Source organism: Streptomyces sp. NPDC030840 (assembly GCF_055572015.1).
Window position 1 is genome coordinate 241,868 of sequence record NZ_JBVIEE010000006.1, and the last position, 202,379, is coordinate 444,246.

The window sequence follows — 202,379 nt, forward strand, 5'->3', positions numbered from 1 at the left end:
ACCCGCTCGGCGGTCCGGCGTCCCGCTAATGGTGCCCGGCCGCGAGCGGTGCGGCGGGCGGCGGGCTGTGATGGACGGGCGGGGCGCGGCGGTGCCCCGCAGCCCGTCGCCGCCGGCCGAAGGAGCCCCGCCCATGCGCCGCAGAGCCTGTGTTCTGTCCGCCGCCGCCCTGGTCGGTACCGTTCTGGGCGCGGCAGCCCCAGCCGCGGCCGGGGAACCCACGGCGGAGGTCAGCCCGCACACGGTCGCCCCCGGCGGGACGATCACGGTCACCGTCACCTGCGACCCGACCGGCGGGACCCCGCCCGACAGCATCGACGCCCGCTCGCAGGCCTTCGCACAGGGCTCCGTCGCCCTGAAGCTCGTGTCAGGCGGAGAAGGCAGCGGAGACGACGGCAGCGAAGACGGCGGAGACGACGGCGGAGAAGGAACCGGAACGGGGCGTGAGCACGGGGCGAGCAGCGAACCCGGAACAGGGAGCGATCCGGCGTGGGGAAACGACCCCGCGACGGGCGGTGACTCGTCCACGGGCAACGATCCCGCCTACCGAAACGACCCGGCCTCCGGCAACGACCCGGCGACGGGGGGCGACCCTGCCGGAGGGTACGGCCCGGAGGCAGGCAGTACCCCTCAAGCGCCCCCCGGAGCAGCTCCCGACGCGGTCCCCGACGCGGGCAGGGGTCTGGACCCGGTGGCTCCGGACCCCGGGACGGTCCAGCCCTCGCAGGTGATCCCCGCACCCTCGGCCGATCCCGGCTCCGCGGTGGTCCCGGCTCCCCCCGCGTTCCAGGGCGAGAGGGCGGCTTCCGAGGCGGCAGTGCTGACAGCGGGGTTCCGTGCCGCGCCGGTCGGCGGGACCCTGGGGGTTCTCACCGGAGCCACAGCGGTCCGCGTGCCCGGGGCAGCCCCCCGTACCGCCCCCGCTCCCGCCACCGAATCCGACACCTCCTCCGGACTCGTCTACAGGGGCACCGCCCGTATCGCCCCCGCCGGGAAGCCCGGTGACAGGCCGGACGCGACGGGAGGGTCGTCCGGGCCGTCCGGGGCGTCCGAGTGGAGCGTCGACGGTACGTGCCCGGCGGCGCCCGGTGGGCAGGGCAAGCGGTGGAGCGCGGCCTTCACCGTGGAGCGCGGTGGCGAACCGCAGGGCAAGGACGCGCACGAGGACCGCTCCCGGGCGCCCTCCCCGGCCCCCGACGGGATGAGGCACGGGGTCGAGGCCGGTGAGGGCGGCGCCTTCACCGACTCCGTGCCGGCCCTGGTCGCCGGCTGCCTCCTCATCGTGGGCGCGCTCGTCGCCGCCGTCCAGCGCGTCCTCGTCCACCGGGGGCTGACGAAACACCGTTGAGCCTGTGACCTGTGCAACCCGGCCGGACGGCCATGGCGGGGCGGGACCGTGGGTACTCGGAGGCCGAGAGAGCGCACGGCGCCGTACGGGACGGGCAGGGCACCCGGCGGACCGAGCCCACGCACCACTGACTGCGCGGAGGCACAGATGCGGCGGACGGAACCGGGAGGACACGGCCCCGTCCGCTACGGCCCGCCCCTCCCCGACCAGGGGCTCCCCCTTCAGCCCGGCCTCGCGGACCGGCTCGCCGCCGCCGCGGACCGCCCCGACGCCGAACCCACCGGCGGCGGCCCCGCCCTCCTCGACGCCGCCTGCGGTTACTGGGAGCGGCGCGGACTGCCCACCGCGCCCGAGAGGACGGCCGCCGCCCCCGGGGCTCCGGCCCTGTTGCTCGCGCTGACGGCCGCGCTCGGCGGTGACGTCCTGGTCCCACGGCCGTGCGCCGCCTGGTGGGCGCCCGAGACCCGGACACTGGGAAGATCCGCCTTCCACGTGGCGACACCGGCCGAGTGCGGCGGCATCCCCGACCCGTACGCCCTGCTGGAGACCGTCCGCCGGGTCCGGAACGAGGGCGGGGACCCGCGTCTGCTCGTGCTGTGCGTCGCCGACGACCCCACCGCCACCGTCGCCCCTCCCGAGCTGGTGCACGAGACCGTCGAGGCGGCCGCGGCGGAGGGGCTGCACCTGGTCAGCGACGAGACATGGCGCGACACCGTGCACGAGCCGCACGAGACCGTGCTGCTCAGCCCCGCCGAGATGGCGCCCGACCGCGTCACCGTCGTCACCGACCTCGGCGGCCCCTTCCTCCCGCTCGGCTGGCCCGCCGCCGTCGCCCGCTTCCCGGACACCGAGGCCGGCATCGGGCTGCGGGCCCGCGTCCTCGACGTACTCACCGCGCTGGGTGCCCGTATCGCGACGCCGGTCGCCGCGGCCGCCACCTACGCGCTGGGCGAGCCCGCCGAGGTGACCGCCCGGCTCACCGCCTCCGTACGGGTGCACGCGCGCGTGGCAGCCGCCGCGCACCACGCCGTCACCGCCGCCGGGGCGCTCGCCCTGCCGCCCCGGGCCGGACGGCACCTGTACGCGGACCTCGGTCCGTTGAGCTCGGCGCTCGCCGAACGAGGGGTCGGGGACGCGCAGGAACTGGAGGACTTCCTCACCGCCCGCCTCGGCATGCCCGCACCCGGCGGCCACCGCTTCGGGGACGACCTCGAGGCCCTGCGCGTCCGGCTGCCGACGAGTCCGCTGCTCGGTGTGACGGCCGAGGAGCGGACCGAGTCCCTCACGTCCCCCGAGCCGCTGGAATTGCCGCACGTGGTGCGCGCGTTGACCTTGTTCGGATCGGCCCTTGACGATCTCCGATCTCCGTGACGACGCTCAGCGACGGGAGCCTCCTCGATGACGCAGCAGTCCGAGTCGACCACGACCACGACCACGGGTACGGACACGGGTACGAGCGGCACCGCGCAGGATGCCGGCGAGCCGTCGTCCACGTCACCGCTGGGCGGCCCCGGCAGATCCCTGGTGGACGCCGGTCCCACGACGCCCTCCGCACAGCTGGTCGCGGCGGCCGGCTCACCGGCCGCGCGCACCGGGACGTACCCGCACACCGAGCCGTGTCCGCTCGCCGAGCCCCGCCCGCTGGGGGAGAAGCGGAGCTGGCCGCGCTCCTTCGCCGGCCGGCTGACCACGCCACTGCCGGGACTGCGGGCCTTCGCGCGGTTCGCCCGTGAGGGGGCCGTGCGGCCCGGGCCCGAGGGACTCGCCGACGTCCCGCTCCTGCCGTACGATCCGCAGCCGCTGCCCCGGACGGACGCCCGCACCGTGGCCGTCTCCTGGGCGGGGCACGCGAGCTGGGTGATCAGGATCGGCGGCCTCACCGTCCTCACCGATCCCGTCTGGTCCCGCCGCATCCTCGGCACCCCGAACCGGATCACACCCGTCGGGGTCGACTGGAACGCGCTGCCGCGCGTCGACGCGGTGGTCATCAGCCACAACCACTACGACCACCTGGACGCGCCCACCCTGCGCCGGCTCCCCCGCGACACACCGGTGTTCGTGCCGGCCGGACTCGGGGGCTGGTTCCGGCGCCGCCGGTTCGCCCGTGTCACCGAACTGGACTGGTGGGAGGCGGCCGAACTCGGCGGAGTCCGCTTCGACTTCGTGCCGGCCCACCACTGGTCCAAGCGCACCCTGACCGACACCTGCCGGTCGCTGTGGGGCGGCTGGGTGCTGACCGGCGCCGAGGGGCACCGGGTCTACTTCGCGGGCGACACGGGCTACGGCCACTGGTTCTCCCGGATCGGCAGCCGCTACCCGGGCATCGATCTCGCGCTGCTGCCGATCGGGGCGTACGAACCCCGGTGGTGGCTCAGCGACGTCCACTGCGACCCGGAGGAGGCGGTCCGGGCCTTCCAGGATCTCGGCGCCCACCGGATGGCCCCGATGCACTGGGGCACGTTCGTGCTCTCGGCCGAGCCGGTCCTCGAACCGCTGACGCGGGTGCGGGCGGCCTGGGAGCGGGCCGGACTGCCACGCGAGGACCTGTGGGACCTGCCGGTGGGCGGGTCGCGGGTGCTCGAGTAGCCCCGTCAGCCCCGTTCCTACAAGTCCCGTTCCTACAAGTCCCGTTCCTAGAAGTCCCGGTCCCACAAGTCCCGGTCCCACAAGTCCCGGTCCCACAAGTCCCGTTCCGACGAGTCCCGTTCCGACGAGTCCGGGTCCGACGAGTCCGGGTCCCACAGGCCTGTTGGCCTCTTGCCCTCACCCGGCGGAGCGCTCACGCATCCTGCGCCACACGCTCGGTGCCACGCTGATCAGCAGTGTGAGCGCGACCGCCGCCAGCACGCCCTCCCACGGCTCGCTGAAGAGGGAGCCGCCGAGGATGCCGATGAGCTGGTACGTGACGGCCCAGGCGAGGCACGCCGGGAGGTTGCCGCGGGCGAAGCGGCGCAGCGGCATCTTCGCCATCAGGCAGGCCAGCATCACCGGGATGCGGCCCGCGGGCACGAGCCGGGACAGGACCAGGACGGTCACGCCGTGGTCGTCGAGCTTCCGCTGGGCCTGGGAGAGCCGGTCCTCCGGCGCGCGCCGGCGGATCGCCTCCAGCCAGCGCGAACCGTTCTTGGACTTCATTCCGCGCCGCCCCAGCCAGTACAGCGCGATGTCGCCGACGAACGCGGCGGACGACGCCACCACGAACACCAGCAGCAGCGAGAGCGGCGCCGTCTGATGGAAGGCCACCACCGCGGCGGAACTCACCAGCGCGCCCGTCGGCACCACCGGCACCAGCGCCCCGACCAGCACGAGCAGGAACAACGTCGGATACCCGAACGCCTGCTGGGTGGACTGCGTCGACACCGTCGTGCCAGCCTCGGCCAGGAACATCATGAGCGGACCTCCGAAGCCACCGGCTCCATGGCCCACCGCCCGCTCCCCGCGACGGTACGCCTCCGGTCCGGAGGTATCGCTCCCGGTTCCGGACGTATCGCCGCCGGTGTGGACGGCCGCTTCGTCGTGGACCGCCCGTGCCTCACCGTGCCACCTCCGGCCGTACGCGCTCCCCGTGACTCGGGCGGTGGACGGTCACCTCGGGGGCGTGGGTGGCCGCGAGGCGGGCGAACTCGTCGCCGGGCGCGTGGAATTCGTGGGGGCGCACGGCGTCCAGACCGATCGGCCAGTACGTGCCGTAGTGCACGGGGACCGCACTGCGCGGCATGAGCAGCGCGAGCGCCTGGGCCGCGCGCCCCGCGTCGAGGTGCCCCGGGCCGAGGAATGGTCCCCAGCCGCCGACGGGCAGCAGCGCCACGTCGACCGGGCCGACCTCCTTCGCCATCGACTCGAACAGCCCGGTGTCCCCGGCGAAGTAGGTCCGCGCGACCCCCTCGATCACGAAGCCGAGGGCGGGCGACCGGTGGGGCCCGAACGGCAGCCGCCGCCCGTCGTGCCGCGCCGGCACCGTACGAATGACCAGGTCACCGACGCGCGTCTCGTCCCCGGGCGCCACCTCGGTGAGCCGGAGGTGGGCGAGCCTGCGCAGCCCCGGCACCTGGCGCGAGGCGCCCCTCGGCAGCAGCAGCCGGGTACCCGGGGCGAGCCGCGCGAGCGAGGGCACGTGCAGATGGTCGGCGTGCAGGTGCGACACCAGCGCCACATCCGCCACGGCGGCCTCGGCCGGGGGCGGTGCGCCCCGGCGTCTGCGCAGGTGCGCGAGCCGGCGCGCGAACAGCGGATCCGTGAGCACCCGCGTGCCCGAGTCCTCGACCGTGCAGGTGGCATGGCCCCACCAGGTGATCTCCACCGGCACCTCCATTGCCTCCTTCGCGCGACTCCCCCCGAGCCTACGGGCAGGAGTAGGGTCTGCGGCGAAACCCGGAGGTGAGGGGGACTCCATGGGAGACGTGAGGCGTGCCTTCGGCATGCCGCCGGTCGTGCGGGTCGCGGCCATCGCCGGCCTGACTCCGCTGGAGGAGCTGGAGGCGGACCCGTTCCTGGTGGACTCCCGCAGCCAGCACGCCATGTGCGCGCTCTGGGCCGCCGAGCGCGGATACGTGATCACGCGCGAGCTCCTCGTGCGCGGTCTGCGTCCCGACCACTGCGCCCTGTGGTCCGACGTCGAGGCCGGTCTCGTCGACCTCTTCGTCGCCCCCAGCCGGCGGGTCCTGGAGCGGGCACTGACCGACGTCGACGCGTTCACCGCGGAGTGCGCGCGCCGGGGCGTGCGCGTGGAGACGGTCGGCCGAGCCGAGCCCCGGTACGACGCCCAGATGAAGGCCAGCGTGCACCGTCGCCTGTCCATGCCGACGGCGGGCTACGACGGCCGTTGAGGCCGGGCCGGCTCCCGGGCACCCGGTACCGGACAAACATCCCCGGCCCTTGTGTCAGGCTGGGACGGGGGCCGCGCGGTGGGCGGGCCGGGACGTGAGGTGGATGTGGTCGGCGAGCGCTGGAGACGCGTACTGAGCGGCCTGTGGCGGAGCGTCGCCGTGTGGGCCGTGTCCACCGTGACGATGCTCGCGCTCGCCGGGGCGCTGCCCGACTTCCAGCTGCAGTCCGACACCGGGGACAGCGCCACCACGATCGCCGTGACCGCCGCCTTCGGCGCCGGGGCCTTCGGCCTGCTGTCCTCCCTGGTGTGGCCGCTGCTGGTGCGGCTGCTGCTCCTTGTTCCGGCTCTCGTCCTCGGGCTGCTCGTGTTCTTCCTGAACGGGTCGCTGCTGCTGCTCGCCCTGCGGCTCAACCCGTCCGGACGCGGCGAGGCCGCCCCGGAGACAGCCGTGGTCGTGGCCGCCGTCATGTCCGCCGTCGCCTCCGCCACCGGCGCCGCGCTCGCCGTACGGGACGACGAACCCTACCGGCGCCGGCTCTACCGCCTCGCCGACCGGCGCCGCAGACACGCCCACGAGCACCCGGAACCGGCCGGCCCCGGCACCGTGTTCGTCCAGCTCGACGGCGTGGGGCACGAGGTGCTGCGGGCCGCCGTGGACAAGGGCCTGATGCCCACCGTGGCCCGGTGGCTCGGCCACGGCCCCGGCGGCCCCGCCACCCACCGCCTCGCCCCTTGGCGCACCGACTGGTCCAGCCAGACCGGCGCCAGCCAGCTCGGCATCCTGCACGGCACCAACCACGACATCCCGGCCTTCCGGTGGTACGAGAAGGACGGGCGCGAGGTCATGGTCTGCAACCGGCCGTCCAGCGCGGCCGAGCTCCAGCGCCGTGCGGTCGAGCGCACCGGCGACGGGGGCCTCCTCACCCTCGACGGCGCCAGCCGCGGCAACCTCTTCAGCGGCGGCGCCGAACAGCTCGCTCTCGTCCTGTCCATCGCGGCCCGCAGAGGGAAGGACAACCGGTCCCGTGCCGGATACTTCACGTACTTCTCCGACCCCGCCAACGCCGTCCGCACCGCCATGTCCTTCGTCGCGGACGTCTTCCGCGAGATCGGGCAGTCCACCCGCGCCCGGATGCGGCAGCAGCGTCCGCGTGTGGGGCGCGGCGGGCTGTACCCCTTCATCCGTGCCTTCGCGACCGTGGTCGAGCGCGATGTGGTCGTCGCCGCGGTGATCGGGGACATGCTCGCCGGCCGAGCCGCGATCTACGCGGACCTGGTGGCGTACGACGAGGTCGCCCACCACTCGGGCCCCGCGAGCCGCGACGCCGAGCAGGTGCTCGAACGGCTCGACCGTTCTCTCGCCCTGATCGCGCAGGTGGCCGAGCACGCCCCGCGCGCGTACCGCATCGTCGTCCTGTCCGACCACGGCCAGAGCCCCGGCGAGACCTTCCTCGGCCGCTACGGCCTCACTCTCGGCGACCTGGTCCGGGCCGGCTGCGGACTGCCCGTGCCGCGCAGGGCGCAGCGCACCCACAGCGGGGCCGAGGCGCGGGCGGCCGTGCGGGCCGCGCTGCGCATACCGGTCGAGGAGGGCGGCGAGCAGCACCGGCCGTCGCGCCGCTCCGAGCCGATCGTGCTGGCCTCCGGAAACCTCGGTCTGGTGTCGTTCCCCGACGTGCCCCACCGGATGACCAAGGAGGAAATCGACCGGCGGCACCCCGCGCTGCTGTCCACGCTCGCCAACCACCCCGGCATCGGGTTCCTCCTCGTCGGCAGCGAGAAGCACGGCGGTGTCGTGCTCGGCGCGCACGGCGCGGAGATACCCGTGGCCGAGCTCACCGACGAACATCCCGGCCCGCTCGCCGACTTCGGGCCGGGCGCCGCCGACGCCGTACGGCGCACGCACGACTTCCCGCACGTCGCCGACATCATGGTCAACTCCTGGTACGACCCGGACGAGGGCGAGGTCCTCGCCTTCGAGGAGCAGATCGGCTCGCACGGCGGCCTCGGCGGGGCCCAGGGCCTGGCCTTCCTGCTGTCGCCGGTCGCGTTCTCGGCACCGTCCGACAACGGGGAGGAACTCGTCGGCGCCGAGCACATACACCGTGTGCTGCGGCGCTGGCTGCGGGAGTGCGGCGGCCCGCAGGTACCGCTGACGGCCCGCGGGGGAGACCGCAGGGCCGCCTGAGCACCAGGACATCGAACTCCCGCTTGCCGGTTCCGCGCGGTGGGGCCGAGTGTGATCGGATGGGGAACAGGAACCCCGCCAAGGGGACCACACGTGAAAGGAAGAACCGTGGCAACCACGCGCTCCGCACACACCGTCTGGGAAGGCAACCTGCTCGAGGGCAACGGCGTCGTCACCTTCGACTCCTCCGGCATCGGCCAGCAGCCGGTGTCGTGGCCGTCGCGCGCCGAGCAGGCGAACGGGAAGACCAGCCCCGAGGAGCTGATCGCCGCCGCCCACTCCAGCTGCTTCTCCATGGCGCTGTCGCACGGTCTGGCCGGTGCCGGCACCCCGCCCACCAAGCTCGTCACCTCCGCCGACGTGACGTTCCAGCCGGGTGAGGGCATCACCGGGATCCACCTCACCGTCGAGGGCACGGTCCCGGGCGTCGACGAGGACGCCTTCGTCGCCGCCGCGGAGGACGCCAAGAAGAACTGCCCCGTCAGCCAGGCCCTGACCGGCACGACCATCACGCTCTCCGCCAAGCTCTCCTGACAGCCCGCGCTCACGGTGCCGCGGTCCCTCCGGGGCCGCGGCACCGTCGTGTCCGGGCCCGGACGGGACACCTGTCCCTTGACAAGAAGGCACTCAAGTTTTGTGCTGGAAGGCAGGAAGCCCGTGGCGGAATCCCTGGCAGTACCGGCGGAAGGGGACAGCGATGGCACGTGCGGTCGGAATCGATCTCGGTACGACGAACTCGGTGGTGGCCGTCCTGGAGGGCGGCGAGCCGACCGTCGTCGCCAACGCGGAGGGCGCCCGGACCACACCGTCTGTGGTCGCCTTCGCCAAGAACGGCGAGGTGCTCGTCGGAGAGGTCGCCAAGCGGCAGGCCGTGACGAACGTGGAGCGCACCGCCCGCTCCATCAAGCGCCACATGGGCGACGCGCACTGGCACTTCCCGGACCAGGGGAACATCGACGGCACCCGCTACCGGCCCCAGGAACTGTCGGCGCGCGTCCTGCAGAAGCTGAAGCGGGACGCCGAGTCCTACCTCGGCGAGGACGTCACCGACGCGGTGATCACCGTGCCCGCCTACTTCGACGACGCCCAGCGCCAGGCCACCAAGGAGGCCGGGGAGATCGCGGGCCTGAAGGTCCTGCGGATCATCAACGAGCCCACGGCCGCGGCCCTCGCGTACGGGCTCGACCGCGGCGAGGAGCAGACCGTCCTCGTCTTCGACCTCGGCGGCGGCACCTTCGACGTCTCGCTGCTGGAGATCGGCGAGGGCGTCATCGAGGTCAAGGCCACCAACGGCGACACCCACCTCGGCGGCGACGACTGGGACCAGCGGATCGTCGAGTACCTGATCAAGCGCTTCAAGGGTTCCTACGGCGTCGACCTCGCGGGCGACAAGATGGCGGTCCAGCGGCTGCGCGAGGGCGCGGAGAAGGCCAAGATCGAGCTGTCGAGCTCGACCGAGACGACCGTCAACCTGCCCTACATCACCGCTTCCGCCGAGGGCCCCCTCCACCTGGACGAGAAGCTGACGCGTGCCCAGTTCCAGGAGCTCACCGCGGACCTCCTCGACCGCTGCCGTACGCCCTTCCACCAGGCGGTCAAGGACGCGGGCATCAAGCTCTCCGCCGTCGACCACGTGATCCTCGTCGGCGGCTCCACCCGGATGCCCGCCGTGACGGACCTGGTGAAGGAGCTGACGGGCAAGGAACCGCACAAGGGCGTCAACCCGGACGAGGTCGTGGCCGTGGGGGCCGCCCTCCAGGCCGGTGTCATCCGCGGCGACGTCAAGGACGTGCTGCTGCTGGACGTCACCCCGCTGTCCCTCGGCATCGAGACCAAGGGCGGCATCATGACCAAACTCATCGAACGCAACACGACGATTCCCACACGGCGTTCGGAGATCTTCACGACGGCCGCCGACAACCAGCCCTCGGTCGGCATCCAGGTGTACCAGGGCGAGCGTGAGATCGCCGCGTACAACAAGAAGCTGGGCGTCTTCGACCTGACGGGGCTGCCGCCCGCGCCGCGCGGGGTGCCGCAGATCGAGGTGGCGTTCGACATCGACGCCAACGGGATCATGCACGTCTCGGCGAAGGACCTCGCCACCGGGCGCGAACAGAAGATGACGGTCACGGGCGGTTCGGCCCTCCCCAAGGACGACATCGACCGCATGATGCGGGACGCCGAACAGTACGCGGAGGAGGACCGCAGGCGCCGCGAGGCCGCGGAGACCCGTAACCAGGCCGAGCAACTCGTGTACCAGACGGAGAAGTTCCTGCGGGAGAACGGCGAGCGTGTGCCCGCGGAGACCAGGTCCGAAGTGGAGTCGGAGGTCGGTGAGCTGAAGCGGCTGCTGTCGGAGGAGGCGGATACGGCGGCGCTCCGCGCGGGGGTGGAGAAGGTCGCGTCCGTGAGCCAGAAGATGGGGCAGGCGATGTACGCCGCGGCCTCCGGCGGTTCGGCCGGAGAGCAGGGCGCGCACGGGCGAGAGGGCGCGGCCGAGGACGAGGGTGTCGTGGACGCGGAGATCGTGGACGACGAGAAGGACGCGAAAGGGGGCGCTGCTTAGGCGTTGCGCCGTTGGGGGGGGGCGGTGCGTCTTGCCGCTGGCGGTCCGTGTCGGCTTGTCGCGCAGTTCTCCGCGCCCCTTCAGGCGTTGCGCCGTTGCGGATTCGGTGCGTCGGCGGCTGACTGTGCGTCGTGGTTGCGCGCGCCCACGCGGCGGAGCCGCATGGCAACTACAGCCCCGCGCCCCTTACAGGAGCAGTCAGAACCGCTCGCGGTACGCGCGCAGGAGTTCCTTCGTACGGTCGGCGGAGGCCGCGTGGGCCGCCATGTGGTCCAGCACCTCCAGGTGCGTGGCCACCTCGGGCCGCGAGTCGAGGTAGAGGGCGCCGGTGAGGTACTCGGTGTACACCATGTCCGGCAGCTCGGGCTCCGCGAAGCGGAACAGAACGAAGGGGGCGTACGTCCCCGGGTGCGGGCCGGCCTCGAACTCCGCTACCTGGAGCGTGACATGGTCCCGTTCCACCGCGTCGAGGAGCCGGTCGAACTGCTGACGCATCACCTCGGGCCGGATGCTCACCGGGCGTCTCAGCGCCGTCTCGTCCATGATCACCCACAGATGCGGTGGGTTCGCGCGGGTCAGGAGCTTCTGCCGGGCCATGCGCAGCGACACGTGCCGTTCGATCGACTCCGGCCCGCTGCGTCCGACCGTCCCGGCCTCCAGGACGGCGCGCGCGTACTCCTCGGTCTGGAGTATGCCGGGCACGTAGTGCGGCTCGTACTGCCGGATCACCCGAGCCGCGCCCTCCAGGCTGACGTGCAGGCTGAACCACTCGGGCAGTACGTCGTGGTAACGCTGCCACCAGCCGGGCTGGTTGGCCTCCTCGGCGAGCGTCACGAAGGCGGCGACGTCCCTCTCCGCCACGCCGTACGTGGTCAGCAGCACCTGGACGTACGGAATCTTGAGCGCGACCTCGGCCGTCTCCATGCGCCGCACCGTCGCCGGGGCCACTCTGAGGACTCGCGCCGCCTCTTCCCGCCTCAGCCCGGCGGTCTCCCGCAACTCCTGCAACCGCCGCCCGAGCACCACCTGGCCCACGGTGGGCGCGGCCCGCCGCTCACTCACGCCACGCCTCCCCACGCGCCGAGGTACACGGACAGTGTGTCATGTTTCACGCGAACACTCATGGGGTCGGACGGTCGGAGATGATGCTGTGGTCCCGGTGACAGTAGCTCAATTCACTTGAAGCTGAAGATACTTGGCGGTTGCGGGGTCCGCTGGGAGCAGGGTTTCGATGGCCAGCTCGGCGACCGTGACGTCCATCGGGGTGTTGAAGGTGGAGATCGACGACACGAAGCTCAGCACCTGACCGTCGTGCTCGATACGCAACGGGAGTGCGAAGTACGCGGGCGGGGCGCCGGCCCCGTCGGGTCCGTCGGTCCCGTCGGGCTCACTGACTTCGCCGGGGTCCGGGGCGGGATAGGCCGTGACCTCCTCGTACAGGTCCCGGAGCGCGGCCGAGCGGTGGAGGGCGATCTGGCGGGTCATCTGGTCGATCAGATGGCCGCGCCACGCACGGAGGTTGTGGATGCGCGGGGCCAGGCCCTCGGGGTGGAGGGTCAGGCGCATCACGTTCAGCGGGGGTCTGAGGAGGGCGGCCGGGACGCCCTCCAGGAGCATGGCGACGCCCCGGTTCGCGGCGAGCACGTCGTACGCCGCGTCGACGATCAGGGCCGGGTACGGCTCGTAGCCCCGGATCAGACGTTCCATGCCTTCCCTGAGCGCGTCCATCGAGGGGTCGTCGAGCGGGGTCTCCGGGTAGCGGGGGGCGTAACCGGCCGCCAGGAGCAGCGCGTTGCGCTCCCGCACCGGCACGTCGAGGTGTTCGGCCAGACGCAGCACCATCTCCTCGCTCGGACGGGAGCGGCCCGTCTCCACGAAGCTGATGTGCCGGGCCGAGGAACCGGCCCGGAGCGCGAGATCCAGCTGACTCACCTTGCGCACCTCCCGCCAGCCGCGGAGGAGGGGGCCGATGCCCTTGTCGGGAGGAGGTACCGGGAGGTCGGCGGCGCCGGACGCGACAGTGGCCATACCAGGACCGTAACGGAGGGGAAGCGGGTGGACTGACCGTGGGGCGCGGGTGATTGGTGGCGGGGGCCGGGGATTGCCGCCCCCGCCGCCCCTACCCGTCCCATCCCCAGGGGCTCCGCACCTGCAACCCCGGCCAAGGGGGCTACGCCCCCTGGACCCCCAGAAACGCGGGGCTCTGCCCTGGCCCCGGGGCGGGGGTCCGCCCCGGGCGCCGCACAGCGAGGCTTCGGGGCTTCGTCGGCGGGCTTTCAGGGGCGCGGGGAACTGCGCGATCAGCTCCCACCCACCCGCGCACGACCCACCCACCCCAGACACCCCCACGGGGTCTGGGGGCGGAGCCCCCGGAATCGGGGACGGGAAGGGGCGGCGGGGGCGAGGAACGGACCCGGGGCCCTGGCCCCCACCCCACCTGACCAGGGACTCGGTGGCCGGTCTGTGGCAGGCTGAGTAGGGAGCCACGACGTCACGGAAGGAGCGTGCTCATGCCTCTCGAACCCCTGTCGCAGAAGGAGATCGAGGACCGGCTGGCGGAGCTGCCCGGCTGGTCGCTGGACGGCGACCGGATCACCCGCTCCTACCGGCTCGGCTCACACTTCGCGGCGACCGCCATGGTCGTGCACATCGCCCAGGTCCAGGAGGAGCTCGACCACCACTCCGACCTCACCCTCGGCTACAACACCGTCTCGCTCACCGTGAACACCCACAGCGTGGGCGGCGCCGTCACCGAGCGCGACTTCGAGCTCGCCCGCCGGGTCGAAGAACTCGCCCCTGGCCACGGTGCGAGCTGAGCGGTGCTGGACTACGACAAGGAGGCCGAGCGGTACGACGTCCTGCGCGGAGGAGAGCCCCGCGCGGAGGCGGCCGCCCAAGCCGTACTGAGCCTCGTGCCCGAGGGCGCGCGCAGCCTGCTCGACGTCGCCTGCGGCACCGGCATCGTGACCAGACGGTTCGCCGCCCGGCCCGGCCTGCGGGTGACCGGAGTCGACCTGACGTACGGGATGGCCCGCCGGGCCGCCGACCGGCTGCCGGGCACCGTCGTGCTCGCCGACAGCCGTCAACTCCCCTTTCCCGACGGAACGTTCGACGCGGTGACGAGCGTGTGGCTGCTGCACCTCGTCGACGGCCCGGACGATGTCCGGGCCGTCGTCTCCGAATGCGCCCGCGTGCTGCGCCCCGGCGGGGTGTACGTCACCACCGTCGACAAGGCCGCCTCCCACAACGTGGGCAGCGACATCGACGCCGTGCTCGCCACCCGCCCCCGCACCCCGGTCCTGGACGCCGCCGCGGCCGTCGAGGAGTACGCCGCGGGGCACGGGCTGCGCCCGGCCGGGCAGGCGCGCTTCCCGGGCCGCGGACAGGGCCGCAGCCCTCGGCGCGCCCTCACCGACCTGCGGCGCGGCTGGTTCGTCACGCTGCCTCCCGGCGACCCGCGCGCCGACCACTACGCGGCGCGTCTCGCGGCCCTGCCCGACCAGGACCGTCCGCGCCCGGACCCGGAATTCTCCCTGCGCGCCTTCGTCAGGACCGGCGGCTGACGGCCGGTCCCGCGCGCCGGACGCCGAACCGCGGAGCCCGGCGCAGTCGGTTCGATGGTGAACGGGAGCCCGCCGTACCCGTCGTGCCGGCGTACCCGCCGTGCCGGCTGTGCCCGCCGTGCCGGCTGTGCCCGCCGTGCCGGCTGTGCCCGCCGTGCCGGCGTACCCGCCGTACCGGCTGTGCCCGCCGTACCCGCCGTACCGGCTGTGCCCGCTGTACCCGCCGTACCGGCTGTGCCCGCTGTACCCGCCGTACTGGCTGTACCCGCCGTACTGGCTGTACCCGCCGTACTGGCTGTACCCGCCGTACCGGCTGTACCCGCCGTACCGGCCGTACCGGCCGTACCCGGCGGCCGGCCTTGCGCCGGGTATCGGAACCCCCGGCAACTCCCCCCGCACCAGCGGCAACTGAGGGGACAGACACCCGTCTGTCCCCCCACCGGGAGGTATCCACGTGCAACACCCGCACAGGCACCGCAGACGCAAGCTCCTGACCATGCCGGCGGCCGCCGTCCTCGCCGCCGCCGGACTCACCACGTTCACGGTCGACTCGGCCGAGGCCGCCACCGCCCGGCAGGTCGAGAAGCTCGACCGGGGCGTGGTGAGCGTGCACACCGGCAGCGGCAACCTGGTCAGCTGGCGCTGGCTCGGCACCGACCCCGACAACGTGTCGTTCAACGTCTACCGGGCCGGCACGAAGGTCAACTCCACACCGGTCACCGGCTCCACCAACTACTTCCACTCCGGTGCGCCCGCCCAGGCCGACTACACGGTCCGCGCGATCGTGAACGGCGTGGAGCAGGGCGACTCGGTTCACGCGGTCCAGTTCCGCACGGGCTACAAGGACGTGGCCCTCTCCGCGCCCGCCGGCGGCACGACCCCCGACGGCGTCGCCTACACCTACGAGGCCAACGACGCCTCCGTCGCCGACCTCGACGGTGACGGCGCCCTCGACTTCGTCCTCAAATGGCAGCCCACCAACGCCAAGGACAACTCCCAGTCCGGCTACACCGGCAACACGATCGTCGACGGCATCAAGCTCGACGGCACCCGCCTGTGGCGCATCGACCTGGGCCGCAACATCCGCTCGGGCGCCCACTACACCCAGTTCCAGGCGTACGACTACGACGGCGACGGCAAGGCCGAGGTCGCCATGAAGACGGCGGACGGCACGAAGGACGGCACGGGCGCGGTGATCGGCAGTGCGTCCGCCGACCACCGCAACTCCAGCGGATACGTCCTGTCCGGCCCCGAGTACCTGACGATGTTCAACGGCCAGACGGGCAAGGCGATGCAGAGCGTCGACTACGTCCCGGCCCGCGGCACGGTCTCGTCCTGGGGCGACTCGTACGGCAACCGCGTGGACCGCTTCCTCGCGGGCACGGCCTACCTGGACGGCGCCCGCCCGTCCCTGATCATGGCCCGCGGCTACTACACCCGTACGGTGATAGCGGCCTGGGACTGGCGGGGCGGCGGCTTCACTCGCCGCTGGACCTTCGACACCACCTCCTCCACCAACAGCGGCAAGGGCTTCGACGGCCAGGGCTCGCACAGCCTGTCCGTCGGGGACGTCGACAACGACGGCAAGGACGAGATCGTGTACGGCGCGATGGCCGTCGACGACAACGGTTACGGCCTGTGGACCACGAAGACGGGCCACGGCGACGCCCAGCACCTGGGCGACCTGGATCCGTCGACGCCGGGCCTCGAGTACTTCAAGGTCTCCGAGTCGACGTCCCAGCCCGCCGAGCTGTACGTCAACCCGGCCAACGGAGCGGTCCGCTGGCAGCTGGCCGCGTGCTGCGACAACGGCCGGGGAGTGGCCGGTGACATCCACGCCGGCAACGACGGCCCCGAGATGTGGTCGGCCTCCGACACGTCGATCCGCGACGAGGCCGGCGCCACCAAGGGCCGCGAGCCGTCCTCCGCCAACTTCCTGTCCTGGTGGGACGGTGACACGGTCCGCGAACTCCTCGACGGCACCCGCGTCGACAAGTACGGCACGTCCTCCGACAGCCGCCTGCTGACCGGCTCCGGCGTCTCCTCCAACAACGGCACCAAGTCCACACCCGCCCTCTCCGGCGACAACCTGGGCGACTGGCGCGAGGAGGTCGTCTGGCGTACCAGTGACAACACGGCGCTGCGGATCTACTCGACGCCGTACGAGACGAGTACGAGGATCACGACCCTGCTGCACGACACGATGTACCGCACGGGGCTGGCCTGGCAGAACACTGCCTACAACCAGCCGCCGCACACCGGCTTCTTCATCGGAAACGGCATGCCGACGGCGCCGCGGCCGACGGTGTACACGCCGTAGCGAGCGAGAGGGCGAGCGGGCGGCGGGTGGTTCGCCCCCGCCGCCCCTACCCTCCCCCACTCTCGGCTTCGCTCGAGCGGGGGGACCCCCATCCGTCCCCTGGGGCCTGCGCCCCCACACCCCCGCTTGTCGGCCTGACGGCCTCGTCCTCAAACGCCGGAGGGGCTGATTCATCAGCCCCTCCGGCGTTTGAGGAGCGGGGGTCCGGGGGCCGGCCCCTGATATCGGGGTCCGGGGCGGAGCCCCGAGTGGGGTCGAAGGGGCAGCGCCCCTGGGGATGGGACGGGTAGGGGCGGCGGGGGCGAAGAACCAGCGTCAGTCCACGGCGCAGGTCTGATCACCGAGTCTGAAGGTGGCCGGTTTCGTGTTCGAGCCCGACCAGCTCCCCGTGAAACCGAAACTCACCGACGAGCCCGCCGCCACGTTGCCGTTCCAGCCCACGTTCTTCGCCGTCACCCCCGAACCCGACTGCGTGTACTCGGCGTTCCACGCCTGGGAGACGGTCTGGCCGTTCGGGAAGGACCAGTTCAGCGACCAGCCGGACCACGCGCTCTTGCCCGTGTTGGTGAGCTTGACGTCCGCCTGGAAGCCGCCCGGCCACTGGCTGGTGACCTTGTAGGTCACGGCGCAGGCGCCCGTCGGCTCCTGCGGGTCCGGCTCGGGGTCCGTTTCGCCGCCGCCCGAGGCCGAGGTGTCGCCGTAGACGACCCCGCGCCCGTTCGTCGACACGTACACCCGCCCGTAGACCCGCGGGTCACCCGTGATCGCGGCGCCCGTCCAGCCCCACTGGTGGGCGTCGTCGTTGACGCGGGTCCAGGTCGCGCCCTTGTCCGTGGAGCGGAAGATGCCGCGGACGCCACCGATCTTGGCGCTGGTGTAGAGGGTCTGGTACGAGGCACCCGTCGCCGCCTTGCCGAAGCCGATCGTGTCGGCCTGCTCGACGTTCGAGAGCCTGGTGAAGCTCGCGCCGCCGTTCGTCGAGTGCCACAGGCCGTACGCCCCGTCGGTCGCGCCGCCCGCCAGCCAGATGTCGCCCTTCGCGCCGGGCAGCGCCTTGAAACGGACGCTGTCGCCGCTCGGGAGGCCGGTGGCCGAGGAGGCCGTGAACGTCGCGCCGCCGTCCGTACTGACGTAGAACCTCCCGGACTTGAAGCCGTAGAAGGTCTTCGGGTCGACCCGGTCGGACTCGACGATCGCACCGGCGGGGATACCGCTCGACGCCGACCACGAGGTGCCGAAGCCTGTCGTGTACTGCACCCCCGTACCCGTCGGGCTCCACACGAAGCGGCTGCCGTCCGAGGCCGCGGCGACCGTTCCGCCCTCGCTGACGCCCGACGGGTCCGTTCCGGCGAACCAGTTGGCGCCGTTGTCCGTCGAGAACGCGATGTGCGGGCCGGAGTCCAGGTTGCCGACGCGGACCACCGTGTTGGGGTTCGTCTCCGCGTAGTCCAGACTCGTGGTCGTCGTGAAGTTCGGGGACGTGTACATCATCGAGGGGACCTTCGTCAGGTCCGTGTGGCGGAAGCCGCCGACGTCGCCGAGCGCGCTGAGCAGCGGGGCGCCCGACGGGGGAGAGGCCAGGTCGTTGACCGCCGTCTCCTCCAGGCCCCGCACCATCGGCCTGATCGTGAACTGGCTGCCGCTGTCCCAGTTCGTGAGGTTCTCGGTGCCGTAGATCGTCGCGCCCGTGCCGTACATCATCCGGTTCGAGTCGAACGGGTCGATCTCCAGCGCCTCCGTCATCCAGCCCAGCTTCGGGGTCTGTTCGGGCGGTGACGGGTTCGCGCCCCAGGTCAGCCAGGGCGAGGACGAGACGTCCATCGTGTACCGGTTCGAGCGGCTGGGGTACGACGTGTAGTCCCACGCCTTGGTCCAGGTGGAGCCGCTGTCCGTGGAGCGGAAGATCTGGGTGTCCGGCCACCAGGAGCTGTAGGCCGTGGCCATCACCGTGCCTGGTTTCTGGCGGTCGACGGTCAGGCCGCTGAAGCCGTAGTACGTGTCGGCCTCCGCGACCGGGCTGATGTCCGTCCAGGTGCCGGTCGCCGTCGCGTACCGCCACAGCCGGCCCTTGCCGCCGTCGTAGGGGCCACCCTTGTCGCTGTACGCCAGGTAGAGGTAGCCGTTCTTCGCGTCCAGGACGCCCTTGTGGGCCAGGTAGCCGGTGGGCTGGCCGGCGAGGCGCGACCAGGTGGCGCCCGCGTCCGTCGAGCGGTACACCGCGTTGTCCTTGTCGGCGACCCCGATGTAGATCGTCTTCGTGGCGTTCCCGGACGAGCCCGTCGACTCGTCGAAGGTGACCCACACGATGCCCTGGTTGTCGGACGCGTAGCCGCTCGTGTCGGTCGGGTCCTGCACGTAGGTGCCGGCGTTGGGGAAGTTCGTGACCTTCGACCAGGTGGCTCCCGAGTCCGTCGACCGCCACAGCCCCTTGCCACTGGGCGCGCCGAGGTACAGGACGCTGTTCTTGTTCGGGTCGACCGCGAGGCGCTCGCCCATCCCCCGGCCGGGCATGTTGCCGCCCAGCTTGAACGGCAGGCCGGCCTTCTGCCAGGTCGCGCCCCGGTCGGAGGACCTGAGCACGGCACCGTTCTTCGGGTCCCAGCTGTTGGTGTACGTGCCGACGGCCGCGTACACCCGGTTCGGGTCGACCGGGTCGGAGGCGAGGCTGACGACACCCGTGTGGCCCCAGTCGTCCCAGCCGACCGAGTCGAGCAGCGGGGTCCACGTCCTGGAGGACTCCACCCAGCGGTAGGCGCCGCCGATGTCCGTGCGGGCGTACGCGAGGTTCTTCTCCTTGCGGTTGAAGACGATGCCGGGGACGAAGCCGCCGCCGTCGATGCGGGCGTTCTTCCAGGTGTAGGTGTCGGCCGCGATCGACACCTTCCCGGCGTTCGGCACCTGCTCGGCGGGCGCCGCCAGCGCGGGCGGGCTGCCCGCGAGAAGTCCGGCCGCGAGGGCGAGTACGGCCGTGAGGATGCGGGTTCTTCGCACGGGGGTCCTTTCCGGGATGCCTGGGCGGATAGCAAGCGCTTTCACCGGTGCGCGAGAGGTGCCGGACGGCCCCAGTGCAGGAGGAGCCGTCCGGCCGGTCGGTCCCGCCGTCAGGTGACGGGACCACGTACGAGGAGCCTTCGAGCGGTTCCGCGAAGGCACGGTGAGCCCCGCGCCCCACAGGGGCGCGGGGAACTGCGCGACCAGCCACACTCGGCCCGCAGTCTTCCCACCGCCGATCCGCGGAGCGCCCGGCGGGGACTTATTCGAGAAGCTCCGCGTACGAGCCCATGGCCAGGGCGATGTCCGCCTGGGCCCAGAACCGGTGGTACGTGAACGACGGCGCGGCCCCGCCCGCCAGGTACGCCTCGATCTTCGACCAGGCCGGGTCGTCCTCGTAGAACGAGCGGATCGACTCGAAGGTCGACGACGAGTTGATCGCGTCGCCGTTCGGCATGGTGCCGGTCCAGCCGCTCGGGATGTAGACGCGGTCGTCAAAGCGGTTGTAGTCGGCTCGGGTCTCCGGGACGGCGATGCCGAGCGCGTCCTGGTTGTTCTTCCACATGCCGTCCAGCAGTGCCTTCGCCGTCGAGGCCGCCTGGGTGTCACCGGAGCGGTCGGCGTAGTACGTCAGCGTCTTGGCGTACGCGGCCGCCACGCCCACGTCGTCGGTGTAGTCGGCGACGGTGACGTGCAGCCCGCTGTTGGAGCCCGGGTTCGAGGCGTTCCAGGTGTCGGGGGCGCCCGACCACTGGAGCGTCGACGGGATGCGGTAGGTGCCGTCCGGGTTGACGGTGGTCTTGGACAGCGCCCAGTCGACCCACTTGTCGAGGATCGCCTTCGCGCCCGCGTTGCCCGTCTGCTGGTAGTACTCGGCGACCCGCTCCATGGACCACGCCTGGAAGCCGAACCACTGGTTGGACGGCGGGTCGTGGTACACGGGCTTCTCGTCGTAGTACATGCCGTAGAAGGTCGGCTTGCCGGTCGGCGGGGTGGCGTACCGCCCGCCCCAGCTGTTGGTGGCGCCGCCCGCGATGGCGCCCTCGTCCGACTGGAGCCAGCGGTAGAACTCGATCTGCCGGTCCAGGGACTTGGCCCAGTCCGCCTGGCCGGTCGCCGACTTGGGCTTCAGCGGCGCGTAGTTGGCGAGCGCGTACGCGGCGAGCGGGTTCTGGTAGCCGCCGTGCGCGTGGCTGGAGCCGATGCGCCACGACCAGCCCGCGGAGGTGTCGGTCGCGCCGCCCCACGCGTAGTACCAGGAGAGCAGGTAGTGCGAGGAGTCCTTGCCGGTGCCCGCCGGGCAGGACGAGGCCCCCACACAGTTGCCGATCTTCTTGAAGTACTTGTCGTACATGGCGTAGCGCAGGTAGTCGCCCATCTTCGCGGCCTTGCCGACGACCGCCGAGACGTCGGAGCCCTTGCCCTGCTCCTTGGCCCACTTGTCGGCCCAGTACGCGGCCTGCACGGCGCGCGCGTCGGCGTCGGGCGCGTTGGTGAACTTCCACTGCTTGGCGTACGACGCGTCGCCGGTGAACAGATCCAGGTACCCGTTCTTCCCACCGTACTTGAAGGCGTCGCAGGTGGGCTGTGGGACGGTCTCCCACACCGACTCCTGCGGGCCGCGCTGGAAGGTGTTGATGTACGACGGTCCGGTGTCCGTGGGGCCCGCCTCGCACTTGCCGGGCGAGTTGCCGTAGCCGTAGACGTTGTCGACGTCCTGCAGCCAGTGCATGCCGTACACGTCGTCCGTGCCGTACGCGCTCTTCAGCTCGGCGGCGATCGGGTCCGGGCCGACCGCGACACCGGCGTCCAGCTTCGCCGGGTACTCGTTCGGGGTGTCGTACTCGGGGGCGTAGGTGGCCGGCTTGGAGGGGTTGTAGAAGGAGTTGGTCGGCTGGTCCGCCTTCGTGGGGATCATGTACTTCTCCATGATCTCCCAGGCGCCGTTGAACTTGGACCAGTCACCCGTCACCTTGCCGTACATGGCCTGCAGCCACAGGAGGTAGCTGTACGCCTCCGAGGTCGTCTCATGGCCGTGGTCCGGCGCCTCGACGATCAGCGTCTCCACCGAGTGGTACGGGATGCCCTCGGGGGAGAAGTAGCCGTTCGCCGGGTTGGTGATCTTGCCGTACATCTCGAGGAAGCGGGCGTCGTACTCCTTCGACGCGGCCAGCTGCGTGACGGTCACCGAGGCCTTGGCGTGACCGGTGGCGGCGGACTCGAAGGTCGCCGAGCCGGTGCCGGAGGAGGCGGCCGTGATGGTCACCTTCTGCGCGGTGTTCCAGTTCCGCGGGGTGAAGGTGAGGGAGGCGCCATCGGTGACGGACAGGCCCGTGTTGCCGCTCGCCCTCGACGTCGTCACCGTCACGTTCGACGACGGTTGCGTCGAGAGTTTCACCTCGTACGTGCCCGTCTTGCCGGACTGCACGCCCAGTTGGAGCGGCGAGGCCACCACGGCCGGCCCCGAGGCGACCGTGATGCCGACCGGCGTGGAGTCCGCGGACGCGCCCATGCTGTCGTACGCCTTCGCCACCAGCGAATGACTGCCCACGGCCAAGTCGGAGACGGAGAGCGAGTAGGGGGAACTCGTGTCGGTGCCCAGCAGCTTGGTGTCGTCGTAGAACTCGACCTTGGTGACCGTCGCCCCGTCGGCCGCCGCGGCGGTGGCGGCGAGCGGCACGGCGTCGCCCTGCGAGTAGACGGCGCCCGCGGCCGGGCTGGTCAGCACGGTGACCGGCGGCTGGTGCGCGCCGGCGCAGGTCGTGCCGTTGATCGCGAAGTTGGTGGGTGCGGCGTTGGTGCCGCTGTAGGTGAACTGGGCGCCGGTGGTGACGGCGGCTCCGACGGCGATCGTCCCGTTCCAGGACGCGTTCTTCGCCGTCACCGTCGTGCCGGACTGCGACCAGGTGCCGCTCCAGCCGTTGCTGAGCTTCTGGTTGCCCGTGTAGTCGTACGTCAGGGTCCAGCCGGAGATCGCTTCCGTGCCCCGGTTGGTGATCGTGAGCTCGGCGGTGAAACCGGAGCCCCAGTCATTGGTCTTGTAGTCGACACTGCACTGAACTGCCGCTGCCTCAGCGGGAGTCGAACTCGCGCTCAGCATCGTGAAGGGGAGTGCGAGGGCCGCGACGACGGCGGTCCACAGCCGCCGTGCACGGCGTCTCCGTCTGGAGTGCATGTGCTGGTTCCTCCTTGCGGCTCGAAGGAAGTGGGGGGAGGAGCAACAAGCCTTGAACCAGTGGGAGCGCTCCCATATTGGGGAGGGGGGTGAGAGGGGTCAAGGTGCTTGAAGAGTCGAAAAGATTCGATGAACGCAAGACGGCATCACCTCTGGTCTTTACCGTCACTTGGCGCTACCTTCGCCCAACACCAGTGGGAGCGATTCCATCAGTCGACGCGCCTGTCCCTGACGCGTCAGAGCTGCAAGGAGTCGCTCATGCGACACCCCCCGCGTTCAGGTCTTTTACTCGTCGCCGCAGCCGTCGCCCTCGTCGGCACCGCGGTGGCTCCGGTGGTCACGGCGTCCGGTGCCGCGCCCGCCTGCACGGTCGAGTACTCGGTCACCAGCCAGTGGGACGCCGGCTTCCAGGGTGCCGTGGAGATCACCAACAACCAGGCGGCGCTGAGCGGTTGGAGTCTGACCTTCGACTTCGCCGGAGGCCAGAAGGTCACCCAGGGCTGGAGCGCCAAGTGGTCCCAGTCCGGCACGACGGTCACCGCGGCCAACGAGAGCTGGAACGGTTCGCTGCCCTCGGGCGGGAGCGTCAGCGCCGGGTTCATCGCCTCGGGGCCGGCGAGCAGCCCCGCGCCGACCTCGTTCAAGCTCAACGGGACGGCGTGCAACGTGGACGCGGAGCCCTCGCCGGACCCGACCGACCCGGACCCGACGGACCCGCCGCCGAGTGGTGACGGGCCGCCCGCGCTGGAGGTGTCCGGCAACAAGCTCGTTGACGCGAGCGGCGCGACCCGCCGGCTGCTCGGCGTCAACCGCTCCGGCGGCGAGTTCGCGTGCGTGCAGGGCTACGGCATCTGGGACGGCCCCGTCGACGACGCCTCCGTCAAGGCGATCGCCGACTGGAACGTCAACACGGTCCGCATCCCGCTCAACGAGGAGTGCTGGCTCGGGCTGTCCAACATCAAGCCCGAGTACCGGGGCGCCACCTACATAAGCGCCGTCAAGGACCTGGTGGCCAAGGTCAAGGCGCACGGCATGACGCCGATGGTGGAACTGCACTGGTCCTGGGGCCAGTACACGGGCAACTCGGCGGGCTGCTCCGACGTGCACGCCAGCTGCCAGAAGCCCATGCCCAACATGCAGTACACGCCTGCGTTCTGGACCTCGGTCGCGAACACCTTCAAGGACGACCCGGCCGTCGTCTTCGACCTGTTCAACGAGCCCTACCCGGACCGCGCCACCTCCACGGCCACCCAGGCGTGGACCTGCTGGCGCGACGGCGGCGCCTGCCCCGGCATCGGCTACGAGGTCGCCGGGATGCAGGACCTGGTCGACGCCGTCCGGAGCACCGGCGCCAAGAACGTGATCCTGGCCGGCGGGCTCGCCTACTCGAACGACCTGAGCCAGTGGCTGACGTACAAGCCGCATGACCCGACGGGCAATCTCGCCGCCGCCTGGCACGTCTACAACTTCAACACCTGCTCCAACGAGAACTGCTGGAACTCCACGCTGGCTCCCGTCGCGGACCGGGTCCCGCTGGTCGCGGGCGAGATCGGCGAGAACACCTGCGCCCACTCCTTCATCGACCGCGTCATGGCCTGGTTCGACGCACGGGGGCTCTCCTACCTCGGCTGGACCTGGAACACCTGGAACTGCGGCTCCGGGCCCGCCCTGATCTCCAGTTACGACGGAACCCCCACGTCCTTCGGCATCGGGCTGCGCGACCACCTGCGCTCCCTCGACGGATAGCCCCTCCAGACCGACTCGTACGGACCACCCCCACGAAAAAACCCTCTACGGATAGGAACCCGCACTCATGAGCCGTACCCGAACGAGAACGGCACTGCTCGCCGCACTGACCCTCGTGGGCGGCGCCGCCGGGACCGCCATGGCCGCCGTCCCCGGCGACACCGGCGCCCAGGCCGTCCCCTGCACCGTCGACTACAAGATCCAGAACCAGTGGGACACCGGCTTCACCGCCGCCGTCACGGTCACCAACAACGGCGCCGCCAAGTCGTCGTGGGCCCTGAAGTGGTCGTACGCCGGCAACCAGAGGATCACCAGCGGCTGGAACGCCAAGCTCAGCCAGAGCGGCAACGCCGTGACCGCGTCCAACGAGAACTACAACGGCGCGATGTCGACCGGCGGTTCGGTCAGCTTCGGCTTCAACGGCACCTACAGCGGCACCAACGCGATCCCGGCCACCTTCACCCTCGACGGCGTCACCTGCAACGTCGACGACGGCAGCGGTGGCCCCGGGGACCCCGGTCCCGGCGGCCCGTCCGGGCGGGTCGACAACCCGTACTCCGGCGCCAAGGTGTACGTGAACCCCGAGTGGCGGGCGAACGCCAACGCCGAGCCGGGCGGCAGCCGGATCGCCAACCAGCCCACGGGCGTCTGGCTCGACCGGAGCGCCGCCATCAACGGCGTGAACGGCAAGATGGGCCTGCGCGCCCACCTCGACGAGGCGCTGCGGCAGAAGGGCTCCGACGAGCTGGTCGTCCAGCTGGTCATCTACAACCTGCCCGGACGCGACTGCTCGGCCCTCGCCTCCAACGGCGAGCTCAAGCCGGATGAGATCGACAAGTACAAGACGCAGTACATCGACCCGATCAAGGCGATCCTCGCCGACCCCAAGTACGCCTCGCTGCGGATCGTCACCACCGTCGAGATCGACTCGCTGCCGAACCTCGTCACGAACACCGGCAGCCGCCCGACGGCCGTCCCGCAGTGCGACGTCATGAAGGCCAACGGCAACTACGTCAAGGGCGTCGGCTACGCCCTCAACAAGCTCGGTGACGTGGCGAACGTCTACAACTACGTCGACGCCGGCCACCACGGCTGGCTCGGCTGGGACGACAACTTCGGCCCCTCCGCCACCATCATGAAGGAGGCGGCGACCGCCGAGGGCGCCACGGTGAACGACGTCCACGGATTCATCACCAACACGGCGAACTACAGCGCGCTGAAGGAGAACAACTTCACCATCAACGACACCGTGGCCGGCAAGTCGGTCCGCGAGTCGAAGTGGGTCGACTGGAACCGCTACGTCGACGAGCTGTCCTTCGCCCAGGCCTTCCGCAACCAGCTGGTCTCGGTCGGCTTCAACTCGGGCATCGGCATGCTGATCGACACCTCGCGCAACGGCTGGGGCGGCACCGCACGGCCCACCGGGCCGGGCGCGACGACCAGCGTCGACACATACGTCGACGGCGGGCGCTACGACCGCCGCCTCAACACCGGCAACTGGTGCAACCAGTCCGGAGCCGGACTCGGCGAGCGCCCGCAGGCCTCCCCGGCGGCCGGGATCGACGCCTACGTGTGGATGAAGCCCCCGGGTGAGTCCGACGGCGCCAGCTCGGCCATCCCGAACGACGAGGGCAAGGGCTTCGACCGCATGTGCGACCCGACGTACACGGGCAACCCGCGCAACAACTACAACATGTCGGGTGCCCTGCCGAACGCCCCGCTGTCCGGCCACTGGTTCTCGGCCCAGTTCCAGGAGCTCATGAAGAACGCGTACCCGGCGCTGTGAGCCGTCACGTGCCCGGGGCCACGAGCCCGGGCACGTGAGCGCCTGGTGCACGGGGTCCGCCGGGAGCCAGGAATCCTGGGCCTGCCCCCGGCGGACCACGATGGTGGCCCTCCTGCCCGGATTGCCGACACGGCAACGTCGATTGCCGCAACGCGGTGCGTCGGCGCACGCTGGCGGCATCCGGACGAGAGGGTCACCACCATGGGACACCACCACGAGCACGATCACGGCAACCACCACGGCAACCACTACGGCCACACCGACATCGACTGGTCCGCCATGGCCTCGAAGCTGGAGGCGGAGGCGGAGCTGTTCTCCCCTCTGTACGCACGGGCAGCGGCCTGGCTGAGCAAGCGGCAGCCCCATCCGGGGCTCGTCGTCGACGCGGGCAGCGGGCCCGGCGTCGTGGCCGGCGTGCTGGCCGAGGCGTTCCCGGGCGCTCGTGTCGTCGCCGCGGACGGCTCGGGCCCCCTCCTCGAACGCGCCGGGGCGCGGGCCGAGCGTCTGGGGATCGCCGACCGCTTCAGCACCCTGGAGGGCGACCTCCCGGACGCGCTCGGTGACCTGGACTACCCGGTCGACCTGCTCTGGGCGAGCCGGAGCCTGCACCACCTCGCCGACCAGCGGGCGGCCCTCGCGGCCTTCGCCGAGCGGCTGGCGCCCGGCGGCACCCTCGCGCTGCTGGAGGGCGGCCTCCCCGCCCGCTACCTGCCCCGCGACATCGGCATCGGCCGGCCCGGTCTCCAGGCCCGTATCGACGCCGTCGAGGCCGACCGGTTCACCGCGATGCGGGCCGAACTCCCCGGAGCCGTCCAGGTGACCGAGGACTGGCCCGGCCTTCTCACCTCCGTCGGCCTGCGCGGCGCCACCAGCCGCACCTTCCTGCTCGACCTGCCCGCTCCGCTGCCCGACGAGGCCCGCGCGTTCGTCGTGACCATGTTCCAGCGCCACCGCGACACCGTCGGGGAACACCTCGACGCGACCGACCTCGCGACCATCGACCGGCTCGTCGACCCCGACGACAAGGCGAGCCTGTACCACCGGCCGGACGTCTTCGTGCTGGCGGCGCACACGATCCATGTGGCGGAGGCGGAGTTCCGGACCCGGTAACGGGTGTTCCGGGCCGGCAGGTACCGGGCGCGCGATCACCATGACGCGCGCGCCCCTGACGCGTCGGGCCGCACTCCTCGCCTCAGAACAACGCGTCGAGCCCGCCGATCAGCGGCAGTGGGGCGATCGCCCCGGCCGGCGCCGCCACCGCCAACCCCGGCCCTATGTCCCGCTTCCCCAGGAACCTCTCGGTCATCATCACGGCCTGCGCCGCGGCCAGGGCGAACATGGCGACCGACGCCGCCTGCCCGCCGACCGGGATGGCGTTGACCGCCGTGGCCGCGGCCATGTTGGCCATCCAGATGACCGCCACGTCGGCGAGGAAGACGACTCCGGTGTCGCTGTCCGCCGCCGGTTTGTCGAGGGTCGCCGACGCGTCCTGCGCGTCGGCGAAGCCGCTCCCGTCGCCGCCCCCGGACGGTGCGCCCCCGCCGCCCTTGGAGCCCGGGTAGGTGGCGTCCTTCGTCGCGGTTCCAGGAGCTCGGAGGGTGGGATGCGCCGCGGGCGGCGCCTGCCGACGTCGCACACGGTTCAGCGCGCTTGACTTCGAGAGTGCTCCAACTGGTGAACTCACGTCACTGACAACGCACATGTGGGGGTAATCACCATGAGCGACTCTCCTGTCGCGCTCATCACGGGCGGGGGCAGCGGCATCGGCGCCGCGGTCGCCCGGCAACTGCTGGACGCGGGACACCGGGTGACCGTCACCGGGCGGGGCGAGGAGCGGCTGCGTGCCTTCGCCGCCGAACTGGGCGACCCGGAAGGGCTGCTGACGGTGGCCGGGAACGCGGCCGAGTACGACAGTGTCCGGGGCGCCGTCGAGGCGACGCAGAAGGAGTTCGGCCGGCTCGACACGGTCGTCGCCAACGCCGGGTTCGGCACGCACGACACGGTCGCCGAGGGCGACCCGGCCGGCTGGACCGACATGGTGCTGACCAATGTGCTCGGGCCCGCCCTCCTCATCAGGGCCTCCATCGACTCGTTGAAGGAGACCCGGGGGCGGATCGTGCTGGTCGGCAGCGTCGCCGGCTTCGTCAACACACCGGGCAACATCTACGGGGCGACCAAGTGGGCCGTCACCGGGCTCGCCGAGAACACCCGCCGCCAGGTCACCGAGTGGGGCGTGGGCGTCACCCTGATCGCACCCGGCCGGGTCGAGACCCCGTTCTGGGACAACTACGGCAGCCTGCCGCCGGGCCACCTGCTCACCGCCGACCAGCTCGCCGACTCGATCGTCTGGGCGATCCGCCAGCCGCCCGGTGTCGACGTCAACACCATGGTCGTACGGCCGATCGGACAGCCCAACTGATCGACCGCCGTGTCGCCTCGGCACGACGGCCGGCCGGTGCTCCGGGTCCGCCGGGCGTGCCCCGGGTACGCGAAACGCCCCGGAACGGGACCGGAAGGTCCTGCTCCGGGGCGTTTGTCCAGGCCGGTCAGGCCACGTCGAACGTCGCCGGGTCCGGGCCGAGGCGCCGGTCCTCGTTCAGTGCGCTGATCGCGGCGATGTCCTCCGTGTCGAGGGAGAAGTCGAACACGTCGATGTTCTCCTTGATCCGGGACGGGGTCACGGACTTGGGGATCACGACGTTGCCGAGTTGGAGGTGCCAGCGCAGCACGATCTGGGCCGGGGTGCGGCCGTGCTTCTGCGCGATGGCGACGATCGCGGGGACCTCCAGGAGGCCCTTGCCCTGGCCGAGCGGCGACCAGGCCTCGGTGGCGATGCCCTGCTGCGCGTGGTACTCACGGGCCGCGTGCTGCTGGAGGTGCGGGTGCAGCTCGATCTGGTTGACCGCGGGGATCACGGAGGTGGCCTCGATCAGGTGATCCAGGTGCTCCGGAAGGAAGTTGGAGACGCCGATGGCGCGGGCGCGGCCGTCCGCGTACAGCTTCTCGAAGGCCTTGTACGTCTCGGTGGACGTGCCCTTGGCCGGCAGCGGCCAGTGGATCAGGTACAGGTCCACGAACTCCAGGCCGAGCTTCTCCAGCGACGCGTCGAAGGCACGCAGCGTGGAGTCGTACCCCTGCTCGCTGTTCCAGAGCTTGGTGGTGACGAAGAGGTCCTCGCGGGGGAGACCGGAGGCCGCGAGCGCCTTGCCGGTGCCCTCCTCGTTGCCGTAGATCGCGGCTGTGTCGATGCTGCGGTACCCGGCCTCCAGGGCGGTGGTGACCGCCTGCTCCGCCTCGTCGTCCGGCACCTGCCAGACACCGAAGCCCAGCTGGGGCATCTCGACGCCGTTGTTCAGAGTGATCGGGGGGACCTTGCTGCTCACGAGCTCTCGATCCTTCAGTCGTCGGGTGGTACTCCCATCGTCAACGATCACGGGCTCCGCCGCATTCCTCACCGGTGAGTCCGTTGCCCGAATCACAGGTTGGCCGGAATTGGACCCGCCGGTTCGGCCGTATCGGTCTGGACCATTGACCCCGCACCTCCGTGCGGACACCCTGTACTCCCGCCGACGGGCGCGTCGGTGAACGTCGGCCATGTACATGAACTCCCCACGCGCGATCCCCGCCCCCCAACTCGCGACGCGCAACCCGCGACCCGCGATCCACGACTCACCCACACTCACGACTCACGACGAGGTGAACAGTCATGAGCACCACGCGTAGAACCCTCCTGGGAGCCGCTCTCGGCGGTGCCGCCGCCGCTGCCGCCGGCGTTCCCGCGTCCACCGCCCACGCCGCCTCCTGGCAGCTGAAGTGGTCCCCGTCGGCGAGCGAGGACGGCCTCGGCGCCTTCGAGACCATCGAGGACGACCGCGCCGACTCGCACACCTCCGCCTCCCCGCACATCTTCGCCACCGGCAACAACTGGCGCTTCACCATGCACACCGTCGACCGCGACACCTCGACCGACCGCCAGCGCCACGAGGTCACCGGACTGCGCAACGGCAGCGGAAGCAACTACCTCAGGTGGACCGAGGGCCAGACCTGGCGGGTCACGTACTCGATGTACATCCCGAGCTCGCTGAAGGCCACGACCACCTTCACCCACATCATGCAGATGAAGCAGCCGGGCGCCGGCTCCGCGCCGATCGTCGTGCAGTCGCTGCGCCGGGTGAACGGGGCGCAGACCATCGAGCTGAAGCTGTTCGACGACGACATCCTGGTCGGCCGTACCGCCCTCGACCCGCTGCACGACAAGTGGACGGACGTCGACTTCCAGATCAAGATCGGCAACGGTTCGGCCGGTTCTGTCCGCTGGATCCTCAAGAGCGGCTCCAGCACCGTCATCGACGCCTCCAAGACCGGCGTCGACACCTTCCTCGCCGACCGTGTCCGCCCCAAGTGGGGCATCTACCGCTCCCTGGGCGACACATCGGGCTCCCTGCAGAACACCTACATGCTGCTCACCAACCTGCGCGGCTACCAACTCGTCTGATCCCACGGTCAGTCCGTGACCCCCGCGCCGAGGTACGCCTCGCGCACCCGTGTGTCCGCGCGCACCTCGGCGGGCGTCCCCTCGGCGAGGACCCGCCCCAGGTCGAGGACGACGACCCGGGCGCACACCTCCATGACGAAGGAGACGTCGTGCTCGACGAGGAGCACCGCACAGCCCTCCTCGGCCGCCAGTCGCCGCACGACGGCCGAGAGGGCGCGGCTCTCCTCGGCGGTCATGCCCGAGGCGGGCTCGTCCAGGAGCAGCACCCGGGGCGGGTCCGCGACCGCGCGGGCCAGCTCCAGCATGCGGGCCCGGCCGACGGGCAGGGCCGCCGCGTACGACTCGGCGACCGCCTCCAGGCCGCAGGCGCCCAGCACGTCCGCCGCCCGCTCCCGGCGCGCCCTCTCGTACGGTCGCCGGGTCGGCGCCCCCACCAGGTCGGCCACGAGCCCGCCTCCGCCGCCGCGCCACTCCTGGGCCACGACCAGGTTGTCGGCCACCGTCAACTGGCCGAAGGGCTGCTGCCGTTGGAAGGTGCGTCGCATGCCGTGCCGGGCGCGCCAGACGGGGGAGCGGCGGGTGATGTCGTAGCCGTCGAGGAGCACGCGGCCCGCGTCGGGGCGGCGGATACCGGACAGGACGTCGAACAGGGTGGTCTTTCCCGCCCCGTTGGGGCCGATGAGCCCGCACACCTCGCCGGCGCGCAGGTCCAGGTCCACGCCGTCCAGGGCGCGCACACCACCGAAGCGGACACCGACGCCGGTGGCCCGGAGAACCGGGGCGCTCGGACTCGGGCTCGTGCTCTGTGAGCTCGTGGTCCGGGTACGTGAGTTCATGATTGACGCACCTCCCGGGGCCGGTGCCCCTGATCGCCGGGCGCGTCGTCCCGCCCTCCCGCGCCGATCCCCAGGTACGCCTCCGTCAACCGGTCAGCCTCCACCTCGGAGCGCGGCCCGCACCAGGTCACCCGCCCCCCAGCCAGGTACGCGACCGTGTCGGCGACCTGGAGGACCTCGGCCGCCTTCTCCTCGACGAGCAGCAACGCCGTGCCGGTCTCCTTGAGTTCGACGAGGAGACGGAACACCTCCTCGACCACGCGGGGTGCGAGACCGAGGGAGGGCTCGTCCGCGATCAGGACGGCGGGCGGGCGCTGGAGGAGGGGCGCGAGCGCGAGCATCTGCTGTTCGCCGCCGGACAACGACCCGGCGGTGACGCCGCGCCGGGCCGCGAGCGCGGGGAAGCGGTCGTAGACGGCGTCGCGTTCGCCCTTGTCCCGCAGCTGGAGTGCCAGGTTCTCGTCGATGCTCAGTGCGGGGAAGATGCCCCGGCCCTCGGGCGCCAGCAGCACGCCGGCCCGTGCCCGTCCGACGGCTCCTTCCCGCGTGGCGTCGCGCCCGGCGGCGTGCACCCGCCCGGACAGCGGCGGCAGCAGCCCGGCGGCCACGCGGCACGTCGTGGACTTCCCGGCCCCGTTGGGCCCGAGCAGAGCGAGGATCTCACCGGGGCGTACGGCGAGGTCGACGCCGTGCAGGACCGGCGCACCGTCGTATCCGGCGAGCACACCGCGCAGTTCGAGGGCCGCGTCGGTGACGGGCGCCACCCGGGGCCCGGACGGTTCGGTAGCGACCGGAACGACCGGAACGACCGGAGCGACCGGGGTGACTGGGGTGACAGGAGCGACCGGAGCGACAGAGGTGACTCTGGTGGCTGAAGGAGTGACGGAAGTGCCGGGAGCGACCGCCGTGGCCCGCCGCCGGTGCAGCCGCGTCGGCAGCGCCGCGCAGTACCCGTCCGGGTCGTTCGCCAGGGCGAGCCCCGCCAGTCCGAACAGGATCACCGGCAGATGCGCCGACTCGGTCACGTAGTCCGCCATGAGGTGCGGCATCACCGCGAACACCAGCCCGGCCACCACCGCGTACTGCGGCCGCCGCACCCCGGCTGCCACGACCACCGCCAGCCAGACGAGCCCCGTCATCGCCGTGAAGTCGGTCGCCGTGATCCGGGTGCTGTACGACGCGTACATCACGCCCCCGAACCCCGCGAGTCCGGCGGACAGCGTGAACAGGGTCAACTTGGTCCGGACGACCGAGACACCCGAGGCCATCGCCGCCGCCGGAGCGGACCGCACCGCCAGCATCGCCCGCCCGGACGGCGAGTCGCGCAGCGCGCTCAGCGCCGCCACGACCACCGAGACGAGTACGAGCATCGCCACGCCCATCGCCCGGTCGTCGGACAGGTCCAGCGGACCAAGGACGGGCCGTGGGATCGCCCAGCCCGTGTCGCCGTTGCGCAGCCAGCCCATCTGGAACAGGACCTGATCGGCGAGGAAGGCCAGCGCGAGCGTCGCGAGGGCCAGCGACCGGCCGCCCAGCCGCAGCGCGGGCAGCGCCACGAGCGCGCCCAGCAGGGCCGCCGCGCACGTGCCCACCATCGCCGCCGCCGCGAACGGCCACCCGTGGCTCATCAGCAGCCCCGCCACGAGCGCCGCACCCGTCACGAACGTCGCCTGCGCCAGCGACACCATCGCCCCGAGCCCGGTCACCACCGTGAAGGACACGAACACCAGGGAGATCGCGAGCCCTTGGGCGAGGACACCGCTCCAGAACGGTGTGGTCACCGTGTAGAACGCCACGGCCAGCAGTACCGCCGCCACCGTCCAGGGACCCCAGCGCCGTACCCATGACCGTCCCGCCAGATGGTCCACCGGCGGTGCGTCGGCCGCCGTGGTCCCCGCCGTCCGCTGCCGCCGGGTCAGCACCAGCAGCCCGGCGAAGAGGATGAGAAACGGGACGGCCGTACGGAACCCGGTGATCCGCTCGGCGAAGGACGCGTATCCCGCGACCAGGTTCTGCAGGACCCCGAGCCCGAGTCCGCCCGCGAAGGCCAGCGGGACCGAGGCGAAGCGGCCCAGCACGGCGGCCGTCGCCGACACGAACAGGAACAGGGTGAAATCGTGCGCGGACAAACCGAGCAGGGGAGTGGCCAGCACGCCGGCCAGCCCCGCGAGCCCGCTCGACAGCATCCACGCGATCGACGACAGCCGGTCCGCGCTCATGCCGCGCAACTCCACCAGCGAACGGTTGTCGACCGCCGCGCGCAGCCGCAGCCCGAGCGGGGTGTGCCGCATCAGCACCCACAGCGCCACGGCCACCACGGCCGTCACCACCCAGGTGATCAGCTGGTCGGAGTCGACCCCGACCCCGTCCATCAGCTGCCAGGAGGCCGCCGGGCTCGGTCCGACGCCGGGCAGCCCGAACTGGTTCTCGGCCGGCCTGACCGGCGCCCCGGCCCCCTCCAGCAGTTCCACGATCCACAGCCCGAGCGCGGGCAGCGCCACCAGCAGCCCGATGGTGGCCACGATCTGGGCCGTCTCACCGACCCGGGCGAGCTTCCTGAACATCAGCCGGTCGAGGCCCCAGCCCAGCCCGGGCGCGACGACGCACACCAGCAGCAGGGCGGTCGGCACGGCGGGCCAGCCGAAGCCGGAGTGCAGCTCGTGGAAGGCCAGCGCACACAGGTACGCGGTGGCGCCGTGCGCGAAGTTGAACAGCCCCGAGGCCGAGTACGACAGCACGAGCCCGGTCGCCAGCAGCGCGTACAGCGCGCCCGAGACCAGTCCGCTCAGCACGAACCCCAGCAGGTCGGACATCCCAAGCCCTCCTGGCCGGCCGCTACGTGAAGGGAATGGGCGAGTAGCACGTGAAGGGCGCCGACACCACGTACCTCCCGCTCTTGAGCTGGACGAGCGCCCCGCACCCGAACGACTCCTTCTGCCCCTTCGGTTCGGCCCGGTCGCCGACCAGCGTGCCGGTGTCGGAGAAGCCGTTCGCCGCCTTCTGGAAGGACTCGGCGGTCAGGTCCTCGCCCGCCTTGCCGGCGATGGCGAGGAACAGGTCGGCGCTCATGTATCCGGTCATCATGTGCATGTTCAGCGGCACCTCCTTCCCGGCCGCCTTCCGGATGTCCTCGCGGAACTGCCGCATGTCCGCGCTGTCCTGCTCGAACGGCTGGAACTGCGTCAGCACGTGCACCCCGTCCAGGGCCTTCGCCGTCGCGTCCTTGGCGAGCAGCGCCGGGTCGTAGTCGGTGGGATCGGTGAGCACGCCCTTGTACCCGGTCCGCTTGAGGGCGGTGAACAGCCCGATGTTGTACGGCGTCTGCATCACCGACACCACGGCGTCCGGGGCCCTGCCGCCGTCGCTGCGCAGGATCTCCTTCGTGTACGCCGACCAGTCGCTCGGCACGGCCCCGGCGGGCACGGCCGGCTTTGCGTACGTCACCTCGTAGCCCGCCGACAGGAAGCTCTGCCGGTAGGTGCGGATGGCGAACGTGCCGGCGTCGCTGTCGTTGGCGAGGATCGCGACGGACTTGCCCTCCGAGCCGCCCATCACCTTCTTCAGCCCCTCGGGCCAGGTCTGCGAGATCGTCCCACCGGGCGTGGGCACCATGCAGCCACCGAAGCCGTAGATGTAGGTCGGCCCGCAGAACGACGGCAGGGTGCCCCAGCCGAAGGTCGGCACCTTCTGCTGCTGCAGGAAGTCGGCGCCCGAGAAGGTGGTGGAACTCATCGGCGCGATCGCGAACACCTTGTCCTGCTGGACGAGTTTGCGGGCAGCCGCGAGGTTCTTCGCGGGATCCTGCCCGTCGTCCTCCGCGCCGAGGTAGTCGATCTTCCGCCCGTGGACGCCGCCCTCGGCGTTGGCCCGGTCGAACCGGGCCTTCGCGCCCAGGTCCGTGTCCTTCTTCGAGTAGCCCGTGCTCGTGGTCATCGAGACGATGCCGCCGACCTTGACCGAGTCGTCGGTGACTCCGCGTGCGGCTCCGCCGGTCTTGCCCGAACTCGTGCTGGTCGCGGCCGAGTTGCAGGAGGTGGCGAGCAGTAACAAGGCCACGGCTGCGATGACGGTACGGATCGAACGCGACACGGTCGGTCCCTCCTTGCGTCGAGTGACCGAAAGCGTGCGTGAGATCTGACGGGTCGTCAATAAGTGTGACGGTAAGTGGGTGCTGTGGTCTCGTCCGCCTGGTTGGGGTGGCGGCCGGTGCGGGTCCGTTGTGGCTGGTCGCGCCCACGCGACGGCGCCGCGTATGGCACAGCCCCGCGCCCCTGCGGGGCGATCTTCAGGCCCTGTACAGCGCTTCGACCTCCGTCGCGTACGCGTTCTCTATCGCCTTGCGCTTCAGCTTCAGGGACGGTGTGAGCAAGCCGTGTTCCTCGGTGAACTGGTGGGCGAGGATCCGGAACGTTCGGATCGACTCGGCCTGGGACACCAGCGTGTTGGCCGCGACCACGGCCCGTCGTACCTCGGTCTCGAGGTCGGGGTCCCGCACCAGTTCCTGCGGGCTCATGTGCGGCTTGTCGCGCATCTGCAGCCAGTGCTCCACGGCTTCTCCGTCGAGCGTGACGAGGGCCGCGATGTACGGGCGGTCGTTGCCGACGACGATGCACTGGGCGACCAGCGGATGGTCCCGTACCCGTTCCTCCAGGAGCGCGGGCGAGACACTCTTGCCGCCGGAGGTCACCAGGATCTCCTTCTTGCGCCCGGTGATGGTGAGGTAGCCGTCCTCGTCGAGGGAGCCGAGGTCACCGGTGGCCAGCCAGCCGTCGTGCAGCGTCTCGTCGGTGGCCTTCTGGTTGTTGAGGTAGCCCTGGAAGACGTTGTCGCCGTGCAGCCAGATCTCGCCGTCGTCCGCGATGTGCACGGTCATACCCGGAATGGGCTGGCCGACGGTGCCGTACCGGGTCTTGCCGGGTGGGTTGGCGGTGGCGGCGGCGGTGCACTCGGTGAGGCCGTACCCCTCGTAGATGAAGACGCCCGCGCCCGCGAAGAACAGGCCGAGCCGCCGGTCCATCGCCGAGCCGCCCGACATCGCGTGCCTCACCCGCCCGCCCATGGCGGCCCGGATCTTGGAGTAGACGAACTTGTCGTAGAGCTGGTGCTGCATGCGCAGGCCCGCCGACGGGCCCGGCCCGGTGCCCCACGCCTTCGCCTCCACCGCGTCGGCGTAGTTCACGGCGACCTCGACGGCCTTCTCGAACGCGCCGGCCCTGCCCTCCTTCTCGGCCTTGCGGCGCGACGCGTTGAAGACCTTCTCGAAGATGTACGGCACGGCCAGGAAGAACGTCGGCCGGAAGGCGGCCAGGTCGGGCAGCAGGGCCGCGGCGTTGAGCTGGGGCTGGTGGCCGAACTTGACCTTCCCGCGGATCCCGGCGACCTGCACCATGCGCCCGAAGACGTGGGCGAGCGGCAGGAACAGCAGGGTTGCCGCCTCGTCGCCCTTCTTGGAGTGGAAGAGGGGCTCCCACTTCTTGATGACGGTGTCCGCCTGGAACATGAAGTTCCCGTGGCTGATGACGCAGCCCTTGGGGCGGCCGGTGGTGCCGGACGTGTAGATGATCGTCGCGGTCGACTCGGGGGTGACCGCGCGCCGGTGCCGGTGCACCACGTCGTCGTCGAGGTGCGCGCCCGCCTCGTACAGCTCGTGCACGGCGCCCACGTCGAGCTGCCACAGTTTGTGCAGCATCGGCAGCCGGTCGACGACCGTGGCGACCGTCATCGCGTGGTCCTCGTGCTCGACCATGATCGCCGACACCTGCGCGTCGTGCAGCATCCAGAAGACCTGCTCGGCGGAGGACGTGGGGTAGATGGGGACGACCTGCGCGCCGATGGACCACAGGGCGAAGTCGAAGAGCGTCCACTCGTAGCGCGTACGGCACATGATGGCGACCCGGTCGCCGAAACGTATCCCCTGCGCGAGGAGCCCCTTGGCGAGGGCGAGCACCTCGTCCCGGAACTCGGCGGAGGTGACGTCGCGCCAGCGCCCCTGCTCGTCCTTGCGGCCGAGCGCGACGTGCAGCGGGTCGTCCTGGGCGTACTCGTAGACGACGTCGGCCAGACCGCCCACGGGCGGTGCCGACGCCAACGGAGGGTTGGTGAACTCGCGCAATCCCACTCCTCGTGGCGTCCCCACAGCGCCGTGAAAGCTACCTCACCTGCGATCGGGGCGGGAGGGGTGATGGAACGTGCCAATAGGGCGGCTGCGGTCCTGGACAGCCTGGAGAAACACACACGGAAAGGGAGGAGCGGGATGAAATTCCTTACGGGGGAGTAAGTTTCGATCCCGTAATCTCCACCGAATCTGTACGCCGTGATTACGGTGTGCGCCGGTGTGATCACAGATCCGGAACAATTCGCTCCGCGCGCCGGGCGCGGCCGGCGTCACCGCCATCGGGGCCGGGGCACGCCGCTTCGCTTCCCGGCCCCGATGGCGGTCAGTCGCGTGGTACCGCGACCTCGTCGGCCGGCGCGCGCCCCGGGGTGACGACCCGCGTCGCCCGCGGCGACCGCACCGACACCAGTACCAGCGCACCGGCGACCGCCGCCGTCACACCCGCTGTCCATGACGCCGCGTTCAGCCCGGAGGCGAAGGCCGCCCGCAGCGTGTGCTCGGAGAACGCGCCCCGCAGCGCGCCCGCGCCCCCGCCCGCCAGCGTGTGCGCGGCGTCGTGCGGCAGCGTGTCCCGCATGCGCGAGGTCAGGACCGTGCCGAAGACGGCCACGCCGAGCGCGTACCCGAGCTGCCGCGCCGTGTTCACCGCGCCGCCCGCCATGCCCGCCCGCTCCTGGGGCACGGCGGCCAGCGCGGCCCCCGCGATCGCGGGGGACAGCAGCCCGGTGCCGATCCCGACCAGCACCAGCCCCGGCACGAGCACGGTCCAGTCCGCTCCCGCGTCCAGCACCGCCTGGCCGCACGCCCCCGCCCCGACCAGCAGCAGCCCGCCGCCGATCGTCAGCCGCGCAGGCGTCCCGTGCAGCAGCCGCCCGCCGAGGACCGAGACCACCATGGCCGCGCCCGTCACCGGCAACAGCACCAGCCCACCCCGCACCGGACTCAGGCCCTGCACCGTCTGCAGCCAGATCGACAGGTACGGGGTCACCCCGAACGCCGTCCCGCTGAAGGCGAACGCGCCCACCAGCACGCCCACGAACGCGGGCCGGCGGAGCAGGGACAGGTCCAGCAGCGGGTGCGCGGCACGCCGCTCGACGCGCACGAAACAGGCCAGGGCGTACGCGGCGAGCACGAACGAGGCCACGGCGCCCGTCGACGTCCAGCCCTCCTCGCCGGCCCGCACCACCCCGAACGTCGCCGCCCCCGCGAAGCAGGCGAACGTCACCGTTCCCGCCCAGTCGACCCGTTCTCGGCCTCGCTCGTGCGGGAGCCCCGCCCCACGCCTGCCCCTGGACTCCGGGACCCTGCGCAGCGTCAGCCAGATCGCGGCCAGGCTCACCGGCAGGTTCACGAAGAAGATCCAGCGCCAGCCCGGCCCGTCGGTCAGCACCCCTCCGAGCACGGGCCCGACCGCCGCCGCACCCCCGCTCACCGCACCCCACACACCGAGCGCGACCGATCGCTGCCGCCCCTGGTACACGGAGCCCAGCAGCGGCAGCGTCGTCGCGAACATCGCGGCGGCGCCCACCCCCTGCAGGACCCGCGCCGCCACCAGCGCCCCCGGCCCGGACGCCAGCCCGCACAGCAGCGACGCGACGGCGAACAGCACCACACCCGCCACATGGACCCGCCGCCGCCCCGCGACGTCGGCCGCCGCGCCGGCACCCAGCAGCAGCGCGGCGAGCGCGAGCGCGTAGCCGTCGACGACCCACTGCAGATCGCTGAGCGAGGCGTTCAGCGCCCGCGCCATGTCCGGCAACGCGACCACCACGATCGTCACGTCCAGCAACAACATGAACGTGCCCAGGCACACAGCCGTGAGCGGTCCCCATGTACGCATGTCCTCAGAATCCCCTCCCGATCAGGAGCGCGCGTCCTCCTGCTCGGCCGCGCATGTCTCCGTACGATGGGCCGTGCCGGACGATCAGCACGGCTGTCAGCGAACTGCCGCCGGAATCCGACAGGAACCGCTTTGATTACGCTGGAATCCCCCACGCTCGACGCGCTCGATCTGCGCCTGCTGGCCGCCCTTGAGGTGGACGGACGGGCCCCCTTCAGCCGCATCGGAGCCGTCCTCGGCGTCTCCGACCAGACCGTGGCCCGCCGCTACCGCAGGCTGTGCGCCGAGTCCGGGCTGCGGGTCGTCGCCGTCCGGGACGCCCAGCGCCTCGGCCAGGACCAGTGGACGCTCAGACTGCGCTGCGCCCCCGACGGAGCCGAACCCATCGCTCAGGCCCTCGCCAGGCGTCCGGACACCCACTGGATCGGGCTCGCCTCGGGCGGCACCGAGATCGTCTGCATGACCCGCCCGCGCAGCCCGGGAGACCACGACGACCTCCTGCTCGGCAAGCTGCCGCGCACTCCGCGCATCGTGGAGATCCGCGCCCACCAGTTCCTGCACCGCTTCTTCGGCGGGCCGACGGGCTGGACGAGCAAGTTCGGGCTGCTGGACGACGACGAGACCGCTGCCCTGCGCCCCGGCCCCGTGGCCACCGAGGGTCCCGCCCGTATCGACCCGGAGGACGAACCCCTGGTCGCCGCACTGGAACGCGACGGCCGGGCCACCTACCCGGAACTCCAGCGCGCCACCGGCCGCTCGGAGTCGGCCGTCAAGCGCCGTCTCGCCGGCCTGCTCGCGTCGGGAGCCGTCTACGTCGACGTCGAGTACGACCAGGAGATCGTCGGCCACCACCGGGTCGCGGCCCTCTGGATCACCGCCGAGCCCGCTCGCCTGCAGGCCGTCGGGGAGGCCCTCGCGACCCACGACGAGGTCGCCTACGCCGCCGCGACCGCGGGCCCCTCCAACATCTTCGTGAGCGCGGTCGTCCGGGACACGGCACACCTGTACGCCTACCTGAGCGGGACGATCGGCTCCCTCGAAGGAGTCCGGCACGTGGAGACGACGCCGTACCTGCGCAGGGTCAAACAGCTCACGTACGCGCAGTCGCGCTGAGGCCCGGCCGGCGTCAGCGGGGAACCCCGGGGGGTCAGTCCCGCCGCCCCCGGTGCAGCCGGTCCCCGCCGGACAGGATCGACGCCGCGAGCGCGTCCGCCGCGCCCTGCGCCGAGCCGCGCCGCCGCCCGTGCACGACGACGAAGTCGACCTCGCCCAGCTCGGGCAGGCCGGCCCGGTCGGGCACCCGGACCAGGCCCGGGGGCACCAGCCCGTGCGAGTGCGCCATCACGCCGAGGCCCGCGCGGGCCGCCGCGATCAGCCCGTTGAGGCTGCCGCTCGTGCACGCGATGCGCCAGGCGCGGCCCTCGCGCTCCAGCGCCTCCAGGGCCAGCGCCCGGGTGATCCCCGGCGGCGGGTACACGATGAGCGGCACCGGACGGGCGGGATCGAGACGCAGCCGCTCCGCGCCGATCCACACCAGCCGGTCGTGCCAGACGAGTTCGCCGCGCGGGTCCTCGGGCCGCCGCTTGGCCAGCACCAGGTCGAGCTTGCCCGCGGCGAGCTGCTCGTGCAGGGTCCCCGACAGCTCCACCGTCAGCTCCAGGTCCACCTCGGGGTGGTCGCTGCGGAAGCGCTCCAGGATCTCCGGCAGCCGGGTCAGTACGAAGTCCTCCGACGCGCCGAAGCGCAGCCGTCCGCGCAGCCGGGTGCCCGTGAAGAACGCCGTCGCCTGTTCGTGCACCTCAAGGATCCGGCGCGCGAAACCGAGCATGGCCTCGCCGTCCTCCGTCAGCTCCACGGAGTGGGTGTCCCGCGAGAACAGCTGCCGCCCGGTGGCGTCCTCAAGACGGCGCACGTGCTGGCTGACCGTGGACTGGCGCAGCCCGAGCCGGCGGGCGGCCTGCGTGAAGCTCAGCGTCTGGGCCACCGCGAGGAAGGTGCGCAGATGAGAGGGGTCGTACATGCTCATGACCCTAGCGTGGTCATCGTGAAACGCGATAACAGTCAGAGCGGTATGACGGATTCCCGATCACGGTGATCAGGTGGACGATGGAGAGGGCGCGATCCGGCCCGAAGTGATCAGAACCAGGCAGTACAGAACCGAGCAAGTGGAGCACCGTGAAACGCCTGCAGTGGCCCAGTTGGCTGCCGATCGACCCGTACATCCTGCTGTTGCTGGGGACGGTGGGCATCGCGGCTCTCCTCCCGGCCCGGGGCACCGCCGCCGACGTCGCCTCGGGCGCCTCCACGGCGGCGATCGCCTTCCTGTTCTTCCTCTACGGCGCCCGCCTGTCCACCCGTGAGGCGCTCGACGGGCTGAAGCACTGGCGGCTCCACGTCACCGTCCTCGTCTGCACCTTCGTGATCTTCCCGTTGCTCGGCCTCGCCGCACGCGCGCTCGAACCGGTGTTCCTGACGCACTCCCTCTACATCGGGCTCCTCTTCCTCACCCTCGTGCCGTCGACCATCCAGTCGTCGATCGCGTTCACGTCGATGGCGCGCGGCAACGTGCCCGCCGCGATCTGCGCGGGCTCCTTCTCCTCCCTGGCCGGCATCGTCATCACGCCGCTGCTGGCGGCGAGTCTGCTGGGCAGCGGCGCGGGCGGCTTCTCCACGGACTCGCTCGTGGAGATCGTGCTGCAGCTGCTGGTGCCGTTCGTCGCCGGGCAGGTGGCCCGCCGCTGGATCGGCGGATTTGTCACGCGCCACAAGAAGGTCCTGGGCCTCGTCGACCGCGGCTCGATCCTCCTCGTCGTCTACGTCGCGTTCAGCGAGGGCATGGTGCGGGGCATCTGGCACCAGGTCAGCCCCGTACAGCTGGCGGGCCTGCTGGTCGTCGAGGCCGTGCTGCTCGCGGTGATGCTGCTGCTCACCTGGTACGGCGGGAAGGCGCTGCGGTTCAGCCGTGAGGACCGGATCGCGATCCAGTTCGCGGGCTCGAAGAAGTCCCTCGCCTCCGGACTGCCCATGGCGAGCGTGCTCTTCGGCGCGCAGGCGTCCCTCGCCGTGCTGCCGCTGATGCTCTTCCACCAGATGCAGCTCATGGTGTGCGCGGTCATCGCCAAGCGCCGCTCCCACGACCCGGTGGAGCCGGAGCTCACCCCGGAGCGAGACGCAGCGACACGAACCGCGGTCGGTACAGGGACACGTTCCGGCTGAGGTTCACCTGCGCCGACGTGGCGTCGGCGTCCAGCCAGTTGACGTCGTAGCTGAGCACGAGCCGCCCGCCGCGGCTCAGCGCGGGGTGGGCCTGCGGGTTGTACGCGGCCACGTCACCCTCGGGCAGCGGCGGGCTGAAGCCCTTCGCGGGGCCGTGCCAGGGGCCGGTGGGCGAGCAGGACCAGTACGAGGTGACCGTGGTCAGGCCCCGGGTTCCCGCGGCCATGGTGAACAGCACATACGTACGACCGTCGCGGACCACCGTGAACGCGCTGCCCACCCCCCTGCGCCGCCCGTCCCCGAGCACCGGCTCCGGCCGGCCGCGCACCACCCACCGGCCGCCGTCCCAGTACTCCCACGCACCGGGCTCGCCCAGCCTGCCGCGCGGCACCCGGGCCACGTACGCCTGTGACACCGGGCGGGCGGCGGCCTGCGCGTCGTTCCCGCCGAAGACGTACGTCCAGTCGCCCGCGTCGACGGCCGTCGTCCCGAACAGCACCCGCCGGGCCGGGTCGGCCACCGACCCCTGGTCCAGGACGGTTGTGATGCCCTCCAGGCGCAGGCCGGGCAGGGAGAGCGTGGCGACCTCGGTGGCCGTGGGTACGCCGTAGATCCACGGGGCCTGACCCGCCGTACGCGTCCACAACAGCACCCGCACCACCTTGTCCGGCGACCCGGGGGAGCGGGCCTCGACGCGTGCCGCGACGGGCCAGCGCCACTGCTGCGGGGCCGGGTCCGGAAAGACAGGCGTCGGGAGCGTGGACAACAGCCGGCCCGAACTCGACATCACCACCGCCGAGTTGCGCACCAGCGGCGCCGAGGCGTCCCGCCACGCGACGGACTCGCCGACCGGGTTGGGCGGCCCGTGCACCTGGCCGAGATAGGTGTCCGAGAACAGCCACAGCACGCGCCCGTCCGGCAGCCGCACCGAGTGGGTGCCGTCACCGCCGGTCCAGTCGTCGGTGCGCGTACCGTCGTCGCCGTACCGGGCGAACTCGCCCGTGAGCGCGCCGTCCGCGCTCCAGGCCCGGACCGTTCGGGCCGCGCACGTGCCGCCGCCCTCCCGGTCGTCCGGGAGGGCGGTGAGCAGCACGGCCGCGAGGACCAGCGCCAGGAGGAGCCCCAGGCCGGTCCCCGTACGCCGTCGTGCTCGTGCGTCGTCGGGCACGCAGGGGACGTTAGTGGCCCTTGTTCACCCGGTCCATGGGCAGCCACAGGATCGAGCCGCGGGTCGTCGCCCGGGCGGGCGTGCCCGGCTCGCGCAGTCCGGTCAGCTCCTTGTCGCCGAGCGCCCGGTCGTAGACGCGCACGTCGTCGATCGCCCCGTCGAAGTGCGCCCGGCTGTCCGGCTTCTGCCCTATGTGCACGCCGAACGGCGAGTTCCGGCTGACCGACCCGGCCACGTCCGCCGTACTGACCGCCGTCCCGTCGACGAACAGCGTGAGCTCACCGCCAGCGCGCCGCAGCGCGAGATGGTGCCACTGGCCGTCGTTGTACGCGCCGGCCGTGCGCACGGACGCCGACCTGGGCGCCGAGGCCCCGTCCCGCACGGTGATCAGACCCTGGATCCGGTCCGACGCGGGCTCCCCGCGCAGCCATACCTGCGGCTGGGTCGTGCCCACACCGCCCATCCACAGCAGCGGCTGCTCACCGGTCGTGGCCGAGTAGCGGAACCACAGGGACGCGGTGAAGTCCTTCGTCCCGAGCGGGAGCCGCGCACTGTACGGCAGGCGTACGGCGTCGTCGATGCCGTCGAACCCCATCGCGCCGCCGAACACGCCGTCCGTCGTGCCCGCCCCGCCGAGCACCCGAGCCGGCCTGCCGCCGGGCGCCCTGTCGGCCGTGGTCGGGTCGGGGGCGCGGCGTGGCCGCAGCCAGTCCTCGGTGAAGCGGGCGAAGCGGATCTCGTCGCGGGCGTCGACGGCGCCGCCCTCGTACATCAGCCCCACGGTGTCCTCGGCGATGCCCACCATGTCGGAGTAACCGGACCAGTCCGTGGTGACGACCGTGCCGCGGTCCACGCTGTCCCAGGTGCGCCCGCCGTCGTAGGAGGAACGGATCATCATGGTCCGGCGGCGGTCCGGGTCGCCGGGGCAGGCGAGGAGGAGCCGGCTGCCGAGGCGGAGCGAGGAGCCCTGCACCTGCGGCGTGTAGAAGTCGGGGAGGGTCTTGAAGGGGGAGTCGAAGCTGTCGCCCCCGTCGCTGCTGACGGTCTGGGTGCGATGGCCGAGGTCGGTCCCGTCCTGTTCGCGTCCGCTGACGAAGACGGAACCGTCCTGGCGTTCGGTGAGCGTCAGCTCGGAGGGTTTCTGGCGGAACGTTCCGTCGGCCGCGATCGGCCAGGAGTCCGTGGCGCCGATCCTCCAGTGCTCGCCGCCGTCGTCGCTGACGATGAGCGCGGCGTGGTTGGCGCTGACGCGGGTGCCGTCCCAGGTCTCGGTGTTGACGCCGAAGACGAGCCGGCCGGCGTGCTTGCCGCGGGTGAGCTGGATGCCGTGCACCGGCCCGGTGGCGTACCAGGAGTTCCAGTGCGCCGGCCGGATCTCGTCACTCAGGTCGCGCGGCTCGGACCAGGTGAGGCCGTCGTCGTCGCTGTACTGCAGGTGGGGGGTGCGGTCGCAGGGCACCTGGCAGTTCGCGCTGTCCGTGCGGCCCGTGTTGTACGTCTCGGCCAGCAGGATGCGGCCGGTCCTGCGGTCCACGATCGGCGCGGGGTTGCCGTGGGTGTCGCCGGCGCCCTCGGTGACGACCCGGAGCGGGCCCCACGTGCGGCCGCCGTCGGTGGAACGCTTGACCACGATGTCGATGTCGGCCGCGTCCCCGCAGTTGAGCACGCGGCCCTCGGCGAACGCCAGGAGGGTGCCCTGGGTGGTCTTCACGATCGCCGGGATCCGGAAGCAGGCGTAGCCCGGGTCCTGCGAGGCCTTGAACAGGATCTGCTGGTCGAACTGCCCGGCCGTGGACTGCCGCGGGCCGGTCGCCGTCACCGGTTCGGCCCCCGCCGGACCCGGCGACACGAGTAACGCGGCCATGGCGAGCACGGCGGTGAGCGCCGCGATGACGAGTGATCTGAGACGTGCACGGTGACTTGACGGCATGGTGCGGTCCGCCCTTCATGCGTCGCGGCAAACAGGACATCGGACATCCCACGTCCAACGTGCAGGGCCACAGACGCTACTTCGCGCCCAAGTGCCTCACAAGAGGTGTGCCGCCATGCCGGTGACGAGGGGTCAGGGCAGCAGCACCACCTTGCCGAGGTTGCTCCGCGACTCGATCACCTCATGGGCCTTCGCCGCGTCCTCCAGAGCGAACGTCCCGTGCACGGCGGGCCGCAGCCTGCCCTCCCCGAACAGCTCCCACAGCTCGCGCCGCCACCGCTCGTACAGCTCCGGCCGCTCGCGCGCGATCCGCGCCATCTGGAAGCCGGTCACGGTCCTGGCGCCCACGAGCAGGTCGTACGCATGAATGGTCCCGCCGCCGGAGCTGTACGCCACGAGCCGGCCGCCGGGCGCTACCGTGGCGAGGGCCGGGGTGATCAGGTCCCCGCCGACGGCGTCGAGCACGTAGTCGACGGGGGTGCCCAGGTCGTCGTACGTGACCACCTCGTCGGCGCCCATGGCCCGTACGAACTCCGCCTTCGTCGCGTCCGACACGGCGCCGACGACCCGTTTTGCCCCGCGCACCCTCGCGAGCTGGACCGCGAGGTGGCCGACGCCGCCGGCCGCCGCCGTCACCAGGGCCGATTCGCCGGGCGCGGGGCGTGCCGCGTCCAGGGCGCCGAGCGCGACCAGCCCGCTCCGTACGAGCGCGACCGCGTCGACGGCGCTCGCGCCCTCGGGCAGGGGTGACGCCATGCCCTCCTGCAGCAGCGCGAAGTCGGCGTATCCGTGTCCCAAGCACAGTCCGGTGACACGGTCGCCGGCCCGGAACCGCGTGACGCCCGGACCCACCGCCACCACCTCGCCGGTGATCTCGCCTCCGAGCGGTACCGCCTCGGGCGCCTCCGTCACCTTGCGAACGACGGGGAGCGTCACCCCGACGGCCTCCGCGCGGACGACGAGTTCGCCGGGCCCCGCCGCCGGGGCGGGAACCTCCTCCAGGAACAGCGGGCCACCGGGCTGTTCGTACCGGACGCGACGCATCACACCTCCACGAGTTCACGAGCCATCGAGGGCAAGTCGTTGGGAGCCCCCATGATGATCGCTCGTTCATGGGGAGTCCCAACGGTTTTTCGGTACGGTGGCCCCGTGTCCGCAGAAGCCCCGCTCCCCGCGATCCGCTCCCTCCCCAGCTGGCTCCTCGGCCGGGCGGCCGCGCGGGGCCGGGCCCTGGTCGCCGAGGCGCTGGCCGCGGAGGGTATGAAGATGTGGCACCACGTCGTGCTCTCCGCGGTCCGCGACCTCGCTCCCGTCGCCCAGGCCGACCTGGGCCGCGGCGTCCGGCTCGACCCCAAGGACCTGGTCGGGATCCTGAACGACCTCCAGGCCGCCGGGCTGGTCGTGCGCGCGCCCGACCCCGCCGACCGCCGCAAGAACGCGGTGTCCCTCACCGGCGCGGGTGCCCGCGTGCTGGAGCGCTGTGAACGAGTCGCGCGGGCGGCGAACGACGAACTGCTGTCCCCGCTGACCATGGCGGAACGCGAGCAGTTCACGGGCTTGTTGATCCGGATTTCCGGTACGGAAGGCTGATGCGGGCTAACGTTCCGTCATGACCGCACCGGACACCGAACCCCGACTCGCCCTCGACCCCAAGCGCACCGCGCTCGTGCTCGTCGACCTGATGGACCGCATCGTCGGGCTGCCCCTGGAACCCCGTAAGGGAACCGACGTCCTCGTCGCCGCCGAGGCGCTGGCGAGCACCTTCCGCTCCGTGGGCGCTCTCGTCGTGCTCATCCGTGTCGAGCGGTCCGGTGCCGTGGAACAGCCACCCGGCAGCGGACTGGTCACCGGTCTCGCCCGGGACGGCGACCTCGAGATCGTGAAGCGGACCCTCGGCGGCTTCCAGGACACCGGCCTGGACGAGCGGCTGCGCGAGCGCGGCATCACCACCCTCGTCTTCGGCGGCATCGCCACCAACCTCGGCGTGGAGTCCACCGCCCGCGCCGCCGGTGACCTCGGCTACGACCTCGTCTTCGTGGAGGAGGCGATGGCCGCGTTCACGGCCGCCGAGCACGAGGCGTCGGCGCGGCTGGACTTCCCGCGGCTGGGGACGGTGGTGACGGTCGCGGACGTTCACTTCACCGCGGACTGAGCCGTCCGGGCGAGCCCCGACGGCAAGGAGCCGAAGGGGCGCGCCGGAGGCGAACCGAGCCTGAAGAAACCCGGAAGAAAACAGCGGGGCCCCTGCGGCGCAGGGGGCGCTCCCCGCCGGCCGGGGCCCCGCCGCCGTGTCGCGGGGAGCCGGTCAACCCTGGGCGGCCGCGGCCCGCAGGGCGATACGGTCCTCGCCCGCGTACACGTTCATGGAGGCGCCCCGCAGGAAGCCCACCAGCGTCAGACCCGACTCCAGGGCCAGGTCGACCGCCAGCGACGACGGCGCCGACACCGCCGCGAGCACCGGGATGCCCGCCATCACCGCCTTCTGCGCGAGCTCGAAGGAGGCGCGGCCCGACACCAGCAGGATCGTGCGGGCCAACGGGAGCCCGCCGTTCTGCAGCGCACGCCCCACCAGCTTGTCCACCGCGTTGTGCCGGCCCACGTCCTCCCGTACGTCGAGGAGCTCGCCGTCCTCACCGAACAGGGCCGCCGCGTGCAGGCCCCCGGTCCGGTCGAAGACCCGCTGGGCCGCGCGCAGCCGGTCGGGGAGCTCCGCGAGGAGCGCGGGATCGACACGGACCGGGGGAGCGTGACCCCCGTGGGTGTCGTCGATGGGCCAGCGGGCCGTCGTACGGACCGCGTCCAGCGACGCCTTTCCGCACAGCCCGCACGACGATGTCGTGTACACGTTGCGTTCGAGCGTGATGTCCGGGATCGCGACGCCGGGGGCCGTCCGCACGTCCACCACGTTGTACGTGTTCGAACCGTCCACCGTGGCGCCCGCGCAGTACACGATGTTCTGCAGGTCCTTCCGCTCCGCCAGCACCCCCTCGCTCACCAGGAAGCCCGCCGCCAGCGCGAAGTCGTCTCCCGGTGTGCGCATCGTGATCGCGAGGGGCTTGCCGTTGAGCCGGATCTCCAGCGGTTCCTCGGCGACGAGCGTGTCCGGGCGGGTGGAGACGGCCCCGTCCCGGATGCGGATCACCTTGCGTCGTTCCGTGACTCGTCCCATGTCGTTCCGTGTCCGTCCCGTGTGCCGATCGGTGCTGTCAGTCCCGGTTCTGTACGTGCTGGTAGCCGAAGCGGCCCTTGATGCACAGGTTGCCGTGGGTCACCGGATTGTCGTGCGGCGAGGTGACCTTCACGATCTCATTGTCCTGCACGTGCAGGGTCAGGTTGCAGCCCACTCCGCAGTACGCGCACACCGTCGTCGTCTCCGTCTGCGCGGACTCGTCCCACGTACCCGCCGCGCGCATGTCGAACTCCGACTTGAAGGAGAGCGCGCCCGTCGGGCACACCTCGATGCAGTTCCCGCAGTACACGCAGGCCGAGTCCGTGAGCGGCGCGTCGTGCTCGACGGCGATCCGGGCGTCGAAGCCCCGCCCGGCCACGGAGATCGCGAACGTGTTCTGCCACTGGTCGCCGCACGCGTCCACGCACTTGTAGCAGAGGATGCACTTGTCGTAGTCGCGGACGTAGAGGTCGTTGTCGATCTTCGGTGCCTCGTTCAGCCGGGCCGCGTCCGGGCCGAAACGGTCCGGCTTCGCCTCGTACTCCTTGATCCACTCGGCCACCTTCGGGGTCGTCGACAGGTCGACCGACGACGCGAGCAGTTCGAGCACGATCTTGCGGCTGTGGCGGGCGCGCTCGGTGCCGGTACGGACCTCCATGCCGGGCTCGGCCCTGCGGGAACAGGCCGGGACCAGCGTCCTGGACCCCTCGACCTCGACCACGCAGACCCGGCAGGCGTTCTTCGGGGTGAGGGTGTCGCCCTCGCACAGGGTCGGGACGTCCTTGCCCGCCGCCCGGCAGGCGTCGAGGATCGTCGAGCCCTCGGGAGCGCGCACCGGCTCCCCGTCGATGGTGAACTCCAGGAGGCGGCGCGGCACTCCGAGCGGTATCACGGTCATTCGTACGCCCCCAGACGGTCGATGGCGGATTCCACGGCGTTCCACGCGGTCTGCCCGAGACCGCAGATCGAGGCGTCGCGCATCGCACGGCCCACCTCGCGCAACAGCGCGATGTCACCGGCCGCGGCCGCCCCGGTGCGCTCGACGATCCGGTGCAGCGCCTCCTCCTGCCGCACGGTCCCGACCCGGCACGGCACGCACTGGCCGCACGACTCGTCTCGGAAGAACTCGGCGATGCGCAGCAGCAGGCGGGGGAGCGGCACGGTGTCGTCGAACGCCATCACCACGCCCGAGCCGAGGGTGGTGCCGGCCTCGCGGGTGCCCTCGAAGGTGAGCGGGATGTCCAGCTCGTCGGGCCGTACGAAGCCGCCGGCCGCCCCGCCCAGCAGCACCGCCCGCAACCGCTCCCGCACCCCGGCCAGTTCCAGCAGCTCGCCCAGCGTCGCGCCGAAGGGCAGCTCGTAGATGCCGGGGCGGTCGACACCGCCCGACACGCAGAACAGCTTGGGGCCCGTGGACCTGCCGGTGCCGATCGCCGCGTACGCCGGTGCCCCCATGGTCAGGATGGGCAGGACGTTGACGAGGGTCTCGACGTTGTTCTCGGCGGTGGGCTTGCCGAAGAGGCCCTTCTCCACGGGAAAGGGCGGCTTCGAACGCGGCTCGCCCCGGTAGCCCTCGATGGAGTTGAACAGCGCGGTCTCCTCGCCGCAGATGTACGCGCCCGCCCCGCGCCGGATCTCGATGTCGAAGGCGTACCCCTGGCCGAGGACGTCCTCGCCGAGCAGTCCGCGGGCGCGGGCCTGCCCGATGGCGTGGGTGAGGCGGTCCAGCGCGCGCGGGTACTCGCCGCGCAGGTAGAGGTAACCCTTGTGCGCCCCGGTCGCGTACCCGGCGATCGTCATCGCCTCGACAACGGCGTAAGGGTCGCCCTCCATGACGACCCGGTCCTTGAACGTGCCCGGCTCGGACTCGTCCGCATTGCACACCAGGTAGTGCGGGTGGTCCGGCTGGGACGCGGTGGCCTGCCACTTGCGTCCCGTGGGGAACGCGGCGCCGCCCCGTCCGACCAGCCCGGAGTCGGTCACCTCCCGGATGACTCCGGCGGGGCCGAGCGCGAAGGCCCGGCGGAGGGCCGTGTAGCCGCCGTGGGCCCGGTAGTCGTCGAGGCTGAGGGGGTCAATGACGCCGACGCGGCGCAGGAGGATCAGGCCGTCCTGGCCCGCCTGGGGCACGGCCAGGGCGGCCGGGGGTTCGGCGGGGGCCGTTTCGGGGGCGGTGGCGGCGACGATGGTCGTCTCGACGGTGGCGGGTGCGACGACGGCTGTGGCCCGACGAGCCCGCGGCGGAGCCGCTGATGGATGCAGTCGCCCCCGCCGCTCCTTCCCATTCCCGACCCTGGGGGCTGCGGCCCCCGGACCCCCGCTGCCGGCCTGAACGGCCTCGTCCTCAAACGCAGGACGGGCTGAAAAGCCAAGCCCCGGCCGGGGAGAATCCAGCCCCTCCGGCGTTTGAGGAGCGGGGTCCGGGGCGGAGCCCCGTGCGGGGTCGAAGGGGCGAAGCCCCTGGGGGACGGGACGGGTAGGGGCGGCGGGGGCGGAATCACTCTCGGCGACACCCGCCCGGACCACCAGCGCCGCGGGCGCCCGCTCGCACAGCCCCAGACACGGGCTGCGCTCCACCGACACCCCACTCCCGGGCCCCAGCCGCGACTCCACCCCGGCGCACAGCTCCGCCGCCCCCGCCCCCGCACACGCGAGATCCGTGCACACGTGCAGCACCGTCGCGGGCCGCGGACGCACCGAGAACATCGAGTAGAACGTCGCCACCCCGTACGCCTCCGCCGGCGGCACCGTCAGCCGCCGGCACAGGTAGTCCAGCGCGCCCTCGCTGATCCAGCCCACCCGGTCGTTGATCGCGTGCAACCCCGGCAACAGCAGATCACGGCGGTCCCGCGCCTGGCGTCCGCCCCGCGCCCACCGCAGATCGGCGTCGGAACGATCGGCGCCCTCCCAGGAGGACTCCGGCGGCCCGAGCAGCGCGTCGACCGCGGCCCGTTCGTCGTCCGTCGGCTTGCTGTCACCGAAGTGCAGATCCATGTCCTGTCTCAGCTCCTCACGGCCGTGACGGGCAGCTTCTCGATCCTGATCGCCGACGCCTTGAACTCCGCCGTGCCCGCGATGGGGCAGTTGGCCTCGATCGTGAGCGCGTTGGTGTCCACCTCGTCGGGAAAGTGCATGGTCATGAAGGCGAGCCCGGGCCGCAGGGCCGTGTCGACCCACACCGGCGCCACCACGGAGCCGCGCCGCGAGGACACCCGTACCTCCTCACCGACCACCACCCCGTACCGCTCCGCGTCCTCCGGGCACAGCTCCACGTACTCACCGCGGCGCAGGGGCGAGGCGAAACCCCCGCTCTGCACCCCCGTGTTGTACGAGTCGAGCCGCCGACCCGTGGTCAGCCGGATCGGGTACTCCTCGTCCGTCAGGTCCACCGGCGGATCGTGCTGGACGATTCCGAACGGCGCGGGCACGCCGCGCCTCGCCGGGTCCGTCTCCCACAACCGGCCGTGCAGATAGGTCGGTTCCAGCCTGCCCGTGTCCGGGCACGGCCACTGGATGCCCTGGTGCTCCTCCAGACGGTCGTACGTCATCCCGTAGTGGTCCGGCGACACCGACCGCAGCTCGTTCCAGACGGCCTCGGCGTCCGCGTACTTCCACTCGTGGCCGAGGCGTGCCGCCAGGTCGCAGATGATGTCGATGTCCTCGCGCGCCTCACCGGGCGGGGCGACCGCCCGCCGTACACGCTGAACGCGCCGCTCGCTGTTGGTCGTCGTGCCGTCCGTCTCCGCCCAGCCGGCCGTCGCGGGCAGGACGACGTCCGCCAGTTCCGCCGTCTTCGTGAGGAAGATGTCCTGGACCACGAGGAAGTCCAGCTGCTTCAGCCGCCGTACCGCCTGCTCGCTGTCCGCCTCCGACTGCGCCGGGTTCTCCCCGATGCAGTAGACGGCCCGCAGCGTGCCCTCCTCCATGGCCTCGAACATCTCCGTCAGGTTCAGCCCGTAGCGCGGCTGGATGACGGTGTCCCACGCCGACTCGAACTTCAGCCGGGCGTCGGCGTCGAGGATGTCCTGGAAGCCCGGCAGCCGGTTCGGGATCGCGCCCATGTCGCCGCCGCCCTGCACGTTGTTCTGCCCGCGCAGGGGCTGCAGCCCGGCGCCGTAGCGGCCCACGTGACCGGTCAGCAGGGACAGGTTGATCAGCGCCCGTACGTTGTCGGTGCCGTTGTGGTGCTCGGTGATGCCGAGCGTCCAGCACAACTGGGCGCGCTCGGCCCGGGCGTACGCGTGCGCCAGGTCACGGATCGCGGCGGCCGGCACGCCCGTCACCTTCTCGGCGAGCGACAGCGTCCAGGGTTCGACCAGGGCCCTGTACTCATCGAAGCCCGTCGTCGCGCGCTCGATGAACGCCGTGTTCGCCAGGCCCGCGTGGATGATCTCCCGCCCGATGGCGTGGGCCATCGGGATGTCCGTGCCCACGTTCAGACCGAGCCAGCTCTCCGCCCACTCGGCGGTGGACGTGCGGCGCGGGTCGACGGCGTACATCCGGGCGCCGTTCCTGATCCCCTTCAGCACGTGCTGGAAGAAGATCGGGTGGGCGAAACGGGCGTTGGAGCCCCACATCACGATCAGGTCGGTGTGTTCGACCTCCTCGTACGACGACGTCCCGCCACCGGAGCCGAAGGCCGCCGACAGGCCGGCGACGCTCGGGGCGTGGCAGGTGCGGTTGCAGGAGTCGACGTTGTTGGTGCCCATCACCACGCGGGCGAACTTCTGCGCCACGTAGTTCATCTCGTTGGTCGCGCGGGCGCAGGAGAACATGCCGAACGCGCCGCGCGCCGCGCCGAGGCCACGGGCGGCACGGTCCAGGGCCTCGTCCCAACTCGCCTGCCGGAACGGCTCGTCGCGCGAGTCCCTGACGAGCGGGTGGGTGAGCCGGGTGTAGGTCTTCGGGGTCCGGTCGCGTTTCCTTGTGTTCCTCGTGTTCCTCATGCGGCGCTCCTCAGCGCGAGCAGGTCAGAGATGGCGTGGACGGTGCGGAGTGTGGGCACCTCGACGCCGGTGATCTCCGCCAACTCGACGACTGCCGCGAGGAGTACGTCGAGTTCGAGCGGTTTGCCGCGCTCCAGGTCCTGGAGCGTGGAGGTGCGGTGGTCGCCGACGCGTTCGGCGCCCGCGAGCCGGCGCTCGATGGACACGCCCACCTCGCAGCCCAGCGCCTCGGCGACGGCGAGCGTCTCGGTCATCATGATCTGGATGACCCTGCGGGTGCCGCCGTGCAGGCACATCTGCCGCATGGTGGCGCGGGCGAGCGCGCTGATCGGGTTGAACGAGATGTTGCCCAGCAGCTTGAGCCAGATGTCGCCCCGCAGCTCGGGCTCCACCGGGCACTTGAGGCCGCCCGCCGTCATGGCCGCGCTGAACGCCCGGCAGCGCGCGGAGACGCTGCGGTCGGGCTCGCCGATGGAGAACCGGGTGCCTTCCAGGTGCCGTACGACACCCGGCCCGGCGAGCTCCGTGGCCGCGTAGACGACACACCCGACGGCCCGTTCGGGCGCGAGCACCGCACTGACCGCGCCGCCCGGGTCCACGCTCTCGACACGGTGCCCGTCGTGGGGGCCGCCGTGCCGGTGGAAGTACCACCAGGGGATGCCGTTCTGGGCGGCCACCACCGCCGTCGTGTCGTGGAGCAGTGGCTCGATCAGCGGCCCGCACGCCGCGTACGAGTTGGCCTTCAGACCCAGGAAGACGAAGTCGACCGGCCCGATCGCGCCCGGGTCGTCGGTGGCGTTCGGCCGCGCCGTGAAATCGCCGCGCGGGCTGAGCACCCGCACTCCGTGCTGCCTCATGGCCGCCAGATGCGGTCCACGGGCGATGAGGTGCACGTCGGCGCCCGCACGATGCAGGGCAGCGCCGACGTAGGCGCCGATGGCTCCGGCGCCGAGAACCGCGACTTTCATACGAGGGAGCTCCGTTCGGTCGAGGGTACCGAGGAACTGCCGAACTGTGTCGACGAAATATTGTCTACAGTATGGAAGTTCGGCCAGCAAGGCTTCGCGCAGCAACTCGAGGGCCGTGCGGTCCTCGGCGCCGGTGGCTTTGCACTGCCGAGGTACCTGTGCGCGGAGGAACTGACGGCGGGCCGGACCGTCCCGCTGACGGAACCCGGTGCACCGCCCGCCGGCGCCGCCGGGACCGCTCGTTCCCGGCCGTGGTCCCCGTGACCGCTCGTCCCGCCCCGGCGACCGTTCGTCGCGCCCGGCACACCGCTCACCGCATACGGTCGGCGACTTGACCCGTCCTGCTTTCCAACTCCCGGGCCGGTTCCTATCGTTCGGGATCATGAGCCCTCCTGTAGCACCACCCGGCTGGAGCCGCTGGCTCGTCCCTCCGGCCGCTCTCTCGGTCCACCTCTCCATCGGACAGGCCTACGCCTGGAGCGTGTTCAAGCCGCCGCTGGAGTCCGCACTCGGCCTCAGCGGAACGCAGAGCGCGCTGCCGTTCCAGCTCGGCATCGTCATGCTCGGCCTGTCCGCCGCGTTCGGCGGCACGCTCGTGGAGCGCAACGGTCCGCGCTGGGCGATGACCGTGGCCCTGATCTGCTTCTCCTCCGGATTCCTGATCTCGGCCCTCGGCGCCGCCGTGGAGCAGTACTGGCTGATCGTGCTCGGTTACGGCTTCATCGGCGGCATCGGGCTCGGCATCGGCTACATCTCGCCCGTCTCGACGCTGATCAAGTGGTTCCCGGACAGGCCCGGCATGGCCACCGGCATCGCCATCATGGGCTTCGGCGGCGGCGCCCTCATCGCCTCACCCTGGTCCGCGCAGATGCTGGAGTCCTTCGGCGCCGACCCGTCCGGAATCGCGCTCGCCTTCCTCGTGCACGGGCTGGCGTACGCGGTCTTCATGTCGCTCGGCGTCCTGCTCGTACGCGTGCCGAGGAGCGAGAAGCCGGTGGCGTCGGGGCCGAGCCCCTTCGACGGGGTGCAGGTCTCGGCGCGGAGCGCGATCCGCACGCCGCAGTTCTGGTGCCTGTGGCTCGTGCTCTGCATGAACGTGACCGCGGGCATCGGCATCCTGGAGAAGGCCGCCCCCATGATCACGGACTTCTTCGCCGACTCATCGACGCCGGTGTCCGCCACCGCGGCCGCCGGGTTCGTCGCCCTGCTGTCGGCGGCCAACATGGCGGGTCGCATCTGCTGGTCGTCCACGTCCGACCTGATCGGACGGAAGAACATCTACCGCGTCTACCTGGGCGTCGGCGCGCTGATGTACCTGCTGATCGCACTGTTCGGAGACGCTTCCAAGCCGCTGTTCATCGTCAGCGCGCTGGTGATCCTCTCGTTCTACGGTGGCGGCTTCGCGACCATTCCGGCGTACCTGAAAGACCTGTTCGGCACCTACCAGGTCGGCGCGATCCACGGTCGGCTGCTCACCGCCTGGTCCACGGCCGGAGTCCTCGGGCCGCTGATCGTGAACTGGATCGCGGACCGGCAGGAGGCGGCGGGCAAGCACGGCTCGTCGCTCTACGGCCTGTCCTTCTTCATCATGATCGGGCTGCTCGTCGTCGGCTTCGTCGCCAACGAGTTCGTCCGGCCCGTCCACGCCCGCCACCACATCCCCGCACCGAAGGAGGCCACCGCCGATGCCGTCCAGCGACAGCAGCCAGAATCCGCCTGACCGGCGCGCCCTGATCGCCGTCTCCTGGCTGTGGGTCGGGCTGCCGCTCTGCTACGGCCTGTACGAACTCGTGCGGAAGGCGACGCAGTTGTTCACGGGATGAGCGCGACAGGGTGAGTCGTCCTCGCCGACCGGGGTGCGCACCGCAGTCCCGTGGACGACTGTTCGGGCTTCCAGGCTCTGACAGAAGCCCACAACCCCGCCGCCCCATTCCTGTGTCTGCACGTGCCCTCGTACCCGTGAGTCACTGATCAGACTGGTGGATCCCGCTACCCAAGGCAACGAGGGGGACACCCACCCATGAACGGCACCCGCATCGCCGCCGTCGGCCACTACCAGCCCGCCAAGGTGCTCACCAACGAGGACCTGGCGGGCATGGTCGACACCAGTGACGCGTGGATCAGGTCCCGGGTGGGCATCCGCACGCGCCACATCGCCGGACCCGACGAGCCCGTGGACGAGCTGGCCTCGCACGCCGCCGCCAAGGCGCTCGCCGCCGCGGGCCTCGCCCCGGACGCCGTCGACCTGGTCGTGGTCGCCACCTCCACCGCCGTCGACCGCTCCCCGAACACCGCGGCCCGGGTCGCCGCCCGCCTCGGCATCCCCTCCCCGGCCGCCATGGACGTCAACGTCGTGTGCGCCGGCTTCACCCACGCGCTCGCCACCGCCGACCACGCCGTCCGCGCGGGATCGGCGACCCGCGCCCTGGTCGTCGGCGCCGACAAGATGTCCGACGTGACGGACTGGACCGACCGCACGACCTGCGTGCTCGTGGGCGACGGGGCGGGGGCCGCCGTCATCGAGGGCGCCGACGAGCCCGGCATCGGACCGGTGTTCTGGGGCTCCGTGCCCGAGATGGGACACGCCGTACGCATCGAGGGGACGCCTCCGCGGTTCGCGCAGGAGGGGCAGAGCGTGTACCGCTGGGCGACCACCCAGCTGCCGGCCATCGCCCGGAAGGTGTGCGAGCGGGCGGGCCTCGCCCCCTCGGAACTCGCCGCTGTCGTCCTGCACCAGGCCAACCTGCGGATCATCGAACCGCTCGCGGAGAAGATCGGCGCGGTGAACGCCGTGGTGGCCCGGGACGTGACCGACTCCGGGAACACCTCGGCGGCGAGCATCCCGCTGGCCCTGTCCAAGCTGGTCGAGCACGGCGAGATCTCCACCGGGGACCCCGTGCTGCTGTTCGGCTTCGGCGGGAACCTGTCGTACGCGGGGCAGGTCGTCCACTGTCCGTGAGGTCGCCGTACCGCGGGGTGTGACGAGTCCAACTGCCCGCGGCCCTGGCATCGGCGCACCGTAGACTGTAGACGAAAGACAATCGATACTGACTTTCCGCTGCCGTGCACGGCCCTGCCCAAGAGGGGGACCGCGATGTTGTCGACAGGACTGCCGCAGGGGGCCGTGCCCAGGCTCGAACGGCCCGGCCCGCTGCGCGACCGTGTCTACGAAGCGCTCCTCGAACTCATCACGACCCGCGCCCTCCAGCCGGGCCAGCATCTGGTCGAGAGTGAACTCGCGGGCCACCTCGGCGTGTCGCGGCAGCCGGTGCGCGAGGCCCTGCAGCGGCTCAACACCGAGGGCTGGGTCGACCTGCGGCCCGCCCAGGGCGCGTTCGTGCACGAGCCGACCGAGGAGGAGGCGGACCAACTCCTCACGGTGCGCACGCTGCTGGAGGCCGAGGCGGCCCGGCTCGCCGCCGCCAACGCGGGCACGGCGGGCATCACGGCGCTGGAGGAGCTGTGCGCCGAGGGTGAGCGCGCCGTCGAGGCCGACGACGTGGACGGCGCGGTCGCGATGAACGCCCGCTTCCACGCCAAGGTCATGGAACTCGCCGGCAACGCGGTCCTCGCCGAACTCGCCGCCCAGGTCGACCGCCGCGTCCGCTGGTACTACACCCCGGTGGCCCGGCAGCGCGGACAGCAGTCCTGGAACGAGCACCGCGACCTGATCGCCGCGATCGCAGCCCGTGACGAACAGCGCGCCACCGAAATCATGCGCACCCACACGGAACACACGCGCAGGACGTATCACGCACGTCCGCGGTCGTAGGGATCCGGAGCCGGGTATCGGTCCGTAGGACGCGGCTACTGGTGCGCCCCGTGCTGTTCAGGGGCGCGGGGAACTGCGCGACAAGCCACAACGCACCCGCACTCAGCCACCGGCAGAACCGGGCAGACGAGTCCCGTCGCCCCCACCCAACACCGCCTGCGTCTGCGTACTCTGCCCCACCGCCCGCCCGTCGTCGCCGTACAACTCCGTCTGCACCACGACGAAGGACCGGCCCACATGAAGCGGCCGCGCCCCCGCCCGCACCGAACCCGCCCGCACCGCCCGGAAGAAGTTCGTCTTCGACTCGACCGTGGACGTGGCCGCCCCCGGCGGCAGGTTGAGAAACGCACACACCGCACCCACGGTGTCCGCCAGCGTCATCAGCGCACCACCATGCATCACGCCACCCACCGTGCACAGCCGCGGCGACCACGGCAGGGTGGCCCGGACACCCTCCGGCCCGGCCTCCGTCAGCGCGACACCCAGGTCGACGGCGAAGGGCACGGATGCCGACAGCACTTCGGTGGACGGGACTTCGGGGCGCGAGGCCATGGCGGCGACCTTCCGTGAGGCAAACGCGGACGCCACTACGGTGACCGAGCTCCACCGCCGCCGTCGATTACCTCCGAAGTAAGGGCCGGGCCGGGACCGGAGCCGCCTCCGCCACTGGGCATCCGACCCGTCTTTGTCCTGTGAGTGGAAAAAGTAGTGGGCAATTCCTGCGCAACTTCTTCCCACTCGCGGCAGCCGCTGCTACGTTCCCCTCGAAAGAAGGCCACACAGATGTGGCCGGAACCCGACGGACGCAGGCCGGTTGAGGCGGGGAGGGGCTCGTGAGACGTATGACGGCTCGACCCGCGAACACGCACCAGGCCCGGCTGCTGCGCCTGCTGCGGGACGGTGGTCCGAGCTCCCGGGCCCAGCTCGGCGACCAGGTCGACCTCTCGCGGTCCAAGCTGGCCGTCGAGGTGGACCGGCTGCTGGAGACGGGCCTGGTCGTGGCCGACGGACTCGCCGCCTCGCGCGGCGGCCGCCGCTCCCACAACATCCGGCTCGCCCCCGGGCTCCGCTTCCTGGGCGTCGACATCGGCGCGACCTCCATCGACGTCGCCGTCACCAACGCGGAGCTGGAGATCCTCGGCCACATCAACCAGCCCATGGACGTGAGGGAAGGCCCCGTCGCCGTCTTCGAGCAAGTCCTGTCGATGGCAGCGAAGTTGAAGGCCTCAGGGCTCGCGGAAGGGTTCGACGGCGCTGGCATCGGCGTCCCCGGACCGGTCCGCTTCCCCGAAGGCGTTCCGGTGGCACCGCCGATCATGCCGGGCTGGGACGGGTTCCCGGTGCGGGAGGCGCTCAGCCAGGAACTCGGCTGTCCGGTCATGGTCGACAACGACGTGAACCTGATGGCGACGGGGGAGCAGCACGCGGGCGTGGCGCGCTCCGTGGGCGACTTCCTCTGCGTCAAGATCGGAACCGGTATCGGCTGCGGCATCGTCGTCGGCGGTGAGGTGTACCGCGGTACGACGGGCAGCGCGGGCGACATCGGACACATCGTGGCGGTGCCGGACGGACGGCCGTGCGCCTGCGGCAACCGGGGCTGCCTGGAGGCCTACTTCAGCGGCGCCGCACTCGCCCGCGACGCCACCGAGGCGGCCCAGCAGGGACTCTCGGCGGAACTGGCCTCCCGCCTTGAGGTGGGCGGCGGCCTCACCGCCGTCGACGTCGCCGCCGCGGCCGCGGCCGGCGACGCCACCGCGCTCGACCTGATCCGCGAGGGCGGCAACCGCACCGGCCAGGTCATCGCCGGACTCGTCAGCTTCTTCAACCCGGGCCTCGTGGTGATCGGCGGCGGCGTCACCGGCCTCGGCCACACCTTGCTCGCCGCCATCCGCACCCAGGTCTACCGCCAGTCGCTGCCGCTCGCGACCGGCAACCTGCCCATCGTTCTCGGGGAGTTGGGCCCGACCGCCGGAGTCATCGGCGGAGCCCGGCTGATCAGCGACCACCTGTTCTCACCCGCGTAAGCGGCTCCAGCAGTACCCGGCTCGGCTCACCAGTACAGCGCCCTCGCTCTGCTCTGCCCTGTCCTGTCCAGTTCCGCCCTGAAACCGGCCCGCACGCCCGCCAAGGGGAACCGTCATGGCACCAGAACCACCGCTGCTCACCATGTCCGGCATCACCAAGTCGTTCCCCGGAGTCCGGGCGCTGGACGGCGTCGACCTCGACGTCCAGGCCGGCGAAGTGCACTGCCTGCTCGGCCAGAACGGCGCCGGGAAGTCCACGCTCATCAAGGTCCTCGCGGGCGCCCACCAGCCCGACGACGGCACGATCACCTGGCGCGGCGAACCCGTCGTGCTCAAGTCCCCGATCGCCGCGATGCGCCTGGGCATCGCCACCATCTACCAGGAACTCGACCTGGTGGAAGGCCTGTCGGTGGCCGAGAACGTCCACCTCGGCCACGAACCGACGGCCGCCGGCTTCGTCGTCCGGGGAAAGGCGGCGAAGGAGTCGACAGCCGCCCTGCTGGGGCGACTTGGGCACTCGGAGATCGATCCCGCCCGGCTCGTCGGTGACCTGTCCGCCGCCCAGCAGCAGATCGTCTCCATGGCCAGGGCGCTCTCCCACGACGTACGCCTCATCGTCATGGACGAGCCGTCCGCCGCGCTCGACCCGGACGAGGTGGACAACCTGTTCCGGATCGTGGGCGACCTGACCGCCGCCGGGGTCGCCGTCGTCTACATCTCGCACCGCCTGGAGGAGATCCGCCGCATCGGCGACCGCGTGACCGTCCTGAAGGACGGGCGCGCCGTGGCGGGCGGGCTGCCCGCGAAGTCCACGCCGACGCGCGAGGTCGTGGCGCTGATGACGGGACGGAACGTCGAGTACGTCTTCCCGGACCGGCCCCCCGCGCCGCCCGCGGGAGCGACGCCGATCCTCCAGGTGCGGGGGCTGGCCCGCGACGGCGAGTTCGCGCCCTTCGACCTGGAGGTCCGCCCCGGCGAGATCGTGGGCCTCGCCGGACTCGTCGGCTCGGGGCGGTCGGAGATCCTGGAGACGATCTACGGCGCCCGCAAACCGGCGGCCGGTCAGGTCCTCGTCGACGGACGGCCGTTGCGCCTCGGCAGCGTACGGGCCGCCGTCGGCGCGGGACTCGGACTGGCGCCCGAGGAGCGCAAGGCGCAGGCGCTGCTGATGCTGGAGTCCGTCACCCGAAACGTCTCCGTGTCGTCCATGTCCCGCTTCTCCCGCGGGGGATGGATCGACCGGCGCGCCGAACTCGGGGCCGCGCGGGCCGCGACACGGGAACTGTCGCTGCGGCCCGACAACCCGTCCGTGCCGGTGCGCACCCTCTCCGGCGGCAACCAGCAGAAGGCCGTCCTCGCCCGCTGGCTGCTGCGCGGTTGCCGCGTCCTGCTGCTCGACGAGCCCACCCGCGGCGTCGACGTCGGCGCCCGCGCCGAGCTGTACGCGGTCGTCCGCCGTCTCGCCGACGAGGGACTGGCCGTGCTGCTGGTCTCCAGCGAGGTCCCCGAAGTGCTCGGCCTCGCCGACCGCGTCCTCGTGCTCCGCGAGGGCCGCGTCGTCCACACCGCGCCCGCCCGCGAACTCGACGAACACCGCGTACTCGACCTGGTCATGGAAGGAAGCCCGGCGTCATGACGCAGCACGCCTCCCCTCCGCGGGACAACACCGGCAAGGTGCCGCCGGTGGGCCAACCCCCCGCCTGGCGCGGCCGGATCGCCCGCGCCGACGTCCGCACCCTCTCCCTCCTCGGTGTCCTCGCCGCGCTGATCCTCATCGGCGGCATCACCAAGCCCGACGAGTTCCTCGACACGCGCAACCTCCAGCTCGTCCTCACCCAGGCCTCGGTCATCGGTGTCGTCACCGTCGGCATGACCTTCGTCATCACCTCCGGCGGCATCGACCTCTCCGTCGGCGCGATCGTCGCGCTCGCCTCCGTGTGGGCGACGACCGTGGCCACGCAGGAGTACGGGTTCGCCGGCATCCTCTTCACCGCGGTGATCGTCGGCGTCGGGTGCGGCCTGGTGAACGGACTCCTCATCGCGTACGGCGGGATGGTCCCCTTCATCGCCACGCTCGCCATGCTCGCCTCGGCCCGCGGGCTCGCCCTCCAGATCACCGACGGCAAGACCCAGATCGTCACCGTCGACGGCATCCTGGACCTCGGCGAGCGCGACGCGTACGTGCTCGGCGTCCCGCCGCTCGTCCTCGTCTTCGCCGTCGTGACGGTCATCGGCTGGCTCGTGCTGAACCGCACGACGTTCGGTCGGCGCACGGTCGCGGTCGGCGGCAACGCGGAGGCGGCACGACTGGCCGGCATCGACGTCCGGCGCCAGCGGCTGTACCTGTACCTGCTTTCCGGGCTGTGCTGCGGTATCGCCGCGTTCCTGCTGATCGTGCTGTCCGGCTCGGGCCAGAACACCAACGGCAACCTCTACGAACTCGACGCCATCGCGGCCGCGATCATCGGCGGCACCCTGCTCAGCGGCGGACGCGGCACCATCACCGGCTCCGTGCTCGGCGTCCTGATCTTCACGACGATCACCAACATCTTCGCGCTGAACAACCTCCAGAGCGACGTCCAGCAGATCGCCAAGGGCGCGATCATCGTCGCCGCGGTCCTGGTCCAGCGACGTACGGCGAACACGACGACCTGACAAGGGAAGGGCCCCACGCCATGGCACACCTCACGAGCCGCAGAGGACTGCTCTTCGGGACCGCCGCCGTCTCGGCCGGCGCCCTCCTCGCCGGCTGCACCAGCAACGAGACCGACGACGAGCCCGCGGCGAACGACCAGCCGGCCGCCGACGACAAACCCGGCAAGAAGGTCACGATCGGCTTCGCCGGGCCGCAGGCCGACCACGGCTGGCTCAACGCCATCAACGACAACGCCAAGAGCCGCGCGAAGAAGTACGCGGACGTCACACTGGAGATCACCGAGGGCTCCAACGACACCGCGCAGCAGATCGGCCAGATCGAGACCCTCATCAACAAGAAGGTCGACGTCCTGGTCGTGCTGCCCGCCGACGGCAAGGCGCTCACCCAGGTCGGCCTGAAGGCGATGCGGGCCGGCATCCCCGTGGTGAACCTGGACCGCATCTTCAACTCCCCGCAGGCGTACCGCTGCTGGATCGGTGGCGACAACTACGGCATGGGCCTCAACGCCGGTCACTACATCGGCGAGAAGCTCAAGGGGAAGTCGAACGCCCGCGTCATCGAACTCGCCGGCCTCGACAACCTGGAGCTCACCAAGCAGCGCACCAAGGGCTTCGACGACGCCCTGAAGAACTACCCCAACATCCGGAAGGTGGCCCGCCAGGCCGCCGACTTCACCGTCGAGTCGGGGCAGGCCAAGATGGCCCAACTCCTCCAGGCGCAGTCGAAGTTCGACGCGCTGTGGAACCACGACGACGACCAGGGCGTGGGTGCGCTGCGGGCCATCGAACAGGCCGGGCGCGACGACTTCCTGATGGTCGGCGGCGCGGGCGCCCTGTCCGCGTTCCAGGCCATCAAGAAGGACGACGGCGTCCTCAAGGCGACCGTGCTCTACCCGCCGACCATGGCCGCGTCCGCGATCGACCTCGCCCGCGCCCTCGGCCAGGGCAAGGGCGTGAGCGGTCTCGCCGAATTCGAGATCCCGGCCTCGCTGACGCTGTACTCGGCGGTCGTCGACAAGGACAACGTCGACCAGTACATGTCCACCGGCTTCAAGTGATGCGCCCTGCCCCGCGGGTCCGGCCGGCGTGACCGCGTGACCCGCGGGCCAGGACCCACCCCCCACCGCGCCATGACGAACTGAGGAGGACCTCCGTATGGGACAGCCGCAGCAGCCCGACGAAGCCGAGGCGGGTGCCGCGACGGCAGCCACGGCCGGGGCGGCGGTCGCGACCGAGGCGGACACGGCCGAGGCGGACACCGGCGCAAGGGCCGGAGCCGGGGGCAGCGCGGGAGCGACCGCCGCCAAGCCCACGCTCGGCGTCGGCATGGTCGGCTACGCCTTCATGGGTGCCGCCCACTCCCAGGGCTGGCGCACCGCGGGCCGCGTCTTCGACCTGCCGAGCCGTCCGGTCCTCGCCGCGATCTGCGGCCGGGACGCGGCCGCCGTGCGCGCGGCGGCGGACCGGCACGGATGGGCTGCGGCCGAAACCGACTGGCGCGCCCTGATCGAACGCGACGACGTCGACATCGTCGACATCTGCACCCCCGGCGACAGCCACGCCGAGATCGCCCTCGCCGCGCTCGCCGCCGGCAAGCACGTGCTGTGCGAGAAACCCCTCGCCAACACCGTCGCCGAGGCCGAGGCGATGGCGGAGGCGGCCGAAGCGGCCCACGGGCGCGGCCAGTTGGCGATGGTCGGCTTCAACTACCGCCGGGTGCCCGCCACCGCCCTGGCCCGGCGGATGGTGGCCGAGGGCCGGCTCGGCACCCTGCGGCACGTACGGGTGACGTACCTTCAGGACTGGCTGGTGGACCCTCAGTTCCCGCTCACCTGGCGGCTGCGCAGGGAGTCGGCCGGCTCCGGCTCGCTCGGCGACCTGGGAGCGCACATCGTCGACCTCGCGCAGTACCTGGCGGGGGAGCGGCTCGCCGGAGTGTCCGCGCTCACCGAGACGTTCGTACGGGAACGGCCCCTGCCCGTCGGCGCCACCAGCGGCCTGTCCTCCGTGTCGTCCGCCGGCACCGGACAGGTCACCGTGGACGACGCGGCCCTGTTCACCGGCCGGTTCACCTCCGGCGCGCTCGCCTCCTTCGAGGCCACCCGGTACGCCACCGGCCGCAAGAACGCCCTGCGCATCGAACTGAACGGCGAGCGCGGCTCGCTGGCCTTCGACCTGGAGCGCCTCAACGAACTCGCCTACCACGACGCCACGGAACCCGGGGCACACGCCGGTTTCCGCCGCATCCTCGTCACCGAACCCGACCACCCGTACCTGGAGGCCTGGTGGCCGCCGGGCCACGGCCTCGGCTACGAGCACTCCTTCGTCCACCAGGCCCGCGACCTCGTCCACGCGATCGCCGAGGGCCGTGCGCCACAGCCCTCCTTCGCCGACGGGCTGCAGGTCCAGCGCGTCCTCGCGGCGGTCGAGGAGAGCGCCGAGAAGAACTCCGTCTACACACCCATCGCGGTCTGAGGAAGGGACCCGGAGCATGCCGCGCACCTTCACGCTCTTCACCGGCCAGTGGGCCGACCTGCCCCTGGAAGAGGTCTGCCGCCTCGCCCGCGACTTCGGCTACGACGGCCTCGAACTCGCCTGCTGGGGCGCCCACTTCGAGGTGGACAAGGCGCTCGCGGACCCGTCGTACGTCGACTCGCGCCACGAGTTGCTGGGGAAGTACGGCCTCAAGTGCTGGGCGATATCCAACCACCTGGTCGGCCAGGCCGTCTGCGACGCCATCATCGACGAACGCCACCAGGCCATCCTGCCCGCCCGCATCTGGGGCGACGGCGAGCCCGAGGGCGTACGGCAGCGGGCCGCGGCCGAGATGGCCGACACGGCGCGGGCCGCCGCGGCCTTCGGCGTCGACACCGTCATCGGCTTCACCGGCTCGGCGATCTGGCACCTGGTCGCCATGTTCCCGCCCGCGCCGGAGTCCATGATCGAGCGCGGATACGAGGACTTCGCGACCCGCTGGAACCCGATCCTCGACGTCTTCGACGCGCAGGGCGTGCGGTTCGCCCACGAGGTCCACCCGAGCGAGATCGCGTACGACTACTGGACAACGCACCGCGCGCTGGAAGCGGTTGACCGTCGTCCCGCCTTCGGCCTGAACTTCGACCCCTCGCACTTCGTGTGGCAGGACCTCGACCCGGTCGGCTTCCTGTGGGACTTCCGCGACCGGATCTACCACGTGGACTGCAAGGAGGCCCGCAAACGCCTCGACGGACGCAACGGCCGCCTCGGCTCCCACCTGCCGTGGGGCGACCCGCGCCGCGGCTGGGACTTCGTGTCGGCCGGGCACGGTGACGTCCCCTGGGAGGACGTCTTCCGGATGCTCCGCTCCATCGACTACAAGGGCCCGGTCTCCGTCGAGTGGGAGGACGCCGGCATGGACCGGCTCCAGGGCGCTCCCGAAGCCCTGACCCGGCTCAAGGCGTTCGACTTCGAGCCGCCGACGGCATCGTTCGACGCGGCGTTCGGCGGCAACGACTAGCACGTTCCCACCAGGTGACTCCGGGGTGACGGCGCATCCCGGAGCGCCGATCCCTCCGGGACCTCCCAGGTCCCGCCACAGGTTCCCTCCGGGGTGACGGCGCACCCCGGCGTACCGCACACACCCGTACACCTCCGTACGACCAGCCCCTTCCTGGAGGCATCTCGTGCACCCGTACGACAACATCAGGGACAACACCAGCCGCACCAGACGACCAAGATTCCGTGGGGGCCGCAGGGCCCGTGGGGCACTCGCGCTGCTGAGCGGCCTGCTGCTCGCGGGCGCCTCGCTCTCCCTCACCGCTCCCACGGCCGGCGCGGTCGTCGCCGAGCAGGCAGCCGCCGCCTCCGGCGCGGCGGCCGCGGCCGAGGACTTCCAGCAGGTCACCCTCGCCAAGGGCGAACCCGAGGTCGGCGAGCCCATGTCGCTCGCCGTCCTGCCCGACCGCTCGGTCCTGCACACCTCGCGCGACGGCGAACTCCGCCTCACCGACGCCGCCGGGAACACGAAACTCGCGGGCAAGCTCGACGTGTACTCCCACGACGAGGAAGGCCTCCAGGGCGTCGGTGTCGACCCCGGCTTCGCCGACAACCGCTTCATCTACCTCTACTACGCGCCCCCGCTGAACACCCCGGCGGGCGACGCCCCCGAGACCGGTACCGCCGCCGACTTCGCGCCCTTCGACGGCGTCAACCGCCTCTCGCGCTTCGTCCTGAAGGCCGACGGCACGCTCGACACCGCGAGCGAGAAGAAGATCATCGACATCCCGGCGTCCCGCGGCCTGTGCTGCCACGTCGGCGGCGACATCGACTTCGACAAGGACGGCAACCTCTACCTGTCGACGGGCGACGACACCAACCCGTTCCAGTCGGACGGCTTCACCCCCATCGACGAGCGCGCGAACCGCAACCCGGCCTTCGACGCCCAGCGCTCCTCCGGCAACACCAACGACCTGCGCGGCAAGATCCTGCGCATCAAGGTGAACGCCGACGGCTCGTACTCCATACCCGACGGCAACCTCTTCGCGCCCGGCACGGACAAGACGCGCCCCGAGATCTACGCGATGGGCTTCCGCAACCCGTTCCGCTTCAGCGTCGACCAGGAGACGGGCATCCTCTACGTCGGCGACTACGGCCCCGACGCCGGCGCCGCCGACCCGAAGCGGGGCCCCGCCGGACAGGTCGAGTTCGCACGTGTCACCGGCCCCGGCAACTTCGGCTGGCCGTACTGCACCGGAGACAACGACGCCTACATCGACTACGACTTCGGCACCGGCGCCTCGGGCTCGGCCTTCGACTGCGCCGCCCCGAAGAACACCTCGCCGAACAACACCGGGCTGACCGACCTTCCCCCGGCCCAGCCCGCCTGGATCCCCTACGACGGCGGCTCCCTACCGGAGTTCGGCGACGGCTCCGAGTCCCCCATGGGCGGCCCGGTCTACCACTACGACGCCTCCCTCGACTCCCCGGTGAAGTTCCCCGAGGCGTACGACGGTGACTTCTTCGCGGGCGAGTTCGGCCGGCGCTGGATCAAGCGGATCACCTCGGACGCCGACGGAACCGTGCAGTCCATCAACTCCATACCCTGGACCGGCACCCAGATCATGGACATGGCCTTCGGCCCGGACGGCGCCCTGTACGTCCTCGACTACGGCGTCTCCTGGTTCGGCGGCGACGAGAACTCCGCCCTGTACCGCATCGAGAACGCCACCGACGGCCACTCGCCCGTCGCCCAGGCGGCCGCCGACCGCACGTCGGGACAGGCGGCACTGAGGGTCCGCTTCTCCTCGGCCGGAACGTCGGACGCGGACGGCGACGCGCTCACCTACAGCTGGGACTTCGGCGACGGGGGCAGCTCGACCGCGGCCAACCCCACACACACGTACAGGAAGAACGGCACCTACACGGCGACCGTCACCGCCAAGGACACCTCCGGCCGCACCGGAAGCGCGAGCGTGCAGATCGTCGTCGGCAACACCGCGCCCAAGGTGACGCTGGAACTCCCCAAGGACGGACAGCTGTTCAGCTTCGGTGACGCCGTGCCGTTCAGGGTGAGGGTGACCGACCCGGAGGACGGCAGGTCGATCGACTGCGCGAAGGTGAAGGTCAGCTTCGTCCTCGGCCACGACAGCCACGGTCACCCGCTGACCACGGCCAACGGCTGCTCCGGCACCATCCAGACCAGCGCCGACGGCGGCCACGACGAGGACGCCAACATCTTCGGGGTCTTCGACGCCGAGTACACCGACCTGGGCGGCGGTGGGCAGGCACCGCTGACCACCCACGACCAGAACGTGGTCCAGCCCAAGCACCGCCAGGCCGAGCACTACGGCGACTCCTCGGGCGTGACCGTCCAGGCGAAGGCGACCGCACACGGCGGGAAGACGGTCGGCGACATCTCGAACGGCGACTGGATCTCCTTCAAGCCGTACGTGCTGTCCAACGCCACGAAGATCACCGCGCGGATCTCCTCCGGCGGCGCGGGCGGCAAGCTGGAGGTCCGGGCCGGCTCACCGACCGGCCGGGTGCTCGGCACCGCGACCGTGCCGGTGACGGGCGGCTGGGAGAACTTCCAGGACGTCAGCGCGAACCTGTCGAAGCCGCCGCGGGACACCACCACGCTCTACCTGGTCTTCAAGGGGAGCGGCAGCGGCGGCCTGTTCGACGTGGACGACTTCACCTTCACGACATCTTCGGCGTCATCGGCGTCTTCAGCGGGCTGAGGGGGCTGACATGCGAGCAACCGGACGACTGGCGACGGCTGTTGTGGGTGCCGCGCTGCTGATCGGATGCCTGTCGGGACCGGCGGCGTCGCAGGGCTCCGGGACGGGCGCCGCGACCGATGGAGGATCTCGTGCTGTGAGCCGGGTGCTGGTGTTCTCCAAGACGGCCGGCTTCCGGCACGACTCCATCCCCGAAGGGATCGCGGCCGTGAAGGAGCTGGGCGCCGCGGGCGGCTTCGCGGTCGACGCCACCGAGGACGCGGGCGCCTTCACCGCGCGCAACCTCTCCCGGTACGACGCCGTGGTCTTCCTCTCGACCACGGGTGACGTCCTGAACGAGGCCCAACAGGGCGCGTTCGAACGGTACATCCGGCGGGGCGGCGGCTATGTGGGCGTCCACGCGGCCGCCGACACCGAGTACGACTGGGCCTTCTACGGCGGGCTCGCCGGGGCGTACTTCCAGTCGCACCCGGCGATCCAGCCCGCCACGGTCGACGTGGAGGACCGGGCCCACCCGGCCACCTCGGGCCTGGCCGCGACCTGGACCCGCACGGACGAGTGGTACAACTACCGCTCCAACCCGCGGGAGAGAGCCCACGTCCTCGCCTCGCTCGACGAGTCCTCCTACACCGGCGGCACCATGAACGGCGACCACCCGATCGCCTGGTGCCAGGAGTACCAGGGCGGTCGCGCCTTCTACACCGGAGGCGGCCACACCAAGGAGTCGTACGCCGAGCCCGCCTTCCGGCAGCACCTGCTGGGCGGGATCCGGTGGGCGACGGGCGAGGCACAGGCCGACTGCCGCCCGGAGAACGGCTACCGGTCGCTGTTCGACGGCACGGCCGAGTCCCTGTCGGCATGGCGGCAGGCGGGACCGGGCTCGTTCGAGCTGAGCGACGACGGCACGCTGACCTCGTCCGGCGGGATGGGCATGCTCTGGTACGCGGAGTCCAACTTCCGGTCGTACTCGCTGAAGCTCGACTGGAAGATGGCCGGTGACGACAACTCCGGCGTGTTCGTGGGGTTCCCGCCCTCGGACGACCCGTGGTCGGCCGTCAACAACGGCTACGAGATCCAGATCGACGCGACCGACGCCGCCGACCGCACCACAGGCGCGGTGTACGGCTCCAAGTCCGCCGATCTCAAGAAGCGTGACCGTGCGCTGAACCCGCCGGGGGAGTGGAACACCTACGAGATCCGCGTGGAGGGCGAACGCCTCCGCGTCTATCTCAACGGCGTGCAGATCAACGACTTCACCAACACCGACCCGGCCCGGAGCCTCACCGACGGACACATCGGCATCCAGAACCACGGAGCCGACGACGAGGTGTCCTTCCGTGACATCCGGATCAAGGAACTGCCCGCGAAGTCCGCCGCGTCCACCGGACCCACGGCTTCGCAGGGCGACTGAGCGACGGCGGGCGGGGGACGCCGGACTCCCGCTCGCCGTCTCCCCTCTTACGAGTCCCACGAGTTTTCGCTGTGTTGCGTGTACGACCAGGGAGGCTGCCCATGACCGAGTTCTGTTCCGAACCCCAGGTGGGGGTCTGGCTGATCGGAGCACGCGGTTCCGTCGCCACCACCGTCGTCGCGGGGTGCGCCGCCGTGACAGCGGGCCTGAGCGCCCCGACGGGCATGGTCACCGAGACCCCGCTCTTCGCCGACACCGGTCTGCCCGCCCTCTCTTCCCTGGTCTTCGGCGGCCACGACACGGAGGACTGCCCGCTGCCCAAACGCGCGGAGGCCCTGGCCGCGGGAGGCGTCCTGCCGCACGGCCTCCCCTCGGCGATCTCCTCCGAACTGACCGCGGCCGACCGCGAGATACGGCCGGGCGGCCCGCTGCCGGGCGACACCCGCGAGCCGGCCGAACTGATCGAGACCTTCGCGTGGGAGATGGAGGACTTCGTACGGCGACATGATCTCGCCCGCGCCGTGGTCGTGAACGTGGCCTCCACCGAACCGGCCGCCACCGGCTCCGCCCTCCCTCCGAGCTCGCTGTACGCGGCGGCCGCCCTGCGCGCGGGCTGCCCCTACGTCAACTTCACGCCGTCGACCGGCCTGCACCACCCGTCGCTCGCCTCCCAGGCGGCCGCCTCCGGCCTGCCGTACGCGGGCCGGGACGGCAAGACCGGCCAGACGCTGCTGCGCTCGGTACTGGGCCCGATGTTCGCCCAGCGAGCCCTGACCGTCCGCGCCTGGTCCGGTACGAACCTCCTCGGCGGCGGAGACGGCGCCGCACTGGCCGACCCGGCCGCCGCGGCGGCGAAGAACGCGGGCAAGGAACGCGTGCTGGCGGACACCCTGGGTGGGACGCCGGAGGGCGAGACCCACATCGACGACGTACCCGCCCTCGGCGACTGGAAGACCGCCTGGGACCACATCACCTTCGACGGCTTCCTGGGCACCCGCATGACCCTCCAGACCACCTGGCAGGGCTGCGACTCGTCGCTGGCCGCCCCGCTCGTCCTGGACCTGGCCCGCCTCACGACCCGCGCCCACGAAGCGGGCATGACGGGCCCTCTCACCGACCTCGGCTTCTACTTCAAGGACCCCGTCGGCGACGGCCCGTCGGCCCTGGCGGAGCAGTACGCGGCACTCGCCCGGTTCGCGGCGCGGTTGCGCGAGCTCCAGAGGGAGGGGGACGCGCGATGACACAGGCACAGGTGCGAGGACGGAGGCGGGCCCAGGCACGGGAACGGGGGCGGGGACAGGGACGGGCACGGGCACGGGCCTGGGCCGAACTGCTGCGCCTGCCCGCCCTGTTCACCGTCCCCGGCGACGCCCTCGCGGGCGCGGCCGCCGCCGGGGCCACCCGTCCGAACGCACGCACCCTGCTCGCCATCGGTTCCTCCCTCTGCCTGTACGAGGCGGGCATGGCCCTGAACGACTGGGCCGACCAATCCGAGGACGCCGTCGAACGCCCGCACCGTCCTCTGCCCTCCGGCCGCGTCCGCCCCGCTTCGGCGCTTGCCGCCGCGGGCGCCCTCACGGTCACCGGTCTGGCCCTGGCCGCCCGCGCGGGCCGCCCCGCCCTCACCGTCGCCGTCCCCCTGGCGGCCACCGTGTGGTCATACGACCTCTCCCTGAAACGCACCCCCGTCGGCCCTCCGGCCATGGCCGCCGCCCGCACACTCGACCTCCTCCTGGGCGCAGCCGCCACCACCGGCAGCATCCGCGCAGCCCTCCCTTCCGCTCTGACCCTCGGCGTCCACACGTTGGCGGTGACCGCGGTGTCCCGCCGTGAGACGCAGGGCGGCTCCTCCCTGGCGCCGTTGGCAGGCCTGGTGACGACAGGCGCGCTGGCCTGGCGACTGAGCCGAGACCAGGCGTCGGGGCGCGGCACGGTGGGCACCGGCCTCTCGACAGGTCCGACCACCCCGGGTGTGCCCCCGGGCCCGGGCTCGTCCGCCGCCGCGACCGGCTCCGACCTGCCCGCCTCGCCGCACGCGCCCACCCCGCCCCACCCGACCGATCCGGCCGGCCCGGGAGCGGCCCTGCAGACGGCCCTCGCCGCCGCCTACGCGGCGACCAGCGTCCGCCCTCTCTTCCATGCCGTCCTGAACCCGTCACCTCCGCTCACCCAACGTGCCGTCGGCTCCGGCATCCGCGCTCTCATCCCTCTCCAGGCCGCCCTCACGGCCCGTGCGGGCTCCTCGGGCGTGGCCCTGTTCACCGCCGCCCTCGCCCCCGCCGCCCGGAGCTTCGCGAGGAAGGTGAGCGTCACATGACCGCGCCCGAACAGCACACGCCCGCACAGCCACTGCCGGAGTCAGAGCCACCGACTCCCGCGCAGCCCCGGCCTCCCGCGCACCCCGCAGCCCACCTCCGGCTCACGTCCCCGGCGACTCCGGCGCGCCCGGGCCAGACCGCCGCGGCGCACTCCGAACAACCCCACCAGCCGACACCCCACCCCCTCCGATTCCAACCCCTCCGCTTCGGCTACGGCACCAACGGCCTCGCCGACCTCCGCCTCGACGACGCCCTCGCCCTCCTCTGCGACCTTGGCTACGACGGCGTCGGCCTGACGCTCGACCACATGCACCTCGACCCGCTCGCCCCGGACCTCGCCGCCCGCACCGCGCGTGTCGCCCGCAGGCTGGCCACGCTCGGCCTGGGCGTCACCGTGGAGACCGGCGCCCGCTACGTCCTCGACCCGCGCCGCAAGCACGGCCCCTCCCTTCTGGACACCGACCCCGACGACCGTTCCCGGCGCGTCGACCTGCTCCTCCGCGCGGTACGGGTCGCCGCCGACCTCGGCGCCCACGCCGTGCACTGCTTCAGCGGCGTCACACCGGCCGGCACGGACACGGCCACCGCCTGGAAACGGCTGTCAGAGGCGCTCACCCCCGTCCTGGACGCCGCCACCGACAGCGGCGTCCCGCTCGCCGTCGAACCCGAACCCGGCCACCTCCTCGCCACCCTCGCCGACTTCCACCACCTGCGCGAATCACTCGGGAACCCCGACGCGCTGGGGCTCACGCTCGACATCGGACACTGCCAGTGCCTGGAACCCCTGCCGCCGGCCGAGTGCATCCGGGCCGCCGCGCCCTGGCTGCGTCATGTCCAGATCGAGGACATGCGCCGCGGCGTCCACGAACACCTCCCTTTCGGCGACGGCGAGATCGACTTCCCTCCCGTACTCGAAGCCCTCACCGCCACCGGCTACCAGGGCCTGACCGTCGTCGAACTGCCCCGCCACTCCCACGCGGGCCCTCACTTCGCCCAGCAGTCCCTCTCCTTCCTCCGCCACGCGACCACGCCCACCGCACCCCGACCCGCTCGGGCCCAGGTCGAACGAACCCGGCCGGGCACCGCGACCACCAGGCCCATCCCCCACACCGCCCCACTTGCCGTCCCCCCACCGGGCAAGCCCACCACCGCCCCCGAGGGGAGAACCCCATGAACCACCTCCACTCCATACCGGGCACCCCTGCGGCGGGCAGCGCCCTCGCCCTCATCCCGCTCGACGAGCTGCACACCTCCGTCACCAGTCACCTCGACACCGCCGCCCGCGCCTGGTTCGACCGGGCCCTCGACGAGGCCGCCACCCGGCCGGGGCTCCACGGACCCATCTCCGTGTGGGAGCTGCGGCTCGCCGAAGCGGGCCGACGCTGCGGTCCGGAGCAGGCCGACGCCGTACGCGTCCTCATCCTCCGCGCGGCCCGTGCCGACGCGGACACCCTCACCCGCGTCTACCGCCAGGGCACCGCCGCGGAACGCCGTGCCGTTCTGCACGCCCTGCCCCACCTGGTGCCCGGTCCTGCCGCCTTGCCGCTGGTCGAGGACGCCTTGCGCACCAACGACACCCGCCTGGTGGCCGCCGCGCTCGGACCGTACGCCGCCCGCCACCTGGACGCCCACAACTGGCGTCACGCCGTCCTGAAGTGCCTGTTCGCGGGGGTCCCCGTGGACGAGGTTGCCGACCTGGCCCGCCGAGCCCGGGCCGACGCCGAACTCGCCCGCATGCTCACCGACTACGCCGACGAACGCACCGCCGCGGGCCGTCCCGTACCGGAGGACCTCTACCGGGTCCTGGCCCTGACCGAGGTCGCGCCCGGGGCCGGGCACGAGCCCGAGGCCGGGCACGAAGCCCAGGTCCGGACAGAGCCCCATGCCGTGCTTGAGCCCCAGGCCCGGACAGAGCCCGAGGCCGTGCTTGAGCCCCAGGTCCGGACAGAGCCCCAGGCCGTGCCTGAACCCCAGGCCCGGACAGAGCCCCAGGCCGGACCCGCGATCGGCGTGCCCACAGCCCCGGAGCCGTCCCCCCACCCCGGCACCCCGTCCGGCAAGGAGTCCTGATGCGCATCTTCGACCCCCACATCCACATGACGTCACGGACCACCGACGACTACGAGGCCATGCACGCCGCGGGTGTCCGCGCCGTCGTCGAGCCCTCCTTCTGGCTGGGCCAGCCCCGCACCTCGCCCGCCACCTTCCTCGACTACTTCGACTCCCTCCTCGGCTGGGAACCCTTCCGCGCCGCCCAGTACGGCATAGCCCACCACTGCACCCTCGCCCTCAACCCCAAGGAGGCGAACGACCCCCGCTGTGTGCCCGTCCTGGACGAACTGCCCCGCTATCTCGTCAAGGACCACGTCGTGGCCGTCGGGGAGATCGGCTACGACTCGATGACCCCCGCCGAGGACACCGCCCTCGCGACCCAGCTCCAGCTCGCCGCCGACCACGAACTGCCGGCCCTCGTCCACACCCCGCACCGGGACAAGCTCGCCGGTCTGCGCCGCACCCTCGACGTCGTCCGCGAGTCCCCGCTGCCCGCGGAGCGTGTGCTGGTCGACCACCTCAACGAGACCACCGTCAAGGAAGCCAAGGACAGCGGCTGCTGGCTCGGCTTCTCCGTCTATCCCGACACCAAGATGGACGAGGACAGGATGGTCGCGATCCTCAAGGAGTACGGCCCCGAGAAGGTGCTCGTGAACTCGGCCGCGGACTGGGGGCGAAGCGATCCCCTCAAGACCCGCAGGGTCGCGGACGCCATGCTCGCGAGCGGCTTCGGCGAAGACGACGTCGACCGCGTGCTGTGGCGCAACCCCGTAGCCTTCTACTCGCTCAGCGGACGCCTCGACCTCGATGTCGCGGACACGGCCGCCACCCACCAGGGCAACTCCGTCCTGCGCGGCGGGGAGTGAGCGATGCGCTTCCGCCACCCCGACGGTTCCACCGTCCACCTCGCCTACTGCACGAACGTCCACCCGGCCGAAACCCTCGACGGCGTCGTCGCACAGCTCCGCGACCACTGCGAACCCGTGCGCCGCCGGCTCGGCCGCGACCGCCTCGGGGTCGGGCTGTGGCTCGCCAAGGACGCCGCCCACGCCCTCGTCACCGACCCGTCCGCCCTGCGCGGGCTGCGCACCGAACTCGACCGCCGAGGCCTCGAGGTCGTCACCCTCAACGGCTTCCCCTATGAGGGCTTCGGCGCCGAAGAGGTCAAGTACCGCGTCTACAAGCCGGACTGGGCCGACCCGGAACGCCTCGACCACACCACGGCCCTGGCCCGCGTCCTCGCCGGCCTCCTCCCCGACGACGTCACGGAGGGCACCGTCTCGACGCTGCCCCTGGCCTGGCACACCGCGTACGACGACGACCGCGCGACCCGCGCCCACGCGGCCCTGACCACCCTCGCCGAACGCCTCGACGCCCTTGATGAGCTGACCGGCCGCTCCATCCGCGTCGGCCTGGAACCCGAACCCGGATGCACCGTCGAGACCACCGCCGACGCCATCGGCCCACTCACCGCGATCGGCCACGACCGCATCGGTGTCTGCGTCGACACCTGCCACCTCGCCACCTCCTTCGAACATCCGCACGCCGCCCTGGACGCACTCACCGGCGCACGCGTCCCCATCGTGAAGTCACAGCTGTCGGCCGCCCTGCACGCCGAACACCCGCACCTCCCCGACGTCCGCGAGGCACTCGCCGCCTTCGACGAACCCCGATTCCTCCACCAGACGCGCACCGCCACCTCCGCCGGACTGCGCGGCACCGACGACCTGGGCGAAGCCCTCACGGGCGACGCCCTCCCCGACGCCTCGCCCTGGCGCGCCCACTTCCACGTCCCCCTGCACGCGGCCCCCGCCGCACCCCTCACCTCCACGCTCCCCGTACTGCGCGCCGCCCTGACCCGCCTCGTCGGCGGCACCCACCCCCTCACCCGGCACCTGGAGGTGGAGACCTACACCTGGCAGGCCCTCCCAGCCGAGCTGCGCCCCCGCAGCCGGGCCCAGCTCGCGGAGGGCATCGCCGCCGAACTCGCCCTCGCCCGCGACCTTTTGACGGACCTCGGCCTCAAGGAGCTCCCGTGACCCCTCAGCCCGCAGCGGGGCCCACTCCTCTGCTCGTCCTGGACGTCGTCGGCCTCACCCCCAAGCTCCTCGACCACATGCCCCACCTCAAGGCGCTCGGCACGTCCGGATCCCGTGCCCACCTCGGCACCGTTCTGCCGGCCGTCACCTGCGCCGCACAGTCCACCTTCCTGACCGGCACGCTCCCCGCCGAGCACGGCATCGTCGGCAACGGCTGGTACTTCCGCGAACTCGGCGACGTCCTGCTCTGGCGCCAGCACAACGGCCTCGTCGCCGGGGACAAGCTCTGGGACGCCGCCCGCCGCGCCCACCCCGGCTACACGGTCGCCAATATCTGCTGGTGGTACGCCATGGGCGCCGACACCGACATCACTGTCACCCCCCGTCCGATCTACTACTCCGACGGCCGCAAGGAACCCGACTGCTACACCAGGCCCCCGGCCCTGCACGACGAACTGACCCAGGAACTGGGCACATTCCCGCTGTTCCACTTCTGGGGCCCCGGCGCCGACCTCGTCTCCAGCCGCTGGATCATCGACGCGACCCGCCACATCAACCGCACCCGGCACCCGGACCTGACCCTCTGCTACCTCCCTCACCTCGACTACGACCTGCAGCGCTACGGCCCCGACGACCCGCGCTCCCTGAAAGCGGCCACCGACCTGGACACCGCGCTCGCCCCGCTCCTCGACGAGGCGCACGCGGAAGGCCGTACCGTCGTCGCGCTGTCCGAGTACGGCATCACCCGTGTGAACCGTCCCGTCGACATCAACCGCGCACTGCGCCGCGCAGGGCTCCTCGAGGTCCACACACAGGACGGCATGGAGTACCTGGACCCGATGGCCTCCCGTGCCTTCGCGGTCGCCGACCACCAGATCGCCCACGTCTACGTACGCCGACCGGAGGACCTCGAGGCGACCAGGGCAGCACTCGCCGACCTGCCCGGCATCGAGCAACTCCTCGACGACGAGGGCAAGAAGACCCACCACCTGGACCATCCGCGCTCCGGCGAACTCGTCGCCGTCGCGGAGCCGGACGCCTGGTTCACGTACTACTACTGGCTCGACGACGCCCGCGCGCCCGACTTCGCACGGCTCGTCGAGATCCACCGCAAACCCGGCTACGACCCCGTCGAGCTGTTCATGGACCCGCTCGACCCCTACGTGAAACTCAAGGCGGCCACGGCACTCGCCCGCAAGAAACTGGGCATGCGCTACCGGATGGCGGTCGTGCCCCTGGACCCGTCACCTATTCGCGGCAGCCACGGCCGCCTTCCCACGAGCGACGACGACGGTCCGCTCATCATCTGCTCCACCCCCCGCGCTGTCGAAGGCCGCCTCGCGGCCACCGATGTGAAACCCCTGTTGCTCCACCTCGCCGGTCTCGACTGATCGGCGCCGACGGGCACGCCATGGCCCGCGGTCCCACCCGACCCCGTCTCTTCCGACTGGTCACCAGTGAAGCACCCACCACTGACAACGCTCCGAGACACCGAGGAGTTCCAGGCATGAGCCGCTTGATCCGCCCCAGCCGCACGGTTGCCACCAGCAAGAACCATGATCCCGAGCTCTCCCACCGCCTCAGCCGAAGAGGCATGCTGGGCGTGGCCGCGGGCGCCACCGCCGCAGCCCTGCTCGGTGGGGCCGCGACCCCCGCCACGGCCGCCACCTCCACCACGACCGGCGCCGCGGGCCGGAGCCGCCCCGTACTGCCGCCCGGACGGCTCGGCATCCAGCTGTACAGCCTGCGCGACAAGGTCTCCACGCTGGGCTTCGCGCCGGTCTTCGCCGAACTGGAGAAGTACGGGTACGACGAGGTCGAGTTCGCCGGCTACACACAGGGCTCAGCGGGCCCCATCACGCTCGCCCAGCTCAAGCGCCTTGCCAGAGACCACGGCCTGAACCCGATCGGCAGCCACGTCGGCTACTACTCCAGCGACCCGAACGCGTACACCTTCGCGCAGAACCTGAACAAGGTCCTCGACGACGCCCAGGCCCTCGGCCTCAAACACATCGGCACCGCCGCAGGCCCGTTCCGCTACGGCTCGACCGTCGACGCGTGGAAGCGCGCCGCCGAGGAGTTCAACACCTACGGCGCGGCGGCGAAGGCACGGGGCATGAAGTTCTACCAGCACAACCACTCCGAGGAGTTCTCCTTCGCCACCGACAAGCCGCACGTCCGGCTCTACGACGTGCTGCTCGCCGAGACCGACCCCGACCTCGTCTACCTGGAGATGGACATCTACTGGGCCTATGTGGGCCAGTTCCGGTTCTCGAAGCGGCCCGACGGCACGCCCGCCCCCTTCGAGCCGTTGGACTACGTCCTCAGGCGCCCGAACCGCTACCCGCTCTTCCACGTGAAGGACGGCGAGAGCGACCCGTCGAACCCCTACGGCTACCGCATGGTGGACGTCGGTGACGGCGACATCGACTACAAGCGGTTCATATCGGCGGTCACCCGCCTCAAGGGCCACCGCCTCGCCCACCACTGGCAGGCCGAGCACGACAACCCCACGGAGTCGTTCGCCTTCGCCCGCCGTTCCAGCGCGCACCTGCACTCGTTGCGGGAGAAGTGCTGACGCTGGTCGGGCACATCAAGCGGCCGTCCGGTGGCGCAGGCCACCGGACGGCCGCTTCACACGTGGAACGTCAGGAGGCCGCGTCCACGGTCCGCCGGAACAGCCCTCCCTTCGCGGGACCGCCCGGCTGCCGCAGCAGCAGGGAGAGACCGGTGGCGGCCAGGGACACCACCCCGGCCGTCGTGTACGCGCCCACATGGCCCCGCGCGCCGATGACCACCGCGCTCAGGCCGCCGCCGAAGAGGCCGCTGACCAGCTTGGCGCTGTAGACCATGCCGTAGTTGGAGGCGTTGTTGTTCTCGCCGAAGCAGTCGGGGACGAGTGCGGCGAACAGGGGGTAGAACGCTCCTCCGCCGAAGCCGGAGAGGAACGCGAAAGCCAAGAAGATCACTCCCATGGACGAGGCCGTCACGAGCGGGCCGAATCCCATCTCCCTGGCGAACGGGTCCTGGAAGGAGACGCCGAAGACGGACACGCCCGCACAGCACAGCAGAACGATCCGGTGACCATGGCTGCCCGGCTGCTCAGCACGCCCTTCTCACGGAGCTTCCCAGCGGGGAAGGAGACCCCCGCCTGGAAGAGGATTGACACGCTCAGGACCCAGAAGGTGCTGATGGGGGACCAGTGGTGCGCCCTGGAGAGGGTGTCCTCGGCGGCCCCGAAGGCGTACTCGAAGACGCTGACGGCGAGCATGGCAGCCCAGGGGAGTGCCACCATCGTCCACCTCGGCAGCCCGAGGATCTGCCGGTCCGATTCACCGGCCCGGTAGAGGCGGCCACCCGCGTCGGCGATCTCCCGGTACGGCGTGTTCCTGGCGGCCGGCGTGGCGATGGTCTCGTCCGTCATGTCAGGCCATCTCCTCACCCAGAGGCTGCGGGTTCGGCTCCACACGCTTGGTCCTGGGCCGCCCCGGCGGGTGCAGGAACAGGGCCACGCAACCGGCGAAGAGGGAGATCGAGCCGGCCAGGACGAAGGCTCCGGAGTAGTCCCAGGCACTGACCACCACCGCGCCCATGCCGGAACCGAGCAGGCCCGACACCAGCTTCGACGAGTACACCAGGCCGTAGTTGGAGGCGTTGTTGTTCTCACCGAAGTAGTCCGCGGTCATCGCGGCGAACATCGGGAAGATCGCACCGCCACCGAAACCGGAGATGGACGAGAACAGCAGGAAGAGCGGCAGATTGCCGATGTTCCCGGAGAGCAGAATGCCGTACTGCGACAGCCCGAGAACGATGCAGACGAAGATCAGGCACTGCTTCCGGCCGTAACGGTCGGACAGCCAGCCGATGACGCCGCGGCCCGTACCGTTCACGATCGCCTTTAGCGACATCGCGGTCGCCACGATGCCCCCGGCGAAGCCCGCCTCGTCACCGAAGGGCACCTGGAAGGCGATGCCGAAGATGTTCACGCCCGACGTGCACAACAGACAGAACCACATGAGGGCCACACGGCCGGTCTTCCACGCCTCCTTGGGGGTGTACTGGTGGACAGCCGGCGGGTTCTTCTCCAGTGCGCGCCGGGCGCGAGCGTCGGTGGGCTTCTTCAGCGGGTCGACGTCAGCCGGCCACCAGTTCTTCGGCGGATCCCGGAAGAAGTAGCCCGCCACGGCTACGACCGACGCCAGGAACAGGCCCACCGAGACGAGCACCCAGCGGAAGTTCGTGAGGTCCATGTAGCCGGTGAAGATGAACACGAACGGCACCGAGCCGTAGGCGAAACCGCCGTTCACGAAGCCGGTTTTGCCGCCCTTGCGCTCCGGGTACCACTTGGCGACCATGTTGACGCAGGTCGCGTAGACCATGCCCGCGCCCATGCCGCTGAACATGCCGAAGCCGATGTACGCGACGATCACGTGCGGCGCGAACGCCAGCGAGAGGTAGCCGAGCAGCGTGCCGATCGCGCCGAGCATCATCGCCCAGCGGGCCGGAAGTTTGCCGCTCTCCCGCAGCTTGCCCGCGGGGAAGGCCACTGCGGCCTGGAAGAAGACCCAGACACCCAGCATCCAGAAGATGTGCGCGCTGCTCCAGTTGTGAGCCGTGTGCAGTGTGTCCTCGGCGGACGCGAACGCGTACTCGGCCGAGCTGATGCCCATCATCCCGACCCACGGAAGGATGACCATCCACTTGCGTTTGCGGCCCATGATGTCGATGTCGGTCTCACCGATGCGGTAGACCCGTCCGTTCGCGTCGGTCACCTCTCGGTAGGGAACCGACGTGGGCAGATCGGTGGTTGTCATGTCGCGAAAGCACCCCTCGCGTCGAAAGTTCTGGCCAGCGCCCCCTGTCCAATGCCTTTCGTGTGCGCACGGGCCCTGAGGGCGGCCGACGCGCACCGTCGACCGCCCCGCGCTACCTCACCTCATCTACCGCCCCCCGACACCCCTGCCGTCCGCTCCCGGCGGACCTTGTGGATCACAGCAACCCACCCCTCACAGCAGCCCGATCCAGCCCGATCCCGGGCCCCGTCAAGGCGAACGCGGCCATCACAGCAGCCCCGCCGCCCGCGCCCACCGGTACTTCGCGCCGAGTACGGCCACCGGCTTCTCGGTCGTGTACGGGTAGGCCACGACCCCCCGCTCGAAGAGGTACTGGCACGCCTCCTCGACCTCGACGTCGCCCGCGAGCGACGCGACCACGGGCTTGCTGATGCCGCGCTCGCGGAATTCGGCGACCACGCGCGCGGTGAGGTCGGCGAAGACCATGGGAGGGGTCACGATGGTGTGCCAGTAGCCGAGGACGAGCGCGTGGATGCGCGGGTCCTCCAGGCCCAGCCGGATCGTCGCCTCGTACGTCGACGGCGGCTCGCCCCCGGTGATGTCCACCGGGTTGCCCGCGGCTCCGAAGGGCGGGATGAACTTCCTGAAGGACTCGTCCAGGTCCGGCGGGATCTCCATCAGGGACAGCCCGTTGTCGGTCACCGCGTCGGACAGCAGGACGCCGGAGCCGCCCGCGCCCGTGATGATCACGACGTTGTCACCCTGAGGCGTCGGAAGCACCGGCAACGCGCGCGCGTACTCCAGCATCTCGTTCAGCCCGGGCGCCCGGATGACCCCGGCCTGCTTCAGGATGTCGTCGTACACGGCGTCGTCGCCGGCCAGCGCGCCCGTGTGCGAGCCCGCCGCCTTCGCGCCGGCCGCCGTACGGCCCGCCTTCAGGACCACGACCGGCTTCTTCGGAACGGTCGCCCGGGCCGCCTCCACGAAGGCACGCCCGTCCTTGAGGTCCTCCAGGTGCATCGCGATGCACTGGGTGTTGGGGTCCTCACCGAACCAGGTCAGCAGGTCGTCCTCGTCGAGGTCCGACTTGTTGCCGAGCCCGACGATCGCCGAAACGCCCGTCTTCGTGGTGCGCGCGAAGCCCAGGATGGCCATGCCGATGCCACCGGACTGCGAGGTCAGCGCGACCCCGCCCTTGACGTCGTACGGCGTGCAGAACGTGGCGCACAGGTCCTGCCAGGTCGAGTAGTAGCCGTAGATGTTCGGCCCGAGCAGCCGGATGCCGTGCCGTTCCGCGATCGCCACGATCTCGGCCTGCAGCCCGTGCTCACCGGTCTCCGCGAACCCGGAGGGGATCAGTACGGCGTTGGGGATCTTCTTGCGTCCCACCTCCTCCAGGGCCGAGGCCACGAACTTGGCGGGGATCGCGAAGACCGCCACATCCACCTCACCGGGAACGTCCGTGACACTCTTGTACGCCTTGCGGCCCAGAATGTCATCGGCCTTGGGGTTCACCGGATGGATCTCGCCGGAGAAACCGCCGTCGATGAGGTTCCGCATCACCGAGTTGCCGATCTTGCCCTGCTCGTTGGAGGCACCGATCACGGCGACCGAGGCGGGCTGCATGAGGCGGCGCATGGAGGTGAGGATCTCCTCGCGCGTGTACGTGCGCCGTGGCTTCGGCACCGAGTCCGCGAGTATCACGCGGATGTCCGCCGCGACCGCGCCCTCCGCGGTGGCGATCACCGGGTTGAGGTCCACCTCGGCGATCTCGGGGAAGTCCGCGACGAGTTCGGAGACCCGGCGGATCTGTTCGGCGATGGCCCACCGGTCCACGGCCGCGCCGCCGCGCACCCCGTGCAGGATCTCCGCCGAGCGGATCGAGTCCAGCATCGACAGGGCCTCGTCGGCGTTCAGGGGAGCCAGCCGGAAGGTGACGTCCTTGAGGACCTCGACCAGCACCCCGCCGAGCCCGAAGGCCACGACCTTCCCGAACGTCGGATCGGTGACCGCCCCGACGATGACCTCCTGCCCCTGCGGGAGCAGTTCCTGGACCTGCACGCCCTCGATGCGCGCCCGCGGGTCGTACGCTCGCGCGTTCTCGATGATCTTGTGGAAGGCGGCCCGTACGTCGGTGGAACCCTCCACCCCGACGATGACGCCGCCCGCGTCGGTCTTGTGCAGGATGTCGGGCGAGACGATCTTCATGACGACCGGTCCGCCGAAACGCGCCGCGTACGCCACCGCCTCGTCGACGTCCGTCGCCAGCTCCTCGCCCGGAACGGCGATCCCGTACGCGTCGGCGATCACCTTGCCCTCGGGCGCGGTGAGCGCGCCGCGGCCCTCGGCCCGTACGGCGTCGAGGAGCGTGCGCACCCTGAGCACCCGGTCTTCGGCCATCAATCAGATCACTCCGTTCGACTTGAGCAGGCGCAGCTCTTCGTCGCCGAGGCCGAGCTCGCCGACGAAGACCTCTTCGTTGTGCTCGCCGAGCAGCGGCGAACTGGTCACGTCCACGGGGGAGTCGGAGAGCTTCAGCGGACTGCCCACGGTCACGAACTCGCCCCGCTCGGGATGCGGCACCCTCACGACCATCTCGTTGGCGACCAGCGAGTCGTCCTCGATGATCTCCTTGGTGGACAGGATCGGGCCGCACGGGATGTTGTGGGCGTTGAGCCTCTCCAGCACCTCCCACTTGGGGAGCGTGGACGACCATTCCTCGATCAGCTGGAACATCTTGTTCAGCTTCGGCAGCCGGGCCTCGGGCGTGGACCACTCGGGGTCGTCGGCCAGCTCGGGCCGGCCGATGAGCTCGCTGATCGGCTTCCAGCCGACGGGCTGCACGATCACGTACACGTAGTCGTTCGGGCCGCCCGGCGCGCACTTGACCGCCCAGCCGGGCTGACCGCCGCCGGACGCGTTTCCCGACCGGGGAACTTCCGTGCCGAAGTCGTCGTTGGGATATTCAGCGAGCGGGCCATGGGCCAGGCGCTGCTGATCGCGCAGCTTCACCCGGCAGAGGTTGAGCACAGCGTGCTGCATGGCCACGTTGACCCGCTGGCCGCGCCCGGTGTTCTCCCGCTGGAACAGCGCCGCGAGAATCCCCGCAACGGCGTGGATGCCCGTGCCCGAGTCCCCGATCTGGGCCCCCGTCGCCAGCGGCGGCCCGTCCTCGAACCCGGTGGTCGACATCGACCCGCCCATGGCCTGCGCGACGACCTCGTACGCCTTGAAGTTGGTGTACGGGCCTTCGCCGAACCCCTTGATGGAGGCATAGACGATACGCGGATTGATCTCCTGGATGCGGTCCCAGGTGAACCCCATGCGGTCGACCGCGCCCGGCCCGAAGTTCTCGACCATGACGTCGGAGCGCCGGATCAGCTCGGTGAGGAGTTCCTTGCCGCGCTCGGTCTTGGTGTTCAGGGTGATGCTCCGCTTGTTGCAGTTGAGCATCGTGAAGTAGAGGGAGTCGACGTCCGGGAGGTCGCGCAGCTGCTTGCGCGTGATGTCACCGGTCGGCGCCTCCAGCTTGACGACGTCGGCGCCGAGCCAGGCGAGCAACTGGGTGGCGGAGGGCCCGGACTGGACGTGCGTCATGTCCAGGACGCGGATGCCTTCGAGGGCCTTGGTTCCTGTCATCTGGGGCACCTCACTTGTACATCGTCTGGTTCATGGTTCCGGGGGCGTACGCGTCCGGGTCGACCCAGACGTTGATCAGCGACGGCTTGCCGGACTCGCGGGCGCGCCGGAGCGCGGGGCCGATGTCGGCGGGGTCGCGGACCTCCTCGCCGTAACCGCCCAGCATCTGCGCGAACTTGTCGTACTGGACGTCGCCGAGGGTGTTGCCGATCCGCTCGCGCTCCTCGCCGTACTTGGCCTTCTGGCCGTAGCGGATCTGGTTCATGGAGGAGTTGTTGCCGACGATGCCGACGAAGGGGAGGTTGTAGCGGACGAGGGTCTCGAAGTCCCAGCCGGTGAGGGAGAACGCGCCGTCACCGAAGAGGGCCACCACTTCCTTGTCGGGCCGCGCCTTCTTCGCCGCGAGGACGAAGGGGACGCCGACGCCGAGCGTGCCCAGCGGGCCCGGGTCCATCCAGTGCCCGGGTGACTTGGGCTGCACGACCTGGCCGGAGAAGGTGACGATGTCGCCGCCGTCGCCGATGTAGATCGAGTCCTCGGTGAGGAAGTCGTTGATCTCACTGACGAGCCGGTACGGGTGGATGGGTGAGGCGTCCGACTTCAGGCTGGGCAGCCGCTTCTCGATGGCCGTCTGCTCGGCGGCACGCAGCTCGTCGAGCCACTCCTTGCGCTTCGACGCGCCCCCGTTGACGCGTCCGGAGGCGGCCTCGGTCACCGACTTCAGGACCAGCCCGGCGTCGCCCACGATCCCGAGGTCGATGTCGCGGTTCTTGCCGACGGTCCGGTAGTCGAGGTCGATCTGCACGACGGTCGCGTTCTGCGACAGCCGCTTGCCGTAGCCCATGCGGAAGTCGAAGGGCGTGCCGACGATGACGATGACGTCGGCGCCTGAGAAGGCGTACCGGCGGGAGAGCTGGAAGTGGTGCGGGTCCCCCGGCGGGAGGGTGCCGCGGCCGGCGCCGTTCATGTACGCGGGGATGTTGAGGGTCCGCACGAGGTCGATGGCCGCCTCGGTGCCGCGGGTCGTCCACACCTGGCTGCCCAGCAGGATGGCGGGCTTCTCGGCGTGCACCAGCAGGTCGGCGAGCTTCTCGATGGCCTCGGGGTCGCCGGCCGAGCGGGTGGAGGCCCGGTAGGCGCCCGCCTTGGGCACGCGCGCCTTCTCGGCGGGCACCTTGGCGTCCAGTACGTCGCGCGGGATCTCCAGGAAGGAGGGGCCGGGCGCTCCGTGGTAGCACTCGCGGAACGCCATGGACACCATGTCCGCCGCGCGCGCCGTGTCCGGCACGGTCGCCGCGAACTTGGTGATGGGCGCCATCATGTCGACGTGCGGCAGGTCCTGCAGGGACCCCATCTTGTGCTGGGTGAGGGCTCCTTGGCCGCCGATGAGCAGCATCGGGGACTCCGCGCGGAAGGCGTTGGCGACACCGGTGACGGCGTCGGTCGTCCCCGGGCCCGCGGTGACGACGGCGCAGCCGGGCTTGCCGGTAATGCGCGCGTAGCCGTCGGCGGCGTGCGCGGCGACCTGCTCGTGGCGTACGTCGACGACCTCGATGCCTTCGTCGACGCAGCCGTCGTAGATGTCGATGATGTGGCCGCCGCACAAGGTGTAGATGACCTCCACACCCTCCGCTTTGAGTGCCTTGGCGACCAGGTGCCCACCGGAGATGAGGTTCTGGCTGTTGTCGTCGGGCATAGCGAAGTCCTGTCCCTTCGTAGGGGATTGGGTGCGTGGTTTGCGCAGCTCACACGCCGTTCACGCGTTCTCGTGGATGCCGTCGCGGTAGATTGCATACAGTCGACGAATACTGTATGAACCTTGTTATCCCGCATCGAGTGGGTGGTGTCCAGGGGGCGTGCGGCACTTTTCGAGGGCCCGGTGGTCGGCCCTCCAGTTGACTCAGCGTCAGGAGCCGGAATGGACCTGTTCGAACACCAGGCAAGGGAACTCTTCGAGGAGCACGGCATCTTGGTGCCACGGGCGGAGGTCACCGACTCGCCCAAGGAAGCGCGGGAGATCGCGCGCAGGCTCGGCGGACGCGTCGTCGTCAAGGCCCAGGTGAAGACCGGAGGCCGCGGCAAGGCGGGCGGAGTGAAGCTCGCCGCCGACCCAGCCGCCGCCGAACTGACGGCGCGGCAGATCCTCGGCATGGACATCAAGGGCCACACGGTCGGCAAGGTGATGCTCGCCCAACCCGTCGACATCGACCGCGAGTTCTACGTGAGCTACGTTCTCGACCGCGCGGCCGGCCGGTTCCTGGCGATCGCCTCCGCCGAGGGCGGCATGGAGATCGAGGAAGTGGCATCGACCAGGCCCGAGGCCGTCGCGCGCATACCCGTCGATCCGGCCGAGGGCGTGACCGCGGCGAAGGCAGCGCACATCGCCGAGGCCGCCGGACTGCCGCCCCAGACCGTGGACGTCCTCGTACGGCTCTGGGATGTCCTCGTTCGGGAGGACGCCGTACTCGTCGAGGTCAACCCCCTCGTCCGTACGGCGCAGGGACAGATCCTCGCCCTGGACGGCAAGGTCACCCTCGACGGCAACGCGCGCTTCCGGCAGGAACGCTGGGGCGAGGACGGCGCCGCCCACGACGATCCCCTGGAAGCGGCGGCCGCGGCGAAGGGCCTCAACTACGTGAAGCTGGACGGCGAGGTCGGCATCATCGGCAACGGCGCGGGCCTCGTCATGTCGACCCTCGACGTGGTCGCAGGCTGCGGCGCCCGGCCCGCCAACTTCCTCGACATCGGAGGCGGAGCGAGTGCGCAGATCATGGCCGACGGCCTCTCCGTCATCCTCTCCGACCCGGCCGTGAAGTCCGTGTTTGTCAACGTCTTCGGCGGCATCACCGCCTGCGACGCCGTCGCCGACGGCATCGTGCGGGCCCTGGACACCGTCCAGTTGACCAAACCCCTGGTCGTCCGGCTCGACGGCAACAACGCCGCCCGCGGCCGCGCGATTCTCGACGGGCGCGCCCACCCCCTGGTCCAGCAGGCCACCACCATGGACGGCGCCGCGCGCCGGGCCGCCGACCTCGCCAACGCAGCCTAAGGAGACGGGACATGGCCATCTACCTCACCAAGGAGAGCAAGGTCCTCGTCCAGGGCATGACCGGCGGCGAGGGCATGAAGCACACCCGCCGCATGCTCGCGTCCGGCACGCACGTCGTCGGCGGCGTCAATCCCCGCAAGGCGGGCCGTACCGTCGACTTCGACGTCCCCCAGTGCCTTAAGGGCCTGGGAGGTGCCCCCATCGCCGTCCCGGTCTTCGGCTCCGTCAAGGAGGGGATCGAGGCGACCGGCGCGGACGTCACCGTCGTCTTCGTGCCGCCCGCTTTCGCCAAGGCCGCCGTGATCGAGGCGGCGGACGCCGGCATCGGCCTCGCCGTCGTCATCACCGAGGGCATCCCGGTCCACGACTCGGTCGCCTTCACCGCCCACGCCCACGCGAAGGGCACGCGCATCATCGGCCCCAACTGCCCCGGATTGATCACACCCGGCCAGTCCAACGCGGGCATCATCCCCGCCGACATCAGCAAGCCCGGCCGGATCGGCCTGGTGTCGAAGTCGGGCACGCTCACCTACCAGCTGATGTACGAACTCCGCGACATCGGCTTCTCCACCTGCGTCGGCATCGGCGGAGACCCCGTTGTCGGCACCTCCCACATCGACTGCCTTGCCGCCTTCGAGGACGACCCCGACACCGAACTCATCGTGATGATCGGTGAGATCGGGGGAGACGCGGAGGAGCGGGCCGCCGCGTACATTCGCGACCACGTCACCAAGCCCGTCGTCGGCTACATCGCCGGATTCACGGCACCCGAGGGCAGGACGATGGGACACGCGGGCGCGATCGTCTCCGGTTCGTCGGGCACGGCGCAGGCGAAGAAGGAGGCCCTGGAGGCGGCCGGCGTACAGGTGGGCGGCACACCGACCGAGACGGCGCGGCTGGTGCTGGCCCGACTGGAGGCCGCGCAGGACGTCACTCCGAGTTGACACGCGATGACTGTCCGGCGCGAGGCGGCCCAGCTGCCTTCCGTCGTACGACATCTCCCGCCACCGCCCCTCCAAGGAAGGCCCTTCGGCCCTTTCTTTCTCGACTGTGCACCGAGAGCGGAGCAATCGAATGGCAACCACCCTCAGCCCCACCTCCACCTCCACCTGCACCCTCAGCCTCAAATCCGGGGCGTCCTGGCCGGACGCCTGGCAGCGCTGCCTCACCATCGCCCCCGAGGCCTTCCGTGACGACCGTGTCCTCAACCTCTGGGGCGCCGCCTGGCGGACGGACGGCCGGGCCCTCCCGGCCGCCAGTCCCGTCGACGGCAGTCCCATCGCCGGCCCGCCCCGGCTCGATGCCGCCACCGCCCACCAGGCGGTACGCGCCTCCCTGGACCAGCACCGCGCCTGGCGCCACGTCTCCCTCGCGGAACGCCGCGCCCGCGTCGCCGCCACCCTCGACGCCCTCACCCAGCACCGGGAACTGCTCGCCCTCCTCCTCGTGTGGGAGATCGGCAAGCCCTGGCGTCTCGCTCAGGCCGACGTGGACCGGGCCATCGACGGCGTGCGCTGGTACGTCGACGGAATCGAGCCCATGGTCGAGGGCCGCGCGCCACTGGACGGCCCGGTGTCCAACATCGCGAGCTGGAACTATCCGATGAGCGTGCTCGTTCACGCCATGCTGGTACAGGCACTGGCAGGCAACGCGGTCATCGCCAAGACCCCGACCGACGGCGGTGTCGCCTGCCTCACCCTGGCCGCCGCGCTCGCCGCACGCGAAGGGATTCCCGTCACCCTCGTCAGCGGCAGCGGCGGCGAGCTGTCCGAAGCGCTGGTGCGGGCTCCCGAGATCGGCTGCGTCTCCTTCGTCGGCGGCCGCGACACGGGCGCCGCGGTGGCCACGGCCGTCACCGACCTCGGCAAACGGCACATACTCGAACAGGAGGGACTGAACACCTGGGGCATCTGGAATCACACGGACTGGGACACGCTCGCTGCCGTCATCCCCAAACTCTTCGACTACGGCAAGCAGCGCTGCACGGCATACCCGCGCTTCGTCGTCCAGCGGGCACTGTTCGACGAGTTCCTGGCGGCCTACCTCCCCGCGGTCCGCACCCTGAGGGTCGGCCATCCGCTGGCGGTGGAGCACCCCGAGGACCCGTACCCGGCGCTGGACTTCGGGCCGGTCATCAATGCGGCCAAGGCCAAGGAGCTGACCGACCAGGTCGCCGAGGCCCTGGACCGTGGTGCGATCCCACTGCACCGCGGCAACCCCGCCGACGCCCGCTTCCTGCCAGGCCAGGACACGGCGGCGTACGTCCAGCCCGTCACGCTCCTCAACCCGCCACCGTCCTCGCCCCTGCACCACGCGGAACCGTTCGGTCCCATCGACACGATCGTCCTGGTCGACACGGAGGCCGAGCTGCTCGCCGCCATGAACGCGTCGAACGGCGCCCTGGTCGCCACCCTCTCCACGGACGACCAGGCGACCTTCGACCGCCTCGCCCCACAGATCCGCGCGTTCAAGGTCGGCCACGGCAAGCCCCGCTCCCGTGGCGACCGCGACGAGCTGTTCGGCGGGTTCGGTGCGTCGTGGCGCGGCGCGTTCGTCGGAGGGGAACTGCTCGTGCGCGCGGTGACGCGGGGGCCGTCGGGGGAGCGGCTGCCGGGGAACTTCCCGGAGTACCACCTCATGCCGTGACGGGGATATGACAGCGGGTGCCGCGGCTGAGCGAAGGGTGAACGAGCGGGCACCTTGGGTGATAACCCCACGTCCAAGGATCGTCGGTCGCCCTCCGCGGCCCCGATACGCAGGTGAAAGCCGCTCCGAAACCTTGGTATTGTTGTGCGTGTCGCCCCGGGGAAGACCCCGGCAAGGCGGCGGACACCTCGTCCGGGTGGCGGAATGGCAGACGCGCTAGCTTGAGGTGCTAGTGCCCTTTATCGGGCGTGGGGGTTCAAGTCCCCCCTCGGACACAAAAACATCTCTTGTGCGGGTCGGGCGACGCTCGGCCCGCACAAGTCGTTTGGTTGGTCAAGGTGTGTGTTCACCGCGAAGGTGCACCGCTGACCGCGAAGAGCAGCCGGGCTCAGAAGCCGAGTTCAGGCCCCCGCGTCCTGAGGCTGTCCGATGCGGGCTGATGCCGCAGGTCCCGGGGCGAGTGCCATTGACTCGATGAGTCGTGTGAGGGGCAGGTGGGGGAGGCTGCCGCCGGTTCCTTGGGTTCGGCCTGCTCGGCCGATTTCAGCGCCTTTACGGTGACCCGCCGGGCTCCGGGCCGAGTGGAGCGCAGAGCGGAGCGCGGCTCGGCTTTCCGCGGAGCGAACAGTTGGTGCTTGAGTGCGCCGGTCTCCAGGCCGGTGAACTCGTAGGTGGTGAGGCAGAGTGTGTCACGCACCCCCGAACGTTCGTTCTCCTGGAGCGGTGCGATCATCTTGACACTCTCCTGGAGCACGGTGATGTCCGGTGTCAGTACCTTCCTGACCGTGCTCGTGATGTCGGTGAGCGGCGACTCGGGACTCGCGAGACGGCAGGCGCCGTGCAGCATCGCCGCCATACCGCCGAGGGCATGGAACCCCGTGAGCACCTGAACGACGCCCGACGCGAGGGTCAGCAGTGCGTCGAACGCCGACGGGGGAGCGGCCGGGTCCTCGGCGGTGAGATGTGGTTCACGGGGTGTGGCCGGGCGACCAGCCCGGCCACACCCCGTGAACGGGCGACCAGCCCGGCGCGGGATCGCCGCCGAGCGGGACTCCGCGCTCTCCGGGGCGGCCGGCTCGAGGTGGCTGGGACGGTCGGGAGGGGTGTGGGCGCTGAGCAGCGGGAGTATTGCCAGGGTATGCCGCTCGTGTGGAGTCAGCGCGGTCCGCGTGTCGGGCGGGTGGCCCCCGGACCAGGCCAGGCTCACGAGTGCGGCAAGCGCCTGCTCCTCTTCCTCGCGCCGCTCTTCCTCACTCCGCTCTTCCTCACTCCGCTCTTCCTCTCCCCTCGTGGGCGCGCGCTCGAGAAGCAGCTCCAGTAGGGCCCAGATCTCGCAGAGCACACGCAAGAGTGCCCACTCCTCAGCGGTGAATCCGGTGAACCCGAGCGCGTCCCTGTCGTCCTGCCCCATAGGGTGCCTGCCGATTCTGTAGTTGTATGCGGACTGATGTCGCCAATGACGCCATTGAGGACTTAGCTCCAATTATGCGCGTTACGAGCTGAGTTGAGTAGGCGTCAGAAGGCGGGACGGCGAGTGCGGTCACTCTCGGTGACATTCTGGTGCTCCAGTCGCTGCGCGCGGACGGCGGTGCCGCCGTCGAGCGAGAACCTGGCGCCACTCTGGCCGCATCCCATCACATGTATACATAACGGATATGTGCGGTTTGCGTAATAATTGACCACGTCAGCCACGTCTCCGCGACGGGATGAGGCACATGGACGAGGCACAGACCTACGTCGATGAGCGGTCGTCGATGGGCGGTGTCATCGACGAAGCGGCGACGGCCAGGGTGTCACTCGACGAGAAGGGCACCGTGACCGGCTGGAACGCGGGTGCGGAGCGGTTGCTGGGGTACAGCCCGGCGGACATGGTGGGTCGCGGCGGCGCCGTCCTGCTGGCCGACGGCGTCAGCGCCGCCACCGAAGAACTCCTGCGGTCGGTGGCGGCTCTGCCCCGCTGGAACGGCCGGGTGGCGCTGCGGCACAAGGACGGTCGGCGCGTGGAGGCGGCCGTTCTGGCCCACCACCGGACGCTCGGCACGGGAGACACCGACTGGCTGGTGGTCTCCGCGCTGGCCGGTACGAGCCCCGAGCCCCGGGACGACCGGCTGACCGGATGGAGCTTCGCCCAGACCCCGTGCTGCACGATGGCGCTGTACGACACCGGACTGCGGCTGCGCCGGGCGAACGACGACATGGAACGCGCCATTTCCCTCACCGAGGACGAGATGCGCGGCCTGCGGGTCTCGGAGATCGTCGTGCACGCGGATTCGGACAAGACCGAGCGCGCCATGGTCCGGGTACTGCGGACCGGTCGGCCGCAGTACCTGGAGAACTACCTGCGCGTCGAGGGAGAGAGCCGTGAGCACGCCTGGTCGTGCTACCTCGCCCCGCTCCGGGACGAGGACGGCCGCACGCACGGTGTCCTCCTCTCGGCACACGACATGACGCAGCACTACTGGGCCCGGCAGCGGCTCCAGCTGATCAACACGGCCAGCACGCGCATCGGCACCACCCTGGACGTGGGCCTCACCGCGCAGGAACTGGCGGACGTGGCTGTCCCGGCCATCGCCGACTTCGTCACCGTCGACCTGCTGGCCTCCCTCGACGGCAGCCCCGATCCAGCACTCGGCAGCCGGCCCGGGACGCATCGCGACGGCACCATGGAGCTGCTGCGCGTGGCCCACCAGTCCGTGCACAAGAACGTTCCCGAGGCCGCGGTCGCCGTGGGCGGGACCGACGTCCACCCGGCGGAATCCCCGATCGCGGAGTGCCTGGCCACGGGCAAGCCGGCCCTGTTCCCGGTGGCCGATCCGGCGTTCGCCGCCTGGGCGGCCAGGAACCGCCGTCGCGCGGACAGCATCCAGACGTTCGGCATCCACTCGGTGATGATGGTGCCGCTGCGGGCCCGCGGCGCCATCCTGGGCGTCGCCGTCTTCGTACGCCACCAGCGCCCCGAGGCGTTCGAACGGGACGATCTGCTGCTGGCCGAGGAGATCACCGCCCGGGCCGCCGTCTGCGTCGACAACGCCCGGCGCTACACGCGTGAGCGCTCCACCGCCGTCACCCTCCAGCGGAGCCTGCTGCCGCAGCGGCTGCCCCGGCAGTCTGCCCTGGACGTCGCCCACCGCTATCTGCCCGCCGGTGGCATGGCCGGGGTGGGCGGCGACTGGTTCGACGTGATCCCGTTGTCGGGCGCCAGGGTGGCACTGGTCGTCGGCGACGTGGTCGGCCACGGCATCCACGCCTCGGCGACCATGGGCCGGCTGCGCACCGCCGTACGCACCCTCGCCGATGTCGATCTGCCGCCCGACGAACTCCTCACACACCTCGACGACCTGGTCACCCACCTCGCAGAGGACGACGCGAGCGACGCCCTCGACCACAGCGGAGACCTCGGCGCGACCTGCCTCTACGCCGTGTACGATCCGATCGCGCGCCGCTGCTCCCTGGCCAGCGCGGGACACCCCTCGCCCGCCGTGGTGACCGCCGGTGGAACGGTCGACCTGTTGCAGTTGCGGGTCGGGCCGCCGCTCGGGCTCGGGGGACTGCCGTTCGAGGCCACCGAGATCGACGTACCCGAGGGCACTCTGCTCGTCCTGTACACCAACGGCCTGGTCGAGGCCCACGACTCCGACACCGACACGGACGGCGGCCTGGACCGGCTCCGCCAGGCTCTGGCGCGGCCCGCCGTCTCGCTGGACGCCCTGTGCGACACGGTGCTGGACGCCATGCTGCCCGGCCGCCCCAGGGACGACATCGCCCTGCTCGTCGCCCGTACCCGCGCGCTCGACTCCGGCCATGTGGCCACGTGGGACGTGCCCGCCGATCCCGCCATGGTGGCCGGGGCGCGCAAGTTCGCCGCCGGCCGGCTCGAGGAGTGGGGGCTGGACGACGCCTTGTACATCACGGAACTGGTCGTGAGCGAACTGGTCACCAACGCGATCCGGCACGCCGAGCCCCCCGTCCAGTTGCGGCTGATATTCGACCGCACGCTCATCTGCGAGGTGTCCGACGCCAGCAGCACCGCCCCGCACCTGCGCCGGGCCCGCACCTACGACGAGGGCGGCCGGGGCCTGATGCTGGTCGCCCAGCTGACGCAGGCGTGGGGCACCCGCCACACGGCCCTCGGCAAGACGATCTGGGCCGAACAGGCCCTGCCCGCACCATGAGCCACGGACGGAGAAACCGCAGACACGCAGAGACCGCAGACACGCAGAGACCGCAGACACGCAGAGACCTCAGACACGCAGAGACCGCAGACACGGAGAAACCGCAGACACCCGCGGACACGAGAACCCGCGGACACGACGATCACGACGATCACGACGATAAGTACTACGACCAGCATGTCGAGCACCCACCACAGCCGCCCGGCCACCAACCGGCACGACCAGCGGAAACGGGGTCCGAAATGCACGGACCCGACAACGTGTACGAGCGCCACGACGGGTACCGAGAGCGCGACGAGGCGGCCCGGGCCTTCGCCCAGGGCGGGCCGTTCGGCACGGTGCTGGCCGCGACGGACTGGGAGGAGACCGCTCTGGGACCCACCCGTACATGGCCGCACCGGCTCGTGGAGACCCTGCGCGTCGTACTGACCTCCGAGCAGCCGATGGCGCTGTTCTGGGGACCACGGTTCGTCCTGCTCTACAACGACGGCTACGCCGAGATCATCGGCAGCAAACACCCCAAGGGACTCGGGGCGCCGGCCGGGCAGTTGTTCCCCGAGAACTGGGACGACTACACCCGCCCCATGTTCCAGTCCGTCGTCGACCGGCGCCGGCCGATGGCCGTCAGTGACCGGCCGTTCTGCCTCATCCGCCACGGCTTTCTCGAGCAGTCGTACTTCGACATCTCCTTCCAGCCCGTCTTCCTGGACGACGACTCCGTCGGCGGGGTGCTGTGCTACGTGTCGGAGACCACCCGCCGTGTGCTGGGCGAGCGGCGGCTGCGGCTGCTGGCCGAGGTCGGCGTCCACGCCACCGACCTGTCCGGGCCGACGGAGGTGGCGCGCGAGATCGCCGGGGCACTGGCCGGTGACCCCGACGACCTGCCGTTCGCACATCTCTACCTGGCCTCCGGGACAGAGGAACCCGCCCTGGCGGCGTCCACCTGCGATCCGCCGCCCACCGCTGCCGCACTGCCGGCGAACGTCGTCGCGGACCTCGCCCACGGCGCGGCCGTCGTCCTGTCGGCCGAGCGCTTCCTGGGCGCGCCCGGCACCGCCCGCGACACGTCCCCCGGCACGCCCTCCGACGCGGCCCCCACCGAGGCGCTGGCCCTCCCGCTCAGCAACGCCGACCGACTGGACGGCGTACTCGTCGCCGGAATCAACCCACTGCTCCCCCTCGCCGGCGGCTACCGCGACTTCCTCGACATCCTCGCGCGGACCGTCACCGCCGCGCTGTCGGCGGCGCTCGCGCACGAGGAACAGCGCCGGCGCGCCGAGACCCTGATGGAGCTGGACCAGGCCAAGACCGCGTTCTTCGCCGGCGCCAGCCACGAACTGCGCACGCCGCTCACCCTCTTCCTGGGACCCGTCCAGGACGCGCTGGCGCACGAGCAGCGGCCCGAAGTGCGCAGACGGCTGGAGATGGCCGAACGCAACGCGTTGCGGCTACTGAAACTGGTCAACACGTTGCTCGATGTCACGCGCGCCGAAGCCGGGGGTCTGGAGGGCGACTTCGAACCGGTCGACCTCTCGGCCGTCACCGCCGAACTGACCGGCATGTTCCGTTCGGTCTTCGAGGCCGCGGGCCTGGCACTGAACGTCGACTGCCCACCGCTTCCGCAACCGGTCCACGTGGACCGGGAGATGTATGAGAAGATCATCCTCAACCTGCTCAGCAACGCGCTGAAGTTCACCCCGTCCGGTGGAGCCCGGGTCACCACGTCGGCCGCCGGCGACCGGGCACGGCTGACGGTGTCGGACACGGGCATCGGCGTGCCCGAGGAGGAACTGCCACGGCTCTTCGAGCGCTTCCACCAGGTGCGCGGGGCGCATGCCCGCTCCCACGAGGGCAGCGGTATAGGCCTGGCACTCGTCCAGGATCTGGTGCACCAGCACGGTGGAACGGTCGACGTCAGCAGCCGCCCGGGGCGGGGCACCACGTTCACGGTGGAGATCCCCTTCGGCACGGCGCATCTGTCCCGGCCGCCCGCGCCGGACCGGGCACGCGACCAAACGGAACTCGGGCCCTCCCGGCAGGCCACCGCCTACGTGGAGGAGGCGCGCGGCTGGGCCGCCGACACACCACCGCCGACCCCCACGCCGGCCCGCACCGAGGAGGACACGCACACCGGCACGCCCTCCGGCCGCGGCCCCCGCCCCCGGGTGCTCATCGCGGACGACAACCGTGACATGCGGGACTACCTGTACGACCTCCTGCACGACGCGTACGACGTCCGGCTCGTGCCCGACGGCAGGACGGCCCTCGCGGCCGCGGTCGAGAACCCCTACGACCTCGTGCTGACCGACGCGATGATGCCCGGCATGGACGGCTTCGAACTGGTCCGCGCGCTGCGCGCCGCCCCCCGCACCTCCCACCTGCCGATCGTGATGCTCACCGCCCGGGCCGGTGAGGAGGCCGCCGTCCAGGGCATCGAGGCGGGCGCCGACGACTACCTGGCCAAACCGTTCTCGTCCCGCCAACTGGTCGCCCGCGTCCGGGCCAACCTGGAACTGTCCCGCCTGCGGGACCGGATCCTCACCGAGACACGCGAACACGCCACCGCGCTGGCCGCCCTCGCCGAAGCCGGCCTGCGGCTGTCGGGCAGCCTCGAACCCCGGCAGGTCCTGGAGACGGCCGGTGAACTGCTCGTCCCGCAGCTCGCCGACGAGGTACGCATCGAGATCCTGGGACCGGACGCGCACCGGATGTCGGACAACATCGTGTACGCGTCGCCGGACACCGCCCCGGCCGACGACCGGCCGGCCGAACTGGTGGCGAGCGTCCTTCGCGGTGGCTCCGCACCGCAGGAGGCCGCGGACGGCCGTATCCGCGCGTTGCCGCTGACCTCGCACGGACGGACACTGGGTGCCCTGGCCGTGGCCCGGCGCCACCGCCCCTACTCCGAGGGCGAACGCACCTTCCTGCAGTCGGTGACCAGCCGGATCGCCGTCGCCTACGACAACGCCACCCGCTACCAGAACGAGCGCCGCCTGGCCGTCGCCCTGCAACGCGCCCTGCTGCCGCAGGCGTTGCCGGAGGTGCCCGGAGTGGCCACCGCCTCCTACTACCGGGCCGGCGCCCTCGGCGCCGAGGTGGGCGGCGACTGGTACGACGTCATCCAGCTGCCCGGGGGCGCGGTCGGGCTGGCCATAGGGGACGTCATGGGCCACGACGTCGACGCCGCCATCGTGATGGGGAGCCTGCGGTCGGCGCTGCACACCTACGCGCTGGAAGGCGCCACCCCGAGCAAGGTACTGGCCCGCCTCGACGCGCACTGCCGCACGCTCGGCAGCGACCGCTTCGCCACATGCCTGTACGCCGTGTACTCGCCCGGCGCCCACCGGCTGTGCTACGCGTCCGCCGGCCATCTCCCCCCGCTCCTGGTGGCCGGGGACGTGACCGAGTACCTGGACCTCGACCCGGGCACGCCTCTCGGTGTGACCGGCGACGACGCCACCGACCACGTGACCCGTCTCCTCCCCGGCACCGGCCTGCTGCTGTTCACGGACGGCCTGGTCGAGCACCACACCACCGAACTCGACGACCGGCTCGCCGCCCTCCGCCGTGCCTGCCGCGACACGTTGCCCACCTCCGCGCCGAGCCCCCGCATCACCCCGGACGCGATCATCGGCCAGGCCCTCGGCCTGCTGGCCACACCCGACCGTGTCGACGACGACACGGCACTGCTGGCGGCGGTTCCGGCTAGTGAGCCCCAGACCGGGCCCGCCGGCCAGGCCGTGCGTGAGTGAACCAACGGCTCACACGGCCCTGCCCCCGGACGGCCGCTCCCGGACGACCTCGCCCGCTGCCTTGTCGTCCCGCAACCCCAGGAACCGCGGATGGCGCAGCATCCCGTCGCGGGTCCACTCGGTGAACGCGATCTGCGCGACCAGCTCCGGCTCGACCCACCGGGGGCGCGGCTCGCGGACCCGGTCCACGAAGGGCGATGTCGGCCCGCGCATGGTCTCCAGACGGCGGTACAGCTCCGCCAGGGTGCGGTGGTCGAAGCCCGTGCCGACCTTGCCCGCGTACCGCAGCCGGCCGTTGTCGTAGTAGCCCAGCAGCAGGGCGCCGAACCCGACGCGGCTGCCGGCCGGTTCCGTGAAGCCGCCGATGACGAACTCCTGCCCCCGGGAGCACTTCAGCTTCAGCCAGTCCGGCGAACGGCGCGTCTGGTAGCGGCTGTCCGCCCGCTTGGCGATCAGTCCCTCCCAGTCACGGGCGCACACGGACTCCAGCAACTCGGCGCCGCCCTCGTTGCGGTGCGTCGTCATGCGGAGCGGGGTGCGGTAGGTGAGGGCGCGGCGCAGCAGGGACTTGCGGGCGCGCAGCGGCAACTGCCTGGTGTCAGCGCCGTCCAGCCGGAGCACGTCGAAGACGTAGTACGTCACGGCGACCGGACTGGCCTCGACGTCACGGCGCCGGGTGAGGCCCATCCGCTGCTGGAGGAGGGAGAAGTCGGTCCGGCCGTGTGAGAACGCGACGATCTCCCCGTCGATGGTGAAGTCCTCGCAGTCCTGCGCCGCGAGCGCGTCGACGATCTCGGGGTATGTGGCGTTCACGCGGTTGCCCGAACGGGAGTACAGGCCGACCTGGTCCCCTTCCCGTACGGCCAGCGCGCGGACGCCGTCCAGCTTCCGCTCGAAGATCCAGCCGCCGGAGAACTCGCGCCGGTCGCTCAGGATGGCGAGCATCGGCTGGGAGGCCAGCTCGACTCCGGGTCGGGCCGGGCGCAGCAGTCGCCGATGGGCGTCGGGCAACGTGGCGAGCAGGCCCGTCGACATGGCGCCCGTCGTCATCGCGCTCACTCCTCCCGGCCGTCGGCCGCCACCTGGGCGAGCGTGCGGCCGGTGCGGACGGAACGGGCGCGTCGGGGGTCCGGCGTGCCCCGGCCGGCAGTACGCGATTCGCTCCCCTTGCGCTTCCTGACCAGCAACCACGCCTCCTCGCCGCCGTACGTTCCGTCACGGAACCGTGTCAGCGCGTACTCGCCGCGCAGCTTGGCACCGTTCAGCCGGAACGTCGCGTGCCCGCGCTCCAGCGCCTCCTCGAAGGGGACGGGACGGCCTCGGCGGTCGTGGCTCAGGGGCTCGTACGTACCGTTGTCCCAGACGATGACGGTGCCGCCGCCGTACTCGCCCTGGGGGATCACACCCTCGAACTCCTCGTACTCAAGCGGATGGTCCTCGGTCGGGACGGCCAGCCGCTTGTCCTGCGGGTCGCTGGGCGGGCCCTTCGGAACGGACCAGGACTTCAGCACGTCGCCCACCTGGAGCCGGAAGTCGAAGTGCATCCTGCGGGCATCGTGGATCTGCACGACGAAACGGGGCTCGTCGTGGGAGGGCCCGGCCTCGCCGCGGCCACCGGGTTCCTTCGTCCGCGCGAAGTCACGTTTGCTCCGGTAGTCCCGCAGCCGGTCGTTGGCGCTCACGTCCGGCTCCTTCCGCTGCGCCGGTTCCCTGCGCTGTGGCGACGTGCAGAGGTTGCAGCGACCCGAGTACCCGAACGCTCGCTTGTCCACACAGGACGCCCAGCGCGCGTGGGGGATACCGGCGCCGATGCGAGTCCCCGACCGGGGACGATACGGTGTCGGCGACTCGTGGCCCTCGTGACGTGCACACCAGCACGGACGAGGAGCCGGCCGCAGTCGCACCGGAGGCGGGACAGACCGTTCCGTACGACGAGCCCGATCCGGGGAACGAAGGTCGGTAGGGCCGGGGAAGAAGGCAGGCTGACTTGGCTGACGAGAAGGACCAGCGCAGCAGGGTCCTCAGGCAGCAGTCCCGGGTGCGGGGCATGATGCTCGGGCTGGCCATCGGTGACACGCTGGGAGCAACTCGGGGCAGACTGCCCGCGAGCGGTCCGCTGCCGGCCGGCGTCAGTACCCAGCTGGCCTGCTTCACCGCTGAGGGCGTCATCCGCGCGATGGTGCGGGGGAGCCACAAGGGGATCTGCCATCCACCGTCGGTCGTCCTGCATGCCTACTGCCGGTGGGCCGCGCTCCAGGGCATCGAAGTGCAGCGGATGCGGCGCCGCTGGGCTTCCGGCAAGAGCGACGAGATGTGGCCGGACGGCTGGCTTGCGGGCGTGCCCATGCTGGCCGAGCGGCGTGGCAGCGCTCCTGCGACGGTTGCGGCTCTGTCCCGGATCGAGAACCCCCACGACCGGATAGCCACCAACAGCCGGGGCTGTCATGCGCTGACCCGGATCCTGCCGGTGGCGGTCGCCGGACCCGGGTGGGCCACGCAGGCCGGCGAGTTCGCCGCACTCACCCACGGCGACACCGCCGCGCAGTCCGCTGCCGCCCATGCGGCAGTGGTGGTCCACCACTGCCTCACCAGTAACCCGCCGGACCATGACCACACGGGTCGCTCCGACCGCCCCGTGCGAGAAGCGATAGAGGCAGGGATCGCCGCGCTCCCCGCCCTGGGTGACCTCGCGACCGGTGATGACCGCAGACGTCCTGTGGACGCATTCCAGCACGCCGTCGACCAGCCGGCGGACGCGGCACTGCTGGCCCGGCTCGCACCGCATGCGACGGCGCCTTCGGCCCTTCTCGGCGGTATCTACACGGCTGTATCGTTCCCCGGCCGTGCTCAGCTCGGGTCCGCGTTGGACTTCGCGGCGGGTGCACCGGACGGTGACTCCGTCGCCTGTGTGACCGGGGCACTGCTCGGTGCAGTGCACGGCGTCGAGGCACTGCCCGTGGATCTCGTGAGCCGTCATGAACTGGCCTGGGTACTCGACACGTTGGCCCGCGACCTGCTGGCCGAGATCGTGGACTCGCCCAGCGGCAGCGAGTATTTCCCGGGCTGGGACCCCCACTGGTGGAACCGTTACCCCGGTTGGTGAGCCGACCGGCGCACGGGCACCGGCACGGTGCCTGCTCGGCGATCGGCACAGACCCGTCCCCGTACCGCGCATGAGTCGACAGGCCGGGCTTGGACGACCACGGAGGTGGGCCGACCTTGCTGGACGCGGTGTCCGACACCGTCGCGGAGATCCGCCGGGACCATGGCCTCGTCATGTCCGGCCTCGGTATCGAGAAGCCCGACGAATGGCTCGGCGACGACAAGAACGGATACGGCGCCGAGAACCTCGCGCATCTGCTGCTGATGGCCGCCCATCGTGCGGGTCGGCTCGGCTATGGGCGGGGCGACCTGATGCGTCTGCTCGACGCTGCGGGCGTCCAGGAGTCCTCCGCTTAGGGGGCGGTGGATCGGGCGCGTCTTCACGAGCGGCTGCGTTCGCCCATGTGAACATCATCTTGCATGCAAGACCGTGCGCCTCGAAGATGACCGGAACCGTCGATCGACCAGCCGAAGGGCAGGCACAAACGTGATGGCGTGGGACTCTGCGGCACTGCTGGTCACAGCTGGTGTGGCCGCCGGGCTCGCGGGGTCCGTCGCGGGGCTGGCCTCGTTGTTCAGCTATCCCGCGCTGCTCGCTGTCGGGCTGCCGCCCGTCGCCGCCAACGTGACCAACACCGTGGCGTTGTTCTCCAACACGGTGGGCACCGCGGCCGGTTCACGGGCCGAGTTGCGCGGGCAGGGGCAACGGCTCCTACGCCTGGGGGGTGTTGCCGCGCTCGGGGGCGGGGCCGGTGCGGCTCTGCTGCTCGGCACTCCGTCCTCCGCGTTCGAGGCGGTCGTGCCGTGGCTCATCGCCCTCGGCTCGGTGCTGATCCTGGTGCGTGATCCGTTGCGGAGAATGGTGGTGTCACGGGCGCCTGAGCCCGGATCGCCCGGGCCGTCCCTTCCGCTCACCTGCGCGGTGCTGCTCGTCGGGCTGTACGGCGGCTACTTCGGCGCGGCCGCCGGGGTGCTGATGCTGGCGGTGCTCTCGCTGCCGGCCGCCGAACCGCTTCCCGTGACGAACGCGGTGAAGAACATCGCGACCGGGGCGGCCAACCTGACCGCGGCCGTCGCGTACGCCGTGGTGGCGCCGGTGGACTGGATCGCCGCCGTGGCCCTCGGGCTCGGCGCCCTGCTCGGCAGCTGGGCCGGCCCCCTGCTCGTACGGCGGCTGCCCGAGACCCCGTTGCGGATCGTCATCGCCCTCGCCGGGCTCGGCCTGGCCGGCACCCTGTGGTACCAGGCCCGGGCCTGAGCCGTCCCACACCGGGTCACGAAACGGCGAGTTCGGCCTCCAGGCGGACCGGCGTCGGCGTGGCCACAGCGGCGGCACCGGCCTCGGAAACCGTCTCCGCGACCGTCCCGGTGCCCGCGCCTTCCGCGGCCGGGACCCTCGTCGACCGGACCACGAGCACGGCACGCGACCCCGTGCGCTCCTCCCGCGTCCGCAGCAGCCACGCGATGTCCCGGCCGAAGGACCACAGCAGCGAACCGAGGGCCACGGCGACGAGGGCGAACGTCGCCGCGTACGGCAGCCAGCCGGACGCGGCCGCCAGCAGCACGACGCCCTGGACCGCCGCCACCGTCTTGCGGGCCATGCTGTGCGGCAGGGACCCGTTCAGCCACGGCATCACCCGCGCCGCCGCCACGAACCCGTACCGCATCAGACCGATCAGCAGCACCCACGGGCCGAGGGCCATCGACACGTACACGCTCAGCACCAGGATCAGGAACGCGTCGACCTCCATGTCGAAGCGCGCGCCAAGAGGCGTCGACGTCCCCGTGCGGCGGGCCACCTTGCCGTCGACGCCGTCGAGGATGAGCGCCACCGCCGTGAGGCCCACGAACAGCGTGACCGGCGGTGAGCTCTGGAACGAGTCGGCGACCAGGGCCGTGACCCCGCCGACGAGGGTCGCCCGGCCGAGCGTGACGCGGTTGGCCGGGCCGAAGGAGCGGGGCCGGGTGCGGCGCAGGGCGCGGTTGAGGACCACCCAGGTGGCGAGGGCGAACGCCAGACCCGTCAGCCAGCCCGCAGGGCCCATCCCGATCGCCGTGCCCAGGAACGAGAGGAGCAGGAGCTGCGCGCCCGCGCCCACCGCCGTCTCCTGGAACAACGGCCGTGCGTCGTACGTGTTGTTCAGGGCCACCGCATACCTTCCGAACGTGTGACAGAGTCGATCATCGCCGCGTACCGTGTGCGCGACTCCCACCGCTGCGTACGTGGAGAAGTGTCCGACCGTTCAGAGAGACCCACATGAAACACACAGTCTGTTCCTTCTGGCTCCGCTCGCCCGGACAGGGGGAGATCCGGGAGACCACGGTGGAGGAACCCGGGGAGGGAGAGGTCCTCGTGCGGGCCCTGTGTTCCGGGGTCAGCCGGGGCACCGAGACACTCGTCTTCCGAGGTGGCGTGCCCGAGAGCCAGTACGCCGCGATGCGTGCTCCCTTCCAGGAGGGCGAGTTTCCCGGGCCCGTGAAGTATGGCTATCTGAGTGTCGGACGGGTCGAGGAGGGGCCGGGGGAACTGGTCGGGCGGACCGTCTTCTGTCTGTATCCGCATCAGACCCGGTACGTCGTCCCCGCGAGCGCCGTGACCGTCGTGCCGGAGAACGTGCCCGCCACGCGTGCCATCCTCGCCGGGACCGTCGAGACCGCCGTGAACGCCCTGTGGGACGCGGCGCCGCTGATCGGCGACCGCATCGCCGTGGTCGGGGGCGGCATGGTCGGGTGCTCCGTCGCCGCGCTGCTGGCCAGGTACCCCGGCGTCCGTGTGCAGCTCGTCGACGCCGATCCCGCGCGCGCCGGCGTCGCCCGCGCGCTCGGTGTCGACTTCGCGCCGCCGTCCGACGCGCTCGGGGAGTGCGATCTCGTCGTGCACGCCAGCGCCAGCGAGCAGGGACTCGCGCGGTCGCTGGAACTCCTCCGCGACGAGGGCACGGTGATCGAGCTCAGCTGGTACGGGGACCGGCGGGTTTCCCTGCCGCTCGGCGAGGCCTTCCACTCACGGCGCCTCACCGTGCGCAGCAGCCAGGTGGGCACCGTCTCCCCGGCGCGGCGCGCCAGCCGTACCTACGGCGACCGGCTCGCACTCGCCCTCGAACTGCTCGCCGACCCCGCCTTCGACGCGCTCGTCACGGGGGAGTGCCGCTTCGGGGAACTGCCCGACGTGATGCCCGCGCTCGCGTCCGGTGAACTGCCCGGACTGTGCCATCGCGTGCTCTACGACGCCGAATAGGCCGCACACCCGGTCCGGAGCCCCGAACAGGCACAACGGAAGCCTGACCTTCAAAGAAACAGCAAAAGAGGGCTGAACAACGGGTAGGGACCAGCCGTACTACACGGCATGCCCCGGCCGGGGGCAGACGCACCGCACTGGAGGGTCGTCCGTTGTTCAGCATCACTGTCCGCGATCACATCATGATCGCCCACAGCTTCCGCGGGGAGGTCTTCGGACCCGCGCAGCGCCTGCACGGGGCAACGTTCCTCGTGGACGCCACGTTCCGGCGCGCCGAGCTGGACGACGACAACATCGTCGTCGACATCGGGCTGGCCACACAGGAGCTCGGGGCCGTGGTGAGCGAGTTGAACTACCGCAACCTCGACAACGAGCCCGACTTCGCGAACACCAACACCTCGACGGAGTTCCTCGCCAAGGTCATCGCCGACCGCCTCGCCGAGCGCATCCACAAGGGGGCCATGGGCGAGGGCGCCAAGGGCATCGCGGGCATCACCGTCACTCTCCACGAGTCGCACATCGCCTGGGCGAGTTACGAGCGTGCCCTGTGACCGACATGACCATCGACCAGGCGACCGTCGACACCGCCCGGGCATCCCGGGACGCGCAGGCGAGGCTCGACTACGTGCCCGTCCAGAACACGGTGCTCAAGAAGGCCGAGATCCTCCCCATGTCCCTGCGCTCCGTGCACTTCGTCATGCCGGGCGGTGTCGACGACCTCTCCCGGCCGAGCGGCGGCAACGCCTACGACCGCCGGATCTGCCTCGACCTGCCCGGCTTCGGGTGGCAGGTCCACCAGCACATGATCGACGGCGACTGGCCCCGGCCCGGCGCGGACGCCCGCGCCGAACTCGCCCGCACCCTGGGGGACCTGCCCGACGGGACGGTTGTCCTCCTCGACGGGCTCGTCGCCTGCGGTGTCCCCGAGATCATCGTCCCCGAGGCCGAACGGCTGTGCCTGGCCGTGCTCGTGCACCTGCCGCTCGCCGACGAGACCGGTCTGAAGCCGGACGAAGCGGCGGAACTGGACGCCTTGGAGCGGGCCACGCTGCGGGCCGTGCCCGCCGTGATCGCCACCAGCGACTGGGCCGTACGACGCATCGTGTCCCACCACGGGCTCGCCCCCGAGCGCGTCCATGTCGCCGCCCCCGGCGCCGACATCGCGCCCCTCGCCTCCGGCACCGACGGCGTCTCCCGCCTGCTGTGCGTGGCGGCCGTGACCCCGCGCAAGGGACAGCACCGGCTGGTGGAGGCCCTCGCGACCGTCACCGACCTGCCGTGGAGCTGCGTACTGGTCGGCGGACTCGAACAGGACCCCGAGTACGTCGACCACATCCGCGCCCTCGTCGAGAAGTTCGGTCTTCAGGACCGTTTGCACCTGGCCGGGCCGCAGGCCGGCGCCGAACTCGACGCCAGCTACGCCGCCGCCGACCTCATGGTCCTCACCTCCTACGCGGAGACCTACGGCATGGCCGTCACCGAGGCCCTCGCCCGCGGCATCCCCGTGCTGGCCACCGACGTCGGCGGACTGCCCGAAGCCGTGGGCCGCGCCCCCGACGGCGGGGTCCCCGGCATCCTCGTGCCGCCGGAGAACCCCGCGGCCATCGCGGCCGAACTGCGCGGCTGGTTCGGCGAGGCCGACGTACGGCGCCGCCTGAAGGCCGCCGCACGCGGCCGCCGGGCCGCGTTGGACGGCTGGGCCAGGACCGCGCGCAGCCTGGCCGGAGTACTGGGACGACTGCGCCACGAACCGCGGAAGGCGGCGTGAGATGAGTACGACGACACCCGCCCCGACCACCGGAGCCGACGTGGCTGCCACGGGCATCAGCCTGAGCCTCGCCGGCCGCGGTGAGGGCACCGCGGCCGCCCCGAGCGCGCCGCCCGAGGAACACGGTTACGCGCCCCAGTGGCTCGAGTTGCGTGAGCCCGCCGACGCCGCCGCCCGTGCCGCCGACCTCCTCGACCCGTTGCGCATCCGGCTCGCGAACCTGCCGGGACGGGCCACGGGTCTGGTCGTCCACGACCTCGGCTGCGGCACCGGCTCGATGGGCCGCTGGCTCGCGCCCCGCCTCGACGGCGCCCAGCGGTGGGTGCTGCACGACCACGACGCGAACCTGCTGCGCCTGGCCGCCGCGCGGGCGCCCCGCGCGGCGGGCGACGGCAGCCCCGTCACGGTCACCACGCGACGCGGCGACCTCGCCCGGCTGACGGCGGCCGACCTGGCGGGCGCCTCGCTCGTCACGGCCTCCGCGCTGCTCGACGTCCTCACCCGCGACGAGATCGGCGCGCTCGCCGAGGCCTGCGTGGGCGTCGGCTGCCCGGTCCTGCTGACGCTGTCCGTCGCCGGCCGAGTGGAGTTCACCCCCTCGCACCCCCTGGACACCGAGATCGCCGACGCGTTCAACGCCCATCAGCGGCGCGGCGACCTGCTCGGCCCCGACGCGGTCACCGTAGCCTGCGAGGCCTTCTCCGAGCGGGGCGCGACCGTGCGGGTGCACCCGAGTCCCTGGAAACTCGGCCCGGAGAACGCCGCGTTGACGCAGGAGTGGCTGCGCGGCTGGGTCGGCGCCGCGATCGAACAGCGCCCCGAGCTCAAGGAGCGCGCCGAGGCGTACCTGGAGCAGAGGCTGGAGCAGTGCGCGGCGGGCGAGTTGCGGGTGGTGGTCCACCACAGCGACCTGCTGGCCCTGCCCCGGATGACGGGCGGGACGTCATGAGCGCGCCGGTGGAGGAAGCGGTCGAGGCACATCGACGGGTCGGCGCCGAACGCGTCGCGCCCCGCGGGGTACGGACGTGCCGGAAGCCGGACGCCGCCCTCCCCGACGTGACCCTGCGCACCTGCTCCTCCACCGCGAACCCGCGCAGAGCGGCCCTGTCCGACGCCGATCCGCCCACGGCGACCCTGCCGGACCCGCGCCCGCACGAGGCGCCGGCCGCCGAAGAGCCGATCGCCGGGGCCCGCCCCGCCGTGAGGGCGCTCCGTGCCCTGCGCGCCCACTTCGGCACCCTCGCCGGGACCGCCATCATCGGCGTGCTGGTCTGGCGGCTCGGCACCGGTGTCTTCCTCGACGGGCTGCGGCGCGTCGATGCCCTGACCCTGGTGGCGGCGGTGGCCATCGGCGCGGTCACCACGGTGTTCAGCGCCTGGCGTTGGTGTGTGGTGGCGCGCGGACTGGGCATCCGGCTGCCGCTGGGCCCCGCCGTCGCGGACTACTACCGCGCTCTGTTCCTCAACGCGGCCCTGCCCGGCGGCGTCCTCGGCGACGTCCACCGCGCCGTACGGCACGGGCAGAGCTCCGGCGACATGGGGCGCGGTGTCCGCGCGGTCGTCCTGGAACGGACCGCGGGGCAGGTGGCGCTGGCCCTGGTCGGCGTGACGGTCCTGCTGACCCAGCCCTCCCCGGTGCTGGCCCAGACCCGTCGGTTCGCCGCCCTGCTGGGCCTCGCCGCGCTGGGGGCGCTCGCGATCTGGGCCGCCCTCCGGATGGGGCGCACCAGCGGGCCCTCACGCCGGGGCCGCGCGCTGCGCGCCCTGCTCGTCGAGGCGCGCGGCGCCCTGCTCGGCCGCGGCAACTGGCCCGCGGTGGTGATCTCGTCCGTCGTGGTGCTCGCCGGGTATGTCGCGACCTTCCTGCTCGCCGCCCGGGTCGCGGGGTCCGGCGCCTCCGTGGCCGAGCTGGTCCCGCTCGCGGTGCTCGCGCTGCTCGCCATGGCCCTGCCGCTGAACGTCGGCGGCTGGGGCCCCCGGGAGGGCGTCACCGCCTGGTCGTTCGCGGCGGCGGGCCTGGGCGCCTCCCAGGGGCTGACCGTGGCCGTGGTGTACGGAGTGCTCAGCTTCGCAGCCGCCCTGCCCGGCGTCCTCGTGCTGGTCGCTCGCTGGTACCAGGCCCTGCGCGCGAAGCGAGCCCGTCAGGAGGACGCGGCGGGCCCCTCGTCCGTGGTGACGACGGAGAAGTACGCCCCGAAGGACTCGACCAGCCCCGCCAGCAGCTCCTTGCCCTTCACGGCGGACGCCAACGAAGGACGGCCGATGACACCGGACTCGGTGTAGGCCGGCATACCGAGGGAGAGGAGATGACGGCGGTCGTCGGCCAGCAGATCGACGCTCTTGTAACCGGGCCTGACCAATTCGGGATGGCAATGCAGAAGTATGGAGGTCTCAATTTCTCCCGCATGCATATCACTGAGCAACGAGGTCTCGACACCCGCCCGTTCCCGCGCGGCGTCCCAGTCCTCCATCGCCGGGAAGAGCGCCATGCGATGTCCCTCGGCGGTGGATTCCTGAACCACGTTTCCCAGGACGTAATTCCCGCCGTGCCCGTTGACCACGACCAGCGCCTCCACACCCGACCGGCGCAGGGAGGCCGCGATGTCCCGTACGACGGCGTGCAGCGTCACCGCGGAGATGCTCACCGTGCCCGGCCAGGCCGCGTGCTCGTGCGAGCAGGAGATGGTCACGGGCGGCAGCAGGTGCACCGGGTACGCCGCGGCGATCTCCCGGGCTATCGCGCAGGCCACCAGCGTGTCGGTGGCGAGCGGCAGGTACGGGCCGTGCTGTTCGAGGCTTCCGACGGGGAGCACGGCTACCTGCCGGGCCACGCCCTCTCCTCGCGCCCGTACGTCCTCGGTGGTGTCCGCCGGCACCAGAGCGGATACCGTCGGCAGCGGCCTCTGCGGGGTCGACTGCGTTCCCGAACTGCTCATGTTTTCCCGGCCTTTCGTCTGTGCTGATGCTCCCGCATCCTCGCATGACGCCAGGGCTTACCAGATAGGAACCAGATCATGACCGAAACTGTTGACGTACTCGGCGCGAATGCCCAGTCCTCCGGCGCGGTGCGCGTGGTGAATGCGCCCCTGCCCACCGTGTACGGCGACTTCGAGGCCGTCGGCTACCTCGACCAGGACCGCGGCGAGGAACAAGTCGCGCTCGTGTACGGCGACATAAACGCCGCCGAAGGTGAGGGAATTCTCACGCGGCTGCACTCCGAATGCCTGACCGGTGACGCGTTCGGGTCCCAGCACTGCGAGTGCGGCGACCAGCTCGACAGCGCGCTGCGGGCCATCGTGGCCGAGGGCCGGGGCATCCTCGTCTATCTGCGCGGGCACGAGGGCCGTGGCATCGGCCTGCTCGCCAAGCTGCAGGCGATGAAGCTCCAGTCGGAGGGCCTCGACACGGTCGAGGCGAACATCGCGCTGGGGCTGCCGGTGGACGCGCGTGACTACCGCGTCGCGGCGGAGATGCTGCACGACCTCGGGGTGCGCTCGGTGCGGCTGATGTCGAACAACCCGCGCAAGCGGGAGGCGTTGCTGCGGCACGGGATCAAGGTGTCCGAGCAGGTGCCGTTGCTGATCACTCCGTGTGAGGACAACATCGCGTATCTGCGGACCAAGGCGGAGCGGCTGGACCACTACCTGCCGCACCTTGAGGCTGCCGCGGTCCGTTCTTCCTGAGGTCGTCTTCAGTCTGCGGGTTGTTTGTGGTTGCTCGCGCCCACGCGGCGGAGCCGCATGTTCGACACAGCCCCGCGCCCCTTACGGGGCGACCCCTGTGGCGGTCGGTGCGGGCGTCCCTGTGGCGCCCGGCCGCCCCGCACACAGGGCCCGTCACGCGGGAACCGCATGAACACCCGTTCGCGGTGGAAGATCTCACACCGTGATGAAGAGCGCACGTGTCGTCGTCATCGGCGGTGGGGTCATGGGCACGAGCATCGCCTACCACCTCGCCCGTGCCGGGGTGCCCGACGTCGTGCTCGTCGAGCGGGGCGAGCTGGCCTCCGGATCGACCGCACGGGCCGCGGGAGGTGTCCGCGCCCAGTTCTCCGACGAGCTGAACATCCAGCTCGGCGCCCGCAGCCTGGAGGCGTTCGCACGCTTCGGTGAGGAGCCGGGCCACGACATCGGACTGCACCGCGTCGGCTATCTCTTCCTGCTGTCGACCGAGGCGGAGGCCGCCGCCTTCGAGGAAGGTGTCCGGCTGCAGAACTCCCTCGGCGTGCCCAGCCGTATGCTCGACCCGGCCGAGGCCGGGGCACTGTCCCCGCTGATCACCACCGACGGCCTGCTGGCCGCCGCGTTCTCACCCGACGACGGGCACTGCACGCCCGAGTCCGTGGTCCACGGCTACGCGGCCGGGGCCCGCCGCCACGGCGCGACCGTGCTGCGGCACTGCGAGGTCACGGGCATCGAGACCCGCGGCGACACCATCACGGCGGTGACCACCAGCCGCGGCCGTATCGCCACCGACACCGTCGTCTGCGCGGCCGGAGCCTGGTCCCGGGCCGTGGGAGCCATGGCGGGCGTCGACCTCCCGGTGGAGCCGCTGCGCCGCCAGATCGCCGTCACCGAGCCGCTCCCGGACCTGCCTCCGGACCTCCCCATGACGATCGACTTCAGCAGCAGCTTCTACTTCCACGCCGAGGGCCCCGGTCTCCTCGTCGGCATGTCCGACCCCGACGAGACCCCCGGCTTCGCCACCCAGACCCACGACCGCTGGATACCCCGCCTGTACGAGGCCATGGAACGGCGCGCCCCGGCCCTGCTCGACCTGCGCCGTACGGGCGGCTGGGCGGGCCTGTACGAGATCACCCCGGACCACAACGCGCTGATCGGCGAGGCGGGTTCGTGTTCCCGCTTCCTGTACGCCACCGGTTTCTCCGGCCACGGCTTTCTCCAGGGCCCGGCCGTCGGCGAGGTGATCCGCGACCTGTACCTGGGCCGCGTACCCTTCGTCGACATCAGCCCCCTGAGCGTCGACCGGTTCGCCGCCGACGCCGCGCGCCCGGAGGTCAACCTGGTATGACCCAGCTGCACCTGTGGCTCCGCCACGAGTTCCGCTCCACCGAACGCCGCACGCCGATCGTCCCCTCGGACGCCGCCCGGCTCGTCGAGAACGGCATCACGCTGACGGTGGAGGAGTCGCCCCAGCGGATCTTCCCGATCGAGGAGTACGAGGCGGTCGGGTGCCGTGTGACGCGGGCGGGTTCGTGGGTCACGGCACCCCGGGAGGCGGTGATCGTCGGGCTCAAGGAACTCCCCGACGAGCCAGCCGAGTTGACGCACCGCCACATCTTCTTCGGGCACGCGTACAAGGGGCAGCCCGGCGCTCGGGCGCTGCTGCACCGGTTCGTCGCCGGGGGAGGGGCGCTGCTCGACCTGGAGTACCTGGTCGACGACGAGGGCCGCCGGCTCGCCGCCTTCGGGTACTGGGCCGGGTACATCGGCGCCGCCCTCGCCGTGCTGCACCACCGGGGCGCGCTCGACACCCCGCTGCGGCCCACGGACAAGGAGGAGCTGCGGGAACGGCTCCGCGCGTCCCCCGGATCGGTGGACGCGCTGGTCATCGGCGCCCTGGGACGCAGCGGACGCGGGGCCTGTGTCGCGCTCGGCGAGGCCGGGCTCACCCCCACCCGCTGGGACCTGGCCGAGACCCGCGACCTGGACCGGCGGGCCCTCCTGGCCCATGAGCTGATGGTCAACACCGTGCTGACGACCCGTCCGGTGCCGCCCTTCCTGACGGACAAGGACCTCGACGAGCCCGACCGCAGGCTGCGCACCCTCTCGGACGTCACGGTGGACGTCGGCTCACCCATGAACGTCCTGCCGGTCTACGACACGACCACGGACTGGGAACACCCCGTGCGGCGCTTGCGCGAGCGGCCCCCGCTCGACCTGATCGCCATCGACAACCTGCCGTCCCTGCTGCCGCGCGAGGCCAGCACCGACTTCTCGGGTTCGCTGCTGACGCAGCTGCTGGACTTCGGCGTCACGGGGCCATGGGGCCGCTGTCTGGCCCGCTTCCACGAGGCGTTGCGTGAATCCGGCGCGGTAGGAGGGGAGTTCGACGATGACTGAGGGCGCGAGCGGGACCGTGAAGGAGGCCGTCGCCGCGAACGGCACGGTCCACTGGATCGGTGCGGGCCTGTCGACGGGCAGCGGCCTCGCCGCCCTGTGTGACACGGCCGACCGCGTACGGCTCTGGCACCGCACGGAGGAACGGGCCGCCGCCGCCCTGGCGGCCCTGGGCCTGGCGGGCCGTGCCGAGCCCCGCGCGTACACGCTCCCCGCGCTCGCGGCCGAGCTGGCCCCGGGTGACGTGGTCGTCTCCATGCTCCCGGCTCCGGAACACGCGCCGCTGCTGGCCACCGCCATCGAGCGGCGGGCCCACTTCGCCTGCTCCAGCTACGTATCCGACGCGGTCCTCGCCCAGGTGCCGGCGGCCGAGTCCTCCGGCCTGACCGTCCTGACCGAGGCCGGCCTTGACCCCGGCATCGACCACCTCTTCGCGCACAGCCTGATCGCGCGGGCCGAGCGGGCGGTGGGCGCCGGCACGGCCGCCACGTACAGCCTCACCTCGTACTGCGGCGGCATCCCGGCCGTACCGAACGACTTCAGGTACCGCTTCAGCTGGGCGCCCGCCGGGGTCCTGGGCGCCCTGCGCGCACCGGCCCGCTACATCGAGGACGGCGCCGAGACGACGGCGGCCCGCCCCTGGGAGGCGACCCGTCCCCACGTGATCGACGGGGAGACCTTCGAGGCCTACCCCAACCGCGACAGCGTCCCCTTCCTCGCGCAGTACGCCCTGCCCGGCGCCTGGAAGCCCCGCACCTTCGTGCGCGGCACCCTCCGCCTCGACGGCTGGCTGACGGCGTGGGCGCCGGTGTTCGCGGAGCTCGTACGCGGCGACGACGAGCGGATCGCCGCGCTCGCCCGGGAGCTGGCGGCGACGTACCCCACCACCGAGGACGACCGTGACCGTGTCGTCCTCGCGGTGTCGCTCGACGTGACGGGCGGTTCGGGCGGGACCTGGTCGGGCCGCTACCTGCTCGACGCCGTCGGCACCGCCGAGGAGAGCGCCATGGCCCGCTGCGTCTCGCGCCCGCTCGCCCTCGGCATACGGCACATCCTCGACGGCTCCCTTCCGCCGGGGCTCAGCCGGGCGGCGGAGACGGCGGGGCGGTCGGAGCGGTGGCTGACCGAACTCGCCGATGACGGGCTCGAGTTCACGTTCCGGGAGGGAGCGGGCTGAGCAGCCCGCTGCCGGGAGCCCCGGTCCGTCTCAGCCCACCACCGCCTCGTGCGCCAGCCGCCGCAGTTCGGGGAAGACCGCGTTGGAGGACGTGGGCCGCACCTGGGTCATGAACTGGACCGTCAGGTCCCGCACCGGGTCGACCCAGAAGGTCGTGGTCGCCACGCCGCTCCAGCCGAACGTGCCCCGGGAGGACGGGGTGTCGGTGATCTCGGGGTCGACGACGACCGAGACGCCCAGGCCGAAACCGACGCCCGCGTTGCCCGGCAGCTGGTGGGGTTTGCTGCCGAAGGAGCGCAGGTCCGCGTTGCCCGGGAGGTGGTTGGCGGCCATGGTCGCCACGGACTGGGGGGAGAGCAGACGGACGCCGTCGAGTTCGCCGTGGCGGCGCAGGAACTCCATGAAGCGGTGGAAGTCGTGGGCCGTGGCGGCCATCCCCCCGCTGCCGGACAGGAAGCGCGGGCGGCCGCGCAGGGGGAGGCCGGGGATCGGGGTGATACCGCCGGCGTCGGTCTCCCCGTACAACTCCGCGAGTCGCGGGGCCTGTTCGGGGGTGATGGACAGACCCGCGTCCGTCATGCCCAGCGGGCCGAAGATCCGCTCGGCGAAGAACTCGTCGAGGTCCCGGCCGGAGACGACCTCTATGACGCGGCCGAGGACGTTCGAGGCGACCGAGTAGTTCCACTGCGTGCCCGGTTCGAACTGCAGCGGCAGGCTCGCGTACACCTCGCAGGTGCGGGCGAGGTCGGCGCCCGAGGGGACGGAGTTCTCCAGGCCCGCGTCGCGGTAGAGGGCGTCCACCGGGTGGGAGTGGTAGAAGCCGAACGTCAGGCCCGCGGTGTGGGTCATGAGGTGGCGGACCAGGATCGGTTGTTCCGCCGGACGGGTCACGGTCCCGGTGCCGGAACCGGACTCGTACACCCGCGGTTCGGCGAAGGCCGGGATGTACCGGGACACCGGGTCGTCGAGGGTGAGGAGGCCCTCCTCCGCCAGCATCAGCGCGGCCACCGACGTGACCGGCTTGGTCATCGAGTAGATCCGCCAGATGGTGTCGCTCTCGACGGGGAGCCCGGCCTCGATGTCGCGGTGGCCGTACGTCGTGAGGTGGGCGACCCGGCCGTGCCGGGCCACGGAGACGAGGTAGCCCGGCAGCCGGCCGTCGTCGACCAGGCGGGCGAAGTGCTCGTCCATCCGGGCCAGGGCCTTCGGGTCGAGGCCCACCGCTTTCGGCTCCACCTCTTGTCGCAGTCGTCCCATGACTCACCTCCGGTGCGGCCCGGACACTCCCGCGAGCCGGGCCACGCTCTCCGCTCCTGCTCGACGGTCCGATCCGGGCCACGGCTCACGAACCGTCCTCCCTCTCATGGTCCCTTACGGACGCCGAGCCAACCCTCGCCGGGGTGCCCGGTCCGGGCAGCCTGAAGCAGAGAGCGCCGCCGAGCGCCGCCCCGCACGCCAGCGCCATGAGCGCGGGCCCGGGCGCCACCCCGCCCGAAACGCCGATCACCGCCGTCGCCACCGCGACCCCGAGCGTCGGACCGGTGTTCAGCGCGGTCTGCTGGAGCCCGCCCGCCACGCCGGCCGACTCCGCCGGGACGTCCCGGACGACGACCGTCGTCGCCGTCACCATCACGGCGCCGAAACCGGCTCCCACCAGCAGGAAGCCCCCGCCGATGCCCACGGCCGGCGTGCCCTCGTCGATCCGGGACAGCACCAGCACACCGAGCGTCAGGAGTCCCATGCCCGCCAGCGCGGTCGGTCGGGCACCCCACCGGCGCAGCAGGACGGCGGCGAGCGGCGCGGCCGGCACCATCGCCACGGCCCCCGGCAGCGCGGTCAGGCTCGTCCGCAGCGGATCCATGCCGAGGACGTCCTGGAGCGCGTAGCTGGCCACGAACATCGTGCCGAGCATCGCGGCCGACGCGGCCACGAGCACGCCGAGCGCCGCGCCGACGGTCGCCGAGCCCAGCACGCCGGGCGGCAGCAGGGGATCGGCGGTGCGCCGCTCCCGGCGTACGAACGCGACGGTCGCGCCCGCCGTGGCGAGCAACCCGAGCGCCGTCCAGCTCGTGGAGTCCCCGTCCGGCGCACCGACCAGTGTGTGCACCAGACACCCGAGGGCCACCGCGAGCAGACCGGCACCGGGCAGGTCGAGGCCGGTGACCCCCGTCCGCTGCGGGGCGGGGGCCCGTACGGTCAGTGCCGCGAGGCCCAGCACGAGCGCCGGCACGACATTGAGGAAGAACACCGACCGCCAGCCCAGATGGGTGACCAGCACCCCGCCGACCAGGGGTCCGGCCGCGGCCGCCACCCCGATGGCACTGGTGCGCAGCGCGAGCGGCATCCCCAGCCGCTCGGGCGGGTACACGGCGCGCAGCATGCCCAGGGTGGCGGGCTGCAGCAGCGCGCCGAAGACACCCTGGGCCACCCGCAGCGCGATCACCCAGCCCACGCCGGACGCGCACCCGATGCCCGCCGACGCCGCCCCGAACCCCAGCATCCCGACGGCGAACACCCGGTGGTGGCCGTAGCGGTCCCCGAGACGCCCCGCGAAGACCAGCAGGCTCGCCACCGCGATGAGGTAGCCGGTGCTCGTCCACTGGGCCTGGGCGAAAGAGGCGTGCAGGTCGCGCTGGAGCGTGGGTTGCGCGATGGTGAGCACCGTACCGTCGAGGGCGACGATCACGGCGCCGAGCACACTGCTCGCGAGGGTGAGGCGGCGGTGCGGCGCCGCGGCTCCGGCCGCCGCCCGGTCCGTCGCCGGCGCGCTCACCACTCCGACCCCGGGTGCGTGTCCGGGCCGAGGTGCGCGTCCAGCGCGGTGCGCAGGAGGGGTGCGACGTCGTCGGCGCCCGTCGTCAGCTGGAGGCTGCCCCAGGTCCACAGCTGGGCGATGCCGTACAGGTTCGCGAGGAGCGAGCCCGCGACGAGACGGGCGTCGGCGTCCGGGCGGGCGCGGCCGACGAGGTCCGTCAGCAGGTGGAAGATCGGCAGGCTCGTGTCCCGCAGCCCCAGTACGTTGCTCTCCAGCAGGTCGTGACGGAACATCAGCTCGTGCATGCCGCGTCGGGTGAGCGCGAAGTCCAGGTACACGCGCGCCAGCGTCGCGAGCTGCTCACGCGGGCTCCCCGTGCCGTCGCCGACCGCCGCCGCGCCCCTGGCGGCCAGGTCCTCGAAACCCCGGCGCGCGATGGCGGACAGCAGCTCCAGGTGGGTGGGGAAGTAGCGGCGGGGCGCCCCGTGCGAGACGCCGGCACGACGGGCGATCTCCCTCAGCGACAGCGCCTGCGCGCCCTCCGTGGTCACCAGGTCGACACCGACCTCGATCAGACGGGCGCGGAGCCCGCCGTCCTGTTCACCGACAGATGGCATAGACAGTGTCTACCAGAGTTGAGTAGACAGTGTCTACGCGGAATTCCCGGCGACCGTCGGCCGTTGGTCAGGCATGACCCAGGACGCGAAGGAAGCCGACGGCGTACCCGACGCCGCGCGCGACGCGCAGAACGCACTGCTCGGGCTGCTCTCCGAGTACAACGGCGGGGTGCTGGTGACCCTCAAGGCGGACGGCCGTCCGCAGCTCTCCAACGTCAGCCACGCGTACTACCCCGACGAGGGGACGGTGCGCGTCTCGATCACGGACTCCCGCGCCAAGACCCGCAACATGCGCCGCGACCCGCGGGTGTCGTACCACGTGACCAGCGGCGACCGGTGGGCGTACACGGTCGTCGAGGGCACGGCCGACCTGACGCCGGTCGCTCAGGACCCGTACGACGCGACGGTCGAGGAGCTCATCCGGCTCTACCGTGACGTCAGCGGCGAGCACCCCGACTGGGACGACTACCGAGCGGCCATGGTCCGGGACCGACGGCTCGTCCTGCGGCTCAGGGTGGAGCGGGCGTACGGGGTGCCCAGACGCTAGTGCCTGCCGTGGCGCCAGGTGTGCTGACCGGACGGGGCCGGCGGCTGCCCGGTGTCCCGTGTGTCCTGGGGCGGGACGCCGCGGGTCCCCGAGCATCCGTGAGGTGCTCGGGGACCCGGCGGGGGCTCGACGGGCACGGTGCTCAGGCCGTGACCTTCTCCCGGCCCGCGTTCTCACGCGGCGCGCGCTCGCCGAGGAGTTCCGTCGGGACCTTGTGGGTCTCGCGGGCGGTGAGGGCGGCGAGGACCGGCGGGACGCACAGGGCGGCAGTGAACAGGGCCACGGCGGACCAGTCGTCACCGTTCGGGCCGGCGATCCGCGCGGCGAAGGTCACCGCGAACCCGGCGATCGCGAAACCGATCTGCGTGCCGATGGCCATGCCGGACAGGCGGACGCGGGTGGAGAACATCTCGCCGTAGAAGGAGGGCCAGATGCCGTTCGCGGCCGAGTACACGACCCCGAAGGTGAGGATGCCGAGGAGCAGGATGAGCGGGTAGGAGCCGCTGGAGATCGCCCACAGGTAGACGAACATCATGACCGCGCTGCCGGCGGAGCCGATCAGGAACACCGGGCGGCGGCCGATGCGGTCGGAGAGGACGGCCCAGGCGGGGATCGCGCCGAGCGCGACGAGGTTGGCGAGCGCGCCCACCCACAGCATCGAGGAGCGGGACATGCCGACCGAGTCGCTCGTGCCGTACGCCAGCGCCCACACTGTGAAGATCGTGGAGACCGAGGCGACCAGCGCGCCCGCGATGACCCGGAGCACGTCCGCCCAGTGCGAGCGCAGCAGCTCGGCGAGCGGCAGCTTGGCCACTCCCTCGGACTTCGCCTGCTGCCGGGTGAAGGCGGGGGTCTCCTCCAGGGTGCGCCGGATGACGTAGCCGACGACGGCGACCGCGATGCTCATCCAGAACGGGACGCGCCAGCCCCAGGACAGCAGCTGGTCCTCGGGGAGCGCGGCGACCGGGATGAAGACCAGGGTGGCGAGCAGCTGCCCGCCCTGGGTGCCGCTGAGGGTGAAACTGGTGAAGAAGCCCCGGCGGTTCGGTGGCGCGTGTTCCAGGGTCATCGAGTTGGCGCTGGCCTGTTCGCCGGCCGCCGAGATGCCCTGCAGGACGCGGCAGAGCACGAGGAGGACGGGGGCGAGGGTGCCCACCTGGTCCCGCGTCGGCAGGCAGCCGATGAGGAAGGTCGACAGGCCCATCAGGATCAGTGTGAAGACCATGATCTTCTTGCGGCCGAGCCGGTCGCCGAAGTGCCCGAGGAAGAGCGCGCCGATGGGGCGGGCCGCGTACGCGACGCCGAACGTGGCCAGTGACAGCAGGGTCGCCGTGGCCGGGTCGGACTCGTCGAAGAAGACCTCGGGGAAGATCAGGGCGGCGGCGCTGCCGTAGATGAAGAAGTCGTAGTACTCCAGGGCGCTGCCGATCCACGCGGCCGTCGCGGCCTTCCTGGGCTGGCCGGGTGGCGCGTCGAGCGGTGCGGCGGGGACAGACGACACGGCGTGCTCCTTCGAGGGGCTCCGGCGGAGCGGAGTGAGCGGAGGGGGAGAAGTGCCGAATCCCTGGGGGTGAACGGGTCGGCCACGCCGGGTGCCATGGGATGCGGCCCGGCTAATTAACCCACTGGATAGTTAGTAGCGGTTGGCCAGTGATGTTGCGCCGACGTTTCCCGGGTGTCAAGGGGTCGCGCGGAAGGTTCGCCGTCAGTCCGCGGTCCGGTCCGCCGTCAGATACGCGATGACCATGTCGCCGAGCATGGTCCGGTAGTGCTCGCGCTGGTCGACGGCGACCAGGTCACGGCCGAAGAGGGCGCCGAAGGTGTGCCGGTTGGAGACCCGGAAGAAGCAGAACGCGCTGATCATCGCGTGCAGGTCCACGGCGTCCACGTCCGCGGTGAACAGGCCCGACGCCCGGCCCGACGCCAGGATGCGGCGGATGACCTCCAGCGCGGGGGAGCCCATCCGTCCGAGCTTCTCGGACGCGGCGATGTGCTCCGCCTCGTGGATGTTCTCGATGCTGACCAGGCGGATGAAGTCGGGGTGCGCCTCGTGGTGGTCGAAGGTCAGCTCGGCGAGCCGGCGGATGGCCGCGACCGGGTCCAGGTGGTCGACGTCCAGTTCCTGCTCGGCCTGCCGGATCACGGAGTACGCGCGCTCCAGCACGGCCGTGAACAGCTGTTCCTTGCCGCCGAAGTAGTAGTAGATCATCCGCTTCGTGGTGCGGGTGCGGGCCGCGATCTCGTCGACGCGGGCCCCGGCGTACCCGGCGCGGGCGAACTCCCTGGTCGCCACGTCGAGGATCTCGGCCTTCGTGCGGGCCGCGTCACGCAGCCGCCCGCCGGGACGGGCCGGCTCTTCGACTGTGGTCATCGCGTTCCTCGGGTTCCTTCGGCGGGAGGGGCGGGCCGGCCCCGGTCGGCCCCCGGTCGAGGTCCAGTGTCCGCTACGGGGGGCGTTGTGTGCCCCGCGATTGTAGGTCTTCCCAGGAGACCGGCGGGCTGGTATCACTAACGAACCAGTTAGTACATTGCCGGTCTTTGCGTAGGAGGCCCCGTCGTGCCCCAGGACTCGTATCTCGTCGGCCTCATCGGCTCCGGCATCGGGCCCTCGCTCAGCCCTGCGCTGCATCAACGGGAGGCCGACCGGCAGGGCCTGCGCTACGTGTATCGCCTCATCGACATCGACGCCCTCGGTGTCGGCCCCGAGGCGGTGGGGGACCTCGTCCGCGCCGCCCGAGACCTGGGCTTCGACGGGCTCAACATCACACACCCGTGCAAGCAGCTCGTGATCGAGAACCTGGACGCGCTCGCACCGCAGGCCGAGGCGCTCGGCGCGGTCAACACCGTCGTCTTCGAGGACGGCCGCGCCATCGGCCACAACACGGACGTCACCGGCTTCGCGGCCTCCTTCGCCCGCGGGCTGCCCGACGTCCCGCTGGAGCGCGTGGTCCAGCTGGGCGCCGGAGGTGCGGGCGCGGCCGTCGCCCACGCCACGCTCACCCTCGGAGCCGGGCACGTCACCGTCGTGGACGCGATGCCGGACCGGGCCGTCGGCCTCGCCGCCGCCCTGAACCGGCACTTCGGCCGCGGCCGCGCGGCCGCGGCGAGCCCCGATGCCCTGCCACGGCTGCTGGCCGGAGCCGACGGGGTCGTGCACGCGACGCCCACGGGGATGGCCGCGCATCCTGGCCTGCCGTTTCCCGCGGAGCTGTTGCGGTCGGGGTTGTGGGTGGCCGAGGTGGTGTACCGGCCGCTGGAGACGGAGTTGTTGCGTACCGCGCGGGGGGTTGGCTGCGCCACGCTGGACGGCGGTGGGATGGCCGTTTTTCAGGCTGCGGACGCGTTTCGGCTGATTACCGGCCGGGAGCCTGACGCTGCGCGGATGCTGGCGGACATTGGGGAGTTGGCCGGTGTTGCGCGTGTACGTAACTGAGCGCCGTGTGGGTCCTGTGGTACGCCGGCAGCGGGTTGGCGGTGGCTGGTCGCGCCCACGCGGCGGAGCCGCACAGTGACACAGCCTTGCGCCCCTGACGGGGCGCGCCCCAGGACGGGCGTCGAAACAACACCTCTCGAGCCGTCAATCCCCGAAGGAGCCACCCCATGCGTACCTCCATCGCCACCGTCTCGCTCAGCGGGTCCCTCACCGAGAAGCTCACCGCCGCCTCCCGGGCGGGTTTCGACGGCGTCGAGATCTTCGAGAACGACCTGCTCGCCAGCCCCCTCACCCCCGAGGACATCCGCGCCCGCTGCGCCGACCTGGGCCTCGCCATCGACCTCTACCAGCCGATGCGCGACATCGAGGCCGTGCCGCCGGAGGAGTTCGCCCGCAACCTGCGGCGTGCCCGTCACAAGTTCGAGCTGATGCGCCGCCTCGGTGCCGACACCGTCCTCGTGTGCTCCAGCGTCTCCCCGCTCGCCGAGGACCATGACGCGCTCGCCGCCGCCCAGTTGCGCCAACTGGCGGACCTCGCCCAGGACTTCGGCATCCGCGTGGCGTACGAGGCGCTGGCGTGGGGGCGCCACGTCAACACGTACGAGCACGCCTGGCGCATCGTCGAGGCGGCCGGCCATCCGGCGCTCGGCACCTGCCTTGACAGTTTCCACATCCTCGCCCGCGGCTCGGACCCGAAGGGAATCGAGGACATCCCCGGCGAGAAGATCTTCTTCCTGCAACTCGCCGACGCCCCGCTCATGGCGATGGACGTCCTGCAGTGGAGCCGCCACTACCGCTGCTTCCCCGGGCAGGGCGGGCTCGACGTCACCGGCCTGCTCCGGCATGTCATCGCGGCCGGCTACCAGGGTCCGCTCTCCCTGGAGATCTTCAACGACGTGTTCCGGCAGGCCGAGGCGGGCCCCACCGCCGTCGACGCGCACCGCTCCCTCCTCGTACTCCAGGAAGCGGCCGGCCTGGCCGCGCTGCCCGCACCCGTCGTCCCCACGGGCGCGGCCTTCGTCGAACTCGTCACCGCCGACGCCGAACCCGCCTCCGCGCTCCTCGGCGCCCTCGGATTCGCCCGGACGGCTCGCCACCGCAGCAAGCCCGTGGACCTGTGGCAGCAGGGAGAGGCCCGCGTCCTCGTCAACACGGGCCCGGCCGTGCGCCGTGACGGCACCAGCCTCGCCGCCGTCGGCCTGGAGTCCCCGGACCCGGCCGGAGCGGCCCGCCGCGCCGAGTCCCTCCTCGCTCCCGTGCTCCCGCGCCGCCGCGCCCCCGAGGACGCGCCCCTCGACGCCGTGGCCGCCCCCGACGGCACCGAACTCTTCTTCGTCGCCACGCACGACACGGCGCGGCAGACCGAACTCCCCGACTGGCGGGCCGACTTCGCGGACGTACCCCGCCCGGACGCGGCCGCCCACGGCGTCACCCGCATCGACCACCTGGCCCTCACCCAGCCCTGGCACGAGTTCGACGAGGCGGTCCTCTTCCACCGCAGCGTCCTCGGACTCCACGCCCAGGAGAGTGTCGACGTCGCCGACCCCTACGGACTGCACCGCAGCCGCGCGGTCACCAACGCCGACGGCAGCGTCCGCATCGCACTGAGCGTCGGCCCCGCCCCCACCGAGGACGGCGCCCGCGCCCAGCACATCGCGCTCGCCACCGACGACATCGTCGCGACGGCCCGCGCCTTCCGCGCCGCCGGCGGACGCCTGCTGGCGGTGCCCGCCAACTACCACGACGACCTGGCCGCCCGGTACGAGTTCCCCGACGGCGAGCTGGAGACGTACCGCGACCTGGGCATCCTCTACGACCGGGACGCGCACGGCGAGTTCCGGCACTGCTACACCCACACCGTCGGCCGCGTCTTCTTCGAACTCGTCCAGCGCGACGGCGGCTACCGCGGCTACGGCGCCCAGAACGCGCCGGTCCGGCTGGCCGCCCAGCACGCCGTGCGGTGACCGCTACGACCGGTCCCACACCTCCGCGTGCCCGCGGTGCGCGTCGGTCAGCCCGTTCGCGAAGTACCGCTCGTAGTACTCGGTCTCCACGTGGTGCGCCTGGAGCCAGACGCCCGGTACGTGGATCGCGTCCGTGTGCGCCGGGAAGCGGCGGTGCGTGCGCCAGATGTACTCGCAGATGTCCCGGGCGCAGTCGATCACCCGCTCCTCGTACTCGCTCGCCTCGGCGAGGTACCGCTGCCCGTAGTCCTCCTTGTAGATCCGCGCGAAGACGTCCTTGTCGGCGTACGTGCCGCCCTGCCCGAACTTCTCCCGGACGACCGCGTCCACCGCGTCCGACATCGACCGGTGTGCCGGCGGGCACGCGGCCTCGATCAGGGGTTCGCCGTCGGGTGAGCGCAGGGCGACCGGGTGGGAGCGGACGTTTCCGTACTTCGGCAGCGGGATGTGCCAGCGCCACAGATCGGCTAGCCGCCAGCGCGGGGTGGCGAACGTGAAGCCGAGCATCCTGCCGTACGTCCGCGAGAACTTGGGGTCGCCCAGCGCGATCTGCGGGTTGATCGTCGCGTGGATCCAGGCGCCCAGCCCCATCGCCTCCGCCGTCAGCATCAGGTTCTGCAGCAGCAGGTCCGCCTCGATCTGCGTGCGCATGGGGCCGAGCGCGCCGAGCGGCAGCTTCAGGTCCTTGTTGAGGAAGCCGTTGTCGACCCACTTCCTCACCCCGGCCGGGCGGTAGAAGTTCCGGTCGTCGACCAGGGTGGGGCGCGCCCCGTCCGGCTGGGTGAGCAGGTACATCAGCGCGTTGACGTACTGGTGGGACAGGTCGACCACCGGGAAGAACAGCGTCGTGCCCGGCAGGTTGGACAGGAACCGGTTCGAGTCCAGGTACGCCGGGAAGTCGCGCTGCCCCTCCGCGACGTCGAGGCGGTGGTCCAGCACCTTCACCTTCGCCTCACGGGCCCGCGCGATCAGCGTGTCCGCGTCGAAGGGCTCCCGCGGCGCGGGCGGCAGCTTGCGCAGGTAGTACGTCCCCGTGTCGTTGATCATGAAGAAGTGGGTGCCCTGGGCGTTGTCAGGGCTGCCCGCGGTCCGGCCCGCCATGGTCAGGTTGGGCTTGGCCATGATGGGCTTGCCGTCCCGCGGGTCGTCGAACGGCCGGTCCGGCATGGTCAGCCCGCTGCATCCGGTGATCGCGATGAGCACCGCCTCCTCCAGCTCCGACAAGGGCTGCGGAGCGTGCGGGGAGGAGTAGGTCATCGTCCCGGCGGGCACCGACGCGCCCCGGCTGACGCGGTGGGTGCGGCGCCGCCACACGGTGTCCAGCAGCGGGCGCCGGAACAGGTCGTCGAGCCCAGGGTGCCCCTGGGGCGTGCTCGTGTACTCGGGCTGGTCGTCGATCACTGTCATGCGTTGTCCCCCGATTTCCCCCGTTTTTCCCCGTTGACTTCTGTCGCTCAGACCTCGTCAGGTCTTGTCACTCGTTCCTCCGTTGCCCGCCGGCCGGACCGTGCGCCACGGCGCGAACGCGCTCGCCCCGCGTGGCAGCAGGGCCGCGAGCTCCGGGCAGTGGCGCAGGATCACCGAGTTCATGCCGCCCTTCTCCACCCAGTCGATGCCGAGCGGGGTGTAGATCTCGGGCCGGTAGTCGACCGTCAGGAACCGGTCGCTCTGCAACCGGCGGCTGGCCATCAGGATGAAGACGCGGAACGCGGTGTCGCTGAACCCGAACCCCGTCGGCGGGTTCTCCGCGAACAGACCCACCACGGTGTCGATCTCGTCGACCGAGCGGTAGACGTCCTTCAGCCGGGCCACGGTCTCCGGGTTCTCCGACAACTCCTCGAAGGAGCGCAGACGCGGCTTGTGCAGGCCCGCCCGGAAGTCGTTGTAACGGGGCACGCCCCGCCGTCGCGTCCGCACCAGATCGACCACCGACAGATCGATGATCTCGCCGTCGCGCTCGAAGCGCTGCAGCGAACGCGGGAAGTTGTGCAGTGTGATCGCACCGGGATGGGCGATGCCGAACGAGTACAGCGCGTTCGCCAGCCCCGTCTTGCGGATCTGCGTCTCCGCCGCGCCGCCGTGGATGTCCGGGAAGCCCACCGTCTCCAGGCGCTGCCCGAAGCTGTGCTCGCGCAACTCGAAGTCGTCCGGGATCAGCGGGTGCATGCGGTAGACGGTCGTGAAGTCCTCGGTCAGCGAGTACGGCGCCGCGTGGTGGTCCGGCAGCGTCTTGGGGATACCGGTCAGCGAGTGCGCCTCGAACAGCCACAGCCCCAGCTGGTTCAGCCAACTCTGCGGCGGGCCCTGCCAGTTGGTCTTCAACGCGATGTCGATGGCTTCGGTGCCGAGGATCGCCGGCGTCCACTCGACGGTGTGGATCTTGGCTATCAGCGCGGAGACCACCAGCCGTGCCGTGTGGTAGATCCGTTCCTCGCTCATCGACGGGTACGCGGCGCGCAGCGCGTCGCACACCGCGTTGTGCTCGCGCGCGAACAGCGTGTGCATCGCGCTGAGGCCCATCCACCAGCTCTCGTTGAAGCCCGTGAGCGGCACGCCGTTCGCCCCGCCCGGCAGATGGCCGTCCTCCAGACGGAGTCCGGCCCCGCCGCCGGGCTCACGCAGGAGGCGCGCGGTCTGCTCGTCCCCGCCGTACACCTCCGAGCCGTCCCACCAGTGCGAGGCGTAGTTGCCGAACAGGATCGGCGGACGGCCGCCCGGCTGCTCCAGCCCCTCGTTCTCGGCGATCCGCATGACGTTCTCGGCGGGCCCGCCGGGAGTGTTGTGCCACGGCCCCGAGCCGGGTGGCAGCGGCACCTCCACGCTGCGCTCGCCGAGCTTGTAGCGGCGGTGGTTGACCCAGTCGTGCACCTGGAACTGGATCCAGGCGGCGGCGAGCACGTTGAGCGAGGTCGCCGGGACGAAGCTCTCCCGGTACAGGAGCTCGCGGCTGACCGTGACCGGGTTCGGCACATCGAAGAGATCCGGCCGGTAGTCGGGCCTCAGATTGCGTCCGAAGGCGGAGCCCACGGCCCCCATCCCCGGGTCGGACAGATCGTTGTACGTCCCGTCGTACGAACGCTCCGCGCGCAGCCGCTCGGGAACCGGTGCCGGAACGGGCTGGGTCTTCGGCGGGGCCTCGCGCACCTCGGTGTCGATCAGATTGAGCCGTCGCAGCACCTTCCGCAGGAACACCAGGTTCAGCAGGCTCAGCCGCACGGGCAGCCGGTGCCAGGGTATGTACCGGTTCAGCAGCGCGAAGGCGGTGCCCACGGGCTGGTCGAGCAACCGGTTCCGGAGCGGCTCCTCCGTGACGAAGCGCAGGCCCAGCCGGTGGGCGCTGCTCGCCTGGTACGCGGCCTTGCGGGCCCGGTTGATGTTGCCGAGCGGCCTGAACTCGTCTGTCGTGTACCAGGGGTTGAAGGCGAGTTCCTCGATCCGCCGGGCGGCGGCACGGGCCTCGGCGCTGCCCAGGTCCTGGCGGGGGAGGGTGAGCCGGGCGATCGGCAGCGCGGGCGCGACGGAGTCCCGCCACTCGACGGAGGCGTCCTCGACCGGCGTGTACCGCTCGTCCACGTAGCGCTGCACGCACAGCTCGAACACGACGTCCGTCTTCGCGATCCGCTGCGCGAACTCCCGTCGCAGGAACTCGGGGTCGCCGCGGTCGGTGGTGACCGCGGGAGGGGTGCCCGGTGCCGGACGCAGCAGATAGCGCACGGGGCCGGCGTCACCCCACAGCATGGCGCCGCGGCTCCAGTACGTCTCCGTGGCGAGGGAGGTGACGGTGCGTCGGGTGGCGGCCCGGATGTTCCTCCGCATCCTGTTGGCCGTCCCGAGGCCCACGGCCAGCGGCAGCTTCACGAACAGCCCGAACGCCTTCCGCAGGGGGCTCTTCGCCCCCGCCATGGCCTTGGCGAAGGCCACGAACTCGCGTGCGTCGCGGGCGTGCGAGACGGGGTGGCTGGTCGCGAGCAGGTCGTGACTCACGCCCTCCGACACCCGTACCCGCACAGCGGCCCCGCGCAGATCGGGCGCGCCGTCGCCCTGCCGGATGCCGCTCGCGTTGGACAGTCGTACGGTGGCCGGGTACTCGGCGCCGGGCTGTGCGAACCCGACGCGGAGGGCGGGGGGCAGGTCGTCGTGGAAGCGGAGGCGGGCGTTCTCCACGCCTGCCGGGGACTTGGCGTGCAGGGTTCGGGCGGTCGCGCCGCCTCCGGCGCGGCGGTTCCTGGCCTGGACGTCCATGATGTCCCGGGCCAGCCGCTCGAACACGAGGCGTTCCGCCTCGGGGCTGCCGCCTTCGTACCGCTCGTATTGCCGGTTCTGCTGGTGCTGCCTGTGCTGCTGCCTGTCCTGCTGCCCGGACTCTGCCATCTGCCGTTTTCCTTCGTACGTACGGATGCGGACGTGACGGGGGCAAAGTGGGGGCCCGCACACGCTATCGGCGAGAACCTGCCGTCGGTAGCGATGGTTCGCGCCATCTCGTACATCTGTGAAGGACGGGGCGGAGGGCGGCAAATGGGCATGTCAAGGGTGTAGTCGAACGTGTATGGGAGTAGCGGTGGGCGCATGCGCCCCAGCAGCCCCACGGGTGGGACGCGGGGGTGGCTCTTTTTCTCGCCCCCGCCGCCCCTACCCATTCCCGTCCCCCGGGGGCTGCGCCCCCAGACCCCCGCTGTCGGCCTCGCGGCCTCGTCCTCAAACGCCGGGCGGGCTGGAGATCCAGCCCGCCCGGCGTTTGAGAAGCGAGGGCCGGGAGCCGGACCCCGAAACGGGGTCGGGGGCGGAGCCTTGAAGGAGGGTCCGGGTGTGGCCCTCAGCAGGGTTTGGGGCGCGGCCCTCAAGCATGGGTCGGGGTGGAGCCCCAAAGCATGGTTGGGGGCGGACCCCGAAGGAGGGCCCGGGGCGCGGCCCCCAAGCACGGGCCGGGGCGGAGCCCATGGTTGGGGGCGGAGCCCGAAGAAGGGGTCCAGAGCGCGGCCCCCAAGCATCGGCCGGGGCGGAGCCCATGGTTGGGGGCGGAGCCCTGAAGGAGGGTCCGGGGCAGTGGCCCCCAAGCACGGGCTGGGGCGGAGGCCACCGCATGGGGCGGGGCGGAGCCCATGGTTGGGGGCGGAGCCCTGAAGGAGGGTCCGGGGCAGTGGCCCCCAAGCACGGGCTGGGGCGGAGGCCACCGCATGGGGCGGGGCGGAGCCCATGGTTGGGGGCGGAGCCCTGAAGGAGGGTCCGGGGCAGTGGCCACCAAGCACGGGCCGGGGCGGAGGCCACCGCACGGGCCGGGGTGGAGCCCACCGCATGAGGCGGGGCGGAGCCCGCCGCATGGGGTGGGGCGTGGTCCCGGAGCGTGGGCTCTGGCGCGGCCCCGGGACCCTGGGGGTGTGGGGGCGCAGCCCCCTTGGCCGGGGTCGAAGGGGCGGCGCCCCTGGGGATGGGACGGGTAGGGGCGGCGGGGGCGAGGGAACTACTTGGACGACTCGACCGCGTGGCCGCCGAACTGGTTCCGCAGCGCGGCGATCATCTTCATCTGGGGAGAGTCGTCCTGCCGGGAGGCGAAGCGGGCGAACAGCGACGCCGTGATCGCCGGCAGCGGCACGGCGTGGTCTATGGCCGCCTCCACCGTCCAGCGCCCCTCACCCGAGTCCTCCGCGTACCCCCGCAGCTTCTGAAGGTGCTCGTCCTCGTCCAGCGCGTTGACCGCCAGGTCCAGCAGCCAGGAACGGATGACCGTCCCTTCCTGCCAGGAGCGGAACACCTCACGGACGGAGGTGACGGAGTCCACCTTCTCCAGCAGCTCCCAGCCCTCGGCGTAGGCCTGCATCATCGCGTACTCGATCCCGTTGTGGACCATCTTCGCGAAGTGCCCGGCGCCCACCTTGCCCGCGTGGACGTACCCGTACGGTCCCTCCGGCTTGAGCGCCTCGAAGATCGGGTGGAGCCGCTCGACGTGCTCCTTGTCGCCGCCGACCATCAGCGCGTAACCGTTCTCAAGGCCCCACACGCCGCCGGACACGCCCGCGTCCACGAAGCCGATCCCGCGCTCGGCCAGCTGCTCGGCGTGCTTCTCGTCGTCCGTCCAGCGCGAGTTGCCGCCGTCGACGACCGTGTCACCGGGGGAGAGGAGACCGGACAGCTCGTCGACGACCGACTGCGTGGGGCCGCCCGCGGGGACCATCACCCACACCACCCGCGGCGCATCGAGGCTGCTCACGAGTTCCTGGAGGCTGCTCACGTCGGATACGTCGGGGTTGCGGTCGTAGCCGATGACGGTGTGGCCCGCGCGGCGGATCCGCTCGCGCATGTTGCCGCCCATCTTGCCGAGACCGATGAGACCCAGCTTCATCGATGCCATGTCAGTTCACTTCTCCTTGAGCGTTGCGAAGCGTGCGGTAGGCGGCCACCAGCGCGGCGGTCGAGGGGTCGAGACCGGGGACGTCAGCGCCTTGCGTCAGCGCCGGTTCCACGCGCTTGGCCAGGACCTTGCCCAGCTCGACGCCCCACTGGTCGAAGGAGTCGATGTTCCAGACGGCTCCCTGCACGAACACCTTGTGCTCGTAGAGGGCGATGAGCTGGCCCAGCACCGACGGGGACAGTTCCGCGGCCAGGATCGTCGTCGTCGGACGGCCGCCGCGGAACGTGCGGTGCGCCACCTGCTCCTCGGGCACGCCCTCCGCGCGTACCTCCTCGGCCGTCCTGCCGAAGGCGAGCGCCTGGCCCTGTGCGAACAGGTTCGCCATCAACAGGTCGTGCTGGGCGGCGAGTTCGGGGCCCAGTTCCGCCACCGGGCGAGCGAAGCCGATCAGGTCGGCCGGGATCAGCTTCGTTCCCTGGTGCAGCAACTGGTAGTAGGCGTGCTGACCGTTCGTCCCCGGCGTGCCCCACACCACCGGACCCGTCTGCCACTCCACCGGATGCCCGTCGCGGTCCACCGACTTGCCGTTGGACTCCATGTCCAGCTGCTGCAGGTACGCCGTGAACTTCGACAGGTAGTGGCTGTACGGCAGCACCGCGTGCGACTGCGCGTCGAAGAAGTTGTCGTACCAGATCCCCAACAGGCCCAGCAGCAAAGGAGCGTTCGACTCCGCCGGCGCGTTCAGGAAGTGGTCGTCGACCAGGCGGAACCCGTCGAGCATCTCCCGGAATCGGTCGGGGCCGATCGCGATCATCAGCGACAGGCCGATCGCCGAGTCGAACGAGTACCGCCCGCCGACCCAGTCCCAGAACTCGAACATGTTGTCCGGGTCGATCCCGAAGCCGGTGACCTTCTCGGCGTTCGTCGACAGCGCCGCGAAATGCCGGGCCACCGCCTTCTCGTCGCCTCCCAGCCCGGCCAGCAGCCAGGAACGGGCCGACGTCGCGTTCGTGATCGTCTCGATCGTCGTGAAGGTCTTGGAGGCGACGATGAACAGCGTTTCCGCCGGGTCCAGGTCCCGCACCGCCTCGTGCAGGTCCGCGCCGTCCACGTTCGACACGAAGCGGAACGTCAGGTCGCGCGCCGTGTACGGGCGCAGCGCCTCGTACGCCATCGCCGGACCCAGGTCGGAGCCGCCGATGCCGATGTTGACGACGTTCCTGATCCGCCTGCCGGTGTGGCCGGTCCAGTCACCGGAACGCACCCGCTCGGCGAACGCGCTCATCCTGTCCAGCACGGCGTGCACACGCGGCACCACGTTCTCGCCGTCGACCTCGATCACGGCGTCCCGCGGGGCGCGCAGGGCGGTGTGGAGGACGGCCCGGTTCTCCGTGATGTTGATCCTCTCGCCGCGGAACATGGCGTCCCTCAGACCGAACACGTCTGTCGCGGTGGCCAGTTCCTGGAGGAGGGCGAGGGTCTCGTCGTTGATCAGGTGCTTGGAGTAGTCGATGTGCAGGTCGCCCACGCGGACGGTGTAGCGCTCGGCGCGGCCCGGGTCCGCCACGAACAGCTCGCGCAGGTCGGGGTGGAGCATCACGTCCGCGCGGTGGTCCCGCAGCGCGGTCCACTCGGGGCGCAGGGTGAGCCGGGAAACGTCAGACATGGGCGGTGGCCCCCTTGACGGCCTCGGCCTCGCCGCGCAGGGCGACGGCGTACATCTCGTCGGCGTCGAGACGGCGCAGCTCCTCGGCGATCAGCTCCGAGGTGGGGCGCACCTTCAGGGCGAGGGTGCGCGCCGGCTGTCCCGGCAGGGTGAGCGTGGCCAGCGGGCCCTCGGGGCGGTCGATGACGATCTCGCCCTTCGCGGTACCGAGACGGACCCCGGTGACGACCGGCCCGGCGGTGACCACCCGCTCGACGGGCACCCGCAGCCGTGCCTCCAGCCAGCGCGCCAGCAGCTCGGCGCTCGGGTTCTCGGCCTCGCTCTCGACGGCGGCGGAGGTGATCCGCGTACGGGCCTGGTCGAGGGCCGCCGCCAGCATGGAACGCCACGGGGTGAGCCGGGTCCAGGCCAGGTCGGTGTCGCCCGGCGCGTACGAGGCGCGGCGCTGCTCCAGCGTGGCGAGCGCGTCCTCGACCGCGTACAGGTCCGTGATCCGGCGCTGGGCCAGCGCCCCGAGCGGGTCCTTCGCGGGCACCTTGGGCGCGTCCACCGGCCACCAGACGACGACCGGCGCGTCGGGCAGCAGCAGCGGCAGGACCACGGAGTCGGCGTGGTCGGACACCTCGCCGTACGTCCGCAGGATGACCGTCTCGCCGGTGCCCGCGTCCGCGCCCACGCGGACCTCCGCGTCCAGATGGGACCTGGTGCGGTCGCGCGGGGTGCGGGCGTGCCGCTTGATGACGACCAGGGTGCGCGACGGGTGCTCGTGCGAGGCCTCCTCGGCGGCCTTGATCGAGTCGTAGGCGTTCTCCTCGTCCGTGACGATGACCATCGTCAGGACCATGCCCACAGCGGGGGTGCCGATGGCCCGGCGTCCCTGTACGAGCGCCTTGTTGATCTTGCTTGCCGTGGTGTCGGTGAGGTCGATCTTCATGGCCTGCGCCAGCTCCGTCCGTCTCGTGCGAGCATCTCGTCGGCTTCCCCGGGGCCCCAGGTGCCCGAGGCGTACTGCGCGGGCCTGCCGTGCCGGTCCCAGTACTCCTCGATCGGGTCGAGGATCTTCCAGGACTCCTCCACCTCCTGGTGGCGGGGGAAGAGGTTGGCGTCGCCGAGCAGTACATCCAGGATCAGGCGTTCGTACGCCTCCGGGCTGGACTCCGTGAACGACTCGCCGTACGCGAAGTCCATCGACACGTCCCGGATCTCCATCGAGGTACCCGGCACCTTGGAACCGAAGCGCACGGTCATCCCCTCGTCCGGTTGCACGCGGATGACGATCGCGTTCTGGCCGAGCTCCTCGGTGGCCGTGGAGTCGAAGGGGGAGTGGGGCGCCCGCTGGAAGACCACCGCGATCTCGGTGACCCGCCGGCCCAGGCGCTTGCCCGTGCGCAGATAGAAGGGGACGCCCGCCCAGCGGCGGTTGTCGACCTCCAGTTTGACCGCCGCGTACGTGTCGGTCTTCGAGTTCGGGTCGATGCCCTCCTCCTGGAGGTACCCGGGCACCTGCTCGCCGCCCTGCCAGGCGGGCGCGTACTGGCCGCGTACAGTGTGCGCCCCGAGGTCGTCCGGGAGCCGCACGGACTTGAGGACCTTGAGCTTCTCGGTGAGCAGCGACTCGGCGTCGAAGGCGATGGGCTCCTCCATCGCGGTCAGCGCCAGGAGCTGGAGCAGGTGGTTCTGGATGACGTCCCGGGCGGAGCCGATGCCGTCGTAGTATCCTGCCCGCCCACCGATGCCGATGTCCTCCGCCATCGTGATCTGGACGTGGTCGACGTACGACCTGTTCCAGACCGGTTCGTACATCTGGTTCGCGAAGCGCAGCGCCAGTATGTTCTGGACGGTCTCCTTGCCGAGGTAGTGGTCGATGCGGAACACCTGCTCCGGGTCGAACACCTCGTGCACGATCGCGTTCAGCTCGCGGGCACTGGCCAGGTCGCGGCCGAACGGCTTCTCGATGACCGCACGCCGCCAGGAGCCCTCGGGGGCGTCCGCCAGGCCGTGCTTCTTCAGCTGCTGGACGACCTTCGGGAAGAACTTCGGCGGTACGGACAGATAGAAGGCGAAGTTGCCGCCGGTGCCGCGCGAGGCGTCCAACTCCTCGACAGCCTCGCGCAGTTGCTTGAACGCGTCGTCGTCGTCGAAGTCACCCGGGATGAACCGCATGCCCTCGGCGAGCTGCGTCCAGACCTCCTCACGGAACGGCGTACGGGCGTGATCGCGCACCGCGTCGTGCACCACCTGCGCGAAGTCCTGGTCCTCCCAGTCGCGGCGCGCGAACCCCACGAGCGAGAAACCCGGCGGCAGCAGACCGCGGTTGGCCAGGTCGTACACGGCCGGCATCAGCTTCTTGCGGGACAGGTCACCGGTCACGCCGAAGATGACCAGGCCCGAGGGGCCCGCGACGCGGGGGAGACGGCGGTCGCGGGGATCGCGCAGCGGGTTGGCCAGGTAGGCCTCGACCGCGTCCGCCAGGGCCCCGGTACCGGTGAGAACCTCGTCGCTCATGCCCCCTCAACTCCCTTCCTGCTCAAGGAGGTCGAGACCGCGCGCAGCAGCTCCCGCCAGGCGGCCTCGAACTTCGCCACACCCTCGTCCTCCAGCTGCTGGACGACCTCGTCGTACGGGATGCCGAGCGCCTCCACGGCCGACAGGTCGGCCCGCGCCTGGGCGTAGCCGCCGGACACCGTGTCGCCCGTGACCGCGCCGTGCTCGGCGGTGGCGTTCAGCGTGGCCTCCGGCATGGTGTTGACCGTGCCCGGCGCGACCAGCTCGTCCACGTACAGCGTGTCCTTGTACGCCGGGTCCTTCACACCGGTGGAGGCCCACAGCGGACGCTGCTTGTGGGCGCCCGCCGGGACGAGCGCGGTCCAGCGGGCGGAGGCGAAGACCTTCTCGTACGCCTCGTACGCGAGACGGGCGTTGGCGAGGGCCGCCCTTCCCTTCAGGGCGAGGGCCTCGTCCGTGCCGAGCTTCGTCAGCCGCTTGTCGATCTCGGTGTCGACACGGGAGACGAAGAAGGAGGCGACGGAGTGGATCGCGGACAGGTCGAGGCCGGCTGCCTGCGCCTTCTCCAGACCGGCGAGGTAGGCGTCCATGACCTCGCCATAGCGCTCCAGCGAGAAGATCAGCGTCACGTTCACGCTGATGCCGAGGCCGATGACCTCGGTGATCGCCGGGAGCCCGGCCTTCGTCGCCGGAATCTTGATCATGACGTTCGGGCGGTCCACCAGCCAGGCGAGCTGCTGGGCCTCGGCGACGGTCGCCGCCGTATTGTGCGCCAGGCGCGGGTCCACCTCGATGGAGACCCGGCCGTCGCGCCCGCCGGTCGCGTCGTACACCGGGCGCAGGACGTCGGCGGCGGCTCGGACGTCGGCCGTCGTCATCATCCGTACGGCCTCGTCGACCGTCACACCGCGCGCGGCCAGACCTGCGAGCTGTTCCTCATAGCCTTCGCCGGAGCCGATGGCGGCCTGGAAGATGGACGGGTTGGTGGTGACACCCACCACGTGCTTCTTCTCGATGAGTTCGGCGAGACCGCCGGACGTGATGCGCTCGCGGGAGAGGTCGTCGAGCCAGATCGACACGCCCTCGTCCGAGAGGCGCTTCAGGGGTTCCGCGGCCGTGCTCGCCACGGTTGCTTCGGTGGTCACAGTGATCATCTTCCTTCAGGCGCTCGCGTCAACCGCGGACAGTGGTAAGAGATTCCCTTGCGGCGGCGACGACGTTCTCGGGGGTGAAGCCGTACTCGGCGAACAGGGTCTTCGCGTCGGCGGAGGCCCCGAAGTGCTCCAGGGAGACGATCCGCCCTGCGTCCCCGACGTAGCGGTGCCAGGTGAGCCCGATGCCCGCCTCCACCGCGACACGCGCCTTCACGGCCGGTGGCAGCACGCTCTCGCGGTACGCGCGCGGCTGCTCCTCGAACCACTCCACGGACGGCATCGACACCACTCGCGTGCCGACACCCTCGGCCTCCAGCCGCTCGCGCGCGGCCACGGCGACGTGCACCTCGGAACCGGTGGCGATCAGGATCACGTCCGGGGTCCCGGTCGAGGACTCCCGCAGGACGTAACCGCCTTTCGCCGCCTCGGGGTTGGGGGCGTAGGTGGGCACACCCTGGCGGGTCAGCGCCAAGCCGTGCGGGGCCGGGTGGGTGGAGTGCCGCCTGAGGATCTCCGCCCAGGCGACGGCGGTCTCGTTGGCGTCGGCGGGGCGGACGACGTTCAGGCCCGGGATCGCGCGCAGCGAGGCGAGGTGCTCGATCGGCTGGTGGGTGGGGCCGTCCTCGCCCAGGCCGATGGAGTCGTGCGTCCACACGTACGTCACCGGCAGCTGCATCAGCGCCGACAGGCGCACCGCGTTGCGCATGTAGTCGGAGAACACCAGGAACGTGCCGCCGTAGATACGGGTGTTGCCGTGCAGGGCGATGCCGTTCATCTCCGCGGCCATGGAGTGCTCGCGGATACCGAAGTGGATCGTGCGGCCGTACGGGTTCGCCTCCGGCAGCGGGTTGTCCGCCGGCAGGAACGAACTCGTCTTGTCGATCGTGGTGTTGTTGGAGCCGGCCAGGTCGGCCGAGCCGCCCCACAGCTCCGGGATGACCGCGCCGAGCGCCTGCAGCACCTTGCCGGACGCGGCACGCGTGGCGACGGACGCGCCCTCCTCGAAGGCCGGCAGCGCCTGCTCCCAGCCCTCGGGCAGCCGACCGGCGACCACCCGGTCGAACAGCTGCGAGCGCTCCGGGTCGGCCGCGCGCCACTCGTCCAGCTGCTTGCTCCACGTGGCGTGCGCCTCGGCACCCCGGTCCAGGGCCTGCCGGGTGTGGGCGAGGACCTCGTCGGCGACCTGGAACGTCTCGTCCGGGTTGAAACCGAGGACGCGCTTGGTGGCGGCGACCTCGTCGTCGCCGAGCGCGGACCCGTGCGCGGCCTCGGTGTTCTGCGCGTTGGGGGCGGGCCAGGCGATGATCGTGCGCATCGCGATGATCGAGGGGCGCGTGGTCTCGGCCTGCGCCGCCCTGAGCGCGTCGTACAGCTCGTGGACGTCCACGTCACCGTTGAAGGCGGGCTCGATCCGCTGGACGTGCCAGCCGTACGCCTCGTACCGCTTCAGCACGTCCTCGGAGAAGGCGGTGGCCGTGTCGCCCTCGATGGAGATGTGGTTGTCGTCGTAGAGGAAGACCAGGTTGCCGAGCTTCTGATGACCCGCCAGCGACGAGGCCTCGGCGGAGATGCCCTCCTCCAGGTCGCCGTCGGAGACGATCGCCCAGACGGTGTGGTCGAAGGGGGACTCGCCCTCGGGGGCGTCCGGGTCGAACAGACCGCGCTCGTAACGGGCCGCCATCGCCATGCCCACCGCGTTCGCGACACCCTGGCCGAGCGGGCCGGTGGTGGTCTCGACGCCCGCCGTGTGCCCGTACTCCGGGTGACCGGGCGTCTTGGACCCGAACGTACGGAACGCCTTCAGGTCGTCCAGCTCCAGCTCGTAGCCCGCGAGGAAGAGCTGGGTGTACAGCGTGAGGGAGGTGTGCCCGGGAGAGAGGACGAAGCGGTCGCGGCCGGTCCACTCGGGGTCCGCGGGGTCGTGCCGCATCACCTTTTGAAAGAGGGTGTACGCGGCCGGAGCGAGACTCATCGCGGTGCCCGGATGGCCGTTGCCGGCCTTCTGCACGGCGTCGGCCGCGAGAAGCCGGGCGGTGTCGACGGCACGGCGGTCGAGGTCGGTCCACTCAAGGTGATCAGAGGTCTGAGCTGTCTGCGCACTCATCTTCAGGAAGTCCTCACAAAGCGCGTTGCCATTGCCGGTTCGCCTTCAAAACTAAAAGTCTGACTTATTCTGCGAAAGGTCTGCCTGTGTCAGCCTCCGGTGAATGTGGGACACGGACCTCAGGGCAGACTGCCGGGAGGACCGCAGGGCCGAGCCGCAGCGAGAGGGGCATGGTGCACAGAACCCCCGAGGACCCGGGGACGACCTCCCCGAGCCCGGACGGCGATGGGATCAAGACGTTTCCCTTCCCTGTCGACCTCAGCCTCTCCGGCGTCGGCATGCAGGTCGGCCGCATGAACCAGGACCGCACCTGGCACCCGGACGTGCCGCTGGAGCGTGTGCACCGCATCGACTTCCACGTGGTCATGCTGTTTGCCGGCGGCCCCGTGACCCACATGGTCGACTTCGCCGAGTACGAGGCCTCCGACGGCGACCTGTTGTGGATCCGCCCCGGCCAGGTCCACCGCTTCTCCCGCACGGCCGAGTACCGCGGGACGGTGCTGACCATGCAGCCCGGCTTCCTTCCGCGTGCCACCGTGGAGGCGACCGGCCTCTACCGCTACGATCTGCCGCCGCTTCTGCGCCCGGACGCGTCCCAGCTCGCCGCGCTGCGGTACTCCCTCGACCAGCTGGAACGCGAGTACACCGACACCGAGACCCTCCCGCTCGCCCTGCACACCGCCGTGCTGCGGCACTCCCTGACGGCGTTCCTGCTGCGTCTGGCCCACCTCGCGACCGGCTCGGCGGATGCGGCCGAAGCCGAGCGCCCGCACGCCGACACCACCTTCACCCGCTTCCGGGATGCGGTCGAGAGGGGGTTCGCGGCCAACCACAGCGTCAGTGCGTACGCCGACGCGCTCGGATACTCCCGCCGCACGCTGGTGCGCGCCGTGCGCGCCGCCACGGGGGAGACCCCCAAGGGCTTCATCGACAAGCGGGTGGTGCTGGAGGCGAAGCGGTTGCTGGCCCATACGGACCTGCCGATCGGGCGGGTGGGCGCGGCTGTGGGGTTTCCGGACTCGGCCAACTTCTCGAAGTTCTTCCAGCTCCACACCGGCATGACTCCGGTGGCGTTTCGGGCGGAGCTGAGCTGAGGGGACGCGGCAGGGAGGGTTCTTCGCGGTGACGCAGACGCCGGGCCCGGTCGGTAAGGCATTCCGACCGGGCCCGGCGCCTGCGCAACCCGCTGGTCAGCGGCCGAAGCTGAACCAGTTGACGTTCACGAACTCCTGCGCCTGGCCGCTGGTGAAGGTGAGGTAGACGTCATGGGTCCCGGTGACCCCGCTGATGTTCGCCGGGATCGTCCGCCAGGACTGCCAGCCGCCCGTGTTGCCGACGGCGAAGCTGCCGACGGGAGTGCTCGTACGGCTGTCGAGGCGGACCTCGACGAGGCCGCTGACGCCCGACGCGGCGCCGCTGGCGACGCGGGCGTTGAACTGGGTGGCCGCCGTGGAACCGAAGTTGACACCTCGGTAGAGAGCCCAGTCGCCGTTCGCGAGGGCCCCGATGTTCTGGCCGCCGCCCGAGTCGGAGGTGGACTCGGTGCTGACGCCGCTCTGGCCGTCGTAGGACTCCGCCTGGATCGGGCTGTACGCGTCACGGTTGCCGGTCGGCGGGGGCGTGGTACCGCTCCCACTGGACAGGACCTGGACGTAGTCGACGACCATGGGGTGTCCCGGCTCGGTCGCGCTGTCCAGGCCGCCGCCGAACGCGTCCGGGAAGGCGCCGCCCATGGCCACGTTGAGGATGATGAAGAACCCGTGGTTGGTGGCGTTGGCCCATGTCGTCGCGTCGACCTGGTTGGCCGTCACCGTGTGGAAGTTGGTGCCGTCGACGAAGAAGCGGATCGCCTCCGGGCTCACCGAGCGGTCCCACTCCATGGTGTAGGTGTGGAAGCCCGACTGGCACGTGGTGTTCGGGCACGCGGTGTAGTTGCCGATGCCGGTGGTCTCGTTGCACGGGCCGCCGGGGTTGGTGCCGCAGTGCATCGTGGCCCACACGCGGTTCAGGCCCTGGACGTTCTCCATGATGTCCAGCTCGCCGACGCTCGGCCAGTTCTGGTAGTTGCCCCGGTAGGGCGCGCCCAGCATCCAGAAGGCGGGCCAGTAGCCCTCGGCGGCGGTGCCGGTCACGTTCGGCATTTGGATGCGGGCCTCGACGCGGAGCTTGCCGCCCGACGGGGGCTGGAAGTCGGTGCGGTTGGTCTCGATGCGGCCCGAGGTCCAGTTGCCGGCGGAGTCGCGCAGCGGGGTGATGCGGAGGTTGCCGTTGCCGTCGAGTGAGACGTTGCTCGTGCTGTTGGTCATCGTCTCGACCTCGCCGGTGCCCCAGTTCGCGGGGCCGCCCGGGTAGGAAGTGCCGGTCGCGTACTGCCAGTTGGAGGTGTTGACGCCGGTACCGGCGGAGCCGTTGAAGTCGTCGACGAAGACCTGGGTCCAGCCGGACGGCGGCGTGGGCGCGGACGCCTGCGCCACCGACGCGCCGGCGGCGGCCAGGCACAGGGCGCTGACGAGGGCGAGGAGGGTGCGGCGCAGAGGACCGCGTCCGGGGGGTGTGGGGGTTGTCGTCATGAGTACCTCTTTGCGTACGGAAGTGGGGTGCGCGGGTACTGAGGTGAGCGTTCTGCTTGGCGCCGTTGGGGGAGGGCCGTTTCTGAGAGCGCTCTCACGAGAGGTGCGGAGCCAATGTGCTCCCGGTCACTCGGGTCGTCAAGAGGTGAAGCAGTGAAAGTTCGACGGGCTGGAGTGGGTTCATCCAGTGAAGGAGGCTCGGCGGGCGGGCCGCGATCTCGTTCGCGCTCCTGTTCGATCACGAGTCGGGTACCTGGCCGATGCCGGCGGGCCGGGTCGGGCAGCCTCCCGGGCATGGGGAGACGCGGGGGATGTGTGGGAGCGGGCGCTATGGCTGTGGCGGTGGTCGCCGGCATCCTGCTCGTGCTGGTGGTGAGCGCGATGGTGTCGATCGAGTGGGATGACCGCGAGGCTGAGCAGGAGGCCCGGGACCAGGTGGCCTCGGCCGTGGCCGGCACGCGGGACGGGCTGTCGCGGGCGGCCGCCGACGGCGTGCTGGTCGGGACGGAGATACGGCGGGCCGTCGCGGGCGGGCAGAAGAGCTGGAGCGAGGTCCGGCGGGACGGTCGGCGGGTGACGGTGACGACGCGTTTTCTCGTGCTCGTGGGAGGAGGGTTCGGGGTTTCCGGCGACGCCGACGGCTGTTACCGCTTCGAGGTCCTCCCGGTGGTCGGCGAACCGCCCGTCTCTGTGCGCGAACTGCCGTACGAGGCCTGCGGGTACGACTCCCGGTGGCTTTATCGTGACCCGGCCGACGTCGCGGAGGACGTCGTCGCCGAGTTGCGGGCCGCGGTGACGGCGGGCGGTGTCGAGGGCGCCCGGACGGCGGACGTGTGGACGACCACAGGCATCGAGGTCGAGGACACGGAGCTGGAGGGGGGCCGGTTCACCGCTCTCGTATGGCTGTCGGGAGCCAGGAACAAGGGCAGGGGGCCACACGTCAGGGACTGCTATGAGTTCCGCGTCCGGCAGCCGCCCGGCACCGTGACCGCCGCGAGACTGGAGCCGGACGGCTGTCAACGCATCGAGCGGGAACGGCAGGCGACGCCGGAGGCCCGGTCGCGCGCCCGGCTTCCCGGGGCCGCCGCGGAGATCGAGCTGCGCGATCAGCCCGGCACATCCGCGGCCGCCCACAGGCAGAATTCGGCAGACGATATTCGCTGGAACCGCCGGAGGCACCCCGCTAGCGTCCCCTCATGACGGACATACACGGCATGTGTACCGACCGATTCACCTCCGTACGCGACGCGTTGGCGGCCACGCTGGCCGACCATGACGTGGGCGCCTCCGTGGCGGTGTACGTGGACGGGGAGCCCGTGGCCGATCTGTGGGGCGGGTTCGCGGACGAGGCGCGGACCGTTCCCTGGGAGCGGGACACCCTGACCAATGTCTGGTCCACCACCAAGACCATGACGGCCCTGTGCGCGCTGATTCTCATCGACCGCGGAGAGCTGGACCCGGCCGCCCCGGTCGCCGCGTACTGGCCCGAGTTCGCCGCGGCGGGCAAGGAGAAGGTCCAGGTCAGGCATCTGCTCGGCCACACGGCGGGGCTGCCGGCCTGGACGGAGCCGATGCGGGTGGAGGACCTGTACGACTGGCCCACCGCCACCGCCCGCCTCGCCGCGCAGGCCCCGGCCTGGGAGCCGGGCACCGAGGCCGGCTATCACGCCCTCACGCAGGGGTATCTGGTCGGAGAGGTCGTCCGCCGGGTCACCGGTCGCACTCTGGGCGCGTTCTTCGCCGAGGAGGTGGCGGGCCCTCTGGGCGCCGACTTCCACATCGGACTGGGCGCCGAGCACGACCCCAGGGTCGCCCCGGTGCTTCCACCGCCGCCGTCTCCGGGGTCCCGGGACCCGCGCGATCGCCCGGGCAATCCGCCGTTGCCGCCGACCACCGCGAACACCACGGCCTGGCGGCGCGCCGAGATTCCCGCCGCCAACGGGCACGGCAACGCCCGATCGGTCGCCGCCGTGCAGTCGGTGCTGGCCTGCGGCGGAACGGCCCGGGGCGTGCGGCTGCTTTCGGAGGCCGGCTGCGAGCGCGTGTTCGAGGAGCAGTTCCTTGGTGAGGACAGCGTGCTGGGCGTTCCCATGCGGTACGGACTGGGGTACGGACTGAACAGCGGCCAACTGCCCAACCCCCGCACCTGCTTCTGGGGCGGCTGGGGCGGCTCCATGGTCCTCGTCGACCTCGACGCACGGATGACCGTGGCGTACGTGATGAACCAGATGCTCCAGCAGGATTCGCTCGGCGACGACCGGGCGTTCCTGATCCTGGCGGCCGCGTACGAAGGGTTCTCGGTCTAGGCCGGACCCAGGCCCCCTGACAACGGTGTGGCCGTACTCATGCGAAGATCACCCACGCCGAGGGAACCAGAACCCGGGATTCCCCCTCTCTAGGGTCGGGTGTCGCCCGAAGCTCCCCCCGAGGCCGCGGGCGGCACCCGATGACCTGCAACAAGGTGTTCATGCCCTGTGCATGGTTCTGCCCGCACGGTCCCGCCGATCATCGGTTCACGACCAACCCCGCAACCGACAGGAGTCCCGCATGCCCAGCCGCCGTCGTTTCCTCGCCGGGTCCGCCGTACTCGGCGTGACCGGAGCGGCGGCCGGGTGTTCCACGGGCAAGCAGGCCGGGGGCGGAGACGCGGCGCCGCCCGCCGTCCGCCCGTCCGCCTCGGTCGTCCCGGCCGCCCAGCCCAAGGCCCAGCGGCTCAACTTCGTGGTGGTCCTCGCGGACGACCTCGGCTGGGGCGAACTCGGCGGTTACGGGCAGAAGCTGATCCGCACGCCGCGCCTCGACGCCCTGGCCGCCGAAGGACTGCGGTTCACCGACGCGTACGCCGCCGCCCCCGTCTGCGCCCCCTCACGCTGCTCCCTGCTCACCGGACTGCACAGCGGTCACGCGACCGTGCGCGAGAACCCGTGGGGGCCGGGCGGTCAGGGCAGCCTCACGGAGCACGACTTCACCTTCGCGGAGGCACTCCGGGCCCGCGGCTACCGCACCGGCCTCATCGGCAAGTGGGGCTTCGGCCCCGAGACGCCGGATCAGCCGAGCCACCCCAACTCCCGGGGCTTCGAGGAGTTCTACGGCTACATCACCCACCGGCACGCCCACGACTACTACCCGGACTACCTCTGGGAGAACGGCACCCGGCAGGAGATCCCCGCGAACCGGAACGGCGCCCGCGAGGTCTACGCGCCCGATCTCATCCAGCAGCGCTCGCTCGACTTCGTCGACGCGCACAAGGACGAGCCGTTCCTGCTCTACCTCGCGCCGACGGTCCCGCACGCCCCCAGCCAGGACCCGCGCCTCGGCACGTACGCGACCCGGCCCTGGCCCCGCCCCGACAAGGCGCACGCCGCCCAGGTCACGTCCTTCGACACCCTCGTCGGCAGCGTCGTCGACCGGCTCACCGAGCACGGTCTCGCCGAACACACCCTCATCCTCGTGACCAGCGACAACGGCCCGCACGAGGAGGGCGGCACCGACCCCGACCTCTTCGACGGCAACGGCCCGCTGCGCGGCTACAAGCGCAACCTCTACGAGGGCGGCATCCGCGTCCCGCTCATCGCCTGGTCGAAGGGGAGCGTCCCGGCGGGGACCACCGACCGGCCGACCCCGCTGACCGACCTGCTGCCGACCCTGGCCGACCTCGCCGGCGCGCCCGTCCCCACGGACATCGACGGCCTCTCGCTGGCGCCGCTGCTGCGTGGTCGCGCCGACAGCGCCCGCCACGACCACCTGTACTTCTACCGCAACCACAGCGGTGTCACCCCGCGCGCGGACGCCGTCGACGGCGGGCGCGCACGGCGCCTGGCCGAGGCGGTGCGCCGGGGGGACCTCAAGGCGGTGCGGTTCGCCCCCGGTCAGGACCGGCGGGCGCCCGACGACCGCTGGCAGGTCGAGCTGTACGACCTCACCAAGGACCCCGGGGAACGGGACGACCTCGCGGCGGCGCGGCCGCGTGAGGCCGACGAACTGGTCCGGCTGATGCGTGAGTCGTGGGCCGACACCTACGAGCGCAAGCCCTTCGGCGTCACCCTGGAAGTGACCCGGCAGGGTGACGAGTTCGTCGTGACGGCCACCCTCGCCAACGGCTCCGCCCGGCCCTGGACGGCCGCCGGGCTCGCCCTCCAGGCGCCCGACCGCTGGCAGGTGCGCACCCTCGACCCGGCGACCGCGGACCGCGTCCCCGTGGGCGGCCGCCTCACCACCCGCTGGTCGGTCACCCCCTCGGCGGACGCGAAGCGCGGCTGGCTGACCTGCCGGGGCACGGCCACGCACGCGGGGGTGCCGGTGGGGTACGCGGCGCAGGTGGTGGCGCAGTAGGAGTCCGGTCGGCGGGCACGCTCGGGGGCCGGGTGCGCTCATGCCTTCAGGGGCGCGGGGCTGTGCCTAGTCTGCGGCTCCGCCGCGTGGGCGCGCAGCCACAACGATTCCGCAGCCCGCCCCGGACAGGACCCGGCAGACGAGACCGGACCGGTTCAGCGGGCGGCAGCCTCCGGCTGCCACCCCAGCCCCCGGGAGATCCCCCGCGCCGCCAGCCGCACCGCAGGCACCAGCACCGGAACCTGCGCCCCCTCCTGGGGCACGACCACCGAGACGGCCGCCACGACCGTGCCGTCCTGTCCACGGATCGGAGCGGCCACCGAGAGGGCGTCGTCCGTGACCTGACGACTGCTCACGGCGACGCCCGTGCGCCGCACCTCGGCCAGGACACGCCGCAGACGGGCTGGGTCGGTGATGGTGCACGGCGTGAACGCGGCCAGTGGCCCCGCGCAGTACTCCTCCTGGTCCGCCGGGTCCCCGTGGGCGAGCAGGGCGAGGCCGACGCCCGTGGCGTGCAGGGGCCAGCGGGCGCCCACGCGGATGTGGACGCCGACCGCCGAGCGGCCGGAGAGCCACTCGATGTAGACGACCTCGCCGCCGTCCCGCACCGCCAGCTGCACGTTCTCGTGGGTCGCCTCGTACAGGTCCTCCAGGTACGGCAGCGCGATCTGCCGCAGCGCCAGCCCACGGGGGGCGAGCGCGGCGACCTCCCAGAGCCGCAGCCCCACGTGGTAGACGCCGGAGTCGTCCCGTTCCAGGGCACCCCACTCGGTGAGCGCGCCGACCAGCCGGTGGGTCGTGGTGAGCGTGAGTCCCGCCCGGCGGCTGATGTCGGTGAGGCAGAGCGCGGGGTGGTCGTGGTCGAAGGCGGCGAGCACGGCGAGCAGCCGGTCGGGCGCGGACCGCGCCGCGGACGTGGAGGCGGACGGCACCGGCGCGGACGAGTACCGCAGCGAAGCGGAGCGCGACGCCGAGGGCTGCGACGCCGAGGACCGCGGTGACGAGGACCGCGCGGACGACGGCGGAGGTGTCGGAGACGGGACGGTGTCGGCGGTCATCGGCATGGCATCGGCTCCGTCTCTGCCAGGGCGGCGCTCTCTCGCTCAGCTCAGCTCGGTCTCGGCGACCTTCTGCAGCAGAGTATGCAGGGTGTCCCGCTCGGCCGGGTCAAGGGCCTGGAGGAGGGTGTTCGTGACGCGCAGCCCGGCCTCGTCGGTGTCGCGGAGGAAGGCACGGCCGTTCTCCGTGAGCACCACGATGCGGCTGCGGCGGTCGTCCGGTGACGGGCGGCGCTCGGCGAACCCGAGCTTCTCCAGATCGTCCACGAGCCCGACGATCGCACTCGGGTCGTAGCCGAGCCGCGAGCTCAGCTCGCGCTGCAGCGCGCCCTCCGACGTGGCGAGGAAACGCAGCAGCGCGTAGTGGCGCAGACGCAGCCCCGACTCCTGCAGGAACGCGTTGAAGAGCTGCCCCGACCTCAGGCCCAGCCGGTACAGCAGGTACCCCGTGTCCGTGTGCAGCGTGCGCATCCACGGCTCCTGTGCGTCGATGAGGGCGGGGCCTACCGCGTTGTCGGTGGCGTGCTGCTGGCCGGCGATGACTGGCTCCCTGGGCCGGGCCCCGGTGGGGCGGTACGTGCGTCTGCGTCCAGCATGCCGCAACACCGACACAGCAACAACTATTGACGACAACAATGATTGTCCTTAGCTTCGATCTCGTAGCCGTGGCTGTGGCCGTAGCCCCCGCCCCGGTCGGCAGCCGCATCTCCTCGTCATCGTTCGAAGGGACCCCCTCGTGCCCAGCATCGATCTCACCGGCAAGGTCGCCGTCGTCACGGGCAGTGGCCGTGGCCTCGGACTGGCCTACGCGCAGGCCCTGGCCGCCCACGGAGCCTCCGTGGTCGTCAACGACATCGACGAGGCCGTGGCCGAGGCCGCCGTGAAGTCCATCACCGAGGCGGGCGGCAAGGCCGTCGCCGAGGTGGTCCCGGTCGGCACCTCCGAGGCGGCGGACCGGCTCGTGAACCGCGCGGTCGAGGAGTTCGGCCGGCTCGACGTCCTGGTCACCAACGCGGGCATCCTGCGCGACAAGGTCCTGTGGAAGATGTCCGACGACGACTTCGACGCGGTGATCACCACGCACCTCAAGGGCACCTTCACCTGCGCCCGCGCCGCCGCGATCCGCATGCGCGAGCAGGGCGAGGGCGGCTCCCTGATCCTCGTCGGCTCCCCGGCCGGCCAGCGCGGCAACTTCGGCCAGACGAACTACGCGGCCGCCAAGGCGGGCATCGCCGCCTTCGCCCGCACCTGGGCGATGGAACTGGGCCGTGCGAACATCACCGTCAACGCGATCGTCCCGGTCGCCGCCACCGCCATGACGGAGACCATCCCGGTCTTCGCCCCGTACGTGGAGGCCCTGCGCGAGGGCAAGCCGTTCCCCGACTTCCTGCGCAAGGGCGAGGGCTTCGGCACCCCCGAGGACTGCGCGGCCCTGGTCCCCTTCCTCGCCTCCGAGGCCGCCCGCGGTGTCACCGGCCAGGCCATCGGCATCGGCGGTGACAAGGTGGCACTCTGGTCGCATCCGAAGGAGATCAGGACGGCGTACGCGAACGGCGGTTGGACCCCCGAGGCGCTCGCCGACGTCTGGCCGACCTCGCTGGGCGCCGAGCCGGAGACCGTCGGCATCCCCGCCCCGAAGATCCCGGAGGCGTGATGAACCCCGGCACCCCCGGCACTCCCGGCCCCTCCGCCATCAACCCGGACGACCTGGTCGCCATCGACGTCCACACCCACGCCGAGGTCTCCTCCAAGGGCAACTCCTCCCTCGACGACGACCTGCACGACGCGTCGTCCGCCTACTTCAAGGTCGAGGGCAAGCGGAAGCCCACCCTGGAGGAGACGGCCGCCTACTACCGCGAGCGGAAGATGGCCGCCGTGATCTTCACGGTCGACGCCGAGTCCGCCACCGGCACCGAGCCCGTCCCCAACGAGGAGGTCGCCGAGGCCGCGGCCGCCAACCCGGACGTGCTGATCCCCTTCGCGTCCATCGACCCCTTCCGCGGCAAGGCGGGCGTGAAGCAGGCCAGGCGTCTGGTCGAGGAGTACGGGGTCAAGGGCTTCAAGTTCCACCCCAGCATCCAGGGCTTCTTCCCCAACGACCGCTCGGTGGCCTACGACCTGTACGAGGTCATCGAGGAGACCGGCACGATCGCCCTGTTCCACACGGGCCAGACCGGCATCGGCGCGGGCGTGCCCGGCGGCGGCGGGATCCGGCTGAAGTACTCCAACCCGCTCCACGTGGACGACGTGGCGGCCGACTTCCCGCATCTGAAGATCATTCTGGCGCATCCGTCCTTCCCCTGGCAGGACGAGGCCCTCGCGGTGGCCACCCACAAGCCGGGCGTCCACATCGACCTCTCCGGCTGGTCGCCCAAGTACTTCCCGCCGCAGCTCGTGCAGTACGCGAACACGCTGCTCAAGGACAAGGTCCTCTTCGGCTCCGACTACCCCGTCCTCACCCCGGACCGCTGGCTCGCCGACTTCGAGAAGCTCAGCATCAAGGACGAGGTCAGACCGAAGATCCTCAAGGAGAACGCCGCCCGTCTGCTCGGGCTGACCAAACCGTAAGGGACACCCCATGTGCAAGGACGGACAGGGGCAACGAGATGCGCAATGAGGGAATCGGGTCGTGGCCCGCGCGCCGGGCCCGCAAGACCCCGCACCGCACCGCCCTGATCCACGGCGACACCACGCTCACCTACGGCGACCTGTACGAGCGCACCACGCGTCTGGCCCACGCCCTGCGCGGCGCGGGGGTCCGCCGGGGCGACCGGATCGCCTATCTGGGGCCCAACCACCCCTCGTACCTGGAGACGATGTTCGCGGCCGGCACGCTCGGCGCGGTCTTCGTCCCGCTCAACACCCGCCTCGCCGGACCCGAGATCGCCTACCAGCTCGCCGACTCCGGAGCCAAGGCCCTCGTCTACGGGCCCTCGCACGCCGGGCTCGTCGCGGGCCTGCCGGGCAACACCGACGTGCGGACGTACGTCGAGGTCGGTGCCGAGTACGAGGCACTGCTCGCCGGTGCCGAGACCGAGCCGATCGACCAGCCCGTCACGCCCGACGACACCTGCATCATCATGTACACCTCGGGCACGACGGGCCGCCCCAAGGGCGCCATGCTCACGCACGGCAACCTTACCTGGAACGCGGTCAACGTCCTGGTCGACCACGACCTGATCGCCGACGAACGCGCCCTGGTCTCCGCCCCCCTGTTCCACACGGCCGGGCTGAACATGCTCACCCTGCCCGTCCTGCTCAAGGGCGGCACCTGCGTCCTGGTCGAGGCGTTCGACCCGGCGGCCACCTTCGATCTGATCGAACAGCACCGGATCACCTTCATGTTCGGGGTGCCCACCATGTTCGACCAGGTGGCCCGGCACGAGCGCTGGGCCGGTGCGGACCTGTCGTCGCTGCGCATCCTGACGTGCGGCGGCTCCCCGGTCCCGACGGCGATGATCGCCAGGTACCAGGAGCGCGGGCTGACCTTCCTCCAGGGCTACGGCATGACGGAGGCTTCCCCCGGCACGCTCTTCCTGGACGCCGAACACGCGATCAGCAAGGCGGGTTCGGCGGGCGTTCCCCACTTCTTCAGCGACGTGAAGGTCGTACGGCCCGACCTGACACCCGTCGAGGTCGGCGAGACCGGCGAGATCGTCGTCCGCGGCCCGCACGTCATGCCTGGTTACTGGGGGCTCCCCGAGGAGACCGCCGCGTCCTTCACCGACGGCTGGTTCCGCAGCGGGGACGCCGCCCGGGTCGACGAGGACGGCTACGCCTTCATCGTCGACCGGATCAAGGACATGATCATCTCCGGGGGCGAGAACATCTATCCCGCCGAGATCGAGGACCACCTCCTCGCCCACCCCGACATCGTCGAGTGTGCGGTCATCGGCGTGCCCGACGAGAAGTGGGGCGAGGTGCCGCGCGCGGTCGTCGTGCCCCGTGAGGGCGCCTCGGTGGACCCCGACGAGGTGCTGGCCTCCCTGGCCGGACGCCTCGCGAAGTACAAGATCCCGAAGTCGGTGGTGCTGGCGGACGAACTGCCCCGCACCGCCTCCGGGAAGCTCCTCAAGGCCCGGGTGCGCAAGCGCTACGGCACCGACCCGTCACGCGACTCATAACGAAGGACAGCCACATGAGCATCACCGTCAACGGCATCGACGAGCTCAAGAAGCTCGCGGGCAGCGACCTCGGCGCCAGCGGGTGGATCGAGGTCACGCAGGAGCGGATCAACACGTTCGCCGACGCGACGGGCGACCACCAGTGGATCCACGTCGACCCCGAGAAGGCCGCGGAGGGCCCCTTCGGGGCGCCGATCGCCCACGGATACCTGACTCTCTCCCTGTTCATCCCGCTGTTCACCGAGCTGCTGGACGTCGAGGGTGTGTCGACGAAGGTCAACTACGGGCTGAACAAGGTGCGGTTCCCTTCGCCGGTGAAGGTCGGGTCGAAGATCCGGCTGGTGGGCAGGCTCGCCTCTGTCGAGGACGTGCCGGGTGGGGTGCAGATCACCGTGGACGGCACCATTGAGATCGAGGGTGGGGCGAAGCCGGCGGCTGTGCTGCAGAGTCTGTCGCGGTTCTACGCGTAAGCGGTTCTCTCGCGCACGGCAGGTTTTGAGCGCTGTGGGGGGCGCGACCGTTGTGGCTGGTCGCGCCCCGCGGCGGAGCCGCATGATGTCACAGCCCCGCGCCCCTTACGGGGCGCCTCAGTTGCCCACCACGTCCACGAACACCGGGTTCGAGTAGAACCACGTGTCCTCCCACGGGTCGCCGTTGCCCGGCTCGTGCGGGATCGGGCCGTGCGGGTCGATGGCCGCACCCAGATAGCCCGCCCCGTTGCGCTTGCCGTCGCTGCCGCGCAGACGGACGTAGAAGGACTCGTTTCCGGCGGTGACCGGGATGCGCAGGGTGTACGTCCCCTTCCGGCCGGAGACGTCCTTCGTCTGGACGACCCTGGTGTCGGGAGCCTGCCACGTGTCCCGGTCGGCCACGGGGCCGCGCACCGTGCCCCGGATCAGGTCCACGTGCGCCAACTGGGGCAGGATGCCCTGGGTGTTGGGGCGCGAGGTGGTGGTCACCGTGACGTAGAGCATGAGCTTCTCGCCCTTGCGGACGCGCAGCCGGCCGCCCAGCGTCACGCCGGGACCGCCGTCGCAGTCACGCTTCAGCCGGACGTCGAGCCCGTCGAGCAGATGCCCGTGGTCGAGCCACACCCGGCCCGCGCGCAGGCCCGCCATCACGGCGCGGTAGCCGTAGCGGGTCACGCCCACGTGGGTGCGGCTGAACTGGCCGGGCCAGAAGTCGCCGCCCGGCTGCGGGCTGTCGGTGTTCACCGGGTCGGGCAGCCGCCCGGTGTTGTCGAAGGTCTGCCCCGGCAGCCAGTCGCCGTTCTTCCAGGTGTCGAAGACCACGCGGTGCACGTCGGAGTTGGTGGTGATCGAGAACAGCTTGCCCTCGGCGAGCATGGCGTCCCACAGACCGCCGACGGTCGCGGTCGCCCAGTCGAAGCCGCCGTACGTGACGTACGCCTCCACCGGGTAGCCGGGCCAGGACTGGGCGGAGGGCTTGTTCTCGTACTCGCCCCGGATCGAGGTCGGCCCGCGCCAGCCCGGAATGCCGCCGCCCTGTGCCCCGGGTGCGCCCTCCATGCCGATCATGATCTCGGGGGCGGCGTCCCGCCAGTCGCGCATCTCGCGCGGGGAATCGATGCCCAGGCGGAGGGGGTGGTTGGCGATGACGAGGACGTCGTCGATGTAACCGGTGCGGCGCTGCTCGGCCAGCCACTGGATGGCCTTCACCGCGTGCGCCTCGTTGCGGGCCGTGTCCGGGCCGCCCGGCGAGCCGTCGGAGTAGCCGAGGAGCTTGCCGTCGTACGCGAGTTCGAATCGCGTCAGCAGGTCGACCTCGTTCGGTCCGGGTGCGGCGAACACCGTGCAGTGCTCGGCGGCCGGGATGTACCACTCCAGGCCCTGGAAGATCAGCTGGCGCGGGTTCTCGGCGCGGGCCTTGAGGATCTCCTCGTGCTCCATCCTGGCGCCGTAGTAGGCGTGCCCGAAGTTGGAGTGCTCGTTGAAGACCATCCAGTCGAGGCCGTACCTGGCGGCAGCGGTGGCCAGCTGGGAGAAGGTGTACTTCGCGTCGTGGCTGTAGACGCTGTGGACGTGGTGGTCACCGACGAGGTAGGCGAGTCTCGGGTCGTTGCCGCCGAAGCCGTCGGCGGCGGCAGCCTCGGGTATCGCCGCCGAGCCGACGGCGAACGCGGCGCCGAACAGACCGGCGCGGCGCAGGAGCTGGCGTCTGGACACGCCCTGGGCGTCCAGGGAGCCGGGGGAGACGGACGGGTCGGCCCAGGCGGGGAGTTGCTGTTCGGACATGACGCGGAGCCCTTCGAGTGGTTCTCAGTGGTTCATGAAGGAGGTGACGGGCAGCGCCCGTGCGACGATCCGGACGTCACCGAGGCGTCCGTACAGGATCTGGTCGATCCGACCGGCGTACTCGTAGCCGCCGAGCAGCCACGGCAGGCCGAGCGAGGTGAGCCCGACGGCGGGGGCGTGGGGATTGCGGGCGACGGGGCAGCCCTCGACGTACATCGTCGTGTGCGAGCCGTCGTTGACGACGGCGAGATGCCACCACAGCTCCCGCGCTGTCTCGTCGCCCCAGTTCGTGGCGATGCCCTCCTGGTTGAGCGGGCGGACCGCCCACTGCGGGCCGGGCCCGTCGGACAGGGAGAGCGTGGCCAGCGGCTCGTCCGGGTCGTCCAGGGTCTTGCCCGCGCCGCCGCCCGTGCCGGTGCGGCTGACGAGTCCTGACCAGGCGTTGCGGGAGGCGTCCCAGTCGGCCGGGAGGCGGTAGAACGCCTCGATGGTGTAACCGTCCTTGAATGTCGCCGAGTTGAGCGGAGCTTTGTCGACCGTGCGCAGGTATGTGCCCTTCACCGGGGCCTTGTGGCCCTGGAACTCCAGGCTGCCGTGACCGGGCTGGTCGGGGTGGTGGTCCGACGACCAGGTCAGCTTTCCGCCGCCCACGGAGACGAGGGTGAGGTCGTTGCCGCGCCCCGAGAGATCACGCACGGTGCCGCCGACCTCCGTGCCGCTGTCATGCCCGTCGAAGCGCCAGTAGGCGACCGTGCCAGGGACGAGTATCTGCGAGACGGGTCGCGACGGACGCGGCGACAGCGGGGCGAAGCCGGAGAAGCGGTCGGCGAAGTCGATCTCGACCGAGAAGCGGTCGGCGTCGCCGCTCAGCTCGATCTCCTGCCGCTCCAGCTCGTTGAGCCCCTCGGAGGCCCTTCCCAGGATCCACGGGGAGACGGTCTCCACGTCGATGACGTTGCGGTCCAGGTCGAAGTGGTAGAGGCGGATCATCGCCGCGCCGCCGTAGTAGCGGTTCTGGTAGTTCGTCAGGTGCAGGTGCACCTCGTTCCCGGCGGCGTTCTTGCGGGTGGTGCGGCCCGCGGGCCAGTAGTGGCCGTTGAGGGTGAGGAAGATCTGGTCGTGGTCCTCCACCAACTGGTCCCAGAGCTGCCGGCCGTAGTCGGAGAGGGTGTCGTCCGCGTAGACCAGTTCGTGCGTGGTGAGGATGACGGGGGTCTTCGGGTGCTGGGCGATCACATCCTTGGCCCAGGCGTACCCCTTGGCCGACAGCCGCCAGTCCAGGGCGAGGACGAGCCACTCCCGGCCCGCCGCCTTGAAGAGGTGGAAGGTGTTGTAGCCGTCCGGCGACGCGCCGCCGAAGGTGGGCTTGCCCTGGAAGCGCCGCGGTCCGAAGGCGTCCAGATACGGGGTGGATCCCCGCTGGTCGTCGGTCGACGACCTGACGTCGTGGTTGCCCGCGAGGACGCTGTAACCGACGCCGTTCTGGTCGAGGAGGGCGAACGCCTCGCTGATCGCGTCGAATTCGACCTTCGCGCCGTTTTCCGTGAGGTCGCCCAGGTGCGAGAGGAAGACGATGTTGTCGTCCTTCCCGTGGTCCAGGACATAGCGCAGGGACGCCTCGATCGGCGCGGGGTTGATGCTCGGCCCGTCGAAGAGGTACTGGGTGTCGGGCATGACGACGAGAGTGAAGCGGCGGCTGTCCGGGTCGGGCGCCCAGCCGACGGCGCCCTCAGTGGTGGCCGCGGCCGGTGCCGCCTGGGCGGTCGTGGCCGGCAGCGCGACCGCGGCGGCCGCTCCGATCAGCGCGGTCGCCCGCAGGAAGTTGCGTCTGCCGGCGCCCGCCTGGGGCGCCTCCTGGGCATGCTCGTGCCCGGACTCGTGCGAGGTGCACACATCTGCTCCGTGAGAGGTGGGAGTCGGGGAGGGGAACGGGGGCGACGTCCTGGCGGGGGAGGGGGGTTCGACGTCCTGGAGAAGCAGCGGGGGTTCTTGGGGCCGGGCGGAACCGGCGTCACAGGGCGCGCAGAGTCCAGCTCCAGCGATGGGTGCCGGGTGGGACGAGGTAGGAGGGTGAGGTGTCCGGGCCGCACGAGGCGGTGCCGACACCCCGGTGGGCCGCGTCGATGTGGACCACGCAGCCGGGCCGGGGCACCAGTTCGTCGTGGTGCGCGGCCGCCGCAAGGTCCTCGGCGCGGTAGCGGGTCACGGAGACCTGGCGGGGCGCGTCGAGGCGCACGGCCAGCCCGTGGCCGCCGTCCGCGGTGAGCGAGAAGTGGCGCACTCCGTGACGGCCACCGCTCTCCTGCGGGCGCAGATACGGGGTGAACAGATCGTCCACGGCGGCCGCGTAGTGCCCCACCGGCGCCCCGGCGGCCCGGTCCGGGTAGCTCTCCCACGGGCCCTGCCCGTACCACGCGAAGCGGTCGAGTCCGGCCACGGTCTCGAAGACGGTGCCCACCCGGGCCACGTCCGTCAGCGCCTCGGGCAGCACCGCCGTCTCCTCGACGAACACCCGGCCGTCCGGCAGTGCGGAGAACGTCTGCTCGTGCTCGACCGGCCCCGCCGCCGTGGCCCACCGGGAGCGCACCCGGACCCGGGCGCCCTTCCGCTCCACGGAGACGGTCTCGCGCTTCGCGCGGTCCAGGCCCCACTCACGCCAGCGGTCGGCCATGCCGCCGAGGACGTCGTTGTCGGTGGGGGCGCGCCACAGGCACAGGACGGGCGGCGCGGTGAGCAGCGGGTGCAGCAGCAGACCGTCGGTGTCGGTCCCGGGGCCGGCACCCGGGCCGACCGCACCGGCGACGAGGTGACCGGAGACGTCCCGGGCGGACCCGCCGGAGGCGTCCTGCTCGACGCCCACCACCGGCTCGCCCGCGTCCGCCTCGTACCAGCGCACCTGCGGGCTGCACACCTCCGTGCCGTGCGGCGCCCACGGTTCGTCGGCGGCCGTCGTCACGCGCAGCGTCAGCCAGATCTCGCCGGCCCCGTCGAGCACCTCCGGCCGGTCGATGACGGCCGCGCCGCCGGGCGGGACGTCGGGCAGCTCGGCGGGCACCGTCCAGCTGCCGCCGTCGGCGGCGGCGAACTCCCACTCGGCGGCCAGCCACGACAGATCGCGGAAGTGCTGCCGGTTGTGCACCCGCAGCACCCGCCAGGTGCCCTCGCCCTCCACGGACAGCCGCACCGGGGCGGCGATCTCCCGGTGCTCGAACATCGCGGGCTTGGGCGTGCGGTCCGGGAAGACGACGCCGTCGGCGATGAACGCGCCGTCGTGGATCGTCTCCCCGAAGTCGCCGCCGTAGGCCCAGCGCAGGCCCGGCGCGGCGACACCGCCCTGGTACAGCCCGGCGCCCGCGGGCCCGGCCGGTCGTCCGTCGTTCACCCGCTGGAGGATGCCGTGGTCCCAGAACTCCCAGATGAAGCCGCCCTGAAGCCCCGGGGTGGACTCGATGGCGGCCCAGTGGTCGGCGAGTGTGCCGTTGCTGTTGCCCATGGCGTGGGAGTACTCGCACTGGATGAGCGGCCGGGTCTGCCTGCCGGAGAGGGCGTGGGCGACGCAGTCCTCGATCGGCGCGTACATAGGGCAGGCGATGTCGGAGGCGTCGTCCGTGGCCGCCCAGTCCAGCTTGGCCGCGCCCTCGTACTGGATCGGCCGCGTCGGGTCGTGGCGGCGCACCCAGCCGGCGGCCGCGTCGTGGTTCGCGCCGTAGTCGGACTCGTTGCCGAGCGACCAGATGATCACGGACGGGTGGTTCTTGTCGCGCAGCACCATGCGGGAGACGCGGTCCACGAAGGCGGAGGTGTAGCGCGGGTCGTCGGCGATCTCGTGGGCGTGGTCGTGCGACTCGATGTCCGCCTCGTCCACGATGTAGAGGCCGAGCTCGTCGGCGAGGTCGTACAGCGCGGGGTCGTTCGGGTAGTGGGCGGTGCGGATCGCGTTGAAGCCGAACCGCTTCAGGGTCACCAGGTCGGCCCGCATGTCGTCGTACGACACGGTGCGCCCCGTCAGCGGATGGAAGTCGTGCCGGTTCACGCCCCGGATGTAGACGCGCTCGCCGTTGACCAGCAGATCCCGGCCCCGGATCTCGACCTCACGGAAGCCCACGCGATGGGTGGAGGTGTCGGCGACGGAGCCGTCGGCGCGGTGCAGGCGCACGGTCAGGCCGTACAGCTCGGGCGTCTCGGCGGTCCACTGACGGACGCCGGGCACGGTGGTGTTCAGGCGGGCCTCGCCCAGGAAGTCGGAGACGCGCTCCTCCGCGGCGTTCAGCCGGTCGAACTCGGCGTCCTGCGCGAGGGGCAGGCCGTCCAGGTGCCCGGTGACGTACCACCCGTCGGGCAGCGCGCCCGCCGCCGACCGCACCCGGCAGTCCACCCGCAGCGAGCCGTCGCACCGAGCCCGCACGGTCACGTCCGCGAGGTGCAGCGGATCCGTCGCGTACAGCAGCACCGAGCGCGTGATCCCGCCGTGCCACCACTGGTCCTGGTCCTCGATGTGCGAGGCGTCGGACCACTTCACGACGGTGAGCCGCACGGTCGCGGACTGCCCGGGCCGTACGGCGCCGGACAGGTCGAACTCGGCCGCGAGGTGGGAGTCCTTTGACAGGCCCACCGGCCGCCCGTCCACGTGCACGAGCAGCACGCTCTCGGCGGCGCCGACCTGCAGCACGATCCGGCGGCCGGCCCAGTCGGCGGGGACGTCCACCTCCCGCTCGTACACGCCCGTCGGGTTCGCGGCGGGGGAGTGGGGAGGGAACTCGGCCCACGGCATGCGGACGTTGGTGTACTGCGGCAGGTCGTCCGTGTCCTGCAGGGTCCAGGCGCCGGGGACCGACGCCGAGGACCACGCGGGGCCGGGTTCCGCGTCGGGCGACGGCAGCAGCTGGAAGCGCCACCGGCCGTCGAGGGACACCGCGCCCTCGCGCCGGTCCACCGCGCACATGGGCATGCGCCCCCAGGAGGTCACCTCGGGTGCCTCCCACGGGCGCAGCGCGATCAATGGATCACCGGACATCACCGTATGGCTCCCTTGCCGAGGTCCGCGATGATCTGCTTGGCGCCGACCGCGAAGACGATCAGCAGCGGGATGAGGGCGAGGAGCGCGCCCGTCATGACCATTCCGTAGTCGGTGGTGCCGTGGGTGCCGTTGAGTTGTGACAGTGCGACCTGAAGTGTCACGTTGTCCGGGTTGGTGAGGGCGATCAACGGCCAGGCGTAGTCGTTCCACTGGCCCATGAAGGTGAAGATGCCGAGGAAGGCGAGGCCCGGGCGGACCACCGGGAGCGCGACGTGCCAGTACTGGCGGAGGAAGCTCGCGCCGTCGATCTTCGAGGCGTCGAGCAGCTCGTCGTGGATGGCACTCTTCATGTACTGGCGCATCCAGAAGATCCCGAACGCGTTGGCGGCGGCCGGTACGATCAGCGCGGTCATCGACCCGATCCAGCCCAGCTTCGCCATGATCACGAACTGCGGGATGGCCTGGAGCTGGGCCGGCACCATGAAGATCGCCATCATCAGGGCGAACAGCACCCGGCGGCCCGGGAACTGGAACTTCGCGAAGACGAACGCGGCCAGTGAGTCGAAGAACAGCACCAGGAACGTCACCGAGCAGGCGACGAGCAGGGAATTGAACATCGACCCGAAGAAATCGATGTTGTCGAAGAGATGGCGGACGTTCTCCAGGAAGTGCGAGCCGGGCAGCAGCTTCGGCGGGTAGGAGAAGATCTCGGTCGACGAGTGCGTCGACATGATCACGGCCCAGTAGAACGGGAAGACCGAGAGCACCAGGCCGATGATCAGACAGAGATGGAGGGCGATGCCACGGCGGCCCGCACCCTTGATGGACGACATGGTCGGGGCCTCCTAGTCTTCGCCCCGGCGCTGCACCAAGCGCCAGTTGATGATCGAGAAGATGATGACGACGAGGAAGATGCCCCAGGCCACGGCGGCTCCGTAGCCGAAGTCGTTGTTGTCGAACGTCTGCTGGAAGAAGTAGAGGACCATGGTCTGGCCCGAGTGTCCGGGACCGCCCGCGAACGACGAGTTGTTGTCGGTGGTCTGGAGCAGGACTTGTGGCTCGGAGAAGGTCTGCAGTCCGGTGACCGTCGAGATGACGAGCACGAAGAGCAGCGTCGGACGCAGCAGCGGCAGGGTGACCCGGAAGAAGGTCTGCACGGGACCGGCCCCGTCCATCCGCGCGGCCTCGTACAGCTCGCCCGGAATCGTCTGCAGACCGGCCAGGAAGATGATCGCGTTGTAGCCGGTCCACTGCCAGGTCATGAGCGTGGCGATGGCGACCTTGATGCCCCAGGACGTGTTCAACCACGCCACCTGGTCCAGGCCGACCGCCTCCAGCACGGCGTTCACCAGGCCGAAGTTGGTGGAGAAGACGGAGCCGAAGATGATCGCGACCGCCACGATGGAGGTGACGTTCGGCAGGAAGTAGGCGAAGCGGTAGACGTTCTTGAAGCGGACGGCCGAGTTGAGCATCACCGCCGTGACCATGGACAGGAAGATCATCGGGAAGGTGGCCATGGCCCAGATGACGATCGTGTTCCCGATCGAGGACCAGAACTGACTGTCCGACAGCAGATAGCGGTACTGCGCGAGCCCCGCGAACTCCATCGAGCCGAGTCCGTCCCAGCGGTGGAAGGACAGGTACAGCGAGAAGCCGACCGGGATCAGTCCGAAGGCCAGGAACAGCAGGTAGAAGGGGGAGATCGCGACGTACAGCCGCCAGTGGCTCAGGATGCCCTTCCTGGGAGCGCCGACGGGCGTCTCGGCCACGGGCGGCGGGGATGTCTCCAGCACGGGTGCGGTGGCCATCAGTACGTCACCCCCAGGTGGTCGGCGATGCGCCGGCACTTGCTCATGGCGTCCTTCCAGGCCTTCTCCGGGTCCTTGCCGAGGACGGAGAAGTTCTTCAGCTCGTCGTCGATCGGGGTCTTGAGCGCGATGTCGTACGGGCTGTTGAAGGCGACCGGGATCTTCTCCGCCGCCGGGCCGAAGACGTCCATGGTGATCTGGTCGCCGAAGAACGGGTCGGGCTCGCGCAGCTTCTTCATGCCGTACGACGCCGGGGTCGACGGGAAGAGTACGGAGTCGATGAACCCCTGTGCCTGGTTGTCCGCGTTGAGCATCCAGGTGATCAGCTCGAAGGCCTTCTCCGGCTCCCGGCAGGCCTTGGTGATCGCGAGGAACGAGCCGCCGATGTTCGACGGTCCGCCCGGACAGCTCGCCACCCGCCACTTGCCCTTGGTCTTCGGTGTGTTGAGCTTGATGTCGCCGGCCGCCCAGGAGGCGTTCAGCTGGCTGGGCAGCAGCCCTCTCTCGGTGGCGGAGATGTTGTCGGGCGTCCCGTTGACGATCTTCGAGACCAGGCCGCGACGGGTGGCCTCGACGGCCCGGTCCCAGGCGGTGCGCACATGCTCCTGGTCGCCGATGAAGTGCCGGTCCTTGTCGACCCACCGCTTGGTCGTCTGGTTGACCGAGATGCCGTAGATGCCGAGGGCGTCGGTGAGGATGAACGCGCCGGGGACGCGCTTCTTGAGCTGCTCGCCGGCCGCTATGAACTGGTCCCAGGTGGCCAGCTCCCTGGAGACGTCCTCGGGTTCGGTGGGCAGCCCGGCCTTCTCGAAGGTGGCGGGCTGGTAGTAGTGGGCGACAGGACCGCAGTCGATGGGGAAGCCCACCATCGAGCCGTCCTCGGCGATGCCCTCGTTCCACTTCCAGGGCAGGTACTGGTCCTTCAGCCTGTCCGCGCCCAGGGTGCGCAGGTCCACGAACTGGTCCGCGTTCGGCAGGTACGACGCCATGTCCTCGCCCTTGAGCCCGACGATGTCAGGGATGTGGGCCCGTCCGGTCATCGTGGTCATCAGCTTCGAGCGGTAGTAACCGCCGATCTGGATCGCCCGCAGGTCCATCGCGCTGTCGTAGCGCGCCTTGGCGTCCTTGACGACCTTTGGGCTGAGGCCGCCGCTCCAGTACCAGAGGACCATGTTCCGGCCGGTCGACCCGGTCGGAACGGCACAGCCGGACGCCAGTCCGCCGAGCGCCGTGGCGGCCGTGCCCGCCAGGCCCGCGCGGAGCAGGCTCCTTCGTGAGAGCCGCAAAGCTCCCACCGCCTTTCGGATGTCTTGAATCAGGTGGGGGATTGGTGAGGATCAGTGGGAAGTGCCGACCGGCGGCGTGACCGGGGCGTGGGGGAGCGGGGGCCCCGGGTCCGCAGGGAGCCGGTCCGCGAGGAAGCCGTACGCGCGCCGCAGCGCCGGGTCGCCGAGCGTGCGCCACCACTCGTGGACCCCGTACCAGCCGGGCGCCGCCAGGGCACCGCCGTGGTGGCCCACGGACAGTCCTGCGGCGAGCACGGCGAAGCGCAGCCGTTCCTCCAGGGGCCAGCCGCCCAGCGAGGCCGCGACGAAGCTCGCCCCGAAGACGTCCCCGGCGCCCGTCGCGTCCAGCACGTCGACGGCCAGGGCGGGCACGTCGGCGTACTCGCCGGTCGTCTGGTCCACGGCGACCGCGCCCTCGCCGCCGCGCGTGACCACCGCCACCGGCACCAGCTCCGACAGGGTGCCGAGAGCGGCGACCGCGCTGTCGGTGCGCGTGTAGGCCATGGCCTCCGTCTCGTTGGGGAGGAAGGCGTGGCACAGGGAGAGCTGGTCGAGGAGGTCCGAGGACCACCGCTGGCTGGGGTCCCAGCCGACGTCCGCGTAGATGCGTGTCCCGTTCGCGGCGGCCTTGGCGAGCCACTCGCGGGGCTCGGCCTCGATGTGCACCAGGGCGGTGCGCGCGGCCGGCGGGTCGCCCATCAGCTCGTCCTGGGTGATCGGGGGTTCCTGGCCGTGGGTGACCAGCGCCCGGTCGGTGCCGTGTGCGAGGGAGACGGTGACCGGCGTGTTCCAGCCCTCCGCCGTACGGGACAGCGAGAGGTCGACGCCCTCCTGGCCGTCGAGGACGTCACGGCAGTACTCGCCGTAGAAGTCGTCGCCGAAGACCGTGGCCAGCGAGGTGGCGAGGCCGAAGCGGGAGGCGGCGACCGCCAGGTTGGCGATACCGCCCGGACCGCAGCCCATGCCGCCGGTCCAGATCTCCTCGCCGGGCGTCGGCGGTTTGCCCAGTCCCGTGAGGACGAGGTCGTAGAAGAGCAGCCCGGTCAGCAGCACATCGGGCCGGTCGTCATCCACGCGCGCATCCTCTCGTCACCGGCGTTCTCGATCAGTTTTGAGCGGCGTCACCACCCGCTCGCCATTTTTCTGCACAGGATCGTGCGCGTCTCCCGGGGATTTGGCAAGACTCACGCAGAAGTGAGCATAGAAATGATTGAAGATGACGAGTACTGTTCATCGTGTGCTGGCAGAACGACGACACCAACTCATCCTGAGGGCCCTGCGCTCCGGCGGCCCCGCAGCGGTCACCGACCTGTCCGAACAGCTCGGTGTGAGCCCTGCCACCATCCGGCGCGACCTCGTCAAGCTGGAGGACGAGGGGCTGCTCACCCGCGTGCACGGCGGCGCGGTGGTGGAGGAGGGCGACCAGCCCTTCGCCGAGGTGGCCGAGGTGCGCGTGCCCGAGAAGGACGCGATAGCGGCGAAGGCCGCCTCGCTCGTCCGGGACGGCGAGTCCGTGCTGCTCGACATCGGCACCACGGCCTACCGGCTGGCGCGGCAGCTCCACGGCCGCCGGCTCACCGTGATCACCAGCAACCTGGTGGTCTACGAGGAGCTCGCCGACGACGAGGGTATCGAGCTGGTGCTGCTGGGCGGCATGGTCCGCCGCGAGTACCGCTCACTCGTCGGCTTCCTGACCGAGGACAACCTGCGCCAGCTCCACGCGGACTGGCTCTTCCTCGGCACCAGCGGGGTGCGGCCCGGCGGGCACGTGATGGACACCACCGTCGTCGAGGTGCCCGTCAAGCGGGCCATGATCAAGGCCGGCGACAAGGTCGTCCTGCTGGCCGACCGGGCCAAGTTCCCGGGCACGGGCATGGCGCGGGTCTGCGGACCGGAGGAACTGGACATGGTGGTGACCAACGCACCCGTCGACCCGGCCACGCGGTCGTCGCTGGAGGAGGCGGGCGTCGAGGTGGTTCCGGCGTGAGCCGGGTAGGTGGAAGTACGGCAAAGGTGGTAGTGGCGTGAAACTGACGATTCTGGGCGGCGGCGGGTTCCGGGTGCCGCTCGTGTACGGGGCGCTCCTCGGGGACCGCGCCGAGGGCCGCGTCACCCGTGTCGTGCTGCACGACCTGGACGCGGACCGGCTGTCCGCGGTGACCCGCGTCCTGGCCGAGCAGGCGGCGAACGTGCCCGACGCGCCCGAGGTGATGGCCACCACCGACCTCGACGAGGCCCTGAGGGGCGCCGACTTCGTCTTCTCGGCCATCCGCGTCGGCGGCCTGGAAGGGCGCGCCAACGACGAGCGCGTGGCCCTCGCGGAGGGCGTCCTCGGCCAGGAGACCGTCGGCGCCGGCGGCATCGCGTACGGCCTGCGCACCGTGCCCGTCGCCGTCGACATCGCCCGCAGGGTGGCCCGGCTCGCCCCGGACGCCTGGGTCATCAACTTCACCAACCCCGCGGGACTGGTCACCGAGGCCATGTCCCGCCACCTCGGCGACCGCGTGATCGGCATCTGCGACTCGCCGGTCGGCCTCGGCCGCCGTATCGCCCGGGTGCTCGGCGTCGCCGACCCGCGCGAGGCGTGGATCGACTACGTCGGCCTCAACCACCTCGGCTGGGTCCGCGGCCTGCGCGTCGCGGGCCGCGACGAACTCCCGCGCCTGCTCGCCGACCGCGACCTGCTCGGCTCCTTCGAGGAGGGCAAGCTCTTCGGCCCCGAGTGGCTCCAGTCGCTCGGCGCCGTCCCGAACGAATACCTGCACTACTACTACTTCAACCGCGAGGCCGTCCGCGCCTACCAGGAGGCGGAGAAGACCCGCGGCGCGTTCCTGCGCGAGCAACAAGCCCACTTCTACGAGGAGATGCGGCGCCCCGACGCCGAGGCCCTCACCACCTGGGACCGCACCCGCGCCGAGCGCGAGGCCACCTACATGGCGGAGAACCGGGAGACCGCGGGCGCCGGCGAGCGCGACGCCGACGACCTGTCCGGCGGCTACGAGAAGGTCGCCCTGGCCCTGATGCGGGCCATCGCCCGCGACGAGCGCACCACCCTGATCCTCAACGTCCGCAACAAGGGCACCCTCTCCGTCCTCGACGCCGAGGCCGTCATCGAGGTGCCCTGCCTCGTCGACGCCAACGGCGCCCACCCCGTCGCCACAGACCCGCTGCCCGACCACGCCACCGGCCTGGTCTGCGCGGTCAAGGCCGTCGAGCGCGAGGTCCTGTCCGCGGCCGAGTCGTCCTCCCGTACGACCGCGGTGAAGGCCTTCGCGCTGCACCCGCTCGTCGACTCCGTGAACGTGGCCCGCAGGCTGGTCGACGGCTACACGGCCGTCCACCCGGGCATGGCGTACCTCAAGTAGAGCCCCGTACGGTCGGGCTCAGGCGAGCCCCGCACAGTCCTCAGGAGACCTTCTTCCATGCATGACGAACGCCGCCGGATCGAGGAGCGCGTCGAGCGCGTCCACACCCAGCGCATCAAGCCCGCGATCTACTCCGCCTCCGTGCCCTTCGAGGTCGAGGCCTGGCAGGCCCCCGGCGAGCCCGTCTCCTTCGAGGAGGCGGCGGCCGCCCCGTACAAGCCGTTCGCGATGGACACCCCGTGGGGCCCGCCCTGGGGCACCACCTGGTTCCGGATGCGCGGCCAGGTGCCCGCCGAGTGGGCCGGCAAGCGCGTCGAGGCCGTCATCGACCTCGGCTTCATCGGCGACTGGCCCGGCAACCAGGCCGAGGCCCTGGTCCACCTCACGGACGGCAAGCCGCTCAAGGCGGTCAACCCGCTCAACCAGTACGTGCCGATCGCCAACCCGGCCGCGGGCGGCGAGGAGATCCACTACCTGGTCGAGGCGGCCTCCAACCCGGACATCCTCGCCGACAACTTCTCCAGGATCACGCCGATGGGTGACAAGCTCACGGCCGGCGACAAGCCGCTCTACACCTTCCAGCGCGCCGACATCGCCGTCCTCGACGAGAACGTCTGGCACCTCGACCTGGACCTGCAGGTGCTGCGCGAGCTCATGGTCCACCTCGAAGCGCACGACCCGCGCCGCCACGAGATCATGCACGCCCTGGACCGGGCCATGGACACCCTGGACCTCGACGACGTCTCCGGGTCCGCCGCAGCCGTCCGCGAGGTCCTCGCCCCCGTCCTGGCCAAGCCCGCCCACGCCAGCGCCCACACCGTCTCCGGCGTCGGCCACGCCCACATCGACTCCGCCTGGCTGTGGCCCATCCGCGAGACCAAGCGCAAGACGTCCCGCACCTTCTCGAACGTCACCTCGCTCGCCGACGAGTACGACGACTTCATCTTCGCCTGCTCGCAGGCCCAGCAGTACGAGTGGGTGCGCGACAACTACCCCCACGTCTGGGCCCGCATCCAGGAGTCGGTGAAGAAGGGCCAGTGGGCGCCCGTCGGCGGCATGTGGGTCGAGGCCGACGGCAACCTGCCCGGCGGCGAGGCCATGGCCCGCCAGCTCATCCACGGCAAGCGGTTCTTCATCGAGCACTTCGGCATCGAGACCAAGGGCGTCTGGCTGCCGGACTCCTTCGGCTACACCGCCGCCTACCCGCAGCTCGCCAAGCTCGCAGGCAACGACTGGTTCCTGACCCAGAAGATCTCCTGGAACCAGACGAACAAGTTCCCCCACCACACCTTCTGGTGGGAAGGCATCGACGGCACCCGCATCTACACCCACTTCCCGCCGGTCGACACCTACAACGCCCGCTTCAGCGGCGAGGAGATGGACCGCGCCGTCCGCAACTACTCGGAGAAGGGCGGCGGCACCCGCTCCCTGGCCCCCTTCGGCTGGGGCGACGGCGGTGGCGGCCCCACCCGCGAGATCATGGAGCGGGCCCGCCGGCTCGCCGACCTGGAGGGCTCCCCGAAGGTCGTCGTCGAGCACCCGGACGAGTTCTTCAGGGCCGCCCGCGAGGAGTACCCGGACGCCCCCGTCTGGGTCGGCGAGCTCTACCTGGAGCTGCACCGCGCCACGTACACCTCCCAGGCCCGCACCAAGCAGGGCAACCGGCGCTCGGAGCACATCCTGCGCGAGGCCGAGCTGTGGGCGACCACGGCCGCGCTGCACGCTCCGGGCTACTCCTACCCGTACGAGAAGCTCGACCGGCTGTGGAAGACGGTGCTCCTGCACCAGTTCCACGACATCCTGCCGGGCTCCTCGATCGCCTGGGTGCACCGCGAGGCCGAGGCGGAGTACGCCCGGGTGGCGAAGGAGGTCGAGGCGCTGACCGCCGAGGCCGTCGCCGCACTCGGCGCGGGCGACGCACACGTGTTCAACACGAGCCCGGTGGAGCGCAGCGAAGTGGTCCGGGCCGCCGACGGCTCCCTCGTCCACACGGTCGTCCCGGCGAACGGCAGCGCGCCGCTGGGCGCCGGCGAGGGGACCGACCCGGTGACCGTCACCGGACGCGTCCTCGACAACGGCCTCGTCCGGGTCGAGGTGGCCGAGGACGGCACCCTCGCCTCCGTACGCGACCTGCGGGCCGGCGGCCGCGAGGTCCTCGCCGACAAGGGCAACCTGCTCCGCCTGCACACCGACCTCCCGAACTACTGGGACGCCTGGGACGTCGACAAGCACTACAAGAACCGCTACACGGACCTGCTGGACGCGGACTCCGTGACGGTGGTCGAGGAGGACCCGCTGCGGGGCGCGATCCGCGTCGAGCGCTCCTTCGGCAAGGGCTCGAAGATCACCCAGACGATCACTCTCCGGGCCGGCAGCCCCCGCATCGACTTCGAGACGGACATCGACTGGCACGAGGCCGAGAAGTTCCTCAAGGCGGGATTCCCGGTCGACATCCGCGCGCCCCACTCCTCCGCGGAGATCCAGTTCGGCCACATCCAGCGCCCCACCCACACCAACACCAGCTGGGAGGCGGCCCGCTTCGAGGTCTCCGGCCACCGCTGGGTGCACATCGCCGAGCCCGGCTACGGAGTGGCGGTCATCAACGACTCCACCTACGGCCACGACGTCTCCCGCACCGTCCGCGAGGACGGCGGTACGACCACCACGGTCCGCCTCAGCCTGGTCCGTGCCCCGCGCATCCCGGACCCGGAGGCCGACCAGGGCAGGCACCGCTTCACGTACGCGCTCCTGCCGGGCGCGAGCGTCGAGGACGCGATCGCGGAGGGTTACGCGCTGAACCTGCCGCTGCGGATCGCTGACGCGGCGGGCCCGGCGGAGCCGGTGGTCTCGGTCGACGGCGCGGGGGTGACGGTGGAGGCGGTCAAGCTGGCCGACGACGCCTCCGGTGACGTCGTGGTCCGGCTGTACGAATCCCGCGGCGGCCGCGCCGAGGGCGTGCTGCGCACCGGCTTCCCGCTCGCCGGGTGCCAGGTCACGGACCTCCTGGAGCGCCCGCTGGAGGCGGCGGACACGGAGGGGAACGCGGTGCGGATCGGCTTGCGCCCCTTCGAGGTGAAGACGCTGCGGCTGACCGTGCAGAAGCCGTGATTCCGTTTCGCGGAATGCGCAGCAAGAATTAAGAAAGAGGTAAACGTGCAGGTCGCGGTGGGTGTTCGGCCCGCCGCGACCCTCGCGTGTTCCCTCCACGACACCTGAAGTTCGCCCACTGCCCCTGTGATACGAGGCAACGAAAGTGGGAGTCGAGAGGTGTCATCGTGCGAGACCCGCGTATCACCGCGATCAGTAAGGGGCTGAAGCGCCGGGGCCGGCTGATCGCCGAGGCGGTGAGCCCGCCCAGGCGCAACCTGGACGCGGTACCCGCACCCCGGGGCACCGAGGCCGGGGCCGCTGCGGAGCCGTACGTCGCCCCGCCCGCCCCGCGGCTGGTCGAGTCGCCGGTGTTCGTCCTCTCGTCGGTCCGGTCCGGCTCCACGCTCCTGCGGGTGCTGCTGAACAGCCACAGCAAGATCCGCGCCCCGCACGAGATGCATCTGCGCACGGTGCACGTGCACCTGTCCCGGGACTTCACCGCGGACGCCATGAAGGCGCTCGACCTCGACAAGGACGAGATCGAGCACGTGCTGTGGGACAGGCTGCTGCACCTGGAACTCACCCGCAGCGGCAAGGAACTGATCGTCGACAAGACGCCGCCGAACACGCTCATCTGGCCGCGGCTGCACCGATGCTGGCCCGACGCGCGCTACGTCGTGCTGCTGCGCCACCCGGGTGCGGTGATCGCGTCGCTGACCAGCCGCCGCACGGACCCCGACCACGAGGCCATCGCCGAGGAGGTCCTCTCCTACAGCGAGAAGCTGGAGGAGGCACGGCAGAACCTGCCCGCCCACGTCATCACCTACGAGGAGCTGACCGCCGAGCCGGAGAAGGTGACGCTGGGCATCTGCGACTACCTGGGTATCGGCTGGGAGCCGTCCATGCTCGACTACGGCAGCAAGGACCACGGAACCTTCCGTCCCCAACTCGGCGACTGGTCCACCACGATCAAGTCGGGCCGCATCCAGGCCGCCCGCCGGGCCGACCCGGACGCCGCCCTCCCCCCGCGCCTGTCGGAACTGGCGCGTGCGTGGGGGTACACCACCTGAGACTCCTCGCCCCCGCCGCCCCTACCCGTCCCATCCCCAGGGGCGCTGCCCCTTCGACCCCACTCGGGGCTCCGCCCCGGACCCCGCACCTCGAACTCCCCAGCTACCGCTGGGAGGTGCCCCCATGGGGCTGAATCTTTCAGCCCGTCCGGCGTTTGAGGACGAGGCCGAAGGCCGACAGCGGGGGTCTGGGGGCGCAGCCCCCAGGGATGGGACGGGTAGGGGCGTCGGGGGCGAGGAAAGGCCGCTCAGACCGTCAGCGGGCGGTCCGCCGAGTGAGGGCGGGCCACCGGGGCCGGGGCGAGGGCGAGGGGGCGCGCATCCACCGGCTCCGTGACCGCCGCCGATACGTCCGGGCGCTGCTGCGGAAGCGAGACGGGACGCACTGCACGCGTTCCCGAGACGACGGTGTAGTCCGGCCCGAGGCGGGCCGGCAGCAGCTCACCGGGTTCCTCACCGAGAGCCAGCTGAACGGCGGCCCAGGGAGCGTTGAGACCGCAGAGGGAGAGCTGGTGGAGCCCGCCCGCGGGACGCGTGTTGACGTCCATGAGGACCGGCACCTCGCCGTACATGCGGAACTGGATGTTCGAGAGGTAGTGGAGGCCGAACCCCTCGGCGAGGCGGCGTGCCGGCTCGACCCAGGCGGGGTGGAGCGTGAAGCCACGGCGCCGGCCGTTCTTCGTACGGCCCACCGCCATACGGACGTGTCCGTCCGGGGCGACGAGGCAGTCCACCGACACCTCCGGCTGCTCCAGACGGGGCATCACCAGCCAGTCCACCGCCTCCTCGGCCTCGCGCAGCGCGTCCAGCACGAGGTCCAGCGACACGTACGGGCTGGGAAACCCGCTGAGGTGCGTGAGCGAGAAGGGGGCGCGCGTCACGACACGGAAACCGACCCCGCCCGCACCCGCGGCCGGCTTGAAGCACGCCTTGAGCCCGCCGGCCTCCAGCTCCTCCACGGCCGCCACGAGTTCGTCGGCGCACCGCACCCGGTAGTACGGCGGCACCGGCACCCCCAGCGCCTCGACCGCCTGGTACGCCGTCACCTTGTCCTCGAAGACCTGCACGGCCTCCGCGGGCGGCGCGAGCAGGGCCGTGCCCACGGCCCGGAACTCCTCGCGGTGCGCGGCGAGCGCCGCCTGGTGCAGACGGGGAACGAAGACGTCGATACCGCGCCGCTGGCACTGGTCGAGCGCGAACTCGACGTACGCGGCGGGCGAGAGGCCCTCCGGCTCCAGGTCGGCGGTGTCGGCGGCGGCGAGCACGGGCGAGTCGGGGTCACCGTGAGTGGCGTGGATCTCGACCGGCCGCCCCTGCGGATTACTCCGCAGCTGATCCATGAAGAACACGTTCTCCGCGTACGTGCGGTTGAGCCAGACGCGTACGCGAGAGACCATTCAGGCCGCCTTTCACGGTTCGCGGGCAGGGCTGAACAGGCCGTGCCCGGCCAGGGGGGAGGGAGGTACGCCGAACCGCCCGACGCGAGGGAGGGTGCGCGGCGGATGCGTTGGGCCCGATCATAGGGCCACCGGGACCCTGGTTGATGTCACGCCCGTGTTAATCCTTGGTGCGGGTCGTGCCCCGTGCTGTTCAAGCGCTCGGCGGGCCGCCCTTGTCCGGTGGTATGTGCGTGTGTTCTCGTGTTCCCATCCGGTTGTGGAGGGAGCGAGGGTGGAGTCGACCGCCGGCGGTTCGGGGCATTTGCTGGCCATCAGTGATCTGCACGTCGGCTATCCGGAGAACCGCGCCCTCGTCGAGCGGATGGGTCCCGAGACCGACGACGACTGGCTCCTGGTGGCCGGAGACGTCGCCGAGAAGGTGGCCGACATCCGCTGGGCCCTCGAAACCCTCGCCGGCCGCTTCGCCAGGGTCGTCTGGGCGCCCGGCAACCACGAGCTGTGGACCCACCCGAAAGAGACCCTCGCGTTACGCGGGGTCGAGCGGTACGACCATCTCGTCGCCCTGTGCCGCGAGCTGGGCGTCACCACGCCCGAGGATCCGTACCCCGTGTGGAACGGACCGGGCGGCCCCGTCGTCGTCGCCCCGCTGTTCCTGCTGTACGACTACTCGTTCCTGCCTCCGGGCTGCACGACCAAGGAAGAGGGACTGGAGTACGCGTACGGCACCGGCATCGTGTGCACCGACGAGCAGGTGCTGTACCCCGACCCCTACCCGAGCCGCGACGCCTGGTGCCGCGCCCGGGTGGCCGAGACCGAGCGCAGGCTGGCCGACCTCCCCTCGGACCTGCCCACCGTGCTGATGAACCACTACCCCCTCGACCGGCACCCGACGGACGTCCTGCGCTACCCCGAATTCGCGATGTGGTGCGGCACACGGCTCACCGCCGACTGGCACCGCAGGTTCCGCGCCGAGGTGATGGTCTACGGACATCTGCACATCCCGCGGACCACGACACTCGACGGGGTCCGCTTCGAAGAGGTGTCGGTGGGTTACCCCCGCGAGTGGCGGCCGCGCCCGCAACCGCCGGGAAAACTGCGCCGCATTCTGCCGATGGAGGTCGGAACCGGTGATCGAGGACTTGCTCCCGGAGTCGGTCGTGGTCGTGGAGGCGTACGGTGAGGACGCCGGCGCCGGCGACGCGGCCGGGGGAGCCGTGGGCACGTCGCTCTTCCCCGAGGAGGAGGCGGTCATAGCGAAAGCGGTGCCCAAGCGCCGCAGGGAGTTCACCGCCGTACGAGGGTGCGCCCGCCGCGCCATGGAGAAGCTGGGCGTGCCCCCGCAGGCCGTGCTGCCCGGCGAGCGCGGCGCCCCGGCCTGGCCGGACGGCCTCGTCGGCAGCATGACGCACTGCGAGGGCTACTGTGCCGCCGCACTGGTCCGCGCCGCCGACCTGGCGTCCCTCGGTATCGACGCCGAACCCCATCTGCCGCTCCCGGAGGGCGTCCTGGACGCCATCGCGCTTCCCACCGAGGAGACCCGGCTGCACCGCCTGACCGCGGGCCGGCCCTCGGTCCACTGGGACCGGCTGCTGTTCAGCGCCAAGGAGTCCGTCTACAAGGCGTGGTTTCCCCTCACCGCCCGGTGGCTGGACTTCTCGGAGGCAGACATCGACGTGTTCGCGGGCACGGACAGCACGGCGGGAACCTTCCGCGCCCGGCTCCTCGTCCCCGGGCCGGTGGTGGGCGGTCGGCGGATCGGGTCCTTCGAGGGGAAGTGGACGGTACGGCGCGGGCTGGTGGCCACGGCCGTGTCCGTGCCCCTGCCCGCCGGACACGAAGGGGCCGCCGGATGACCTCGCTGTCCTACGTCGAACTGCACCGCCGGATATCGGGCGACATAGACGCCGCTCTGGGCGCCGCTCTCGACGCGCTGGGCCCGGAGTCGGAGTCCGTCAGGAACGCGATCGCCGGACTGCTGCGCCACCAGAAGATGAAGTACCCCCTGTCGGTGCTTCCGCTGCTCGTCCACGCCGCCGAGACGGGAGCCCCGGGACCGGCAGTCCCCCTGTCGGCCGTCCACCTGCTGTGGTGGACCTCGGCCTGCTACCTCGACGACCTGGCCGACAACCAGACGACCGGCACGCCCGAGGGCCTCGGGGCGAACGAGGCCCTCCTGGCGGCCGTCGTCGGCGGGCAGGCGCTGCCCATCCGCATCGTCCAGGCACAGCCGGTCCCGGACGCCGTGCGCAACGCCCTCACCGCCGAGATCGTCAACTGCTGGTTCCCCGCCGTGGAGGGCCAGCTCAGGGACCTGCGGGGGGACATGGAGGGCGCCGCGCGGGAGGTGGTCGTGGCGGCGTACCGGGGCAAGTCCGGGGCTCCGTTCGCGATGATCACGGCCATGGCCGCCATATGGGCGGGCGTGGACAGCGGGCGCATTCGGCTGTGGCGTGAGTTCGGCGACGTCTTCGGCATCCTGTGGCAGCTGTTCAACGACCAGGAGGACATCCTGTCCGGCCGCAACGAGGACCTGCGGAACGGCACGGTCACCTATCTGCTGGCCTGCGCCCTGGAAGAGGCGCCGCCCGGGTCACGGCGGATCCTGGAACTGGCCGGCGCCGCGCGGACGTCCGAACGGGCGCGGCACGTCCTCGCGGAGCTGCTCCTCGCACCCGCCGTGCTCCGCCGGTACCGGAAGGACCTCGACACCTTCCGCGACGAGGCGTACCGCCTCCTCGGTGAACTGGGCGGCCACGAGGAGCCCTTGGCGGCCCTGCGGCAGCTCGTGGACCAGTCGGCCGCGCTGTACCTGCGGGCGGCGGCCTGAGCCGCCCGGTACGGTCCGCTCCCGGCCCAGCCGGGAACGGACCTGACCCGGCGTCAGGCCTCCGGGCACCAGTCCCGCAGCAGCCGGAAGAACTCCTCCTCGTTGCCCGCGAGTCCGGCGGCCGCCAGAGCCTGCTCGGCCTCGGCGAGCGCGGCGGTCGGCACCATGGGTGGTCGGCGCCCGTCCGGCGGGCCGTCGAACGCGGCTCGTACGGTCTGCAGGAGCCGCAGATAGGCCTGCACGGCGGTGCGTTCGCGGTCGGTCAGTACGGCGGTCGGCATCGGACGGCTCTCCCCTGTTCGGCCGGCTGATCGGTCGGTCTGTTCGGCCGGTCTCGTCGTCGGTCGGTCTGGTCGTCGGTCGGTCTGGTCGGTCGGTACGCCCCGGCTCGATGGTGGCGCACCTCCAGCTTGCCGCCCGCCACTGACAATCCCGTTCCCGTCCACGGACGTTCGCCCGCTTAGCGGAGGCGAAACCTCACGGAAACCCCTGGTGGAACAGGGGTTCCTACGCTGACGGGAAGGGCTTTCGGCCGCTTCGGCGGCCCGAGGAACAGGAGGCCGAACCGTGGCCGACGCACCCCACCGGCGACCCCCGCACGGCGCCCGTCTGCGCCCGGTGGGCGACGGGGAACTCCGCCTGCGGTACCGCGTCGTGCACGGCTACCGCCGCGCGTACCGCCTCGCCGGTCAGGGCCCGGCGCTCGTCCTCATCCACGGCATCGGGGACTCCTCGGCGACCTGGGCCGGGCTGATCCCCGACCTCGCCCGCACCCACACCGTGATCGCACCCGACCTGCTCGGCCACGGGGCCTCCGACAAGCCGCGGGCCGACTACTCGGTGGCCGCGTACGCCAACGGGGTGCGCGATCTGCTCACCGCGCTCGGCATCGAGTCGGCGACACTGGTCGGGCACTCGCTCGGCGGCGGCGTGGCGATGCAGTTCGCCTACCAGTTCCCCGAGCGCACCGAGCGGCTCATCCTGGTGAGTGCCGGGGGAGTGGGACGGGAGGTCAACCCCGTGCTGCGGGCCGTCTCACTTCCCGGCGCCCATCTCCTGCTCTCCACGCTGCGGCTGCCGGGCATGCGGCTCCAAGTCGGCCTGTTCGCCCATCTGATGAAGCTTCTGGACACCGATCTAGGCCAGGACGCGGCGGAGATACTGACGCTCGTCGACGCCCTGCCGGACGCCACCTCGCGCAGCGCCTTCATCCGCACGCTGCGGGCCGTGGTCGACTGGCGGGGACAGGCGGTGACCATGCTGGACCGGTGCTACCTCACCGAGGGCATGCCGACCATGCTGCTGTGGGGCGACCGGGACAGCGTGGTGCCGGTGGGGCACGCGTACGGGGCGCACGAGGCGATGCCCGGCAGCCGCCTGGAGATCTTCGAGGGCGCCGGTCACTTTCCCTTCCACACCGATCCCCGCCGCTTCCTCGCCCTCGTCGAGGACTTCACCAGCACGACGCCTGCGGCGGACTGGAGCCGGGAGCACTGGCGTGAACTGCTGGTGTCCGGCCGCCCGGCCACGGGGCGCGGCCCCGCGGGGGAACGGGACTTGAGGGAGGCGAGCGAACGCAGCGCGACGTAGCGGGCGTATTCCGCCCCCACCGCCCTGGAAAATCCAGCCCCTTGGGGGCACATCCCAGCGGTAGCTGGGGGAGTTTGAGGAGCGGGGTCCGGGGCGGAGCCCCGAGCGGGGTTGAAGGGGCGGAGCCCCTGGGGGATGGGACGGGTAGGGGCGGCGGGGGCGAAAACCCTCGCACCGCACCGAAGCGCACCGCACCGCCCCGCCGCAGGCCTACGCCCCCGACGACCCCCCGAACACCGCCACCCGTTCCCCCTCCGTGAGCGGCGGACCCGTCAGCGGCGGCTTGAGAGGCCCGCGCACGACGGCGAGGAGCACCTCCGGTGTGAGCAGGGCGCTCGGCGGCTTGGAGAGCGTGATGACGCCGAGGAAGGCATGGAAGACCAGGGGCCGGCCCGTCGCGGCGCGCATCAAACGGGTCATGTAACGGGTGAGCAGGCGCTGGACGAACCCGGGCTGTTCGCCCACCGCCTCCGGGTAGCGGATGTCCGTCTCCGTGGCCAGCTGCCACGCGATAGCCACCGGCCCGGCCACCGCCCGCTGCACCCGCCGCGCGAGCCCGGGAGCCGTGACCCCGCGCGCGGCCACCCGCTCGCGCAACGCCAGGGCGCTCTGCGCGGCCACCGACATCCCGTGCCCGTAGAGCGGGTTGTACGTGGCCACGGAGTCGCCGATCGCGACGAACCCCTCGGGCCAGCGAGTGACCTTCTCGTAGAAGCGCCGCCGGTTGACGGTGCTGCGGGTGACGACCACGTCCGTCAGGGGCTCCGCGCGGGCCAGCAGCTCGCCCACCACGGGGTGCCGTACGTTCCTCGCGAAGCTCTCGAACTCCTCCGCGGACGCGGTCGGCCGGCCACCGCGCGTACCCGACAGCGTCACCAGCCAGCGCCCGCCCTCGATGGGCACGAGGGTCGCGCTCTGCCCGGGGACCGGCTGGGCCGCGTCCGGCTGGACGTTGACGACGGGGAACTCCTCAGTGCCCGCCGGCGCGCGGAAGACCCGGCTGGCGTACACGAGCCCGGAGTCGACCTCACCCAGCGGCGCCGGCGGCACGCCCAGCGCCTCCAGCCACGTCGGGGCCCGCGAGCCGCGCCCCGAGGCGTCCACCACCAGGTCGGCCGCCAGCACGCGCTCCTCACCGTCGGCCGCGCGGATCCGCACGCCCGTCACCCGGGACGCACCGCCCTCCAGGCCCCGCACCTCGGCGCCCTGCACCACGGTGATCCGCGACTGCCTGACGACCTCGGCGCGGATCACCGACTCCAGCAGGTCCCGGCTGCACGCGATCATGAACTGCATCTCCGGCCAGCGCCGCACCCAGCCCTGCGCCGACAGCGAGACGAGCCCCGTCGGCAGCGGGATCCGGCGGGCGCCCGCGGCCAGCCAGGCGTCGGTCACCCCCGGCAGCAGCTCCTCCATCGCGCGGGCGCCCCCGGACCACAGGAGGTGCGCGTGGCGGGCCTGGGGGATACCCCGGCGTGGTTCGGGCCCCTCCGGCAGGATGTCACGCTCGACGACCGTGACGTCGGCGTGGGGACGCAGCGCGGCGGCGGCCAGCAGACCGGCCAGGCCCCCGCCGATGACGACGGCCCGGCGGGGCTCCGACGCCACGGTCGATCCCGGGACGTCAACGGGTTCACTCATGAAGGTCGCTCTCTGGCAGGGCCGCGGCGTGCTCCCGGGCAGCCGCGACGACGGGTGACTGGCGCAGGGCCAGGGACAGCCGGACAAGGTCGCGCGGACCGTCCGTCGACGGGGTGGGGGCGGTGCCGGTCTCCGCCGCACTGACGACCCTGCCCTCCGGGTCCGCCGCCCGGGCCCGCACCGCCGCCGTCACCATCGCCGCGTCGGCCTCGGCCCGCGCCTCGTCGGGCGCGGAACCCGACGCGACGGCCGCCTCGTAGGCCCTCGACCGCACCTCGGAGTCGAAGTAGGGATGCAGGCTGAGCATGCCGTCGTGGATGTCGGACTCCCGCTGCGTCACCTGGAGCTGGGCCGGCGACCACCAGGACATCCGCACCGCGCGCTCGCCCTGGTCGGCCACGGGCCTGAGCTCCCGCCACAGCGGGCCCAGCCTGCGGTACGTCGACCAGGTCGTCCACGCGTCCCCGATGCGCTGGCAGGCCAGCGGCAGGCAGAAGCCCAGCGCGCTGATCTGCGCCCCGGCCGAGGCGACCAGCGGCGCCACGTACGTGCTCAGGCCGTCCAGGTTCCCGCCGTTCCAGCGGGCCACCACGGCCGTGAACTTCATCGCCGAGTAGGGGACGTTCGACAGGAAGCCGACCGCGATGATCAGCAGTCCGGCGCGCAGCCAGCCGCGTACCTGCAGCGCCCAGCGCCAGCACATGACGACCATGGCGATGCCCGCCACGGAGAACGCGGCGAGATACAGCACGATCATCTCGCGGATGAACGGCGTGTTGGCGTAGTACGTGTCCAGGTCCCGCAGCCGCTCCACCGGCGTGTCCCCGAGCGCGAACAGCACCACGATGGCAGCGCTCACCGCCCCGTAACCGGCGATCCAGCGGCGCGTGAGCCGACGTGTGACCCCGGGCGGCCCCCCGCGCCAGTTGATGATCAGCACCAGGCAGGAGGCGCTGAAGGCGCTCAGCAGGACGTAGACGAAGGGGGCCGAGAAGTTGGTGATGCCGGTGACGCGGTTGACCTCGGCGATCGTCGGCGGGGCGGCGAAGCAGAACACCAGGCCCGCCAGCAGGAGCAGCGCGCACACGGACCGCAGCAGCGGATCGCGCCAGTCGCGCAGCAGCGCGGGCGTCTTGACGACGAGGACGACCGCCATCGCCACGGCGGGGAAGTAGTAACTGGACCCGTCCATGTGCGGCGGCTCAGCCCTGCGGCCCGCGATAGCCCAGGGACGCCTCGATGCGCCCCGCCAGCCGGTCGCGGCGCACGGGGCCGCGCAGTGCGGAACTCGCCAGCCACGTGCGGCACTTGCTCGCCAGCAGCAGGCCGAAGGCCTCGGCGTCCTGTTCGTCCCTCACCTCGAACCGGGTGCGCGCGGCGACCTTCTGGACGGTCGCCCGCAGAGCGTCGTCGTCGCTGTCGGCGCTCAATAAGCGCGTCGCGACCGCGGCGCCCTCCACGTGGTGGCCGCGGTGCCCGGCGTGCATGTGCCACAGCTCGTGGCCGAGGATCACCAACTGGTGGTCGGGCGCGGTGCGTTCCTCGATCACGACGAGGTCCTGTTCCGCCATGTCCAGCCACAGCCCGCTCGCGGTGCCGGGCGGGAAGGCGGCCGTACGGTGCCGGACGGGGCGGCCACGGCGTCTGCTCATGGCGTCGCACAGCGCGGAGTAGAGGCCGGCGGGCTCCGCCGGTGCCGGGAGCGTGAGCTCACCGACCAACTCGCCGCACAGGCGGCGCATTTCCCTTCCGATGCCCACTGTTCTCCCCCGGGTCAGGACTCGGGCCGCTTGACGCTCTCCAGGAGCATGTCCAGCCACTCCGCCACTTTGTCGCGGTGCTGGTCGGTGGGTAGCTGGGCCGCCCGCCAGGCGATGCCGCGGACACCGTGGTCCTGGAGCAGCCGCTCCAGCGGGTCCTCGGGGGCCTGAGCCGTCCGGGCGGCCTCCCGGTCGCGGTCGGCGAGTTGCTGGAGCAGCTCCTGCTCGGTGCGCATGAGCGCGCTCGCGAGTGCCTCCGGGTCCTCGGCGGTGAGGAAACCGGCGTGCACCTTGAAGAAGCGCTGGATGGCGTCGCAGTGCTCCATCGTGGGGCGCCGGTCGCCGTTGATGAGGGCTCCCGCCTGCTGGCGCGACATGCCCGCGCCGTCGGCGATCTCCTGCTGGGTGTACTTGCGCCCGTTGGGCTTGAGGCGGGTGCGCCGCAGCAGGGCCAGCCGCTGCAGGAACCGGGCCTGCAGATCCGGCTCGCCGGCGGGCCGGCCGCTCAGCAGCGCCTTCACCACGGACTCCGGCACTCCGGAGGCCACCGACAGGCGCCGGGCGTCGAAGACCTCGCCGTGGGCCACGCCCAGCCGGTCGGCGAGCGCGGTGACACGGGCCACGACGGCCGGCAGCAGAACCGTCGCCGTGGCGTCCGGAACCTCGAAGCCATCCGTCACCGACAGATCTCCTACGTCTCTCTCAAGCCAATCTCATGATGGGGCCGAATGTCCCGGAACGCGAGCCCCCGGGGCACGGTCAACCACCGTGAACTGCACGGAGATTAGCCCCTGACTCGAACTCACATCCAGGCATCGCCACAACTGTGGCGAGATTCAGCCGTCAACGGGCGCGGAATGCCACGATAGTTGACACGACTCGTTCGCGGGCCTCAGGATCAAGAAGCCGCGTGAAGGCCGCATAGGCAAGAGGGGTGACCTCCCGATGGCATATCAGGCAGGAGGGCAGCGGTCCGAACCGCGACCCGTCCCCGAGAGTCTCGAGGCTCAGGCGTACTTGCAGGACTACGCCACGTTTCTGGAGGCCGTCCCCTTCCCGTCCGTCGTCTTCGACCACCGCTGGGACGTCGTGCTGGCCAACAGCGCCTACGACAAGCTGTTCCGGGGGGTCGGCCCGCACCCGACCGCGATGCCGGGCGACAACTTCCTCCGCTTCGTGCTCTTCCACCCCGACGCGGCGACGGTCCTCGGCGAGCACGAGTCCAGCTGGTGCCTGCCCATGCTGGCGGACTTCGCCGCCGCCGTGGAGCGGCACGGCCAGGACAGGGGTCTGCAGTCCATCCGCCGGGACATCGCCCAGGACCCCATCATGGACGCCGCCTACCGGCACGGCCTGCCGCACTGGCTCCGCGCGGTCGGACCGGAGGCCGCCGAACACGACGGCGCCGTCCGCCCGCTGGTCCACCCCGACCCGCGCTGGGGCAGGACCGACTGCCGTGTCGTCGGTGAGACCCCCAAGACCCTGCAGCACATGGGATACACGAGGATGACACTGGTGCTGCGCGAGGCGAAGCGCCCGTCGGTCGCTCCGCGCCGGCCCCGCCGTGCCCGGCACACGGCGAACCATCTCAGCGTGGTGCCCGCGCCCGAGGCGTAGGCCCGTCCCGAAAAACCCCGACACCGCCGGCGTTCAGGTCGCCGGCGGCGTCGGGGTTTTGTCCGTGTGCGCCGGACCGCGCAGCGCTGTTCCGATGCCTTCGGCACCATTCCCCGTGGCTGGACCATGTGACATAGTACTGACGTGAGCACACGGCTGACCTGCGATGTCGTAGTGATCGGGGCCGGGATGACGGGCGCGGCCTGCGCCCTGTACGCGGCCCGGGCGGGGCTGGACGTGACCGTCGTGGACCGCGGCCCGGTGGCCGGCGGCACCACGGGCGCGGGGGAGGGCAATCTCCTCGTCTCCGACAAGGAGCCCGGACCGGAGCTCGAACTCGCCCTGCTGTCGGGCCGCTTGTGGGCCGGCCTCGCCGAGGAGGTCGGCGAGGCGATCGAGTACGAGGCGAAGGGCGGCGTCGTCGTCGCGTCCTCGGAGGAAGGGCTCGCCGCCCTCACGGGCCTCGTGGCCGGCCAGCGCGCCGCCGGTGTGGTGGCCGAGCCGGTGGCCGCCGACCGGCTCCAGGACCTGGAACCGCACCTCGCCCCCGGCCTCGCCGGGGGCGTGCTCTACCCGCAGGACAGCCAGGTGATGCCGACCCTCGCCGCCGCGCACTTCCTGCGCGCCTCGGGGGCCAGGCTGCTCACCGGCCGGACGGTGACCGAGATGCTGCGCACGGCGGACGGTGCCGTACGCGGGGTGCGTACCGGCCACGGCGACGTGCACGCCCCGGCCGTCGTGAACGCGGCGGGGACGTGGGGCGGTGAGGTGGCCGCGCTCGCCGGCGTCCGTCTGCCCGTCCTGCCCCGGCGCGGCTTCGTCCTGGTCACGGAGCCGTTGCCCCGCAGGGTGCGGCACAAGGTGTACGCGGCCGACTACGTGGCCGACGTGGCCAGCGACTCGGCGGCCCTGCAGACCTCACCGGTCGTCGAGGGAACGGCGGCCGGGCCGGTCCTGATCGGAGCGAGCCGGGAGCGGGTCGGTTTCGACCGGTCGTTCTCGCTGCCGGCCGTCCGCGCGCTGGCCGCGGGCGCCACCCGGCTGTTCCCCTTCCTGGAGACGGTGCGCGCGATGCGCAGTTACGTCGGTTTCCGGCCGTACATGCCCGACCACCTGCCCGTGATCGGCCCCGACCCCCGTGTCCCCGGGCTCTTCCACGCCTGCGGGCACGAGGGTGCGGGCATCGGCCTCGCCACCGGCACCGGGCAGCTGATCGCGCAGGCGCTCGGTGGCGAGGTGCCCGACCTGGACCTCGCGCCGTTCCGCCCGGACCGCTTCGAGGAGGAGGCCGCGTGAACCCGATGGAACTCGCGTCGGCGGAGCCTGGCCCCGCCTTCACCGTCACCCTGGACGGCCGGGAGATCGAGGCCCTGCCCGGTCAGACGGTCGCCGCGGCGCTCTGGGCGGCCGGTGTCACCTCGTGGCGCACGACACGGGGCGAGGGCCGCCCGCGCGGGATCTTCTGCGGCATCGGCGTCTGCTTCGACTGTCTCGTGACCGTCAACGACCGCCCCAACCAACGGGCCTGTCTGGTCCCCGCGCGGCCCGGCGACGCGATCCGCACCCAGGAGGGCACGGGCCATGAGGACTGATCTCGCGGTGATCGGCGCGGGTCCGGCCGGGCTCGCCGCGTCCCTGGCCGCCTCCGCGCGGGGAGTCCGCGTCACGCTGATCGACGCGGCCGCGGAAGCGGGCGGTCAGTTCTACCGGCAGCCCGCCGCAGGACTGCGGGCCCGTCGTCCGCAGGCGCTGCACCACCAGTGGCGCACGTGGGAGCGGCTGCGGGACGGGCTCGCCGCCAGTTCCGTACGGCACCTGACAGGCCATCACGTGTGGTGCGTGGAGCGGCGAGAGGAGGGCTTCACCGTGCACGCCCTGCACGGGCCCCTCCAGGAGGAGCCCGCCACCGTGCGCGCCGACGCCGTCCTCCTCGCCACCGGCGGCTACGAGAAGGTGCTGCCCTTCCCCGGCTGGACCCTCCCCGGTGTCGTCACCGCGGGCGGGGCGCAGGCCATGCTCAAGGGCGGGCTGGTCGTGCAGGGCCGGGCGGCCGTCGTGGCCGGGACCGGTCCGCTGCTCCTGCCGGTCGCGACCGGACTCGCCGCCGCGGGCGTCGAGGTCGCCGCCCTCGTCGAGTCCGCCGAACCCAGGGGTCTCGTACGGCACCTGCCCGCACTCGCCGCCAAACTCCCCGAGGCCGCCGGGTACGCGGCCCGGCTCGCCCGCCACCGCGTGCCGTTCATGACCGGGCACACCGTCGTCGAGGCACACGGAGACGACCGCCTCGAAGCCGTCACCGTGGCCGCGCTGGACCCCGGCGGACGCGTCCGGCCGGGCACCCGGCGGCGCATCCCCTGCGACACCCTCGCCGTCGGGCACGGCATGCTCCCGCACACCGACCTCGCCGAGGCGCTCGGCTGCCGTCTCGACGGGGTGGACGTCCACGTCGACGACGAGCAGCGCACCGACGTTCCCGGCGTGTGGGCGGCGGGCGAGACCACCGGCATCGGCGGCGCGGCGCTCGCCCTCGCCGAGGGGCACATCGCCGGACGGTCGATCGCCGCCCGCCTCAGGGGCACCGCGCCCGACCCGCGCGCGTGGGCCGCGGCCGGCAGGTCCCGTACGCGACTGCGGGAGTTCTTCACCGCCGTCGACTCCGCCTGCGCACCGCCCGCGCACTGGACCGAGCAGGTCACCGACGACACCGTCGTATGCCGCTGCGAGGAGGTACGGGCGGGGGCCGTCCGCGAGGCGGTCCGCGAGCTGGGCGCCGGCGACCTGCGCACGGTGAAGCTGCTGACCCGTGCCGGGATGGGCTGGTGCCAGGGCCGGGTGTGCGGGCCGGCGGTCGCCGGGCTCGCCGGATGCGACCCGGCACCGGCCAGACGGCCGTTCGCCCGTCCGGTGCCGCTGGGCGTACTCGCCCGGGCCGGCCACTCCACCGAGGCCGGCCACTCCACCGAGGCCGGCCACTCCACCGAGGCCGACCGGCCCACCGAGACCGACCGGCCCACCGAGACCGACTGCCTGCCCGAGACCCACGACCTCCGCGTGACCGACAACCTCACCGAGACCCATGGCCTCCGCGTGACCGACAACCTCACCGAGGCCCATGGCCTCCGCGTGACCGATGACCTCCCCATGGCCGACAACCTCACCGAGACCCACGACCTCCCCGTGACCGGCCACCTCACCGAGACCGACAACCTCACCGAGGCCGGCCACCCCACCGAGGAAGGACCCCCATGACCGTCTCCGCCCACCGCCCCTGGCGCGGCGTCCTCGTCGCCACCGCCCTCCCGCTGAACGACGACCTCTCCGTCGACTACGACAAGTACGCCGAGCACTGCGCCTGGCTCGTCGAGAACGGCTGCGACGGCGTCGTACCGAACGGCTCCCTCGGCGAGTACCAGGTGCTGACGCCCGAGGAGCGCGCGAAGGTCGTCGAGACGGCCGTGTCCGCGATCGGCGGGTCGCGGGTCATGCCCGGTGTGGCCGCCTACGGAAGCGCCGAGTCGCGCCGTTGGGCCGAGCAGGCTCGCGACGCGGGCTGCACCTCCGTGATGCTGCTCCCGCCCAACGCGTACCGCGCCGACGAGCGCTCCGTCCTCGCCCACTACGAGGAGGTCGCGGGGGCGGGCCTGCCGGTCGTGGCGTACAACAACCCCATCGACACCAAGGTCGACCTCGTCCCCGAACTGCTCGCCAGGCTGCACGGCGAGGGGTACATCCAGGCCGTCAAGGAGTTCTCCGGCGACGTCCGCCGCGCCTACCAGCTCGCCGAACTCGCCCCCGAACTCGACCTGCTGATCGGCGCCGACGACGTCCTGCTGGAGCTCGCGCTGGCGGGCGCGAAGGGCTGGGTGGCCGGCTATCCGAACGCGCTGCCCGCCGCCACCGTGGAGCTGTACCACGCGGCCGTGGACGGTGACCTCACGACGGCCAAGCGGCTCTACGAGCAGCTGCACCCGCTGCTGCGCTGGGACTCCAGGGTCGAGTTCGTGCAGGCCATCAAGCTGTCCATGGACATCGTGGGCCGTCACGGGGGACGCTGCCGCCCGCCGCGGGTGCCGCTGTTGCCGGAGCAGGAGGCCACGATCCGGTCCGCCACCGAGAAGGCCGTAGCCGCGGGGCTCGCGTAAGCGCGTAAGGAGGGTCAGGGTCATGCGCAGCAAACTCGTCCTGCACGCCGTCGACTCGCACACCGAGGGCATGCCCACCCGGGTGATCACCGGCGGCATCGGCACCATCCCTGGCGCCACCATGAACGAGCGGCGGCTGTACTTCCGTGAGCACCGCGACGACATCAAGCAGCTCCTGATGAACGAGCCACGCGGACACGCGTCGATGAGCGGAGCCATCCTCCAGCCGCCGACCCGCCCCGACTGCGACTGGGGCGTCGTCTACATCGAGGTCTCCGGCTACCTCCCCATGTGCGGGCACGGCACGATCGGTGTGGCGACCGTGCTGGTGGAGACCGGCATGGTCGAGGTCACCGAGCCGGTCACGACGATCCGCCTCGACACCCCGGCGGGCCTCGTCGTCGCCGAGGTGGCCGTCGAGGACGGCCACGCCACCGCGGTCACACTGCAGAACGTGCCGTCGTTCTCCGTCGCCCTCGACCGCAAGGCCACACTCGCCGACGGCCGCACGGTGACGTACGACCTCGCGTTCGGCGGCAACTTCTACGCGATCCTGCCGCTGGAGGAGTTCGGCCTGCCCTTCGACCGGGCCCGCAAGGACGACATCCTCAAGGCCGGCCTGGCGCTGATGGAGGCCATCAACGCCGAGGACGAGCCGGTCCACCCCGAGGACCCGACCATCCACGGCTGCCACCACGTCCACCTCGTCGCCCCGGGTTCGACGGCCCGCCACTCACGTCACGCGATGGCGATCCACCCGGGCTGGTTCGACCGCTCGCCCTGCGGCACCGGCACCAGTGCGCGCATGGCCCAGCTCCACGCGCGCGGCGAACTCCCGCTGCACACCGAGTTCGTCAACGAGTCCTTCATCGGTACCCACTTCACCGGACGGCTCCTCGGCACCACCGAGGTCGCCGGCCGCCCCGCCGTCCTGCCCAGCTTCACCGGCCGCGCCTGGATCACGGGCACGGCCCAGTACCTTCTTGACCCGACCGATCCGTTCCCCTCCGGATTCGTCCTGTAGACCGCACGGAGCCGAACCATGCCCACCCCGAGATCCAGCGCCCCGTCCCTGCCGGCTCTGGGCGGCCTGAAGCGAAGCCACCGCGAACGGGTCGCCGACGCGCTGCGGGCCGCGCTGATCGCCGGCGAACTCCGCCCCGGCGAGGTGTACTCGGCGCCCGGCCTCGCCGCCCGCTTCGGGGTCTCCGCCACCCCGGTGCGCGAGGCCATGCTCGACCTCGCCAAGGACGGCCTGGTCGACACCGTCCCCAACAAGGGCTTCAGGGTCACCGTCGTCTCCGAGAAGCAACTCGACGAGTACACCCACATCCGGTCCCTGATCGAGATACCCACGACGGCCGACCTCGCGGCCACCGCCGACCCCGCCGATCTGGAGGCACTGCGCCCGCTCGCCCAGGACATCGTCACCTCCGCCGCGGCAGGCGACCTCATCGCCTACGTCGAGGCCGACCTCCGCTTCCACCTGGAGCTGCTGTCCCTGTCCGGCAACACCCACCTCGTGGAGGTCGTACGAGACCTGCGCCGCCGCTCCCGCCTGTACGGCCTGACGGCACTGGCCGAGGCGGGGAGACTGCGGACGTCCGCCGAGGAGCACCTGGAGCTTCTGGACGCGCTGGTGGCCCGCGACACGGAGGCAGCGCGAAAGGTGATGACGCAACACCTGGGCCACGTACGAGGCCTGTGGGCGAGAGCTGGTGCCCCGCAAGGGGCGCGGGGAAACGCGTGAGCAAACACGGACAACCCGCGGCCTCAAGACAGGCACAAGCCGACCGAGCTCCTAGGAACCCGCGACAACCCCCCGCTTGGCCGCCTGGATCTGCTCGTACACCCGCGTACGCAACTCCGCGAACCGAGGAGTGACCCGCGTGTGGAGCTGATCCCGCTCGTCCGGCAGGTCGACCTTCAACTGCTCCTGCACGACGGTGGGCGACGCCGACAGAACGAGTACCCGCTCACCCAGGTACACAGCCTCGTCGATGTCATGGGTGACGAACAGAATCGTGATCCCCCGGTCCCGCCACAACCCGCGCACCAGGTCCTCCAGGTCGGCCCGCGTCTGCGCGTCCACGGCCGCGAACGGCTCATCCATCAACAGCACATCGGGCTCGTACGCGAGCGCCCGCGCGATCGCCACACGCTGCTGCATACCGCCGGACAGCTGCCAGGGGTACGCCCCGGCGGCATCCGCGAGACCGACGGAGTCGAGCGCGCCGGCGACCAGCTCACGACGCCGAGCCCTGCTCAACGACTTCTGCTTCAGCGGCAGTTCGACGTTCTCACTCACCCGCATCCACGGAAACAGACTGCGCCCGTACTCCTGGAAGACCACCGCCATGCCGGGCGGCGGACCGCTCACGGGCCGCCCCTCAAGGAGGACCTCACCCGACGTGGGCGTGAGCAGCCCGGCGACACACTTCAGGAGCGTCGTCTTGCCACAGCCCGACGGGCCCACCAGGCAGACGAGTTCGCCGGGGTCGACGGTGAACGTGAGGTCCCGCACCGCCTCCACCCGGCGGCCGGAACCCTCGTAGACCTTCTTCAGGCCGCGTACGTCGAGCATGGACCGCCCCTCTTCGAGCTTCTGCCCGGACTTCACGACGACCGCCGGGAAGCCGCGCGCAGACCGTGGTACCAGCCGAGCATCCGCCGCTCGACCAGCTGGAAGACGACCGACAACAGGAAGCCGAGGAGGCCCAGGACCAGGATGCCGGTCCACATGTCGGGGATCGCGAACGTGCGCTGGAACTGGACGATGGTGAAGCCGAGCCCGTTGCTGGCGGCAAACATCTCGCTGATCACCATGAGGATGATGGCGATGGACAGGGCCTGCCGCAGCCCCGCGAAGATCTGCGGGCTCGCCGACCGCAGGACCACGTCGCGCAGGCGGGCGACGCCCGTGACGCCGTACGACCGGGCGGTCTCCGACATCACCGGGTCCACCGCCCGCACGCCCTCGACCGTGTTGAGCAGGATCGGCCACACACAGCCGCTCGCGATGACGGCGATCTTCATGGTGTCGCCGATGCCCGCGAACAGCATGATGACCGGCACGAGGACGGGTGGCGGTACCGCGCGCAGGAACTCCAGGACCGGTTCGCACACCGCCCGCACCCGGCGGTACGAGCCGATGACCGTGCCCAGCGCGACGCCCACCACGGCCGCCGATGCGTAACCGGCCAGCAGCCGCAGCACACTGGGGACGACGTCGGCGCGCAGCCGCTCGCCCGTCCACACGTCGGGGAACGTGGTGAGGATCGTGCGCAGCGGCGGCCAGTACACATCGGTACTTCCCGAGGACGCCAGCCACCAGGCGACGACCAGCACAAAGGGCAGCGCGACCACGAAGAACAGCCGCAGGACCAGGCCTTTCACACCACCACCTCCCCGCGTACCGACTGGTGCCAGGCCAGCGCCCGGCGCTCCACCGCCCGCGCGCCCACGTTGATCAGCAGCCCGAGCATCCCGGTGACCACGACCAGCGCGTACATCTCCGGCACGGCCTGCGAGGTCTGGGCGACGGCGATGCGCTGGCCCAACCCGGGCGCACCGATGACGAGTTCGGCGGTCACCGCCAGGATCAGCGCCACGGCGGCGGCGAGGCGGACGCCGGTCATGACGTACGGCAGGGCCGTGGGCCACAGGACGTGACGGACCCGGGCCCAGGTGCCGAGACCGTAGGAGCGGGCGGTCTCCTCGGCGACCGGGTCGACGTCCTGGACGCCGTACAGCACCTGGATCAGCACCTGCCAGAACGATGCGTACACCACCAGCAGGAGCACCGAGCGCAGTTCCGTGCCGTAGAGGAGGACCGCGAGCGGGATCAGCGCGACCGACGGGATCGGGCGCAGGAACTCGATGGTGGAGGCGGTCGCCTCGCGCAGGTACGGCACCACCGAGATCACGCCCCCGGCGAGAATTCCCGCCGTCACCGCGCATAGCAGGCCCAGCGCCCAGCCGGTGAGCGTGTCGCCGAGCGCGGTCCAGAACGCCTGGTCGCCGAACTCGGTGACGAGCGCGTCGGCGACACGGGTGAGCGGCGGGAAGTAGTCCTCGGAGACGACGCCGAGGCGCGGGACGGCTTCGCACAGGGCGAGGAATCCGGCCAGGCCGACCGCCCCCAGGGCCGCGTTCGTCAGTCCCGGGCGCCCGGCCCGCCGGGGCGGTGCGGACTCGGGCCGGAGGTCGTCGGGTCGCGTCTGGTTCACGGCAGCAGCTTGTCCAGGTCCGGGGTCTCCTTGAACAGACCGTCCCGCACGCCCAGTTCGGCGAGCTGCTCGATGGAGGCGCGGTCCGGCTCGGCGGGGAAGTGGGGCAGGGTGAGCTTGTCCAGAAGGGTGTCCGGGATCTTCGTGTACGTGGTGACGATCTCGCGGACCTCGTCCGGGTGGCTGTCGGCGTACTTGAGCGACTCGATCGTCGCCTCCTGGAACTTCTTCACCACCTCCGGGTTCTTCTGGGCGTACTGCTGGGAGGTGAAGTACATGGCCACGGTGAGGTTCGGGTCGACGTCGTAGAAGCTCGACGCGATGGACGTGCCGCCCGCGGCCTTGACGGTGGAAAGCGCGGGTTCCGGCGTGCAGGCCGCGTCGACCTGTCCGCCCTCGAGCGCGGCGGGCATCTGGTCGAACGGCATCTCGACGAACTCGGTCTTGGACGGGTCTCCGCCGTCCTTGCGGATCGATTCGCTGATCGACGTGTCGCAGATGTTGTTGAGCGTGTTGACCGCGACCTTCTTGCCCTCCAATTGCTTGGGGGACTTGATCGGGCTGCCCTTCTTCACCGTGGTCCCCATGAAGTCGGCACCCTCCTTGGCCGTGGAGGCGACACCGTTCGCCACGGCCTTGACGGGCATGTTCTTGGACTGGGCGATCAGCAGGGACGTGGTGTTGCTGAAGCCGAACTGGAACTGGCCGGAGACGACCGCGGGCAGGATCGCCGCCCCGCCCTGGGCAGGCGTCAGCTCCAGCTTGAGACCGCGCTTGGCGTAGAAGCCCTTCTTCTGGCCCAGATAGACGGGGGCCACGTCCAGGATGGGGATTATTCCGACCTTGACCCTGGTGGTACCGCCGGAAGAGCTTGCCGACGACCCGGAGGATTCGGACGAACCACAGGCCGGGAGACCGACCAGGATGACGCCGGCACCGAGGCCGGCGAGCAGACGACGCATGACTCCTCCTGAGGGGAACGCCGGTGTTCCGATGGCACCGCGCACGTGTGTGCGCAGACCGAACAGAAGTACTGAGCGGCAACGTAAAGCCAGGAATCCTGATGGTCAATGCCCCGGACTGCCGGGGCCGTTGACAGTTCCCAAAGCGTGCTCTTAGCGTGCGCAGAACGCACACTCGTGCGTACGGAACGCACACCCCGTGCGTCGTCCTCGTGGAGGCGACGATGCCTGCTGGACCCCGCGAACCGCACTTCGTCCGGTCCTTCGAGCGTGGTCTCGCCGTCATCCGCGCCTTCGACGCCGACCACCCCTCGCTGACGCTCAGCGACGTCGCCCGCTCCTGCGACATGACCCGGGCGGCGGCCCGCCGCTTCCTGCTCACCCTCGTCGATCTCGGGTACGTCCACACCGATGGCCGGCTGTTCCGGCTCACCCCACGCGTGCTGGAGCTCGGCTACGCGTACCTGGCCGGCTTCACGCTGCCCGAGCTCGCCGAGCCGCATCTGGAGCACCTGGTGGCGCAGGTACGGGAGTCGTCGTCGCTGTGCGTCCTGGACGGCGACGACATCGTGTACGTGGCGAGGGTGCCCACCCGGCGCATCATGACCGCGACGATCACCGTCGGTACCCGCTTCCCGGCCCATGTCACCTCGGTGGGCCGCGTGATCCTCGCGCACCTGCCGGACGAGGAGATCGGGACCCGGCTCGCCCGCACCGACCTGCGGCCCCTGACCGCGCGCACGATCGTCTCGCCGCAGCAGCTCGCGGCCGAACTGCGGCGCGTACGGCGGCAGGGATACGCCATCGTCGACCAGGAACTGGAGGAGGGGCTCAGGTCGGTCGCCGCCCCGGTGCGCGACCGGGACGGCGAGGTGGTGGCGGCCGTCAACATCCCCGTGGCCGCCGGCCGCAACTCGGTGGAGTCCGTGCGCCGTGACCTGCTGCCGCATCTGCTGGCCACGGTCGCCCGGATCGAGGCAGACCTGCGAGCGGCGACCGCGGCTACAGGTCGAGCACCAGCCGCTGCCCCCGGCACCGGGACACACAGATGAGCATGGTCTCGCCGGCCTCGCGCTCCTCGTCACTGAGCACCGAGTCGCGGTGGTCCGGAGTCCCCTCCAGGACGTCCGTCTCACAGGTCCCGCACGTTCCCTCGGTGCAGGAGTAGAGCACCTCGACGCCCGCGGCCCGCACGGTGTCGAGCACGGACACGCCCACGGGCACGGTCAGGGTCTTGCCCGTGCGTTCCAGCACGACCTCGAACTCGCTGTCAGGTCCGGTCTCCTGCTCCTTCGGCTGGAACCGCTCCACGTGGAGCACTCCGCGCGGGCACCGCTCCTCGACCGCGTCCAGCAGCGGGCCCGGCCCGCAGCAGTACACGAGGGTGCCCTCGGGCACGTCGTCGAGCACCGGACCGAGGTCCAGCAGCCCGGTCTCGTCCTGCGGCGCGATGGTCACGCGATCGCCGTAGGAGCCCAGCTCCTCCGTGAACGCCATGGAGCCACGGGTCCGGCCCCCGTACAGCAGCGTCCACTCCGCTCCGGCCGCCTCCGCCGCCGCCAGCATCGGCAGGATCGGGGTGATGCCGATGCCGCCCGCGACGAAGCGGTAACGCGGGGCGGGTTCGAGCGTGAAGTTGTTGCGCGGGCCGCGTACGCGGACCTTGTCGCCGTCCCTCAACTCCTCGTGGACGTGGGCGGATCCACCGCGTCCGTCGGGTTCGCGGAGCACGCCGATCCGCCAGGTCCGCCGGTCCGCCGGGTCCCCGCACAGCGAGTACTGGCGCTCCAGGCCGGGGCCGAGCAGCACGTCGATGTGCGCGCCCGGCTCCCAGGCGGGGAGCTCTTCGCCCAGCGCGTGGCGCAGGATGAGGGCGAGCACGCCGTCGGCCGCGGCCTCGCGGCGGTCGACGACGAGTTCGGCTTCGTACAGGGTCATGAGCTGTTTCCTTGCGGCTCGTGTCCTTGTGGCTCGTGTCCTCGCGGATGGGCGAGCATCCACTCCCACATCTCGACGGGGTCCTGCGCGGTGTGCTCGCGGCCGCAGTGGCAGGTGCCGTGCAGGACGTCCGTGCCGGGCAGCCAGTCGATGCGGTAGATCTCGCCGGTCTTGAACGTAGAGGGTGACGTCACTGGACCTTCTCCACGGGCTTCGCGCCCTCCTCGACCAGCCTGGCCAGGATACGGCGGGCCGCGAGACCGCCGGTGTCGATGTTGATGCTGAGCTCCTGGTAGCCGGTGCGCTCGGTGCCGAGCGTCTTCTGCAGCAGGTTGAGCGCGGTCACGTCCTGCATGACGACCGTGTGGTTGTTCTTCCGCAGGAACTCGGTGACCTCCTCGTCCTCCGTCGCCCAGTCGCGCGAGACCATCCAGAAGTCGTACACCTTGCCGTCGGCGGACGGCGTGATCGCGTACGTGACCTCGGTGTGGAAGCCGTTCGGGTCGCTGCCGTCCGCCTCGGGCACCACGCCGACCGGAGCGACACGGCTGTGCAGCAGGTACAGGCACGGGGCGTGGTACTCGATGTCCTGCCAGCGCGTGATCCGGCCCTCGATGCCGGTCGACTTGGCGTAGAACGGCGGGCACTCGGCGTCGTCCATGTGCCGGCTCACGCGCACGATGCCCGCGCCCTCGTCGACCTCGGTGGTGATGGGCGTCTCGGCGACCTCGGGGGTGCCGATGTAGCCGCCGTGCAGGTACGTCTCGTGGGACAGGTCGAGAAGGTTGTCGACCAGGAGGCCGTAGTCGGCGTCGATCGTCTCCATGCCGCGCACGGTGACCCAGCCGGGGGAGTCGAGGTGCTTCGCCCGGGGGATGGTGTCCGCGTCGGCGAGTGCGGGGTCACCGATCCACACCCAGATCAGGGAGTCCTGCTCGACGACGGGGTACGAGGCGACGCGGGCGGTGCGCGGCACACGCTTCTGCCCCGGCACGTACACACACGTGCCCGTCGTGTCGTACGTGAAGCCGTGGTAGCCGCACACGATCCGGTCACCGTCGAGGCGGGTCGGGGCCTCCGACAGCGGGTACCGGCGGTGCACGCACCGGTCGTGCAGGACGACGGGCGTGCCCTCCTCCTCGGTGCGGTAGAAGACGAGCGGCTCACCGAGGATCGTACGGCCGAGCAACTCGCGGCCGACCTCGTGGGAGTAGGCGGCGACGTACCACTGGTTCCTGGCGAAGGCGGTGGTGTGAGGCATGGGCTTTCCGTCCCTGTCGGCGGGGCGTCTTCGCCCCGCGTGCCGTGGTTGGGATCAGGGTCGTGAGGCTTGCGTCAGGTCGGCAAGGCGGCTTCTGTCAGGCGGAAGGACTTCTATAAAGAGGCTGGTCAGAGCCTTGTTCTGTCAACCCCTAGTCGCCAGAGTGGAGTGCCGCGTGGTGCGGCTTTCGGTTCGCGCTTGGGGGAGTCGGAGACGGCGACGGCGAGTGCGACTACTCACAGCGTGGCGTTAATCGCCCAATAATGTCTACTTGGTTTCAATTGCGATACTCCTCTATCGGTGGATGCTCGGTACAGCGGCAAGAATCAGCATCACTGCAGGTCAACTGCTGTTCGTTTTGGAGTCTGGGGCCATCGGGTCGAATCCGGGTCGAATCCGCACCCTTTCAGGCTGTTGAGCCTGTTGCCGCTGGTCAGGGTTGTGTGAGGTCCGAGTGCTGGTTCGCCTTGCGGATGGGGATGGCGCGGCGCACAGTCGGGCCGATGAGCCGCTGAAGAGGCACTGAATGGCGGTGGTCGGCTGCCGGGGGCGGGGCTGACCAGCGGATTCTTTGCTGCTGGTGGCGGTCGTCTTTCGTGATCACGGCCTGCGGAAATGTCTTGAGGCGGGACGGCTGATGCGTGACGGCCCGGGATTGATGGTTCCTGGCCGAGACCGACCTGCCGAGCGTTTCAGGGGCCGTCCAGGAGCCGCGCGGTGGTCGGGCCATGTGGCAGAGGCCCCGCCGCCTCGCACGGCAGCCGGCGCTCTCACAACATCCGGTACACCCCCGAAACCGCCCCTGGAGCAACTCGCCGCCCGCGCCGCCCCGCCCACCGGGGCGGACGTCCTGGACGGTCCTGGTCTTCGGGTTCGTCCTGGCGCAGGCGATCACCCGGCGCGACGGCTGTGGCCGTGCCCCCGTCGTGGGCCCCTGGTCGCGCCGGGTCTGGCCAGTGCCGGGCTGCTGAGCTTCATCCTCTCGCTGGGCTACTACATCACCCCTGTCCAAGGTCAACACGGCTTCCTCCCGCTGCCGGACGGCATGGTCGGTGATCTGGTTCTCCGGGATCTTCGCGCTTGCCTCACGCCGGACGCGGGTCGGGATCCTGTACGCGCTGCCGGTCGTCGTCTATTTGCTGGTGCTGTTCGTCTACCCGATCTTCTCCACGCTGCTGCTCAGCACAGCGTCGAGGCCGCCAATGCCATCGACTACCTGGTCGACGAGCTCGGAGTGAAGAAGGGCGACAAGGTGGGCGTCGTCTACTTCACTGGGGACTACGGCAACGACTCCTTGGCCGGTGCGGAATACGCGGCCGAAAAGCGCGGCCTCAAGATCGTGCCGCAGGAAATCACCCCCAAGGACACCGACATGTCCGCTCAGGCGTCGGCGCTGAAGAAGGCCGGGGCATCGGCGGTGATCCTCGCTGCCGCTCCCCCGCAGCTCGCCTCGCTCGCCGGTGTCCTCGCCTCCCAGAAGGTGAACATCCCGGTCATCGGTCACGCCCCGACGTTCAACCCGGCCCTGCTGGACAGCCCGGCCGGCCCGGCCCTGCTGAAGAACTACTACGCGTTCACCAGCACGGCCCCGTACAGCTCGGACGAGCCGGGGGGGCAAGAAGGCCGTGGACCTCTACGAGGCCGCCGCGCCCAAGGGGGCGAAGGGCTTTGAGGTGCCGTTGGCGTACGCGCAGGCGGAGCCGCTGACCGATGCCATGAAGGGCGCCTGCAAGGCCGGGAACCTCACCCCGGAGGGTGTCGTGGAAGCGATGCGGAAGACCTCCGACCTCGACCTGGACGGCCTGCTCACCACGCCTCTCGACTACACCGACCCGTCGCAGCCGCCGACGCGCAATGTCTTCATCTCCCCTGCGGACGCCGACACACCGGGCGGTCTCAAGCTGGGCGAGACCTTCGAGGGCCCCAGCGGCAAGGGCTACACCTTCAAGTGAGCCCTGCCCCCACCCCCCGGAGCGAGCAGAGTTCCCAGCTCTCCGTCTTCGACCACCGGCCCGGCGGAGCGCGTCACGTTGACCTGCTCCGCCGGGCCACCCGGCTCGGGCGCCGGTGGTGCCCATGGCGGCAGCCCACGATCGCCGACGTCCTCGACCTCTTGGAACGCGACGCCTCATTGCTTCAGCAGCCGCCTTGCGCGCCATGTGAAGGGCGGGGATCACCGCGCCTGCGACCCGCGAGACTGGAGAGCCTGTGAGCGGGGTGCTCCTTGGGCCGTTTCCAGTACGGGCCGTTACCCCGGCGCCTGGAAGGGGTCACGAAGCCGACCGCCGGCTCCAGGCATCTCTCGGCACCCACGTCACAGCACCCTCGCTCCGGCCCGGCACAGCCTGAGTGGACTCGGCCGAGGTGGCTTCGCAGCAAGCCTTCACGGCACCTGTGTCCTCACAGCGTCCTCAATTTCGCCTCCGGCTCCTCACCGAGGCCTTTGCTGAGGCTTCACCGCACCATGATCCGGCGCATTCATGCAGGTCAGCTCGGTGTGTGCCGTCATCCGGCGACTCGCCGCCGAACACACGAGCAGCGGATTCAGTCCGCCGAGGGAAGGTTGACGCTCCGACACCTCAGAAGAGACGTTTCAACACCGTCCCCGATCAGCGCATCGCCCTGAGCAGGTTCCTCAGGTGCGGATCCATGGTGAGGACGGTGCCGCCGCGCAGCACACCGCGATGCCGAGCCATGATGATGACTCCTTCGTCATCCGAGCCACATAGGCAGCGCCTCCCGTCGGTGGGCATCGAGGTGGAGGTCGTGAAACGCATCCCGCGCAGTTCGGAGTCGCGGGTGTGCTGGGCGATGACCGCGGCGATACGACGCCGGCTGACCGGGGTGACCGCGCCGGCTCGGCGCACCGCATGACGGCGGGGAGCTGCCCCTCGGCGAGGTGCTGGCGCGACGGGGCGGGAAATTGCCATCAGACCAGCCTGAAATGCCGCACTTTGCCGTTCGATGCGCACCGCCATGCCGTCCGTCGATAATTGGGTGCCAACGCCTGCGGCACTCACCGCGTTCTGACCGGAGTCGGCTCGCGCGTCGGCCGTCGGGGACGTCGCGGCCGACTGAGTGGGGTGGCAGGGTGATTCGGGTGCTGTTGGCCGATGACGAGGCGTTGATCCGCGCCGGGATACGGTTCGTGCTCGATGTCGCCGATGACATCGAGATCGTGGCCGAGGCGGACAACGGTGCGGGCGCCGTCGAGCTCGCTCGCAAGCACCTCGTCGACGTGGCACTGCTCGACATTCGCATGCCCGGCGTCGACGGGCTGGCCGCGGCCGCCGAGATCGGGACGGTGGCACCGCGGACAAGCGTGGTCATGCTGACCACCTTCGGTGAGGACGAGTACGTCACCCGGGCGCTGCGCTGCGGCGCTGCTGGGTTTCTGCTCAAGGACACCCCGCCCGACGACCTGATCAGGGCTGTCCGGGCGGCGGCCGCCGGTGAGCCCGTCCTGTCGCCCCGGGTCACCAAGCAGTTGATCGATCGCCACGTCAACCGCGACCTGAGCCAGGCCGACGAGGCGCGGCGCCGTGTCGCGGCTCTGACCGACCGCGAGCGCGACGTGCTGTGCCTGCTGCGTGAGGGCTGCTCGAACGCTGAGATCGCCAAGGCGCTGCTGATGAGCGAAGGCACCGCCAAGTCTCACGTCAGCCGCATCCTCTCCGTCCTTGGCTGCACCAACCGGGTCCAGGCGGCGATCCTGGCGCACGACGCCGGAGTTCTTCCGCCCAGCAGCCGTTCCTGATCCGCCTCGTCGAGCCCACGCCAAGCGTCGGCTTGCCGGGTTCCGCCTACGACCTCCCAAGCTCGTCCTTCTGTGCGAGCTTGCCGTGTTTGAAGCAGAACCGGAACACGTGCCCGAAGCCCTCGGCCAGCGCGTAGTCGCACGTGGTGCCGGACGGCGCCGCCGGCTGCTCAGCCTGGACCGCTGTGCGGGCGGTCATGCTGTCGCCGCCCGTCAGCTCGCGCACCCTGTCCTGGGTGTCGCCGATCTTGATCTGCCGGTAGGTGTGCGGCGAGACGGCGGACTGGAGGTAGTCGTAGACGCTGAAGCCGAGGCCGCCGCAGACCGCAACGGCCGCTCCAGCGAGGGCGAGGAAGGCCGTCTTGGTCTTCCTTCGTGATGCGTCGTGGTGGGGCCCGTCCTCGGCCCCGGTACGGGAGGGGAGCATCTGCCGGTCCGCCGGGGCGGATTGATCGATGGTGGAGCTCATGGCGCCGGGGCTTTTACGGCGCAGGGGGAGGGTGGCGGTGAGGGCGTGGTCGCCGGTGAGCGGGTCTGTGCCGGCGGTGAAGTCGCCGCCGGCCAGGCGGGCGCGTTCGCGCAGGCCGGCCAGTCCCAGGCCGCTGCTGGGCGGTGGGACGGCGGGCGGGCGTGCGACGTTGCGTACGCTGATGGTGAGTCTTTCGGTGCCGACGGTGACGGTCAGCCGCGTGGGCGCACCCGGGGCGTGCTTGTGCACGTTGGTGAGGGCTTCGCGCACGATGCGGTTCACCGCTCGGCGGACGCCGGCGTCGGCGTCGGTGAGGTCGCCGCCGCGCCAGGACAGGGTGATGGGCAGGCCCGCATGCTGGGCCTCGGCGACCAGGTCGGTGACATCCTCGCGCGTGCCGACCACGGATTCGGTGCCGTCCGGTGGTTCGGCGCCGTCGAGGCGCAGGATGCCCAGCACGGTGCGAAGCTCCTCGAGTGCGGTCCGGGAGGTGGTCCGCAGCAGGTCGGCCTGCTCGTTGATCTCGGGGGCCGCGGTGCGGGTGCGCATCTCCAGGGCCCCGGCGTACAGGACGATCAGGCTGAGCCGGTGCCCGAGCAGATCGTGCATCTCGCCGGCGATGCGCGCCCTTTCCTGCATCCGGGCCTGCGACTCGCCGAGCAGGTTGGCGCGTTCCAGTAGGGCGTTGCGTTCGTGCAGGGCATCCATGGCCAGGGCTCGCTCCCCCTGCCGCATACCGATGGCGCCCGGCAGTACCGCCAGCAGCACATTGATGACGACGATGCGGCCGACATCCTCTAGGTCAACCGTCAGCCCGGCGAGCTCGACGAGGCTGGCCGCGGATTGCACGCCGGTGGTGAGCGCCAAGGCGGCCACGGCGAGGCGGGTGTCCTGCACTTGGCGGCCCACCGCATAGGCGAGCACCACGCTCACCGGCCAGAGAAAAGCCGACAGGGTCATGCTCGGCCAGATCAACGGCACTATCGCGACGCCGGTCCCGGCCAGCAGCGAGGTGACCGGCCAGGTGAACCGGCAGAGCAGGGCAACAGCGGCGGCCAGCAGGCCGATCGCCGTGGCGGGCTGCCCGGGCACGTTGATGACGCCGGTGACGATCGCCGTGGCGGGCAGGAACAACCACCACGCCAGCAGCAACCTGCCCTGTCGGGCCAGGTGCTGCCAGGTCGTCACCGCCTCGGCGGTGACGACCTCGGCGAGTTTCGCCCAACCAGCCACGGCACCTCCACGACGACGGCGGTGGCCGCCGAGCCGGGCGGTCGCCCGACCGATGAGCGCAGCCGCGTCCGGGCCACGCCGGCCGGGGTCACCAGCCACAGCAGTGCAGCGGTGATGACCGGTAGCCCGTGATCCGCGCCGACCGTACCCGAGGACGGGGGCCGTGGTCATCGTATCCGGGCTCAGCCAGGGCCGACCTCGCTCCAGCGAAGGGCGAGCGTGCCCTGACACGCCGCGTCTCACCGGACGAACTTCGCCAGTTTGGTGGTGCTGTTGAGCAGGTACTCCAGCGGTCCGCGGCTGAAGAAGCGCGACCAGACGGTGGCGAACAGGATCGCCCCCGCGATGAACCCGAGCAGCGGCACAAAGGTGCCGGTGGCGTCCTCGGGCAGCATGGCGTAGGCGGCGACGTGGGCGACGTAGAGCGTCAGGGACATGGTGCCCACGGCGATCAGCGGACTCGCCAGCCGGCGCAGCCACGCCAACCGGGCTATGGCCACGGTCGCGCAGACAAGCACGGTGATCGCCACGCCGAGACCGCCGATGATCTCGAACGTCGTACCGCTGTGCGGCTCGGCTCCCAGCAGCGACAGGGCCATGTCCGCGCTGTCCGTAACCTTGTTGTTGATGTAGTCGAAGGCCGGCGATCCCGGTCGCAGGGATTCCATGGACTTCGGATCCAGGTTCGCGAAGGCTTCCTTCAGAGCGGCCTTGTCTGCCTGAATGGGCGGGTACAGCTTTTCTGTCAGCCAGGCGGTGCCGTATCCGAGCGCCATCAGCGCGGGGCCGAGCACGGCCAGTCGGCGTTGCACCGCGCCGGCGGCCAGGTCGAGCCGGGCCAGTGCCATGCCGGCGATCACGAACGGCATCCAGGTGATCGCCGGGTAATAACCGTCGAGCAGCAGACCCAGCAGTCCGTCGCCGCCGAGCCGGGCGATCGGGTCGTACGCGTCGATGGTCTTCGCCGTCGATCCCCCCAGCAGCCGCTTCAGGCCGAACGCCGCCTGCGGGCCAACGACCGTGAGCACGGTCGCGATGATCGCGAGGGTCCTGGCCCGCAGTCGTATCAGGGGCAGTGCCAGCAGGAAGTACACCCCGTAGAAGGCGAGAATCACCAGGATCCCGGTCTTGAGCATCGTCAGCACGGTGCCCAGTACCAGCAGGACCAGAGCACGGATCGCGATCCGGACCTTCGCCTGCCGGCCGGCCAGGCCGGTCTTCGGCTCCCGACGGCCGGCGATCAGCATCAGCGAGAACCCGGCGAGGGTGGCGAACAGGATCGACGACCGGCCCTCGGTCAGCTCCAGCAGCCAGCCGCCGAAGCCACCCACGTCCTCGGCAGGTGGGGCGACGTGTACCGCGAACATGCCGAACACCGCCAGCGCGCGGGCCAGGTCCACCCCGACCAACCGCCCTACCGATGGCTGCTGCTCGACCACGCCGGCGGGTTCAGCCGGTGCCCCGTGCCGCGGAGGCGGCGTTTCGTGCGAGATCTCTGTCTGAGTCATGCGCCCAACGTCGCCGGTCCGGACGCCCTGACGCGTCTGCCAAGCTTCCGGACCACGCCCCGCCGAATGGCGGAGGACGCCGAGCCGATCGGCCATCACCGGGAGCGACTCCGGTGCCGCAGCGGGAGCCGAGACGCGCCTGCATCGTGTCCTTGCAGCCCTCCATCCGGGCCGGCAGCTGCGGGAGGCAATGAACGAATCTGGCACTCGTGCTCTTACGGCAACAATCCACGACTCCCGAAACGCGCGGCTGCCAGGGGCAAGCTGACTCACGAGCTTCAAGCACCAGTGAACCTTCGACCTCGGCCCGGACAAGCTGCGCCATCTCCCTCCCGCGACAGCCGGCAAAGGGCAGGAGGGGCTGACGCGATGAAGTCCGCGGCCGTCACCGCACCCGAGTGGTTCACGGTGACGCCGTGCCGGTCGTTCGGGACGTACGGTGCTTGCCCGTCTCGACCACCTGACCGGCGGCGTCGGTGACTTCTGTGTCGTCTTGCACAGTGCGGCCCTCTGGTGTGCGCCGGAGAGTGGAGCGGCTTCGGTCACAGTCGTGGTGGGGTCATGACGAAATGGGCTTCGACTCGGGCGGTGACGATCTGTCGTGCGGGTTGCAGGTGTATGGCGTCTGGCGGCTCGGCTCCGTCGAGGCTCTCGGCACTGACGGCGCCGTACGGGCCGTAGTCAGCCGGCACCGGGGCGTTGAGGCTGCTGTCGGAGAGCTCGACGAGGGCGACAAGGGTGGCGTCGAGGGCCTCGGCGTACGCGCGGGCGCGGCGGACGGCGTCGTGGACGGCGGTGCGGCGCGCTGCGCGGTGGACGGGTGAGTCGGGGCGCAGGGCCCACCAGGGACCGTCGACGCTGGTGAGGTCGAGCTCGGTGAGGCGGGTGGTGAGTTCGTCGAGGGCAGTGAAGTCGGTGAGTTCGGCGGTGGTGCGGACGTGGCCGTAGTAGGCGCGGACGCGTTCGCGGCGGCCGCGTTCGGTGAGTTGGGGGGGTGATGGCCGACGCGCCGGTCTCCAGGCGTTCGACGGCGTCGCCGTGACTTCTGACGAGGTCGAGGGCGGCGGTGTTCCGGCGGGTGAGGTCGACGAGCCGGACTTCGCCCCGCCGGCCCACGCCGTCGACGCCCGGCAGAAGGCTGCCGCCCGCCCGCTGGGTGCACGCCTGCCAACGGGATGACGGAACTGAGCATTTGCTCGGCGGGCCAGTCCAGGGTTCTCACACTCTGATCACTGCGGTGCTCTTCCAGGCTCCGCCGACGGCATCGTCGCCGCCATCGCCGTCGAGGCCGGTGTCCGGTGCAGTACTCGTGCCCTGGATCATCGTCGTTCTGATGGATCGTCATGCCAGGTGTGCGCCGACTGCGGCCCATGCCTCTTGCACGGCGCGGGCTGCCGGCCCGGATGGAGGGCTGCAAGGACACGATGCAGGCGCGTCTCGGCTCCCGCTGCGGCACCGGAGTCGCTCCCGGTGATGGCCGATCGGCTCGGCGTCCTCCGCCATTCGGCGGGGCGTGGTCCGGAAGCTTGGCAGACGCGTCAGGGCGTCCGGACCGGCGACGTTGGGCGCATGACTCAGACAGAGATCTCGCACGAAACGCCGCCTCCGCGGCACGGGGCACCGGCTGAACCCGCCGGCGTGGTCGAGCAGCAGCCATCGGTAGGGCGGTTGGTCGGGGTGGACCTGGCCCGCGCGCTGGCGGTGTTCGGCATGTTCGCGGTCGTTGGGGCGCGTCCGCGTACGCGGAAACGCACGCGCTTGACGATCTGGAGAACGTACGCGACCGCGTCCGTCGCCGCCCTGCTGGCCGCCTTCCTCACCCCGATGGCGGCCCAGGCCGCCCCCGCCCCTAAGGAGAGCCGACCGGTCTACTCCTACGCCCATGCCGTCCGTGAGTCCGTCTGGGTGGACACCGGCCTCGACAGCGACGGCGACGGCAGGAACGACCGCGTCGCCGCCGACATCGTCCGGCCCCGCGAACCTGCCCGGCAGGGCCGCAAGGTCCCCGTCATCATGGACGCCAGCCCGTACTACTCCTGCTGCGGGCGCGGCAACGAAGACCAGAAGAAGACGTACGACGCGAACGGCGACGTCGTACGGATGCCGCTGTTCTACGACAACTACTTCGTTCCCCGTGGCTACGCCTTCGTCGGCGTCGACCTCGTCGGCACCAACCGCTCCGACGGTTGCGTCGATGTCGGAGGCCGCAGCGACATCCGGTCCGCGAAGGCCGTTGTGGACTGGCTGAACGGCCGTGCCAGGGCCTACACCAGCCGCCGCGGCGGCACGGCCGTCAAGGCGACCTGGACCAACGGCCGCACGGGCATGATCGGCAAGAGCTGGGACGGCACCATAGCCAACGGCGTCGCCGCCACCGGCGTCAAGGGCCTGAAGACGATCGTTCCGATCAGCGCGATCTCCTCCTGGTACGACTACTACTTCGCCAAGGGTGCCCCGTTTTCCGAGTTCGGCCCCGACTGGCTGTCCTTCGCAGTGCAGAGCGACGACGCAGCCAGGCGCTGTGCGGCCATGGAGCGCAAGCTCGTCGACGGGGCCCCGCGCAGCGGTGACTGGACGCCTCTGTGGACTGAGCGCGACTACGTCAAGGACGCGGCGAAGGTTCGCGCGAGCGTGTTCCTCGTGCACGGGATGCAGGACCTCAACGTCCGCGCCAAGCACTTCGGGCAGTGGTGGGCAGCCCTCGCGAAGAACGGCGTCGAGCGCAAGATCTGGCTTTCCCAGACCGGTCACGTCGACCCCTTCGACTTCCGGCGCGCCGACTGGGTCCATGCCCTGCACCGCTGGTTCGACCACGAACTCCTCGGCTACGACAACGGCATCGACCGTGAGCCCATGGCCGACATCGAGCGCCAACCCGACCAGTGGGTCACCTCGAACGTGTGGCCGCCGCGCGACACGCACACCACCACCCTTCACCCGGCCACCGGCAGCCGGCCGGGCGTGGGGACCCTCGGCCTGAGCAAGGGCACCGGCACCGGCACCGGCACCGGCACCGGCACCGAGAGGTTCACCGACAACCGGGCGCGCAGCGAAACCGACTGGGCGGCACGGATCGGCAGCACGACGCCCGAGAAAGTCGGCTTCGTGACCAAGCCGCTCACCCGTGACCTGCGTCTGTCCGGCTCCTCCAAGGTCACCGTCACCGCCACCCCGACCACCTCGACGGCCCATCTGTCCGCCGTCCTCGTCGACCTCGGCCCCGACACCATCCGGGACTACGCCCACAAGGCCGAGGGCATCACCACCCTCACCAACCGCACCTGCTGGGGCAGCAGCACCACCGGAGACAGCGCCTGCTTCAAGGCAACCCGGGCGAAGAAGGCATCCGTCGACTACACCGTGTTCAGCCGCGGGTGGGCCGACCTCGGCAACTACGCCTCCGACCGCAAGGGGGTCCCGCTCACCCCGGGCAAGGCCTACACCATCACGCTCGACCTCGCGGCCACCGACCACGTCGTCCCCAAGGGCCACCGCCTGGCCCTGATCGTCGCGGGCACGGACAAGAACCTGATCGACCCGCCGTCCACCACCCCGACGCTCACCCTGGACCTGGCTCGTACGTCGGTTAGCGTCCCGCTTCTCGGCGGCGCCGCCGCGTTCGCCCGCGCCACCTCGGGCGGCACGTCCGCCGCACCCGAGGCCAGGGTCCTGGACGGCGTGCGGGCACCGCACACCGCCCAGCGCGTCCCCGGCAACTGACCGGCTCGGGCGTCGGCACCCACCGAGCCTTCTAGGGCCGCGGTAGTTGTTCTGAGACAGCGGTAGGGACTGTAAATCGTTCGGTGTAACTCCCGATCATGGAAGATGCATCGATGACCAGTGAGAACGTGTCCGAGTCCGAGGCTGCCGGGCCCACGAA

156 protein-coding genes, 1 tRNA gene and 6 pseudogenes are annotated in these 202,379 nt (G+C 71.2%); 89 read left to right on the forward strand and 74 right to left on the reverse strand.

Annotated elements, in window-relative coordinates:
* Positions 1–133 precede the first annotated feature (133 nt).
* The 3 genes from ACZ49J_RS16315 to ACZ49J_RS16325 all read left to right on the forward strand — a co-directional run bounded on the left by ACZ49J_RS16315 (position 134) and on the right by ACZ49J_RS16325 (position 3,934).
* Positions 134–1,348: a hypothetical protein gene (locus ACZ49J_RS16315; protein ID WP_467453510.1), complete on the forward strand. Its 1,215-nt coding sequence runs from the start codon at positions 134–136 to the stop codon at positions 1,346–1,348.
* 147 nt (positions 1,349–1,495) lie between these two features.
* Entirely contained in the window at positions 1,496–2,719 is a 1,224-nt protein-coding gene (locus ACZ49J_RS16320; protein WP_467453511.1) for an aminotransferase class I/II-fold pyridoxal phosphate-dependent enzyme, read from the forward strand.
* A gap of 27 nt (positions 2,720–2,746) precedes the next feature.
* Complete coding sequence (locus ACZ49J_RS16325) at positions 2,747–3,934, forward strand: MBL fold metallo-hydrolase (RefSeq protein WP_467453513.1); 1,188 nt, start codon at positions 2,747–2,749, stop codon at positions 3,932–3,934.
* 177 nt (positions 3,935–4,111) lie between these two features.
* Here ACZ49J_RS16325 and ACZ49J_RS16330 read toward each other — a convergent pair whose 3' ends face one another.
* Complete coding sequence (locus ACZ49J_RS16330) at positions 4,112–4,738, reverse strand: DedA family protein (protein ID WP_467453514.1); 627 nt, start codon at positions 4,736–4,738, stop codon at positions 4,112–4,114.
* Between the two features lie 142 nt (positions 4,739–4,880).
* Positions 4,881–5,654 carry an MBL fold metallo-hydrolase gene (locus ACZ49J_RS16335; RefSeq protein ID WP_467453690.1) on the reverse strand — a complete coding sequence of 258 codons (774 nt, stop codon included), beginning with the start codon at positions 5,652–5,654 and terminating at the stop codon, positions 4,881–4,883.
* An 85-nt stretch (positions 5,655–5,739) separates the two neighbouring features.
* Between ACZ49J_RS16335 and ACZ49J_RS16340 the strand changes: the two genes are divergently transcribed.
* The 4 genes from ACZ49J_RS16340 to dnaK all read left to right on the forward strand — a co-directional run bounded on the left by ACZ49J_RS16340 (position 5,740) and on the right by dnaK (position 10,930).
* Positions 5,740–6,174, forward strand: a complete 435-nt coding sequence (locus ACZ49J_RS16340) for a hypothetical protein (protein ID WP_467453515.1) — start codon at positions 5,740–5,742, stop codon at positions 6,172–6,174.
* A 105-nt stretch (positions 6,175–6,279) separates the two neighbouring features.
* Complete coding sequence (locus ACZ49J_RS16345; protein WP_467453692.1) at positions 6,280–8,364, forward strand: alkaline phosphatase family protein; 2,085 nt, start codon at positions 6,280–6,282, stop codon at positions 8,362–8,364.
* A gap of 108 nt (positions 8,365–8,472) precedes the next feature.
* Positions 8,473–8,898: an OsmC family protein gene (locus ACZ49J_RS16350; protein WP_467453516.1), complete on the forward strand. Its 426-nt coding sequence runs from the start codon at positions 8,473–8,475 to the stop codon at positions 8,896–8,898.
* Between the two features lie 163 nt (positions 8,899–9,061).
* On the forward strand, positions 9,062–10,930 hold the full coding sequence (gene dnaK, locus ACZ49J_RS16355; protein ID WP_467453517.1) for a molecular chaperone DnaK: 1,869 nt from the start codon (positions 9,062–9,064) through the stop codon (positions 10,928–10,930).
* 198 nt (positions 10,931–11,128) lie between these two features.
* On the opposite strand, the gene ACZ49J_RS16360 is transcribed toward dnaK, so the two are convergent.
* Both ACZ49J_RS16360 and ACZ49J_RS16365 read right to left on the reverse strand, forming a co-directional pair.
* Complete coding sequence (locus ACZ49J_RS16360) at positions 11,129–11,992, reverse strand: helix-turn-helix domain-containing protein (protein ID WP_467453518.1); 864 nt, start codon at positions 11,990–11,992, stop codon at positions 11,129–11,131.
* Between the two features lie 108 nt (positions 11,993–12,100).
* Positions 12,101–12,958: a helix-turn-helix domain-containing protein gene (locus ACZ49J_RS16365; RefSeq protein WP_467453519.1), complete on the reverse strand. Its 858-nt coding sequence runs from the start codon at positions 12,956–12,958 to the stop codon at positions 12,101–12,103.
* Between the two features lie 482 nt (positions 12,959–13,440).
* On the opposite strand from ACZ49J_RS16365, the gene ACZ49J_RS16370 reads away from it, so the two are divergent.
* The 4 genes from ACZ49J_RS16370 (at position 13,441) to ACZ49J_RS16385 (ending at position 16,813) form a co-directional block, all read left to right on the forward strand.
* A complete protein-coding gene (locus ACZ49J_RS16370; protein ID WP_467453520.1) occupies positions 13,441–13,746 on the forward strand; it encodes a 4a-hydroxytetrahydrobiopterin dehydratase in 306 nt (101 codons plus the stop codon).
* 3 nt (positions 13,747–13,749) lie between these two features.
* Positions 13,750–14,493: a class I SAM-dependent methyltransferase gene (locus ACZ49J_RS16375; RefSeq protein WP_467453522.1), complete on the forward strand. Its 744-nt coding sequence runs from the start codon at positions 13,750–13,752 to the stop codon at positions 14,491–14,493.
* 100 nt (positions 14,494–14,593) lie between these two features.
* Positions 14,594–14,905 carry a hypothetical protein gene (locus ACZ49J_RS16380; protein WP_467453523.1) on the forward strand — a complete coding sequence of 104 codons (312 nt, stop codon included), beginning with the start codon at positions 14,594–14,596 and terminating at the stop codon, positions 14,903–14,905.
* A 42-nt stretch (positions 14,906–14,947) separates the two neighbouring features.
* Complete coding sequence (locus ACZ49J_RS16385; protein ID WP_467453525.1) at positions 14,948–16,813, forward strand: rhamnogalacturonan lyase; 1,866 nt, start codon at positions 14,948–14,950, stop codon at positions 16,811–16,813.
* A 212-nt stretch (positions 16,814–17,025) separates the two neighbouring features.
* Here the strand turns inward: ACZ49J_RS16385 and ACZ49J_RS16390 are convergent.
* The 3 genes and pseudogenes from ACZ49J_RS16390 to ACZ49J_RS16400 form a co-directional block, all read right to left on the reverse strand.
* Positions 17,026–17,163: pseudogene (locus tag ACZ49J_RS16390) on the reverse strand (FHA domain-containing protein); the annotation flags it as partial.
* On the reverse strand, positions 17,129–19,804 hold the full coding sequence (locus ACZ49J_RS16395) for a cellulose binding domain-containing protein (RefSeq protein ID WP_467453526.1): 2,676 nt from the start codon (positions 19,802–19,804) through the stop codon (positions 17,129–17,131). The gene ACZ49J_RS16395 and the pseudogene ACZ49J_RS16390, both read right to left, overlap by 35 nt.
* 262 nt (positions 19,805–20,066) lie before the next feature.
* Positions 20,067–22,979 (reverse strand): glycoside hydrolase family 48 protein, encoded by a 2,913-nt coding sequence (locus ACZ49J_RS16400; protein ID WP_467453528.1) that lies wholly within the window; start codon positions 22,977–22,979, stop codon positions 20,067–20,069.
* A gap of 258 nt (positions 22,980–23,237) precedes the next feature.
* On the opposite strand from ACZ49J_RS16400, the gene ACZ49J_RS16405 reads away from it, so the two are divergent.
* The 3 genes from ACZ49J_RS16405 to ACZ49J_RS16415 all read left to right on the forward strand — a co-directional run bounded on the left by ACZ49J_RS16405 (position 23,238) and on the right by ACZ49J_RS16415 (position 27,621).
* Positions 23,238–24,725 (forward strand): cellulase family glycosylhydrolase, encoded by a 1,488-nt coding sequence (locus ACZ49J_RS16405; RefSeq protein ID WP_467453529.1) that lies wholly within the window; start codon positions 23,238–23,240, stop codon positions 24,723–24,725.
* 67 nt (positions 24,726–24,792) lie between these two features.
* Positions 24,793–26,511: a glycoside hydrolase family 6 protein gene (locus ACZ49J_RS16410; RefSeq protein WP_467453530.1), complete on the forward strand. Its 1,719-nt coding sequence runs from the start codon at positions 24,793–24,795 to the stop codon at positions 26,509–26,511.
* Positions 26,512–26,712: 201 nt separating this feature from the next.
* Complete coding sequence (locus ACZ49J_RS16415; RefSeq protein ID WP_467453531.1) at positions 26,713–27,621, forward strand: class I SAM-dependent methyltransferase; 909 nt, start codon at positions 26,713–26,715, stop codon at positions 27,619–27,621.
* Positions 27,622–27,703: 82 nt separating this feature from the next.
* Here ACZ49J_RS16415 and ACZ49J_RS16420 read toward each other — a convergent pair whose 3' ends face one another.
* Positions 27,704–28,147: a hypothetical protein gene (locus ACZ49J_RS16420; protein WP_467453533.1), complete on the reverse strand. Its 444-nt coding sequence runs from the start codon at positions 28,145–28,147 to the stop codon at positions 27,704–27,706.
* An 81-nt stretch (positions 28,148–28,228) separates the two neighbouring features.
* Between ACZ49J_RS16420 and ACZ49J_RS16425 the strand changes: the two genes are divergently transcribed.
* The gene (locus ACZ49J_RS16425) at positions 28,229–28,930 is read left to right on the forward strand and encodes an SDR family oxidoreductase (protein ID WP_467453534.1); all 702 of its coding nucleotides are present in this window, start codon (positions 28,229–28,231) and stop codon (positions 28,928–28,930) included.
* Positions 28,931–29,057: 127 nt separating this feature from the next.
* Here ACZ49J_RS16425 and ACZ49J_RS16430 read toward each other — a convergent pair whose 3' ends face one another.
* On the reverse strand, positions 29,058–29,894 hold the full coding sequence (locus ACZ49J_RS16430; RefSeq protein WP_467453535.1) for an aldo/keto reductase: 837 nt from the start codon (positions 29,892–29,894) through the stop codon (positions 29,058–29,060).
* 323 nt (positions 29,895–30,217) lie between these two features.
* Here ACZ49J_RS16430 and ACZ49J_RS16435 point away from each other — a divergent pair, with 323 nt between their 5' ends.
* Positions 30,218–31,006, forward strand: coding sequence for a Tat pathway signal sequence domain protein (locus tag ACZ49J_RS16435; RefSeq protein ID WP_467453537.1), 789 nt, complete (start codon positions 30,218–30,220; stop codon positions 31,004–31,006).
* An 8-nt stretch (positions 31,007–31,014) separates the two neighbouring features.
* Here the strand turns inward: ACZ49J_RS16435 and ACZ49J_RS16440 are convergent, their stop codons facing one another.
* From ACZ49J_RS16440 to ACZ49J_RS16460, 5 genes are all read right to left on the reverse strand, one after another.
* Positions 31,015–31,842 (reverse strand): ABC transporter ATP-binding protein, encoded by an 828-nt coding sequence (locus tag ACZ49J_RS16440; RefSeq protein ID WP_467453539.1) that lies wholly within the window; start codon positions 31,840–31,842, stop codon positions 31,015–31,017.
* Positions 31,839–34,655, reverse strand: a complete 2,817-nt coding sequence (locus ACZ49J_RS16445; protein WP_467453540.1) for an ABC transporter permease subunit — start codon at positions 34,653–34,655, stop codon at positions 31,839–31,841. Before ACZ49J_RS16445 ends, ACZ49J_RS16440 begins: the two co-directional genes overlap by 4 nt.
* Before the next feature lie 22 nt (positions 34,656–34,677).
* Positions 34,678–35,931: an ABC transporter substrate-binding protein gene (locus ACZ49J_RS16450; RefSeq protein ID WP_467453542.1), complete on the reverse strand. Its 1,254-nt coding sequence runs from the start codon at positions 35,929–35,931 to the stop codon at positions 34,678–34,680.
* 196 nt (positions 35,932–36,127) lie between these two features.
* The gene (locus tag ACZ49J_RS16455) at positions 36,128–37,954 is read right to left on the reverse strand and encodes an AMP-dependent synthetase/ligase (protein WP_467453543.1); all 1,827 of its coding nucleotides are present in this window, start codon (positions 37,952–37,954) and stop codon (positions 36,128–36,130) included.
* Positions 37,955–38,279: 325 nt separating this feature from the next.
* Positions 38,280–39,797: an MFS transporter gene (locus tag ACZ49J_RS16460; protein WP_467453544.1), complete on the reverse strand. Its 1,518-nt coding sequence runs from the start codon at positions 39,795–39,797 to the stop codon at positions 38,280–38,282.
* 141 nt (positions 39,798–39,938) lie between these two features.
* On the opposite strand from ACZ49J_RS16460, the gene ACZ49J_RS16465 reads away from it, so the two are divergent.
* On the forward strand, positions 39,939–40,910 hold the full coding sequence (locus ACZ49J_RS16465) for an Lrp/AsnC family transcriptional regulator (protein WP_467453693.1): 972 nt from the start codon (positions 39,939–39,941) through the stop codon (positions 40,908–40,910).
* Positions 40,911–40,944: 34 nt separating this feature from the next.
* Here the strand turns inward: ACZ49J_RS16465 and ACZ49J_RS16470 are convergent, their stop codons facing one another.
* Positions 40,945–41,817, reverse strand: coding sequence for a LysR substrate-binding domain-containing protein (locus tag ACZ49J_RS16470; protein ID WP_467453694.1), 873 nt, complete (start codon positions 41,815–41,817; stop codon positions 40,945–40,947).
* A gap of 155 nt (positions 41,818–41,972) precedes the next feature.
* Here ACZ49J_RS16470 and ACZ49J_RS16475 point away from each other — a divergent pair, with 155 nt between their 5' ends.
* Positions 41,973–43,013, forward strand: coding sequence for a bile acid:sodium symporter family protein (locus tag ACZ49J_RS16475; protein ID WP_467453546.1), 1,041 nt, complete (start codon positions 41,973–41,975; stop codon positions 43,011–43,013).
* On the opposite strand, the gene ACZ49J_RS16480 is transcribed toward ACZ49J_RS16475, so the two are convergent.
* From ACZ49J_RS16480 to ACZ49J_RS16490, 3 genes are all read right to left on the reverse strand, one after another.
* Positions 42,952–44,181, reverse strand: a complete 1,230-nt coding sequence (locus ACZ49J_RS16480) for a hypothetical protein (protein ID WP_467453547.1) — start codon at positions 44,179–44,181, stop codon at positions 42,952–42,954. The two genes, ACZ49J_RS16475 and ACZ49J_RS16480, sit on opposite strands and share 62 nt — an antisense overlap.
* A 10-nt stretch (positions 44,182–44,191) precedes the next feature.
* The gene (locus ACZ49J_RS16485; protein WP_467453548.1) at positions 44,192–46,111 is read right to left on the reverse strand and encodes an exo-alpha-sialidase; all 1,920 of its coding nucleotides are present in this window, start codon (positions 46,109–46,111) and stop codon (positions 44,192–44,194) included.
* A 132-nt stretch (positions 46,112–46,243) separates the two neighbouring features.
* The gene (locus tag ACZ49J_RS16490) at positions 46,244–47,155 is read right to left on the reverse strand and encodes a quinone oxidoreductase family protein (RefSeq protein ID WP_467453550.1); all 912 of its coding nucleotides are present in this window, start codon (positions 47,153–47,155) and stop codon (positions 46,244–46,246) included.
* A gap of 54 nt (positions 47,156–47,209) precedes the next feature.
* Between ACZ49J_RS16490 and ACZ49J_RS16495 the strand changes: the two genes are divergently transcribed.
* Complete coding sequence (locus ACZ49J_RS16495) at positions 47,210–47,701, forward strand: MarR family winged helix-turn-helix transcriptional regulator (protein WP_467453695.1); 492 nt, start codon at positions 47,210–47,212, stop codon at positions 47,699–47,701.
* Between the two features lie 19 nt (positions 47,702–47,720).
* Entirely contained in the window at positions 47,721–48,263 is a 543-nt protein-coding gene (locus tag ACZ49J_RS16500) for an isochorismatase family protein (protein ID WP_467453552.1), read from the forward strand.
* 153 nt (positions 48,264–48,416) lie between these two features.
* Here the strand turns inward: ACZ49J_RS16500 and fdhD are convergent, their stop codons facing one another.
* Genes fdhD through ACZ49J_RS16525 form a run of 5 tightly spaced genes read right to left on the reverse strand, consistent with a single transcriptional unit; the run spans position 48,417 to position 55,194 of the window.
* Positions 48,417–49,280: a formate dehydrogenase accessory sulfurtransferase FdhD gene (gene fdhD / locus ACZ49J_RS16505; protein WP_467453553.1), complete on the reverse strand. Its 864-nt coding sequence runs from the start codon at positions 49,278–49,280 to the stop codon at positions 48,417–48,419.
* 37 nt (positions 49,281–49,317) lie between these two features.
* A complete protein-coding gene (locus ACZ49J_RS16510) occupies positions 49,318–50,178 on the reverse strand; it encodes a 2Fe-2S iron-sulfur cluster-binding protein (RefSeq protein WP_467453554.1) in 861 nt (286 codons plus the stop codon).
* On the reverse strand, positions 50,175–52,274 hold the full coding sequence (locus ACZ49J_RS16515; RefSeq protein WP_467453556.1) for an NAD(P)H-dependent oxidoreductase subunit E: 2,100 nt from the start codon (positions 52,272–52,274) through the stop codon (positions 50,175–50,177). Before ACZ49J_RS16515 ends, ACZ49J_RS16510 begins: the two co-directional genes overlap by 4 nt.
* A gap of 8 nt (positions 52,275–52,282) precedes the next feature.
* Complete coding sequence (locus ACZ49J_RS16520; protein WP_467453557.1) at positions 52,283–54,226, reverse strand: molybdopterin oxidoreductase family protein; 1,944 nt, start codon at positions 54,224–54,226, stop codon at positions 52,283–52,285.
* Positions 54,223–55,194, reverse strand: a complete 972-nt coding sequence (locus ACZ49J_RS16525) for a 2-dehydropantoate 2-reductase (protein WP_467453558.1) — start codon at positions 55,192–55,194, stop codon at positions 54,223–54,225. The genes ACZ49J_RS16520 and ACZ49J_RS16525 overlap by 4 nt, the downstream gene beginning before the upstream one ends.
* Positions 55,195–55,576: 382 nt before the next feature.
* On the opposite strand from ACZ49J_RS16525, the gene ACZ49J_RS16530 reads away from it, so the two are divergent.
* The 4 genes from ACZ49J_RS16530 (at position 55,577) to ACZ49J_RS16545 (ending at position 58,966) form a co-directional block, all read left to right on the forward strand.
* On the forward strand, positions 55,577–56,914 hold the full coding sequence (locus ACZ49J_RS16530; RefSeq protein WP_467453559.1) for an OFA family MFS transporter: 1,338 nt from the start codon (positions 55,577–55,579) through the stop codon (positions 56,912–56,914).
* Positions 56,880–57,017 (forward strand): MFS transporter small subunit, encoded by a 138-nt coding sequence (locus tag ACZ49J_RS16535; protein ID WP_467453560.1) that lies wholly within the window; start codon positions 56,880–56,882, stop codon positions 57,015–57,017. Before ACZ49J_RS16530 ends, ACZ49J_RS16535 begins: the two co-directional genes overlap by 35 nt.
* Before the next feature lie 197 nt (positions 57,018–57,214).
* Entirely contained in the window at positions 57,215–58,153 is a 939-nt protein-coding gene (locus tag ACZ49J_RS16540) for a beta-ketoacyl-ACP synthase III (RefSeq protein WP_467453561.1), read from the forward strand.
* Positions 58,154–58,288: 135 nt separating this feature from the next.
* Entirely contained in the window at positions 58,289–58,966 is a 678-nt protein-coding gene (locus tag ACZ49J_RS16545; RefSeq protein ID WP_467453563.1) for a GntR family transcriptional regulator, read from the forward strand.
* A gap of 102 nt (positions 58,967–59,068) precedes the next feature.
* Here ACZ49J_RS16545 and ACZ49J_RS16550 read toward each other — a convergent pair whose 3' ends face one another.
* Positions 59,069–59,518, reverse strand: a complete 450-nt coding sequence (locus tag ACZ49J_RS16550; RefSeq protein ID WP_467453564.1) for a PaaI family thioesterase — start codon at positions 59,516–59,518, stop codon at positions 59,069–59,071.
* A gap of 290 nt (positions 59,519–59,808) precedes the next feature.
* Here ACZ49J_RS16550 and ACZ49J_RS16555 point away from each other — a divergent pair, with 290 nt between their 5' ends.
* The 16 genes and pseudogenes from ACZ49J_RS16555 to ACZ49J_RS16630 all read left to right on the forward strand — a co-directional run bounded on the left by ACZ49J_RS16555 (position 59,809) and on the right by ACZ49J_RS16630 (position 80,261).
* Positions 59,809–60,990 carry an ROK family transcriptional regulator gene (locus tag ACZ49J_RS16555; RefSeq protein ID WP_467453565.1) on the forward strand — a complete coding sequence of 394 codons (1,182 nt, stop codon included), beginning with the start codon at positions 59,809–59,811 and terminating at the stop codon, positions 60,988–60,990.
* Between the two features lie 115 nt (positions 60,991–61,105).
* Positions 61,106–62,626, forward strand: a complete 1,521-nt coding sequence (locus ACZ49J_RS16560; RefSeq protein WP_467453566.1) for a sugar ABC transporter ATP-binding protein — start codon at positions 61,106–61,108, stop codon at positions 62,624–62,626.
* Positions 62,623–63,645: an ABC transporter permease gene (locus ACZ49J_RS16565; protein WP_467453568.1), complete on the forward strand. Its 1,023-nt coding sequence runs from the start codon at positions 62,623–62,625 to the stop codon at positions 63,643–63,645. Before ACZ49J_RS16560 ends, ACZ49J_RS16565 begins: the two co-directional genes overlap by 4 nt.
* Before the next feature lie 20 nt (positions 63,646–63,665).
* Entirely contained in the window at positions 63,666–64,703 is a 1,038-nt protein-coding gene (locus ACZ49J_RS16570) for a substrate-binding domain-containing protein (RefSeq protein ID WP_467453569.1), read from the forward strand.
* Between the two features lie 97 nt (positions 64,704–64,800).
* Positions 64,801–66,120 carry a Gfo/Idh/MocA family protein gene (locus tag ACZ49J_RS16575; protein WP_467453571.1) on the forward strand — a complete coding sequence of 440 codons (1,320 nt, stop codon included), beginning with the start codon at positions 64,801–64,803 and terminating at the stop codon, positions 66,118–66,120.
* 16 nt (positions 66,121–66,136) lie between these two features.
* Complete coding sequence (locus ACZ49J_RS16580) at positions 66,137–67,141, forward strand: sugar phosphate isomerase/epimerase family protein (protein ID WP_467453573.1); 1,005 nt, start codon at positions 66,137–66,139, stop codon at positions 67,139–67,141.
* A 166-nt stretch (positions 67,142–67,307) separates the two neighbouring features.
* The gene (locus ACZ49J_RS16585) at positions 67,308–69,863 is read left to right on the forward strand and encodes a PQQ-dependent sugar dehydrogenase (RefSeq protein WP_467453574.1); all 2,556 of its coding nucleotides are present in this window, start codon (positions 67,308–67,310) and stop codon (positions 69,861–69,863) included.
* A gap of 10 nt (positions 69,864–69,873) precedes the next feature.
* Positions 69,874–71,274, forward strand: coding sequence for a ThuA domain-containing protein (locus ACZ49J_RS16590; protein WP_467453575.1), 1,401 nt, complete (start codon positions 69,874–69,876; stop codon positions 71,272–71,274).
* 101 nt (positions 71,275–71,375) lie between these two features.
* On the forward strand, positions 71,376–72,515 hold the full coding sequence (locus ACZ49J_RS16595; protein WP_467453576.1) for an inositol-3-phosphate synthase: 1,140 nt from the start codon (positions 71,376–71,378) through the stop codon (positions 72,513–72,515).
* Positions 72,512–73,591 carry an SCO3242 family prenyltransferase gene (locus ACZ49J_RS16600; protein ID WP_467453577.1) on the forward strand — a complete coding sequence of 360 codons (1,080 nt, stop codon included), beginning with the start codon at positions 72,512–72,514 and terminating at the stop codon, positions 73,589–73,591. Before ACZ49J_RS16595 ends, ACZ49J_RS16600 begins: the two co-directional genes overlap by 4 nt.
* Positions 73,588–74,766 carry a sugar phosphate isomerase/epimerase family protein gene (locus ACZ49J_RS16605; protein WP_467453578.1) on the forward strand — a complete coding sequence of 393 codons (1,179 nt, stop codon included), beginning with the start codon at positions 73,588–73,590 and terminating at the stop codon, positions 74,764–74,766. Before ACZ49J_RS16600 ends, ACZ49J_RS16605 begins: the two co-directional genes overlap by 4 nt.
* Positions 74,763–75,443 (forward strand): annotated as a pseudogene (locus ACZ49J_RS16610) (EboA domain-containing protein); the annotation flags it as partial. The gene ACZ49J_RS16605 and the pseudogene ACZ49J_RS16610, both read left to right, overlap by 4 nt.
* Positions 75,444–75,661: 218 nt before the next feature.
* Complete coding sequence (locus ACZ49J_RS16615; RefSeq protein ID WP_467453579.1) at positions 75,662–76,510, forward strand: TatD family hydrolase; 849 nt, start codon at positions 75,662–75,664, stop codon at positions 76,508–76,510.
* Positions 76,511–76,513: 3 nt separating this feature from the next.
* On the forward strand, positions 76,514–77,683 hold the full coding sequence (gene eboE, locus ACZ49J_RS16620; RefSeq protein WP_467453580.1) for a metabolite traffic protein EboE: 1,170 nt from the start codon (positions 76,514–76,516) through the stop codon (positions 77,681–77,683).
* Entirely contained in the window at positions 77,680–79,074 is a 1,395-nt protein-coding gene (locus tag ACZ49J_RS16625) for a nucleotide pyrophosphatase/phosphodiesterase family protein (protein ID WP_467453581.1), read from the forward strand. Before eboE ends, ACZ49J_RS16625 begins: the two co-directional genes overlap by 4 nt.
* A 116-nt stretch (positions 79,075–79,190) precedes the next feature.
* On the forward strand, positions 79,191–80,261 hold the full coding sequence (locus ACZ49J_RS16630; protein ID WP_467453582.1) for a sugar phosphate isomerase/epimerase family protein: 1,071 nt from the start codon (positions 79,191–79,193) through the stop codon (positions 80,259–80,261).
* 70 nt (positions 80,262–80,331) lie between these two features.
* Here the strand turns inward: ACZ49J_RS16630 and ACZ49J_RS16635 are convergent.
* The 5 genes and pseudogenes from ACZ49J_RS16635 to ACZ49J_RS16655 all read right to left on the reverse strand — a co-directional run bounded on the left by ACZ49J_RS16635 (position 80,332) and on the right by ACZ49J_RS16655 (position 87,811).
* A pseudogene (locus ACZ49J_RS16635) lies at positions 80,332–81,107 on the reverse strand (MFS transporter).
* A 1-nt stretch (position 81,108) separates the two neighbouring features.
* Entirely contained in the window at positions 81,109–82,497 is a 1,389-nt protein-coding gene (locus ACZ49J_RS16640; protein WP_467453583.1) for an OFA family MFS transporter, read from the reverse strand.
* A 246-nt stretch (positions 82,498–82,743) separates the two neighbouring features.
* Complete coding sequence (locus tag ACZ49J_RS16645) at positions 82,744–84,876, reverse strand: acetate--CoA ligase family protein (protein ID WP_467453584.1); 2,133 nt, start codon at positions 84,874–84,876, stop codon at positions 82,744–82,746.
* Between the two features lie 3 nt (positions 84,877–84,879).
* On the reverse strand, positions 84,880–86,115 hold the full coding sequence (gene frc / locus ACZ49J_RS16650; protein WP_467453585.1) for a formyl-CoA transferase: 1,236 nt from the start codon (positions 86,113–86,115) through the stop codon (positions 84,880–84,882).
* Positions 86,116–86,125: 10 nt separating this feature from the next.
* A complete protein-coding gene (locus tag ACZ49J_RS16655) occupies positions 86,126–87,811 on the reverse strand; it encodes a thiamine pyrophosphate-binding protein (protein WP_467453587.1) in 1,686 nt (561 codons plus the stop codon).
* A gap of 222 nt (positions 87,812–88,033) precedes the next feature.
* Here ACZ49J_RS16655 and sucC point away from each other — a divergent pair, with 222 nt between their 5' ends.
* The 4 genes from sucC to ACZ49J_RS16675 all read left to right on the forward strand — a co-directional run bounded on the left by sucC (position 88,034) and on the right by ACZ49J_RS16675 (position 92,085).
* On the forward strand, positions 88,034–89,164 hold the full coding sequence (sucC, locus tag ACZ49J_RS16660; RefSeq protein WP_467453588.1) for an ADP-forming succinate--CoA ligase subunit beta: 1,131 nt from the start codon (positions 88,034–88,036) through the stop codon (positions 89,162–89,164).
* A gap of 11 nt (positions 89,165–89,175) precedes the next feature.
* A complete protein-coding gene (sucD, locus tag ACZ49J_RS16665; protein ID WP_467453589.1) occupies positions 89,176–90,108 on the forward strand; it encodes a succinate--CoA ligase subunit alpha in 933 nt (310 codons plus the stop codon).
* 130 nt (positions 90,109–90,238) lie between these two features.
* Positions 90,239–91,810: an aldehyde dehydrogenase family protein gene (locus ACZ49J_RS16670; protein WP_467453590.1), complete on the forward strand. Its 1,572-nt coding sequence runs from the start codon at positions 90,239–90,241 to the stop codon at positions 91,808–91,810.
* Between the two features lie 190 nt (positions 91,811–92,000).
* Positions 92,001–92,085, forward strand: a tRNA-Leu gene (locus ACZ49J_RS16675).
* 113 nt (positions 92,086–92,198) lie between these two features.
* Here the strand turns inward: ACZ49J_RS16675 and ACZ49J_RS16680 are convergent.
* Complete coding sequence (locus tag ACZ49J_RS16680) at positions 92,199–93,221, reverse strand: hypothetical protein (protein WP_467453591.1); 1,023 nt, start codon at positions 93,219–93,221, stop codon at positions 92,199–92,201.
* 304 nt (positions 93,222–93,525) lie between these two features.
* On the opposite strand from ACZ49J_RS16680, the gene ACZ49J_RS16685 reads away from it, so the two are divergent.
* Both ACZ49J_RS16685 and ACZ49J_RS16690 read left to right on the forward strand, forming a co-directional pair.
* Positions 93,526–95,982 carry a SpoIIE family protein phosphatase gene (locus tag ACZ49J_RS16685; protein ID WP_467453592.1) on the forward strand — a complete coding sequence of 819 codons (2,457 nt, stop codon included), beginning with the start codon at positions 93,526–93,528 and terminating at the stop codon, positions 95,980–95,982.
* 242 nt (positions 95,983–96,224) lie between these two features.
* Positions 96,225–99,734, forward strand: coding sequence for a SpoIIE family protein phosphatase (locus ACZ49J_RS16690; protein WP_467453593.1), 3,510 nt, complete (start codon positions 96,225–96,227; stop codon positions 99,732–99,734).
* A 9-nt stretch (positions 99,735–99,743) separates the two neighbouring features.
* On the opposite strand, the gene ligD is transcribed toward ACZ49J_RS16690, so the two are convergent.
* Both ligD and ACZ49J_RS16700 read right to left on the reverse strand, forming a co-directional pair.
* Positions 99,744–100,784: a non-homologous end-joining DNA ligase gene (gene ligD, locus ACZ49J_RS16695; RefSeq protein ID WP_467453595.1), complete on the reverse strand. Its 1,041-nt coding sequence runs from the start codon at positions 100,782–100,784 to the stop codon at positions 99,744–99,746.
* 5 nt (positions 100,785–100,789) lie between these two features.
* Positions 100,790–101,416 carry a DNA polymerase ligase N-terminal domain-containing protein gene (locus tag ACZ49J_RS16700; RefSeq protein WP_467453597.1) on the reverse strand — a complete coding sequence of 209 codons (627 nt, stop codon included), beginning with the start codon at positions 101,414–101,416 and terminating at the stop codon, positions 100,790–100,792.
* 305 nt (positions 101,417–101,721) lie between these two features.
* Between ACZ49J_RS16700 and ACZ49J_RS16705 the strand changes: the two genes are divergently transcribed.
* The 3 genes from ACZ49J_RS16705 (at position 101,722) to ACZ49J_RS16715 (ending at position 104,094) form a co-directional block, all read left to right on the forward strand.
* The gene (locus ACZ49J_RS16705; protein WP_467453598.1) at positions 101,722–102,837 is read left to right on the forward strand and encodes an ADP-ribosylglycohydrolase family protein; all 1,116 of its coding nucleotides are present in this window, start codon (positions 101,722–101,724) and stop codon (positions 102,835–102,837) included.
* A gap of 116 nt (positions 102,838–102,953) precedes the next feature.
* Positions 102,954–103,193, forward strand: coding sequence for a hypothetical protein (locus ACZ49J_RS16710; RefSeq protein ID WP_467453600.1), 240 nt, complete (start codon positions 102,954–102,956; stop codon positions 103,191–103,193).
* A 133-nt stretch (positions 103,194–103,326) separates the two neighbouring features.
* The gene (locus tag ACZ49J_RS16715) at positions 103,327–104,094 is read left to right on the forward strand and encodes a sulfite exporter TauE/SafE family protein (RefSeq protein ID WP_467453601.1); all 768 of its coding nucleotides are present in this window, start codon (positions 103,327–103,329) and stop codon (positions 104,092–104,094) included.
* A gap of 16 nt (positions 104,095–104,110) precedes the next feature.
* Here ACZ49J_RS16715 and ACZ49J_RS16720 read toward each other — a convergent pair whose 3' ends face one another.
* Positions 104,111–104,986, reverse strand: coding sequence for a CDP-alcohol phosphatidyltransferase family protein (locus ACZ49J_RS16720; protein ID WP_467453603.1), 876 nt, complete (start codon positions 104,984–104,986; stop codon positions 104,111–104,113).
* 107 nt (positions 104,987–105,093) lie between these two features.
* Here ACZ49J_RS16720 and ACZ49J_RS16725 point away from each other — a divergent pair, with 107 nt between their 5' ends.
* The 5 genes and pseudogenes from ACZ49J_RS16725 to ACZ49J_RS16745 all read left to right on the forward strand — a co-directional run.
* The gene (locus tag ACZ49J_RS16725) at positions 105,094–106,074 is read left to right on the forward strand and encodes a zinc-dependent alcohol dehydrogenase (protein WP_467453604.1); all 981 of its coding nucleotides are present in this window, start codon (positions 105,094–105,096) and stop codon (positions 106,072–106,074) included.
* Between the two features lie 152 nt (positions 106,075–106,226).
* Entirely contained in the window at positions 106,227–106,625 is a 399-nt protein-coding gene (locus tag ACZ49J_RS16730; RefSeq protein WP_467453605.1) for a 6-pyruvoyl trahydropterin synthase family protein, read from the forward strand.
* Between the two features lie 5 nt (positions 106,626–106,630).
* Positions 106,631–107,842: a glycosyltransferase family 4 protein gene (locus ACZ49J_RS16735; protein ID WP_467453607.1), complete on the forward strand. Its 1,212-nt coding sequence runs from the start codon at positions 106,631–106,633 to the stop codon at positions 107,840–107,842.
* A gap of 1 nt (position 107,843) precedes the next feature.
* Positions 107,844–108,791 carry a methyltransferase domain-containing protein gene (locus ACZ49J_RS16740; protein ID WP_467453608.1) on the forward strand — a complete coding sequence of 316 codons (948 nt, stop codon included), beginning with the start codon at positions 107,844–107,846 and terminating at the stop codon, positions 108,789–108,791.
* A pseudogene (locus ACZ49J_RS16745) lies at positions 108,788–109,858 on the forward strand (lysylphosphatidylglycerol synthase transmembrane domain-containing protein); the annotation flags it as partial. The gene ACZ49J_RS16740 and the pseudogene ACZ49J_RS16745, both read left to right, overlap by 4 nt.
* A gap of 125 nt (positions 109,859–109,983) precedes the next feature.
* Here the strand turns inward: ACZ49J_RS16745 and ACZ49J_RS16750 are convergent.
* Complete coding sequence (locus tag ACZ49J_RS16750) at positions 109,984–110,778, reverse strand: creatininase family protein (protein WP_467453609.1); 795 nt, start codon at positions 110,776–110,778, stop codon at positions 109,984–109,986.
* Between the two features lie 78 nt (positions 110,779–110,856).
* Here ACZ49J_RS16750 and ribA point away from each other — a divergent pair, with 78 nt between their 5' ends.
* From ribA to ACZ49J_RS16770, 4 genes are all read left to right on the forward strand, one after another.
* Positions 110,857–111,525, forward strand: coding sequence for a GTP cyclohydrolase II (gene ribA / locus ACZ49J_RS16755; RefSeq protein ID WP_467453610.1), 669 nt, complete (start codon positions 110,857–110,859; stop codon positions 111,523–111,525).
* Positions 111,526–111,730: 205 nt separating this feature from the next.
* Entirely contained in the window at positions 111,731–112,873 is a 1,143-nt protein-coding gene (locus ACZ49J_RS16760; protein ID WP_467453611.1) for an NAD(P)/FAD-dependent oxidoreductase, read from the forward strand.
* Complete coding sequence (locus ACZ49J_RS16765; protein ID WP_467453612.1) at positions 112,870–113,925, forward strand: saccharopine dehydrogenase; 1,056 nt, start codon at positions 112,870–112,872, stop codon at positions 113,923–113,925. The genes ACZ49J_RS16760 and ACZ49J_RS16765 overlap by 4 nt, the downstream gene beginning before the upstream one ends.
* Complete coding sequence (locus ACZ49J_RS16770; protein WP_467453613.1) at positions 113,918–115,099, forward strand: saccharopine dehydrogenase family protein; 1,182 nt, start codon at positions 113,918–113,920, stop codon at positions 115,097–115,099. The genes ACZ49J_RS16765 and ACZ49J_RS16770 overlap by 8 nt, the downstream gene beginning before the upstream one ends.
* Before the next feature lie 30 nt (positions 115,100–115,129).
* On the opposite strand, the gene ACZ49J_RS16775 is transcribed toward ACZ49J_RS16770, so the two are convergent.
* The 3 genes from ACZ49J_RS16775 to ACZ49J_RS16785 form a co-directional block, all read right to left on the reverse strand.
* Positions 115,130–116,356: a serine hydrolase domain-containing protein gene (locus tag ACZ49J_RS16775; RefSeq protein WP_467453615.1), complete on the reverse strand. Its 1,227-nt coding sequence runs from the start codon at positions 116,354–116,356 to the stop codon at positions 115,130–115,132.
* An 85-nt stretch (positions 116,357–116,441) separates the two neighbouring features.
* Positions 116,442–117,872: an MFS transporter gene (locus ACZ49J_RS16780; protein WP_467453617.1), complete on the reverse strand. Its 1,431-nt coding sequence runs from the start codon at positions 117,870–117,872 to the stop codon at positions 116,442–116,444.
* Positions 117,869–118,471, reverse strand: a complete 603-nt coding sequence (locus ACZ49J_RS16785) for a TetR/AcrR family transcriptional regulator (RefSeq protein ID WP_467453618.1) — start codon at positions 118,469–118,471, stop codon at positions 117,869–117,871. The genes ACZ49J_RS16780 and ACZ49J_RS16785 overlap by 4 nt, the downstream gene beginning before the upstream one ends.
* A 73-nt stretch (positions 118,472–118,544) precedes the next feature.
* Here ACZ49J_RS16785 and ACZ49J_RS16790 point away from each other — a divergent pair, with 73 nt between their 5' ends.
* A complete protein-coding gene (locus ACZ49J_RS16790; protein ID WP_467453619.1) occupies positions 118,545–119,018 on the forward strand; it encodes a TIGR03618 family F420-dependent PPOX class oxidoreductase in 474 nt (157 codons plus the stop codon).
* Between the two features lie 142 nt (positions 119,019–119,160).
* Here the strand turns inward: ACZ49J_RS16790 and ACZ49J_RS16795 are convergent, their stop codons facing one another.
* Both ACZ49J_RS16795 and ACZ49J_RS16800 read right to left on the reverse strand, forming a co-directional pair.
* The gene (locus ACZ49J_RS16795) at positions 119,161–120,519 is read right to left on the reverse strand and encodes an MFS transporter (protein ID WP_467453620.1); all 1,359 of its coding nucleotides are present in this window, start codon (positions 120,517–120,519) and stop codon (positions 119,161–119,163) included.
* Between the two features lie 204 nt (positions 120,520–120,723).
* Positions 120,724–121,389, reverse strand: a complete 666-nt coding sequence (locus ACZ49J_RS16800; protein WP_467453621.1) for a TetR/AcrR family transcriptional regulator — start codon at positions 121,387–121,389, stop codon at positions 120,724–120,726.
* Positions 121,390–121,575: 186 nt separating this feature from the next.
* Here ACZ49J_RS16800 and ACZ49J_RS16805 point away from each other — a divergent pair, with 186 nt between their 5' ends.
* Both ACZ49J_RS16805 and ACZ49J_RS16810 read left to right on the forward strand, forming a co-directional pair.
* Positions 121,576–122,451, forward strand: a complete 876-nt coding sequence (locus tag ACZ49J_RS16805; protein ID WP_467453622.1) for a shikimate dehydrogenase — start codon at positions 121,576–121,578, stop codon at positions 122,449–122,451.
* 167 nt (positions 122,452–122,618) lie between these two features.
* The gene (locus tag ACZ49J_RS16810; protein ID WP_467453624.1) at positions 122,619–124,415 is read left to right on the forward strand and encodes a bifunctional sugar phosphate isomerase/epimerase/4-hydroxyphenylpyruvate dioxygenase family protein; all 1,797 of its coding nucleotides are present in this window, start codon (positions 122,619–122,621) and stop codon (positions 124,413–124,415) included.
* Positions 124,416–124,418: 3 nt separating this feature from the next.
* Here the strand turns inward: ACZ49J_RS16810 and ACZ49J_RS16815 are convergent, their stop codons facing one another.
* From ACZ49J_RS16815 to tkt, 8 genes are all read right to left on the reverse strand, one after another.
* Positions 124,419–125,822, reverse strand: a complete 1,404-nt coding sequence (locus ACZ49J_RS16815) for a hypothetical protein (RefSeq protein ID WP_467453625.1) — start codon at positions 125,820–125,822, stop codon at positions 124,419–124,421.
* 57 nt (positions 125,823–125,879) lie between these two features.
* Positions 125,880–128,786 (reverse strand): peroxidase family protein, encoded by a 2,907-nt coding sequence (locus ACZ49J_RS16820; protein WP_467453626.1) that lies wholly within the window; start codon positions 128,784–128,786, stop codon positions 125,880–125,882.
* A 1,087-nt stretch (positions 128,787–129,873) separates the two neighbouring features.
* Positions 129,874–130,752, reverse strand: a complete 879-nt coding sequence (gene gnd / locus ACZ49J_RS16825; protein WP_467453696.1) for a phosphogluconate dehydrogenase (NAD(+)-dependent, decarboxylating) — start codon at positions 130,750–130,752, stop codon at positions 129,874–129,876.
* A 10-nt stretch (positions 130,753–130,762) separates the two neighbouring features.
* A complete protein-coding gene (gene pgi, locus ACZ49J_RS16830) occupies positions 130,763–132,427 on the reverse strand; it encodes a glucose-6-phosphate isomerase (protein WP_467453627.1) in 1,665 nt (554 codons plus the stop codon).
* Positions 132,420–133,361: a glucose-6-phosphate dehydrogenase assembly protein OpcA gene (opcA, locus tag ACZ49J_RS16835; protein ID WP_467453629.1), complete on the reverse strand. Its 942-nt coding sequence runs from the start codon at positions 133,359–133,361 to the stop codon at positions 132,420–132,422. Before opcA ends, pgi begins: the two co-directional genes overlap by 8 nt.
* Positions 133,358–134,932 carry a glucose-6-phosphate dehydrogenase gene (gene zwf, locus ACZ49J_RS16840; RefSeq protein ID WP_467453630.1) on the reverse strand — a complete coding sequence of 525 codons (1,575 nt, stop codon included), beginning with the start codon at positions 134,930–134,932 and terminating at the stop codon, positions 133,358–133,360. Before zwf ends, opcA begins: the two co-directional genes overlap by 4 nt.
* Positions 134,929–136,086, reverse strand: coding sequence for a transaldolase (gene tal, locus ACZ49J_RS16845; RefSeq protein WP_467453631.1), 1,158 nt, complete (start codon positions 136,084–136,086; stop codon positions 134,929–134,931). The genes zwf and tal overlap by 4 nt, the downstream gene beginning before the upstream one ends.
* A gap of 19 nt (positions 136,087–136,105) precedes the next feature.
* Positions 136,106–138,190 carry a transketolase gene (tkt, locus tag ACZ49J_RS16850; RefSeq protein WP_467453632.1) on the reverse strand — a complete coding sequence of 695 codons (2,085 nt, stop codon included), beginning with the start codon at positions 138,188–138,190 and terminating at the stop codon, positions 136,106–136,108.
* 170 nt (positions 138,191–138,360) lie between these two features.
* Here tkt and ACZ49J_RS16855 point away from each other — a divergent pair, with 170 nt between their 5' ends.
* Entirely contained in the window at positions 138,361–139,284 is a 924-nt protein-coding gene (locus tag ACZ49J_RS16855) for a helix-turn-helix domain-containing protein (RefSeq protein ID WP_467453633.1), read from the forward strand.
* A 96-nt stretch (positions 139,285–139,380) separates the two neighbouring features.
* Here the strand turns inward: ACZ49J_RS16855 and ACZ49J_RS16860 are convergent, their stop codons facing one another.
* Positions 139,381–140,760 carry a glycoside hydrolase family 16 protein gene (locus ACZ49J_RS16860; protein WP_467453634.1) on the reverse strand — a complete coding sequence of 460 codons (1,380 nt, stop codon included), beginning with the start codon at positions 140,758–140,760 and terminating at the stop codon, positions 139,381–139,383.
* Positions 140,761–141,090: 330 nt separating this feature from the next.
* Here ACZ49J_RS16860 and ACZ49J_RS16865 point away from each other — a divergent pair, with 330 nt between their 5' ends.
* From ACZ49J_RS16865 to ACZ49J_RS16875, 3 genes are all read left to right on the forward strand, one after another.
* Positions 141,091–141,960 carry a hypothetical protein gene (locus tag ACZ49J_RS16865; protein WP_467453635.1) on the forward strand — a complete coding sequence of 290 codons (870 nt, stop codon included), beginning with the start codon at positions 141,091–141,093 and terminating at the stop codon, positions 141,958–141,960.
* Positions 141,957–143,066, forward strand: coding sequence for a serine hydrolase domain-containing protein (locus ACZ49J_RS16870; protein WP_467453636.1), 1,110 nt, complete (start codon positions 141,957–141,959; stop codon positions 143,064–143,066). The genes ACZ49J_RS16865 and ACZ49J_RS16870 overlap by 4 nt, the downstream gene beginning before the upstream one ends.
* Before the next feature lie 241 nt (positions 143,067–143,307).
* A complete protein-coding gene (locus ACZ49J_RS16875; RefSeq protein ID WP_467453637.1) occupies positions 143,308–145,092 on the forward strand; it encodes a sulfatase-like hydrolase/transferase in 1,785 nt (594 codons plus the stop codon).
* Between the two features lie 155 nt (positions 145,093–145,247).
* Here ACZ49J_RS16875 and ACZ49J_RS16880 read toward each other — a convergent pair whose 3' ends face one another.
* Positions 145,248–146,156, reverse strand: coding sequence for an IclR family transcriptional regulator (locus tag ACZ49J_RS16880; RefSeq protein WP_467453638.1), 909 nt, complete (start codon positions 146,154–146,156; stop codon positions 145,248–145,250).
* A 39-nt stretch (positions 146,157–146,195) separates the two neighbouring features.
* Positions 146,196–146,621 (reverse strand): MarR family winged helix-turn-helix transcriptional regulator, encoded by a 426-nt coding sequence (locus ACZ49J_RS16885; protein WP_467453639.1) that lies wholly within the window; start codon positions 146,619–146,621, stop codon positions 146,196–146,198.
* Positions 146,622–146,886: 265 nt separating this feature from the next.
* Here ACZ49J_RS16885 and ACZ49J_RS16890 point away from each other — a divergent pair, with 265 nt between their 5' ends.
* Genes ACZ49J_RS16890 through ACZ49J_RS16905 form a run of 4 tightly spaced genes read left to right on the forward strand, consistent with a single transcriptional unit; the run spans position 146,887 to position 150,744 of the window.
* On the forward strand, positions 146,887–147,804 hold the full coding sequence (locus ACZ49J_RS16890) for an SDR family NAD(P)-dependent oxidoreductase (RefSeq protein ID WP_467453641.1): 918 nt from the start codon (positions 146,887–146,889) through the stop codon (positions 147,802–147,804).
* Positions 147,804–148,718: an amidohydrolase family protein gene (locus ACZ49J_RS16895; protein ID WP_467453642.1), complete on the forward strand. Its 915-nt coding sequence runs from the start codon at positions 147,804–147,806 to the stop codon at positions 148,716–148,718. The genes ACZ49J_RS16890 and ACZ49J_RS16895 overlap by 1 nt, the downstream gene beginning before the upstream one ends.
* A gap of 38 nt (positions 148,719–148,756) precedes the next feature.
* Positions 148,757–150,274, forward strand: coding sequence for an acyl-CoA synthetase (locus ACZ49J_RS16900; protein WP_467453643.1), 1,518 nt, complete (start codon positions 148,757–148,759; stop codon positions 150,272–150,274).
* Between the two features lie 14 nt (positions 150,275–150,288).
* Positions 150,289–150,744: a MaoC family dehydratase gene (locus ACZ49J_RS16905; protein ID WP_467453644.1), complete on the forward strand. Its 456-nt coding sequence runs from the start codon at positions 150,289–150,291 to the stop codon at positions 150,742–150,744.
* Between the two features lie 117 nt (positions 150,745–150,861).
* On the opposite strand, the gene ACZ49J_RS16910 is transcribed toward ACZ49J_RS16905, so the two are convergent.
* The 7 genes from ACZ49J_RS16910 to ACZ49J_RS16940 all read right to left on the reverse strand — a co-directional run bounded on the left by ACZ49J_RS16910 (position 150,862) and on the right by ACZ49J_RS16940 (position 161,714).
* Positions 150,862–152,529, reverse strand: coding sequence for a PHP domain-containing protein (locus ACZ49J_RS16910; RefSeq protein WP_467453646.1), 1,668 nt, complete (start codon positions 152,527–152,529; stop codon positions 150,862–150,864).
* Positions 152,530–152,553: 24 nt separating this feature from the next.
* Positions 152,554–154,422: a LamG-like jellyroll fold domain-containing protein gene (locus ACZ49J_RS16915; protein WP_467453647.1), complete on the reverse strand. Its 1,869-nt coding sequence runs from the start codon at positions 154,420–154,422 to the stop codon at positions 152,554–152,556.
* Between the two features lie 118 nt (positions 154,423–154,540).
* Complete coding sequence (locus tag ACZ49J_RS16920; RefSeq protein ID WP_467453648.1) at positions 154,541–157,543, reverse strand: glycoside hydrolase family 2 TIM barrel-domain containing protein; 3,003 nt, start codon at positions 157,541–157,543, stop codon at positions 154,541–154,543.
* Positions 157,543–158,379, reverse strand: coding sequence for a carbohydrate ABC transporter permease (locus ACZ49J_RS16925; protein ID WP_467453649.1), 837 nt, complete (start codon positions 158,377–158,379; stop codon positions 157,543–157,545). Before ACZ49J_RS16925 ends, ACZ49J_RS16920 begins: the two co-directional genes overlap by 1 nt.
* 12 nt (positions 158,380–158,391) lie before the next feature.
* Positions 158,392–159,354 (reverse strand): carbohydrate ABC transporter permease, encoded by a 963-nt coding sequence (locus ACZ49J_RS16930; protein WP_467453651.1) that lies wholly within the window; start codon positions 159,352–159,354, stop codon positions 158,392–158,394.
* Positions 159,354–160,640, reverse strand: a complete 1,287-nt coding sequence (locus ACZ49J_RS16935; RefSeq protein ID WP_467453652.1) for an extracellular solute-binding protein — start codon at positions 160,638–160,640, stop codon at positions 159,354–159,356. Before ACZ49J_RS16935 ends, ACZ49J_RS16930 begins: the two co-directional genes overlap by 1 nt.
* Positions 160,641–160,691: 51 nt before the next feature.
* Positions 160,692–161,714: a carbohydrate kinase family protein gene (locus ACZ49J_RS16940; protein ID WP_467453653.1), complete on the reverse strand. Its 1,023-nt coding sequence runs from the start codon at positions 161,712–161,714 to the stop codon at positions 160,692–160,694.
* A 163-nt stretch (positions 161,715–161,877) separates the two neighbouring features.
* On the opposite strand from ACZ49J_RS16940, the gene ACZ49J_RS16945 reads away from it, so the two are divergent.
* The 4 genes from ACZ49J_RS16945 (at position 161,878) to ACZ49J_RS16960 (ending at position 168,165) form a co-directional block, all read left to right on the forward strand.
* Positions 161,878–162,627, forward strand: coding sequence for a DeoR/GlpR family DNA-binding transcription regulator (locus ACZ49J_RS16945; RefSeq protein ID WP_467453655.1), 750 nt, complete (start codon positions 161,878–161,880; stop codon positions 162,625–162,627).
* A gap of 37 nt (positions 162,628–162,664) precedes the next feature.
* Positions 162,665–164,005, forward strand: coding sequence for a 6-phospho-beta-glucosidase (locus ACZ49J_RS16950; RefSeq protein WP_467453656.1), 1,341 nt, complete (start codon positions 162,665–162,667; stop codon positions 164,003–164,005).
* 57 nt (positions 164,006–164,062) lie between these two features.
* A complete protein-coding gene (locus ACZ49J_RS16955) occupies positions 164,063–167,113 on the forward strand; it encodes an alpha-mannosidase (RefSeq protein ID WP_467453657.1) in 3,051 nt (1,016 codons plus the stop codon).
* Positions 167,114–167,280: 167 nt separating this feature from the next.
* Entirely contained in the window at positions 167,281–168,165 is an 885-nt protein-coding gene (locus tag ACZ49J_RS16960) for a sulfotransferase family protein (protein WP_467453658.1), read from the forward strand.
* 248 nt (positions 168,166–168,413) lie between these two features.
* Here ACZ49J_RS16960 and ACZ49J_RS16965 read toward each other — a convergent pair whose 3' ends face one another.
* Positions 168,414–169,562: an ATP-grasp domain-containing protein gene (locus tag ACZ49J_RS16965; protein ID WP_467453659.1), complete on the reverse strand. Its 1,149-nt coding sequence runs from the start codon at positions 169,560–169,562 to the stop codon at positions 168,414–168,416.
* Positions 169,563–169,836: 274 nt separating this feature from the next.
* Here ACZ49J_RS16965 and ACZ49J_RS16970 point away from each other — a divergent pair, with 274 nt between their 5' ends.
* From ACZ49J_RS16970 to ACZ49J_RS16980, 3 genes are read left to right on the forward strand one after another with little or no spacing between them, the layout of a single operon-like run.
* Positions 169,837–170,745, forward strand: a complete 909-nt coding sequence (locus ACZ49J_RS16970) for a metallophosphoesterase family protein (RefSeq protein WP_467453660.1) — start codon at positions 169,837–169,839, stop codon at positions 170,743–170,745.
* Positions 170,693–171,418: a 4'-phosphopantetheinyl transferase family protein gene (locus tag ACZ49J_RS16975; protein ID WP_467453661.1), complete on the forward strand. Its 726-nt coding sequence runs from the start codon at positions 170,693–170,695 to the stop codon at positions 171,416–171,418. Before ACZ49J_RS16970 ends, ACZ49J_RS16975 begins: the two co-directional genes overlap by 53 nt.
* Positions 171,415–172,392: a polyprenyl synthetase family protein gene (locus ACZ49J_RS16980; RefSeq protein ID WP_467453663.1), complete on the forward strand. Its 978-nt coding sequence runs from the start codon at positions 171,415–171,417 to the stop codon at positions 172,390–172,392. Before ACZ49J_RS16975 ends, ACZ49J_RS16980 begins: the two co-directional genes overlap by 4 nt.
* A 53-nt stretch (positions 172,393–172,445) precedes the next feature.
* On the opposite strand, the gene ACZ49J_RS16985 is transcribed toward ACZ49J_RS16980, so the two are convergent.
* Positions 172,446–172,673 (reverse strand): hypothetical protein, encoded by a 228-nt coding sequence (locus tag ACZ49J_RS16985; RefSeq protein ID WP_467453664.1) that lies wholly within the window; start codon positions 172,671–172,673, stop codon positions 172,446–172,448.
* A gap of 286 nt (positions 172,674–172,959) precedes the next feature.
* On the opposite strand from ACZ49J_RS16985, the gene ACZ49J_RS16990 reads away from it, so the two are divergent.
* A complete protein-coding gene (locus ACZ49J_RS16990) occupies positions 172,960–173,982 on the forward strand; it encodes an alpha/beta fold hydrolase (RefSeq protein WP_467453665.1) in 1,023 nt (340 codons plus the stop codon).
* Positions 173,983–174,192: 210 nt separating this feature from the next.
* On the opposite strand, the gene ACZ49J_RS16995 is transcribed toward ACZ49J_RS16990, so the two are convergent.
* From ACZ49J_RS16995 to ACZ49J_RS17010, 4 genes are read right to left on the reverse strand one after another with little or no spacing between them, the layout of a single operon-like run.
* Positions 174,193–175,623, reverse strand: a complete 1,431-nt coding sequence (locus ACZ49J_RS16995; RefSeq protein WP_467453666.1) for an FAD-dependent monooxygenase — start codon at positions 175,621–175,623, stop codon at positions 174,193–174,195.
* Entirely contained in the window at positions 175,616–176,815 is a 1,200-nt protein-coding gene (locus ACZ49J_RS17000) for an MAB_1171c family putative transporter (protein WP_467453667.1), read from the reverse strand. The genes ACZ49J_RS16995 and ACZ49J_RS17000 overlap by 8 nt, the downstream gene beginning before the upstream one ends.
* Before the next feature lie 10 nt (positions 176,816–176,825).
* Positions 176,826–177,365 carry a toxin-antitoxin system, toxin component gene (locus tag ACZ49J_RS17005; RefSeq protein WP_467453697.1) on the reverse strand — a complete coding sequence of 180 codons (540 nt, stop codon included), beginning with the start codon at positions 177,363–177,365 and terminating at the stop codon, positions 176,826–176,828.
* 32 nt (positions 177,366–177,397) lie between these two features.
* Complete coding sequence (locus ACZ49J_RS17010; protein WP_467453668.1) at positions 177,398–178,063, reverse strand: helix-turn-helix domain-containing protein; 666 nt, start codon at positions 178,061–178,063, stop codon at positions 177,398–177,400.
* Between the two features lie 265 nt (positions 178,064–178,328).
* Here ACZ49J_RS17010 and ACZ49J_RS17015 point away from each other — a divergent pair, with 265 nt between their 5' ends.
* The 7 genes and pseudogenes from ACZ49J_RS17015 (at position 178,329) to ACZ49J_RS17045 (ending at position 184,892) form a co-directional block, all read left to right on the forward strand.
* Positions 178,329–179,000 carry an MmyB family transcriptional regulator gene (locus ACZ49J_RS17015; protein WP_467453669.1) on the forward strand — a complete coding sequence of 224 codons (672 nt, stop codon included), beginning with the start codon at positions 178,329–178,331 and terminating at the stop codon, positions 178,998–179,000.
* A gap of 144 nt (positions 179,001–179,144) precedes the next feature.
* Positions 179,145–180,296, forward strand: a complete 1,152-nt coding sequence (locus ACZ49J_RS17020; protein WP_467453670.1) for an NAD(P)/FAD-dependent oxidoreductase — start codon at positions 179,145–179,147, stop codon at positions 180,294–180,296.
* Positions 180,293–180,592, forward strand: a complete 300-nt coding sequence (locus tag ACZ49J_RS17025) for a (2Fe-2S)-binding protein (protein ID WP_467453671.1) — start codon at positions 180,293–180,295, stop codon at positions 180,590–180,592. Before ACZ49J_RS17020 ends, ACZ49J_RS17025 begins: the two co-directional genes overlap by 4 nt.
* A pseudogene (locus tag ACZ49J_RS17030) lies at positions 180,582–181,940 on the forward strand (FAD-dependent oxidoreductase); the annotation flags it as partial. The gene ACZ49J_RS17025 and the pseudogene ACZ49J_RS17030, both read left to right, overlap by 11 nt.
* Positions 181,941–182,245: 305 nt before the next feature.
* Complete coding sequence (locus tag ACZ49J_RS17035; RefSeq protein ID WP_467453672.1) at positions 182,246–183,142, forward strand: dihydrodipicolinate synthase family protein; 897 nt, start codon at positions 182,246–182,248, stop codon at positions 183,140–183,142.
* A 22-nt stretch (positions 183,143–183,164) separates the two neighbouring features.
* Positions 183,165–184,166, forward strand: a complete 1,002-nt coding sequence (locus ACZ49J_RS17040; protein ID WP_467453673.1) for a proline racemase family protein — start codon at positions 183,165–183,167, stop codon at positions 184,164–184,166.
* 18 nt (positions 184,167–184,184) lie between these two features.
* On the forward strand, positions 184,185–184,892 hold the full coding sequence (locus tag ACZ49J_RS17045; protein ID WP_467453674.1) for a GntR family transcriptional regulator: 708 nt from the start codon (positions 184,185–184,187) through the stop codon (positions 184,890–184,892).
* Positions 184,893–184,943: 51 nt separating this feature from the next.
* Here ACZ49J_RS17045 and ACZ49J_RS17050 read toward each other — a convergent pair whose 3' ends face one another.
* The 4 genes from ACZ49J_RS17050 to ACZ49J_RS17065 form a co-directional block, all read right to left on the reverse strand.
* Positions 184,944–185,726, reverse strand: a complete 783-nt coding sequence (locus ACZ49J_RS17050) for an ABC transporter ATP-binding protein (RefSeq protein ID WP_467453675.1) — start codon at positions 185,724–185,726, stop codon at positions 184,944–184,946.
* A gap of 32 nt (positions 185,727–185,758) precedes the next feature.
* Positions 185,759–186,538, reverse strand: a complete 780-nt coding sequence (locus tag ACZ49J_RS17055; RefSeq protein ID WP_467453676.1) for an ABC transporter permease — start codon at positions 186,536–186,538, stop codon at positions 185,759–185,761.
* Positions 186,535–187,302, reverse strand: coding sequence for an ABC transporter permease (locus ACZ49J_RS17060; RefSeq protein WP_467453698.1), 768 nt, complete (start codon positions 187,300–187,302; stop codon positions 186,535–186,537). Before ACZ49J_RS17060 ends, ACZ49J_RS17055 begins: the two co-directional genes overlap by 4 nt.
* A 65-nt stretch (positions 187,303–187,367) precedes the next feature.
* Positions 187,368–188,333: an ABC transporter substrate-binding protein gene (locus ACZ49J_RS17065; protein ID WP_467453678.1), complete on the reverse strand. Its 966-nt coding sequence runs from the start codon at positions 188,331–188,333 to the stop codon at positions 187,368–187,370.
* 224 nt (positions 188,334–188,557) lie between these two features.
* Here ACZ49J_RS17065 and ACZ49J_RS17070 point away from each other — a divergent pair, with 224 nt between their 5' ends.
* Positions 188,558–189,385: an IclR family transcriptional regulator domain-containing protein gene (locus ACZ49J_RS17070; RefSeq protein WP_467453679.1), complete on the forward strand. Its 828-nt coding sequence runs from the start codon at positions 188,558–188,560 to the stop codon at positions 189,383–189,385.
* Here ACZ49J_RS17070 and ACZ49J_RS17075 read toward each other — a convergent pair.
* The 3 genes from ACZ49J_RS17075 to ACZ49J_RS17085 are packed head-to-tail and all read right to left on the reverse strand — an operon-like array spanning position 189,336 to position 191,532.
* Entirely contained in the window at positions 189,336–190,271 is a 936-nt protein-coding gene (locus ACZ49J_RS17075) for a PDR/VanB family oxidoreductase (protein WP_467453680.1), read from the reverse strand. The two genes, ACZ49J_RS17070 and ACZ49J_RS17075, sit on opposite strands and share 50 nt — an antisense overlap.
* Entirely contained in the window at positions 190,268–190,465 is a 198-nt protein-coding gene (locus tag ACZ49J_RS17080) for a hypothetical protein (RefSeq protein WP_467453681.1), read from the reverse strand. The genes ACZ49J_RS17075 and ACZ49J_RS17080 overlap by 4 nt, the downstream gene beginning before the upstream one ends.
* The gene (locus ACZ49J_RS17085) at positions 190,462–191,532 is read right to left on the reverse strand and encodes a Rieske 2Fe-2S domain-containing protein (RefSeq protein WP_467453682.1); all 1,071 of its coding nucleotides are present in this window, start codon (positions 191,530–191,532) and stop codon (positions 190,462–190,464) included. The genes ACZ49J_RS17080 and ACZ49J_RS17085 overlap by 4 nt, the downstream gene beginning before the upstream one ends.
* Positions 191,533–192,577: 1,045 nt before the next feature.
* On the opposite strand from ACZ49J_RS17085, the gene ACZ49J_RS17090 reads away from it, so the two are divergent.
* Positions 192,578–193,204 (forward strand): ABC transporter substrate-binding protein, encoded by a 627-nt coding sequence (locus ACZ49J_RS17090; protein ID WP_467453683.1) that lies wholly within the window; start codon positions 192,578–192,580, stop codon positions 193,202–193,204.
* Entirely contained in the window at positions 193,158–193,484 is a 327-nt protein-coding gene (locus ACZ49J_RS17095; protein WP_467453684.1) for a hypothetical protein, read from the forward strand. Before ACZ49J_RS17090 ends, ACZ49J_RS17095 begins: the two co-directional genes overlap by 47 nt.
* 657 nt (positions 193,485–194,141) lie before the next feature.
* On the opposite strand, the gene ACZ49J_RS17100 is transcribed toward ACZ49J_RS17095, so the two are convergent.
* A complete protein-coding gene (locus ACZ49J_RS17100; protein ID WP_467453686.1) occupies positions 194,142–194,510 on the reverse strand; it encodes a hypothetical protein in 369 nt (122 codons plus the stop codon).
* Between the two features lie 113 nt (positions 194,511–194,623).
* On the opposite strand from ACZ49J_RS17100, the gene ACZ49J_RS17105 reads away from it, so the two are divergent.
* A complete protein-coding gene (locus tag ACZ49J_RS17105; RefSeq protein ID WP_467453687.1) occupies positions 194,624–195,289 on the forward strand; it encodes a response regulator in 666 nt (221 codons plus the stop codon).
* Positions 195,290–195,335: 46 nt separating this feature from the next.
* Here ACZ49J_RS17105 and ACZ49J_RS17110 read toward each other — a convergent pair whose 3' ends face one another.
* From ACZ49J_RS17110 to ACZ49J_RS17120, 3 genes and pseudogenes are all read right to left on the reverse strand, one after another.
* Positions 195,336–196,991 carry a sensor histidine kinase gene (locus ACZ49J_RS17110; protein WP_467453688.1) on the reverse strand — a complete coding sequence of 552 codons (1,656 nt, stop codon included), beginning with the start codon at positions 196,989–196,991 and terminating at the stop codon, positions 195,336–195,338.
* Between the two features lie 239 nt (positions 196,992–197,230).
* Positions 197,231–198,499, reverse strand: coding sequence for a heparan-alpha-glucosaminide N-acetyltransferase domain-containing protein (locus tag ACZ49J_RS17115; RefSeq protein ID WP_467453699.1), 1,269 nt, complete (start codon positions 198,497–198,499; stop codon positions 197,231–197,233).
* A 542-nt stretch (positions 198,500–199,041) separates the two neighbouring features.
* Positions 199,042–199,633, reverse strand: a pseudogene (locus ACZ49J_RS17120) (SIMPL domain-containing protein).
* A gap of 576 nt (positions 199,634–200,209) precedes the next feature.
* On the opposite strand from ACZ49J_RS17120, the gene ACZ49J_RS17125 reads away from it, so the two are divergent.
* Positions 200,210–202,219, forward strand: coding sequence for a Xaa-Pro dipeptidyl-peptidase (locus ACZ49J_RS17125; RefSeq protein ID WP_467453701.1), 2,010 nt, complete (start codon positions 200,210–200,212; stop codon positions 202,217–202,219).
* The last annotated feature ends 160 nt before the right edge of the window (positions 202,220–202,379 follow it).

What these genes read in the sequence shown, in the direction of transcription:
- ACZ49J_RS16555 (WP_467453565.1), top strand. Translation starts at nt 59,809, where the DNA reads ATGACGGCTCGACCCGCGAACACGCACCAGGCCCGGCTGCTGCGCCTG.
- tal (WP_467453631.1), bottom strand. Translation starts at nt 136,086, where the DNA reads ATGATCACTGTGACCACCGAAGCAACCGTGGCGAGCACGGCCGCGGAA.
- eboE (WP_467453580.1), top strand. Translation starts at nt 76,514, where the DNA reads ATGCGCTTCCGCCACCCCGACGGTTCCACCGTCCACCTCGCCTACTGC.
- ribA (WP_467453610.1), top strand. Translation starts at nt 110,857, where the DNA reads ATGACCGAAACTGTTGACGTACTCGGCGCGAATGCCCAGTCCTCCGGC.
- ACZ49J_RS16855 (WP_467453633.1), top strand. Translation starts at nt 138,361, where the DNA reads ATGGTGCACAGAACCCCCGAGGACCCGGGGACGACCTCCCCGAGCCCG.
- ACZ49J_RS16605 (WP_467453578.1), top strand. Translation starts at nt 73,588, where the DNA reads ATGACCGCGCCCGAACAGCACACGCCCGCACAGCCACTGCCGGAGTCA.
- ACZ49J_RS16460 (WP_467453544.1), bottom strand. Translation starts at nt 39,797, where the DNA reads ATGCGTACATGGGGACCGCTCACGGCTGTGTGCCTGGGCACGTTCATG.
- ACZ49J_RS17005 (WP_467453697.1), bottom strand. Translation starts at nt 177,365, where the DNA reads ATGCGCCGCCTGTGCGGCGAGTTGGTCGGTGAGCTCACGCTCCCGGCA.
- ACZ49J_RS16565 (WP_467453568.1), top strand. Translation starts at nt 62,623, where the DNA reads ATGACGCAGCACGCCTCCCCTCCGCGGGACAACACCGGCAAGGTGCCG.
- ACZ49J_RS16905 (WP_467453644.1), top strand. Translation starts at nt 150,289, where the DNA reads ATGAGCATCACCGTCAACGGCATCGACGAGCTCAAGAAGCTCGCGGGC.
- ACZ49J_RS16800 (WP_467453621.1), bottom strand. Translation starts at nt 121,389, where the DNA reads ATGACCACAGTCGAAGAGCCGGCCCGTCCCGGCGGGCGGCTGCGTGAC.
- ACZ49J_RS16485 (WP_467453548.1), bottom strand. Translation starts at nt 46,111, where the DNA reads ATGCCGTCAAGTCACCGTGCACGTCTCAGATCACTCGTCATCGCGGCG.
- ACZ49J_RS16750 (WP_467453609.1), bottom strand. Translation starts at nt 110,778, where the DNA reads ATGAGCAGTTCGGGAACGCAGTCGACCCCGCAGAGGCCGCTGCCGACG.
- ACZ49J_RS17000 (WP_467453667.1), bottom strand. Translation starts at nt 176,815, where the DNA reads ATGGACGGGTCCAGTTACTACTTCCCCGCCGTGGCGATGGCGGTCGTC.
- ACZ49J_RS16790 (WP_467453619.1), top strand. Translation starts at nt 118,545, where the DNA reads ATGACCCAGGACGCGAAGGAAGCCGACGGCGTACCCGACGCCGCGCGC.
- ACZ49J_RS16340 (WP_467453515.1), top strand. Translation starts at nt 5,740, where the DNA reads ATGGGAGACGTGAGGCGTGCCTTCGGCATGCCGCCGGTCGTGCGGGTC.
- zwf (WP_467453630.1), bottom strand. Translation starts at nt 134,932, where the DNA reads ATGAGCGACGAGGTTCTCACCGGTACCGGGGCCCTGGCGGACGCGGTC.
- ACZ49J_RS16370 (WP_467453520.1), top strand. Translation starts at nt 13,441, where the DNA reads ATGCCTCTCGAACCCCTGTCGCAGAAGGAGATCGAGGACCGGCTGGCG.
- ACZ49J_RS16425 (WP_467453534.1), top strand. Translation starts at nt 28,229, where the DNA reads ATGAGCGACTCTCCTGTCGCGCTCATCACGGGCGGGGGCAGCGGCATC.
- ACZ49J_RS16820 (WP_467453626.1), bottom strand. Translation starts at nt 128,786, where the DNA reads ATGGCAGAGTCCGGGCAGCAGGACAGGCAGCAGCACAGGCAGCACCAG.
- ACZ49J_RS16670 (WP_467453590.1), top strand. Translation starts at nt 90,239, where the DNA reads ATGGCAACCACCCTCAGCCCCACCTCCACCTCCACCTGCACCCTCAGC.
- ACZ49J_RS16655 (WP_467453587.1), bottom strand. Translation starts at nt 87,811, where the DNA reads ATGCCCGACGACAACAGCCAGAACCTCATCTCCGGTGGGCACCTGGTC.
- ACZ49J_RS16590 (WP_467453575.1), top strand. Translation starts at nt 69,874, where the DNA reads ATGCGAGCAACCGGACGACTGGCGACGGCTGTTGTGGGTGCCGCGCTG.
- ACZ49J_RS16870 (WP_467453636.1), top strand. Translation starts at nt 141,957, where the DNA reads ATGACGGACATACACGGCATGTGTACCGACCGATTCACCTCCGTACGC.
- ACZ49J_RS16735 (WP_467453607.1), top strand. Translation starts at nt 106,631, where the DNA reads ATGACCATCGACCAGGCGACCGTCGACACCGCCCGGGCATCCCGGGAC.
- ACZ49J_RS16785 (WP_467453618.1), bottom strand. Translation starts at nt 118,471, where the DNA reads ATGCCATCTGTCGGTGAACAGGACGGCGGGCTCCGCGCCCGTCTGATC.
- ACZ49J_RS17090 (WP_467453683.1), top strand. Translation starts at nt 192,578, where the DNA reads ATGGTCGGTGATCTGGTTCTCCGGGATCTTCGCGCTTGCCTCACGCCG.
- ACZ49J_RS16985 (WP_467453664.1), bottom strand. Translation starts at nt 172,673, where the DNA reads ATGCCGACCGCCGTACTGACCGACCGCGAACGCACCGCCGTGCAGGCC.
- ACZ49J_RS16885 (WP_467453639.1), bottom strand. Translation starts at nt 146,621, where the DNA reads ATGCGCACGCTGCACACGGACACGGGGTACCTGCTGTACCGGCTGGGC.
- ACZ49J_RS16875 (WP_467453637.1), top strand. Translation starts at nt 143,308, where the DNA reads ATGCCCAGCCGCCGTCGTTTCCTCGCCGGGTCCGCCGTACTCGGCGTG.
- ACZ49J_RS16520 (WP_467453557.1), bottom strand. Translation starts at nt 54,226, where the DNA reads ATGAGGAACACGAGGAACACAAGGAAACGCGACCGGACCCCGAAGACC.
- ACZ49J_RS16685 (WP_467453592.1), top strand. Translation starts at nt 93,526, where the DNA reads ATGGACGAGGCACAGACCTACGTCGATGAGCGGTCGTCGATGGGCGGT.
- ACZ49J_RS16525 (WP_467453558.1), bottom strand. Translation starts at nt 55,194, where the DNA reads ATGAAAGTCGCGGTTCTCGGCGCCGGAGCCATCGGCGCCTACGTCGGC.
- ACZ49J_RS16445 (WP_467453540.1), bottom strand. Translation starts at nt 34,655, where the DNA reads ATGTCCGACCTGCTGGGGTTCGTGCTGAGCGGACTGGTCTCGGGCGCG.
- ACZ49J_RS16615 (WP_467453579.1), top strand. Translation starts at nt 75,662, where the DNA reads ATGCGCATCTTCGACCCCCACATCCACATGACGTCACGGACCACCGAC.
- ACZ49J_RS17115 (WP_467453699.1), bottom strand. Translation starts at nt 198,499, where the DNA reads ATGACTCAGACAGAGATCTCGCACGAAACGCCGCCTCCGCGGCACGGG.
- sucD (WP_467453589.1), top strand. Translation starts at nt 89,176, where the DNA reads ATGGCCATCTACCTCACCAAGGAGAGCAAGGTCCTCGTCCAGGGCATG.
- ACZ49J_RS16900 (WP_467453643.1), top strand. Translation starts at nt 148,757, where the DNA reads ATGCGCAATGAGGGAATCGGGTCGTGGCCCGCGCGCCGGGCCCGCAAG.
- ACZ49J_RS17035 (WP_467453672.1), top strand. Translation starts at nt 182,246, where the DNA reads ATGACCGTCTCCGCCCACCGCCCCTGGCGCGGCGTCCTCGTCGCCACC.
- ACZ49J_RS16405 (WP_467453529.1), top strand. Translation starts at nt 23,238, where the DNA reads ATGCGACACCCCCCGCGTTCAGGTCTTTTACTCGTCGCCGCAGCCGTC.
- ACZ49J_RS16880 (WP_467453638.1), bottom strand. Translation starts at nt 146,156, where the DNA reads ATGCCGATGACCGCCGACACCGTCCCGTCTCCGACACCTCCGCCGTCG.
- ACZ49J_RS16535 (WP_467453560.1), top strand. Translation starts at nt 56,880, where the DNA reads ATGCCGTCCAGCGACAGCAGCCAGAATCCGCCTGACCGGCGCGCCCTG.
- ACZ49J_RS16365 (WP_467453519.1), bottom strand. Translation starts at nt 12,958, where the DNA reads ATGGCCACTGTCGCGTCCGGCGCCGCCGACCTCCCGGTACCTCCTCCC.
- ACZ49J_RS16775 (WP_467453615.1), bottom strand. Translation starts at nt 116,356, where the DNA reads ATGGGACGACTGCGACAAGAGGTGGAGCCGAAAGCGGTGGGCCTCGAC.
- fdhD (WP_467453553.1), bottom strand. Translation starts at nt 49,280, where the DNA reads ATGGGACGAGTCACGGAACGACGCAAGGTGATCCGCATCCGGGACGGG.
- frc (WP_467453585.1), bottom strand. Translation starts at nt 86,115, where the DNA reads ATGACAGGAACCAAGGCCCTCGAAGGCATCCGCGTCCTGGACATGACG.
- ACZ49J_RS16540 (WP_467453561.1), top strand. Translation starts at nt 57,215, where the DNA reads ATGAACGGCACCCGCATCGCCGCCGTCGGCCACTACCAGCCCGCCAAG.
- ACZ49J_RS16570 (WP_467453569.1), top strand. Translation starts at nt 63,666, where the DNA reads ATGGCACACCTCACGAGCCGCAGAGGACTGCTCTTCGGGACCGCCGCC.
- ACZ49J_RS16725 (WP_467453604.1), top strand. Translation starts at nt 105,094, where the DNA reads ATGAAACACACAGTCTGTTCCTTCTGGCTCCGCTCGCCCGGACAGGGG.
- ACZ49J_RS17100 (WP_467453686.1), bottom strand. Translation starts at nt 194,510, where the DNA reads ATGGCGGTGCGCATCGAACGGCAAAGTGCGGCATTTCAGGCTGGTCTG.
- tkt (WP_467453632.1), bottom strand. Translation starts at nt 138,190, where the DNA reads ATGAGTGCGCAGACAGCTCAGACCTCTGATCACCTTGAGTGGACCGAC.
- dnaK (WP_467453517.1), top strand. Translation starts at nt 9,062, where the DNA reads ATGGCACGTGCGGTCGGAATCGATCTCGGTACGACGAACTCGGTGGTG.
- ACZ49J_RS17065 (WP_467453678.1), bottom strand. Translation starts at nt 188,333, where the DNA reads ATGCGTCGTCTGCTCGCCGGCCTCGGTGCCGGCGTCATCCTGGTCGGT.
- ACZ49J_RS16515 (WP_467453556.1), bottom strand. Translation starts at nt 52,274, where the DNA reads ATGGATCTGCACTTCGGTGACAGCAAGCCGACGGACGACGAACGGGCC.
- ACZ49J_RS16575 (WP_467453571.1), top strand. Translation starts at nt 64,801, where the DNA reads ATGGGACAGCCGCAGCAGCCCGACGAAGCCGAGGCGGGTGCCGCGACG.
- ligD (WP_467453595.1), bottom strand. Translation starts at nt 100,784, where the DNA reads ATGACGACGGGCGCCATGTCGACGGGCCTGCTCGCCACGTTGCCCGAC.
- ACZ49J_RS16715 (WP_467453601.1), top strand. Translation starts at nt 103,327, where the DNA reads ATGGCGTGGGACTCTGCGGCACTGCTGGTCACAGCTGGTGTGGCCGCC.
- ACZ49J_RS16910 (WP_467453646.1), bottom strand. Translation starts at nt 152,529, where the DNA reads ATGTCCGAACAGCAACTCCCCGCCTGGGCCGACCCGTCCGTCTCCCCC.
- ACZ49J_RS16410 (WP_467453530.1), top strand. Translation starts at nt 24,793, where the DNA reads ATGAGCCGTACCCGAACGAGAACGGCACTGCTCGCCGCACTGACCCTC.
- pgi (WP_467453627.1), bottom strand. Translation starts at nt 132,427, where the DNA reads ATGTCTGACGTTTCCCGGCTCACCCTGCGCCCCGAGTGGACCGCGCTG.
- ACZ49J_RS16640 (WP_467453583.1), bottom strand. Translation starts at nt 82,497, where the DNA reads ATGACAACCACCGATCTGCCCACGTCGGTTCCCTACCGAGAGGTGACC.
- ACZ49J_RS16530 (WP_467453559.1), top strand. Translation starts at nt 55,577, where the DNA reads ATGAGCCCTCCTGTAGCACCACCCGGCTGGAGCCGCTGGCTCGTCCCT.
- ACZ49J_RS16545 (WP_467453563.1), top strand. Translation starts at nt 58,289, where the DNA reads ATGTTGTCGACAGGACTGCCGCAGGGGGCCGTGCCCAGGCTCGAACGG.
- ACZ49J_RS16925 (WP_467453649.1), bottom strand. Translation starts at nt 158,379, where the DNA reads ATGTCGTCCATCAAGGGTGCGGGCCGCCGTGGCATCGCCCTCCATCTC.
- ACZ49J_RS16815 (WP_467453625.1), bottom strand. Translation starts at nt 125,822, where the DNA reads ATGACAGTGATCGACGACCAGCCCGAGTACACGAGCACGCCCCAGGGG.
- ACZ49J_RS16740 (WP_467453608.1), top strand. Translation starts at nt 107,844, where the DNA reads ATGAGTACGACGACACCCGCCCCGACCACCGGAGCCGACGTGGCTGCC.
- ACZ49J_RS16470 (WP_467453694.1), bottom strand. Translation starts at nt 41,817, where the DNA reads ATGTACGACCCCTCTCATCTGCGCACCTTCCTCGCGGTGGCCCAGACG.
- ACZ49J_RS16495 (WP_467453695.1), top strand. Translation starts at nt 47,210, where the DNA reads ATGATCGCTCGTTCATGGGGAGTCCCAACGGTTTTTCGGTACGGTGGC.
- ACZ49J_RS16765 (WP_467453612.1), top strand. Translation starts at nt 112,870, where the DNA reads ATGACCCAGCTGCACCTGTGGCTCCGCCACGAGTTCCGCTCCACCGAA.
- ACZ49J_RS16500 (WP_467453552.1), top strand. Translation starts at nt 47,721, where the DNA reads ATGACCGCACCGGACACCGAACCCCGACTCGCCCTCGACCCCAAGCGC.
- ACZ49J_RS16895 (WP_467453642.1), top strand. Translation starts at nt 147,804, where the DNA reads ATGAACCCCGGCACCCCCGGCACTCCCGGCCCCTCCGCCATCAACCCG.
- opcA (WP_467453629.1), bottom strand. Translation starts at nt 133,361, where the DNA reads ATGAAGATCGACCTCACCGACACCACGGCAAGCAAGATCAACAAGGCG.
- ACZ49J_RS16865 (WP_467453635.1), top strand. Translation starts at nt 141,091, where the DNA reads ATGGCTGTGGCGGTGGTCGCCGGCATCCTGCTCGTGCTGGTGGTGAGC.
- ACZ49J_RS16965 (WP_467453659.1), bottom strand. Translation starts at nt 169,562, where the DNA reads ATGGTCTCTCGCGTACGCGTCTGGCTCAACCGCACGTACGCGGAGAAC.
- ACZ49J_RS16600 (WP_467453577.1), top strand. Translation starts at nt 72,512, where the DNA reads ATGACACAGGCACAGGTGCGAGGACGGAGGCGGGCCCAGGCACGGGAA.
- ACZ49J_RS16930 (WP_467453651.1), bottom strand. Translation starts at nt 159,354, where the DNA reads ATGGCCACCGCACCCGTGCTGGAGACATCCCCGCCGCCCGTGGCCGAG.
- ACZ49J_RS17070 (WP_467453679.1), top strand. Translation starts at nt 188,558, where the DNA reads ATGCCTGCTGGACCCCGCGAACCGCACTTCGTCCGGTCCTTCGAGCGT.
- ACZ49J_RS17125 (WP_467453701.1), top strand. Translation starts at nt 200,210, where the DNA reads ATGTTCGCGGTCGTTGGGGCGCGTCCGCGTACGCGGAAACGCACGCGC.
- ACZ49J_RS16630 (WP_467453582.1), top strand. Translation starts at nt 79,191, where the DNA reads ATGAGCCGCTTGATCCGCCCCAGCCGCACGGTTGCCACCAGCAAGAAC.
- ACZ49J_RS16415 (WP_467453531.1), top strand. Translation starts at nt 26,713, where the DNA reads ATGGGACACCACCACGAGCACGATCACGGCAACCACCACGGCAACCAC.
- ACZ49J_RS16325 (WP_467453513.1), top strand. Translation starts at nt 2,747, where the DNA reads ATGACGCAGCAGTCCGAGTCGACCACGACCACGACCACGGGTACGGAC.
- sucC (WP_467453588.1), top strand. Translation starts at nt 88,034, where the DNA reads ATGGACCTGTTCGAACACCAGGCAAGGGAACTCTTCGAGGAGCACGGC.
- ACZ49J_RS16680 (WP_467453591.1), bottom strand. Translation starts at nt 93,221, where the DNA reads ATGGGGCAGGACGACAGGGACGCGCTCGGGTTCACCGGATTCACCGCT.
- ACZ49J_RS16920 (WP_467453648.1), bottom strand. Translation starts at nt 157,543, where the DNA reads ATGTCCGGTGATCCATTGATCGCGCTGCGCCCGTGGGAGGCACCCGAG.
- ACZ49J_RS16645 (WP_467453584.1), bottom strand. Translation starts at nt 84,876, where the DNA reads ATGGCCGAAGACCGGGTGCTCAGGGTGCGCACGCTCCTCGACGCCGTA.
- ACZ49J_RS16980 (WP_467453663.1), top strand. Translation starts at nt 171,415, where the DNA reads ATGACCTCGCTGTCCTACGTCGAACTGCACCGCCGGATATCGGGCGAC.
- ACZ49J_RS17085 (WP_467453682.1), bottom strand. Translation starts at nt 191,532, where the DNA reads ATGCCTCACACCACCGCCTTCGCCAGGAACCAGTGGTACGTCGCCGCC.
- ACZ49J_RS17050 (WP_467453675.1), bottom strand. Translation starts at nt 185,726, where the DNA reads ATGCTCGACGTACGCGGCCTGAAGAAGGTCTACGAGGGTTCCGGCCGC.
- ACZ49J_RS16490 (WP_467453550.1), bottom strand. Translation starts at nt 47,155, where the DNA reads ATGCGTCGCGTCCGGTACGAACAGCCCGGTGGCCCGCTGTTCCTGGAG.
- ACZ49J_RS17075 (WP_467453680.1), bottom strand. Translation starts at nt 190,271, where the DNA reads ATGACCCTGTACGAAGCCGAACTCGTCGTCGACCGCCGCGAGGCCGCG.
- ACZ49J_RS16770 (WP_467453613.1), top strand. Translation starts at nt 113,918, where the DNA reads ATGACTGAGGGCGCGAGCGGGACCGTGAAGGAGGCCGTCGCCGCGAAC.
- ACZ49J_RS17015 (WP_467453669.1), top strand. Translation starts at nt 178,329, where the DNA reads ATGGCATATCAGGCAGGAGGGCAGCGGTCCGAACCGCGACCCGTCCCC.
- ACZ49J_RS16955 (WP_467453657.1), top strand. Translation starts at nt 164,063, where the DNA reads ATGCATGACGAACGCCGCCGGATCGAGGAGCGCGTCGAGCGCGTCCAC.
- ACZ49J_RS16550 (WP_467453564.1), bottom strand. Translation starts at nt 59,518, where the DNA reads ATGGCCTCGCGCCCCGAAGTCCCGTCCACCGAAGTGCTGTCGGCATCC.
- ACZ49J_RS16810 (WP_467453624.1), top strand. Translation starts at nt 122,619, where the DNA reads ATGCGTACCTCCATCGCCACCGTCTCGCTCAGCGGGTCCCTCACCGAG.
- ACZ49J_RS16440 (WP_467453539.1), bottom strand. Translation starts at nt 31,842, where the DNA reads ATGAACTCACGTACCCGGACCACGAGCTCACAGAGCACGAGCCCGAGT.
- ACZ49J_RS16595 (WP_467453576.1), top strand. Translation starts at nt 71,376, where the DNA reads ATGACCGAGTTCTGTTCCGAACCCCAGGTGGGGGTCTGGCTGATCGGA.
- ACZ49J_RS16320 (WP_467453511.1), top strand. Translation starts at nt 1,496, where the DNA reads ATGCGGCGGACGGAACCGGGAGGACACGGCCCCGTCCGCTACGGCCCG.
- ACZ49J_RS16510 (WP_467453554.1), bottom strand. Translation starts at nt 50,178, where the DNA reads ATGACCGTGATACCGCTCGGAGTGCCGCGCCGCCTCCTGGAGTTCACC.
- ACZ49J_RS16330 (WP_467453514.1), bottom strand. Translation starts at nt 4,738, where the DNA reads ATGATGTTCCTGGCCGAGGCTGGCACGACGGTGTCGACGCAGTCCACC.
- ACZ49J_RS17040 (WP_467453673.1), top strand. Translation starts at nt 183,165, where the DNA reads ATGCGCAGCAAACTCGTCCTGCACGCCGTCGACTCGCACACCGAGGGC.
- ACZ49J_RS16435 (WP_467453537.1), top strand. Translation starts at nt 30,218, where the DNA reads ATGAGCACCACGCGTAGAACCCTCCTGGGAGCCGCTCTCGGCGGTGCC.
- gnd (WP_467453696.1), bottom strand. Translation starts at nt 130,752, where the DNA reads ATGAAGCTGGGTCTCATCGGTCTCGGCAAGATGGGCGGCAACATGCGC.
- ACZ49J_RS16560 (WP_467453566.1), top strand. Translation starts at nt 61,106, where the DNA reads ATGGCACCAGAACCACCGCTGCTCACCATGTCCGGCATCACCAAGTCG.
- ACZ49J_RS16690 (WP_467453593.1), top strand. Translation starts at nt 96,225, where the DNA reads ATGCACGGACCCGACAACGTGTACGAGCGCCACGACGGGTACCGAGAG.
- ACZ49J_RS16760 (WP_467453611.1), top strand. Translation starts at nt 111,731, where the DNA reads ATGAAGAGCGCACGTGTCGTCGTCATCGGCGGTGGGGTCATGGGCACG.
- ACZ49J_RS16580 (WP_467453573.1), top strand. Translation starts at nt 66,137, where the DNA reads ATGCCGCGCACCTTCACGCTCTTCACCGGCCAGTGGGCCGACCTGCCC.
- ACZ49J_RS16995 (WP_467453666.1), bottom strand. Translation starts at nt 175,623, where the DNA reads ATGAGTGAACCCGTTGACGTCCCGGGATCGACCGTGGCGTCGGAGCCC.
- ACZ49J_RS16860 (WP_467453634.1), bottom strand. Translation starts at nt 140,760, where the DNA reads ATGACGACAACCCCCACACCCCCCGGACGCGGTCCTCTGCGCCGCACC.
- ACZ49J_RS16315 (WP_467453510.1), top strand. Translation starts at nt 134, where the DNA reads ATGCGCCGCAGAGCCTGTGTTCTGTCCGCCGCCGCCCTGGTCGGTACC.
- ACZ49J_RS17045 (WP_467453674.1), top strand. Translation starts at nt 184,185, where the DNA reads ATGCCCACCCCGAGATCCAGCGCCCCGTCCCTGCCGGCTCTGGGCGGC.
- ACZ49J_RS16400 (WP_467453528.1), bottom strand. Translation starts at nt 22,979, where the DNA reads ATGCACTCCAGACGGAGACGCCGTGCACGGCGGCTGTGGACCGCCGTC.